Raw genomic sequence first — 225,782 nt, 5'->3', positions numbered from 1 at the left:
CGGCCGCTTCACGAGGTGGCGCTCGGAGAACACGTCCTCGGCGAGCCGGCCGCGGTCCGCGGCGCCCCCGGCCTCGGCGAGGCGGATCGCCATCATCTGCCCGGCGTAGTTCCACTCGTAGACCGCGCTGGCGACGTCGAGCCCCTCGTAGCACTGGAGGCGGATCAGCTTCCGGCCCAGCGCCGCGGCCAGCACCTTGGCGATCTCCGTCTTGCCGACGCCGGCCTCGCCCTCCAGCAGCAGCGGCCGGCCCATGCGCAGGGACAGGAACAGCACGGTGGCGAGCGGCCGGTCGCCGACGTAATGCGCGGAGGCCAGCAGCGACAGCGTGTCGTCGATGGAGGCGGGCGCGGAGCGCGGTGCCGCCGGCTCGGATCCGAGCACGCTCAGGCGAGGGCCGCCTTGACGGCCCGGCGCGCCATCACGCCGATGAGGTGCGCGCGGTATTCCGCGTCGGCGTGGATGTCGGAGTTGAGGCCGTCCGCGGAGGCTCGGAGCCCCGCGATGGCGCTTTCGGAGAAGTCCGCCTTCAGCGCCGCCTCGAAGGCGGGGGCCCGGAACACGCCGGAGGCGCCGGCCCCCGTCACCGTCACGCGCACCTCGCCGTCGGCCCGCTCGGCCACGCAGACGCCCACCATGGCGTAGCGCGAGGCCGGGTTGCGGAACTTGGCGTAGCCGGCCCGCCTCGGGACCGGCCAGGAGATGGCGGTGATCACCTCGCCCTCCTCCAGCGCCGTCTCGAACAGCCCGAGGAAGTAGTCGTCGGCGCCGATCTCGCGCCGGTCCGTGACGATCGTGGCGCCGAGCGCCAGGGCCGCCGCAGGATAGTCGGCGGCGGGATCGTTGTTGGCGAGCGAGCCGCCCATGGTGCCGCGGGCCCGCACGGCCGGGTCGCCGACGATCGAGGCCATCTCGGCCAGGGCCGGGATCGCTTCCCGCAACGCGTCCGAGGTCGCGACCTCGCCGTGGCGCGCCATGGCGCCGATCACCACGCGATCGCCCTCGCGGCGGATGCCGGACAGCGCGCCGCGCAGCGTCCCGAGGTCGACGAGGTCGGACGGGTTCGCGAGCCTGAGCTTCATGGCGGGCAGCAGCGTCTGGCCGCCGGCGAGGAACTTGCCGTCCGGCTTGCCGGCGAGCAGGGCCGCGGCGTCCGCCACGGTCGCGGGGCGGTGGTAGTCGAAGGCGTACATGGGGCTGACCTTCCGGGACGGGATCGAAGGGCCCCCGGCCCTTCGCGGGGCCCGGGGCGGCGCCCCGGACGCGATGGGAGGACGGCGTCTACTCCGCCGCCATCTTGGCCGGCGCGCGCCGGATGGCGCGCCACACCTTGAGCGGCGTCGCCGGCATGGTGATGTCCTCGTGGCCGAGCGCGTCCGTGATGGCGTTGATGACGGCCGGCGGCGCCGCGATGGCGCCCGCCTCGCCGCAGCCCTTGATGCCCAGCGGGTTCGACGGGCAGCGCGTCTCCGTCGTCTCGACCGAGAAGGCCGGGAAGTCGTAGGCGCGCGGCATCTGGTAGTCCTGGTAGCTCGCGGTGATGAGCTGGCCGGACGCGTCGTAGACCGTGCCCTCGAACAGGGCCTGGCCGACGCCCTGGGCGATGCCGCCGTGCACCTGCCCCTCGACGATCATCGGGTTGATGAGCACGCCGAAGTCGTCCACCGCCACCCAGTTGGCGATGCGGGTCACGCCCGTGTCGGGGTCGATCTCGACCTCGCAGACGTGGACGCCCGACGGGAAGGTGAAGTTGGTCGGGTCGTAGAAGGCACCCTCCTTCAGCCCCGGCTCCAGTTCCTGCCCGTTGAACTTGTGGGCCACGTAGGCCTGCAGCGCCACGGAGGCGAAGTCGATCGACTTGTCGGTGCCCTTGACGGTGAACTTGCCGTCCTTGAACTCGATGTCGCCCTCGGCAGCCTCGAGCACGTGGCCGGCGACCTTGCGGGCCTTGCTCTCGATCTTGTCGAGCGCCTTGACGATGGCCGACATGCCGACCGCGCCCGAGCGCGACCCGTAGGTGCCCATACCCATCTGCACCTTGTCGGTGTCGCCGTGGACGATCGACACGTTGTCGATGGGGATGCCGAGGCGGTCGGACACGAGCTGGGCGAAGGTGGTCTCGTGGCCCTGGCCGTGGGAATGCGAGCCCGTCAGCACCTCGACGGTGCCGACCGGGTTGACCCGCACCTCGGCGGATTCCCACAGGCCCACGCCGGCCCCGAGCGAGCCGACAGCCGCCGATGGCGCGATGCCGCAGGCCTCGATGTAGGCCGACAGGCCGATGCCGCGCAGCATGCCGCGCCGCTCGCTCTCGGCGCGGCGCGCCGGGAAGCCCGCCCAGTCGACGATCTCGAGCGCCTTGTCGAGCGAGGCCGCGTAGTCGCCGACGTCGTAGCACATGATGACGGGCGTCTGGTGCGGGAACGACGTGATGAAGTTCGCCCGCCGGAACTCGGCCGGGTCGCGCCCGAGCTCGCGCGCCGCGGCCGTCATCAGCCGCTCGATCACGTAGGTGGCCTCGGGCCGCCCGGCCCCCCGGTAGGCGTCGACCGGCGCGGTGTTGGAGTAGACGGCATCGACCTCGCAGGAGATGGCCGGGATGTCGTACTGGCCCGACAGCAGCGGCGCGTAGAGGTAGGTCGGGACCGAGGACGAGAAGGTCGACAGGTAGGCGCCCATGTTGGCGATCGTCTTGACCCGGAGCCCGATCGCCTTGCCGCTCGCGTCGAGCGCGAGCTCGGCGTGGGTGACGTGGTCGCGGCCGTGGGCGTCGCACAGGAACGCTTCCGAGCGCTCGGCCGTCCACTTCACCGGCCGGCCGACCTTCTTGGCGGCCCAGACGCAGACCGTCTCCTCGGCGTAGATGAAGATCTTGGAGCCGAAGCCGCCGCCGACGTCCGGCGCGATGACGCGCAGCTTGTGCTCGGGCGCGATGCCGATGAAGGCGGAGAGCACGAGGCGCGCGACGTGGGGGTTCTGGCTCGTCGTGTAGAGCGTGAAGGCTTCCGTGCCCTCGTCGTAGTCGCCGACCGCCGCGCGCGGCTCCATGGCGTTGGGGATCAGGCGGTTGTTGACCAGGTCGAGCGTCGTTACGTGCGCGGCGCGCTCGAAGGCGTCCTCGGTCGCCTCGCGGTTGCCGAGGTGCCAGCGGAACACGGTGTTGTCGGGCGCGACCTCGTGCACGGGCTCGCCGCCGACGGATCCGGCCGTGGCGGTGTCCACCACGGCGTCGAGCACGTCATAGTCGACGGCGATCTTCTCGGCGGCGTCCTTGGCCTGCGAATAGGTGTCGGCGATCACCACGGCGACGTAATCGCCGACGTAGCGCACCTTGCCCTGGGCCAGCGCCGGGTGCGGACCCGCCTTCATGGGCGAGCCGTCCATCGAGTGGATCATCCAGCCGCAGATGAGGCCGCCCACATGATCGGCCGCGAGGTCCTCGCCGGTGTAGACCGCGACGACGCCGGGCTCCCCCTCGGCCTCGGCCGCGTCGATCGAGACGATGCGGGCGTGGGCGTGCGGCGAGCGCAGGAAGTAGGCGTAGGCCTGGCCGGGGCGGTTCACGTCGTCGACGTACTGGCCCTTGCCGGTGATGTAGCGCTTGTCCTCGCGGCGGAGCACGGGGGCGCCGATGCCGGTTGCACTCATGGTTTCCTCCGAAACGGATGCGGGGCCCGGCGGTCTTCGAGGGAGCTCGGCCCATACGGCCTCGGCTCCGCCGCTCCGGCCCTCGTTGGGCGCTACTCGGCCGCGATGGCCGGGATCTCGGCCGGCGCCGCCATGGCTTCGGCGCCGGCCGCCACCGCCTTGACGATGTTGTGGTAGCCGGTGCAGCGGCAGATGTTGCCTTCCAGCTCCTCGCGGATCGTGCCCTCGTCGAGGTGGTGGCCCTTGCGGGCCACGAGGTCGACCGCGGTCATGATCATGCCGGGCGTGCAATAGCCGCACTGGAGGCCGTGGTGCTGGCGGAAGGCCTCCTGCATCGGGTGCAGCTCGCCGCCCCGCGACAGGCCCTCGATGGTGGTGACCTGCGCGCCGTCGCAGGACAACGCGAGGGACGTGCAGGACTTGATGGCGCGGCCGTCGACGTGGACCACGCAGGCCCCGCACTGGCTGGTGTCGCAGCCGACATGGGTGCCGGTGAGGCGGAGGTCCTGGCGGAGGAAGTTGACCAGCAGGGTGCGGGGATCGACGTCCCGCCGCACGGCCTTGCCGTTGACCGTCATGGTGACCGTGGGCATGCTCCCTCCGACCGTTCGTCGCCCCGCGGGCGTCATGCACGCCGCGGCGGGGCTCTTGTTGCCGGTCAGTCTGGAACGGTCCCAAACGATGGTCAAGCGGCCTCTACGGCCGCGTGCAGAAGCGCCCGGTCAGGCCGGCGCCGCCACGGTGTCGCCGACCTCGGCCGCGGCGGCGTCGCCGGCGGCGCATTCGGAGGCGAATTTGGCGAAGAACCCGTCCGCCGTCTTCTTGGCCACGCCGTCGATGAGGCGCGCCCCCATCTGCGCGATCTTGCCGCCGACCGTGGCCTGCACGTCGTAGCGGAGCAGGGTTCCATCATCAGTCTCGGTCAAGGTCACGTCGGCTCCGCCCTTGGCGAAACCTGCGACGCCGCCCTCGCCCGCACCCGATATGCGGTAACTGTTGGGAGCGTCGATGTTGGACAGCTCGACGTTGCCTTTGAACGTGGCGCTGACCGGGCCGATCTTCATCTTGATCGAAGCCGCGAAGGTGTTGTCGCTGGTCTGTTCCATCGCCTGCACGCCGGCGATGCAGCGCTTCAGCACCTCGGGATCGTTGAGCTTGGCCCAAACGGTCATGCGGTCCGCGGGCAGCGTGATCTCGCCCGTCATCGTAAACGCCATGGCGTCCTCCCGGTGCGCTCTGTCGTCGCGGGCCTGAGGTTAAGGATCGACGGGCCGCAGGCAAGCGAGAATGTCGCCGCGCCCGGCGTCCCGGCGCGTCCGGGCGACCCCCATCCGGCCCGGGCCCGCAGGGATGGCCTCGTCACCGGGCGGGCCGGCTCAGCCCTCCCCAGCCGGCGAGGAAGGTGGGCAGGTCGGCGGCGGCCATCGGCTTGGCGACGAGGTAGCCCTGGGCGAGATCGCAGCCGATGCCGGCCAGGAACTCCCACTGGGACGGCGTCTCGACGCCTTCCGCCACCGCCTTCAATCCCAGGCTGTGGGCGAGGCCGATCACGGCCCGGACGATGGCCTTCGCATCGTCGTCCGCCTCCATGGTGGAGACGAACGAGCGGTCGATCTTCAGCCACGACACGGGGAAGCGCCTCAGGTGGGACAGCGACGCGTAGCCGGTCCCGAAGTCGTCGAGCGCGATAGCCACCCCGGCCTCGTCGAGCTGCTTCAGCGCCTTGGTGACCGCCGTCGTCGCGTCGTCCAGGAGGACGCCCTCCGTCACCTCGATCTCGAGGCTCGCCGTGTCGAGCGCGGCGCCCGCCAAGGCCTGCAGCACACCTTCCGCGAAGCCGGGGCGATGGAGTTCGGGCGCCCCCGCGTTCAGCGCGACGTGGCCGAAGGGCACGCCCCGTTCCGTCCAGCCGCGCATGTCCTCGGCGACGCGGCGCAGCATGCGCGAGCCGAGATGGCAGGCGAGATCGGGATCCGCGAACGCTTCCCGCAGATCCGCCGGGGCGCGCAGGCCCGACGCGTCCCGCCACCGCAGGAGGGCCTCGAAGCCGACCACCCGGCCCGTCCGCAGCGACACCTTGGGCTGGTAGAAGGGCAGCACCGCGTCCCTCGCCAGGGCCTCCTTGGCGGAGCGGAGGACGGTGACGCGGCGCTCGAAGTCCTCACGCATGCCGGCGTCGAACGACGCCACGCGGTTCCGGCCCGCCTTCTTGGCCGCGTAGAGCGCCACATCCGCGTTCTTGAGCAGCGCCTTGGCGTCGCCGTCGTGGTGCGGGTAGGCGGACCAACCGACGCTGCCTGAGCACTCGATCTCCCGGCCCTCGTGCATCACCGGCCGGCGCAGGACCGACAGGATGGCCTCGCCGACGGCGGCGGGCGCGGCGAGGTCGCTTTCGCCCAACATGACCACGCCGAACTCGTCGCCGCCGAGGCGCGCCACGGTGGCGCCCGCGGGGCAGCAGTCCCTGAGCCTCTCCGCCATGGCCGTCAGCACGGCATCGCCCGCGTCGTGCCCCATCGTGTCGTTGATCTCCTTGAACCGGTCGACGTCGATGAGCAGGACGCAGGCCTCGGTCCGCCGCCGGTCGGCTCCCTTCACGGCCTCGTCGAGGCGCGCCTGGAACAGCGTGCGGTTCGCCAGCCCCGTCAGCGCGTCGGCGTGGGCCGCCAGCCACAGCTCGTGCTCGACGCGCTTGCGGTCCGTGATGTCCTGCATCGTGCCGATGCGCCGGGCCGGCCGGCCCTCCGCGTCGAGGACGACGCGTTCGCGCTCCTCCATCCAGCGCACCTCGCCGGTCCCGAACCGGAGGCGGAAGACGGTCACCCGCAGTCCGTCGTGGACCTCCTCCAGCATCTTCCGGTCGTCGAGCAGCTCGCCGCGGTCGTCGACGTGCACCGCGTCGGTGAAGAGGCGCCGCTCGGGCCGGACGGTCCGGGGGACGCGGATCAGGTCGTGGAACTCCGGCGACCATTCGCGATGTCCGGTCGCCAAGTCGACGTCGTAGGTGCCGAGCCCGGCCACCTCGCTCGCCAGCCTCAGCCGCGCCTCGCTGGCCTGGAGCGCTTGGTCGGCGGTCCGGCGCTCGTGGATGTCGGAGATGATGCCGACCCAGCCGTCGACGGAACCGTCGTCCGACCGGAGCGGGACGACGTCGTCCCTCACCCAGCGGTGACCGCCGTCGACGTGGCTCAGGCGGTACTCGTTCAGGTAGGCCCGCCCGGCCGCGCAGCCTCCATCGCGCCCCGCCTTCACGCGCGCGCGGTCGTCGGGGTGGATCGCGTCCAGCCAGGCGTCGCCGGCGTCCCGGGCGGAGCGGCCCGTGAACTCCGCCCAGCCCTGGCGCTCGCAGTTGCCCTGGAGCGCGTCGGAATGCCAGACGATGACCGAGGTGGCGTCGAGGAGCGCCTGATACCGGCGCAGCGTCGAGCGGAGCGCGTCCCTCGTCCGCTCGCGGTCCGTGAAATCCTCGAACGTGCCCACCCGCCGGACGAGCCGCCCGTCGTGGTCGAGCACGGACCGGCCCCGCGACGCGATCCAGCGGGTTTCCCCGGTGTCCGGCCGGACGATCCGGAAGGTCGTCAGGGTCATCCCCGCGTCCGTGGCGACGTTGGCGCGGTAGCGTTCGACGACCGCGTCCCGATCCCCGGGGTGGAGGACGTCGACGATGCTGCACCCGTCCCCCGCGCCCGTGAGCCCGAGCATGCCCCGGGCCTCGGCCGACATCCGGCACTCCCCCGTCAGCAGGTCGACGTCCCAGGTGCCGAGCGATGCCGACTCCAGCGCGAGCCGCAGCTTCGCGTCCTCGTCCCGCAGCCGCTGCGCCGCCATCCTGCGGTCGTGGACGTCGGTGACGACCCCGACCCAGGCGATCGTCGCGCCATCGTCGTCCGTCACGGGCGCGGCGCGGTCCTCGACCCATCGCCAACCGCCCGCCTTGGACCGCAGGCGGTACTCGACCGCGTGCTCACCGCCGTCCCGCGGGGCGCCGTGCGGATCCCGCCGCGCCCGTTCCCGATCCTCGGGGTGCACCGCCCCCCACCAGTCCTCGACGCTGGCGGGATCGTGCCCGCAGCCCGTGAACGCGGTCCAGCCGCGGGTGTCACGGCGCCCGGTCTCGAGGTCGAGGCTCCATACGATGTCGGACGTCGCCTCGACCAGCGTCCTGTACAGGGTCTCGGACCGCCGCCTGGCGCGTTCCGCTTCCCGCCGCCCGGTCACGTCGCGGGAGATGACGAGGACGCGCGGCGGCTCGCCCGCGACGGACGGCAGCGGCACGAGGCTGCTTTCCCACCACCGCGGCAGGCCCGTGGCGGTCGGGAGATAGCCGCGCAGCGTGCTGCGGCGCCCGTTCACGGCTTGCGCGAGCGCGTCGCGGGCCGCCTCGCGCTCGTCCCCCTGCCAGAACTCGACCCAGTTCCGCCCCACGGGGGCGGCCGGCCCATCGAACCCCATGGCGGCGGCACCGCCCGCGTTCAACAGCAGCAGGGTGCCGTCGGCCGCGAGCATCTTGATGCAGTCATCGCTCGCCTCGAACGCCAAGGCGACGAGGTCGTGGTTCAGCATCTCGGAAGGTCGGACCGAAAAGCCCATCGTGGTTCAGTCCGGCGCTCTGCATGTCAGGGACAAAGGGGTGACGCCGTCGATGGTAGGACAGGCCCGTTAACAATTGAGGGTGCTATCCAGGGTGCCTCCAGGGCGGCGCTTCAGGAGGCGGCGTCCACGGAGACGGTGGGATTTCAGGGGTATGGGGCGGCGGGCGGAGCGCCGCACATGGCGGAGCCCGCCGCCCCCTGGATGGCCACCGTGCCTCTGGCCAGGATCGGGTTCCGACGCTCGACACCGCCCGGAGAACACGAAGTGCGGTTCGGCAAGCCGCACATCCATCCTCGACCGTTTCTCACCGGTGTGGATCGCAAGCCCGCGATGGCCGTCGATCCACGTCCAGGAGCGGCCTCGTATACCCAAGAGATCGCCCTTAGGCCGTTTGGCCGAGAGAGAAAAAAGGCTCCAGAACGGTCTCTCGAGACAACAAACGCACAGATCTCCCGCGTACCCACGATGGCGATCTCGACAGCCCCGGGGTGGAAGTCCCGGCATGTCACGCGCCTGTCGTGGATCGTGGCTTATCTGCGGCTCACCCTCGCCGGCCGCCCGTCCCATCGCGGCCCTTCCGTGACCGGAGCCCCGATGACGCTCGCGAAACGCCTCCGCGCCTCGACCGCCCTGCTGGCGGCCGCCGGCCTGCTCCACGCCCCCGTCGCCTTCGCGCAATCCGCGCCGCGGCCGGCGCCCGCCGAGGCCGCCATGACGGTGATGCCGGAGTCGAGCAGCTTCGTGAAGCAATACGCTTCCGTGCCCTCGCTCGCGCCGAAGCTGACCTATGCCCAGAAGCAGGCCCTGTTGAAGCAGCACATCAAATACGTCTTCGTGCTGTTCCAGGAGAACCGCAGCTTCGACCATTACTTCGGCACCTTCCCCGGCGCCCGCGGCCTGTTCTCGGGCGGCAAGCTGAACACGGGCCTGCCCGGCGCCGTGCAGCCCATCGTCAACACGGACGGCAGCGTCGGCACGATCTCGCCCTTCCTGATCCCGCAGACCGTGACGGCGGCGAACGGCAAGGCCGTGCCGCTCTACCCCGCCGACCTCGGCGACGTGGACCACGGCCACACCGGCATCGCGGTCGGCATCGACGTCGACCCGGCCACCAACAGGAGCCGCAACGACCGCTTCGCCATCGACAACGAGGGCCTGACCACCGACGCGTCCGGCGCCCTCGTGTCGAAGGCGACCAACATGGCCGCGACCACCAAGCCCACGCTGGCCCAGAAGCAGACGGCCGAGCTGGTGATGGCCCACGTCGACTGCGACACGGTGCCGTTCCTGTGGCAGTACGCCGACCGCTTCGCGCTGTTCGACAACTTCCACATGACCGTGGACGGCCCCTCGACGCCCAACGCCATCGCGATGATCGCCGGCCAGGGCGGCGAAACGCAGTACGTCAAGCACCCCGACCAGGTCGCCTACGAGCCCGTGCTCGGCGACCCCGGCCCCTTCCCGGGCTCGAACCTCGACAAGTCCGCCGTCAAGCCGCCCTTCAACCCGGCCGACGAGAACCCCAACAAGCCCACCCTGCCGCAGACCTACGCGTCGCTGCCCCTGTCCTTCATGGGCCCGCAGATCCAGCAGATCATCAAGTCGGACGAGAACCCGGCGATGGACCTGCTCGACGTGCAGAACGACATCCTCCAGATCGCCAAGCACAACAAGACCAACGTGCCGTGGGGCTGGTACCAGGAGGGCTACGACCACGAGCCCTTCGACACGGGCGCCAACAACGCGGCCTCGACGGCGAGCTACATCGTCCACCACAACGGCCCGCAATATTTCGGCTACGTGGGCGACAACCCGCAGGAGCTGCTCCACCTGCACGGGCTCGGCGACTTCTACACCGACATCGCCAACAGGGCCCTGCCGGCAGGGGGCGGCGTGTTCTACGTGCGCGGCGGCTACAACAACCTCGACGGCCTCGTGCCGCAGGACCCGAACCCGACCGTGCAGGCGGCCTTCAAGGGCAACAACGACCACCCGGCCTATTCGGACTCGCAGATCTCCGAGGCCGCGCTCGCCGACGCCGTCAACGCCATCGCGATGAGCCCCTATTGGAAGGACAGCGCGATCATCATCACCTACGACGAGTCGGACGGCTACTACGACCACGCGTCCTTCGAGATCCGCTCCTACAGCCCGGACGGGCTGCCCTACGCGGCCGGCTCGCGCATCCCCGCCATCGTGATCTCGCCCTACGGCCTCGCCCACGTGGCCGAGCATTCCTATGCCGAGCATTCCAGCATCATCAGGTTCATCAACAACCTGTTCGGCCTGACGCCCCTGGCCGAGCTGCCCGACGAGGCTTCGGCCCGCGCCGCCGGCCTCGCGGCCTATGGCCAGCCGCGGCTCGGGCCGGCCGACAGCGACCAGGTGTGGCAGATGAGCGACATGTCGAACGCCTTCGACAACGCCCGCCTCACCGGCGCGCAGCCGCCCCTGCCGCCCGCCTACGCGATGATCCCGCCCGCGCAGGTGCATTCGCTCCCGCATTACGGTGGCCAGGGCTGCCGCACGCTGCACATCACGCCGACCGACTACCGGAACGGCACGCCGGTCGACCCCGCCCCGGCCGACTTCAACCCGCGCCCGACCCAGACCCCCGGCACCCCCACCTCGGGCACCTGGACGCCCTGATCGGGACGCGCCGCGCGCGGGAGGGGGCCGGGCCATGCCCGGCCCCCTCGCTCGTTTCAGCAAGGGACCTCCGATGAAGACCACGCTCGCCCTCTGCGCCTCGGCGGTCGCGCTGGCCGCGTCGCTCCATGCCGCCCCGGCCCGCGCCGGCGCGGTGCTCGACCGCGTGAAGGCAGCGGGCGTGCTCCGGTGCGGCGTGCTGACCGAGCCCGACGACTGGGGCAAGGACGACGTCCACGCCCCCCTGCCCGAGCTCGGGGAGGACTACTGCCGCGCCGCCGCGGCCGCCGTGCTGGGCTCGCCCGACAGGGTGAAGATCGTCGACGCGCCCTCCGAGCAGGTCGGCTTCCGGGACCTCGCCGCGGGCAAGGTCGACCTGCTGATGGGCGCCTCGCCCTCGGCCGCCTCGAGCGTGGCCTACGGCGTGAGCTTCGTGCGCCCGGTGTTCCTCGACGGCGACGCCCTGATGGTGCACCGCGAGTCGGGCATCCATTCCTTCGCGGACCTCAAGGGCCGCACCGTCTGCTACATCATGGACACGGAGGCCGCCGCGGCGCTGAACGGCGAGGCCGCCCGGCGCGGCGTCGCCTTCAAGCCCTGGAACTTCGAGGAGAACGGCGAGCTGCTCGCCGCCGTGGTGGGCCGCAGCTGCGACGCCTACTTCAACAGCGCCACCCGCCTCGCCGAGGCCCGCACCAACTTCCACGCCCGCACGAAGGACTTCGACATCCTGCCCGAGCGCTATTCCGTGCTGCCCCTCGCGCCCGCCGTGGCGAGCGGCGACGCCCTCTGGGCCGAGGTGGTGGACGCCGTGGCGGCCGCGCCCGTGCGGGCCGAGGCCGGCGGCGTCGACAAGGCCCACGCCGACCTCCTGCGCACGACCGAGGACCCGCTGCTGCGCCCGCTCGGCGGCACGCTGACCGGCATCGACCCCGAGGTGGTCGACGACGGCTGGGCCGCGCGGGCGGTCGGCGCCGTCGGCAACGCCGCCGAGATCTTCACGCGGGATCTCGGCGAGGGGTCGGACCTCAAGCTGCCGCGCGGCGCCAACGCGCTGTGGACGCAGGGCGGTCTGATGGTTCCGGAAGCGCCGCACTGAGGGAGGGTGCGGCGGGGCCCGTCGGCTCCTCTCCGCCGTCATCGCGAGCGCAGCGACGCGATCCAGCCGACGCGCGCAGGACGTGTCGCCCCAGGGGGGCCCTCACGCCGCCCCGCGGCTCCCATCGGTCCTGGATCGCGTCTCTGCGCTCGCGATGACGGCGCTCACGTCTGCCCCGGCCGCAGCGTGTAGAACACGTGGTGCCCGATCGCCTCCGTGCGCTTCAGCGCCCGCGCCCAGCCCGGCCGCACGTAGGTGGCGTGGTAGTGCGTGGCGGAGCCCACGTCGGACACGTAGGTGCTGCCCTCCGTCACCTCGCGGGCGATCCGCACCGCGCGGTCCCAGGCGTCGCCCTCGCTGACGCGCAGGCCGTGGCCCTCGCAGGTGAAGGAGAACTGGCAGGCGTTGCGGCGCTGCTGGTTCTGGAACACCACGCCGCAGACCGAGCCGGGGTAGAGCCCGCTCATCGCCCGGTTCAGCACCACCTGCGCCACCGCGGCCTGGCCCTCCTCGGGCTCGGAGCGCGCCTCGAAATACACCGCCTGCGCGAGGCAGCGCTGCTCGGGGGCGGATTTCGCGGTCTCGATCGTCGCCGCGTAGTCGGGGTGGGCCTGCGCCACGCCCACCACGGTGCGGTCGTCGGTGATGAGCCCGTGCGGGCCGCGCGAGAACTTCGGCAGGGCCGCGACCGCGATCGGGGCCGCGTCGGCGGGCTCCGGCGTGGTCGAGGCCAGCGACACGGCGCGCGCCACCGCCGGGGTGGCGCCGTCCTCGGCCTCCGGCGTGGTCGAGCCGGCCTCGGCCTGCGGCGAGGAGGCCGAGCGCGCGCGCTTGGTCGTGACCACGAGGTCGGGCGGCAGCGGCTGCAGCCGGCTCGGGTCGGCCCAGGGCGCGTCGACCGGCACGGGAGCGAAGCCGTCGCCCGGATCCTCCGCCTCGCCGAACGTCACGGCGGCGGCCCTGAGGTGCTCCAGCGCGCCCGGCGTCCCGAGCCGCGCCGCGAAGGTCGGCCGCACCGGGACGGCGGGGTCGCCCCGGCGGCCGCGGTCCGCCGGGACGGCGCGGCCCTCCCCCTTCATGACGATGCGGGGCTCCGCCTCGTCGGCGGCGAGCAGGCCCGAGGGCGGCAGGGCGAAGCCCCGGCCCTCGGCCGCGTCGGCCAGCGGCACGAGGTCGCCCGGCATGGCGGCGGCGGTGTCGGTGAGGCCGAGGCGCGAGCTCGCGGGCGCGGGCTCCTGGCCGGCCTCGGCCGCCATCGACACCAGCATCCCGCCCGCCAGCGCCCAGGGCACCACCGTCAGCCCCGCCCAGGCGAGGCGCGAGCGCCCGCGCGCGACGCCCCGCCGGGTCTTGCGGCGCACCGCCATGCGGTTCCGATGCATCCTCCGCGATCCCCGCCCATGGTTAACGAAACGCTCCCACCCTTATCGCGCCGGCCCTTGCCGGGGCGTTAACGGGCGAGCCGGCGCGGCGCCGCTCGCGCGGCGGTGGCGGCGCGACAGCGGCGCGAATCTGCGGCAGAAAGGCCGCCGACGCCCCTGCCCCGGAGGACCCCGATGACCGACGACGCCCCTGCCTACGAGACGATCCTGGTCGAGCGCCGCGGCCGCGTCGGCCTCGTCACCCTCAACCGGCCGAAGGCGCTGAACGCGCTGAACCGCCGCGTGATGGCCGAGGTGACGGCGGCGGCGGCGGCCTTCGACGCCGACCCGGAGGTCGGCTGCCTCGTCGTCACGGGCTCGGAGCGCGCCTTCGCGGCCGGCGCCGACATCAAGGAGATGGCCGAGGCCGACGCCATCTCGATGTTCGTGGACGACGCCTTCGGGGGCTGGATGGCGCTGACGCGGGTGCGGAAGCCGATCATCGCCGCCGTGGGGGGCTTCGCGCTCGGCGGCGGCTGCGAGCTCGCCATGATGTGCGACATGATCATCGCGGCCGACACGGCGAAGTTCGGCCAGCCCGAGATCAAGCTCGGCATCATCCCCGGCATCGGCGGCTCGCAGCGGCTGATCCGCGCCGTGGGCAAGGCCAAGGCCACCGACCTGTGCCTCACGGGGCGCATGATGGACGCCGCCGAAGCCGAGCGCTCCGGCCTCGTCGCCCGCGTGGTGCCGGCCGCCGACCTCATGGCGGAGGCGATGAAGACCGCCGACACGGTCGCGGCCATGTCGCTGCCCGCCCTGATGGCGCTGAAGGAATGCCTCGGCCGCGCCGACGAGGCGGGCCTCGCCGAGGGGCTGCTGTTCGAGCGCCGCGCCATCCAGGCGCTGTTCGCCACCGCGGACCGCCGCGAGGGCATGGCGGCCTTCGTGGAGAAGCGCGCGCCGAACTTCACGCACCGCTAAGCAGGATTCCGCTGACTGTCACACGGATGGTATGTCGAGCGCTCAAGTGCTCGGGTGAGTATCATGGCTGGTCGGTCCCGTTTGGCAGCGACGCCGGCGCAGCGCGCCGACCTCGAGACGTTGGCGCGATCTGACGTTCGGGGCGAGGCCGATCGTGCGCGGGCGATGCTGCTCACCTTGTCGGGTTGGACGAGCGTCGAGGTGGCAGAAGCGTTCGGGGTGACGGCCGATGCGGTCCGCCACTGGCGGCAGTGGTTTTGCGAAGGCGGGGTCGAGGCCCTGCGCTCGACGCTGGCCTCGGGTCGCCCGGCGGCCAAGGGCGAACAGGCGCTCGCGGTGGCGGCGGCCCTTTTGCGCGAGCCCGTGGAGAACCGGCCCAATTGGACGCTGCCGCGCCTGCAGGCCGAGATCGAGCGGCGGACGGGCCTGAGTATTTCCAAGTCTCGGCTGAGCATCCTGCTCCGGGAAAAGGGGGGTTCTGCTGGCGCCGCCCCCGGCACACGCTGAAGGGTCGGCAGGATGCACAGGAGGTGGAGCGCGTGGGCCTGCGCCTCAGGATCCGCCGGGCGCAGGCCGAGGCGGGCGACGTGGTGCTGTTGTACGGCGACGAGAGCGAAGCCCTGACCCATCCCTATCTGGCCCATGCCTGGGCGCCACGGGGCGCGGACCTGCGCGTCGCCGCCCCAGGCCAGGCCCGCAAGGTCGCCATCATGGGCGTGCTCGACGCCGCAACCCGCGACCTCATCGTCCACACGTCGACAACAAAGCGCAGCACCGACTTCATCGCCCTGCTGACCGTGTTGGACGGCCGCGACGGCCCGCAACCGGGACGCCCCGCCAAGCCCGTCGTGCTGGTGCTCGACAACGGCCCCATCCACACCAGCAAGGCCACCACCGCCGCCATCGCGGCGCGGCCCTGGCTCACCGTGGAGTGGCTGCCGCGCTACGCGCCCGAGTTGAACGACATCGAGTTGAAATGGCGTGATCTCAAGCGCCATCACCTCGCTCATCGCACCTTCGCGGATGCCGCTCACCTCGATGCCGCCATCCACCAAGCCGTAAACAGCCTCAATGCCGAGCGACGGATCAGTCATCCGTGTGACAAATTACGAATCGCTGCTTAGGGCGTGTCATGCTGTCGCTGACGCGCGCCACTGCCAACCGTCTTTGAGGAACCGGCCATGACCATCGCACTGGCGATCCACGGCGGCTGCGGGGTGATGAGCCCCGCCGGCCAGCCCGAGGCCGAGTGGGCCGGGGCCCGCGCGGCCCTGGCGGAGGCGCTGCGCGCCGGCTGGCGCGTGCTGTCGGACGGCGGCCGCGCGCTCGACGCGGTCGAGGCCGCCGTCGTGGTGCTGGAGGACAGCCCGCATTTCAACGCCGGCCACGGCGCGGCGCTCAACGCGGAGGGCGAGCACGAGCTCGACAGCTCGATCATGGACGGCGACGGGCGCCGCGCCGGCGCGGTGATCGGCGTGCGCCGCGTGCGCAACCCGGTGCGGGCCGCCCGCGCGGTGCTCGAGGGTGGCAAGGCGGTGATCCTCGCCGGCCCGGCCGCCGACGCCTTCGCGGGCTCGGGCGGGCTTGAGCTCGTCGACCCGTCCTTCTTCACGATCGAGCGCCAGCGCGGCAACCTCGCGGCCATGAAGGCGCGCGGGCGGGACGGCACGGTGGGGGCCGCCACCGAGGCCGAGAAGCACGGCACGGTGGGGGCGGTGGCGCTGGACGGGCGAGGCCACCTCGCCGCCGCGACCTCGACGGGCGGCTACACCAACAAGCCGGCCGGCCGCGTCGGCGACAGCCCCATCCCCGGCGCCGGCACCTACGCCGAGGACGGCGTCTGCGCGGTGTCGGGCACGGGCCAGGGCGAGGCCTTCATCCGCCACGCGCTGGCCCACGACGTGGGGGCGCGCATCCGCTACCGCGGCGACGCGCTCGACGCCGCGGCGGCCGGCGTGATCGCCGACCTGACGCCGCGCGGCACCGGCGCCGGCCTCATCGCGCTCGACGCCGCGGGCCGCGTCGCCCTGCCCTTCAACACCGGCGGCATGTACCGCGGCTGGGTGACGCCGCAGGGCGAGGGCTTCGTCGCGACCCACGGCGAGGTGTTCGCGCTCGGGCGGCTCGGCGCGTGAGCGAGGGGGCGCCCCTCGCGGTCTACGTCGACGCGGACGCCTGCCCGGTGAAGGCGGAGGTCACCCAGCTTGAAATCACCGGAATTTTCAGCTTTGACAATGCTTTAACGTGTCGGAGCTGAAAGCTTGTTGATCATAGGCTACCACGGGGCTACCGACGATATGAGCGACGATTACGACCCGCACGAGGGTCGGGCCGTGATGGCCGAAGGTTCGTTCGGCGAGTCGGTGGTGTTTGTCAATCGGCGTTGAAATTTGACCCCCTATCGGCGTCCAATGTTGACCCCCTTGCTGCAATCTGAGGCGGTAGCGGCCGCCCGGCGAAGCGGGTCAGGGTTGCGCAGCCGGGCGGCTGCGGTGGCGTGATGCTCAGGCCGAGGCGCGGTTTTTGAAGCGCCAACTCTCGTTGCCGGTCTCGACGATCTCGCAATGGTGGGTGAGCCGGTCCAGCAGTGCGGTCGTCATCTTGGCATCGCCGAACACGTTCGGCCATTCACCGAAGGCCAGGTTGGTCGTCACGATGACGGAGGTCTGCTCGTAGAGGCGGCTGATGAGATGGAAGAGGAGTTGCCCGCCAGACTGGGCAAAGGGCAGATAGCCGAGTTCGTCGAGCACGATGAAGTCCATGCGCGACAGGTAGTCGGCCATGCGGCCGTGGCGGCCGGCGCGGCCTTCGGCTTCGAGCCGGTTCACGAGGTCGACGACGTTGAAATAGCGGCCACGGGCGCCGTTGCGGATGCAGGCTCGGGCGATCCCGATGGCGAGGTGAGTCTTGCCGGTCCCGGTGCCGCCCACCAGGACAGCGTTGCGCTGGTGAGCAAGGAACTCGCCGCCGGCGAGATCGCGCACCAGCATCTCGTTGATGAGCGTGCCTTCGAACCGGAAATCCTCGATGTCCTTGGCTAAAGGCAGCTTGGAGATGGTGATCTGATACTTGATCGAGCGCGCCTGTTTCTCGGCGATCTCGGCCTGCAGCAGATCACCGACGATGCGTTGCGGCTCGTGCTGGCGCTTCAACGCCGTGGTGATGATCTCGTCGTAGCCGGCCTTCATGCCGTAAAGCTTCAGGTCCACCATCGTGGCCAGGATTTCGGAACGTTCCATCACATGATGCTCCTCAGAGTGTCATAGCGCGCGCAGTCGGCGACGGGCTCGTGCTGCAGGCGCAGCGCGTCAGGGGTATCGATGGTGATGACGCGCGCGGGTTCGCGGCGTCGGGCCAGGATGTTGAGGATGATGTCGGCCGAGTGGACGCCGGCTTCGAGCGCCTCCAGGCAGGCAGCCTCGACGGCCTCCAGCCCGTCGTCCATGGCGGCCGTCAGCAGGCCCACCATCTGGCGATCGCCATCGTCGGCGCCGGCGAGCTTGCGCCGGACGCGCTCGAAGGCGGGCGGCAGCACCCAATCCTTGAACGGCGCCCCGTTACGCAGGGCGCCGGGCTTGCGGGCCAGCACCGGCACATAATGCCAGGGCTCGAATACGGTCTCGTTGCGGCCGAACCTGCGAACATGCTCGCCCACGACATGGCCGCCCTGGCGCAACTCGATCCGCTCCGCATAGGCCCGCACTTCGACGGGGCGGCCGACGGCGCTCGCCATCACCGAGTAACGGTTGTTGTCGAAGCGGATCAGGCACGTCTTGGACACCGAGACCGGCACGGCGTGGAAACCGTCGAAGGCGCCGACATAGGGCACGAGGCTCGGCCGCTCCGCCTCGAACGCCTGCCAGACCGTGATCTCCTTGTTCTCGGGATGGGGATGGCCCTTGGCGTAAGCGACGCACTGATCGAGGAGCCACCTGTTCAGCTCCTCGATGCTCTTCACGCGCAGGCGGGGCGTGAAGAAGCGCTCGCGCACCAGGCCGACCTGGTTCTCGACTTGGCCCTTCTCCCATCCCGACGCCGGCGTGCAGGCGACGGGATCGACGAGATAGTGAGCGCACATCTGCTGAAAACGGCGGTTATATTGTCGTTCCTTGCCGACGAGGATCGTTTCGACTGCCGTCTTCATGTTGTCGTAGATGCCGCGGCGGCAGGCGCCCTCGAAGAAGGCGAAGGCCTTGTCGTGGGCGTCGAACACCATCTCCTGGCTTTCGCGCGGATAGGCCCGCGCAAACAGCATGCGGCTGTGGCAGAGCCGGACGTGGGCCACCTTGATGGTGACGGTGGTGCCGTTGATCAGCACGATCTCGTGGCTCCAGTCGAACTGGTAGGCCTCGCCCGGATCAAAGCTCAGCGGCACGTGGGCGGCGGCCGTCACCGCGACCCGCTCGCGCCGCCAGCCCCGGGCGTAGCGCCGGACAGCGTCGTAGCCGCCCGCATAGCCGCGGCCGCGCAGATCCTCGAACACGCGGATCATGGTGAGCCGCTCGCGGGCCGCCTTGCTGTCGTTGGCGGCCAGCATCTCGTCCAGATCAGCCCGCCACTGCCCGAGCTTGGGCATCGGCTGGACCTCACGCTCGTACTCGAACGCGGTGCGGCCGGTGCGCACCACCTTGCGCACGGTGTTCCGGGACACGTGCAGATCCCGGACGATCTCCTTGATGGACCGGCCTCGAATGAAGAACTCGCGCCTGATGCGCGCAATCGTGTCCACGCCTTTCATCCCCCCCACCGCCCGTCCCGCAACAAGGACGTGCAGCTTGCTCGAATTGCACTCGAGGGGGTCAAAGTTGGACGCCGATCCCCCTCACATGGGGGTCAAAATTCCACGCCTAATCACAGTCCATCAATGCAGCCAGCTTCGGTAGTCTCGCCCGCAGTTGATCGGCGACTTGCCTCCAAACGGTGGAGGCCGTGCCATGGTCGGCCTGCATGAACACTGTCCGGATCGCCGCCGCCACCATCTGGTGCTGTGCCTTCGGTACATAAGCCAAGGCGTTCCTCATGAAGTGCACGCGGCACCTCTGCCACGTCGCCTTGAACACCTGGGCGATGGCCGCCTTCAGCCCCTCGTGCGCGTCCGAGATCACCAGCTTGACGCCCTTGAGGCCGCGCCGCTCCAGGCTCCTGAGTGTCCGTCCGATAAGGGCACGTGGGGTTGAGTGGCCGGGGCTGAGATGATTCCAGGAGGGTGCTGAAACCTGATCTGGAACCGCCATGTGGACCCCGGCCACCCGCGAGCAGCATAGCCGCTCCGAACTCCGCTACTCAACCGATCTGACCGACGCCGAATGGGCCGTCATCGAACCGCTGTTGCCGCCCGGCAACCCGCTCGGACGGCCCCGGCTGTGGTCGTTGCGGGAGATTGTGAACGGCATTTTCTATGTGCTGCGGGGCGGCGTTCCCTGGCGCCTGTTGCCGAAGGACCTGCCCCCGAAGAGCACGGTGTACGGCTACTTCAGCGCGTGGCGCGATGAGGGCCTGTTCGCCGGCATCAACCACCATCTCGTCATGCTGGATCGCGAGCGGGCCGGGCGAGAGGCTTCGCCCACCGCGGCCGTGCTCGACAGCCAGAGCGTGAAGACCACGGAGAGCGGCGGTCCGCGGGGCTACGACGCGGGCAAGAAGGTGAAGGGTCGCAAGCGCCGGCCCTGGTCGACACGGACGGCCGCGCCCTGGTGCTCGACCCGCAGCCGGCCGACGTGCAGGACCGCGACGGGGCCGTGCCGGTGCTCAAGCAGTCACGCCGTTCATATCCTTTCATCGCCAAGGCCTTCGCCGACGCGGGCTACGCCGGCGACAAGCCGGACAGCGCCACGCTCATCGCCGTCGAGATCGTCCGCAAACCACCCGGGCAGGTCGGCTTCGTGGTTCACCCCCGGCGATGGGTGGTTGAGCGCTTCTTCGCCTGGATCAGCCGCAATCGACGCCTCTGGAAGGATCCGGAGGCCACAATCGCATCCGCAAAGGCCTTCCTCTACGCTGCGTCCGTCATGATGCTGCTACGTCGCATAGGTTGCGCAGCCTGACTTCCCGGACGGACTCTGAGAAAGTCGAGCCAGAACACCGCGGCCTCGGACGGACCCAGGCCGAGGCCCAAAATCTCGCGCCGGCCGTCGGTGTTCACCGCCGTGGCGATTATGGCCGCGATCGACACCACGCGCCCGTCCTCGCGCACCTTCAGGTAGGTCGCGTCGAGCCAGAGATACGTCCATTCGCCCTCGATCGGCCGCTCCAGGAAGGAGTTCACCCGCCCGTCGATGCCGGCGCACAGCTCCGACACTTGGCTCTTCGAGATGCCCTCGATGCCCATCGCCTGCACGAGATCGTCCACCTTGCGGGTCGACACGCCCTTGATCCACGCCTCCTGGATCACGGCCACAAGCGCCTGCTCGGTCGTGCGGCGCGGCTCAAGGAATGCTGGGAAGTACGACCCCTTGCGCAGCTTCGGGATCTTCAGCTCCAGCGTGCCCAGACGCGTGTCGAAGGCGCGCGGCCGGTAGCCGTTGCGCTGCGTGGTGCGCGCCTCGCTGCGCTCGAAGCGCGCCGCCCCGATCTGACCCTCCACATCGAAGGCCATCAGCCGTGCCAGCACCTCCTCGGCCAGGCTCTTCATGAAGTCGCCCCCGCCGCGCTTCAGCAGCGCGTCCAACAGTGGCATGGTGTCGTCGGTCATCGTGTTCTCCGGTCGGTTTCGAGCGTCGCAACCCGATCCTAGCCAGAGGCACGGTGGCCACCCAGGGGGCGGCGGGCTCCGCTATGTGCGGAGCTCCGCCCGCCGCCCCAACTCCACAATCCCCACCACTTCCGTGGACGCTACCCCTGCCTGCGTACGGGCCGGGCGTTGCGCGTGCCGCGGGCGCGCAGCCGTGATCGGGGCAAGTCCTTTGTTACTCCGGATCTCCTGATCAGCCAGCGTCCAGCCGAGACCGCCGATCGGGCGGTGCCGGGCCACTGGGAAGGCGATCTCATCCTCGGCCTGGGAAGTTCGGCGATCGGCACGTTGGTGGAGCGCACGACGCGGTTCACGATCCTGCTGCATCTGCCGCGGATGGCCGACCATGGCCTTGGTCCGCGCGTCAAGAACGGACCCGCCCTCGCTGGCCATGGTGCCCAAGCAGTCCGCGACGCGATCACGCGGACGATGACCGCTTTGCCCGAGCTTCTCCGGCAGTCGCTGACCTGGGATCAGGGAGCGGAAATGGCTGAGCACGCTCGCTTGCGAGTCGATGCGGGTTTGCGTGTCTATTTCTGCGACCCGCACAGCCCTTGGCAGCGTGGCACGAATGAGAACACGAATGGCATACTACGGCAGTACTTCCCGAAAGGCACCGATCTGAGTCTGCACAATGCAGACACTCTGTTGGCAGTGGCGAGCACACTCAACGCGCGTCCCCGCAAGACTCTCGGCTGGAGAACGCCTGCTGAGACTCTCGACAAACTGTTGCAAGCAGCACAAGATGGAGCTGTTGCGACGACCGCTTGAACTCGCCCAATATACATCGCTGGCTTTCGGCAGTCGATGCAAGGAAGCCGGTGTTTGCTCCTCCATAGGCTCCGTCGGAGACGCCTACGACAACGCCATGGCTGAAAGTTTCTTCTCGACACTGGAATGCGAACTGCTGAGCCGGCGTTCCTTTTCCTCGCAGGCCGAGGCTCGTATGGCCTGCTTCACTTACATCGAAGGCTTCTACAATCCGCTGCGCCTGCACTCGGGCCTCGGCTATCGATCTCCCATCGACTACGAAAGAAGCTTCCATCACGCGCAACTCAGCCCTATGACCAGCCTACCCGAACAAGTCCACTGACCGTCCACGAAATCGATACTGCTGGCGAATGCGCTGGCTCAAGCGGGTGCTGCCATGAGGCGGACGAAGGCGGATTTCCGCGTCTGTGCGGGTTTCTGGTCCGCGATCCAGTCTGCGATGCGGTGAAGGTTGATGGCCGCCGCCGTGAGAACCTGCTGGAGGTGGGTCTTGGCCGCGCCGATATAGCGGCTGCGACGCAGGCCGTTGGCGCGCACCGCCTTCGACAGCGTGCCCTCGATGCCGGCGCGGCGTTTTCGTTCCGCAATGAAGGCCGGGTCCTTTGCGGCGGTCCGGGCCGCCACCAGAGCCTCGTGCTCCTGCCGGCGGCGCGGGGCGAGGATGCGTCGGTTCGAGCGCGTGCACCTAGCCTTGAGCGGACAGGCCTTGCAGTGGGTCAGCGAGAACCGGATGCGGACGTTGTCGTGGCCGCCGTTGGTGTCCGGGATCCAGCTCTCGCTCGTCTGGCCCGCCGGACAGGTGGCGATCTTACGATCCCAATCGAGATCGAACTGCTCGATGGCGAAGGCGCCCTCGGTGCGGGCCTGCCACTGATTGTCGCCCGGGGGCGGGCCGACGAGCGTGACGCCATGATCGCGATGACTGGCCACGAGCCCGTCGGCGTCGATGTATCCGGCATCCACGAGATGGCGCTCCGGCCGGAGGTCCTTGTCCCTGAGCGCTGCGTGCACGTCGGCCAGCACGTCCCTGTCCACCACAGGTGCTGCCGTGGTCTCGACGTGGGTGATCAGGTTGGGTTGTCCACTCTCGCAAGTCTCCGTGAGGTGGACCTTGAAGCCGATCCACGTCGTCTGGCGTTTCTTGGCATAGTGGACGTCGGGATCATGGGGCGATGCCACCATCAAGGCTGAGGGTGGAAAGCCTTCCACTTCGGTTCGCCAACGCAGGATTTGAGGCTTGTGGGGCTCCGATGGGCCGGCATCGTCGTCCCTCCGGCAGAAGTTCTGCACCCAGACGCGGCGCAGGATCTCGACGGCCGGCACCTCGCGCAGCCACGCCGGCGCACCCAGGCCGGTCACGGCGCCCAGCAGCGCCTCGCCGTCCCGCCCGACGGTTTCGGCGAAGGCGCGCCGGGCGGCTTCGCCTTTCGGGATGTGGACGTCGCCGCCACGCCGCTCGTAGCGCTCGGCACAGGCCTTGTCGGCATGGGCCCGCAGCCAGTCGCGGGCCGCGACCGCCAAGGCGTCGAGCGCGGTTCGCAGCGTCTCGATCGCGCAGGCGAGGCGGGTCAGGGTCCGCACGGCGCCGAGGACATGGGTCGAGTCGGTCCGTTGCCGTCCGTGCTGGGCCAGGAAGCCCTGCTCGCGACACAGAACGAGCAGCCGGTCGAAGAGCAGGCTCTCGGCGCCTCCCTTCACGAGGCGACTGCGAAACTCGCTCAGCACGGAAGCGTCGAAACCAGGATCATTCAAGGACAGGCCGAGCAGATACTTCCAGTCGATGCGGCTGCGGACCGCATCCGCGGCGCGTCGATCGGACAGGTTCTCGCCGAACTGCAGCAACGTCACCAATGCCAAGCGCCAGGGACACTCTGCAGGCTGGCCGCTCTTCGGGAACAGGCTGACGAACTGCTCATCGGCGAAGATGGGGCCGAGCCGGTCACGGAGCCGGAGGCACGCGGTCCCTTGCGGGAAGACGGCGCGCGCCACCGCGGCCGTGTCGTCCGGCACGGAGAAGTCCGAGGCTGGATGCAGCGACATGGAAGGCCCCCGATCGGCAGCGCACACGCCGCCTCATCGGGAATCCGCATCCCGCCCCTTCGGACTCACCCATTCGCCAGCAGTATCCAAACCGGGGCAACCCCAATCCCACTCAGCATGCCGGTCCTGGCGCCCATCGCGCAGATCAGCGGCGTCACGGGCCAGACGACCGTGCTGGCCTTCCTGCTCGGCAACGGTCTGATGAACATGCTCTCGCCCACCTCGGGGATGTTCCTCGCCCATCTGGCGACGGGCCGCGTCTCGTACGGGGCGTGGATCCGCTTCGTCTGGCCGCTCTGGCTGGTGCTGGCCGGCCTGTGCTTCCTGGTGATCGCCCTCGCCGCAGTGATGGGATACGCATGACGCCTCCGGCCTTCGACCTCGTCCGGCCCGATCCGCGGCTCGCCGTGCCGCTGCTGTACGACAGCCCGCACAGCGGCCGCTTCCATCCCGCCGACTGGGACAGCCCGCAGCCGCGCCTCGCGCTGCGGCGGGGGGAGGACGCCTATGTCGACGAACTGGTGGCCCCGGCCGTCGACGTCGGCGCCACCGTCCTCACGGCCCTGTATCCGCGCAGCTACATCGACGCCAACCGCGCCGCCGACGACATCGACCCCGACCTGATCGAGGGGCCGCCCTGGCCGGGCGCGCGCCCGTCGGAGAAGAGCAGGCTCGGGCTCGGGCTGATCCGGCGGCTGATCGTGCCCGGCGTGCCCGTCTACAGCCGCAGGCTGCGGCACGAGGAGGTGCGGGCGAGGCTGGACGGGGTCTACGTGCCCTATCACGCCGCGTTGAAGGGCGAGATCGCGCGGCTCGTGGAGCGCTTCGGGCGCGTCTGGCACGTCGACTGGCACTCGATGAAGTCGAAGGGCAACGCCATGACGCCGGACGGCGAGGGTGCAGCCCGGCCCGACTTCGCCGTGGGCGACCTCGACGGCGCGAGCGCCGACCCGGCCTTCTCGGGCTTCGTTGTCCGGACGCTGCGGGACCTCGGATATTCGGTCGGCCACAACGTGCCCTACAAGGGGGCCGAGATCGTGCGACGCTACGGCCGCCCGGCGGACGGCGTCCACACCCTGCAGATCGAGGTGAACCGGGCGCTCTACCTCGACGAGGGCGCCGTCGCCCGCACCGGAGGCTTCGAGCCGCTCCGCGACAAGCTGGCCGAGTCTCGCGGCGCCTCGCCGGGGCCGCAGGTGATCCGCGATCTGGCTGAACAGGCCGGGTCGCGCATCACCAGCCCGCGCGGCGCAGGGGCGAAGCCCGTTTCCGCATCGCGACGCGATCGAACCCCGACTGTATTGGGGCGGTCAAGCCTGAACTGTCGGTTTGGCGTGCGGAACGTGCGGTGGCGGTCGCGCCCGGCTCGGACTCGACGCGACCTGCGGACCACCCGTCCTGCGGTCACGAGCGGCATGGCGGATCGGGTCTCGCCCGGAGACGGTCCCGATCACGCCGCCCGCACGCTCCTCTGGTGTTCGAGCAGCGCTGCCGCGTTGCGCCCCGGCATCGGGCGGCCGAACAGGTAGCCCTGACCTTCGCTGCAGCCCTCCTGGCGGACCGTCCTGAGCTGGTCGGGCGTTTCGATCCCCTCGGCCGTGGTCACCATGCACAGGTCGGTGGCGAGGCGGGACACGGCACGGACGATCGCGAGGCAGCCGGCATCCTCCCCCAGGCCGGCGACGAACGAGCGATCGACCTTGATCTTGCTGAACGGGAAGCAGCGGACATAGCTGAGCGACGAATATCCCGTCCCGAAGTCGTCCAGCGACACGAGCACGCCCATGGCGCGGATCTGGTGCAGTAGGCCCAGGTTGGCGTCGTTGTTGTGCAGCAGAACGGACTCGGTGATCTCCAGCTCGAGCCGGCCCGGGTCCAGTCCCGAGCCGGCCAGGGCGTTGATGATTACGGCGAGGAGCCCCTGCTGCCGGAACTGCGCCGGCGACAGGTTGACGGCGACCTTGATCTCCGCCGGCCAGGTCGCCGCCTCCCGGCAGGCCGTGTGCAGGACCCAGGCGCCCACGGCGGCGATCGCGCCGCTGTCCTCCAGCAGCGGGATGAAATCCGAAGGCGGGATCGTGCCCAGCTCCGGATGATGCCAGCGCAGCAAGGCCTCGAACCCGCAGATGCGGTCCCGTGTGAGGTCGACCATCGGCTGGTAATAGAGCTCGAACTGATGCAACTCGAGTGCGCCGGCGAGATCGCGTTCGAGGAGCAGGCAGGACTGGCACCGTTCGTCCATGCCCGGCCGGTAGTGCTGGACCGTGCCCTTGTCCGTCCCCTTGCCGTGGTAGAGTGCCAGGTCGGCTTGGCGCAGCAGCTGCTCGGGATCCGTGTCGGAGCCGGACGCCTTCGCGATCCCGACGGTCGCACCGATCGAGATGCTCCTCCCGTCAATCTCATAGGGCTGCACCAGCGCGGCGATGATGCGTGTCGCGAGGCGCTCCACGCTGTCAGGATCGAGGCCCGCCGGCCCGGGGCGATGGATCACGGCGAATTCGTCGCCGCCGAGCCTCGCTCCCGTGTCGCCTTCGGACAGGACGGCGCGAAGCCGCCCGCCGATCGCGGCGAGCAGCGCATCCCCCGTGGGATGGCCGAAGGCGTCGTTGACGTTCTTGAACCCATCGAGATCGATCGACAGGAGCGCCACGCCTCCCTCCGCCGACGCTCTCAGGGCGGCGTCCAAATGGTGTTGGAACAGCACGCGGTTGGGCAGGCCCGTGAGCACGTCGTGGTGCGCGAGATAGGTGAGGCGTTCCTCCATCCGCCGTTGCTCGGTGATGTCGCGCCCGATGCTGAGGAGGAAGCGCGGCGGCGCTTCCGTTTCGGAGGGGATCGGGAGCTTGCTCACCGCGAGCACGAGATCGTCCTCGCGATGCGGAGACCGCACGTCCATCACGGCCTCGTAGAGCCCGCTCTCGATGGCCTGCGCGTCGGAGGCGGCGAGGTCCGCCGAAACGCCAGCCGAGAACAGGTCGGCGTCGTTTTTGCCGATGACGTCGCCGCGGTCGAGGTTCAGCAGCGCTCCACCCGACCTGTTCATCAGGACGTAGCGGCCTTCGTCCTCGAGGTCCTTCACGAAGACGGCCGCCGGGAAGGCCTCGACCACGCTGTGGAGGAAGGCCCGCGTCTGGCGCAGCTCGTCCGCGATGGCGTTGCGCGCGGTGACGTCAACGACGCAGCACATCGCGGCCGGATGACCCAGAAAGGTCAGGCGCTTGATGTAGGGCAGGGTCACGATGGTGCTGCCGTCGAGCCGGCGCTGCGACCAGAGCGTCTCGCTCGGCCGGGCGAGCAGGTCTTCCAGCCCGGTGGCCGGGCCGCTCGCGGCTTGGAGATCGCCCACCGACAGGGCGAGAAAGGCAGCACGGTCGTAGCCATACAGGTCCAGGGCGGCGTCGTTCACCGCGAGGATGCCGAGCCCGTCGCGGGCGAAGATGCACATCGGCAACGGATTGGCGTCGAACAGCAGCATGAAGGACGCGGCCTGCTCGCGGATGGCGGTGATCTCGGTCCGGATGCCGACGCTGCCGCCGCTGGGCGTGCGCCGCTCCTGGATCCGCATCCAGCGGCCGTCCGCCGTCTCGTGCTCGTGCAGCGAGGACGGCGCACGATGCCGGGCCATGCGGGCCGTGATCCAGGCCTCCTCATCGACGAGTCCCGAGGGCGTGTCACCGGCGCGCAACGAGCCGCGCAGGAAGTCGATGAAGGGCAGGCCAACACGGAGGATCTTCGATCCGCCCGGGTAAAAGTCCGCGTAACGCGCATTCCAATAGATGTAGCGGTCCTGATCATCGAAGACGGCCACGCCGTCGGGCAACGCCTCCAAGGCCTCACAGAGTGCGGCAGCTAGGCCGACTGGGTCGGCCAAACATTTCAACTTTGACCTTGCCATCTTTGACCCAGGCGCGATGCACAGTTAACCTACCCACAAGCTGTTTAAAAACCGTAGTCATCGCTGGTGCCGCGATTCGTTGGATTTCCGGCAGGAGACGACGACGAACCCCCGACCGCCCACGACACCAGATCCATGACATGCTGACCGCACGCCCGTGACGGCTCACGCGCCCGCGCCGAACGCAGGGCCGGGGGAATCGGGACCCGCGGCGGCATTCCGGCTCGACGGCCAGGTCCGTGTCCGGCTCATAGACGGGATGAAGAAGGCGCCCGCCGACGCCGTCGGCCGGGGCGCTCCGATCACCGTCCTCATCGGGCCGATCGAGGCGCCGCTGGCTCTTCGCCCCAGCGATGACGTCCTCTCGTCGCCCGCGAGTGACGGCTCGGAAGCATCCCCGCGCGGGTCCTTCCGGACCTCGCTCAGGCCCGACGCCGGCCCCTGACCTGGCCCAGGACGAGAAGACCCCGAATCACAACCACAACGTGAGCGACGACAAGGTCGAGGCGATGCAGGATCGTGCGCAGCCGCGGGTCGCTTTCCCAGGAGGGGCCGAGCAGGTCGCCGGCAGAGCCGGACGCCGAGATCGCGCCCATCGTCCCGGCGGCGACATGCGCGACGAGGTCGTTCAGCATGGTGCGTTCCCGGGCGGTGCGAAGGTGCCGGCTCGGGCCGGCCTCACGACGCGGTGTTTCGGTCGGGGTGGACGAGCGCGCGCAGCGGGCCCGACAGCGCCACGCGCAGGCCGGGCCCCGCGTCCGAGAGGGACACCGCGAGGCCGTGGAGGTCCGCCACGGCCTTCACCATGGCGAGGCCGAGCCCGTGGCCCTCGCCGGGGCGGGACGCGTCCAGGCGGACGAAGCGGCCGAAGACGCGGGCGCGCTCCGCCACCGGGATGCCCGGACCCGTGTCGGCCACCACGGTCTCGAACCAGGCTCCGTCGCGGCGCAGGGAAAGCGCCACGCGGGCGCCCGCGCCGGCGTGGCGGATGGCGTTCTCGACGAGGTTCGCCAGCATTTGGGTGAGCAGGTCGCGGTCGCCGTGGAAGCGCAGCCCGGGGGCCACGGCGGCGGCGCCGCTCGCGGCGGCCACGGCCATCGCCGTCCCGATCGACCGCTTCGGCCGCGAAAGGTCGCACAGACCGTGACCGGCGACAGCCGCTTCGCACGACAATCGAGGGAGGATCACATGAAACATACATCCGGGATGGGTCTCGCGCTCATGGCCACGGCGGCCGGACCCGTGACGGGGTCGGCGGCGGAGCTGAAGCAGGTCGGCACCATCGGCGTGCCGGGCGCGAAGCTCGCCAATTTCGACATCAGCTACATCGACCCCGCGACCGGCCACTATTATCTGGCGGACCGCAGCAACAAGGCCGTCGACGTCTTCGACACGGCCAAGGACGCCTACGTGGGCCGCATCGGCTCCTTCGCGGGGGCTGTGGTGAAGGACGGCAAGGTCGACAACGACGTGTCCGGGCCGGACGGCGTGCTGGCCTTCGGCGGCGAGGTTTGGGCGGGCGACAGGGACGGCACCCTCAAGGTGATCGACCTCGCCTCCGGCAAGACAACGGCCACGATCCCGTCCGGCGGGAAGACCCGCGTCGACGAGATGGCCTACGATCCCAAGGACCAGGCCGTCATCGCGGTCAACAACGCCGAGGAGCCGCCCTTCGCGACCGTGACCTCGACCAAGCCCGGCCATGCCGCGATCGGCAAGGTCACCTTCGCCGACGCGGGCGACGGGGCCGAGCAGCCCGGCTACAATCCGGACGACGGGATGTTCTACATGTCGATCCCCCAGGTGGGGAAGGACCCGAAGAAGGGTGCCGTCGCCGTGATCGATCCGAAGACCGGCACGGTCGTCAAGGCGCTGCCGGTCGACGGATGCCATCCCGCGGGCCTCGCCTTCGGGCCGAACGGCAATTTCGTGCTCGGCTGCACCGCCGACGGCAAGGAGATGCCGGCCCAGACCGTGGTCATGAACGCCGCGACCGGGGTGGTCGTCGCGACGGTGCCGGGCATAGGCGGTTCCGACATGGTCAACTACAATGCCCACAACGGCCAGTATTACACTGCGTCGCGCGACAACCCCGGGGGGCCGGCGCTCGGCGTGATCGACGCCAAGACCAACAAGCTCGTCCAGACCATCAGGTTCAAGAGCGGCACCCCGCATTCGGTGGCGTCGAGCGAGAGCAACGGCCACGTCTACGTGCCCGTCGGCGCGGTCGCGGGCGGGGACGGCACGATCCACGTCTTCGCACCGGCGCCGTGAGCCGAGGGGGCGACGCCATGCGGGCCATCGCGCTCACCGCGCCGCTGTTTGCTCTGGGCCTGGGCGGGGCGCGGGCCGGCGACGTCCCGGTCGCGTCGGCCGCCGCGGTCCGACGCCGCTGGAGGCTGCGGCGACCCTGTCCGAGGCGGCCGTCGGCGAGCGCCTGGTGATGAGCTTCGGCACGGCCGGCGGCGTGAAGGACCGCGTCGCCGGCGGCAGGCCCGTCGACCTCGTCGTGCTCCCGCCGGCGCGGCTCGACGAACTCGTCGGGCTTTCGCTCGTCTCGCCCGAGGGGCGCGTGCCGCTCGGCACCGTCAGGCTCGGCGCGGCGGTGCGGGCCGGCGCGCCGCGGCCCGCCATCGCGACCGAAGCCGACGTCAGGGCCGCCCTGCTGGCCGCGCCCTCGATCGGCCTCGCCGACCCCGCTTCGGGGGCGACGACGGGGATCTACTTCGCCAAGCTCATCGGCGACCTCGGCCTCGCCGAGACGCTGAAGCCGCGCATCCGCCTCTACACCGACGGCACCGCCGCCGTGGAAGCCCTGGCGCGCGGCGAGGTCGCCCTGGCGGCCGGGCAGATCAGCGAGATCCGGCCCGTCGTCGGCGCCGACCTCGTCGGGCCGCTCCCCGAAGCCATGCAACTGCGCACCGTCTACGCCGCCGGGGTCTCGACCCATGCCGCGCGACCGGAGGCGGCGCGCGCCGTCATCGCCTTTCTGCGCTCCATCCGGATGGCGCCGGCCTTCTCGGCCGCGGGCTTCGACCCGCCGCCGGACGGGTCGCCCCCGCCCTGACGCGACGGGTGTGCGTGGAGGGCCGGGCGGGGGCGATGGTGCGCGATCGGGACCCTGCCGGGTCTCGCGACGGGATGGCGACGATTCGACGTGAGGGAGGACACGCATGAACATGAAGAGAGTCGGGGGTTGCACCGCTGGAGCCCTGGGACTGCTGCTGGCGCTAGCGGCCGGTGCCCGGGCCGCCGACGCCCCGGTGGCGACGGAGGGCGACGTCGTCGTCCGCGACTTCCGCTTCGCGGACGGCGGCTCGCTGCCCGAACTGCGGCTGCACTACGAGGCGCTGGGCACGCCGAAGCGCGACGCTTCCGGGGCCGTGACGAACGCCGTGCTCCTGCTGCACGGCACGACCGGGACGGGACGGCAGTTCCTCGCGCCGGCCGACATGCGCGACATGTTCGGCCCCGGCAAGCCGATCGACGCGTCGCGCTTCTACGTCATCCTGCCGGACGGGATCGGGGCGGGCGGCTCGTCTAAGCCGAGCGACGGCCTGAAGGCGCGGTTCCCGCATTACGGCTACGGCGACCAGGTCGAAGCGCAGCGCCGCCTGGTCGAGGAGGGGCTCGGGGTGCACCACCTCGCCCTCGTGCTCGGCACGTCGATGGGCGGCATGCAGGCCTGGCTCTGGGCCGAGCGCCATCCCGACATGATGGACGGCACCGTGACAGTCGCGGCGACGCCGGCGCCGGTGGCCGGGCGCAACATGATGTGGCGCGACATGGTGATCGACGCCATCCGGAGCGACCCGGACTTCCGGGGCGGCGACTACCTGGCCGAGCCGCAGCGCTGGCGCGCGGTGCTGCCGCTGTTCACCATCATGACGGGCGACGCCCGCCATCTCCAGGCGGAGGCGCCGACGCGCGAGGCCGCGACGGCGCTCGACGCCAGATTGGTGCAGGGGGGCACCGCGATCGACGCCGACGACTACCTGTATTCCTACGACAGCTCGCGCGACTACGACCCTTCGGGTCAGATCGACCGGATCGAGCGGCCGCTGCTCGCCATCAATTTCGCCGACGACCTCCTCAACCCGGCCGAACTCGGCCTGACGGAGGCCGCGACCGCGCGGGTGAAGGGCGGGAGCGCCGTGCTGTTCCCCGCGGGGCCGGGCACTTACGGGCATCAGACCCTGGGCCACCCCGAGGTATGGGGGCAGGTCTTGGCGGCTTTCATGGCGAGACTGCCCCAGCATTGACGCGTCCCGCGGCCCGGCCTCTCATCGGGCCGGGCGGCGCGATCAGATCGCCGGCTCTCCCACCGGGGGCCCGAATCCCGTCTCGAGGAAGTCGAAGTCGCAGCCCGCATCGGCCTGGTTGATGTGCCTGGCGAACATCCAGCCGTAGCCGCGCCCGTAGCGGGGCGGCGGCGGGGTCCAGGCTGCCCGCCGGCGGTCGAGCTCCGCTTCGGGAACGTCGAGCGTGATCGTCCGCGCCGGCACGTCGATGGCGATAGGGTCGCCCGTCCGGACCAGGGCCAACGGGCCGCCGACGAAGGATTCCGGGCTGACATGCAGCACGCAGGCGCCGTAGCTCGTCCCCGACATGCGCGCGTCCGAGATGCGCACCATGTCGCGCACGCCCCGGCGCAGCAGCTTCGTCGGGATGGGCACCATGCCCCATTCCGGCATGCCGGGGCCGCCCTGCGGGCCGGCGTTGCGCAGCACCAACACGTGGTCCCCCGTCACGTCGAGGTCCGGGTCGTCCAGCGCCGCCTTCAGGGTCGCGTAATCGTCGAAGACCAGCGCCGGCCCCGTGTGGCGCAGGAAGCGCGGATCCATGGCGGAAGGCTTGATGACGCAGCCGTCCGGCGCGAGGTTGCCCTTGAGGACGGCGAGCGCGCCTTCGGCGTAGATCGGGTCCTCTACCGTCCGGATCACGTCGCCGTCGAAGACCTCGGCGCCCGCGATGTTGTTGCCCAAGCTCCGGCCCGTGACGGTGAGGGCGTCGAGGTGGAGATGGGGGCGGATGCGGGTCATCAGCGCCGGCAGGCCGCCGGCGTGGTGGAAGTCCTCCATCAGGTACCTGTCGCCGCTCGGGCGCACGTTGGCGATGACCGGGACGGTGCGGCTCGCCGCCTCGAAATCGTCGAGGCCGATGTCGCAGCCGGCGCGACGGGCCATGGCGATGACGTGGATGACGGCGTTGGTCGAGCAGCCCATCGCCATGGCGACCGCGATCGCGTTGAGAAAGGAGGCACGGCCGAGCAGGTCGGCGGGCTTCAGGTCCTCCCACACCATCTCGACGACCCGGCGTCCGGCGCGGGCGCACATGCGCATGTGGCCGGCGTCCACCGCCGGGATCGACGAGGCGCCGGGCAGCGTCATGCCGATCGCTTCCGCGATGGCCATCATGGTGGACGCCGTCCCCATGGTCATGCAGGTGCCATAGGACCGCGCGATGCCGCCCGCGACGTCGGTGAGCTGCTCGCCCGTGAGGGATCCGGCCCGGTACTCGTCCCAGTACCGGAAGGCGTCGGAGCCCGAGCCCAGCGTGCGGCCCTTGGCGTTGCCGCGCAGCATGGGGCCGGCCGGCACGAAGACGGCCGGCAGGCCGGCGCTGATGGCGCCGAGCAGCAGGCCGGGGGTGGACTTGTCGCACCCGCCCATCAGCACGGCGCCGTCGACCGGATAGGCGCGGAGGTGCTCCTCGACCTCCATGGCGAGGAGGTTGCGGTACAGCAGCGCCGAGGGCTTCAGCAGGTTCTCGAACAGGGAGATGGCCGGCATCTCCAGCGGCAGCCCGCCGGCCTGGAGCACGCCGCGCTTGACGTCCGCGACACGCTCCCTGAAGTGGCCATGGCAGGGGTTGATGTCCGACCAGGTGTTCAGGACCGCGATGATCGGCTTGCCGGCCCAGTCTTCCGGCTCCAGGCCGAGCTGCATCGCGCGCGACCGATGGTTGAAGGAGCGGAAGTCGTCGCCGGCGAGCCAGCGGGCGCTGCGCAGCGTTTCAGGCGTCCTGCTCATCGCGAAGGGGTCCCGGGTTCAACCGATGCCAGGGCCCGCGTCCCGCCCGGGACGGCCGGGGCGGAGCCGCGTTCAGACCCGGCCCGGAAGGCGGCCACGCAGATCCCGGCGAGGACGCTGCCGACGCCGAGCACGATGAAGGGCACGGTGAACCCGCTCGTCACCTGGCTCAGGTAGCCGATCAGCACCGGCCCGACGAAGCCGCCGAAGAGGTTGCCCAGCGCGCTGACGAGCGCGACAGCCGGCACGGCCTTCTCCTTGGGGAAGATCTCGACCAGGCGCGCGAAGACGAGCGGCAGGTGCATCTTCATCGGAAAGCCGAGCGCGACGAAGAGCGCGACCTGCAGCCACCACAGGCTCGGCGGGATCAGCGCCGCGACGATCAGCAAGGCGCCGGTGGCGGCCATCGGAATGGCGGCGTGGAGGCGCCGTTCCTGCCCGTGCCGGTCCGAATGCCAGCTCACCCAGTACAGGCCCGGGATGCCGACTAGGAAGGGCAGGCCCGCGATCAGCCCGATGGCGAAGGGCGACAGCTCGGGGAAGGTCTTCAGGTGCGACGGCAGCCAGACCTGGAAGCCGTTGATGAGGAGGTTGTGCAGCGCGAAGCCGGCGAAGGACGACAGCACGATGGGGTCGACCAGCACGGCCCACCAGCGCGGCGCCTTCGCGGGGACGAAGCGCGCCTGTTCCTCGGCATTGGCCCGCTCGACCAGGTCGCGCTCCGCGGGCGCCAGCCACCGCGCCGCGGCGGGGCTCTTCGGGATGCGCCACCACCAGAGCGCGGCCCAGATCCAGGCCGGCAGGCCTTCGACGACCATCATCAGCCGCCAATCGTAGTGGGCCAGGACGAAGCCGGAGATCGGGCCGGCCAGGAACGCACCCACGGGCGAGCTGAGGTTCCAGATCCCGAAGGCGCGGCCCCGCTCCTGCTTCATGAACCACTGGCTGAGCAGGATGGCGGCGGCGGCGAAGACGGGCCCCTCGAACAGGCCGAGGATGACCCGCATCGCGGCGAGCTCCCACAGGTTGGTGGCGAGGCCCGTGCCCATGGCGCCGAAGCCCCACAGGAGGAGCGCCACGCCGATGACGTTGCGCGATCCCATCTTCAGCGCCAGCCAGCCGGCGATCAGCTGCGTCGCCGAATAGCCCCAGGCGAACACGCCGGCGGTCAGCCCCGCCTGCGTGGCCGTCAGGTGCAGGTCCCTGGTAATGTAGGGAAGCGCGATGCCGAAGTTCGAACGGTCGAAATAGGCGATCGTGTACATCACGAAGACGACGGGGAGGATGTTGTTCCACCGGGCCCGGCCGACCATGCCTAGGTCGAGACCTGTCGTTCGCGCTGCCGTGTCCATGTTTTCCACCCCGTCGCTCGTCGTCTGCCCTCGTTGGAGCCGGATGCGGGGCCTCGGGCCCTCGCCGATGTGCGTCCCGTCAGCCCGAGGCGGCGGGGAAGGCCTGGAGCAGCCCCTTGGTGTAGCCGAGCGCGAAGGCGAAGAAGCGTTCGCGGGCGGGGTCGAGGTCGGACACGGGCACGTGGTCGGGGCACAGGATGCCGTCGTAGCCCACCTCGCGGTAGGTGCGGATCGCTTCCGCCATGTCGACCGCACCCTCGTCGGGGAAGCACTCGTGGAAGTCGAGGTACCCGCCCTTGATGTTGCGGAAGTGGACCATGAAGATCCGCTTGCGGCCGCCGAACTCGCGGATGGCCTCCTGCACGATCCTGTTCGGGTCGGTCGACATCTCGGCGACCGTGCCCTGGCAGAAGTTCAGCCCGTGCGACGCGCTTTCCGGCGCGATGTCGAGGAAGCGCTTCATGCCCTCCAGCGAGCCCACGACGTGGTTGACGCCGTTGAGGCCGCCCGGCGGGTAGGCCGGGTCGTGCGGGTGGCCGGCGAGCCGCACGCCCGCCGCCTCGGCCGTGGGGATGAGCTGATCGACCAGGAATTCGAGGGCCCGCCAGCCCTGCTCCTCGGTAACGCCGCCCGACGCGGTGCCGAGGACTTGGCCCACGGCTTCCTTCGTGCCCGTGGCGTTGGTGGCGATGTCGGCGCCGTGGGCGCCGCCTCCGGGATGTCCCACGCCCCAATAGGAGAAGTCGGCGTCTGCGGCGGGCGAATAGTCCCGCGCCCGGAAGGCGCTGCACCGCACGCCGCCGCGCCCTTCCGCGAAGCCGGTGCGGGTGATGCCGACCATCTGGACGTTGTACTTCAGGGTCGTCACGCCCCCGTCGGCCGCCGCGCGGATGTCGGCCCTCGCCTTCTCGGCCGTGCGCCGCGCCCGATCAGGGTTGTGGATGCTGTCGAGCAGCATGGAGCCGATGTCGAGCGCCAGCACCTCCAGCTTCAGGCCCAGGCTTTCCACCCAGCGTCGCTGATCCGCGACCTTGGCGGCATCCCACGCGCCGTCCGCCCCGAGCAGCTGTTCGTTGGGCCGGGTGTCGATGACGACGTCCGTGACGCCGAGTTGCCGCGACAGCTTCAGCCGCGCCTCGGTCGGGTTGATGATCTGCTCGCCAATGTACATGGTGGCGTTCCCCTCGGGTCTGTCGGGCGCGTGCCGCCGCGGCCGCCAGCCCAGCCCCGGCCGGCGGTCCCCGTCGCGCGCCTCTCGTGCCTGTTCAGATGGATGTCAGGTGATAGCCGCGGCCCGCGTAGTCGAACTGCGGCCATTCCGAGATCGCGAGCGCCGGATCCGCCGCGGACGCGTAATAGGCCCGGATCTCCCTGATCCTGCCGGTCGCGTCGTCGAACACGTACCACTCGTCGCCCCGCAGGGCCGTGCCGGACCTGGTCTTCCAGTGCGTCCACTCGATCACGGCTTCGGGCGCGGTCGACGAGCACAGGACCTTCTCGATGGTCCACCGCGAGCCGAGGTTCTCGACGCACCAGATCCATTTGCGGGCGATCGTGTCGCTGCCGCGCCACGGGATCGCGGGCAGGCCGGGCGGGAAGTAGTGCACCGCGTCGGGCGTGAAGCACGCCACCAACGCATCGTAGTCGGCCGCGTTGCAGGCGTCGAAGTAGCGCCGGATGGCGGCTTCCATGCGGGCGGGGGACAGGTCAGCCATGGACCGTCTCCGCCCGGATGCGGGGCGCGTCCTCGGGCCTCGCGCCCGCCGCTTTCCAGGCCGCGAAGTCGGCGCGCACCTGCGGGGTGGGCGGATACACCCCGTAAAGGCCCTCGCCCGCCGCGATGCGGTGGTGGAGGTACTTCTCCAACTCGTCGCGCGCCTCGCACAGGTCGGCCATCTCGGCCGCGAGGTGGCGCGGGATCACAGTGACGCCGTCGCCGTCGCCCACCAGGATGTCGCCGGGGTAGACCGCGACGTCCGCGCAGGCGATCGGCACGTTCAGGTCCGCCACGCGGTGGTAGGATAGCCGCGTGGAGGCGGTGATCGCCCTCGCATAGGCGGGGAAGTCGAGCTCGGCGAGCTCCTGCCCGTCGCGGAACGAGCCGTCGGTCACGATGGCGGCGGCCCCGCGCACCTTGAGGCGCGTCGGCAGCATGGCGCCCGCCGAGGCGGCGCGCGGGTCGTTGCGGCTGTCGATCACCAGCACGTGGCCAGGCGGGATGTTCTCCACCGCCTCCCACTGCAGATTGTCGGGGTTGGGGTGCGGCTTCAGCGTGTCGATGGTGTCGAGGTCCTCGCGCGCCGGGATCATGCGCAGCGTGTATGCCTCGCCGGCGAACCTGGTGGCCGACGGGTTGATCGGCTTCAGCCCGACCAGGAAGCACTGGCGCAGGCCCTTTTTGAACAGCTCGGTCGTCAATGACCCGCTCGTCACGGTCCTGAGCCGTTCGATGACCTCGCGGGGCACGGCGACGTCGTGTTTCGGGCTGGCATTCATGCGTTTCTCCCGGCGCGCGGCGGCGCTGCTCCCTCTTGTCACGATCCATCATAGTCACGGGGCGGCGGCGGGAAAGCGAGCTAACCGGCCGTGAGGCCCGCACGTCCCACCATGTGAGACGTGTAGTGTGACGACGGCGCCGACGGCAGAGCCAAGCCGATTGCCGCCTTCCGCCCCGGGCGCGACAGCACTATCAGCGGTCCACGCCGTCGGCGGGTCGGCCGACGCCCCGCCCGGGCGGGGACGTGACAGGGAGGGCAACATGGAACTGCTGGGGCAGTCGCTGATCGGCGCGAGCGCCGTTTCGGGGCCGGAGGACGACATCGCCGCCATCGACATGGCCACGGGGCAGCCGCTGGCGCCGCGCTTCTCCACCAGCTCGGAGCGCGACCTCGACCGCGCCTGCGCGCTCGCCGAGGCCGCCTTCGACTCCTACCGCGACCTGCCCCACGAGCGGCGCGCCGCCTTCCTGGAGGCGATCGCGCAGGCCATCCTCGACATCGGCGACGACCTCGTCGTGCGCTGCATGGCGGAAAGCGGCCTGCCCCGCGCGCGGCTCGAAGGCGAGCGCGGCCGCACGGTGGGCCAGCTGCGCCTGTTCGCCGGCGTGGTGCGCGACGGGGGCTTCCTCGACGTGCGGATCGACCCGGCGCTGCCGGACCGCAAGCCGCTGCCGCGCCCTGACCTGCGGCTGCGCAACGTGCCGGTCGGCCCGGTGGCGGTGTTCGGCGCGAGCAACTTCCCGCTGGCCTTCTCGGTGGCGGGCGGCGACACGGCCTCGGCGCTGGCCGCCGGCTGCCCGGTGGTGGCCAAGGCGCATTCCGCCCATCCCGGGACCTCCGAACTCGTGGGCCGCGCCGTGCAGAAGGCCGTCGCGGCCTGCGGCCTGCCCGAAGGCGTGTTCTCGCTGCTGTTCGACGGCGGGACCGCCATCGGCGGCGCCCTGGTGGCCGCCCCCCGCATCGCGGCCGTGGGCTTCACCGGCTCGCGCCGCGGCGGCCTCGCCCTGATGCAGGTCGCGGCCGCCCGGCCGGAGCCGATCCCGGTCTATGCCGAGATGAGCAGCATCAACCCCGTGATCCTGCTGCCCGGCGCGCTGGCGGCGCGCGGGGCCGAGATCGCGCGCGGCTTCGTGGGCGCGCTGACGCTCGGGGCCGGCCAGTTCTGCACCAACCCCGGGCTGATCCTGGCCGTCGAGGGCGAGGGGCTGCAGGCCTTTCTCGACGCCGCGGCGGCGGCCGTCGCCGAGGCGCCCGCCGCGACCATGCTGACACCCGCCATCGCGGCGGCCTACCGCGACGGCGTCGCGGCCCTGTCCGGCCGCGCGGGCGTGGCCACGCTGGCGCGCGGGCGCGAGGGCGGTCCCTTCCAGGGCCGCGCCGCCTTGTTCGCCACCGCGGCCGACGCGTTCCTGGCCGACCGCGCGCTCCAGGACGAGATTTTCGGGGCCTCCTCGCTCGTGGTGCGCTGCCGCGACGCGGCGCAGCTCGAAGCCGTGGTGGCGGCGCTCGAAGGCCAGCTGACGGCGGCCCTGCACCTGGCGGAGGCGGACCATCCCCTGGCCCGCCGGCTCCTGCCGCGGCTCGAGCGCAAGGTCGGCCGCATCCTGGTCGGCGGCTTCGGCACGGGCGTCGAGGTCTCCCACGCCATGGTCCACGGCGGCCCCTTCCCGGCCACCTCGGACGGGCGCACCACCTCGGTCGGCAGCCTCGCGGTCGCGCGCTTCCTCCGCCCGGTCTGCTACCAGGACCTGCCGGACGCCCTCCTGCCGGCGTCGCTGCGCGACGGCAACCCGCTCGGGCTGTCGCGGCGCCTCGACGGGCGGATCGCGCCGGCGGGCGCCTGATCCGGCACCGGCGGACCGGGAACGGTCCCGTGGCGCAGGACATCCCCGACGGCGGGGCGGAGCGACAGGACGGCGCGGCCCTCCTCGCCAAGGCCTGCGACGTGCTCGACGCGGTGGGGGCGGAGCCGGGCGGGTTGACGCGGGCCGAGCTGGCGGCGCGGCTCGGCCTGTCGCGCAGCACGCTTTATCGCATCCTCGGCAAGCTCACGGAACGCGGCCTGCTGCGCCAGGACCTCGCGCGGCGCGCCTATGTGCCGGGCTTCCGCCTGCTGGAGATCGCACAATCGGCCTGGTCCGCTCCCGACCTGCCGGGCGCGGCGGCGCCGGAGCTGCGGCACCTGCGCGACGTGACCGGCGAGACCGCCTATATCGCCGTGCTGGAAGGGCGCGAGGTGGTAGGGCTCGGCCGCTTCGAGGGTGCCCACACGGTGCGGTCGGCCGCCCAGCTGGGCCAGCGCAAGCCCCTCCACTGCACGAGTCAGGGCAAGGCGATCCTGGCGTTCCTCCCGGACGCGGAGCGCGACGCCCTGGTGAAGCGCATCGTGCTCAAGCCGCTCACGGCCCGCACCATCACCGACCGCGGGCGCCTGCTGGCCGAGTTGCGGATCGTGCGGTCGCGGGGCTTCTCGACCGACGACGAGGAGATCGTGGAGGGAATACGCTGCGTCGGGGCCCCGGTGCTGACGGCCGACGGCCGCGTGCTCGGCGCCATCAGCGTGGCGGGGCCCGCCTGGCGGATGACGACGCGGCGCCTCGACCTGCTCGGCCCCGAGATGATGGCGGCGGGCCGGCGCATCGGGGCGCAGTTCCGCGGCCCCGCCGGGCCGTCCGCCCCGCTCGGCCCGGCGCGCGTGGTCGCCCATGGGCCGCCGGCCTTCCTGGGCTCCGCGCCCCGCTGGTGCGGGGCCGCGGGCGCGCTCTGGTGGGCCGACGCGCTGGCGCCCGCGGTCCGTCGCCTCGCCGGGGACCGCGACGCGACGCTGCTCCGCTGCGACGCGCCGCTCTGCGCCCTGGCGCCGGGGACCGGCGGCGCCGCGATCGTGGTCGACGCCGAGGGCGTCGCGCTCCGCCTGTCGCCCGAGGGCGAGGTCCTGGCGCGGCGCCGGGAGGACGGGCTCGCGCGCCTGCTGGCGCTGAGGGCGCATCCCGGCGGGGAACTCTGGGGCAGCGCCCTGGAGCCGGACGGGGGCGGCTCTGCCATCGGGCCGCTCGCGCGGGACGGCACCGTGGCGGCGGCGTGGCGGCTCCCGGGCCCGGCATCGGCCCTGGCCTGGGCACCGGACGGCAGCGCGGTCTTCGCGGCCGTCCCCGACACCGGCACCGTGTACCGGCTCGAGCCGCGCCGGCCGGTTCCGCTGGCCCTGGCGCGCCTGCCGGCGGGCGGCGGGCGGCCGTCCGGCCTGGCGGTCGACCGCGACGGCGGCGTGTGGACGGCGCTGCGCGACGGCTGGGGCGTCGCCCGCCTGGGCCCGGACGGCGAGATCGACCGCCTGCTGCCGCTGCCCGTGCCGCAGCCGACTGACCTCGGTTTCGGCGGCGCCGACCTCGAAACGCTCTACGTGACATCGGCCCGCGACGGCGTGCCGCTGGACGTGCTGAACACGGCCCCCCTGTCCGGCCACCTGCTCGCGCTGTCGCCCGTCACCTGCGGCGCGGAAGAAAGCCCCTCCGACTGGCTTTGAAGCGCCGTCTCATATCGTGGGACGCCGGCGGGGGCGTGCCGCGCGCCGGCGTTGCGCGTCGCCCGGTCCCGGACGCAAATTCGGCTCATCGGCGCGCGGCCGGCTGGACGAGCCGGCGCCCCGGACGCGTCCCCGCCGCCGGGGCCGCGGGGACGCGCACCCGCGACGAGGACGACCATGCCGCAATATCTCGTCACCGCCTACGACGGGACGGACGCCGAGGCTCCGGCGCGACGCCAGGCCGTGCGCGACGCCCACATCGCCGGCGTGACCGCCATGGCGGCGAAGGGCGAGATCATCGTCGGGGGAGCCCTCGGCGACGAGGCCGGCGCGATGATCGGTTCGGTCGCCGTCGTCGAGTTCGCGAGCCGGGCCGACCTCGACGCCTGGCTGGCGCGGGAACCCTACGTGACCGGCGGCGTCTGGCAGACCGTCGCGGTCACCCCCATGCGGGTGGCGGTGCGCGCACCCTGACCGCGTAAACCCCGGGCAAAGAACGGCCATCGCAACGAGCCGGTCGCCCCCATCACAATGGAGGACGTCACATGAAGGTGCGCTATCGCTGGGTGATCCTGGCGTTCTTGTTCAGCGCCATGCTGATCAACTACATGGATCGGGCGGCGTTGTCGGTCGCCATGCCGTTCATGACCAAGGACTTCGCCCTGTCGCCGACGGAAAAGGGCCTGATCTTCTCCAGCTTCTTCATCGGCTACGCGCTGTTCAACGTCGTGGGCGGCGTCCTTTCCGATCGGATCGGCCCCAAGCGGGTCTTCTCCTGGTCGATGGCGCTGTGGTCGGTCTTCTGCGGCGCAACGGCGGGCGTGTTCGGCGTCGGCTCGCTCTTCGCCGTGCGCGTCCTGTTCGGCATGGGCGAGGGGCCGATCTCGGCGACCGCCAACAAGGCCGTCCATTCCTGGTTCCCGCTCGGCGAACGGGCGCGCGCCATCGGCATCAACCAAGCGGGCGGCCCGCTCGGCGGTGCGCTGGCCGGCCCCGTCGTGGGCTTCCTGGCGCTGACCACGGGCTGGAGGACGGCTTTCGTCGTCGTCGCCGTGCTGGGGCTCGCCTGGACGCTGGCCTGGCACTTCGTGGCGGCGGACGACCCGCGGACCAGCCCGCACGTGTCGGCCGCCGAGCGGGCCGAGATCCTGGACGGCGCGGCTCCCCCATCGCCGTCGGCCCGCCCCGTGCCGCTCTCGGCCCTGCTGCGCCGGCCGGTGATCTTCGTCATGGCCTTCTCGCTGTTCTGCTGCAGCTACAACCAGTTCTTCTTCCTCACGTGGTTCCCCACCTTCCTGGTGGATGCCAAGAAGCTGTCCCTGTCGCAGATGAGCGTGGTGGCCTCGGTGCCGTGGTTGCTCGGAGCCCTGGGCTACATCATGGGCGGCGTGCTGATCGACGCCGTGTTTCGCGCCACCGGCCGCCGCCTCTTCTCCCGCAAGGCGGTTCTGGTCCTGTTCCTCGCGCTCGGCGGGGCCTGCGTGGCAGGGGCCGGTTCGGTCGAAACCGCCACGCAATCCGTGACGCTGATGTCGGTGGCGGTCTGCTTCATCATGCTGACCTCGACGGCCTATTGGGCGCTGATCCAACTCGTCGTGCCCGGTGAGGCCGTCGGCGGCGCGAGCGGGCTGATGCACGGGCTCGGCAACGTGTCGGGGATCGTGGGACCCGCGCTCACCGGCTGGATCGTCCAGGATCTCGGCGGCTATGCCGCCGCCTTCCACGTGGCGGGCGGGCTCGCGGTCGCAGGCGCCCTGTCGGTCGCCTTCCTGGTGCGCGATGCCGCGGCGGAGCGGGCGGGACACCTCACGGCGGCCCTGCCGCGCCCCTGAACCGGACTCGGCGGCCCATCCGGAGACCACGGACGTGAAGACCAGCATAGCGTCGGTCGAGGTGATCGAACTCACCATCCCCTTCTCGGACGGGGGGCGCGGCGTCGGTCTGACGCCCCAGATATGGGACCGGTTCGAGACCGTGCTTCTGCGCGTGACGACGGAGGACGGCCTCGTCGGTTGGGGCGAGGCCTTCTCCTACGCCTGCCGAAGTGCCGTCTCGGCCGCCCTGCGCGACATGGTGGTCCCCCTCCTCGTCGGGGCCGACGCGGCCGACCCGGACGCGCTGTCCCGATCGCTTCAGCGCCGGCTCCACCTGTTCGGCCGCTACGGCATCACCCTGTTCGCCCTGTCGGCGGTCGACATCGCCGTCTGGGACCTCCGCGCCAAACGCGAGGGCGTGCCGCTGGCAGCGCTCTTCGGCCCGCGGCGGCGGACCGTCGTGCCGGCCTATGCGAGCCTGGTCCGCTACGGCGACCCCGGCCTGGTCGAGCGCTTCGCCGCCAAGGCCGTGGCGGAGGGGTTCCGCTCGGTCAAGCTGCACGAGACCGATCTCGACGCGATCCGGGCCGGCCGCCGCGGTGCGGGCGCGGGCACCCATCTCACGGTCGACGTGAACTGCGCCTGGACGGTCGACGAGGCGCACGCGATCCTGCCCGCCCTCGCCGCCCTCGACGTCGCCTGGCTGGAGGAGCCCGTGTTCCCGCCGGAAGACGCCGGGGCCCTGGCCGCGCTCGAAAGCGACGGGTCGGTGCCGATCGCGGCGGGCGAGAACGCCTGCACGCGTCACGAGTTCCGACGTCTCATCCGCTCCGGCGCCCTGCGCTTTCCCCAGCCTTCGGTGACGAAGGTGGGCGGCGTGGGGGAGTTCGCCGCGGTCCTGGCGGAGGCCGAAGCGGCGGGGCTCACCTGCATGCCGCACTCGCCCTACTTCGGCCCGGGCTATTTCGCGACCCTGCAGATGCTGGCGGTCGCTTCCGGCGACCCTATGCTGGAAGTTCTCTACGTCGAGCCCGACGCCTGTCCGGGCCTGAACACTCCACTGCTGCGCGGCGGCGCCGTGACGATACCCGACGAGCCCGGGCTCGGCTTCGCGCCGGACCCCGCCGTGCTGTCTCGCTACGCCGAAAGCCGTTGAGATGGGATTTTCGCCTCCGGCGCCGCGTCGATCTGCGGCCTCGCCCTCGCCGCCGCGTCCTCCACGCGACAAAAGAAGCGTCCGATCTCCCAGCTCAGCCTCCGGTTCAACAAGCGAGGTCCGCGTCCACCGACCCGCAGGCCGGGCTGGCCCATAGGACGACCCGCTCGCCCGCTTCAGCTCCTTTGCGACCGGACCCTGAGGCCTATCGGCGTCGAGCAGGTCCGACGCACCGAGCTTTTCAACCTCGCTTGCTCCTCGTCCCTGACCGCCGCGGCGAAGCTGACGAACCGGAGGGCATCCCGTGCAAGCTCAGCATGGCTCGGGTGAGCGCCATCGCTCGTTCGGCCCAGGTTTCCAGGTCGTCGGGTTTCCCGCTCCGATCGCACCAGCGCGGCAGGACCTTCATGGAGCCTGGGCCCGGCCGGCATCTCGAACGTCTTTTCCGGCTCGCACCGGCTCGGACAGTCCATCAGCATCGCTGTCGATGCCGCAGATCGACGACAAGCGGAGACGAGCGTCCATCCTCAGAACTTATCGCGGCGTCCTTCTGTTTCCGCTACGGGGATCAACGATCGCTCACGTCGATCAACTCCGAAAGGGAGTGGACGATGCGGTCGGGCACGACGCGGGTGCCGTCGGCTAATCCCACGGCGTGGATATCGTACCAGATGCCCCGCATGCCGTTTCGCTGTGGGCCCAGGACGTCCCATTCGAGGTGATCGCCGATCATCCATGTCTCGTGAGGTTCGACGCCCAGCGCATCCAGGGCTCGCCGGTATGCACGATCGTCCGGTTTGCCGAAGCCGTGTTCCCCCTCGATCTGGACGAGGTCGAACCGATGAGCGAGGTCGAAGCGGTCGATCTTGGCGCGCTGCTCCGGACCCGGGCCGTTCGTGAGGAGGCCGAGGCGCATGCCCATCCCCCTGAGACGGTCGAGGACGGCGTGGGTTTCCGGGAAGAGGCGCATGCGGTCGTGCCGGATCCGCGAGAAATGTCCTGCGAGCTCGACCTGCACCTGCATGTCCGGCGCGGGATGCCCATGCCGCGACAGCTCGCCGAAGGTGAGCGAGACGACCCGGATCCGCGCTTCCTCGACGCGAAAGCGCCAGTGTCGATGGTCGACGGGGTCGCTCCAGAACCTCTTGGAGACGGCCGACAGTGCGGCCGCCACGTCGACGGCGCGGAAAGGCCCGAGCCGCCCGGCTATGTGCCCGGTCGCTTCCAGCCATGCGGCGTCCGGATCGGCATGGGCCGCGATCAGGGTGTCGTCGAGGTCGAACAGGATCGCCTTCGGCCGCGCGGACCCGGCCTGAACCGGGTTCGCGTCGTCGAACCACCGTCCCGTTCTCACCGGAGAAGGCGACCCTCTATTGGGGCTGTCGGAAGCTCTTTCAGCCATCGTGAACCATCAGGCCGCTGTCGGCCGACGCGAGCGAGGGGATCAGGGCCTCCATCTGCGGCATCGCACGGTCGCGCATGAGGGCCCGCAACTGTTCGGCCATCCTCATGCCGATGCTCGTCAACTCGCCGCGCCGCGTCGCCAGGATGAGGTCGCGCGTGATGCGCGGGCCCGGCAGCGGCATGATCTCGACGCCGGAGATGTGCGAGACTCCCTGCATCACGCAGAGCGGGGTGGTGATCGCGACCCCGATCCCGGTCGACACCATCGCCAGCAGCGTGTCGGAGGTATCGAACTCAAGGACGGCCGGCGGCTCCAACTGCAGCCGCGCCAGATGTGTCTCGATCTGCTGCCCCATGTGGGAGCGGGCGCTGTGGCGCACCAAGATCTGCCGCGCCAGCACGTCCCGCAGGTCCCGGCCGCGCAACGACGGCGCGAGACTCCGCGGTACGACGAGCACGAAGGGCTCACGGAACAGAGGATAACGCGTGACCGCCATGAGGCCCTCCATGGGATCGCTGGTGATGGTGGCGTCTATCGCGTGTCTGACGAGCGCCTCCGTGTGCGAGAACGCCAGCCCGGACCAGGCCGTCAGGCGCAGCGTCATGCTCCCCTGCATCAGCTCCTTGACGAAGAGCGCGCCGATCGTGCCGGCGAACGAGTCGACGAAGCCGAACCGCACCTCCAGCCTTTCCGGCAGCACGGCGGCGGCGCGCGTGGTGGCGATCACGCGTTCGACCTCCGACCGAAGGTCGCGCATCTGGGCCACGAGCGCCCGCCCGGCAGTGGTCGCCACCATGGGGCGACGATCCCTCACCAGGAGAGGGGCCCCGATCGTCGCCTCGACGCGCTTCACCGCTTGGGAGACCGCCGGCTGCGTCAGGCCGAAGCGCACGCCCGCTTCGCTCATGCTGCCACATTCGGCGACAGCGGCAGCGATCTCCAAGGTACGAATGTCGACGGACATCAGTGACGCGCTTCATCATCAGTATAAGTGTCAATTATAGACGGTGCTCGGCCCTTGCTCTGCGATAGATCCCCTGTCAACCTTCTATCAGTTGTTCGATTGATGTGCAAGTGATTGGGTCTTGTGCAATGGATGCTGAAGTTGTCGTCATCGGCCTGGGGGCGGTGGGAAGCGCCGTGCTGTATCAACTCGCCGCCCGCGGGCTGAATGTCGTCGGCGTGGACCGCTATGCCCCGCCGCACGAGTTGGGATCCAGCCACGGCGAGACGAGGATTACCCGGCAGGCGGTGGGGGAGGGCGCGGCCTATGTGCCCTTCGTGACCGCCTCGCACCGTATCTGGCAGGAGCTCGAAGCCGCGACGGGCGAAACCCTCTTCGTGCGGTGCGGCGCCCTCGTCATGGCGCCCGGCGGGGCGCCCACGTCCCACCACGGCAAGCCGGACTTCGTCGGGCGCTCGCTCGCCACCGCCCGCGCGTTCGACATCCCGCATGAACTCCTCGACGCCTCCGAGATCAGGTCCAGGTTTCCCCATCTGCGCGTCACCGACGATGTCAAGGCCTATTACGAACCCGGCGGAGGTTACGTGCTCCCGGAGCGCTGCATCGCGGCGCAGTTGCGGATGGCGGCGCGTCACGGGGCGGCGATCCGCACGGGCGATGACGTCACGGCGGTCACCCAAGTCGGAGAGGCGGTCGAAGTCCGGCTGTCGTCCGGCGCCGTGCTCCGCGCCGGACGCGCCGTGGTCGCCGCGGGCGCCTGGGCCGGCGACCTGCTGGGAACTCCGTTCGACCGCCTGCTCACCGTGAACCGCCAGGTCCTGCACTGGTTCGAGGCCGAGCCCGATGCCGACTTCGGTGCGAGGCCCCCGGTGTTCATCTGGATGCACGGCCCGACCGACGTCGACTACCTCTACGGCTTCCCTCCCCTGGCAGGCGACAGCCGCGTCAAGGTCGCCACCGAGCAATATGCCTTCACGACGACGGCGGACGGCGTCGAACGCCGCGTCGCCCCCAGCGAGTCGGCCGACATGTTTGCGACCCACGTCCACGGCAGGGTCGCGGGCATCACGTCGAAGGCGGTAAAAGCGGCGGCCTGTCTCTACACCGTGACGCCCGACCTCGGGTTCATCATCGATCAGGCTCCTGGGCAGGACCGGCTGACGGTGGTCTCGGCCTGTTCCGGCCATGGTTTCAAGCACTCGGCCGGGATCGGCTCGGTCGTCGCCGAACAGATCGCCACGGGCAGCAGCCCTGTCGACCTCACGCCCTTCCGCTTGGCGCGGTTCGCTTCTCGATGAAATTCCGCGCACACCGGCCCAACTGACCCACCCAGCATCGACCCGAAGGAGGTCCTCCATGAAGAGACACGTTCATCCGACCCTGCTCGCCACCCTGCTCGTCTGCGGCGCGGCCGCGTCCGCGAAGGCGGACCAGGCTTCCTGCATGAACGACACGCTGTGCAGGATCATGACGACGAAGGTCCTGAAGGTCGGGACGAAGGATGATTACAAGCCGTGGTCCTACCGCGATGCGAGCGGGAAGTTCGCCGGCATCGAGGTCGACCTGGCGGAGGATCTCGCCGCGAAGCTCGGCGCCAAGGCCGAGTTCGTGAAGGTGAATTCGGCCAATCGCTTCGAATTTCTGGCGCAGGGCCAGATCGACGTGATGATCGCCTCGGCCTCCGAGACGGCCGAGCGTCGCAAGATCGTCGGCTTCGTGCATCCCAACTACTATTCGTCGGGCTACAACGTCCTCCTGCCGAAGGCCGCCACGGTCAAGGACTGGGGCCAACTGAGCGGTCAGACGATCTGCGCCCTGCAGGGGGCGTGGTACAACAAGCCGGCCTCGGAGAAGTTCGGCATCAAGCCGCTCGCCTTTTCGGGCGAAGCGGAGGTCGAGAGCGCCTTGAAGCAGGGGCGCTGCATCGGCATCCTCGAGGACGACAACCTCATCAATCTCCAACTCGCCGACACGCAGCGCTGGGCCGGCTATGCCATGCCGCTGCCGAGCCAGGAGGACACGCCCTGGGGCATGGCGGTGCGGCTCGACGACCTGCACAAGCCGCTCGGGATCTTCATCGGAGGGGCGATCTACGACTGGCACCGCTCGGGGAAGCTCCTCGACATCGAGAAGGCCAACGGGGTGGCGCCTTCGGCCTACCTGGTCAAGGCGCATGACGGAGCGAAGGACACCCTCCCGACGCCCAACTGAACACCTCCCCGCCTTCGAGGATCGCTGCATCATGGGCGAAGCCGTACGGACCTTCTTTCTCGAGCTGAAGCTGAAGTTCGGGATCAATCTCACGATCTTCTACGACGGCTTCGACTCCGAGAGGTTCGTCACCGGCATCGTCACGACGGTCGAGCTCGTCGCCTTGTGCGTCTTCTTCAGCGTGATCGTGGGCGGGATCGGTGCCGTGATCCTGAGACTGTCCCGCGGCCCGTTGGCCGCGGCAGTGCAGGGCTACGTCGCCCTCGTGCGCAACACCCCCTTGCTGATCCAGATGTACTTCTTCTATTTCGGCGTGAGCCCGGTCCTGCCGGCCGGGCATTCGGCCATCGGCCTGCCGGTGCCGCTCGTGGGCAACTTCGCATGGGCCGTCGTGTCGCTGTCGCTATACGCCGGAGCCTTCAACATCGAGAGCTTCCGGGCCGGCCTCGGCGCGGTCAATCGATCCTATGAAGAGGCGGCGCTGGCCCTGGGCTACACGCGCATCCAGGCCCTCCGCTACGTCCTTGCGCCGCTGGGCCTGCGCTTCTCCTTCGCCTCGCTCGCCAACAACCTGGTCGACCTGACCAAGTCGACCACAGTGGCCTACGCCATCGGCGTTAGCGAGCTGCTCTACGTGTCCAACCAGATCTGGTCCGACAGCCTCAACACGTTCGAGATGATGAACGTCATCCTGATCGTCTACCTGATCCTCACGGGACTCGTCGTGTGGGCTATCTCGGCCCTGCAGAGGGCGCTCCACGTACCCGGCTTCGGCGCCAACTGACGGGAGGGCGACGCCATGTCGACATCATCGATCGTCGCGACGGTCCTGAAATGGACGCCGTTCATCCTGCAGGGATTTCTGCTGAACGTCGTCATCAGCGTCATCGCCATCTCGGTCGGGACCCTGCTGGGCACCTTCCTGGGATTCGGCCAAGTCGCCCACGGGAGCGTCTCGCGCCTGAGCGCCCGCGCCGTCACGCAGGTGTTCCGCAACGCACCGTGGCTCGTGCTGCTCTTCTACTGCATCTTCCTGATCCCCTACTCGATCAGGGTGCTCGGAACGACGATCATCCTGCCGAGCTGGCTGCGAGCCACGGTCGGCTTCACGATCCCGGTCGCCGCCAACTTTTCCGAGATCGTCCGCGGCGCCATCGGATCCGTCCCGTCCGGGCAGTGGGAAGCCGCCGAGGCCCTGGGCTACGCCCGTGGCGCCACCCTGTTCCGCATCATCCTGCCACAGTGCTACTCTCGCATGCTGCCGCCTTGGATGAACCTCTACGCGCTGCTGATCACGGCGACGCCACTGGCCTCGATCGTCGGGGTGGAGGAGGTCCTGAGCAGGACCCAGGCCGCGCTGCAATCCGAGACGCAGCCGGACCTGCTGATGCCGATGTACGGCGCCCTGCTGCTCCTCTTCTTCCTCTACGCCTACCCGATCTCCCGGGTGAGCAAAATCTTCGAGCGCCGCTTCAACCGAGCTTAGGGTCACAACATGCAAGCCCAGGAAAAGTCGGCTCCGCTCGTCGTGCTGAAGGACGTCAGGAAGACGTTTGGGAAATTCGAGGTGCTGCGAGGGATCGACATGTCGATCAACCGCGGTGAGGTGGTGGCGATCATCGGCCCGTCCGGATCCGGCAAGTCTACTGCGTTGCGCACCATCAACGGCCTCACCCCCGTGACCAGCGGCACGGTGCACGTCGGCGGCGTCGAGGTCACCTCGCCCACGGTGAACAAGGTGGCGCTGCGCCACCACGTCGGGATGGTCTTCCAGCAGTATAACCTGTTCCCCCACAAGACCGTGCTGGAGAACGTCGCTATGGCTCCCATCCAGGTCCTGCGCCAGCCCAGGCGCGACGTTGAGGAGCGGGCGCGACGGCTGCTCGCCGAGATGCGGCTGCCCGATAAGTCCGCCAACTACCCCGGCGAGCTGTCGGGCGGGCAGCAGCAGCGGGTCGCCATCGCGCGCGCTCTCTGCATGGAGCCGGAGGTCATCCTCTTCGACGAGGTGACCGCAGCGCTCGACCCCGAGATGGTGAACGAGGTTCTGGCAGCCGTGCGCAAGGTGGCGGAGAGCGGCGTCACCTGCGTCCTGGTCACCCACGAGATGGGCTTCGCGCGCGAGGCTGCCGACCGCGTCTACTTCACGGACAAGGGCGTCATCGTGGAGCATGGCTCGCCTGCCGAGGTGCTCGGGAACCCGCAAGCCCCCCGCACCCGAGAGTTCTTGAGGAAGGTTCTGTGAACGATGAGCGAGCACGGCGAGAGGGTCACGATGTGGCTCGCGGCGCCGTGAGTGCCTCTGCGATTCAGACTCGCTCCTTTGATTCGACAGGTCCCGGTCCGCACCGCGACGGCTCGCGTGCCCGGCGCGGATATTTCGCCAACGGCCTACCCGACAGTGAGGCCGAGCACCGCGCAGATGCCTGATGTCGGAAGCGAGGCTTGCAGAGTGTCCTTCACAGAACGGAGACCCTATCGTCTGACGATAGTGGCTGATGTCTGCTGTCATGCCGGCCCCGCTTGGAAGCGGCCGTTCTGCTCTCCACCCACTTCTGCTGCACAGCTGAAGTCGACATCTAGGACGGTGGAGGCCAGTCAAGGCCAACTCCGAACCAGACATTCGCCGTTCAACCACGCGAGCTGTGATACGTCGATGGAGTGAGCTTCTGCCTTGGCTCGCTCATCCCATGTGCTCTGCACGAGGTCGACGGCGGTGCTGGAGCCCATCGTCGCGGACCTCGATTCCCTGCACCGTGTTCAAGCTCAACATGGCGTCGTTCGGTGCGAGCCGGTTGGGTACAAGAGACCTGTGAACTCGAGGTCGAGTCCAGCATCGTTCCGTCAGGTCCCGAACAATTCGCTGAAGAACGCCTGCATGCTGGCCCAGGAGCGCGCGTCCGCGCCCGCATCGTAGCGCACCATCTCGGGGCGATTCATGCGTCCGGCCGCTTTGTTGGTGAAACTGTGCACGACGCCACCGTAGACGTGAAGCTGCCAGTCCACCTTGCCGGCCCGCATCTCGTCTTCGAACGCCCGGCGTTCGTCGAAGGGGACGGAAGGGTCGTCGGCGCCGATGCAGGCCAGCACCTTGCCCTTGATGGCCACGGCGTCCTGAGGCCGCGCCGTGAGCAGGCCGGAATGGAACCCGACCACGCCCGCCACGTCGGCGCCGCTACGCGCGAGTTCGAGAGCCATGGTGCCGCCGAAGCAGAAGCCGATGGCGCCGATCCGGGCTGCATCCACTCTGGGCTGCTTGAGCAGGACATCGAGGCCGCCGTGGGCGCGGGCGCGGGTGCCCGTCGGGTCGGCGCGCATCGGTCCGATCAGGCCCATGACGGTCCCGAGATCCTCGATGACTTCACCCCGGCCGTGCAGGTCGCAGGCCAGCGCGACATAGCCGAGCCCCGCCAAGCGCTCCGCCCGCGACTTCGCATGCTCGCCGAGCCCGAAAGCTTCCGGAAACACGAGGACGCCCGGACGCGGTGCCGTCGAGCTGTCGTCGTGATAGAGCTGGCCCACCATCGACAGGCCATCGGCTACGTATTCGACTGTTTCGTTTCTGATCACTTTGGGCTCCTGCGTTGGATCGTCGGCAACGGCCCAAAGGGGGCGGGTCGCTTCGCGAGTTTCGCCAGCGTCGCCACTTCCATGACCCGTGACCGCTCTGGCGAGCGTTTCAGGATGCGGGCTCGGCGAGCGCCCGGTCGAGGGCGGCCAGGAGGCGCGGGTCGTCGGCGGCGATGTCGGGCGAAAACCGGCCCATCACCCGCCCGTCCCGGGCGACAAGGAACTTCTCGAAGTTCCACAGCACTTCCGCGCCGTCGCGGCCCGCCAGGCCATGGCTCGCCAGTCGCTCGCGCAGCGCCTCGGCACCCACCGCCTGCGGCACCGCCTCCGTGAGGGCGCGATAGAGGGGATGGATCGCGTCGCCCTTGACGCTGATCTTTCCGAAGAGGGGGAAGGTGACGTCATAGGTCAGCGAGCAGAAGGCCGCGATCTCCTCGTCTGATCCTGGTTCCTGCCCGCGGAAGTCATTGGCGGGAAAGCCGAGAACCTCCAGGCCCGCCATCCTTCTGTCTCGATACAGCGCTTCGAGCCCCGCATATTGCACCGTCAGCCCGCAGCGGGATGCGACGTTGACGATCAGCAGAACGTGGCCCCTGTGGCGCGCGAGGCTGTCCTGCAACCCGTCCATGCGGATCAAAGGGATATCGCCGATCGCGGTCGGCCGGTCGGTCGCAGCCCCGCTCACACGAGGGACCCGCCGCCGTCGACGACGATCACCTGGCCGGTGCCGTAGCTCTGCCGCATGAGGTAGAGGTAGCTTTCGGCGACCTCAGCGGCTTCGCCGGTGTGGCCCACCGGCAGGTGGGCGGCGGCACCGGCATAGAGGCCCTCGCGGTCGGCCTCTGCCATCCCGGCCCAGAGCGGCGTCTTGACGAGGCCCGGCGCGACCGCGTTGACCCGGAGCGGCGCGAGCTCGATCGCCAGGGCGCGGGTGAGGCCCTCGACGGCCGAGCAGACGCTGGCGCCGAGCGACCAGCCGGAACGCGGCCGCCGCCCCGCCGTGCCGGTCGTGAAGGTGATGGAGCCGCCAGGACGGAGGTGCGGGCTGCCGAACTTGGCGGCCGTGAAGGCGCCCCAGTAGCGCAGCGCGAAGAAGCGCTGCGCGGCGGCGATGTCCGTGTCGGCGAGGCTGCCGAGCATCAGCGTCTCGCCGGCCGTGAAGACGAGGTGGTCGAAGGCGCCGATGCTGGCGAACAGCGCTTCCACGGCCGCGGCGTCCGTGAGGTCGAGCGCGTGGCCCTCGGCGTTCGCCGGCAGCATCGCCAGCGCCTCGTCGACCCGCGCCCGGCGGCTCGACGCGATCACGACCGTGGTCCCCTCGCGCGCCGCCGCCTGAGCGGTCGCCAAGCCGATGCCGGAGCTGCCGCCCAGCACCACGATCCTCTTTCCATCCAGGCTCATGTCGATCTCCCCGTCGGTGTCAGAACCGAATCACGACCTTGCCGAAATGCGTGGCGCCTTCGAGGTGGCGCCACGCGTCGCGCGCCCGCTCGAACGGGAACGTGCTGTCGATGACGGGGCGCATCCCGTGCAGCGCGATGGCGCGGTTCATCGCCTCGAACATCTCGCGCGAGCCGACATAGACGCCCCGCAGCCCGACGCGGCGGAACAGGATCGCCGTGGGGTCGACCTCGCTCCTGCCGGTCAGCACGCCGATTATGCCGATGCTGCCGCCGACGCGCGCCGCCCGGATCGAGCGCGCCAGCGTGCCGGCGCCGCCCACCTCCACCACGTGGTCGACGCCGAGCCCGCCCGTGAGGCGGAGCACCTCGTCCTGCCACTCGGGCATGGTGCGGTAGTTGATCGCCGCGTCGAGGCCCAGGCCCCGCGCGCGCTCCAGCTTCTCGTCCGACGAGGAGGTGCCGATCACCCGCGCGCCCATCATGGCGGCGAACTGCAGCGCGAAGATCGACACGCCGCCGGTGCCCTGCACCAGCACCGTGTCGCCCGCCGTCACGTCGCCGACGTGGCGCAGCGAATGCCACGCCGTCACGGCCGCGCAGGGCAGCGTCGCCGCCTCCTCGAAGGACAGGTGCTCGGGGATCGAGACGAGGCCCGTCTCGTGCAGCACCACGGAGTCGGACAGCACGCCGTCGAGCGTGCCGCCCAGCGCCCCCGCGGTGTTGGCCTCGGTGAGGCCGCCGCCGAGCCAGCTCTGGCAGAAGATCGGGCAGACCCGGTCGCCCGCCTTGAACAGCGTCGTGCCGGGGCCGACCGCCTCCACCTCGCCGGCGCCGTCCGACAGCGGCACGAGGCCGCGGCGCGGCGGGCCGCCGTAGGTGCCCTTCACAGTCATCAGGTCGCGGTAGTTCAGCGAGGCCGCCCGCATGCGGACCAGCACCTGGCCGGGGCCGGGCACGGGCTTCTCGACCTCGACCACGTCGAGGCCGTCGATGACGGCATCGGGCCGGGCGATCCGGATCTGTCTCATCGTCTGGCTCTCCATAGAGGTCGGTGTCGCGGCGTCAGCGGTGGACGGCCTGCATCTGAGCCGCAGGATAGCGGGTGCCGGCCGCGGCGCCGGGCGGCAGGGCGCGGTCGAGCCGGGCGAGGTCGTCTGGCGTGAGGGCCACGTCGAGCGCCCCGAGGTTCTCCTCGAGGTAGGTCCGCCGCTTGGTGCCGGGGATCGGCACGATGTCGTCGCCCTGGGCCAGCACCCAGGCCAGCGCCACCTGCGAGGTGGCGCTGGCCTTGTCGCGCGCCACCTCGGCGATGGCGTCGACGAGCGCGAGGTTGCGGTCGAAGTTCTCGCCCTGGAAGCGCGGCGCGGTGCGGCGGTAGTCGCCCTCCGCCACGTCCTCCGGCTTGCGGAACTGCCCGGTGAGGAAACCGCGGCCGAGCGGGCTGTAGGGCACGAAGCCGATGCCGAGCTCGCGCAGCACGGCCAGGATCCCGTCCTCGGGGTCGCGGGTCCAGAGCGAATATTCGGTCTGCAGCGCCGTGATGGGGTGCACCGCATGGGCGCGCCGGATCGTGTCGGGCGCGGCCTCGGACAGGCCGAGATACTTGACCTTGCCGGCCTTCACGAGGTCCGCCATGGCGCCGACCGTGTCCTCGATCGGCACCGTGGGGTCGACGCGGTGCTGGTAGTAGAGGTCGATGACGTCGAGGCCCGAGCGCTTCAGGCTTGCGTCGCAGGCCTGGCGCACGTAGTCGGGCCGGCCGTCGACGCCCTTGAAGCTGCCGTCCGGGTTGCGGACGTTGCCGAACTTGGTGGCCACCACCACCCATTCGGAGCGCTCGCGCACGGCGCGGCCGACCAGCTCCTCGTTGCGCCCGATGCCGTAAGCGTCGGCGGTGTCGAGGAAATTCACCCCGAGGTCGAGGGCGCGGTGGATCGTGGCGAGCGATTCCGCGTCGTCCCGCCCGGCATAGAAATCCGACATGCCCATGCAGCCGAGGCCGAGGGCGGAAACTTCGAGCCCCTGGGTTCCGAGCTTGCGCGTCTTCATGGCCGTCTCCGTTCTGTGGGGGGCGCCGATGCGGTCGGCGCCCCCGGGTGAACCTTCACCTGGATCGGGGCCGCGGGAGGGCGGCCTCCGTCACGCCGCGGCGGCGGCGCCCTTCAGCGACGCCATGTCGATGACGAAGCGGTATTTCACGTCGCCCTTGGCGAGACGCGCATAGGCGCCCTCGATCTCGCCCATGGGGATCGTTTCGCAATCGGCCAGCACGCCCCGCGCGGCGCAGAAGTCGAGCAGCTCCTGGGTTTCGGGGAGGCCGCCGATGATCGAGCCCGCCAGCGTCTTGCGGCGATACGCCAGCGCGCTGCCGGGGAAGGGCTTCAGGGGATCGAGAGCGCCCACCAGCACCTGCGCGCCGTCGAGCTTCACCAACGCCATGTAGGGCGCGACGTCGTGGCTGACCGGGATGGTGTTCAGCACGAAGTCGAAATATTCGGCGCGTTTCGCCATGGCGTCGGCGTCGGTGGACAGCAGGAACTTGTGGGCGCCCAGCGCCGCGGCGTCCCGCTCCTTCTCGGACGACGTGGTGATCATCGTCACCTCGGCGCCCATCGCAGCGGCGAGCTTCACGCCCATGTGGCCGAGGCCGCCGAGTCCCACGATGCCGACCTTCCGGCCGGGGCCGACCTTCCAGTGGCGCAGCGGCGAATAGGTGGTGATGCCGGCGCAGAGCAGCGGGGCGACGCGGGCCAGGTCGAGCCCCTCGGGCACCCGCAGCACGAAGTCCTCGGTGACGACGATCCGGTCCGAATAGCCGCCGAGCGTGGGCTCGCCGGTCTCCCTGTCCTTGCCGTTGTAGGTCGTCACCATGCGGGCATTGCAATATTGCTCCAGTCCGGCCCGGCAGGACGAGCAGTCGCGGCAGCTGTCGACGAGGCAGCCCACGGCGGCGAGGTCGCCGGCCTTGAAGCGCGACACCTCGGCCCCGACGGCGCTCACCCGGCCGACGATCTCGTGGCCCGGCACGCAGGGGTAGACGGTGCGGCCCCAGTCGTTGCGGACGTAATGCAGGTCGGAGTGGCACACGCCGCAGAAGGCGATGTCGATGGCGACGTCGCGCGGGCGCAGGTCGCGGCGCGTGAAGGAGAAGGGCGCCATGGGCGTGGCGGCGTCCGCGGCGGCGAAGCCGATGCATTGGAACATGGAAGAGCTTCCCGGTGGGGGTTTCGCCGCCAGGGTGGCATCCCCTTCGACATCGCACTAGAGGGGGCAATGGCGATGGGTCATGAAGGGGAGCTTCACGATGCAGATCGGGCGCAGCGAACTCGGCGAACTCAGCTTCTTCGCCGTCGTGGCGCGGCATCGCAGCTTCAAGGCGGCCGGGCGCGAGCTCGGCGTCTCGGCCTCGGCACTCAGCCAAACGCTGCGGTCGCTCGAGGAGCGCTTCGGCATTCGCCTCCTCAACCGCACCACGCGGGCCGTGGTGCCGACGGAGGCCGGGCAGGGACTGTTGGAGAAGCTGGAGCCGGCGCTGCGGGGCATCGCCGAAGCCGTGGCGGCGGTGCGCGACCGCGGCGGCGAAGCGAGCGGGACGTTGCGCCTCAACGTCACCGGCACGGCGGCGCGCCTCGTCTGCGCGCCCCTGGTGGGCGCCTTCCTGGCGCGCCACCCCCGCGTGCGCCTGGAGATCGTCACGGAGGACCGCATGGTCGACATCGTGGCGGGCGGCTTCGACGCCGGCATCCGCTTCGGCGACACGGTCCCGCGCGACATGGCGGCGCTGCGCATCGGCTTCGCGCACCGCTTCGCGGTGGTGGGCTCGCCGGCCTATTTCGCCGCGACGCCCCGGCCCGCCACACCGGCCGACCTCGCCCGGCACCGCTGCATCCGCTGGGCCTTCACGGATGGCGGCTACATGCGGTGGCGCTTCGAGAAGGGCGACGAGGCGGTCGAGATCGACGTCGACGGCCCGCTGGCGGCGAACGAGACGGAGGTCATTCGGCAGGCGGCGCTCGACGGCGTCGGCCTCGCCTACCAGCTCGAACAGCACCTCGCGGCGCCGATCCTCGATGGACGGCTCGTCCGCGTGCTGGAGGATTGGTGCCCGCCGCGCCCCGGCTTCTCGCTCTACTATCCGCGGCAGCGCCAGGTGCCGGCGGCGCTGCGGGCCTTCATCGACGTCGCGCGCGACGCCGGATGACACGCGACGCGAGCGGGGTCAGACGCGGGGCAGCCCGTCCTCGGTGATGGCCTCGACGATCACCTGCGCGGTTCCGGCCGGGACCGTGCCGGTCAGGCGCATCGTCGTCCAGTCGCCGCGCAGGTACAAGCCGACCGCCGCCAGCGCCGTGAGGACGTTGGTGACGGGGAAGGACCACCACAGCCCCGCGGTGCCGAGCACCTGCGGGCGCGACAGCACGTAGGCCAGCGGGAACTGCAGGACCCACTGAGACACGAGCGCCAGCACCATCGCGGCCACCATGGTGCCGGCCGCCCGGAACGTCGACACGATGGTGAGCTGGAGGGCGATGAAGCCCCAGGCGGGCGCCATGATGCGGATGAAGCGCCCGCCCTCGGCCACGACGGCGGGATCGCCCGACACGAAGAAGCCCACGATGGCGGGAGCGGCGGCCGCCGCCGCGATTCCCACCAGGGTCAGGACCATGAAGCCCAGCGCGCCGGCGAGCCGGGTGGTCCGCGCCGCGCGCTCGACCTGGCCCGCCCCGATGCTCTGCCCGACGAGCGCCGCCGCCGCGGTCGACAGGCCGAGCGCCGGGATGGTGACGACCTGGAGCACGTTCGCGCCGATGCCGTAGGCGGCGAGCGTGACGGTGCCGAAGCTCGTCACAAGGAACGACAGGACGATGAGGCCGACCGCCCGCGCCGACAGCTCGATCGAGGCCGGGAAGCCGAGCCGGAACGCGCGCCGGATATAGGCGAGGTCGGGCTTCAGCCCCGCCGGCGTGACGCGGATGCCGTAGGTGCCCCGCCACAGCAGCACGATGGCCGCCAGCGTGGCCAGGCCCTGCGTCCCGAGCGTTGCCAGCGCGGCCCCCATGACGCCGAAGGCCGGCACGGGGCTCCAGCCGAAGATGAGCAGCGGGTCGAGCGCGAAGTTCAGCACCACCGTACCGGCCACGATGGCGAGCGGCGCCACGGCCCGCCCGACGCCGCGCATCAGCGCCTGGGACATGGCGAAGGCGAAGACGAAGATCAGCCCGACGAAGGACACCCGCAGGAAGCCCAGGGCTTCGGCGTAGACCTCGGGCGCGACGCCGATGGCCTTGAGGATCAGCGGCGCCAGGGCGACGCCGACCGACCCCAGCACCATGGAGGTGCCGACCACCATGATCATGGTCTGGGCCGCCACATGGTCGACCATGGCCTGGTCGCGGGCACCGGCGTATTGCGCCGTCAGGGTGGCGCCCGCGACCGCGAGGCCGCCGCCGAGCGCGATCATCAGGAAGGTCACGGGGAAGCTCACCGATACGGCCGCGACCGCCGCGGCGCCGAGGCGCCCGACCCAGAAGGCGTCGGTGATCTGGTAGCCGGTCTGCAGCAGGTTTGCGAGGACGATGGGGACCGCCAGCCTGAGCAAGGGGCGAAGGACGGAGGGCTCGGAAGGTTCAAGGGCCAAGGTCATGCAGGGCGACGGTTTCCGGACTGAAGGGATGATGCAGCGCGATCTCCGGTGCGGTCGCCGTGCTCCCGCCCCCGACACGACGGTTCCAGGCCGGATCGTCGCCGGCGTCGCTGTCTTGCGGGGACGCGAGCGGCCTCGGTCGGGCGACCGTCGAAATCCCGAACCGCTTCGGCGACATCGAGAGTGCGATGGGCTCGCGCACCGGCCGGAACGGGCCGTGTCTGCGGGGCGGAGGCCCGGGGCGCGAGCGCCCGCCGTCGGCCTGGGACCGGCATCTAGCTCCGCACGCGATCGGAGGTCGTGGAGGACGCCGACGGCGTTTCCCGCCGGCCCCGGCACAACCCCGATATGCCGTTGAGGAAGAGCGAGACCGCCGCCTCGACACGCCGCTCGATCTCCTCCGCGTCGGTCTCGATCCCCAGCATGGCGAGGCGGCTGAGGCGTCCCAGCACCAGGGCGAGAAACAGGTCGGCCGCCAAGTTGCTGTCGTCGACCGTGATCTGCCCATCGATCACGAATCGGTCGATCACGGCCGCCACGGCTGCGCTCGAACGTTGCCAGCCTTCGCGTTGGACCATGCGGGCCAGATCCGGGAACCGCAGCGCCTGTGCGGTGACGATCCGATTGATCGCGATGGCTTCGGGGGCAAGGGCAGCGTCCACCATGCGGCGCCCCATCGCGACCAGCACGTCTTCGACGCGAGCCCCCGACGGCAGCGAGTCCGGCGCGCTGACCGCCAGCCACCGGTCGATTTGACGCTGGAACACCGCGGCGAAGAGCGCGGCTTTGTCGCGGTAGCGCGCGTAGAGCGTCGCCTTGCCGACGCTGGCCGCTTCCGCCACGGCGTCGATGGTCGTGGCGTCGAAGCCGCGCTCCATGAACATGGCGGCCGCGATCTCCACCAGCCGCGCGTCGCGCCGCACCGCTTCCTCCTGCGACGGGCGGCCGCCCGAGCCGCGTCGGGCCTTCTTCGGGTTGAGGGTGGCCACGGCGGACTGCGGTTCTTCGAGGTCGAGCGTCATGCCGCGATGATATCCCTTGCGTTAACCAGTCGGTGCCATCATAACAGAACGATACTGTTTTGTTCAATTGGACTTTCGACAGATGGACGGTATCTCCTCGGATCGCCAGAGCTTCGATCGGGCGGATCGCGATGCTCCGGACGAGGGTGAGACGGCGGATCGGCGGGACGATGAGGCTTTGGCGCGCAGCGCCTCGCCCGACCCCGTGCCGGCACCGCTCGACAAGCTGCCTGAAACCCCGACCTCGCCCCAGCGGGCAGCCGCACCTCAGCCTGGCTTACCCGCGGCACCCCTGCCTGCGCCGGTCGCGCTGACGACTCAGCCGCCGCGCAAGGGCGGCACCAAGAAGCTGGTGCTCGCCGCCGTGCTGCTCGCCGGCATCGGCTACGGCGGCCACACCGGCTGGCACTGGTGGACGGTCGGACGCTTCCAGGAGACGACCGACAACGCCTTCTTGCAGGCCGACAAGGTGACGGTGTCGCCCCGCATCGCGGGCTTCGTCACCGCGGTGGCGGTCGGCGACAACCAGCCGGTCCGCGCCGGCGACGTGATCGCGACGATCGACGACCGCGACGCCCGCATCCAGGTCGAGGGTGCCCGAGCGGAACTGGAGAAGGCGCGCGCGCAGGTCGAAGGCTATCACGCCGCGGTGGTGCAGCAGGCCGCCACCGTGGCCTCCGCCCAGGCCGACATCGTCAACGCCGAAGCCGGCCTCGCCTTCTCGACCCAGGAAGCCAAGCGCTACGCCGACCTCCTCACCGCGGGTGCCGGCACGTCGCAACGTGCCCAGCAGACGGATGCCGACCTGCGCCAGCACCGGGCGACGCTCGACAAGGACAGGGCGGCGCTCGACGCCGCGCAGAAGCAGGTCCACACCTACGAGGCGCTGGCCGCCAGTGCGGTCGCGGGCGTCGCGTCGGCGCAGGCCAAGCTCGATGGCGCGGAACTCAACCTCGGCTACACGACGATCCGCGCCCCGGTCGACGGCGTGGTGGGCGACCGCTCGGTGCGGGTCGGCCAGATGGTGGGGGCGGGCACGGGGCTGCTGACCGTCGTGCCGATGGGCCGCGACATCTACCTCGTCGCCAACTTCAAGGAGACGCAGCTCGGCGACATGAAGGTCGGTCAATCGGTGGAGTTCATCGTGGACGCCTTCGGCGACCACGCGTTCCGCGGCACGGTGGACAGCTTCTCGCCCGGCACGGGCGCGCAGTTCGCCCTGCTGCCGCCCGAGAACGCCACCGGCAACTTCACCAAGGTGGTGCAGCGCGTGCCGGTGAAGATCCGCCTCGCCACGGACGACCCGATGCTCGACCGCCTGCGGCCGGGCCTGTCGGTCGAGGCCACGGTGGAGACGCGCGGCGACGCGCGGCCGAGCCACAGCCTCGTCGGCTTGGCCGCGACACGCTGAGCGGGGCGCCTCACCATGCATCCAGACACCGAGAAGGCCTCGCTGCGCCAATGGCTCGCCGTCGCGGCGGCGATCCTCGGCGCCTTCACGGCCATCCTGGACATCCAGATCACCAATTCGTCGCTCAGCGACATCGAGGGCGCGCTCGGCGCTTCCTCGGACGAGGGCAGCTGGATCTCCACCGCCTACTTGATGGCGGAAATCATCGTGATCCCGCTGACGGGCTGGCTCGGCTCGGTCTTCGGCCTGCGGCGCTACCTCGCGGTCAACACGGGCCTGTTCATTGGCTTCTCGGTCGCCTGCGCGCTGTCGACGAGCCTGCCGGAGATGATCCTGTTCCGCGCCGGCCAGGGCTTCACCGGCGGCGTGCTCATCCCCACCGCCATCACCATCGTGCGGACGCGCCTGCCGAAGTCCCAGCAGGCGGTCGGCATCGCCTTCTTCGGCCTCACCGCCACCTTCGCGCCCGCCATCGGCCCGACGGTCGGCGGCTGGCTGACCGACAACCTGTCCTGGCACTACATCTTCTACCTGAACCTCGTACCCGGCCCCCTCGCCCTGGCGCTGCAGCTCTACGCGCTCGATCCCGCGCCGTTGAAGCTCGGCGAGCTGGCGAAGGGCGACTGGCTCGGCATCAGCCTGATGGCGACGGGCCTGCCGGCGCTGACCTTCGTGCTGGAGGAAGGGCAGCGCAAGGACTGGTTCGGCTCGCCGATCATCGTCGAGGGCGCCGCGCTGGCCGTGCTCGGCATCGGCGGCTTCATCCTGCGCGAGCTGATGGCGGAGCGGCCATTCATCAACCTGCGCGTCCTCAAGAACCGCTCGGTCGGCGGCGGCTGCCTGCTGATGACGGTGCTGGGTGCCGTGTCGTTCGGCTCGATCTACGTCATCCCGGTCTATTGCGCGCAGATCCAGGGCTACAATGCCGAGCAGATCGGCTACGTGGTGATGTGGAGCGGCCTGCCGCAGCTCGTGCTGTTTCCCGCCATGCCGCTGCTGATGAAGCGCTTCGATCCGCGGCTCCTGGTGGTGGCCGGCACGCTTCTCTTCGCGCTGAGCTGCTTCATCAACGTCGGCCTCACCCACGACGTCGGCATGGACCAGCTGATCCTGCCGCAGCTGCTGCGCGCCGCCGGCCAGCCGCTGTTCACCGTTCCACTGTCGCAGATGTCGACGGCGGGCCTCGCGCCGCGCGACACCGCCGACGCCTCCGCCTTATCCAACATGATGCGCAATCTCGGCGGCTCGATCGGCATCGCCATGCTGTCGACGATGATCGATCGGCGCGAGCACATGCATTTCTCGGTGCTGGCCGAGGCCATAACGCGCAACGCCGTGCTCACTCAGTCTCGCCTCGCCGTCATGACACATGCGATGCAGGCCCACGTGGTCGACCCCATCGCAGCACAGGCTCAAGCGCTCGGGTTGATCGCGTCCCAGGCGCGGCGCGAGGCTTACGTCATGGCCTACAGCGACGCCTTCTGGATCATCGCAGTCGGGCTCATCGTCAGCCTCGCCGCCATCCCGCTCCTGAAGAAGCCGCAAAGAGCGACCGGACCGATCGAAGCTCACTGATATGGCTCCGACCTGAACGTCCGCTCTCGCCTGGACCTTTATCGAAACCGGTCGGACCGCAATCCACCCACTTTCGCTGTAGGGCCGCTGACGACCCACGGACGAACCCGCTCTCGCGGGAGGGCTTTCTGAGAGGTAGGGCACAACTGGAGATCAGAGCGAGCGCTTGAGCGGGTTGCGTCAGCCTCCGAGCATGAGGGCCCACCCCTCATCTCGCGAGGATCACGCGATGTCCCAGCAACAAACCTCCGCTTCCGTCAGCCCGCTCCGTCGCCGCATGCTCGATGACATGGCCATGCGCGGTCTGCACGAGGATACCCAGCGCAACTACATCATGTCGGTGCGGAACTTCGCGGCCTTTCTGGGCCGCTCGCCCGAGACCGCCACGGCCGAAGACGTCCGCCGCTTCCAGATCCATCAGGCCGACACCGGGGTGCAGGCGCCCACCATCAATAACGCGGTGTCGGGTCTGCGCTTCCTGTTCAACGTCACGCTGGACCGGCCGGACCTGTCGCGCCGCCTCGTCCTGGTGCGCTACGCCCAGAAGCTGCCGACCGTGCTGAACGTCGAGGAGGTCGGACGGCTGCTCGAAGCGGCGCGCGGCCCGAAGTACAGGGCCGCGCTCGGGGTGGCCTACGGGGCCGGCCTGCGCGTGTCCGAGGTGGTGGGGCTCAGGGCCGGCGACATCGACAGCACCCGCATGCTGATCCGCGTCGAACAGGGCAAGGGGCGCAAGGACCGCAACGCGATGCTGTCGCCGCAGCTGCTGGAGCTGCTTCGGCAGTGGTGGCGCGAGGGCCGGCGCCGCGGCGTCATGCTGCCCGAGGGTTGGCTGTTCCCCGGCAAGAACAGCCTGGAGCCGCTTTCGACGCGCCAGCTCTGCCGCGCCGTCCACGAGGCCGCCGAGACGGCAGGGATCAGGAAGCGCGTCTCGCCCCACACGCTGCGCCACAGCTTCGCCACCCACCTGCTCGAGCAGGACGTCGACATTCGCGTGATCCAGGTCCTGCTCGGCCATTCCAAGCTCAACACGACCGCGCTCTACGCCCGCGTGGCGACCCGCACCATCCGGGCCGTCACCAGCCCGCTCGAGCGCCTCAAGCTGCTGATGGAGGGCGCCGACACCGGGGCCTGATCCGGTGTCGCGCCCCGCGCTGGAGATCGCCGACATCTTCCGCCGGCACGGTGCGGCCTGGCGCGCCGCCCATGCCGGCCACGTCAGCCTCGACCAGCTCAAGGTGATGTCGGCCATCGAGACCTGCCGCACCGCGGCGCTCGGCGGCCACGTCGAGGCTTGCGAGGGCTGTCGCCACACCCGCGTCGCCTACAACTCCTGCCGCAACCGGCACTGCCCCAAGTGCCAGGGCGCGGCCGCGCGCGAGTGGCTGGCGGCGCGCGAGGCCGATCTGCTGCCCTTCGGCTACTTCCACGTGGTGTTCACGGTGCCGGCCGCAGTGGCCGACATCGCCTTCACCAACAAGGCCGCGGCCTACGACCTGCTGTTCCGGGCGGCATCCGAGACCATGCTGACGATCGCCGCCGACCCGCGCCACCTCGGCGCCCGCATCGGCATTACGGCCGTGCTCCACACCTGGGGCTCGGCGCTGACCCACCATCCGCACGTCCACATGATCGTGCCGGGCGGCGGCATCTCGCTCGATGGCACGCGCTGGGTGCCGTCGCGGCCGGCCTTCCTGCTGCCCGTCCATGTGCTCGGCAAGCTGTTCCGTCGCTTGTTCCTCACCGGCCTGAGCGCACTCCACGCCACGGGCCAGCTCCGCTTCCATGGCGACAGGGCCGGGCTGAGCGACCCGCAGGCCTTCGAGCGTCACCTCGCGCCCGTCAGGGCGGCGAAGTGGGTCGTCTACAGCAAGCCACCCTTCGGCGGCCCCGAGGCCGTGCTGGCCTACCTGTCGCGCTACACGCACCGCGTCGCCATCGGCAACCGGCGCCTGATCGGGATGGACGAGGACGGCGTCACCTTCCGCTACAAAGACTATCGCCGCGACGGCGACGCCCGCCACCGCACCATGACGCTGTCGGCCGACGAATTCATCCGCCGCTTCCTGGTGCACGTCCTGCCCAAGGGCTTTCACCGCATCCGCCACTACGGCCTGCTCGCCACGGGCCGATGCAAGGCCAACATAGCCCGCGCCCGCGAGCTGCTCCCCGCCCCCGCACCGCCCGAGGTGCCCAAGCCGGCGTCGTCGGCCGAGCGGCGCATCCCGTGCCCCTGCTGCGGCGGGCGCATGCTGGTGATCGAAAGCGTCGAGGGCACGGTCCGCGCCAGGGCGCCACCCCAGCACCGATGGAGAGCCGGATGAGGATGCCGTGATCCGGCACGGCATGTCACCGCACAGGGCCGAAGCGCCAGCGCCTCGGCCGTCGGACAAGCTCGCCCCCACGGAGACCGGCATCGTCCGCGGCGAGTTCGGTACAGCAGCATCGGCCAGCCAACATCGACGGCGAACCTCGATGACGGCGCTTGCGGGCCGCCTCGCCGGCTCACCCGACCATGGTTCGGCCAGCCTGGAGTGTCCGCGGCGCCTCCGCGCGCTCGCCCGTCCCGCCAAATTCCCATAGCGCGAGGCGACCCCCGCGCGTTCGTCCTTGGGCGGCTTACGGACGCCGGCCCTCAGCCCCGACGCTCGACCTGTGTCGGCCGCCGTCCGTAACCCTTCACCAAGCCAGACGCTAGATCAGGCTTCACCTTTTTCCCAAACCGGACAATCGCTGCTCAGGTTCGGAGCGGTGCCAAGCAGTCGACAGCCCTGAGTGCCTCCATGTCCGGCAGGTCCCTCCGTCTCGGTCGCCGCCTCCTACGTCACGGAACCCGTCCGGAAGCGCGAACCGCCACTCAGTCGGTGTCTGGACCGGACAGAACGCGATCAGCCGCCGCGGCGAGTCGCGCCCCGACCTCGCGGCGCTCGGCTAGCGACGAGCCGACGCTCGGCCAACCGAACAGACTGACCGTGGGAATGAACGCGACGGTCCCATCTGCGCAGCCCTCCATGGCCACAGGCGAGGCCGTCGCCGGCGGCCGATAGCTCACGAGGGTGCCGGCGTCGGAAGCCGACCCGAGCACCCGCACGGTGCCCCCCGCCGCCATCGAGCAGGCGTCCCCGGGTTCACGCCACGAGCCGGCGCTGGCGTGGGCCACCGTCGCCCCGAAGGCCGACGCCGGCACCTCGCGCATCGCCCCTTTCGGCGGTGGGAGGGCCTCGGAGGTCCAGGGGGCTGGCGTCGTCGATAGCCCCGCCTTGGCCGCCTCGTCCGCGGCGAGCTTGTCGTGGATCGCATCGAAGCTACGCGTGAAGCGGAGCCGATCCAGGGCGGCCTGCCCCGCGTCATCTGCCGCGGGCGCGGTGGTCGCCATCGCGCACAGGGCGCCGGCGATCAGGATCAGACGGGTGATCGGGTGCCGAGGCCCGGTCGCACAGGAATGGCGAACTTGCATGGGGTGACTCCATCGAACGGCCGTCGTGGTCGAGAGCGACGCCGGACATCGAAGGGGCGTCAACATGCCGGATGCGGTCCACCCCCACCGCATGTGTCGGGGCGGCTCGACGGCACCTGCCACGGACGTCGGCGCTGCTTCAGCCATGTGCTTGAATAACCCGCTTCCACGGTCACTGACCCTTTCGACGAACTTACTTATCGGTAAGCTCGGACCCACTCCGCTGATCTTGCAGCCTTCGAGAGTTGCCCGGAGACCGGGCTTGCCGGATGGTAAGTCGGCGCGAGCCACGAGCTGGGTTAGAAGGATACCCACACCCATGAGGGCGGGCCCGCCCGGGGTCGGAGTCCGCCTTGCCCGATCCATCCCCTCTGCTCCGGTGGCTCCCCCGCTCGGGTCGCGCGCTCGCCGCCGGCTTCATCGCGCTGGGCCTGTTCCTCCTCGCCTCCGTGCTGTTCTCGTTTCAGCAGCAGGGTGACGACGCGCTGCTGCGCCACGCGCTGGAGGTCGAGGTCGACCTCGGCGACCTCCGCTCGGCCCTGCTCGGCGCCGAAGTGGGACAGCGCTCCTATCTCCTGACCGGCAAGTCGGAGTTCCTTGCCCCCTACCGCGACGCCTCGGCCCAGCTCGACCGGCTGCTCGACAGGCTCGCGCGCGCGGTCCACGGCGACGCCGGCCAGGACGCACTCTTCACGGAACTGCAGGACGCCGTGGCGCGCCGGCGCTCGGAGCTGGCCGCCACTCTGGCGCTCCAGGACGGGGGCGACCAGGCCGGCGCGCTGCGCGCCGTCGGGAGCCAAGCCGGCCTCGAGCTGATGAACGACATCCACGCGTTCGTACTCCGCATGGACGACGCGCAGGACCGCCTCGTCATCGCGCGGCAGGACGCCATGCGCGGGATCAAGCTCGCAACCTCGGTCACCACCGCGGTCTCGCTCGTACTGATGGGCCTCGTCGCCCTCGCGGCCCTGGCTGAGGTGCGCAAGCGGGCCCGCCTCGCCCGCTTCTTGCCCGCCGAGGTCGCGACCCGCCTGGCGGACGGCGAGAGCGGCTTGCTCCAAGGGCGCAGCGGGCCCGCCACAGTCGCCTTCGTCGACGTGCGCGGCTTCACCGCGCTCGCGGAGCGACTGACGCCCGAGGCGCTGTCGACATCGCTGGCCGCCTTTCGCGGCACCGTGTCGGATGCGGCGCGGAGCTGCGGCGGCATGGTCGACAAGTTCATCGGCGACGGCGCGCTCGTGGTCTTCGGCGCTCTCGACGGCGACCAGGCCTCGGCGGGCAACGCCCTGCGCTTCGCCGAGGCGCTGCGGGCGGCCCTGCCGCCCCTGCTCGGAGGTGCGGCCTTCCGCGTCGGCGTCGGCATCCACCACGGCGAGGTGTTCTGCGGCATCGTCGGCGGCGCCGAACGGCAGGAGTTCACCGTGCTGGGCGACATGGTGAACGTCGCCTCACGCATCGAGGAGGCTACCAAGGCCTTCGGAGCCGACCTGCTCGTGTCCGAGGCCGTGCTGCGCGCGGCCGGCGCCGACCGCGGCGCGTGGCGGGACGTGAGCCGCGCGCCGCTGCGGGGCCGGAGCGAGAGCATCGCGCTATATGCGCCGCAGTTGTCCCGCGAGGTGGCGGCAGTCGGCGGCGTCACCACGCCGTCATGCGCGCCGGCTAGCCCAGGCCTCGAACAGCTACGGAGGTGACGTGACTAGAGCTATTTCCGATCAGGTTGGGTCGTAGGCATCGTAGCCAGCCGCGGCGAGGTAGTTACGGCACTCGTCAGGAGTGAAGCGGGTAAAGGCTTCCCGGATGGCGACGCGCAGATCCGTGACGGTGCGGGCCGCCGCTGTGCGAAGCAAGGCCTTCAGCTTGGCGAAGGCGTTCTCGATAGGATTGAAGTCAGGGCTGTATGCCGGAAGGTAGAGCAAGCGAGCCCCCGCTGTTTCGATAGTCTCCCGCACGCCTTTCACCTTGTGAGCGCTCAGGTTGTCCATCACGACCGTGTCGCCGGGCTTGAGGGCCGGGATGAGGACGTCGGTGACGTAGGCCAGAAACCGCGCCCCGTTTGTGGCGCCGTCCATCAGTTCGATCGCAAAGGGACCGCTTCCCCGCAGGGCCGCCGTGACCGTGGTGGTCTTGTAGTGCCCGTGCGGCACCGCGATGCGGCAGCGCTCGCCACGCCTCGCCCGGCCATGGCGGCGGGTCATGTTGGTGGCCGCCGCTGTCTCATCGAGAAAGACGACCCGCTCGGGGTCCACGTCGAGTTGACCCTCGAACCAGTCCTCGCGCGCCTTCATCACGTCGGAACGGCTTTGCTCGGCGGCGTGCAGATCCCTTTACGGCTGATCTTGTGGCGCACGAAGAAGCGGTGCAGCCCGCTCGTGCTCGTGCTGACACCCTTCTCGCGCAAGCTTTCACGCAGCTCGCGCAGGTACGCCTGCGGCTCCGCCTCGCACGCCTGCAGGATCATCTCCGCGTGGGCCTCGATGTTGCGGGAGCGCTGGTCTCCGCCCATCGGCTTGGCCGCGACCACGCCCTCGGCCCGGAAGCGGGCTTGCCAGCGGATCGCCGTCGCGATCCCGACACCGAAACGCTCGGCCGCCTGGCGGCAGGAGGAGCCCGCCTCGACAGCGGCCAGAACACGCTCGCGTAGGTCCACAGACAGGGCTCTTGGCATCAGGGGCATCCCGCAAAGGTTGCCCTCACCGAATCACAACCCGGCCGAACCCGCTACACCGTCCCGACTCAAACCGGACGGAAACAGCTCTAAGAGAGATGCGGGCCGCACGGCCGCATATGCCCTGGCGGGGGCGCTCCTGTCCTCGGCGGCCGCGATGGCGGCGCCCTACGAGCACGTGTTGCTGGTCTCGGTCGACGGGCTGCACGCTCTCGACCTCGCGAACCGCGCGGCCACCCACCCGGAGGGCACGCTGGCCCGCCTCGCGAAGGCCGGGGTCACCTACCGGCAGGCGATGGCGCCGCTGATCTCCGACTCCTTTCCGGGCTTCGCCGCCCAGGTGACCGGCGGCGGCCCCGGCACCACGGGCGTCTACTACGACGACAGCTACGACCGCGCATTGTTCCCGCCCGGCTCCGATTGCAATGGCGAGGCCGGCACCGAGGTGCCCTTCGCGTCCGAGATCGACGTCGAGCCTAGCCAAGCCGACGCCGGCGGCACGATCGGGCAGCCCATGACGCAAATCGAACCGAAGAAGCTTCCGCTGCGCAAGACGGCGGATGGCTGCGTGCCCGTCTACCCGCACGACTACCTGCGCACCAACACCGCCTTCGAGGTGGTGCACGCGCACGGCGGCCGCACCGCCTGGTCGGACAAGCACCCAGCCTACGAGTGGCTCGCCGGCCCGTCCGGCCAAGGCCTCGATGAGCTCTACGCGGTCGAGCAGGACGCCCTCATCCCCGGAACCAAGGTGAGGACCACGGGCTCCTTCGCGGCGGAGCGCGACTTCGATCAGCGGCGCGTGGCCGCGCTCCTCAACATGATGCGCGGCATGGACGGCGCGGGCACAGCCAAGGTCAGCGTGCCGGCGCTGTTCGGCATGAACTCCCAGGCCGTGAGCGTCGGCCAGAAGCTGCCCAAGGCGGGCCCGGGCGACGCGCCGGGGCTGAAGGGCGGCTACGCCGACGCCGCGGGCCAGCCGAACGATGGCCTGGCGGAGCAGCTCGACTACGTCGATGGGGCGCTCGGCCAGCTCTTGTCGGGGCTGAAGGACAACGGGCTCGACGGCTCCACGCTGGTGATCGTGTCGGCCAAGCATGGCCAGTCGCCGATCGACCCCCAGGCGTACCGGCCGACCGACGACAAGCCGCTCGACGCCGTGCTGGGCCACGCCTTCCACGTGGCCGACGACGGCGTGCTGCTGTGGCTGAAGCCGTCCGAGCGCACGGCGCGGCTGCCCGACGCGCTGGCGGCGCTTGAGCGGGATCGCAAGGCGCTCGGGATCGGCGCCATCCTGCCGCCAGCCGCGGTGGCGTCGCTGTTCGCAGACCCGGCGACGGACAGCCGGGCGCCGGACATCATGGTGGGCACCGACCCGGGCGTCGTGTTCACGTCGGGCAAGAAGGCGGCCGAGCACGGCGGCATGGGTTTCGACGACCGCAACGTCGCCCTCGTCGTGGCTGGACCTGGGGTGAAGCCGGCCGCGGTCGCGGGCCCGGTCGGCACGGCGCAGATCGCGCCGACAATTCTCAAGGCGCTCGGGTATGCTCCGGAGGAACTCCGGGCCGTGAAGGCCGAAGGCACGCCCGCGCTGCCCGGCCTGCCGTTCTGAGAGAGCCGGCCCGGGCGCGTCAGCTCCAGGGCACGGCGATGACCGCAGGGTCGCCGCCGTCGGCCTCGATCACCGTCGCGTCGTCGGCAATCTCAGTGTCGACCCACTCGTAGCCGAGCGGGGCCGAGTTGTGCGGCGCGGCGGCCTCGGGCGCGTGGCCCCGCCCGGCCTTGTCGGCATTGTCGTTCGCCGGCGGGCGTGGGCGTCGCGGTACCATTTCGCGCATGGGACGTCCTCCGTGGCGGCCGGCTACGGCCGACGCCGCGCGGGCCGGTGCTCGGGCGCGATAACGGCGCGGCAGGCCGGGCTGAGGTTTTCGGCCTCGCGCTCGAGGCAGCGCACGATCGCGGCCTCATCCCGGATGGCGGATACGCAGAGGCGGAACACGTCGGGGCGGCAGGCGTCCTCGTCGGCTTGGCGCGAGGCCCCCTGCGCCGCGAGGGGCGCGGTCCCGCACAGGAGCAGAACCGAACCGAGCGCGATGCCGGGCGCGGTCATCGTGGGTCGAGCGCGATGAGCTTCACGGTGCCGGGCTTGAAGTCGAAGCTCGGCGCCGCGCCCGGCTTGGCTGGGGCCTCGTCCGCGACCGTGTCGGCCATGACCAGGAACACGCGGCCCGTCGCGGGGTCCACCGCCATAGTGCGGGCGCCCGGCAACGTGCGGACCTCGCCGAGCGAGGTCGGCTTGGCGGGGTCGGCGGCGTCGACCACCGACAGCATGCCCTCGCTGTTGGACGAGAAGGCCCGCTTGTGGACGGGATCGAAGCCGCCGCCGTCCGACACGCGGCCGATCGGCAGGTCGCCCACCACGCGGCCGTCGTTCGCGTCGACGACGACCATGCGCCCGTCCGTGCAACTCGCGTACAGCCGCGCCCCTGCGGCGTCGTAGCCGAGGCCGCGCGGGCTCGGGCAGTTCGGCAGCGGCCAGCGGGCGTCGATGGCGCGCTTGGCGGTGTCGAGGCGCACGATCTCCCCCTTGCCGCCGACGTTGATGAAGAGCTTGCCGCGGCCGTCGAAGGCGCCGCCCTGCGTGCCGCCACCGGTCTCGACCGTACCCAGGACCTTGTCGGTCGCGGGGTCGATCACCGTGACCGACTTGCTGTGCCCGTTGACGACGAACAGGTTCCGCGTCGCGGGATCCAGCATGACGAGGTCGGCGTCGTCGGCCGCGAACACCTTGCCGAGCGGCTTCAGGGTCTTGAGGTCGAAGGCTGTCACCTCGCCGGTATTGCCGCTCGCGACGTAGCCGCGGCTCAGAGCCGGCGCGGCGGCGACGCCCTGGGCCGCGGCGAGGCCAAGGCCTGAGATCGTGCCCACCATGGCGCCGGTGCGGCCGTCCACCACCGACACCTCCGTGCCGTGGCTGACGTAGACGCGCCCGCTCGGAGGGTCGAAGGTGACGTAGTCCCGATTGTCGGGCGCCCCGAGCGGGACCGTGAGGGCGATCGCGTAGGCCGGCGGTGCGGCGGCGCGGGCGGCCGTACCGATCCCGATGAGCACCAGGGTGGCCGCCGCGAGGCGGAGGACGCGGGCGTTGGTCATGCATTCATCCTCGTGGATGCTGGCGACGCCCGGCGGCGCGGAGCTCAGGCCCGGCCGGCGGTGTCGAACTGCGCCAGAAGCGCCCCGAGGCTCGCCTCGCAGGCAGACGGCTTGGGGTTGGGCACGCGGACGTCCGTCAGGGCGTCGTCGATCTTGCCGTCGATCGCCGTCCAGGCCGCCTTGTCCTTCGGCTTCAGGCTCGCCTCCGCCTTGTCCCAGGCGGTCTCGAGGTCCTTGGCGCGGGCGCGGGCGGCGGGGATGTCGCCCTTCTTCACGAGGGCCAGCGTGTCGGCCGCGATGGTGCGGAACAGCGACAGGTCGCCGAGCGCCGAAGCCGCGAGCCGGAGCTCCGCCGGCCGGGGCGGGGCGGCGGGGGCGGCCAGCGACGAGCCGGCGACGAGCACCGCGCCGACCGCCGAGGCGGCCGCGCGCGCGGGGGTGTTCCGGATCAGGCGCATGGCGGCGCTCACCTCAGGGTCTTGCCGGCCTTGGCGAGGGCGTCGCCGATGACCTTGTGGCACGTGTCGTCGTCGTCCTTGCGCATCGCCGAGGCGGACTTCTTGGCGGCGTCGTCGTAGGCGGCCTTCACGGCCGGGGTCTGGTCCGGCGTCTTCATGGCGTCCTCGAGCTGGAGCATGTCGCTTTCGCAATCGGCCCGGGCCGCGCTCGCGGCGCAGAGCAGGGCCGCTGCGGCCAGCGCCGCTGCGGAAAGGGTTTTCATCGGGTCTCTCCTCGATTGGGTAAGCTGGCGCGGCCGCGCGGGACGCGCCGGGGCGGGGTCAGCGGGCGGCGTCGAGCCGGTCCACGCGGCTGACCGTCAGGAAGACGACCAGGGCCAGGATGACGGCGAGGAAGATCAGGCTCGTGTTGACGGTGCCGAGACCGAAGCCGCCCGCGATGGCGGGCTTGGCCATCAGGTCGCCGACCGAGGCGCCGAGCGGCCGGGTGAGGACGTAGGCGGTCCAGAAGGCCAGGATGGCGTTCAGCCCTCCCAGGTAGTGGGCGGCCGCCACGGCGGCGATCATGCCCGCGAACACGACGGCGGCGGTGGCGTAGCCGAGGTCCAGCTGCTCGGCGAGCAGGTCGCCGACCGAGGTGCCGAGCGCGAAGGTGAACAGGATCGCGGCCCAGTAGTAGAGCTCGCGCCGCCGCGTCACGATCGAGTGGATCGAGAGCGTGCGCTCGCTGCGGTACCAGAGCGCGAAGACCACCGTCAGGATGACGGCGAAGGCCACGGAGGTGGTGACGAGGCTCACGCCGTAGCCGTCGACGAGGTTGTCGGATACCAGCGTGCCGACGATGCTGATCGCCACGACGGTGAACCAGTACAGGGACGGGACGTACCAGGCGCTGCGCACCTGGAAGGCCAGGCCGACGACGAACACGGCGGCCATCACGGCCGAGGTGACGCCGAGCCCGAGTCCGAGGCGCATGGACAGGAGGTCCGCGGCCGTCTCGCCCACCGTGGTGGCCAGGATCTTGATGATCCAGAAGTAGGCCGTCACCTCGGGGACCTTGTCGAGCAGGACCTCGTCCAGCGCCCCCCGCGCGGGCGCCGCGGCACTCGCATTCGTCATCGGCCCTCTCCCGTTGGGAGCGTCCGGCGGCCGCGACATCGGCCGTCCCGCTCGCGGCCGGTGTCGCATCCCGCGGATTGGGCCAGCTTGTCCGCCCCTTTACTTTTCCGTAAGCCGAGGCCGCGGCGAGGGCCGGCGGGCAACTGTCCCGCGCGGCGCCCCGTGCCTTACGAAACTGTATGGCGGCGCTTCAGGTCTCGGAAACACCGCTGGAACGATCGATGGGGCTTCGGCACTCGGAGCGAAGCCAGACGATGATCCCGATCAGTTCCACGACCAGCGCGCAGCAGGCCGCCGCGCAGCAGCGGTCCGCCACGGCCCGCGCGGCCGACGGCGACTTCTTGACCAAGAGGGCGGGCCACACGATGAAGGGCGCCGACGGCGACTATAAGCCGAGCGCCGTCGGCGTCTCGGCGGCCGCTCCCGCCGCGAAGGTGTCGGCCTCCGTGCAGGCCGCCCTCGCGTCGCTCACGAAGGGCGGCGGAGCCGCGCGCGCGCCGCCGCCGCGCCGCTCGCGGCGAGGACGGTTCAGCGCCGCGCGCGCCGTAGCGCGCTCGCGACGAGCACGGACGCGAGGCCGGCGAACAGCACCGCGCCGGCGTAGGGTCCGAACGCGGGCAGGCGCGGCAGCGCGAGCCAGGCGAGGGCGAGGCAGATCAGGATGGCGAGGGCATAAGGACCGTCGTCGACGAACAGCCCGAACACCTCGCGCGCGGCGGTGCGGATGAAGGACATGGCGGCTCTCCTCCGTTGTGGGCTTCAGGCGGCCCGCGCCGCGCGGGGGCGGCACAGGGGCACGGCGGCGAGCGCGACCGCGAGGAATCCGAGGCACAGTCCCACGATCGACAGGTCGGCCCCCGGCCAGTCGAGGCCGATGCCTTCCCCGACCCAGAACGTGCCGAAGCCCGACAGCAGCACGCCCACCCCGAACTTGAGCGCGTTCTCCGGCACGGACGACAGCGGGCCGTGCACGGCGATGCCGACCGCGACCACCACCACCAGGGCCGCCATCGCCCCGGCGGCAGCCGGCAGCAGCAGGCCGGCGCCACCGGCCCCCATCGCCACCACGATGAACACGACCTCGAGCCCCTCCAGCATGGTGATCTCGAAGGCCGTCCCGACCGCCACCGCGTCCCAGGTCGACCGGCTCGGCGGCGCGCCCCGCAGCGCCGCGCTCTCCTTCGCGAAGGCGGCCGCCTCGTCGTGCAGCGGGATCACGCCGGCCGCGCGCAGGATCGCTTTGCGCAGCCAGCGCATCCCGAACAGAACCAGCAGCCCCCCGACGGCGAGTTGCAGCGGCCCGAGCGGCAGGCGGGTCAGCACCGGCCCGAGCACCAGGACGATCGCGGCGAGGCAGGCCAAGGCTCCCACGGTGCCGACGATGGCGCCGCGCCAGCCTCGGACGATGCCGACGGCGAGCACGACGGTCAGGGCCTCGACGAACTCGACCGCCGAGGCGAGGAAGGCCGCGAGCGTGGTGGGCCAGGCGTGGATCAGTGCGAACATGGTCGCCTCGCGAGGGTACGTCGATGTAGTGTTGACGACTTTACGTTCGGAATATGTAGTGCCCACGACATCGTCAAGCTGGTGGACCGGCGGCGCGGGCGCGTGGCACGACGTCGGCGCCCGGCTCGGGGCGGAGAGGGACGCGATGGGCGAGGCGGGACCGACGTTCGACGACATCATCGCCGACCGCCTGCCCGCTCTGTCCGTCGCGGAGGCGCGGGTGGCGAGGCTGTTCCGCGACCATCGCGAGGAGGTCCTGCTGTCCTCCGCGGCGGCCCTCGCGACGAAGGCGGGGACCAGCGACGCCACGGTGATCCGCACCGCACGGACGCTCGGCTTCGGCGGCATGGGCGCGCTCCGGCGCCTCATCGCGGCGGAGGCGCGACGGCCCAGCCCGGCGGACCGGTTGGCCGCCACCCTGGACGAGGTCGGGGACGACCCCGGCCGTGCCCTCGACGCGGTGCTGGACGTGCAGGCCGAGGCGATCGCGGCGCTCCGCCGGGACGTCACGCGAGCCGACTTCAAGCGCGCGGTGGCGCTCCTCGCCGGGGCGCCGCGCGTCGTCGCCTTCGGCCTCGGCCCGACAGGCTGCATCGCCGACTACGCGACGATCCAGCTCGGCCGGTTCGGCGTCGCCGCGAGCGCCATGACCCGGACTGGCCTGCTCGCCGCCGACGACCTCGCCGGGCTGCGGGCGGGCGACGCGTTGCTGGTCATGGCCTACGGCCACCTCTACGCCGAGCTGGGGGCGCTGCTGGACGAGGCGGGGCGGCTCGGGCTGCGGGGGGTGCTCGTCACAGACGCGCTCGGCCCCGCGCTCGGTCGCCGGTTCGAGGTCGTCCTCACGGCGCCGCGCGGGCAGGCCGACAGGCTGAGCCTGCACGCGGGCACACTGGCCCTCGTCGAGGCGCTGCTGGTCGGCGTCGCCGCGGCGCGCCCGGACGAAACCCTGCGCGGCCTCGACCGCCTCGACGGCCTGCGGGCGAGGCTCGCCGGCACGCCCATGGACCTCGCGGCCGGCGGGAGCGTCTGCTGGCGGCGGTGAACCCATCTCGGGGAGCGCCGCGGTCGCAGTTTACTTTTGCGTAAGGCGCCCATCCCGGCCTTGGCCCGGCCGGCCGCGGGTCGGTACACGGCCTCCGGTCGACTCAGCCCGAAGTTCGGGCCGCCCCTCGTCAACGAAGGCGCCGATGCGAAACTCACACAGGTCTTCCGTGGGACGGCCGTCGCTCGGCCGTCCCACCCCGCCGCACGGAGGACGGCATGCCCTTTGACGTCGTCGCTCAGGTCGGCGGCTGGATCATCGGCGCCATATCGGCGACGGGATACCTCGGCGTCGCCGGGCTGATGGCGCTGGAATCGGCCTGCCTGCCGCTGCCGTCGGAGGTCATCATGCCCTTCGCCGGCTACCTCGCCGCGACGGGCCGCCTCGACCTCGCGCTGGCCGCGACCGCGGGCGCTCTGGGCTGCAACGTCGGCTCGACGGTGGCCTACGGGGTCGGGGCGACGGGCGGCCGCCGCTTCGTCGAGCGCTGGGGCCGCTACGCCCTGCTCGACCCCGGCGACCTCGACTTGGCGGACCGCTTCTTCGCGCGGTTCGGCGCCGCGGCGGTGCTGGTCGGGCGCCTCCTGCCCGTGGTGCGCACCTTCATCGCGCTGCCGGCCGGCATCGCCCGCATGCCCCAGCCGTCCTTCCAGCTCTTCACCTTCCTCGGCTCGTGGCCCTGGTGCTTCGGGCTGGCCTACCTGGGGTACGCGCTGGGCGCGCGCTGGGACAGCGACCCCGCCCTCAAGACGGCGCTGCACCGGGCGGACCTGTTCATCGTCGCCCTGGTCGTCGCCGGCATCGCCTGGCTGGCCTGGCGGCGGTTCGGCCGGCGTCGCGGCTGAACGGGCACCTGCGCCGTCCCGCGGCGCCGCGTCCCGATCAGCCCGCGCGGTGGCGCGGGCCGCTGAGGCGCGCGAGCGCGCCGGACCTGACCGACTCGCCGAGGCCGTCGAGCCTCGCGGCGAGCGCGCGCACGGGGGGTGCCGCGGTGACCCGCACCGCGGCGAAGCCGACGGCCGCGCCGCCGAGGATGTCGAGGGCGTGATGCGCCCCGAGATACACCCGCGCCCAGCCGACCGCGGCCGCGACGACGACCAGCGGCAGCCAAGCCCTCGGCAGGCTCGGCGGCGGCCGCAGCAGCAGGCCGAAGGCCAGCGCGAAGGCGAGGGTGGCGTGGTCGCTCGGAAAGCCGCCGTCCGCCGCGTGGTGGAGGTAGTTGAAGGCGCCGTCGACGACGAAGGGCCGCGGGGCGGAGATGACCGGCGACAGGGCGGCGGCGAACAGGAGTCCCACCGTTGCCGCGGCCCCGGCCGCTACGGCGGCGGTGCGGTCCTCGCGGGTGCCGCCCACCCAAAGACAGATGAGCAGGGTCGGGCCGATCCAGACGGCCCATTCCGCCAAGATCACAGCGAGGGTCAGGGCGACGCCGCGGAGGTCGGGCGGAGCATGGAGGAGCGCGTCGGTGGTGCCGTGCAAAGGTAAGGCCTCTGGTGGAGCGGCGCCGGCGGCGCCCGCCGTCGACGAGTGACCGCTCCCGTGTTCGTCCCGGCTTTCCGCGACCTTACTTTTCCGTAAGCGGGATCCGGCGTGCTGACAGTCCCGCCGATGGCCGCTAGACCCGACGCGCACGCTGGGCGGAGAAGCCGGGATGAAGATCCTCCTCGTGGAGGACGACGCCAGGATGGCCGACTACACGGCCGACGGACTGTCGCGTCAAGGCCATGTGGTGGACGTCGCCCGCAACGGCCGCGACGGGCTGTTCATGGCGGCCTCGGGCGGGCACGACCTCGTCATCGTCGACCGCATGCTGCCCGAGATGGACGGCCTCGCGCTGGTCAAGGTGGCCCGGGGCGCCGGCCTCGCGGCCCCGATCCTGTTTCTGACCACGATGGGCGGCATCGACGACCGCGTGGAGGGCCTGGAGGCGGGCGGGGACGACTACCTTGTCAAGCCCTTCGCCTTCGCCGAGCTCGCGGCGCGCGTCGCCGCCCTGGCGCGTCGCCCGCCGCTCAACGCGCAGTCCTCGGTCTTGCGCATCGCCGACCTGGAGATGGACTGCGCCAAGCGCACCGTGATGCGCCGAGGCGTGTCGATCCCGCTCCAGCCGCGCGAGTTTCGTCTGCTGGAATACCTCGCCCGGCGCGAAGGTCAGGTCGTCACCAAGACCATGCTGCTGGAGCAGGTGTGGGACTTCCACTTCGACCCGCAGACCAGCGTAGTCGAGACCCACATGAGCCGCCTGCGCGCCAAGGTGGACCGCGACTTCCCCCCTGAGCTGATCCACACCATCCGCGGCGCCGGCTACGTTCTCCGTGCCCCGGCCTGAGGCGGCTGGAAGGCGTCGCCTCGGCCTGCCGCCCTTCCCGCGCCTCGCCCGCACCGTCACATTCAAGCTCGCGCTGCTGCAGGCCGGGCTGTTCGCGGTGACGGCGGCCGTGCTGTTCGCGACCGTCTACGCGAGCTTCGTCGGCTACGCGCGCGACCAGCTGAGAGGCGCGATCGCGGCCGAATACGACGCGCTGGCTGAAGACCGCTCCGGCGAGGGGCTGGGCGACCTCGTCGCCCTCGTGGCGACGCGCACGCGGGGCGCCGGCGCCGAGGGCTTCCGCTACCTCGTCCGCGCCGCGGATGGCGCGCGCCTCGCCGGCGACCTGCCCGACGAGGGCCTCGCCGCCGGCTGGCAGGACGTCCGCGTCGTCCGCGCCGGGACGGATGCGCGCGCAGGAAAGCAGAAGCTGGAGGTCCACGCCGGGACCCTCCCGACGGGAGAGTTCGTGGCGGTCGGGCGCGACGTCGGCGAGCTGTCCCACATCAAGGAGGTGGTGGCGCGCAGCTTCGGCGGCGCCGCCGCTCTCACGCTCGCGCTCGCGCTCCTCAGCGGCGCCGTCACCAGCCTCGGGGCGCTCCGGCGCGTCGAGGCCGTCAACGGCATCACGCGCGGCATCATGGAGGGCGACCTCGGACGCCGCGTGCCCGAGCGGGGCACGGGCGACGAGTTCGACCGGCTGGCCCGCAACACCAACGCCATGCTGGACCGCATCCAGCTCCTGATGGAGGGCATGCGCCAGGTGTCGAGCGACATCGCCCACGACCTGCGCACGCCGCTCACCCACCTGCGCCAGCGCCTGGAGGCGGCCCGCGGGGGGCCACGCACCGTGGAGGCCTACGAGGCCGCCATCGACGCGGCGAGCGGGGACGTCGACACCATCCTGCGCGTCTTCGCCTCGCTGCTGCGCATCGCGCAGGTCGAGGCCGGGGCGCGCCGCGGCGGCTTCGCCGAGGTCGACCTGTCGGAAGTCTTCGCTGCCATCGTCGAGGCCTACGGCCCGGTGGCCGAGGACGCGGGGCAGGACCTCGACGCCGACGTGGAGCCTGGCCTTCGGGTGCATGGCGACCGGGACCTGCTGACCCAGATGCTGGCGAACCTCGTCGAGAACGCCATCCGCTACGCCGGGCCCGGCGCCCGGATCAGGGTGTCGCTCGACCGCGACGGGCCGCACTTCGTCGGCGCCGTGGAGGATAGCGGCGCGGGCATTCCGGAGCACGAGCGCGCGCGGGTGTTCGGTCGCTTCGTGCGCCTCGACGCGTCCCGCCCAGGCGAGGGCCACGGGCTCGGCCTCGCCCTGGTCAAGGCCGTGGCGGACCTCCACGGGATCGCCCTCGCCCTGTCGGACGCGGGTCCGGGGTTGCGGGTGACGATGCGGGGGACGGCCGTTCGCCGCTGACGGGCCGCTCCCCCCGGGCGGTCAGGCCCGGTCCGGCACGGCCGCCCGGGCGCGGTCGAGCCTGTCGGACGCGAACACGACCGCGACCAGCACCGCCAGGGCGACGAGCGAGGTGGCCAGCGTGCCGAGCTGGAGGCCGCCGGTGTCGCGCGACTTGGTGAGGAAGTCGCCGAAGGTCGCGCCGAACGGGCGCGTGAAGATGAACGCGGCCCAGAACAGCAGCGCGGCGTTGATCTGCGTCAGGTAGTGCAGCAGCAGCAGGATGACGATGACGCCCGAGCAGACGAGGGCGCCCTGCACGTAGGACAGGCCGACCGCGTCGACGAGCGCGTCGCCGAAGGCCGTGCCGAGGCTGTTCGAAAACACCACCGCGATCCAGAACAAGATCTCGGTGTCGCGCTCGACGATCGGCTCGACGCTGAGGGACCGCTTGCGCGCGTACCAGGCGAGCAGCGTGATCACCAGCCCGGCGAACAGGATGAGCGAGCCGGCCACGTAGCCGAGGCCGAGGGTGCGGTCCATCATGTCCGACACCTCCGTCCCGGCCGTCGTGGTGGCCACGATGGCGGCCCAGAACAGGGGCGAGCGGTAGACGGGGCTCGCGACCTGCGCGACCAGGAAGGCGAGCAGGAGCGCGGCCGTGACGGCGAGGCCGGCGACGTAGCCGAAGCCGAGCGTCTGCGCGAAGAAGTCGCCGAGCGTCTCGCCGAGCGTCGTGGCGACGACCTTGGCGACCCAGAAGGCCAAGGTGACCTCCGCTATCTTGTTGGCGGCGTTCGTAGGTCTCATGCGCTCGTCCTCCGGCGGCGGGCAGCCGGTCTGCGCCGCCCGCCCCCGTCTGGACCGGCGCAGCTTCGGCTGCCCTGACGCCGAGCTTACTTTTTCGTAAGGGCGCCAGCCCTCGGAGGGCCCGCGCCGTGCGGACACATGCCGCCGCGACCTCGGCGGCGCTGCCCGCGCCATGGACAGGACGCGCGAGAAGCGAGTCCTCAGAGCGGGTCGCTCCGGCTGGGGGAGCTGACCGCCCGTGGCTCGAGAGACCTCGGGCCTTACCGATCCGTAAGCTGCACGACAGCGTCCCCGAACCTGCGTCCCGCTAACGACCAGCCCGGGGATGGGGCGCCGTGCCCCACCCCGGCGCGCGGAGGCACGATGACGGACGGAACGGGCACGGTCCGGGATGCGGGGGATGTCGACAGGCGTCGGGGCCGAACGCCGCGAAGTCTTCTCGGGGTGAACCGGATTAGCGTGATCGCCGCAGCGGTCCTGTTCCCGCTGGCGCTCTCTGCTGCCGGCCTCGTCGACGCCGCGGTCGCGACCGACGCCGCGCGGGCCCCGCGCGCCGTGGTCGAGGTCGGCCGCTTCGTGACGGAGTTCGGGACCTCGGGATACATGTTCACCACGTCCGCCCTGCTCGCGGCCGTCGCCCTCGTGGCCCTGGGGCGGGACCGCCACTTCTGGAACGGGGCGCGGCCCCGCCTCGTCGTGGAGCGGTGCGCCTTCTTCTTCGCGACCATCGCGGCCTCGGGCATCGCCGCGCAGGCGGTGAAGCACCTGCTGGGCCGCGCGCGCCCCGTGCTGTCGTCGGGCGCCGACCCGTTCACCTTCCACCCGCTGTCACTCGGGAACAGCATCGCGAGCTTCCCATCGGGCCACACCACCTCGGCCTTCGCCGCGGCGGTCGCGCTCGGCCTCGTGTCGCCCCGCCTGCGCCCGTGGCTGCTCGGCGGCGCCGCGCTGGTCGGCATCTCGCGCGTCGTCGTCGGCGCCCATTACCCCAGCGACGTCGTCGGCGGCGCGGCCCTCGGCAGCCTCGCCGCGGTCGCGGTCACCCGGATCTGCGCCCGCCGCGGCCTGGCCTTCACGCTGGACGCGGGACGCGCCGTGCCCAAGCGGTCGGACTGCGCGGCGCCGGTCAGCCCGATCGGTCGCGATCGCAACATTGAAAGCTGAATGAAAGCTGACCCGATCTAAGGTTTCCGGACGGCACCGATCCGCGGATCACAGCGGGGGCCGTCGTTGAGGGAGGGACACATGAAGTCGTGCGCAATCGCCACCGCCATCGCGGGCCTGGGCCTAGCGGGTCCCGCCGCCGCCTACGACGGCTGGCACCTCGAGAAGGCGACGGTCGTGCCCGGCCCCGGCTCCGCCTGGGACTACCTGGCGATGGACGACGCCAACGACCACCTGATGATCGGCCACCGCAAGCAGGGCCTCCAGGTCTTCGACCCCAAGACCGGCAAGGTCGTGAAGACGATCGCGGGCACGGCCGAGGCCAGCTCCAACGGTGCGGCCGTGATCCCAGAGTTCGACCTCGGCGTGTCGAACGATGAGAACGGGAGCGTGATCCCGTTCAAGCTGTCCACGCTGGAGGCCATGGCGCCGATCAAGCTCGGCGAGGAGCTCGACACCAGCCACTACGACAGGGGCAGCCACAGGCTGGTCGTGAACATGGGGGCCGGGAAGGACGGGACCGACCTCGTCCTGCTCGACGTCCCGTCCATGAAGCCGGCCGGGCACGTCAAGGTCGACAGCCAGAAGGTCGAGGGGGCCGATGGCGACGGCAAGGCGGGCTTCTTCCTGGCAGCCCGCGACCTCGACAAGGTGTACAAGATCGACGTCGGCGCCGAGAAGGTCACCGCGACCTACGACGTGGCGGCGAGCTGCGGCCAGCCCACCGCGGTGGCGGTGGACGTGGCGGACGACAGGGTGATGGTCGGCTGCCGCGGCCACGGCGCCGTGAAGCCGTCGCTGACCGTGCTCGATGGCGCGACCGGCAAGGTCGTCTACACCGCCGAGATCGGCGGCGGCGTCGACAGCGTCGTCTACGACGCGGACGGGCACCGCATCTTCACGGCCAACGGCATCTCGGCCAACATCAACGTCTTCGAGCAGGACGGTCCGGACAGCTATAAGCCGGTCGAGACGCTCGGCACCCGCGCCGGCCTGCGCACCCTGGCCATGGATCGCAAGACCAAGCTCCTCTACGGCGTCGCGGCGGAGGGCACCGCCGATGCGTCGAAGAAGATCCTGACATCGGTCTCGCCCTTCTATGCCAACACCTTCTTCCCCGACACCTTCACGGTGCTGACCTACGGCAAGTGAACTCGACCGGATCGCGCGATGACAGGATTAGACGAGGGAGGAACGGATGAAGCGTAGGACCATGACGGCGCTGCTCGGCGCGGCGGCGCTCGGGGTGCTGGCGCTGGCGCCGGCCGCCCGTGCGGCGGACAAGATCAGCATCATCGTCGGCGGCATGGAGAAACAGATCTACCTGCCGCCGGTGCTGTGCGAGCGCCTCGGCTACTTCAAGGAGCAGGGCCTCGACGTCGAGCTGATCAACAGCCGCGCCGGCGTCGAGGCCGAGAACGAGCTCCTAGCCGGCGCCGTGCAGGGCGTGGTGGGCTTCTACGACCACACGGTCGACCTCCAGGCCAAGGGCAAGAGCATCACGACGATCGTGCAGCTCTCCCAGGCGCCCGGCGAGGTGGAGATGCTGTCCGCCAAGGCCGACGGCGTGAAGACCCCGGCCGACTTCAAGGGCAAGACGCTGGGCGTCACCGGCCTCGGCTCCTCGACCGACTTCCTGACCCAGTACATCGCGACCCGCGCCGGCCTGAAGCCGGGCGAATTCACCCTGCTGCCGGTAGGAGCCGGCAACACCTTCATCGCCGCCATGAAGCAGGACCAGATCCAGGCCGGCATGACGACCGAGCCGACCGTCGGCCAATTGCTCAAGACCGGCGCCGCCAGCATCTTCGTCGACCTGCGCACCCCCGAGTCGACCAAGGCGGCCCTCGGTGGCGACTACCCCGCGGCATCCTTCTACGTCCAATCCGCCTGGCTCGACGGCCATAAGGAGGAGGCGCAGAAGCTCGCCAACGCGCTCGTGAAGACCCTGCACTGGATCCACGACCATTCGGCCGACGAGATCGCCGACCAGATGCCGAAGGACTATTACGTTGGCGACAAGGCGCTCTACGTGAAAGGCCTCGCCGACGGCAAGGCGATGTTCACGGCGGACGGCAAGATGCCGGCCGATGGCCCCGCGACGGTGCTGAAAGTCCTGTCGTCCTTCAGCCGCAACGTCCAGGGCAAGAAGATCGACCTGTCGAAGACCTACACCGACAGCTTCGTGGACGCGGCCAAGTGAGCGCGGCATCCGCCGCCGGCCCTGCCATCGAGCTGCGCGACGTCACCCGGCGCTTCGTCACGCCCGACGCCAAGGTGATGACGGCGCTGCGCGACTTCACCATGACGGTGGAGCGCGGCGAATTCGTCTGCGTGGTCGGCCCGACCGGCTGCGGCAAGTCAACGACGCTGAACCTCGTCACCGGCCTCGCCCGGCCGGACCGCGGCGAGGTGCGCGTCTTCGGGGAACCGGTGTCGGGCATCAGTCGCGACATCGGCTTCGTGTTCCAGGCCGACGCGCTGTTCCCGTGGAAGAGCGTGCTCGACAACGTCGCGGCCGGCCCGCTCTTCCGCGGCCTCGGCCGCGCCGAGGCGCTGAGCCGCGCGCGTGACTGGATCGACCGCGTGGGGCTCAAACGCTTCGAGAAGCACTACCCGCACCAGCTGTCGGGCGGCATGCGGAAGCGCGTCGCCCTGGCTCAGACCTTCATCAACGGCCCGAAGATCCTGCTGCTCGACGAGCCTTTCAGCGCGCTCGACATCCAGACCCGCACGCTGATGCAGGACGAACTGCTTGGCCTATGGTCGGACGCGAAGGCCTCCGTGGTCTTCGTCACGCACGACCTCGAGGAGGCGATCGCCATGGCGGACAAAGTCTACGTGCTCACCGCTGGTCCCGCCACGGTGAAGTCCGTCTACACGATCGACCTGCCGCGCCCCCGCGTCACGGCCGAGATCCGCTACGAGCCCGCCTTCGTGGAATATGCGCGGCTGATCTGGAACGACCTGCGCGAGGAGGTCCAGAAGAGCCACAACCAGGCCTCTGCGGCCGCGGCCGCCTGAGGGGAGGACAGTTTCATGTCATCCGTCATCGCCCAGACCCTCGATCCGCCCGCGACGCTGACGAGCCCGTTCGAGATTGAGATCGCGGCCCGTTCCGCGTCGCGCCGCCGCCGGCAGGTGGTGGTCGCGGCCAGGATCGCCATACTGGTCGTCGCCCTCGGCGGCTGGGAGCTCGGTGCCCGCACGGGCTTCATCGATCCGTTCTTCTTCGCGAGCCCGTCCGGCATCGCGGCCCAGGTGTGGACCTGGGCCACCGAGGGCACCAGCCAGGGGCCGCTGTGGGAGCAGATCCTCGTCACCATGGAGGAGACGGCGCTCGGCTTCCTCATCGGCGCCGTCGGCGGCATCGTGTGCGGCATCGTGCTCGGCCGCAACCGCATGCTGGCCGACATCTTCGCCACCTACATCAAAGTGGCGAACTCGATCCCGCGCGTGGTGCTCGGCTCGATCTTCATCATCGCGCTCGGCCTCGGCATGGCGTCCAAGGTGGCATTGGCGGTGGTGATGGTGTTCTTCGTGGTCTTCGCCAACGCGTTCCAGGGCGTGCGCGAGGCGGACCGCGCCATGATCGCCAACGCGCAGATCCTGGGAGCCTCGCCGTTCCAGATCACCCGCGCGGTGATCATCCCCTCCGCGATGACGTGGATCCTGGCGAGCCTGCACGTGAGCTTCGGCTTCGCGCTGGTGGGAGCCGTGGTGGGCGAGTTCCTCGGCGCCAAGAAGGGCGTGGGCCTGCTCATCTCGACCGCGCAGGGCTCGTTCAACGCCGACGGCGTGTTCGCCGCCATGGTGATCCTGGCTGTGCTGGCGCTGGTGGTCGAGGCGATCATCACCCTGGTCGAGAACCGCCTCGTCAAGTGGCGTCCCGTGCCGTTCGACGGTCACTGAGCCTCGCCGGCCGCCGGGAAGCGCGCCTCGACGATGAGCCCGCCGCCCGGCGGCCTCCGCGCCGAGACGGTTCCGCCCGCCGCCTCGGCCACCTCCTTGACGATCGCGAGCCCGAGGCCACTGCCGCTCGCCTCGGTGCCGGGCACGCGGTAGAAGCGCTCAAAGACCCTATTCTCCTCGCCCGCGGGCAGCCCCGGCCCGTCATCGCCGACGGCGAGCAACGCCTCGCCATCGCGCATGTAGACCCCCACGGTGACGGTGCTGCCCGTGGGGCAGTAGCGCAGGGCGTTGTCGACGAGGTTGCCGAGCATCTCGCCCAGCATGGTCCCGTCGCCGACGACCTCGACCCGCCCCTCGCGCTCGTCGAGGCCGAGGTCGATGCCCCGCTCCAGGGCGAGAAGCGCGAAGCCGTCGAGCACGCGGCGGGCCAGCGCCCCGAGCCCCACGCGGTCGCTGCGCTCCAGTCGCGCGCCCGGCTCGGCGCGCGAAAGCAGGAGCAGCTGCTCGGCCAGGCGCGACATCTCCCCGACGCTGACCTGCACGGCTTTGAGCGCCTCGCCCTGATCGGCGCGGCCGGCGCGACGCGCCGCGGCCGTGGCCTGCAGCCCGAGGATGGCGAGCGGCGTGCGGAGCTGGTGGGCCGCGTTGGCCACAAAGCGATGCTGGGCCGCCAATTGCGCCCGGACGCGCTCGATGCGGATGTTGATGGCCTCGACCAGCGGCCTGATTTCGGACTGCACCGCCTCGGGGGAGAAGAGTTCGAGGCTTCCCGCCGGACGCGCCCTCACCTCGTCGCGCAGGCGGATCAGGGGCGCAAGGCCGCGCTTCAAGCCGAACACCATGAACAGGCCGGCGGCGGCGATCAGGGCGAGGCCCTGCCCAAAGCCCGCGAGCCACAAGCGCCGCACGAGCACGTCCCGCCCGGCGAGCGACGACCCGACGACGACTGTGAGGGGCGCTGGCGGGCCAGACCCTGCGAGGATGTGGTCGAGCGCGTAGAAGCGCATGGTCCGGTCCCGGTAGCGCGCCTCGTAGGAGTCGATGTCCTCGGGTCCGTCGGGCGGCAGGGGCAGGTCGGCGGCTCCAGCGATGAGCCGCCCCGCCGCGTCGATCACGCGGTAGTAGACGAAGTCGCCCTCGCCCGTGTCGAACATCTCCAGCGCCGCGGGCGGCACGGTCACCTGCAGCGTCCCGTCCTCGTCCCGCGCCGCCTCGGCGATGACGCGGGCCGAGGCGAGCAGGGTGTGGTCCGCGACGAGGTTGGCGGTCTCGCGGGCCGACCGATAGCCCACCAGGGCGTTGACGGCCGCGAGCAGACACAGCGGCACCAGCACCCAGGCGAGCAGGTACGTGCGGAGGTCGAGCCTCACATCAAGCCTCGTCGGAGCGCAGCAGGTAGCCGAGGCCGCGCAGCGTCGCCACGGAAACGGAGCTGCCCTCCAGCTTCTTGCGCAGGCGGTGGACGTAGACCTCGACGGCGCTGGGGTCTGTCTCCTCGAAGCCGAACAGCGCTTCGGCCAAGGCCGCCTTGCCGACGGGGCGCCCAGCCCGGCGCAGCAGCTGTTCCAGCACCCCGGCCTCGCGCGGTGTCAGGGCCAGCCCGGTGTTCTTCAGCGCGAAGGAGCGCCCGACGGTGTCGAAGGCGAGGTCGCCGCAGCGGATGACGGTGTCGGCCTGCCCGGCTGATCGGCGTAGCTGGACGCGGACCCGCGCCTCGAGTTCGGACACCTCGAAAGGCTTGGTCAGGTAGTCGTCCGCGCCGCTATCGAGACCGGAGATGCGGGCGTTGAGGCTGCCGTCCGCCGTGAGCACGATCACCGGCATCATGTTCCGTCGTGCCCGCAATCGTCGCAGCACCTCGCCGCCGCCCATCCCGGGCAGGCCGAGGTCGAGGATCATGAGCCCGTAGGTTGTTACCCTGAGACAATCTTCGGCTTCCTCGCCGTCGTGAGCGATGTCGACGTCGTAGCGCCCGGCGCGGAGGATTTCGGCGAGCCACCGGGCGAGGTCGCGATTGTCCTCGACCAGCAACAAGCGCACCGCGATCTCCACCTTGACGACGCCGCAAGAGTGTCGGCCGCGACCCCGTCCTCATCAAGCGTTTCCAGAACCGTCCATGGCGGGAGAACGCACGGGCAGGTCAAGCCCCAATAATTCGGAAGCACTCACCCCCGGCGCCGACCAAAGTGGCTTCGCTCGCCGTCCGCGGGCCAGCGACACGCCCCGATCCGAGGTCTCGCCGCACAAGCCATCGCCATCGGTGAACCACACTCTCGGTTGAACTGATTGTCGAGATCTCGCTTGCGGGTCTGCAGACTCGAAGATAGGCGAACGCTCGAACGTCGATGCCGAATTTGCGCGCCCTCCATGCTACGCCATCCGCAGCCAGCAGGCTGAGATGCCAGCGTCCGCTATGGCATCGCTACCTTCGAAAGCGGCCGGACCGCAGTCCACCCGAGCTCGCCGTTCAACATCGTGGATGCTTGGCCCTGAAGTTCGTCGACCCGTCCGGAAGCTGACCCCGGCGGCGCCATACCGGGCGCCGCGGGAGATCGATCTCATGGCCCATCTCGTCTCACCCGCGGCAGCACGACGCCGCTCTCGGTCCGACGGCCCTCATGAACTCGACCAGCGCGGCTTCCACCTTCGGATCCCGCGCATGAGCAGATCCCGCGCAGACCTTCACCAGACCGTCACCGACCGCATCGTCGCCGCGATCGACGCCAACCCGGGCTCGTGGCACCGGCCCTGGCAAGGCGCCGCCGCGACCGGCCGCCCCTGCAACATCGCCTCAGGGAAGCCCTACAACGGCATCAACGTCCTCGCGCTCTGGGCCGAGGCGCAGCTCGGGCAGTACCCGCGGGCCGTGTGGGGCACCTATCGGCAGTGGGCCGCCGCGGGCTGTCAGGTGCGGAAGGGAGCCAAGGCCGCCCTCGTCGCCTTCTATCGCCAGATCGCGGTGGAGGGGGACGCCGACGACGCGCCCGACGGGGACGACAGCCCACGGGCCGTTTTCGTCGCCCGCGCCACGCCCGTGTTCAACGCCGCCCAGGTCGACGGCTTCGACGCCGCCCCTTCGCTCCTCAGCCGCGACCCCGCCGCCCCGCGGCCGGATCTCGACGCGCTCGTCGCGCGGACGGGTGCCTCTATCGAACACGGCGGCGCGAGCGCCTTCTATTCCGTGCCGCGCGACGCGATCCGACTCCCCCCGCGGGACGCCTTCGTCGGCTCGCCGACCTCGACGGCGACGGAAAGCTACTACGGCACGCTGTTCCACGAGCTGACACACTGGACCGCCCCGGCGCACCGCTGCGCCCGCAACCTCGGCAGTCGCTTCGGATCCGACGCCTACGCCGTGGAAGAGCTCGTCGCGGAGCTCGGGGCGGCGTTCCTTTGCGCCGACCTCGCCGTCAGCGCCGAGCCGCGCCCGGACCACGCCCGGTATGTCGCGGGCTGGCTCGCCGTGCTGCGGCGCGACAAGAGCGCCATCTTCGCCGCCGCGAGCCAAGCTTCCAGGGCCGTCGCGTTCATCCAGGCCGCGGGTGCTCCGACCGAGAGCACCGCCGACCCTCTGCCGGCGCTGGACAGTCCGCCGGCGTCGTGATGCCTCGAATGCCTGCTGATCGTCACACGGTGCTGGCCAAAACCTGTTCGGCCCCGCTCCCGCCGCCTCGGCACCTTTATCTCCGGGCGACCCTGAAGACGTCGCCTTCGCCGTGAAGTGGTCCCGTCCACGCGCGTCGGAGGCGATCGGCTTGAACGGAGTCATCGGCGGCCCGCTCCCGTCGCGCCGCGTCCTCGACGAACTCTGTCCCTCGTGGCCCGGTCGCGCGGCATCGGCCGCCGCCGCGTCCTCGGTCGACCTCGACGTGGCGCTCGCGGCCCACGCGCTCGCGATCCTCGCCGTGGACCGGGCGGAGGCGGCGCTCATCGCTGCTCGGGCGTCTGCGGATGCCACCGATCCAGGCCGGGCCCGCGGGCACAGTGTGGGCTCGAAGCGTCGCGCCTTCATGGTCCGACATGCGCGGCAGCTCCGCCTCGACCGGCGGACGCGCGACCTCGCCGTCCGCCTCTTATCGACGCCCGCCGCCGGCTTGGACGACATCGCGCTGAAGCTGGCCGTCGTCATCGCCGCGGGCGAGGCCGGCTCGCCCGACGCCGCCGCATTCCCGTGGGCTCACCTCCGTCGGATCCTCGCCGAACTGCTCGCCATCGGGACCGCCGGGGCGTGATGCCGCGCTCAGGTCTTGCGCCGACCGCCGCGGAGTGGCGCCGGCGGGGGCTCGTCCGCCCCTGGCTCGCGGAGAAGCTCGGCCACGGGCACGGACAAGGCCGTGGCGATGCGATCGAGAACGTCGAGCGTGGGATTTTCGGTCTGCTGTTCGAGCCCGCCGAGATACCCCCGGTTCACGGCGGCATCGACGGCGAGCCTCTCTTGAGAGAGGCCCTGGGCCACCCGAACGCGCCGCATGTTCCAGGCCAGGAGTTCTCGTCCCTTCATGACGCATGGGGGGAACAGCCCGGGCACTTTCTAACCACCCGCTATAGCAGTACGTTTGAGCGAGCCTCACGACGGCGATGGGGCGAATCAGGGCGGGAGCGGCGATGTCCCAGAACGAGTCCCACACCCGTCCAGAGAGTGGAGGGACGGGCGCGACCTCCGATCCGTCAGGCACCACACCCGGCCGATCCAGGGAGGGGTACAGGCTCGCTATGTCGTCTTTCCTCGACCGCTACACTTTCATCCGCCGCCGCAAGTGGTTCATCGCTTGGTCTCTCGCACCGCTTCTCGCGGCGGGAGTGTTCGTCGCCACGCACCGTGTTGAGGCTTCGGGGGACACGGACGTGAGTTGCTCGTCGTACACCGCGGCTCAACTCGTGGGCGACATCATCAAGGAGCGCGTCTTCGCCAGCGGGGCCAAGGTGATGCTCGACCCCGACCGGTTCGGCGGCAAGCTCGTCGACATCGCCGTGGTCTCGGACAAGCCGTTGACGTGCTCGGCCTTCTTCGTCCCGACCCTCGCCTTCAGCAAGGCTGTCCTGGACGACGCCGCCAAGTCCGGAACTTCCAACGCGGCGCTCGACGAGATCCACAGCAACGCCGTCGACAAGTACAGCGCCATGTTGAAGTACAAGGTCCGCGACAACGGCTCCGGCAAGGTCTACGTCACGATCGTAGAGAGCCTGGACGCCTTCGACGACTGACCCTGCAAAACTGTCCTTTCTCCCCAGAACTCATCCAGATCAGCCACAGAAGACCTCCCGATCGGCTCGGGATGGTTGGAGGAACCATGAACCTATCAAACCTGTGGCGTTTCGGGGCTCTCGTCTTCCTACTCACGTCGGTGTCGAGCGCGAAGGCAGACAGCGAAGCCCTCTCCGCCATCGCGAGCCTCCCGTGTGATGAGCTCGGGTACACCAACCTGAGCCGCAACTCTCAGGGCGATGCGCCGTTCGGCATCCCGCTCCGGCATTGGGACCAGGGAGCGGTTTCATCGATCTACGACCGCATACGCGCCTGTTCGGGGGAGATCGACCCGGTCCAGGCTCGCCTTGCTCTACAACAAGGCTCGGATTTCCTCGACGGGATCGTGCGGCGTGCGGCCAGCGCCCGCGCAGGCGCCCAGCGGAATGTCGCCTTGATGGAGACGATCCAGAAGAACTTGGCGGATATCGAAAGTTCGACGCTTCCGCCGGCTCAAGTTCTGTTCAAGCTCGACGGGGTGCAGGCCGGAGTCCAGGCGGTGTCCCGAGCGTTGCCGCCGGACATCCGTGACGCCTTTCAGAGGCGGATCGACACGAAGAGGGCCGCACTCACGACCGTCTTGCAGGCAAAGGCCGAGAGAGAGCAGAAGGCCGCCGAAGACCGCTTGGCGAGGCTGAGGGCGGCCGCCAACACGCCGGCCACACCTCCACCCCCGTCGCCTCTGACGTCCTCTCCGAGCGGTGACGCGTTGAGTCCGACGAGGTCGTCGCCCCCAACGACAGATCCAAGCAAGGATCCGAGGATTGTCGAAGCCCGCAAGAGGACACAGTTAGCCCAAGCGGAGACGGCTCGGCTCGAATTCGATCTCAGACGCAAGCAGATCGAAGCGGACGTCACGAAGCTGGATCGCGAGGAACTCGATCTCTACAACAAGACCCCGGACATGAAGGACCCTGATTACATCAAGAAGGACAACCCAGAAGCCTATCTTTCAATCCTGTATGCGACAGAGGTGATGTTCAGGGTCTGCAAGGAGCGGACAGCGGAGTTCGACGACGACATTCCCCGGGTCCAGCACGAGGCGCACGTGCTTGAGGGTACCCTGACCAAATTAGAGTTCATGTCAGCTCAGAAGATCGCTGAAGCCAGAACGAACGTCGGCTTGAACGGGGGCTCAAACGAGGTGGTCGATCGAGCGCGTGCGACGCCCGATATTGTGAGGCAGTGTCGCGAGATGGCGTCGACCCTAGGCATGAGCAAGCCGCTCGCACCGTGACAGAGCGAGCGTTCGGCGTTGGGGCGCAGGTCCGACATGCGACGCCGCCGACCGCGCTTATCGAGCCACGGACGCCCCCTCGTCTGCTTACCTCAGAGCCTCGACGAGCACGGGTTACACGCCTGCGGCACGGAGAGCATTGAGGTCATGTTCAAGCAGATCGGCATGAGGTTGAGCGTCGAGTCCTTCGCCTTCATGGTGGCGTACCTCGTCGGCGCCCTCGGCGGGTGAGTCTACGTCCTCATGGGCCCGCAGTCGGACGAGCCGGTCGAGGTCCGCACGGCCGACTGAAGTTCCGGCCCTGCCGCGGAAGCTCTCCCACGGGCCGCTTCGGGTCCAGGCCCGGCGCTCGACGCCGGGCTCACCGGCCGGTCATGAGGAGGGAGAGCGCATGAGCGACACAGACCCCGACAAGCCCGCTCTCCTCGACCGCGCCCGCGGCGCCCTCCTCGGCCTTGCCGTCGGCGACGCGCTCGGGGCTACCTTGGAGTTCGGCCCCCGCATCGCGTCCGTGAAGGACTACCACCGCGAGATGATCGGCGGCGGGCCGTTCGGCCTTCAGCCGGGAGAATGGACCGACGACACCGCCATGATGCTCGCCCTGTCGAAAAGCCTCACCCTGCGGAAAGGCTTCGACCCGGTCGACGTCATGGAGCGGTGGGTGTCGTGGTACAGAACCGGCGAGTATTCGTGCACCGGGACCTGCTTCGACATCGGGGGCACGACCCGCGCCGCCCTTGAGCGCTTCGAGCGGACCGGCGATCCCTTCGCGGGCTCGGCGGACGAGCACACGGCCGCGAACGGTTCCCTCATGCGCGTGGCGCCCGTCGCATTGTTCGGGCTCGACGACGAAGCGGAGGCAGTCCGGATCGCCCGGGAACAGAGCCGGCTCACCCATGCCCATCCGGCGTGCGTCTCGACCTGCGACTACTTCGTGCGCCTCCTCCGGCTGTTCATCCTCGGCGAGGAGGACCCGATCAAACTCGCCCTCGTGAAGTGGTCCGGCCACCCGGAGGTCCAGCGGGCCAAGGCGGCTCTGTGGGGCGGCCTCAAGCGCAAGGACGCTCGCTCCACCGGCTATGTGATCGACACCCTCGAGTCCGCCTTTTGGGCCGTCTCGGCCTCGGGGAGCTTCGAGCAGGCCGTCGTGCTCGCCGTCTCACTTGGAGGAGACAGCGATACCGTGGGAGCCGTGACGGGAGCGCTCGCAGGGGCGAAGTGGGGCGAGCGTTCGATCCCGGAACGGTGGCTGAAGCCTCTCGCGTGGCGTTCGAAGATCGGCGCCACCGCCCTCAGCCTCGTCCGTGTGTCTTCCGAGGTGCACCTTCACGGGTTGTGAGCCGTCGAAGTCTCGCGCATCATCGACGACAACCATAGAACGTGTTCGTACAGGTCCCAGACGGGACCAAGGCAGATTCGAAGAAGGCTGGAGGACCTACATGACGTTCCGCTTCGCCGCCGCACTGTCCGTCGCGCTCGCGACGAACGCGGCATGGGCTGCTCCGGCGCCGAACTGGAGCATCGCGACGGGCGTGGTGAAGGTCGGCACCTTGGATGCCGGGATAGGAGAATACACCTTCATGACTCGATCGCCCGTCGGGTCCAAGATCTTCGCCGTTTGCAAGATGGACGACTTGTGCGAGGCCCAGGTCAGGACCAACGCGAAAGGCGTCGTGGTGGGGGTAGGCCGCGTCCGGAAGGTCGAGCCGTTCACGACGCCAAAGTCGCTCCTCGACTTCATCTACGCTCATTACACCGAAATCTCCTTGCCCGGGTTCAACCCCGACGAGGACACCGCATCCAGGATCTACGCTCCCGCCCTCGCGAATCTGGTCGAGTCGGCGAACATCAAGGCGGGACAGGAGCAGGAGGAAAGCCCCGCGGTCAGCCCATGGTTGAACGCTCAGGAGTGGAAGGTCGAGAACCTCAAGTATGATGTGGTGGATCTCGGACCCGGCAAGGCCCGCGTCGGGGTCAGCTTGACGAACGAGGGGATCGCCGACGCCTACTCCTTCGTGATGGTCAGGGGCGACGCGGGGTGGCTCATCGCCGACGTCACGTCCAAGAGCCCGACGCTTCCCGGCGCTCCCCCGCTCACCTCCTCGCTCAAGGACTACCTCAAGCCCGCCAAGGCACCAGTCGGAGCGCCCTCCAAGATGACCGAGCCGAGTGTCGTCGCGAACGCGGCGGCCGGCACCGTGCCCCGCCTGAGCAAGGGAACTCACTATTCCCAGGCCCGGGAACAGCTCATGGCGCTCGGGTACAAGGGCGTGAAGACCCCCGGGGCGGACACCTGTGACGCGTCGAGCGACACGACATGCTTCCCCGAGATGGAGTCGTGTGCCGGGACGGGAGAAGGCAATTGCCTATACTCGTGGGAGAAGGACGGCACCTTCGTCGAGGTCAGCACGGTCGGCGACCCGCCCGAGGTCGTTTCCGTGTCGCGCGGACACAAGCCGGCCCCTTGAGACGCGGTCCGGGGGTCGGACACTCGGACGATGCCTATTCCACGTCGTAGATCATCACGGACGTGGCCGCGATCATCGAACCCCGGACGATCCCTCGTGTGCCTTCGTCAGGGCCTCGATGAGGATCGGTTGCGCGCCGACAGCGCGGAGGGCTGCGATGGGGATGGTGACCGAGTCCGCGCAGGCTTGAACCACGTGCGGGAGGTCGAACTGGACCACGAGGCCATCTTTCTTCGCGTCGATCCAAGCCATCATGCCCGGGGCGCTCCCACCATCGCCGGCATCCGCCACCGCACCACGGCACTCGTCGTCGTCTCCATCATTTTTGACGTCGCCGGATCGCGGGCGGTAGCCGGTGAGATATAGGGCGTACAGCGTCTGCCCCGACAGCGTGACCATCTTCGTCCCGTCCGCCCCGGACGCGAGCGCCGGCTTACCCGTCAGTGCGGTGGGTAGGAGAGACATCCAGTCCACCGGCGCGCCGTTGGTGAGGTCGTACACGATCGACATGGTCGAGACGTCCGGGTGGGCACCGCCGCAGGAAATGTTGTCGGTGATCTCGTAGCTCAGGAAGCGCGGACCCGACATGGGCACTTGGATGTTGCGTTCCCACCAACTGTCTTTCCCGCCGGCAGTCCTACATTGTACGGCCGCCCTGCGCGCGCTCGTGTCGAGGCGGAGAAGTGCGGCGTTAATCCTCCGCTCGGCTTCGTCTTCGGGCCCGGCGATGAACGGCATCGCCGCGACCCCCTTCATGACCTCGGGTGGGGTCTGAAGGCGCACTATCCGGTCCGCCGCCTGGACATCGGACACGGCACCCAGGAGAACGGCGACGGCGAGCCCCAAGCTTAGGATGTGCTTCATTGTCGCGTGCCCTCCGGGGTTGACCATCGAAGGGATAGTACGGCCTCATCGTCGCGCCCGTGAAGGGACTGTCGCGGCCTGCCCCCCCTTCGGATGACAGGATCGTCGCCAAGGTTCAGCCCGAGGTTCGCTCGATCACAGTCACCTCGGGCTGCACCCTGGATCGCTTAGACCACTGTTTTCATTCACAATTTTTACCCCGATGCTGCGGATGAAAATCGCTGAGGAGAAGGATCATTCATCGGAAGACAGGCAGATCCGTAACTGCGCGACGGCGGTCGACGTGCCCAGAGCCTGACGCGTCGCCGGGCAAGAACTTCGGCTAGCCTCTGCAGGGTCGCCACCCTAGATTTAAGCTATACATCTACGACGCGACGACCCGAGAATCCTTTGGGTCTCGGATGCGGAAGTTATCGGTGATTCGGGATGAGAAGCGACTGAAGTGCTTCGGGACCGTTTCCTTGAGGAATGTCAGGATCGCCTCCGCGAAGTCCTTGAATGTGGCATAGTACCGGTTGTGGGTGACGTTCTGGTGCATCACGCCCCAGAGCCGCTCGATCGGGTTGAGGTGAGGGCAGTAACTCGGGATGAAGTGAAGCACGATGCGCCGTCCCGGTTGCCTCATCCAATCCTGAACAGCACGGGCATGATGATAGCGGGCGTTGTCCAGATAGACATGGATCCGACGCATCGTCGTGTAGGCGTTCTCGATGGAGGTCAGAAGCTCGATCGTGCTTTGCGCATCGACCGAAAGCACTTCCTTCATCCGCGTCGCGCCGGTCTCCAGGTCGATCACACCATGGATGTTCATGCGATCACGGCCCGACGCCGCAGGAACCGCGACGTCGGCGCCACGCGGCATCCACACGCCCGCCGGTCGCGTCTGATGGGTCGGGTGAACGGCATCGCCGTAGACGATCGCTTCGTCGGCCCCAAGGCCGTTGCGGAGCCGCTCATGCTGCTCGATGAACGCTTCCTGCGCCGCAAGGTCGAGATGCGAGGGCACAAGGTCAGGCTTGCGCCAGACAAAATCCAGCGCCGCCATCAGCTTGATCAAACCGGATCGCGTGTACGACATGCCATACGTCGTCCGGATGTGATGACCGATCGCGCGTGTCGACGCCGGAAGCGCCTCCGTGGCCCAGGCTTTCAGGGCCGTGAGCTGCTCCACCGTCAAGGCGCGGTGCCCGCCCGCCAAGTCGAAGCGCGCCAGAGCCGGTACGCCGCCCTCGCGATAAACCTTGAACCAGCTCCGGATCGTGTCGTCGTCCAGGAGGAGAGCCTCCGAAACCTGCTCGCAACTCCAGCCCTTGTCCAACAAAAGGATCGCGTTGGCGCGCCGGGCGACCCGATGCTCCTCAAGCCCATCCCGCGCGATGCCCGTCAGCCGCGCACGATCGTCCTTGCTCAGGAAATGGCGCTTGATCATCGACACAAAACCGAATCGAAAGCGACCCCGCCGTCAACCCCGCATCCTCACGGAATCGGGCTATATGCGGAACCTGCTCGCCTCTCTGGTCATCTTGACGGTTCCGGCCCACGCGGCCGAGACCGTCCCCGTGCGGACAGGCTCCGCCGCATTCGGAGATTGGCGCACCGACGCGCCGGGCGTCGTGCGGCTCATCCGGCCAGGCGACTTGCCCGCGCCCTTCGCGACACCTTCGGCCAGCAACGGCCCACAGGACGCGGCGCTGCCGAGGAACCCCGAGGTGCACGTGCCCGACGGTCTGACGGCGTCGCTCTGGGCTGAGGGATTCACTGGCCCGCGGACGATCCGAGTGGCGCCGAACGGCGACGTTTTCGTGGCGGAGACGGACGAGGGCGACATAAAGGTGGTCCGGCCCACCGCCGGAACGGAGGCCGCGGCTCCGGCCAGGGTCTATGCCAAGGGCCTCGACGGCCCGTTCGGGATGGCCTTCTACCCGCCCGGCGACGACCCGCGCTGGCTCTACGTCGCGACGACCGACGCCGTGTTCCGCTACCCGTACCGCTCCGGCGATCTCGCCGAAGCGAAGCCCGAGCGTGTCCTCGACCTCGACATCAGCGACGGCGGCCACTCGACCCGCGACATCGCCTTCAGCCCCGACGGCCGTCGCATGTTCGTGTCGATCGGCTCGCAGAGCAACGACGCCGAGGACCTCACCGCCGCGCCGAAGGCCGAGGTCGCCCAGCTTCCGCTCGGCGCCGCGTGGGGCGACGAGACGCGTCGGGCCGACGTCCTCTCATTCGATCCCGAGGGGCACGACCGCCGGATCTTCGCCACGGGCATCCGCAACTGCGTCGGCCTTGCGGTCCAGCCGCGCGATGGCGGGCTGTTCTGTGCCACCAACGAGCGGGATGGGCTCGGCGACAATCTCCCGTCGGATTACGTCACCCGCGTTCGGGAGGGCGGCTTCTATGGCTGGCCGTGGTTCTTCATCGGATCGCACGAGGACCCGCGTCACCGGGGCGAGCGGCCCGACCTCGCCGGGAAGGTCACCGTGCCGGACGTCCTGTTCCAGGCCCACTCGGCCCCGCTCACGATGAGCTTCTACGACCCGCCCGCCGGTGCTCCCGCCGCCCTCGGCTCGGCCTACGCGGGTCAGGCCTTCGTGGCGATGCACGGGTCGTGGAACCGCGCCAAACGCACGGGCTACAAGGTGGTCCGCGCCGTCATGGCGGACGGCGTGCCAACGGGTGCGTACGAGGACTTCGCCACGGGCTTCGTCGGAGCGGACGGGCGGGTGTGGGGCCGCCCGGTCGGCGTCGCCGCCATGCGGGACAGCAGTCTCCTCATCGGTGAGGACGAGAATGGGACGATTTGGCGCGTGACGCCGAAGACGGGCACGCGGTGATGGCCTACCCTATCCCGATGCCTTTCCGCAGTCGGCGTTGGAGTTGCGACCCGACGAGATCGCGCAGACGGCGGACGGTCGAGCTCTCGGCGTCTCCGCCGCGATCGACGACTCCATGATGCCGTGGATGCCGTGGATGTCGTGGATCGGCTACACTTCCCGCGACGGACCCCGGACGCGACGAGCCGGGGCCGTGAGGGAGGGGACGATGAGCTTTCCTTTCGGGGGATGCCTGTGCTGCGGCGGCACGCCGAGCGGGATGGGGCATCGGCGGCACTTCCTCAAGGCGGCCGGCGTCGCCATGGCCGGCGTCGCCCTCAGGCCGAGATCCGCCTTCGCCGACGCGGTGCCGGCCATCGCCTACGAGTCCGTCCCTGATCTCGTCCAGAAGCCGCCCGACACGTTCCTCGGCGAGTGCTCCGGCGTCGCCGTGAACTCGAAGGAGCACCTCTTCATCTTCTCACGCGGCAAGCCGTCCCAGAGCTCGACAGGGATCAGCGGATCGCGCGTGCCGCGGCGCCCTGGAACAGCGCCAGCGCCGCCCGCGGCACAACGAGCCGGTGACAACGCTGCTATCAGCGCCCTGTCGGGCCTCGTGGAAGACATAACGGCTTCGGCTCGTGCCGCGCTCGGCCTGTCCATCTACCCGGTCGGGATGGCTTGACGGGCCGGAGCAGATCAACGCTTCCAGCCTTAAGGAGGATCTGAGCGGGATCGTTCTCGATGAACACCGCCATGCGGCGCGTCCAATGACACCGTTGACCGTAGCCCGTCGTTCTTCGTACAGTATGTGATTGTTGTGCGGCTTCGCCTTTTGATGGTGCGGCTCCACGGAGGACATTGGACGTGCCGGAATTCCTCTACCGATTCAGATCTGCAGACGCTTTGATTCACAAATTCAGAGAGCTGGAAAATGGAGAGATCTTTTTCTCATCCACCTCTGAATTGAACGATCCCATGGAAGGTTTCACCGACGTCTTCTGGAAGGGCAACGAGACGCTATGGTCTAATCTTTTGCGACATTATGTTTTTTGTTTGACACAGACATTCTACTTTGGAATGATTCTGGGAGATCAGTTCACGATCGATCTGATCGACAGCAGCGTGAGGGACACGCCGCTTTCATTGAAGGGTTTGCCTGCTGAGAAGGTATACAATAAAGTTTGCGAGACTTTTCTGGGACGTCAGGGCGTTCGACGCATCATCGGACAGTTGGCGAACCGCGATGGTTCCGTGCGGCGGAACGAGCTCTCGACCTACCTCCGGCTGCTTCATCCGATCGCGATATACTACACTATGAAAGAAGCTGGAGATCTTCGGGCAGAGCATTCACACAACAAGACGGCAATCGACCTCACCGCATTCAAAGAAGCTGCCGATGCAGCCGACGGCCTTATGGCGAAGCTACCCGATAGAGCTGATCATACTTTGGAGCAGGGCGAGATATTTTTTACCTATACGGAGATCGCCGCGCAACAGATGCGTGTCATTACCCACAGTCAGCGGAGACAAGACGTGCCGTCTCCGATGTGGGGGCAGTTCATCGACACTTTCCCGGGCGACTATATCTCTGCTGTGGAGAGGATGGTATATCCGAACTGGCACATAGCGAGTTTCACGAGCAACCCCGACAATGCTTCGATGTGGGGCGTCTACGGTGATGCACATCGAGGGTTCTGCCTCAAATTCCGCACGCAGAAGTTGCCAGACGGCAGGGAAGGCCTGCCACTTCGAGGAGTGGTGGGAAGCAGCTTCGGCCCGGAGGGGCATCGCGTGCTGCGCAATCTCCGCAGTCTCGCGTTCAGCTCGGTAGACTATGAGACGGCTCATCCCGAGATCGACTTTTTCCGCACGTTCGGCCGCTTCACAGTCAAAGCCATGCAGGACTTTTGGTTCAGCCGCGCCGATGGTTCGTTGGATCCCATCTATAATGACGTGTTCGGCAACGAGGACGCTTGGCGTAACCGCTATTGGGCGCTGTTCGAGGGCCTCGTTTCCATCAAGCTTCCCGAATGGGCCCACGAACAGGAATATAGGCTCGTCCACGCCTCTCAGCTAAGTATCTACCCACGGGGTGGTGTGAGGCGACCGGTGCCGGGTGGGGCGGGTCGAAGTGCAACGAGGGCTTGCGCGGCGTGATGAAGGCTGATTCCCTGATGGCATGAGCCGCGGTGATCTCGAGCGCCTGAGCAAGGAGGAACTGATCGAACTGGTGCTGAAGCTGCAGCGCCCGGCCAAGACGTCGCGCACCTCGTCCAAGCCGCCCTCCACCGACCGCAAGGAGCGGCGCGAACAGTCCCGCCCCGGTGGTGCGAAGCCCGGCCACGAGGGCCATAACCGCCTCGTCGCCGAAGATCCCGACACGGTCGTCGATCACCGTCCGACCGAGTGCCCCGACTGCGGGCTGGCGCTGTCGGCCGAGCTGCCGGTCGAGACGGTCAGCGTGCACGAGCACATCGAACTGCCGGAGGTGAAGCCCGTCGTCGAGCAGCACCGGCGGCTCGCCGTGGTGTGCCCGGGATGCCGGGCCCGCGTGGCGGCGCCGAGACCGGCGGAGGCTGCGGCTTCGCCGTTCGGGCTGCGCCTGCACGCCACGGCCGTGTACCTGAAGACCTTCCAGGCCCTGTCCTACGAGCGGCTGCAAAAGGCCCTGTTCGACCTGTTCGGCCTGCGCATCAGCCAGGGCGGGCTCACCAACATGCTGCGCCGGGCCGAGACGCGCTTCGCGGCCGGGCGCGACGCGGCCCTGTCGGTGTTGCGACGCGCCACCGTTGTGGCGTCCGACGAGACGGGCGTGCGCATCGAGGGCACGAACTCGTACCATTGGGTCTTCCGCTGCGAGGAAGCGGTGGTGCACCACGCCGCCCCGACGCGGGGCGCCTGCGTGGTGCACGAGATCATGGACGGGCACCGGCCCGCCGTGTGGCTGTCGGATCGCTACTCCGCCCAACAGGGCCATGCCGACCGGCAACAGACCTGCCTGGCCCACCTCGCCCGCGACGTCGCCTATGCGCTCGAAGCCGGGAACGACATCCTCGCCCTGCGGCTCAAGCTGTGGCTCGACAAAGCCTTCGCGCTGGCGCGCACCGTCACCACAGCGGCGCCCTCGACGGTGGCCACCAAGCGCCGCAAGTTGGAGCGCTCCCTCGACGACATCCTCGCCGCCCCGGCCACCTGCGACCTGGCGCGCGACATCCAGAACCGCATGCGTCGCGCCCGCGACCAGCTCCTGACCTTCGCGGCCTTCCCCGGACGGGTCGAGGCCACGAACAACGCCTGCGAGCGCGACCTGCAGATTCCGACGAAGCCGGCCGGGTATTCCGATTTCAAGCCGGCCAGCATTCCAACATGAAGCCGGCCACCGTTCCGATCTGAAGCCGGCCACGGCGATGGCGCCCCGCTGGTCGGGTTCGTAGATCGGTCGAGGAGTGTTTCGGGTCAAGCCAGCTGGTCGGCAGGGCGGTGCTTGCGCAGGCTGTCGCCGGACAACGCGATCCGGTAGGCGTTGTGGATCAGGCGGTCCAGCACGGCATCGGCCAGGGTCGGGATGGCGATCATCTCGTACCAGCGGTCGACCGGCACCTGGCTGGTGATCAGCACCGAGCCGGCGTCGTAGCGGTCCTCCACGATCTCCAGAAGGTCGCGCGCCTGCTCGGCGCTGAGGGGCTCAGGGCCCCAATCGTCGAGGATCAGCAGCCTGGCGCGGGCGAGCTGCTTGAGCAGTTTGGCATAGCGGCCGTCGCCGCGCGCCAGACCGAGCGCCGCGAACAGGCGCGGCACACGGTAGTACAGGACCGACAGGTCCTCCCGGCAGGCCTTCTGGCCGAGCGCGCAGGCGAGCCAGCTTTGCCGACACCGCACGGCCCGGTGATCACCGGTTGCGCCGGCTTCGGATCCAGTCGCAGCCGGACAGCTTGAGGAACAGGGCACGGTCGAGGCCGCGATGGGCGCGGTAGTCGACATCCTCGACGCTGGCCGGATGGCGCAGGTGGGCGGCGCGGGCGCGGGTTTCGAAGCGCTTCTGCTCGCGCAGGGTCTTCTCGTGCTCCAGGATGATGCCGAGCCACTCGGCGTGCGTCAGCGCCTGCGCTTCCGGGTTCCCGTCCAGGGTCTTGTAGCCCTGCGCCATGCCGTGCAGGCCGAGGCCGTGCAGAAGTTCGAGTGTGGGATGAGCAAGCATCGTCAAGTCTCCTATCAGTGGAAGTAGCCTGCGCCGCGCAGGTTCGGATGATCGATGATCTTCGTCGTTTCTGTTATTCGAGACTTTCGGTCGAGGTTGTTGGCAATGATGGAGGCGATGCTCTTGTAGGTGAGCGCACCGATGGCCGTGGCCCGGGCGGAGATGGCCTCGGCCCGAGCTGGGGCGAGGCCGCGAAACAGGCGCAGCACGCCCAGGCAGGTGCGGAAGCCCTGCTCGGGATGGGGACGCCCGCGCAGGATGGCGATGACGAGGCCCTCGGTTTCGGGGCCGATCTCCCGGCCCCAGCGCTCGAAGCGGGCCGGCGTCCATTCCGCGTAGCGCCGGTGAGCGCTCGGCATGTGCTCGACGTCGGTGCCGTGCCGGGCGCCGCCATAACGCCGGTCGTGGGCGGCGACGCGCTGGCCGCGGTGGAACACCTCCACGGTGCGCTCCGTCAGGCGCACGTCCACCTGCTCGCGGATCAGCGCATGGGGCACCGAGTACAGGAAGCCGGCAGCCTCGACGTGGTAGTCGAGGTTGACCCGTGCCAGCCGCCACTCGGCAAAGACGTAGGGTGCCGACGGCAGGGGCAGCAGGGCGGCCCGCTCCACGGCCTCGAACAGCGCCCGGCGCGTGGTGCCGAGGCGGCGCATGGGGTGGGCGTTGATGCGCTCCACCATGGCCGCGATGGCGGCGTTGCACTCGGCCAGCGAGAAGAACGTCTGGGCCCGCAGGCGTCCCAGGATGTAGCTCTGGGCGAAGCGGACGCCGTTCTCCACCTTGGCCTTGTCGCGCGGCTTCCTCGGCCGGGCCGGCAGCACGCCGATGCCGTAGTGCTCGGCCATGGTGCCGTAGGAGCGATTGATCTCCGGATCGTAGAAGGACGCCTTGTTGATCCCGCTCTTGAGGTTGTCGGGCACCACCGGCGCGGCACGCCGCCCAGAAAGTCGAACAGGCGCACGTGGGCGCCGATCCAGTCCGGCAGCGCCTGGGTCCACGTCGCCTCGGCGTAGGTGAGGCTGGAGGCGCCCAGCACCGCCACGAAGATCTCGGCCTGTCTCACCACGCCGGTGGCGGGATCGACGATGGGCACGCGCTTGCCGGAATAGTCGACGAACACCTTGTCGCCGGCGGCATGGTGTTGGCGCATCACCGGCGTGACACGGCGTTCGAACTCCCTGTAAAGATCACAGAAGCGCGAGTAACCGTAGCCGCCGGGCTCAGATACACGATACTCTTCCCAGAGAACCATCAGGTTGACGCCGGGCCTGCGCATCTCGCGCACCATCGACGGCCAGTCTGGCTCGACGCGTCGTCTGACGCCTTGCTTCACGCCGACGCGGTCGAACAGCCGCTGTTCGAGGACGGCGTCGGTGATCTCTTCATCGATCGGCCAAGCCAAGCCCGCCGCTGACGCACGGGCGAGGTTGTCCTGGACGGTGGACCGCGCGATGCCGAGCGTTCGGCCGATCTCGCGGGCGCTCACCCCGTCGCGGGCGAGCCGGAGCATGTGTCGGATCTGTCGCATCGTCAGCTCTCTCCTGGCCGGCATCCCGATCTCCTCGCGTGGGGGGGCGAGGCAGGGTGCCGCGGTTGCTGACCTGCGGGGACGCTATTGCCGGATCAGGGTGGCCGGCTTCATCTCGGAACGGTGGCCGGCATCAAATCGGAATGGCGGCCGGCTTCATCTCGGAATCAGTGGCCGGCTTCGATCGGAATCCGCACGCGACCTCCGCCCAGCGGTGATCCAGCGCAAGAACACCAACGGCTACCGCGCCATGTGGTCCGCCAAGGGCGAGGCCGCCGTGCGAACCGTGGTGGCCACCGCGCGCCTGACCTCCGGCGCCGGCACGTTCAGCACCGTGCTGGGCACCATCGGCGCCTGACGGCGCTCAGCCAAGCTGCGCACCCCGTGGGTAGTTACGTCAGACTGACATTGTTCCCACCACTGTCGCAGGAGCTCAGTGTAGCGCGATTATCACTTTGTTTCGGCGCAAGATCGAGGACAGCTCTTCGACCCTTTATGTTGAGACTGGCTTCGAAGAGGCAAAGTTCATCTACACCTCGGGTGATAAGTTCTATTTCCTTCTCTCGTGCACGGCCAAGATGGCAGCATTCATTCACGCGCGGAAGATCTCCACGTTATTCAATGAGTCTACCGGTCATTATGCCATCAAGGCCCTCGATTTCCCCATCATTCTGAATGCATTTATCGCTCACCCTGAGCGCAAGGTCGTCTACGAGTCTGTAGCCATGAAGAATGTTGGAGAGCTTCCTCCCACTGTCAGGCTTCATTAAAACCACCTCGTGAAATCCGCTTCGCCGCGTGTTAGGGCTTCACGGTCGCGGCGGAGTTCATCGAGGTCGCGACGGGCAAAGGCTCCGACGCGCTCTAGCGTTGCCCCAAGCTCGCCGCTGCCCTCGCCGCGGCGAAGACGCGCAAGTGCCCCGTCGCGGTCGCCAAGCTCGATCGGCTGTCCTGCGGCGTGGCCTCCATTCGGTGCTGGCTCGACGATGGGGCAGGCTGGCGCCCGTAAAACCAATCGGTGGGCATCACGGCTTCGACCGCTCCAGGTAGGTCTCGACCAGGAAAGTCGCGACCGCGCCGGCCGTGTTGACGGCGAGCTTCGCGTGCCTCTCGGACGGCCGGACCGGCATCTTCGCGCCTGGGGCGTGCGCGTCTGAGAATCGGTTCCGGAGCGTCCCGATCCCGTTCACGAGGTTCATGGCGCCGCCGAGGATGGTCTTGATCGGCTCCTCCACATGCTGGTCGGGCGCGAGGCGGAGAGCCTTGGCCGTCGAGCCGTAGATCTTGGGCAGGTCGTCCTTGTCGCCGGCGGGGGTGCCGAGTTCGTTGAGGATGCGCTTGCACACGGTTTCGAGCAGCGTCCGCGCCACGGTGATCGCGCCTTCGGGATCGGTCGTCCGGCGCGCTAGGGCCTTGGCCCACACCGCTTGGACGCCTTCCGCGTCGAAGACCACCAAGGCATCCGACGTCAGCTCGTCGCTCGGGGCACGGCCTCGACCTTCGAGGAAGTCCACCACCGGCGTGAACGCCTCGGAGATGATTTGTCGGCGCTCGGCGTACGTCCCTGCCCGGCCCTTGATGAATGGCCAGAACGCGCCGAGACTTCTATATGTCCGGACGAAGGAGGGCAGGAGCGGCTTCAAACGGTCATCGGCTAGGAGCTCACGCCGCAGGGCTTCGTACATCGGCCCCTCATCGGATCCGCCGGTCGCAGCGGCCGTGAGGATGCCCTCCATCATCGTGACCTGATCAATGCGGCTGTCCGGGATGTCTTCCATGTCCACGCCCGTCGGCTTTTTCATCCGGCGGTAGCCGGTCAATATGAGCTATAGCCCGATTCCGTGAGGATGCGGGGTTGACGACGGGGTCGCTTTCGATTCGGTTTTGTGTCGATGATCAAGCGCCATTTCCTGAGCAAGGACGATCGTGCGCGGCTGACGGGCATCGCGCGGGATGGGCTTGAGGAGCATCGGGTCGCCCGGCGCGCCAACGCGATCCTTTTGTTGGACAAGGGCTGGAGTTGCGAGCAGGTTTCGGAGGCTCTCCTCCTGGACGACGACACGATCCGGAGCTGGTTCAAGGTTTATCGCGAGGGCGGCGTACCGGCTCTGGCGCGCTTCGACTTGGCGGGCGGGCACCGCGCCTTGACGGTGGAGCAGCTCACGGCCCTGAAAGCCTGGGCCACGGAGGCGCTTCCGGCGTCGACACGCGCGATCGGTCATCACATCCGGACGACGTATGGCATGTCGTACACGCGATCCGGTTTGATCAAGCTGATGGCGGCGCTGGATTTTGTCTGGCGCAAGCCTGACCTTGTGCCCTCGCATCTCGACCTTGCGGCGCAGGAAGCGTTCATCGAGCAGCATGAGCGGCTCCGCAACGGCCTTGGGGCCGACGAAGCGATCGTCTACGGCGATGCCGTTCACCCGACCCATCAGACGCGACCGGCGGGCGTGTGGATGCCGCGTGGCGCCGACGTCGCGGTTCCTGCGGCGTCGGGCCGTGATCGCATGAACATCCATGGTGTGATCGACCTGGAGACCGGCGCGACGCGGATGAAGGAAGTGCTTTCGGTCGATGCGCAAAGCACGATCGAGCTTCTGACCTCCATCGAGAACGCCTACACGACGATGCGTCGGATCCATGTCTATCTGGACAACGCCCGCTATCATCATGCCCGTGCTGTTCAGGATTGGATGAGGCAACCGGGACGGCGCATCGTGCTTCACTTCATCCCGAGTTACTGCCCTCACCTCAACCCGATCGAGCGGCTCTGGGGCGTGATGCACCAGAACGTCACCCACAACCGGTACTATGCCACATTCAAGGACTTCGCGGAGGCGATCCTGACATTCCTCAAGGAAACGGTCCCGAAGCACTTCAGTCGCTTCTCATCCCGAATCACCGATAACTTCCGCATCCGAGACCCAAAGGATTCTCGGGTCGTCGCGTCGTAGATGTATACAACGCATCTCGCGTTGGGTCGAGCTTGAGGTCGCCTCAACCGCTTGCCATGCCCCGGCGATCTAGCCTCGTCAATGTCTCCGCTTCGTCGGAGTGCTGTCGCGGGTTGCCCCTTCTGGTGAACAGCTTGGATCTCCCGGTCGGCATCATCAACGGCGCCGATGGTCAGGAACGGTCCGTGCCCGGGTAGGCGACCGCGATGCCGTTGCAGATCGCCCCGGGCACCACGCCGGAGCCGTTCGCCCCTCTCGACCATCTCGTCGCCCTCGTGATAGGCGGCGCCCCACACATCCCGGGCGGCGTCGCGCACTCGACGGAGAGCCTGGCCGCGGCGCACCGCCGGCAAGGCGAGTTGACGTCCGAGCTCACGGACAAGCTGCGGGCGATGAACTAAGAGCGGCGCCGGCAGGAGTAGTTCGACCACGACCAAGCGCTGTACGGCAAGAAGGACGTTCCCGCGTCGCACGGCACCGGGGCGGCGCTCCAGGCCGCGGCGGCCCACGCCAAGGGTGGCGGAGGGCACAGTGGGGGTGGGTGGCTGACGGACCTCGTCCATGCTGTGACCGAGAGCGGCTTCGGGGCGGAAGCCGGGGCGGCTAGCCTCGGCGGCCTTCTGCTCGGCGGGAGAAAGATCCTCGGCCGCGGCACGGCGGCGGTGAAGGGCGCCGCGAAGGGTCTCGGCGGGCTCACCCGCTTCGTTAAGGGCCTGCACGGGAGGTGGGGCCTCATGGCCGGCCTTCTCGCCGAGACCGCGTACGGAGCCTACAGCCTGTTTGGTTCGCACGCCGCGGACGCGGCCGAAACGCCCCAGGGCGCGCCGCTGCCCGGTGAGGAGGCCATCGAGCGCCGTGCCCGCAGGGAGGACGATGCACCGGAGGACGACCGGCTTAAGGAGCCCGAGCTGGGCTTCGACGCGACGGAGACTGCCCGCGGAGCCGCCTTCCACGGTGTCGAGAAGACGGTCGATGCCGTCGGGGAACACTTCCAGGCCCGGCGCGATGCGGCCGAGCACGCCCGTCAGCGCGTGGCTTTGGAGCGTGCCGAGCACGCCCCGGGCAGGGAGGCGGCGGACTTCGCCGCCAAGGAGCGCACCCTCATGGGCGAGTCCCCGGCCACGCACGCCGCGAAGGCTGTACCTGCCTCTCCGGCCCGCTCGGCGGCCCAGGCGGTTCAACTCGGGGCTGAAGGCGCCGAGGTCGAGGCGCCGATCGCCGGGGCGGTGCACGTCAATCCCGAAGCTTCGTTCGACAACCCTGAACGTAGCCGTCCCGACCTCGTACGGACGTTTTCAGATCGATGGGGGGTAAGGGGGGCGCGCGAAGCGCTGTGACCGCCCCCGCCGCCCCCGCCGCCGCCGAGCCATAGGCGCGGGGACCGCCGCCCCGCCCGCCCCCGCCGCCGCCCCGCCGGCCGGGCCCGCCCTGCCGGCCCTCCCCCACCAGACCCCGAGAGACCTACCTGTCACCCCCGGCCGATGAGCCGGCCGCGCCGCCGGTGCCGGATGAGGCTCGGGCTTCGTCAGCGGCGGGATCCAGCTACAGCCGGCCGAGGTCGACCTGTCTGACCACGGCACGATCGGATCCGCGCCCGGCCCCGGCGGCTTCATCGAGGACGTGCCCAGGGGACCGAGGGCGGCGGCGGGCGCTCTTCAGTGGTTTTCCGTTTCGAGAATCTACATGTCTTTTTAGAGCTTAGACGACGCGCTCCTCCGGATCTGCACGTCTTTTCCTCCGACTCTGGCGTCCGGGCATCTACCTTCCGGCTTCGTCGTCGGCCCGCGCCGACCGAGAGCTCATCCCTCATGTGGCGGGCGTGGACCGGGCATTGGCCGCCATCATCTGTCTGTCCGTCGAGGGCGCCCGGCCTGTCGGCCGCGGCGAGTCAGGGACCGGCCGCCGCCGGGATATTCATCCCCGGCGCATGGTCGACCATGCGCCATCCGATCTCGCTGACCACGGCGAGCGACTCAGGCCCGCCGCTCTTTCTACATCGACGGCCGGCGGCTCGTCGGCCGCCCCGGACCACGGCCGTGCTCTTTATAGAGGCGGGGTGTCACGGACGTCGGCTGGGCCGGAAGGGAGAGCGGCATCGACCTTGGGGGCCACAGGCCGGTGAGGGGCTTCGTGAGCGGTCATCCCCGTCCACATGGGCATCGCTCACCCTCACGATCGGAAGCCGTCTCCCTCTGCCTGTGATCGGTACGGACATCGTCAGAGACGCCGTCAGACAGCCTTCCAGCGTCGATACGCTGGGACGTCACACTCCCCCTCATCTACGGGGTCGTGCCCCTCCATCGCCTTCGCCCAAATTGTGACGGAGCACCATCTCAGCCTTGGACCGGACAGCATCGGAGCCGGGGACGGTGACGTCACCACTCCCTTCGTAGAGGCCGGTTTCTTGGCTGTTCGAGGGCGGGAGTCGATCCGGCGCCGGTCCAGAAAATATGGAAGCCGCGGCCCAGTATTTTCCGCCCGGGACGTCACCGGCTCCGACCGTTCGAAAGCGGCTATGTCGGACCGACGAGCTCCGCCCTCAATTACGGCATCGCTTGCCACAATCCCCCGAGGTCAGGAGCTGGATCACTTGTCGGGAGAGCGGCTCTTCCGGCGATAGCACGCCTCGCGCGAAGCCCCTCCAGGTGTTCGTGCGTGAGGTGCCGAGCGGAATCGGTCCTCCCCGATCCCCGAGCCGCCACGTCCATCCCAACGAGGACGTGGCGAAGGCCGGAAGAGCGCCCCCCCGGGTGCGCGGTCTTGAACTCCCCCCGGGCCTGACTATCGTATGACGGTGTCGGCCCGTTTGGCAACAACGAAGAGCTATCTCGATTGTCTCAGCATAGTTAGCGGATCCGGATCCGGACCTATCTAATCGAAATCAGCGACTATCTGTCTGTAGGTTAACTGGAGCGTTTCATTCTATTAACTATCGACTGCGCCACTTTTTCAGCTGCCTCTTTAGCCGGATCATGAGCGACGTGAGCGTACTGTTGGGTTGTCTTTGGGTCCTTGTGGCCTAAAATGGCGCCAAGGATGGGCAGACTGTTGCCGGTCGAAGCGCCCACGCTCGCGAACGAGTGCCGGAGGTCATGTGGTCGTGTCTTGGACAAGCCAGCCCGCGCGCAGAACCGCGCCCAAGCTTTCGGTAGTCCGACGTAGGATCCATCGCCACGTGTGGCCGGGAAGACGTACGGCGACCCGCTCAACTTCGGTATCGCGCGGAGGACGTCGACCGCAGGCCCTCCAAGCGGGATGATCTTCACGATAGGGCCAGCGAGGGTTTGTACCTTCGCATTGGTCAAGCGCAGGTAGCCGTGTTCGAGGTCGACGTGGCTCCACTCCAGCTTGAGAATCTCTGACCTACGGGCACCGGTGAGAAGGAGGAGCTTGATCGCCGCAAGCATCATCGGGCTTGCCGCACCCGGCAATCGCGGAGACGGTCCTTCGTGTCCGGACGCGATCCACTCCTTGTGCGCCACGGCAAAATCGTCCCAGGCTTTCTCGTCGGCATCGAGAGAACCACCGAGCTGCTCCAGCTCCGGCCCGGACAGGAAGCGGAGATTTTTGTTGTCTTTGAAGCGTTGGACGCCCTTCACCGGATTGTCCGGGCGCAACCCCTTCTTGACCGCGAAGGTGAAGATGCCGCCGAGTAGCCCGACCGTCCGCGTCGCCGCACCCTTGCCGCCCTTGACGATCGCGCGGCCATGCTTGCCCGTTTTCTCGTCGATCGCGGTTTTCCCCGCCGCCACCGCGTGGAGGAACTCTTCGATGTCCTTGGCTTGAATATCCCGCACGCGCCTCTTCCCGAGAAGCGGCTTGATGTGGCGCCGGATGCGGCCTTCGTCGGTGTCGAGCGTGCTGTCCTTCTTCGGTGTGTCGAACTTGGTCAGGATCTGACCGGAGCGCGCCGCGGCGACGTAGAGGTCGCAGAGTTCGGCCACGGTCACCCCCGCCGCCCTCCGCTCGCGTGCGGCCTCCGCTGGGTCGATCCCGCTCCGAACGAGGCCGAGAACGTCCAGGGCTTCCTTGCGTGCCGTCTCAGGGGTCCAAGGGGAGCCGTGTTTGCCGATCGTGTGCCACATCTGGCGCCCATCGAAGGCGTACTTGAGGATGTATGTCTTGGAGCCGTCCACGTTCACCCGCAGGCCGAAGCCCTTCGGGGCGGCGTCCCAGACGATGTACCGCTTCTCTCGCGGTCCGGCATTCTTGACCGTTTGCAGGGTCAGCTTCGAGGCCATACCTACGTCTCCGGGCTACCACGGGGCTACCGTCTGGACAGGTAGGTATGTCGGTTCGGGGCGGGAAGTGGCGGTTCAAGCTGTTGTTTTTACGTGGTGGAGGCGGCTCATGGCGGTGTATGTCGACGCGGACGCCTGCCCGGTGAAGGCCGAGGTGTATCGGGTGGCCGAGCGCCACGGCGCACGCGTCTTCGTCGTATCGAACAGCCCGATGATGGTGCCGCGCGACGGCTTCATCGAGCGCGTGGTGGTGCCGGCCGGCCCCGACGTCGCCGACGACTGGATCGCCGAGCGCTGCACGGCGCGCGACGTGGTGGTGACGGCCGACGTGCCGCTGGCCGACCGCTGCGTGAAGCGCGGCGCCGCCGTGCTGGCGCCGAACGGCAAGGCTTTCACCGCGGCCACCATCGGCCTCGCGCTCGCGACGCGCGACCTGATGGACCAGCTCCGCGGCTCCGGCGAGGTGACGGGCGGCCCGCGCCCCTTCGGCCCGCGGGACCGCTCGGAGTTCCTGCAGGCGCTCCACCGCGCCCTCGACCGGATCAAGCGCGGGCTGCCGCCGGGGCGGTGACGCCTTGTCGGGCATTTCCCGCAGGCCTACGCTTCGACCATGGCAGACGTCGCTCCAGCTCCCACGACGGTCGATGCGTTCCTGGCCTGGGCCGCGGACCAGCCGGGCCGCTACGAGCTCGAGGACGGGCGCGCCGTCGCCGTGGCGCCCGAGCGGCTCGGGCATGTTCTCGCGAAAACGGGATCGTTCGACGCTCTCGCCGCAGCGGTCGCCGCGGCGGGGCTTCCCTGCCGAGCATTGCCGGACGGCGCGGCCGTGCGGATCGACGCGAGGACGCTCTACGAGCCCGACGCGCTGGTGTTCTGCGGAGATTCACCCGCGCGCGATGCCCGCGCCATCGTCGCGCCGGTGATCGTGGTCGAGGTCGTGTCGCCCGGCACGGGGCGCCGCGACCACCACGAGAAGCTCATCGGCTACTCCTCGGTGCCGGGCATCGAGCACTATCTCATCGTGTACGCCGAGACGCGCGTCCTCGTCCACCACGCCCGCCGCGGCGGCGAGATCGCGACGCACATCCTCCACGGCGGCCTCCTGCGCCTCGACCCGCCGGGGCTGGATCTCGCGGTCGAGGACCTGTTCGGCGGCCCGGCCTGAAGGGAGTGGTCGACGAGGCGGGGCGGCGACATGCCGGGTTCGGCCGAGGCGCCCCGCGCCACCGCGTGCTCCGCGGGCCGATGCGGGCTTGCTGTGGTCATCGCCACCGCTTCGGCGCCGTGAGCCTCGCAGATTTCCACCGCCTGGGATGTCCCGACGCCGTGGGCGTGCAGGACCAGCACGGTCTCGCGGACGGCTTTGCGCTCGGCCCACCCCGCGGCGATGCGCCGGGCGCCACCGGGCCGGTGCCCTCGACCTCGCGCAGGCGGAACGGTTCGGCCTCGATGACGTCGAGGATGGTCTCGCCGAACGCCTGGTTCGCGCAGTGAAGGATATCATTTGTTTGACACACAGACAGTTGAATCAACACTGAATGTTCGATCATCCAGTGGAATTCATCATATGACATCATATCTTTTGATAGTATCCATGTGATGCTAATGTCACAACGCCTTGAGGACATCCATCTTGACCCGTTATCCCGGCGATCTATGCTTTTAACCTATCCCTCGTTTGGGTAGCTTCTACCCGAGAGTTCCGATGGCTCAACTGGTGAGACGCGATGGTCATCCCATCATCGGCGATCTGCGCACCGTCAGTGATCAATGGGCTTGGAATTTCCGCTGGGAGCCGCCCCCGATGGCAGCCCAGACACAAACCTCGTCAGGCCATTGGAAGGAAAGAAGCGATGATTCTGGGTAGGACCGTACTTCTAGGCCGTGTGGACGAATTTAGAGCAGCAACGCTTTTGGGGATTCCCTTGCTGGCTCAGGTCTGATTCTCATGCCCCGAGGCATTCGGGGGGTGAGATCGATGTCGACGCGAATGACGGAGCAAGACTGGACGCATACACTCGCGGTGTTCCGCGCCTGCCTTCCCCGGCGGGGACGGAAGGCAACAGATGATCGGCTTTTTCTTGAAGCGCTTCATTTTTTCAGCGTCGAAAATGTTCGCTGGCGCGCTTTGCCCGAGCGCTTCGGTTTGTGGAACAGCGTGTGGAAGCGGTTTGATCGGTTAAGCCAGGCCGGCGTGTTCGAAGCCTTCTTCGACACGCTCGCGTCGATGAGCGACACCGCTCATCTCGTTCAGATGTTCGACTCGACTATCGTGCGCGCCCATGTGTCGGCAGCCGGCGCAAAAGGGGGCAGCACGGACAAGCCCTCGGTCGCTCTCGCGGCGGCTTCACCACGAAGATCCATGCCAAGTCCGACGCTTCCGGCGACATCATCGCCTTTGATCTGACCGGCGGTGAAGCTTCCGACGGGCGACACTTCGAAACCCTGCTCGACATCGGCCCCGATCTTCAGCCCCGTGCCGTGATCTGCGACAAGGGCTATGCCAGCAAAGCCAACCGAGACGCCGCGAGGACGCGCGGTATCGCCCCTGTGATCCCCCACAAAGCGAACGAGAAGAACAAGCCGGCCTTCTTCGCTCGCACCCTTTACAAGGCCCGGGCCCGCATCGAGCAGGGCATCGGTCGGCTGAAGCGCTTCAAGCGCGTCGCCCTCCGATGCGAGAAGACCGCAAGAAACTTACGATCCATCGTCGCTTTCGCCGCAGGACTGTGCTTGGTCAAATTCGTCCACACCGCCTAGGTACCGCGGCTATGCTCGCGGCGAGCGCTGGCGCTCAGGCGGCCGATCTTCCCGTCCGAAAGGCAGCCCCCGTCGACTATGTCCGCGTCTGCGACTGGACCGGTATCGGCTTCTTCTACATCCCCGGCACCGACACCTGCATCCAGGTCGGCGGTCTGGTCCGCGTCGAGGCGGCATTCATCAATCAGTCGCGGCAGTTCTTCCCCTCGGCCGCCCCGCTCCAGGCGACCGGTGCCGCCGTCAACGTCGGCAACCGCGCTGCCGTGGGTCCCGGCACGATCATCGCGGGCCGCAACGAGGATGAGTCGGGCTTCTTCGTCCGCGGCCGCATCGCTGTCGACACCCGCACGCAGACCGCCTACGGCACGCTCCGCGCCTACGTCCGTTATCAGATCGACCGTCTGCAGGGCCTCTTCTCGGGCGGTGGCGCGGCCGGCGGCGCCAACACTTTCGCCAACCAGGGCAACAACAACGCTTATCTCGACAAGGGCTTCATCACCTTCGCCGGCATCACGGCCGGCCGCGTCCAATCGTTCTTCGACTTCTATGCCGACAATTACAACTACGAAGGCATCGCCAACTCCGACCAGTCGAACAACGTCCTCGCTTATACATATAGTGCCGGCGGCGGCCTCTCGGCGACCTTCTCGCTCGAGGATCACAACGCCCGCAACCTGAACTCGCTCGGTGGTGTGGGCATCGGCAACGCCGACAACTCGGCCGTGAACCCGACGGTGTTCGCCGGCGCGACCTACGGCGGCGAGACGATCCCGGACCTCGTCGGCCAGTTGCGCGTCGATCAAGCCTGGGGCGCCGCTCAACTGTCGGCCGCATATCATCAGGTCAACACCGTTTCGGGTCCGTTCGGCACGAACGGCGGCGTCACTCACAAGGACGCTGACGGCTTCGCGGTCCAGGGCGGCGTTCAGCTGAAGCTGCCGATGCTCGCCGCCGGGGACGACCTCTGGATCGAGGGTGCCTACGAGCAGGGCGCCTATTCCTACATCGACTCTGTGAGCTACGCGAACGCGGGCTTCGCGTCACGCAACCTCGGCGGCTTCCAGCACATCGACCACGACGCGATCGCGATCGCCATCCCCGGCAACACGATCGGAAACTACGGTCTTCAGCTCGGCGAAGGCTTCTCGGTGATGGCCGCCATCAACCACTACTTCACGGCGACCTTCCACGACGTGCTGTTCGGGTCCTACATCCAGACGAACTACGGCCGCGCCCGCAACATCGACTGGACGCAGGGCGGCCTCGGCAACTCGAGCGTCTACCGCGTCGGCAACCAGTTCCTGTACGATCCCGTGAAGAACCTCGAGATCGGCCTGGAATTCGACTACGCCCACCTCGACCAGACGCTGGCCCACAACCCCGGCATGGCTGCGTCGGCCCTGCCGATCGGCATCACCAAGGACCCCGACATGTTCGAAGCCCACCTCCGCATCGAACGGGACTTCTGACAAGCAGATCCACTTGGCATGACGAGGGCTCGACGAGAGATCGTCGGGCTCTTCCGCTTTTGGAACCGTCGAAGCCAGCCATGAGTGGAGTCGACCGATGAGTTGGGTGATCTTCGTCGAGGAACCCGGGGTCCACCAAGTCTCACTTCCCTACAACGTCCTGGCGGCCATCGCCGTCGAGGAACACCTCGTGTGGCAGCTGTCCAAGAAGCTGCGCGAGGCGGAGGTGTCCTTTTTCAGAGCACAACTGGAGCAACAATCCCCCGCCTTCACCGTCGAAGACATGCTCAACGAGAGACAGATTCAGATCGCAGGGTCCCATCCCCTTCTCGAATCGTCATTGCGCATCAGGCTCACGAGGGAATGCCTCGTATCGCAGGCGGGCGCGAACAGCGCGATGCATGGTGTCGCGCTCGCGCAGACACAGATCGCCTATTGCCGCTTCGTTTTGGAGCTGTTGCGGGACTTCCAGTCGAAGGCGCTCGCCGTCTTCACACCGTCCGAGTTCTCGACCTTCACCTATCGCGACCACCTCAGAAAGGACTACTCGTTCATGCTCGAACGTGCGTTCTATCTCCTGAGAGACCAACCCTTCATCTCGACCGGCATTCTCGTCTTCGACCCGAAGAGACACTCCGATGATCTCGTGCCGATCTCGGCGATCAGCGATTATTTCGACAAGACGACCAAAGGGCGATTGCGGTCGCGCCTGATCGTCCCCGAGCCGATGATGGCGAACTCGCGCCTGACATCGATCAACCAGGGAGCCGTCCTCCTCTCTCGCATCCTGAGCTGGAGCTTTCGACTCCCCAATATGAAGCTTCCCCGGCGACGGGACCTGGACGGCTTCGTCAAACAGTGCAACCGCCTGAGGTTTTCCTTCATGTCGGACTCGGGACATAAGGAGTGGAGCTTCAAATTCATCGAGACGGTCAGGGCCCAGCATGAAGCCTCGTCGCCGACGATGTGAGCGCGCCGAGCGAGATCCTCCCGCAGGCCGAGCGTCACGATGGCCCTGACCGGCGCGCCTTCCACCACGGCACCTCAGGCCTGAGCTTCGCCCGTCCGCTCGGGACCTGACTGCTCCGTGCCCGGCCGCGTCCGATCCCTCGCGGAGCGACGCCGCCCATCGCGCGCCCCGCGATGGCGTCACGCCCTTTCGCCCTTCCACCCCCGCGCCGCATAGTCGAGCGCGTAGCGGTCCGGCTCGGTCGCCAGCGCCGCCATGCCGCCGAGCACGGAATCCGCCTGCACGATGAGCCGCGTCGGGATGCGGCGGGCCAGATCCGCCACCGGCGCCTTGCGCTCGAAGGCGGCCCGGAAGGCGTCCTCGTCGAGCAGGTCGACGATGCGGGGCAGGATGCCGCCCGCCAGCGTGACGCCGCCCGTCGCCTTGAGGGTGATCGCGACGTCGCCGGCGAAGCGGGCCACGAGGCGCCAATAGTGCCGCACCGTGTCGGCCTCGGGGCCGTCGGGCGCTTCAAGCGCCGTGCCGGTGATCTCGGCCGCGGTGACGCCGGGCGCCGAGGGGGCACCGGCGGCGGCGAGCCGCGCCCGGTGGAGCCGCACCAGCCCGGCGCCGGCCAGCACGGATTCGCCGGTGACGCGCCCCCCCACCTTCTCGAGGAGCGGCCAGACCGGATAGTCCTCCTCCGCCTCGGGACCGAAGCCCATGTGCCCGCCCTCGCTCGACAGCGGCACGAAGCGCCCCCCGGCTTCGATCAGCGCCGCCACGCCGAGGCCCGTGCCGGGACCGAGGATCACCCGCGTGTCGCCGTCGGACGGGATGTCCGGCCCGATGCTGCGGAGCCATCCGGGCTTGAGCGCCGGCAGCGACAGGGCCTGCGCCTCGAAGTCGTTGAGCAGCAGCCCGTTGCCGAGGCCGAGCCGATGCGCGATCTCGGCACCGTCGAGCACCCAGGGCGCGTTGGTGAGCTTCAGCCGGCGCCCCTCCACGGGGCCGGCCCCGCAGGCGATCACCGAGCCGAGCCGGATGCCGCGGCGCTCCGTCGAGGCCGCGATGGCCTCGCCCAGGCCCGGATAGTCGCCCACGAGCAGGTGGGTCAGCGGCCGCAGCGGCTCGGCCGGCCCGTCCTGCACCGAGATGCGGCAGTTCGTGCCGCCGACGTCGCAGACCGCGACCGGGAAGGGGAACAGCAAGGGGCACCTCGGGGCTGAGCGACGTCCTGCAGCTTGTCACACGCGAGCGGCGGGGCAAACGTCGCGATCATGCGGGAACCGGGCGGGCCTGCGCGGCATGAGCCCTGCAATCCCGCCCGGAGCGATCGGGATGGCAAACCGCGTCGGGGCCGCCGGGTTGCATCGGGGCCGGCCCGCGCGGGGAGCCGCCGCGGCGCCTCCCGTGCGGTGCAACATCGACCACCATTGAGGCACGTCCGACGGCGTTGCACGCTTGCAACGCCGGGCGATTCGGAGGAAACACACGCCCGACCCTGAGTTCACCTCTCATCCGGACGGCGCGGGACCGGGTTGCCAGCGCCCGACAGGAACGCTTCGCATGGCACGCAAGAAGATCGCATTGGTCGGGGCCGGACAGATCGGCGGCACTCTGGCGCTGCTGGCCGGCCTGAAGGAGCTCGGCGACATCGTGCTCTTCGACATCGTCGACGGCGTGCCCCAGGGCAAGGCGCTCGACATCGCCGAAGCGTCCCCGGTCGAAGGCTTCGACGCCCGCATGTCCGGCGCCAGCGACTTCTCGGGCATCGCCGGAGCCGACGTGGTCATCGTCACGGCGGGCGTGCCGCGCAAGCCCGGCATGAGCCGCGACGACCTCATCGGCATCAACCTCAAGGTCATGGAGACGGTGGGCGCCGGCATCCGCGACAACTGCCCCGACGCCTTCGTGATCTGCATCACTAACCCGCTCGACGCCATGGTGTGGGCGCTGCAGAAGGCGTCCGGCCTGCCCCACAACAAGGTGGTCGGCATGGCCGGCGTGCTCGACTCGGCCCGCTTCCGCCACTTCCTCGCGGCGGAGTTCGACGTGTCGGTCGAGGACGTCACGGCCTTCGTGCTGGGCGGCCACGGCGACGACATGGTGCCGCTGGTGCGCTATTCCACCGTGGCCGGCATCCCGCTGCCCGACCTCATCAAGATGGGCTGGACCACCCACGAGAAGCTCGACGCCATCGTGGAGCGCACCCGCAAGGGCGGCGGCGAGATCGTCAACCTGCTCAAGACCGGCTCGGCCTTCTACGCCCCGGCCTCCTCGGCCATCGCCATGGCGGAGTCCTACCTGCGCGACAAGAAGCGCGTGCTGCCCTGCGCCGCCTACCTCGACGGCGAATATGACGTGAAGGGCATGTATGTCGGCGTGCCGGTGGTGATCGGCGAGAAGGGTGTCGAGCGCGTCCTCGAGATCGAGATGAGCAAGGACGAGCGCGACATGTTCGCGAAATCCGTCGCCTCGGTGAAGACCCTCGTCGAGGCCTGCAAGACGGTGAACCCCGCCTTCGCGAACTGACATCCCCCGCCCCCGCCGGGCGAGGCCCGGCGGGGGCGGGGCCAGAACCGAACGACCCTGCCAGGACATCCCCCCATGAACGTGCATGAATACCAGGCCAAGGCGATCCTGAAGGAGTTCGGGGTGCCGGTGTCGCGCGGCGTGCCGATCATGGCGGCCTCCGAGGCCCGCAAGGCCGCGGAGGAGCTCGGCGGCCCCGTCTGGGTCGTGAAGAGCCAGATCCACGCCGGCGGCCGCGGCAAGGGCAAGTTCAAGGAGGCCGCGGCCGGCGACAAGGGCGGCGTGCGGCTCGCCAAATCGATCGACGAGGTCGAGCAGTTCGCGGCCGAGATGCTCGGCAACACGCTGGTGACGCTGCAGACCGGCGCGGCCGGGCGCACGGTCGGCCGACTCTACATCGAGGACGGCGCCGCCATCGAGCGCGAGCTGTACCTGTCGGCCCTCGTGGACCGCGCCACCTCGCGCGTGTCCTTCGTGGTGTCCACCGAGGGCGGCATGGACATCGAGACGGTGGCGCACGACACCCCCGAGCGCATCCACACGATCTCGGTCGACCCCGCCACCGGCGTCATGCCCCACCACGGCCGCGCCGCCGCGGAAGCGCTGAACCTCAAGGGCGACCTCGCCAAGGGCGTCGCCAAGCTCCTGTCCCAGCTCTACGCCGCCTTCGTGGCGAAGGACATGGACCTCCTGGAGATCAACCCGCTCATCGTCACGAAGGACGGGCAGCTCAAGGCGCTCGACGCCAAGATGAGCTTCGACGGCAACGCGATCTACCGCCACCCGGACGTCGCCGCGCTGCGCGACGAGGCCGAGGAGGACGCGAAGGAGATCGAGGCCTCGAAGTACGACCTCAACTACATCACGCTCGACGGCACGATCGGCTGCATGGTGAACGGCGCCGGCCTCGCCATGGCGACGATGGACATCATCAAGCTCTACGGCGAGGCGCCCGCGAACTTCCTCGACGTCGGCGGCGGCGCCACGAAGGAGAAGGTGACGGCCGCCTTCAAGATCATCACCGCCGACCCGAACGTGAAGGGCATCCTGGTCAACATCTTCGGCGGCATCATGCGCTGCGACGTCATCGCGGAGGGCGTGATCGCGGCCGTGAAGGACGTCGGCCTGCAGGTGCCGCTGGTGGTGCGCCTGGAGGGCACCAACGTGCAGCTCGGCAAGGACATCATCTCGAAGTCGGGCCTCAACGTCATCCCGGCCGACGACCTCGACGACGCCGCCCAGAAGATCGTCACCGCGGTGCGCAGCGCCGCCGGCAAGGCCTGAATCACCGCCTTCGAAGGTCCACGGAGATGAACGAGACGCTCAAGGCCGTCATCATCGAAGTGAGTGGGGGCAATGTGCGCAACCACCACATCAATCTCCGAGGGGCCCTCGGCCTCTTCCCGGACGACTGCTTGGGCGGACCGAACGTGTCCCTCGCCGGTCGTCCGATCCGCGTCAGCATGGGACTGGAGGCCGTGGACACGGACATCGACGAGGGCAAAGCCATATTCCGCGAACGCGGAGCCATCCGACGTTTCTTCGAAGAGGAGCAGATGTCGGAAGGCGATCTTGTATTGATCGAACGTGTGGGCGACCGCTCCTACCACGTGCGAAAAGCGTCGAAGCGCGGCTTCCAAACTTATTTATAGAAGGCCCAGATGTCCGTCCTGATCGACAAGAACACCAAGGTCCTCTGCCAGGGCTTCACCGGCAAGAACGGCACCTTCCATTCCGAGCAGGCGCTGGCCTATCACGGCACGCAGGTGGTCGGCGGCACCTCGCCCGGCAAGGGCGGCCAGACCCACCTCGGCCTGCCGGTCTTCGACACGGTCGCCGAGGCCAAGGCCGCCACGGGCGCCGAAGCCTCCGTGATCTACGTGCCGCCGCCGGGCGCCGCCGACGCGATCCTGGAGGCCGTCGCGGCCGAGATCCCGCTCATCGTCTGCATCACCGAGGGCATCCCGGTGGCCGACATGATCAAGGTCAAGCGCGGCCTGTCGGGCTCGAAGTCCCGCCTCGTCGGGCCGAACTGCCCCGGCGTGATGACGGCCGGCGAGTGCAAGATCGGCATCATGCCGGGCTCCATCTTCAAGCCGGGCTCGGTCGGCGTCGTGTCGCGCTCGGGCACGCTCACCTACGAGGCCGTCTACCAGACCACCGTCGAGGGCCTCGGCCAGACCACCGCGGTCGGCATCGGCGGCGACCCCGTCAAGGGCACGGAGTTCATCGACGTGCTGGAGCTGTTCCTGGCCGACCCCAAGACCGAGTCGATCATCATGATCGGCGAGATCGGCGGCTCGGCCGAGGAGGAAGCGGCGCAGTTCCTCGCCGACGAGGCCAAGCGCGGCCGCAAGAAGCCGATGGTGGGCTTCATCGCGGGCCGCACCGCGCCCCCCGGCCGCCGCATGGGCCACGCCGGCGCCATCATCTCGGGCGGCAAGGGCGACGCCGAGAGCAAGATCGCCGCCATGGAGGCCGCGGGCATCCGCGTGTCGCCCTCGCCGGCCCGCCTCGGAAAAACCCTCGTGGACGTTTTGAAGGGCTGATCGCGCCCGGCCGGGCTGAAAGCTTATAAAAGCGTCAGCCCGCGCCTATCTCCGATGCAAACACACCACCGCTGACGCGACCACCTTCGGCCGCCGCCGGCCGGCATCTGAAGGATCCCCATCCCATGTCACAGCGGGACGACGACGCCCTCCTCGGCTCCAGCTTCCTGTCCGGCGTCAACGCCAGCTACCTCGAACAGCTCCAGGCCCGCTACGAGACCGACCCCGGCAGCGTCGACCCCGAGTGGCGCCGCTTCTTCGACGACCTCGACGACGACGGCGCGGTGAAGAGCGCCGAGGGCGCCTCGTGGAAGCGGCCGAACTGGCCCCCGCTGGCCAACGGCGAGATGACGGCCGTGCTGGACGGCAACTGGGGCGCCGCCGAGGGCGTCCTCGCCACCAAGATCAAGGCCCGCGCCGAGGCCAAGGCGCCCGCGGCCCCGAAGGCCGAGCCCGCCGCCCCCGCCCCGCAGGCCGCCGTCATCTCGGACGAGGACCTGCGCCGCGCGACCCGCGACAGCCTGCGCGCGCTGATGATGATCCGCGCCTTCCGCATGCGCGGCCACCTCCACGCCAACCTCGATCCCCTCGGCCTCGAGCCCGAGCGCGAGAAGGAGGAGATCACCCCCGAGGCCTACGGCTTCACCGCGGCCGACTACGACCGGCCGATCTTCATCGACAACGTGCTGGGGCTGGAGACGGCGACGGTGCGCGAGATGCTGGACATCCTGCGCCGCACCTACTGCTCGACCATCGGCTTCGAGTTCATGCACATGTCGGACCCCGACGAGAAGGCGTGGATGCAGCTGCGCATCGAGGGGCCGGACAAGTCCATCTCCTTCACCCGCGAGGGCAAGCGCGCCATCCTGCAGAAGCTCGTCGAGGCCGAGGGCTTCGAGAAGTTCCTGGACGTGCGCTACACCGGCACTAAGCGCTTCGGCCTCGACGGCGGCGAGGCCATGATCCCGGCGCTGGAGCAGATCATCAAGCGCGGCGGCGCGCTCGGCGTGCAGGAGATCGTGCTCGGCATGGCGCACCGCGGGCGCCTCAACGTGCTCAGCCAGGTGATGGGCAAGCCGCACCGCGCCATCTTCAACGAGTTCAAGGGCGGCTCGGCCTCGCCGGCCGAGGTCGAGGGCTCGGGCGACGTCAAGTACCACCTCGGCGCCTCGTCGGACCGGGAGTTCGACGGCAACCAGGTCCACCTGTCGCTGACCGCGAACCCGTCGCACCTCGAGATCGTCGACCCCGTGGTGCTCGGCAAGGTGCGGGCCAAGCAGGACCAGCTCGACGATCAGGTCGAGCGCGAGAAGGTCATGCCGCTGCTGCTGCACGGCGACGCCGCCTTCGCGGGCCAGGGCGTGATCGCCGAGTGTTTCGGCCTGTCGGGCCTCAAGGGCCACAAGACCGGCGGCTCGATCCACTTCATCATCAACAACCAGATCGGCTTCACCACCTACCCGCGCTTCTCGCGCTCCTCGCCCTACCCGTCCGACGTGGCGAAGATGATCGAGGCGCCGATCTTCCACGTGAACGGCGACGACCCCGAGGCCGTGACCTTCGCGGCCAAGGTGGCGGTGGAGTTCCGGCAGCGGTTCCACAAGCCCGTCGTGATCGACATGTTCTGCTACCGCCGCTTCGGCCACAACGAGGGCGACGAGCCGGGCTTCACCCAGCCGCTGATGTACAAGACCATCCGCGCGCACCGCTCGACGCTGGAGCTCTACGCCGAGAAGCTCGTCGCCGAGGGCGCCGTGACGGCCGAGGAGGTCGAGGCGCAGAAGGCCGAGTTCAGGAAGAAGCTCGACGCCGAGTTCGAGGCCGGCACCTCCTACAAGCCCAACAAGGCCGACTGGCTCGACGGCCGCTGGGCGCACCTGAAATCCGCCGGCACGCAGGAGGACGAGCTCCGCGGCCGCACCGGCGTCGACCTCGCCAAGCTGAAGGAGATCGGCGAGCGGCTGACCGCCGTGCCCGAGCGCTTCCAGCCGCACAAGACCATCGCGCGCTTCATGGAGAACCGCCGCAAGGCCATCGAGAGCGGCGAGGGGCTCGACTGGGCGACCGCCGAGGCGCTGGCCTTCGGCACGCTGCTCGACGAGGGCCGGCGCGTGCGCCTGTCCGGCCAGGACTGCGAGCGCGGCACCTTCTCGCAGCGCCATTCGGTGATCATCGACCAGGAGACCGAGGCCCGCTACATCCCGCTGAACAACATCCGCGACGGCCAGGCCAACTACGAGGTCATCAACTCGATGCTCTCGGAGGAGGCGGTGCTGGGCTTCGAATACGGCTACTCGCTCGCCGAGCCCAACGCGCTGACGCTGTGGGAAGCGCAGTTCGGCGACTTCGCCAACGGCGCCCAGGTGGTGTTCGACCAGTTCATCTCGGCGGGCGAGCGCAAGTGGCTGCGCCTGTCCGGCCTCGTCTGCCTCTTGCCGCACGGCTACGAGGGCCAGGGGCCGGAGCATTCCTCCGCGCGCTTGGAGCGCTTCCTGCAGATGTGCGCCGAGGACAACATGCAGGTGGCCAACGTCACCACGCCCGCCAACTACTTCCACATCCTGCGCCGGCAGCTGAAGCGCGACATCCGGAAGCCGCTGATCCTGATGACGCCGAAGTCGCTACTGCGCCACAAGCGCGCGACCTCGACGCTGGACGAGATGGCGGCGGGCTCGACCTTCCACCGCGTGCTGCGCGACGACGCCGAGCGGCTGAGCGGCGGCCCGAAGCTCGCCCCGGACGCCAAGATCCGCCGCGTCGTGCTGTGCACCGGCAAGGTCTACTACGACCTCTTCGAGGAGCGCGAGAAGCGCGGCATCGACGACGTGTATCTGCTGCGCGTCGAGCAGCTCTACCCGTTCCCGCTGAAGACGCTGGTGGGCGAGCTGTCGCGCTTCCGCGACGCCGAGGTCGTGTGGTGCCAGGAGGAGCCCAAGAACATGGGGTCCTGGAACTTCGTCGACCCCTACATCGAGTGGGTCATGGATCAGGCCAAGATGGAGCGCCGCCGCCCGCGCTACGCCGGCCGCCCGGCCGCGGCCGCGACCGCGACGGGCCTGATGTCCAAGCATCTCAGCCAGCTCAAGGCCTTCATGGACGACGCCTTCGCGGGGTGATAGGCCCCGCGCAGACCCATATGCAGCCCCGCGCCCCGAAAGGGGCGCGGCCGTATCTGAATGACGGGCGCGCAGGACCCTTTCCGGGACCTCCGGCGCCGAACGATCGGGACGAATCCCCCCATGGCGACTGAGATCCGCGTTCCCACCCTCGGCGAATCCGTGAGCGAGGCCACGATCGGCCGCTGGTTCAAGAAGGCGGGCGACACCGTCAAGGCCGACGAGCCGGTGTGCGAGCTGGAGACCGACAAGGTCACCCTGGAGGTCAACGCCCCCGCGGCCGGCGTGCTGAGCGAGATCGTCGCGAAGGACGGCGAGACCGTCACCCCCGGCGCCATCCTGGGCCAGATCTCCGCCGGCGCCGCCGGCGCCGCCGGCGCGGCTCCCGCGGCCAAGCCGGCCGCGAAGGCGGAGCCCGCCAAGCCCGCGCCCGCCAAGGCGCCCTCCGCCGTGCAGGGCATCGAGACCGGCGCCGGCTACGGCAACCATTCCGAACCCGCCCCGGCCGCCGCGGCTCCGGCCGGGGCCGGCGGAGGCGGGACGGACATCAAGGTGCCGACGCTGGGCGAGTCGGTCAGCGAGGCCACGGTCGCCAAGTGGTTCAAGAAGCCCGGCGACGCCGTGAAGGCCGACGAGCCGCTGTGCGAGCTCGAGACCGACAAGGTGACGCTGGAGGTCAACGCGCCCACGGCCGGCGTGCTCGCCGTCATCGGGGTCGAGGCCGGCGCCACCGTCACGCCCGGCGCGGTGCTGGGCCAGATCGCCGGGAGCGGCGGCAGCCCTGCTGCCGCCCCCGCCCCTTCGGCCAACGGCGCCGCGGCCCCCGCGCCGAAGTCGCCGACCGCCATGCCGCCGGCCCCCTCCGCGGCCAAGATGGCGGCCGAGCGCGGCATCGACCTCGGCGGCGTCGAGGGCTCGGGCAAGCGCGGCCAGGTGCTCAAGGGCGACGTCATCGCGGCCGCCTCGGCTCGACCGGCCCCCGCGGCGGCGCGCCCGGCCCCTGCGCCCGCCCCTGCCCCGCGCGCGCCCTCGCCGGCCGACGACGCGGCGCGCGAGGAGCGCGTGCGGATGACCAAGCTGCGCCAGACCATCGCGCAGCGCCTCAAGGACGCGCAGAACACCGCCGCCATGCTGACCACCTTCAACGAGGTGGACATGAGCGGCGTCATGGCGCTGCGGGCCAAGTACAAGGACGTGTTCGAGAAGAAGCACGGCACGAAGCTCGGCTTCATGGGCCTGTTCGTGAAGGCCACCGTGGCGGCCCTCAAGGAGTTGCCCGCCGTCAACGCCGAGATCGACGGCACCGACATCGTCTACAAGAACTTCTACCACATCGGCATCGCGGTCGGCACCGACAAGGGCCTCGTCGTGCCGGTGGTGCGGGACGCCGACGCGCTCGGCCTCGCCGACATCGAGAAGACCATCGCGGGCTACGGCAAGAAGGCGCGCGACGGCCAGCTCTCGATCGCCGAGATGCGCGGCGGCACCTTCACGATCACCAACGGCGGCATCTACGGCTCGCTGATGTCGACGCCGATCCTCAACGCCCCGCAGTCCGGCATCCTCGGCATGCACAAGATCCAGGACCGCCCGGTCGTGGTGGGCGGCAAGGTCGAGGTGCGGCCGATGATGTACCTCGCCCTGTCCTACGACCACCGCATCGTCGACGGCCGCGAGGCCGTGACCTTCCTGGTCCGCGTCAAGGACGCCCTGGAAGACCCGAGCCGGCTGATGCTGGACGTGTGACCGCGGGCCGGCTCGACCCGGTCCGCCCGCCCGAAATCCCGAAAGGGCGCCCCGCCGCGCAGGCGCCGGCGCCCTTTTCCGTTTCCGGACCGGCCGGTCCCGGGGCAAGATCGGCGACGGTTCGATCTTTCAGGGGATGACACCTCATGGACGGCGGCGATCCCGGCGCTCTCCGGCCCTCAACGGGCCGCCCGTCGCGGCGCGAGGTCCTGGCGGGCGCCCTCGCGCTCGGCGCCGCGGGATCGGCGCTGCCGGCCTTCGCGGCCGACGCCGGGCCGACGAGCGGCGGCACGCTGCGACTCGGCCTCGCGGGCGGCTCCACCACCGACACCCTCGATCCCCGCACCTGGGACGACTCGGTGATGATCGCGGTCGGCTTCGCGCTCTACAACAACCTCGTCGAGATCGGCGCCGACAACCGCGCCGAGCCGGCCCTCGCGACCGGCTGGGAGCCGAGCGACGGCGCGCGGGTCTGGACGCTGGCGCTGCGCCGGGGCGTGCACTTCCGCTCCGGCCGGGAGTTCACGGCCGACGACGCGGTCTATTCGCTGAACCTCCACCGCGGCGACGCCACGTCCGGCGCGGCCGGCGTGATGAAGCCCGTCACCGACATCCGCAGGGTCGACGCCTCCACGCTCCGGGTCACGCTGGCCTCGGGCAACGCCGACTTCCCGCTCGTCCTCACCGACTACCACCTCAAGATGGTGCCGGACGGCTTCGCCGACTGGCCCCGGCCGGACGGCACCGGCGCCTTCGCGCTCGACGCCTTCGAGCCCGGCGTCCGCGTGGCGCTGAGGAAGGCCGGCCCCTACTGGAAGCCCGACCGCGGCCACCTCGACGCCGTCGAGATCACGGTGATCGACGACGTCGGCGCCCGCATGGCCGCGCTGATCTCGGGCGAGGTCGACGCCATCAACCGGGCCGACACCAGGACCGTGTCGCGCATCGACAAGAGCCCGACGCTGGAGATCGTCCGGTCGGCGGGCGGCTGGTACCCCGTCATGGCCATGATGGTGGACCGGGCGCCCTACGACAGCCCGGACCTCCGCCGGGCCCTGAAATGCGCCGTCGACCGCGAGCAGATGATCAAGGTGCTGTTCTCCGGCTACGGCACGCTCGGCAACGACAACCCGATCCCGCGCAGCGACCCCGCCTTCAACACCGACCTCGAACAGCTGAAGTACGACCCCGACAAGGCGCGCTTCCACTTCAGGCGGGCCGGCGTCGCCAACCCCAACATCGTCCTGCGGACCTCGGCCGGCGTGTTCGGCGGGTCGGCCGACATGGCGACGCTGCTGCAGGCGACGGCGTCGCGCTGCGACATCCCCGTCGCGGTGCGGACGGAGCCGTCGGACGGCTACTTCACCAAGGTGTGGCTGAAGGAGCCCTTCACGGTCAGCTACTGGGCGGGCCGGCCCTCCGCCACCCAGATGCTGGAGGTCGCCTACGGCAGAGCCTCGCCGTGGAACGAGTCCCACTGGACCGATCCCCGCTTCGACCAGCTCCTCACCCTGGCCCAGGCCGAGACCGACGAGACCAGGCGCCGCGGCTACGTGTGGGACATGCAGGCCCTGCTGACCGGGGAGGGCGGCACGCTGATCCCCTGCTTCCGCGACTGGCTCGACGCCCACAACCGCAGGGTCGGCGGGCACACGCCCCATTCGGGCTTCGACATGGACAACGGCCGCATCTGCGAGATGGCCTGGATCAAGGCCGAGCGCTGACGGGGGTGCCCGACCGGGGGAGGCCGGGCCCGCGAAATTTTGTCCGACGAAGCCACTGGCGCTCGCGGAAACCCGTGCTAGTCTGCTCACGCCGATCAAAGAATCGGAACAGATGTCGGGAGGATACTATGCGAGGCGTCGTCATCGCGAGTGCTGCGGCAGCGTTGCTGTGCAGTCAGGCCCAGGCGGCCGACCCCAAGCCGCTGTACTTCGTGGTCAACGGCGCGTCGGACTTCTGGAAGGCGGCGGAGGCCGGCCTGAAGAAGGCGCAGACTGAACTGCCGAACTACAAGCTGCAGATCAAGTACCCCGAGCAGTCGTCGGCCGCGATCCAGAACCGGCTGATGGACGACCTGGTGGCCTCGGGCGCGGCCGGCATCATGGTCAGCGCCGTCGACCCCAAGACGCAGACGGAGGAGCTCGACAAGATCGGCGGCCAGGTGACGCTGTTCACCACGGACAGCGACGCGCCCAAGACCAAGCGCGTCGCCTACGTGGGCTCCAGCAACATCGACGCCGGCAAGCAGGCGGGCTCGCTGATGACCAAGGCCATGCCGAACGGCGGCAAGTGCATGGGCTTCGTCGGCCTGCCGGGGGCCGACAACGCGCGCGAGCGCATCGACGGCATCAAGGACGCCATCAAGGGCTCGAAGGTCGACCTCGTCGACGTGCGGGCCGACGACATCGACCAGGCGCGCGCCAAGCGCAACGTCGAGGACGCGCTGACGGCGCGGCCCGACATCACCTGCATGGTGGGGATCTATTCCTACAACACGCCGCAGATCTACCAGGCCGTGAAGGAGGCCGGGAAGCTCGGGCAGATCACCATCGTCGGCTTCGACGAGGATCCGGTGACGCTGGGCGGCGTGAAGGAGGGCACGATCGTCGGCACCGTGGTGCAGCAGCCCTACGAGTGGGCCTACCGCGGCATGAAGCTGATGGCCAAGTACATCGAGGGCGACAAGTCCGACCTGCCGAAGGACGGGCTGGTGATCGTCCCGACCAAGATCATCGACAAGGCCAACGTCGACGCCTTCGCGGCCGAGCTGAAGCAGCGCCAGGGCAAGTGATGCGGCATCCGGCCGAACAGGCCGGGGTGCCGTATCACCAGCCGCACGTCGGCTGTTGCCGACCTGCGGCGCTCGATGGGGGCGAGCCTGCGAGCAGGCTCGCTGTTCCTTCGATTCCATGTCGAAAGGCGCTCATGTCCGAACCATTGCTCGAACTCCGCGCCATCGAGAAGACCTACCCCGGCGTCCGCGCCCTGAAGGGCGTCAGCCTCGCGGTGCATCCCGGCGAGGTGGTGGGGCTGATCGGCGAGAACGGCGCGGGCAAGTCCACGCTGATGAAGGTGCTCGGCGGCGTCGTGGCGCCCTCCGCGGGCTCCATCGCGATCCGCGGCGTCGAGCATCCGGCGCTCACGGTGGGCCAGTCGCTCGGCGCCGGCATCGCCTTCGTGCACCAGGAGCTCAACCTCTTCGACAACCTCGACGCCGCCGCCAACGTGTTCATCGGCCGCGAGCCGACCCGGGCGGGCCCGCTGCGCCTGATCGACCGCGCGGCCCTGCGCCGGAAGGTGACGCCGCTGCTGGAGCGCCTCGGCTGCGATTTTTCGGCCGACGCGCCCGTCTCGGCCCTGTCGATCGCCCAGTGCCAGATGCTGGAGATCGTCAAGGCCCTGTCGCTCGACGCCAAACTCATCATCATGGACGAGCCGACGTCGAGCCTCACCCTCACCGAGACCAAGCGCCTGCTCGCCGTGGTGGCGGACCTGAAGCGCGACGGCGTGGCCGTGGTCTTCGTGTCGCACCGCCTGAGCGAGGTCGAGGCCTGCGCCGACCGCGTCGTGGTGCTGCGCGACGGCGCCATGGTGGGCACGCTGGCGCGCGGCGAGATCCGCCACGAGGCGATGATCCGGCTGATGATCGGCCGCGACCTCCAGTCCCTCTACACGCCGCCGGCGCGGCCCCCCGGCGCGCCCGCGCTCGACCTCGTCGGGGTCGCGACCGCGGCCTATCCGCACCGCCCCGTGACGCTGCCGCTGCGCTCCGGCGAGATCCTCGGCCTCGGCGGCCTCATCGGCGCCGGCCGCACGGAGCTGGCCCGCGTGATCTTCGGCATCGACCCGCCGGCGGCCGGCACGCTCAGAATGAGCGGCGAGGACCTCCGCCTCGCCTCGCCCAAGGACGCCATCGCGCGCGGCATCTACCTCGCCCCCGAGGACCGCAAGGCGTCCGGCGTGATCCTCGACGACCCGATCGTCCAGAACGTGTCGCTGGCGAGCCTCGGGCGCTTCGCGCGCCTCGGCCTCGTCGGCGGGGCGGCCGAGCGCGCCAACGCGGAGGAGCAGCGCCGCTCGCTGCGCATCAAGGCGCCCAGCGTCGCCACCCGCACGGGCTCGCTGTCGGGCGGCAACCAGCAGAAGGTCGTGCTCGGCAAGTGGCTCTGCATGGCCCCCAAGGTGATGATCTTCGACGAGCCGACGCGGGGCATCGACGTGGGCTCGAAGGCCGAGATCTACGCGCTGATGCGGGCGCTGGCCGACCGCGGCGTCGCCATCCTGATGATCTCCAGCGACATGGAGGAGGTGATCGGCGTCTCCGACCGCGTCGCGGTGATGCACGAGGGCGCCATCACGGGCGTGCTCGGGCGGGACGAGCTCAGCGAGGCGGCCGTGATGCGGCTCGCCGTCGGCGCGGTGCAGTAGGAGTTCTGGGATGCTGAAGAAGGACCTCGGGCTCTTCCTGCTCATCGTGGTGGTGGGGGCCGTGGTGGCGGTGCTGAACCCCCGGTTCATCTCTCCCGTCAACATCTCCAACACCGCCAACCTGATCGGCCTCTACGGGCTGTTCTCGATCGGCGAGGGCTTCGTCATCATCACGGGCGGCATCGACCTGTCGATCGGCTCGGTCTTCGCGCTGCTCGGCGTGGTCTTCATCTCGCTCGTGACGACCTACGGGCTGAGCTGGATCGCGGCCGTGCTGATCGTGGTCGCGGCGGGCATCGGCATCGGTATGCTGCACGGCCTGCTCATCACCCGGCTGAAGCTCCAGCCCTTCGTGGTGACGCTCTGCGGGCTGCTGATCTACCGCGGCATCGCGCGCTACTACACGGACGACGGCACCGCCGGCTTCGACTTCGGTCAGAGCTTCCCGACGCTCGACTTCATGACGACGGGCCGGGTCGGCGGCGTGCCGATGAGCTTCGTGATCTTCGTGATCGCGGCCTTGATCATGGGCGTGCTGCTGCACCGCTCGGTGTTCGGCCGCTACCTGTTCGCGGTGGGCAAGAACGAGGAAGCGGCGCGCTATTCCGGCATCGGCACCAAGGCCGTGATCGCCTCGGCCTACGTGATCTGCTCGGGGATCGCGGGCGTGTCGTCGATCTACTTCGCCATGTACACGCGCTCGATCTCGCCCGCCTCGCACGGCACCTTCTACGAGCTCTACGGCATCGCCGCGGCGGTGCTGGGCGGCTGCTCGCTGCGCGGCGGCGAGGGCTCGGTGCTCGGCATCGCGCTCGGCGCCGTGCTGCTGCAGGTGCTGCAGAACCTCGTCAACCTGCTCGGCATCCCGTCGTCGCTGAACTTCGCGGTGATGGGCGGCGTGATCCTGGCCGGCGTGGTGATGGACGGCCAGCTCCAGCGCTTCCGCACCCGCCGCGTCGGCCGCGGCGGCGGCCCGGCGCCGGCCGTGACGCCGAAGGTGCAGCTCGGCCACGAGGGCTGAGGGCTCACGGCGGCAGGGGCCGCAGCGCGCAGGAGCGCCCGACCGGCAGCTCGAACAGGAAGGGCGCCGGCGAGGAGCCGAGCACCAGCTCGACCTCGGGCCAGCGCTCGACGAGCAGCGCCGCCTGCCGCCCGACCGGCAGCGCCCCGAAGCCGGAGCCGAGCGCCAGGGCGCGCAGCCCGGCCTGCCGGTATGCGAGGCGCAGCGCCGGGACGCCGTGGAGCCGGACGTCGCCCGTGACGACGAGCCCGCCGCCCGCGCGGGCCACCCGGGCGAGGTCCGGCGCGTGCGGCCCGCCCGGCAGGTCGCCGACGTGCACCGCCCCGCCGCCCGACGCCGCCAGGTGCCGGTCGAGCGCCGCGGCCAGGCGCGGCGGCGTCCAAAGATCGAACAGGACCTTGTCGAACAGCACCCTCACCCGGCCGTCCTCCGCCCCTCGATGACGTCGTGGAAGAACAGCGCCCGGCGCACGGCGCGGGCCGGCACGCCCCAGGCCTCGGCGGCGGCCTCCGCGGAGCCCTCGCCCCGCACCGCCCCGACCAGCGCCGCGACGGGCACGGAGGTTTCCGCCTCGATCGGCTGGCCGAAGCTGCGCGCGGGGTCCAGCAGCACGGAGCGCGACGGTCCGAGCGGCCACCACGCGGAAGGGCGGCCCGCGTCGTCGTAGTCGACGTGCTTCAGGCTGCGCTCGACGACGTCCCGGAACGTGTACTGCTGGCGAAACAGGTCGATCAGCGCCGGCTCGCCATCCTCCTCGACCACCTCGACGAAGAGCGAGTGCCCATCCGTGCGGAAGGCGTGGGTCGACAGGGGGCGATCCTCGCCGGCGGCGTCGCGGGCCAGGCGGATCGCCTGCCGCACCCGGTGCGGAGGGAGGCCCTCGGCGATGAAGGAGGCGGCGACGCGCACCTCCATCAGGTCGCCGAAGCCCAGCGTGGCGCCCTCGCCGTCCTGCGGGACCTGCGGGTGCCACAGCGGCTCGTAGTGGCGCCTGTGCGCCTCGTAGCCGCGCAGCCAGCGGATGATCTTGGCGGGCGGCACCTGGACCAGGAGCCCGGCCTCGGCGGCGGTGTAGAGCCCGATGCCGATCAGATCCCCCGCCATGCCGAACGCCGCTCCCCGCCGCGCCGCCGGATATGTCGACGGGGTGAGGCGAGTTCAAGCGGCGGGCGGGCGGGCGCGGCAGCGCCGGGCGGGCGCGCCGCCGTCACGCCACCCGGCGCAGCTTCGGCTCGCCCTGCAGCGCGCGGCGGGTCGCGCCGAGGTACCAGTCCACGAACTGCATCACGCCCGACTCGTGCTCGATCGAGTAGGGCCCCGGCTCGTAGGCGGGCGACAGGATCCCGCGCTGGTTCTCCTCGATGACGCGCCGGTCCTGGTCGTTGGTGGCGATCCACACCTCCGTGAGCGTCCGGAGGTCGTAGTCGACGCCCTCCACCGCGTCCCTGTGGACCAGCCACTTGGTCGTCACCTCCGTATGGGTGGCGTCGATCGGCAGCACGCGGAAGGTCGAGGCGTGGTCGCCCAGCACGTGGTTCCAGGTCGAGGGATAGTGGAACAGCATCAGCGTGCCGATCAGCGGCGCCGTCACCCCCGAGGCGAGCTGGCGCTTGACCGCCTTGGCGCCCGTCATCGTGTAGCTCTCGATGCCCTCGATCAGCGGCCCGCGCGTGATGCGGTGCTGCCCGTCCGCCGCGATCTGGAAGCGCGACGGCAGGCCGGCGCCCTCGCAATGCGCCCAGTGGGCCAGCATGGCGGGGTCGCTGAACACGGCGTCGATGCCGGTCACGGTCGGCGCCTCGGGGAAGGAGCGGATGAGCTCGGGGTGGTTGGCCGCGCAGTGGTAGCACTCGCGGTTGTTCTCCCAGGTGAGCTTCCAGTTGCCGTTCTCCACGATGGTGGAGGTGAAGGCCACCTTGGTGTCGGCGAGGTCGTGCGGCGCGAGATAGGGGGCGACGGTCGCGCTGAACGCGTCCCAGTCCGGCGCGTCGCGGCCGACGCAGACGAAGATGTAGCCCCCGACGCTGCGGCAATGGACCGGCTTCAGGCCGAACTGCGACTTGTCGATCTCGCCGTCCATGTGGCGGGCGCGCAGCAGCGTGCCGTCGAAGTCGTAGGTCCACTGGTGGTAGGGGCACACGAGCCGCTTCGACCTGCCCCGCTCCGTCGTGCAGACGCGCGAGCCGCGGTGGCGGCAGGAGTTGTGGTGCGCGCGGATCTCGCCGTCGTTGCCCCGCACCACCACGACCGGATAGTCGCCGACCTGCATCGTGAACCATTCGCCGGGCTGCTTGATCTCGCAGTCGTGGCCGGCGAACAGCCAGTCCCGGTAGTGGATGTTCTCGAGGTCGAGCCGGAAGAACTCGGGGTCGCAGTAGAAGTCGCGCGCGAGCGAGAAGCCGGGCCGGTGCGCCTCGACGGCGGCCAGCATGGTCTGGTGGGGGGTCATGGCGGTGTCCCCTGCAGGGCCCGCGGCGGCGCGGGCGGGATGGAACGGTGACTATCGGCCGACATATGGGTGCGCGGCAAGGGCCGCTCCAGCGGCGCCGTCCCGGCCCGCGCGCGGCGCGCGGTCGGCCCTTGCGGTCCCGCCTCGCCCCGCACCAGGATCGGGGAGGCTCGCAGGGAGGATGCCGGCATGAGGACGATCGAGGCGGGTGCGTCGGCGCTGCTGATGGTGGACCTGCAGGCGCGGCTGATGCCCGCCATCGCGGACCACGAGGCCGTGCTGCGCGAAGCGAAGCGCCTGCGCGACGCGGCCGCGCTGTGCGGCGTGCCGGTGCTGTTCACCGAGCAGAACCCGGGCCGGCTCGGCGCCACGGTGCCGGCGCTCGCCCCCGCGGAGCCGCGCCTGCCCAAGATGGGCTTCGACGCCGGGCGCGACCCCGCCTTCGACGCGGCGCTGCCGGACCGCGCCACCGTGCTGCTCTGCGGCGTCGAGGCCCACGTCTGCGTGCTGCAGACCGCGCTGGGCCTGCTCGACCGCGGCCGGCGCGTGGCCGTGGTCGAGGACGCGGTGGGCTCGCGCGCCCCGGCCAGCAAGGCGGCGGCGCTGCGGCGCCTGGAGCGGCACGGCGTCGAGATCGTGACAGTCGAGATGACGGTGTTCGAGTGGCTCGGCAGCGCCGAGCACCCGCGCTTCCGGGACGCGATGGCGCTGGTGAAGTGACGCCGGGCCCGGCCGGGCGGGCTCCGCCGGCGGCGGAACAGGGAAGGACCGCGGGTGCCATGTTCCCGCGATCGTCGGCATAGGCCCCCTGCCCGCCCGCTCCGATCCCGCTTCGCCACGGCCCGGCGTCCGCCGTGCCGCAGGCCGCCCGTTGGGCGCCGACCGGCGCCACCGCGATCGCCCGCGAAGGGATGGTCGACGTCCTCCGGCAGACCGGCGGCGCGGTCGGCAGCGTCATGAGCGCGGGCGCGCCTTCGCGGACGCGTCCGGCATCCCGCGCCCGACCACGGACCCCGCCGAGGTGATCCGCCTCTCCGACCGCATCCTGGTCATGGCCGAGAAGCGGATCGTGCACGGGGCACCGGACCGCGGCGACTATGGGACGCTGAGCGAGGAGATCCCGCACGCCATCGCGTGACGCGGGATCCCCTCCCCCGCTCCGCCCGCCCTAAAGCTCCAGCCCCTCTCCCCTGCCCCGCTCGGGCAGCCTGCCGCCGCCCTGCGCGAAGATCTCGGTCACGTCCATCGACAGCTTGCGCTGCCAGTTCGGCCGCTCGACGCTGGTGCCGGGCAGGTTCACCGCCACCGTCTCGCCGACGAGGTCCTCGGCCTGCGCCACGGCCAGGATGCAGGGCGTCTCGGCCACGAAGCGGTTGGCGGCGTCGAGCACGCCGCGCGGCACGCCGGGCGCGTCCTCCAGGCTCTCGACCCCCACCGCCTCGGCGAAGCGGTGCTTCTCCTGCGCGCGGTCCCCTTCCGCCTTGGCGACGTCCTCCGGCGTCATGTGGCCGATGGAGCCACGCTCGGCGTAGTCGGCGCCGTCCCACCAGCCCGCCAGCGTGGGCAGGTCGTGGGTCGCCACGCAGGCCACCGCCTTGGCCGGATATTCGTGCCGCGGGATGAAGTTCAGCCCGTCGCGCTCGAAGAACATCACCCGGTAGGACAGGATGTCGGCCGCGTCGAGCCGGTCGCGGAAGCCCTCCGGCACCGTGCCGAGGTCCTCGCCGATGACGAGGCAGCGGGCGCGGTGGGACTCCAGCGCCACGTCGGCGAGGTTGCGCTCGAGGTCGTAGCCCACGTAGGCGCCGTCGGCCCCGCTGGCCCCGTCCGGCACCCAGAACAGGCGCTGCAGCCCCATGGCGTGGTCGATGCGCAGCGCGCCGGCGTGGCGCATGTTGGCCCTGAGCAGGGTCGCGAACATGGTCGAGGCTTCGGCGACCGGGTTCGGCGGCGGCAGGCTCCACACCTGGCCGGTGGCCGAGAAGGGGTCGGGCGGCGCCCCCACCGACACGCCGCGGGCGAAGTTGCCGGCCTCCGCCCAGGATTCCGCGCCGTCCGGCGCCGTGCCGACCGCGATGTCGCGGTAGAAGCCGAGGCCGAGCCCCGCCGCGGCCGCGCGCGCCGCGGCGGCTTCGAATTGGGAGGACGCCACCCACTGGAGCCACAGGTGGTAGCGCACGCGGCCCGCGTGGGCCTCCGCGAAGGGCGCGATGCCGGCGCCGGTCGGCTCGCGCAAGGACGCGTCCCACAGCTGCCAGGGCAGGCGCGGCACGGTCTCGGCGATGCTCTCGAAGATGGCGAAGCGCCGCAGCGCTTCCCCGCCCGCCGCCACGAAGGCGTCGAAGGCCGGGTCGCGGCCGCGCGCCGCGAAGCTCGCGAAGGCGGCCTCCAGCACGGCCGACTTGGCGGCCCAGACCCCGACGTAGTCGACCGCCGTCGCGGCCCTCAGCCCGTCGAGCGCGCCGGCCTGCGATTGCAGAACGGCCGCGGCCTCGGGCGAGGCGCCGACGATGCCGGGCGCCGCGACGTCGATGTAGGCGGGGTCGAGGAAGCGGCGGTCGGACGGGTTGTAGGGGCTGGCGCGCCCGCGGTCGGCCGCGAACTGCGCGTGCATCGGGTTCAGCCCGACGAAGTCGCCGCCGTGGCGCGCGACTTCTTCCGCGAAGGTGCCGAGCGTCGTGAAGTCGCCGATGCCGCCGTCGCCCTGCCGCCGCAGCGTGTAGAGGTGCGCCGCGACGCCGAAGCCGCGGCGCCCCTCCCTGTACTCGGACGGGATGAAGCAGCGGCGCGGCGCCACCGTCAGCAGGCTCGCCCCCGCCTCGTCGCCGTCGAGCACGATCCGGTGGCGGCCGGTCGGCTGCGGCGGCAGGGCGAGGCGGGTGCGCAGGCCGCGGCGGCCATCCGGCGCGTCGAAGGCGCCGCGCTCGCCGCCGTCGACGTCGAGGTTGTGGCGGTCCACCGTGCCGTCCTCGCGCAGCACGGCCACGTCGTGCCGCCCGGTGAGCGGCTCGGCCCCGCCGTCGACCACGAGCTCCAGCGCGACCGTGGCGCCGGCATGGCCCACGGTGGAGGACGCCAGCGGGCGCAGGCGCCGGTCGGACAGGCGGGCGAGGCTGTCGCGCGCCTCGCCCTCGGTGCCGGCTTCGAGCCCCATGGTGCGCAGGATGGCCCGCTTGGCGTCCGGCGACACGCGATTGCGCTGGCCCGTCGCCGAGAACCACTCGGGCGCGATGCCGGCGGCCTCGGCCAGCACCGTCACGACCTCGTCGGGCGAGCGGCGCCGGCGGGGCCGCGCCGCCGCGCCCTCGCGCTCGGCGAACAGCACCACGGAGCGCGGCTCCACCGCGGCCTCGCCGTGCTCGTCGGGGTGCGGGGGCTCGCCCTCGGACGCGGTGTCGAACGCGCGGCTCCAGCGCCAGCCGGGGCGCGGCTCCGGCAGGGCGACGGCCAGCGCCTCCTCGGCGGCGTGGAACACGATCATCACGCGGTCCGTCGCGCCGCCCGGCAGCGCGCTCGGGGCCGCCAGCACGCCGACCAGCGTCGCGCTCGGCGGGTTCTCCCAATCGTGGGCCTCGGGGCTGCGGCCGTCCGGCAGGCGCCAGGCCACGTCGGGCAGGTCGACGCCCGGCAGCGGGGCGCCGGAGGGGAAACGGTCGCGCGTCAGCGCCGGATGGGCGGCGCGCAGGTCGAGCAGACGACGCACGAAGCCGAGCATGGGGTGGTCGGGCTTCGACCAGTCGAGCCAGGAGACGGCGTTGTCCTGGGAATACGGGTTGTTGTTGCCGCCCTGCGTCTGGTCGAGCTCGGTGCCGGGCCCGAGCATCGGGGTGCCGCGCGACAGGAGCAGCGTGGCCAGGATGTTGCGGGCGTCCCGCGCGCGGGACGCGAGCACGGCGCGGTCCTCCGTCGGGCCTTCCACGCCGTGGTTCCAGGAGCTGTTGTCGTCGCGGCCGTCGCGGTTGTCCTCGCCGTTGGCCTCGTTGTGCTTGGCGTCGTAGCTGACGAGGTCGCGCAGCGTGAAGCCGTCGTGCGCCGTGACGAAGTTCACCGAGCGCGACGGGTGGCGCTTGGCGGCGAAGAGGTCGGCCGAGCCGGTGACGCGCTTCGCCAGCTCCGCCGGCCCGGCCCGCCCGGTCCAGAAGCCGCGCACGCCGTCGCGGAACCGGTCGTTCCACTCGCCCCACAGCCCGTCGAACTGACCCACCTGGTAGCCGCCGGGGCCGATGTCCCAGGCTTCCGCGACGAGCTTGAGCCCGCGCAGCACCGGGTCCTGCGCGATGGCGGCGATGATCGGCGCGTGGGGGTCGAAGCCCATGCGGCGGCGGCCGAGCACGGGCGCGAGGTCGAACCGGAAGCCGTCGATGCCGCCGTGGACCGCCCAGGCGCGCAGCGAGTCGAGCACCAGCCGCACCACGGCCGGGTGCTCGGCGTCGAAGACGTTGCCGCAACCGGCGTCGTTGACGTAGCGGGACGGGTCGGCGGCGTCGAGCCGGTAGTAGGACGCGTTGTCGAGGCCGCGGAAGCTCAGCGTCGGGCCGTGCTCGTCGCCCTCGCCCGAATGGTTGTAGACGACGTCGAGCAGCACCTCGATGCCGACCTCGTGCAGGGCCGCGGTGGCGGCGCGCACCTCCGCCCAGCCGCCGGGGGCGAGGCGCGGGTCCGGCGCCAGCAGGGCGACGGGGTTGTAGCCCCAGTAGTTGGAAAGGCCGAGCCCCTTGAGGTGCCGCTCGTCCGCCCAGGCCATGGCGGGCATCAGCTCGAGCGTGGTGATGCCGAGCGCCTTGAAATGGTCGACCGCGGCCGGCGAGGCGAGCCCCGCGAAGGTGCCGCGGATCTCCTCCGGCACCCCGGGGTGGAGCTTGGAGAAGCCGCGGACGTGCACCTCCGTGATGCTGGTCCGCGCCCAGGCGGGCGCGCCGCCCCAGGCGAACGCGGTCTCCGGCGCGCCCACGATCGCCTTCGGCATGGCGGGGCCGCTGTCGCGCCGGTCGGGCTCCTGCGCGCCGGGGGCCGCGTCGAACATGCTGTCGTCGAGCGCGAAGGGGCGGTCGACCGCGACGGCGTAGGGGTCGAGCAGCAGCTTGGCGTCGTTGAAGCGGTGCCCGTTCCACGGCTCCCAGGGGCCGCGCGCGCGCAGCCCGTAGCGGGCGCCGGGCTGCACGCCGGGGATGAAGCCGTGGTGCACGTCGCCGGTGCGCTCGGGCAGCGTGAAGCGCGACTGCTCGACCTCGCCCGCCGCGTCGTAGAAGCAGACCACGATCTCTGTCGCGTGGGCCGAGAAGACCGCGACGTTGACGCCGCCGTCCGTCGGCGTGACGCCGAGCGGCTCGGGCCGGCCGGGGCCGGGCCGGATCGCGGCGGGCGCGGAGGTGTCGGCCGTCGAGTCGTTGAGCATCGCCCTGCCTGGGTGGACCCTGAGGAGGCCCGTCCCTTAGCATCGCCGCGGTGCGGGCCGGAAGGTGTGCGCTGCCGCGAAAGAACGACCTGCGCCCCCGGAGCGGCCCGATGGCGCGCCGATGAAACCGGCGGTAGGATGAGCTCCATGAGCACCGAGCCCGAGAACCTCGTCCTCCAGCTTCTCCGCGACATGCGGGCCGACATGGCCGGCATGCGGGCCGAGATGGCGACCAAGGCCGACCTCGCCGACCTCCGATCCGAGATCGGGTCGCTGCGCGCCGACATGGCGTCGGACTTCATCGACGTGCGCCGGGAGATCGCCGGAGTCCGCAAAGACCTCGGCGAGCAGATCGTCGGGCTGCGCCGGGCCGTGATCGAGTATCACACCTCCGTGGTGGGCCACGGCGTCCTCATCAGCGAGCTGGAGGCGCGCCTCCGCCGCGTCGAGCAGCACCTCGACCTGCCGCCGCTCGAGGCGCATTGAGGGCCTGCCGCCGGGTGTCGACGCTGCGGACGCCCCGGCGTTCGCTGGCCCCGGGCTTCCTGAGACGTGGCGCGGAAGACCGGCATGCCCCAGGGCGTCCCGAGCCGATCTCCACCGGCGCGATCCCCGCGCGGGATTAGCAACGTTCGATCCGCATGCTAACATCGCCCGCATGAGGGCGACGGCGTATCACGCGGACAGCGGGACGGATCACGGCAGGGGCGGACATCGCGCCGAGGCCGGGGCGGCCCGCGCTTCCGCCATCCTGCGCCACCTCGGCCCCCGCCCCATCGTGCTCACCGGCATGATGGGGGCCGGCAAGACCGTGATGGGCCGACGCCTCGCCGCCCACCTCGGCCTCGACTTCGTCGACAGCGACATCGAGATCGAGACCGCCGCCGGTATGACCATCCCCGACATCTTCGCCCGCCACGGCGAGCCCTTCTTCCGCGACCGCGAGAACCGCGTGGTGGACCGCCTCATCCACGGCGGCCCGCGCATCGTCGCGACCGGCGGGGGCGCCTTCATCCACCCCGCCACCCGCGCCGCCATCAAGTCGGGCAGCCTGTCGGTTTGGATCAGGGCCGACTTCGACGTATTGATGCGCCGCGTGCGCAAGCGGTCGAACCGGCCGCTGCTGCGCACGCCCGACCCCGAAGGGACCCTGAAGCGCCTCATGGCCGAACGCTACCCCGTCTACGCCGAGGCCGACGTCACGGTGGACTCGCGCGACTGCTCGCACGAGGTCATGGTGGACGCGATGGCGGCCGCCATCGCGGGGCGGCTCCTCCCGTGACCCCGTCCCCGGAACCCACCTCCATCCCCGTCGGGCTCGGGGACCGCTCCTACGACATCCTGATCGGCCCCGGCCTCGTCGCCGGCGCCGGCGCGCGCGTCGCCGCGCTCGCCCCCGGCGCCGCCTGCGCGGTCGTCACGGACCGCAACGTCGCGCGCCACCACCTGCCCGCGCTCCTCGCCTCGCTCGACGCCGCCGGGGTGCGCCACGCCGAGGTGGTGGTCGCGCCCGGCGAGGGCTCGAAGAGCTTCGCCGCCTACGCGGAGGTCTGCGGCGCCGTGCTCGACGCGCGGGCGGAGCGCGGCGACCTCGTCGTGGCGCTCGGCGGCGGCGTGGTGGGCGACCTCGCCGGCTTCGTGGCGGCGACGCTCAAGCGCGGCATGCGCTTCGTGCAGATCCCGACCAGCCTCCTCGCCCAGGTGGATTCGTCGGTCGGCGGCAAGACCGGCATCAACGCCCCCCAGGGCAAGAACCTCGTGGGCGCCTTCCACCAGCCGTCCCTCGTGCTGATCGACACCGACTGCCTCGACACGCTGCCCGAGCGCGAATTCCGCGCCGGCTACGCCGAGGTGGTGAAATACGGCCTCATCGACGACGCGCCCTTCTTCGACTGGCTCGACGAGAACCGCGGGGCCGTGTTCGCCGGGGGCGCGAACGGCGCGGAGGCGCGCCGCCACGCGGTCGCGCAGTCCTGCCGCTCCAAGGCCGCCGTGGTGGGGCGCGACGAGCACGAGCGGGGCGACCGCGCGCTCCTGAACCTCGGCCACACCTTCGGCCACGCGCTGGAGCGGTTGACGGCCTACGACGGGGCGCGCCTGGTCCACGGCGAGGCGGTGGCGGTCGGCATCGCGCTGGCGTTCCGCTTCTCGGCCGCGCGAGGGCTCTGCCCCGAGGGGGACGCGGCGCGCGTCGAGCGCCACTTCCGCGCGGCCGGCCTGCCGACCCGCATCCGCGACGTGCCGGGCTGGAGCGACGGTCCCGACGCGATGCTCGACGCCATGATGCAGGATAAGAAGGTGACGCGCGGGCGCCTCAACCTGATCCTCGCCCGCGGCATCGGCCGGAGCTTCGTGGCACCGGACGTGCAGACGGCGGCGGTGCGGGACTTCCTCGACGGCGAGATGGCGAAGGGCTGAACCGATGCATGGCGCTCCGGCCGAGGTGGCCGCCCAGGGGGCGGACCTTTGGCTCGACATGGCGATCGTGGTGCTCTGCATCACGCTGTCGGCCTTCTTCGCCGCGGCCGAGACGGCGCTGACGGCGGCCTCCCGCGCCCGCATGCACGCCATCGAGAAGGGCGGCGACAAGCGCGCCGGCATCGTGACGCGCCTGCTCGAGGACCGCGAGCGCTTCATCGGCGCCATGCTGCTCGGCAACAACGTCGCCAACATCACGGCCTCCGCCCTCATCACCAGCGTGCTCCTCGCCCTGGTGGGCGAGCGCGGCGTGATCTACGCCACGATGCTGATGACGGTGGTGATCCTGGTCTTCGCCGAGGTGCTGCCGAAGACGGTGGCGATCAACTTCCCCGACCGGTCCTCGCTGTTCCTGGCCCGCATGGTGGCCACCATGGTGGCCGTGTTCGGCCCCGTGCTCAGCGCAGTCGAGATCTTCGTGCGCGGCATCCTGCGCGTCTGCGGCGTGAACCTCGACGAGAACCGCTCCATGCTGAGCGGCGTCGAGGAGCTGAAGAGCGCCGTGGACCTCCTCCATCAGGAGGGCAACGTCGAGCGCTCCGACCGCGACATGGTGGGCGGCCTGCTCGACCTGCACGAGCTGGAGGTGCAGGACGTGATGGTCCACCGCACCAAGATGCAGAGCATCAACGCCGCGCTGCCCCCGGCGGAGGTCCTGCGCGAGGTGCTGGCCTCGCCCCACACCCGCCTGCCGCTGTGGCGCGGCGAGCCCGACGAGATCGTGGGCGTGCTGCACGCCAAGGAGGTGCTGCGCGCGCTCTCCGAGCACGGCGGCGACGGCTCCGGCCTCGACATCGCGGCCATCGCCTTCGAGCCCTGGTTCGTGCCGGCCACCACCAGCCTGCAGGACCAGCTCCAGGAGTTCCTGCGCCGCAAGCAGCACTTCGCGCTGGTGGTCGACGAATACGGCGAGGTCGAGGGCCTCGTCACGCTGGAGGACATCCTCGAGGAGATCGTCGGCGACATCCGCGACGAGCACGACCTCGCCGTCCAGGGCCTGCGCGTCAACGCGGACGGCAGCGTCACGGTGGACGGCTCCGTGCCGATCCGCGACCTCAACCGCGTGATGGGCTGGGAGCTGCCCGACGAGGAGGCCAACACGATCGCGGGCCTCGTCATCCACGAGGCGCAGACCATCCCGGACGTCGGCCAGGTGTTCACCTTCCACGGCTTCCGCTTCGAGGTGCTGCGCAAGGCGCGCAACCTGCTCACGCTGATGCGCGTGGCGCCGGACGGCAGCGAGGCGCTCGCCCGCCCCGCCCCGTCCCCGCGGCGGAGCCGGTCCGCCGCCGAGCGGCCGCGCCCGGAGCCGCCGCACCCCTGACCGGGGTGCGTTCGGATCTGAGACTTTTTCGCGTCGGACCGGGGGCATCCGATGCTAGGTTAGTGCCGCCCCCTGCACCGCGATCCAGTCTCGCCCCGTTCGAACGGGCGGGGCCGCGATGGACGCCGATTTCCGGACCTGGAACGTCTTTCGCCGGCGCAGCGACGGCGGACTGTGCTGCGCCGTGCCGGCCGAGGCGCCGGTGCCGCGCTTCCTCCTCTGCGGCGAGTGGGACTTCGGCTTCGCCATCACGGACGGCGGCCGGCCGGTGCGGGGCTTCTGCCCGTTCGAGGCCGAGGCGGCGGCCGGCTCCGGCGGCTTCCACCTGTTCCTCGCCTTCGTGCCGCCGCTCGGGACGGCGCCGGGCGGAACTGAAGCGCGCGGGGGCGGGAGCCGAACGGCGGGTTCGCGCATTCCGTCCTGACCGGGCGCCGGGCCGGCGCCGCTGACCATGGGAAGACAGATGTCCGAACACACCTACCGGCTGATCGAGGTCGTGGGCTCCTCGCCGACCGGGATCGACGACGCCATCAAGGAGGCCATCGCCGACGCGTCCAAGACCATCCGCAACATCCGCTGGTTCCAGGTCGTCGAGACGCGCGGCCACGTCGAGGACGGCAAGGTGGCCCATTTCCAGGTCACGCTGAAGATCGGCTTCACGCTCGACGACCGCTGAGCGGCACGGCGGGCGGGGGTCTCCCCCTCGCCCCCGCGGGGCGGGTCATCAGTGGGGTGGAAGGGGAGCGGGACATGGCGGACAGGGCTTCGGCTGCAGGCAACCAGCGGCGCATCGCCGTGATCCCCGGCGACGGCATCGGCAAGGAGACCGTGCCGGAGGGCCTGAAGGTGCTCGAAGCCGTCGCCAAGCGGCACAAGCTCGGCCTGTCCTTCGACCAGTTCGACTTCTCGTCCTTCGACTATTACGAGAAGCACGGCCGCATGCTGCCCGAAGACTGGCAGACGCAGATCGGCGGCCACGACGCGATCTTCTTCGGCGCGGTCGGCCTGCCCGACAAGATCCCCGACCACGTGTCGCTGTGGGGCTCGCTGCTGCAGTTCCGGCGCGTGTTCGACCAGTACGTCAACCTGCGCCCCGCGCGGCTGATGCCGGGCGTCAAGGCGCCGCTCGCCGGACGCGAGCCCGGCGACATCGACTTCTGGGTCGTGCGCGAGAACACCGAGGGCGAATATTCCGCGATCGGCGGCCGCATCTTCGAGGGCACGGACCGCGAGGTCGTGATGCAGGAGACGGTGATGACCCGCCACGGCGTCGACCGCGTGCTGCGCTACGCCTTCGACCTCGCGCGGAGGCGGCCGAAGCGCCACCTCACCTCGGCCACGAAATCCAACGGCATCGCCATCACCATGCCCTACTGGGACGAGCGGGTGGAGGCGATGGCGGCCTCCTACCCCGAGGTGCGGTGGGACAAGTACCACATCGACATCCTCACCGCCCATTTCGTGCTGAACCCGGACCGGTTCGACGTGGTGGTGGCGTCGAACCTCTTCGGCGACATCCTGTCCGACCTCGGCCCCGCCTGCACGGGCACGATCGGCATCGCGCCGTCGGGCAACATCAACCCCGAGGGCACCTTCCCGTCGCTGTTCGAGCCCGTGCACGGCTCGGCGCCCGACATCGCCGGCCAGGGCATCGCCAACCCGGTCGGCCAGATCTGGTCGGCCGCCATGATGCTCGACCACCTCGGCGAGGCGGAGGCCGCCGCCGACATCGTGCGCGCCATCGAGCGCAGCCTGTCCGACCCCCGCACCCGCACCCGCGACCTCGGCGGCTCCGCCGACACGCGCGCCTGCGGCGACGCGGTGGCGGCGGCGCTGGGCTGACACTCGAAACCGAGAAGGAATCGCTTCCAGAAACGCCAGCGTCCATGTTTTGTTATGAACATCCAGTCACACTCGACCCCGAGGTGACTGATGGGACGGTGGCGTCTGCTCCTGGCGTTGTGCGTTTCCTTCGTCGGCGTGTGCCGCTCGGAGGCGACCTCGGGCGACCGGATCGACGAGGTCGAGGCCGCGCAGCTCGCCCTCTACGCGCCGCCGGCCGCCATCCCCTATCCCGAGGCCGACCCCTTCTCGGCCGCCAAGGCGCGCCTCGGCCGTGACCTGTTCTTCGACCCCATCCTGTCGGGCGCCGGGAACCTGTCCTGCTCGACCTGCCACGACCCGGCCCGCTCGTGGAGCGACGGGCTGGGCCGCTCGGTCGGGACCTCCGGCTCGCCCATGGCCCTGCGCTCGCCGAGCCTGATCGACGTGGCCTGGATGGGCCGCCTCGGCTGGGACGGCAAGTTCCGCGACATCGAGGCCGTGACCTTCTCGCCCATCACGGCGCACGACAACATGGATCTGCCCGAGGCCGAGGCGATCGCCCGGCTGAAGGCCAAGCCGGCCTACGTCCAGGAATACCTCGACGCCTTCGGCACGGCCGACATCCAACGGCGCGGCATCGAGCAGGCGGTCGCGACCTACGAGCGCTCCATCTTGTCGGGCGAGGCGCCGTTCGACCGCTGGGCGGCGGGCGACGGCGCGGCGGTGACGCCGGCGGCGAAGCGCGGCTTCGCCCTGTTCAACGGCCGGGCCGGCTGCGCGTCCTGCCATTCCGGCTGGGCGTTCAGCGACGGCTCGTTCCACGACATCGGAACGGCGGCCGGCGGCGACGTGGGCCGGGGGCGGCTGTTCCCGACCTCGGTGAAGCTCCGCTACGCCTTCAAGACGCCGACGCTGCGCGACGTCGCGCGCCGTGGCCCCTTCATGCACGACGGCTCGCTGCCGACCCTGCGCGCCGTGATCGATCTCTACGACCGGGGCGGCGTCCCGCGCCCGAGCCGCGCCGACGAGATCCACCCGCTCGCGCTGTCGGAGGGCGACAAGGACGACCTGCTGGCCTTCCTCGGCACGCTCACGGCGGGATCCCCGCCCTCGAACTGAGCGGGGACGCGCCCGCGAAGGGACGGCTCAGGATCCGAACACCGGCACGGCAAGTTCCGAACCGGCCGGGGCACGCCCCCCGACCCTCTGGAGCCGCCCGCATGATCCGCAACCAGTTCCTCCGGACCCTGACCCGCATCAGCATGGTCTGCCTGTTCCCGCCGAGCGCGGCGGACAAGATCTACAACCGCAAGCAGGCCCTGCAGCAGGCCGAGTCCGGCCCCCTGCCCGACCCGAACCTGCTGCTCGACCTCGGCATCGCGGTGGAAACCATCGCCCCGGTCATGATCGTGGCCGAGAAGGGCGACCGCGAGGCCGCCTTCGTCCTGGCGGGCTTCTGCGCCGTCACGGCGGCCATGTACCACCAGTTCTGGAAGTACGACGACCTGCTGGCCCAGAACGTGAAGAGCGAGGGCCGCGAGCACCTCTGGGAGTTCCTCAAGAACTTCGCGCTGGCCGGCGGCCTGATGACCATCACGCTGGAGCAGCGCCATCCCGCGCCCAAGCCCGTCCCGCCCGTGGTGCGCCGCCCCGCCCGCAACCCGGCCCGCGCCGCCCAGGTGCCGCCGAGGACGCGCTACACCGCCTTCCGCTGAGCCCCGTCGCGGGGGGCCGCACGCGCCTTCGGTGGCGGATGCGCCGCTCCGACCCTATAAGCGGGCCGGGGCCGTCCCCACATCACCCGTCTGAGGCCGGCTTTGAACCGGCCGGAGGATCATCCATGTTCATCGAGACCGAGCAGACCCCGAACCCCGCCACCCTGAAGTTCCTCCCCGGCCGCCCGGTGATGACGGAAGGCACGCTGGACATCCGCGACGCGGCCGGCGCCGAGCGCTCGCCGCTGGCCCGGGCGCTGTTCTCCATCGAGGGCGTGTCGGGCGTGTTCTTCGGCGCGGACTTCGTGTCCGTCACCAAGGACGGCAGCGACTGGGCCTGGCTGAAGCCCGCCATCCTCGGCGCCATCATGGAACACTTCACCTCGGGGGCGCCGCTGCTCGAGGCCGGCCACGCCGCGCCCGCCGCCTACGGCGCCGAAGGGGACGAGTTCTTCGACGACGCCGACGTCGACACGGTCGACACCATCAAGGACCTGATCGAGACGCGCGTGCGCCCGGCCGTGGCCGGCGACGGCGGCGACATCACCTTCAAGGGTTTTCGGGACGGCATCGTCTACCTGAAGATGAAGGGCGCCTGCGCGGGCTGCCCGTCCTCGACCGCGACGCTGAAGAGCGGCATCCAGAATCTTCTGAAGCATTTCGTGCCGGAAGTTCACGCCGTCGAGCAGATCTGATAGGGCGGGAGGACGGCGCGGCCTTGCCGCCGCCGCGACTCGGCCGCATCGCCGTCACATCCCGTGACCGCCCGCGCGCCCGGCGGGGGATGATGCGGCGGTGATCCTGGCGATCGACACGGCACTGGCGGCGACCTCGGCCTGCCTGCTCGCCCCGGGCGACACCAAGCCGCTGGCCACCGAGACGCTGTTCATGGAGGCCGGCCACGCCGAAGCCCTGCTGCCGCTCGTCGACCGCGTGGTGGCGCGGCTGCCGGGCGGGTTCGGCGCCCTCACGCGCGTGGCCGTGACGATCGGGCCGGGTTCCTTCACGGGCATCCGCATCGGCGTCGCCGCGGCCCGCGCCTTCGGGCTCGCCTGCGGGGTGCCGGTGGTCGGCGTGTCCACGCTGGCCGCCCTCGCGGCGCCCGCCATCGCGGTCGGGGCCCGCCCGCCCATCGTGGCCGCGATCGACGCTCGCCACGGCAACGTCTTCGTGCAGAGCTTCGGCGCGCGGGGCGAGACCCTGCTGCCGCCCGCGCTGATGTCGGCCGGCGAGGCCGCGCGGGCGCTGGGCCAGGGGCCGCTGCGGCTCATCGGCTCGGGCGGGCCGGCGGTGGCCCGCGCCGCCTTCGCGCTCGGGGTGACGGCCGACACGGAAGGCTTCCACGCCCTGCCCGACATCGACTTCGTGGCGCGGCTCGGCCTCCTGGCCGACCCCGACACGGCCCTCGCCCGTCCGCTCTACCTCAAGGCGCCGGACGCCACGCCGCCGCGCCCGAGCGGGCTCGTGGCCCCCGCTTCCGCGAGTTGAGGAGCGCCATGTTCGGATGGACCCGGCCCGGCCACGTCGTCACGCTCGACGGCGACCGCGCGGACGACTGCGCCCGCCTCCACGCGACCGGCTTCCCCCATCCCTGGGACGCGCTCGACTTCGAGCGCCTGATCGGCGCCGAAAGCTCCTTCGGCCACGCCGTGGTCGAGACCCGCGACCCGCGCCGGATGCAGGGCTTCGTGCTGTCGCGCCGCGCCGCGGACGAGGCCGAGGTGCTCACGATCGTGGTCGACCCGTCGAACCGCCGCCAGGGCGTCGCCGGCCGGCTGATGCGCGCCAACATGGAGCTGCTGGTGCGCCACGGCGTGAAGTCCTGGTTCCTGGAGGTGGGCGAGACCAACGCGCCGGCCCGGAAGCTCTACGCCAACCTCGGCTTCGCCGAGGTCGGCCGGCGCCAGGGCTACTACCGGGTCGAGGGCGCGCCGCCCGCGACCGCGCTGATCCTGCGGCGGACGATCGGCTGACGACGCTCGACGACATCGCCGGATCATCCGCTGCGGACGTCGTGACCGTTGCAGCAAAGATTGAGACCGGCGACGATGGCGCATGAAGCTGATCTTCTCGCCGGCTGCGAGCAAGGCGCTCCTCAGAGCGCCGGCCGAGGTCTCGCGTGATCTGATCGCCAAGTTGCGCATGGTGGCCGATGACCCGCGGGGGACCTATCCGTGGGCCAGGCGATTGACCGACCAGCCCGGCTTCAGGGTGAGGCAGGGGGACTGGCGCGCCATCTACAGGCTGGACCACGCCGCGTCAGAGATGATCGTCGACCGCATCGCGAAGCGAGATCAGGTGTATCGATGAACGCAATCCGCCCCATCGCCCGGACCGAGGATACCGTCACTCTCCGGGCATCGGACTATGACGCGCTGATCGCTGCCCTGGAGGATGCCGAGGACACCGCGGCACTGTTCGCCGCCGACGCTCGCGAAGAGGCGCTCGGACGGGTCGAGGCCCGCGCTGACCACCTCCCCGTCGAACTCCTGATGCGCCTGCTCGACGGCGAGCCGCCGGTGCGGATCTGGCGCGAGCACAGGGACTTGTCCCCCGAGGCCCTCGCCGTGGCCGCTGGTGTTTCCCCGGCCGATCTCGCCGAGATCGAGGCCGGCCGGGCGACGGGCAGCGTGGCCACCTGCCGGTCCCTGGCGGGCGCGCTCGGCATCGCGATCGACGATGTGGTGGGGCCGGCGAACGGCTGACGCCGCGGGCGCCTCCTCCCCCCCTTCCGAAGCCCCGTCCGCATGCACATCTCAAGGGCGCGGCGCCGCGCGCGGCGGTTTTCCGGCCTCCCGGCCGGGATTTCGGTCGTATCGGCGCCGGAAATCCCTAAGATGCCGGGCGGCATGCCCGCCCCGGCGCAATCCGCGAGACCATGACGGACCCGACCCTTCAGCAGCCCCGCCTCCCCGTCGACGCCCCTGCCGCAGAGGGCGAGACCCGGCCGCTGAAGCTCTTCATCCGGTCCTTCGGCTGCCAGATGAACGCCTACGACGCGACGCGCATGGCCGACGCGCTCGCCCCCGAAGGCTATGCCGAGACCGGCACCCTCGAGGAGGCCGACCTCGTGGTGCTCAACACCTGCCACATCCGCGAGCGCGCCGCCGAGAAGATCTATTCCGAGCTCGGCAAGATCCGCGAGATGAAGGAAGCGTCGGCGCGCCCGGTCACGCTCGCGGTCGCGGGCTGCGTGGCCCAGGCCGAGGGCGCCGAGATCATCCGCCGCCAGCGCGCCGTCGACCTCGTGGTCGGCCCGCAGAGCTACCACCGCCTGCCCGACCTCGTGCGCCGTGCGCGTGCCGGCGCGAGCGTGGTCGACACCGACTTCCCCGTCGAGAGCAAGTTCGACCACCTCGCCGCGCCCTCGGCCGCGAAGACGCGCGCGCGCGGCGTGTCCGCCTTCGTCACCGTGCAGGAGGGCTGCGACAAGTTCTGCTCCTTCTGCGTGGTGCCCTACACGCGGGGCGCCGAGAGCTCCCGCCCGCCCGAGGCGATCGTGGCCGAGGTGCGGGCGCTGCTCGACGCCGGCGTGCGCGAAGTCACGCTGCTCGGCCAGAACGTCAACGCCTATCACGGGATCGACGCCGCCGGCCGCGCCTGGACGCTCGCCGGCCTCGCCCGCACCCTGGCCGACCTGCCGGGCCTCGCCCGCATCCGCTACACGACGAGCCACCCGCGCGACATGGACGCGGAGCTGATCGCCGCCCACCGCGATCTGCCGGCGCTGATGCCGTTCCTGCACCTGCCGGTGCAGTCGGGCTCGGACCGCATCCTCCACGCCATGAACCGCAAGCACGACGCCGCCTCCTACCTGGCGCTGATCGGGGAGATCCGCGCGGCCCGGCCCGACATCGCCCTGTCGTCGGACTTCATCGTCGGATTCCCGGGCGAGACCGAAGCCGACTTCGCCGACACGCTGGCCCTGGTGGAGCGCGTCGGCTTCGCCTCGGCCTTCTCGTTCAAATATTCGCCGCGGCCCGGCACGCCCGGCGCCGACCTGCCGGACCACGTCCCCGCCGCCGTCATGGACGAGCGCCTGCACCGCCTGCAGGCCCTGCTGGAGGAGCAGCGGCAGCGGTTCAACCGTTCGGCCGTGGGCCGCCGGCTCGACGTGCTGATCGAGAAGCCGGGACGCCACCCCGGCCAGCTCGGCGGTCGCTCGCCCTACCTCCAGGCCGTCCACCTCGAAGGGCCGGCCTCGCTCATCGGCACCGTGCAGCCGGTCGACATCCTGTCGGTCGGCCCCAACTCGCTCGCCGGCCGCCTGCCCGACCTCGGTCGGCCGGCCGCCGAGGACCCCACCCCCGCCCTGGAGCGGCTGGCATCATGAAGTCGCCCGATCGCACACCCGTCCGCCGCTCCGTCCGCGACGGCGGCGTGCCGCCCCTCGACGGGCAGGCCCGCTATCCCGCCCCCTCGCTCGGCCCCGACGGGCTGCCGGCCGACGGGCTCGGCGGCGCCACCGAGCGCGCCGAGGTCACGCTGACCTTCGGCGACAACCGCCTCATCGCCCTCGTGCTCGGCCAGTACGACCAGAACGTCGCCAAGCTCGAGCGGCGGCTCAACGTGGTGGCCAACCCCAACGGCAACCACATCGTGGTCCGGGGCGCGCCGGAGGCCTGCGAGCACGCCCGCCGCGTGCTCGAAGCCCTCTACGCGCGCGTCCAGCGCGGGGAGTCGATCGCGCCCGGCGACGTCGACGGCGCCATCGAGGAGGGGGCCACGCAGGCCTCGCTGTTCCCCAAGGAGGCCTCGGAGGCCGTCAACGAGCGCCTCGTCTTCGACGAGATCCGCACCCGCAAGCGCGGCGGCGTCAAGGCCCGCACCGTGGCGCAGGACCTGTACCTGCGCGCCCTGAAGAAATACGAGCTCGTCTTCGCCGAAGGGCCGGCCGGCACCGGCAAGACCTGGCTCGCGGTCGGCCACGCCGTGTCGCTGCTGGAGCGCGGCGTGGTCGAGCGGCTGATCCTGTCGCGCCCCGCCGTCGAGGCGGGCGAGCGGCTGGGCTTCCTGCCCGGCGACATGCGCGAGAAGATCGACCCCTACCTGCGCCCCATCTACGACGCGCTGAACGAGTTCATGGACGCCCGCACGGTCGAGCGCGGCATGCAGACGGGCATAATCGAGGTGGCGCCGCTCGCCTTCATGCGCGGCCGCACCCTCAGCAACGCCGTGATCCTGCTCGACGAGGCGCAGAACACCACTTCCATGCAGATGAAGATGATGCTGACGCGCCTCGGCGAGGGCTCGCGCATGATCATCAACGGCGACCCGTCCCAGACCGACCTGCCGGCCGGGCAGAAGTCCGGCCTCACCGAGGCGGTAAACCTGCTGGCCGGCGTCGAGGGCATCGGCCACGTGAAGTTCCGCGAGGGCGACGTGGTGCGCCACGACCTCGTGCGCCGCATCGTGCAGGCCTACGACAGGGCGGCGCAGGACGCCCGCGGAGAGGCGCGGGCCCCGAGCCGATGAGCCTCACGGTCGACCTCGCGGTCGAGGACCCGTCCTGGGCGGCGATCCCCGACCTGCAAGCCCTCGTGGAGCGCGCCGCCGCGGCGGCGCTCGCCGAAGCCGGCGTGGAGCCGGACGAGGGCGTCGAGCTGTCCTGCCTGTTCTGCGACGACGACGCGATCCGCGCCCTGAACGCGCAGTGGCGCGGCAAGGACAAGCCCACCAACGTCCTGTCCTTCCCGACCGAGGGGCCCGGCGCCGAGGCGATGCTGGGCGACATCGCCCTCGCCTGGGGCACGGTGAAGCGCGAGGCCGAGGCCGAGGGCCGGCCCGTGGAGCACCACGTCGCCCACCTCGTCGTGCACGGCACGCTGCACCTCCTCGGCGAGGACCACGAGGACGAGGCCGAGGCGGACACCATGGAGGCGATGGAGACGCGCGCCATGGCGCGGCTCGGCCTGCCCGACCCCTATGCCGGCTCCGTGCCGGAGCGGGACTCCGACCCCGTGAGGCCGGCGCCGTGAACGACCGCGCCCGCGAGGCCGCCGCGAAGCGCGCCAAGGCCTCCCCTCCCCCCGGCGCGAGCCTGTTCGACCGGGTGCGGTCCGTGTTCGGGCTCGGCGCGGCGTCGATCCGCGACGACATCGAGGACGCTCTGGAGGACACGGGGGCGGACGCCGCCTTCTCGGTCCAGGAGCGCGCCATGATGCGCAACGTGCTCGGCCTGCACGAGCTGCGCGTCGAGGACATCATGGTGCCGCGCGCCGACGTCATCGCCGTGGGCCAGCACATGACGCTGGGCGAGGTGCTCAACGTATTCCGCGAAGCGGGGCATTCGCGCCTGCCGGCCCACGGCGACACGCTCGACGACCCGCGCGGCATGGTCCACATCCGCGACTTCGTGGAGATCCTCGTCGGCGGCCACCCGAAGGGCGGCGACCGCCCGGGCGGGGCCGTGACGCTGGCGACGCCGCTCGACCTGTCCGACGTGATCCGCCCCGTGCTCTTCGTGCCGCCCTCGATGCAGGCGCTGGACCTGCTCCGGAAGATGCAGGCGTCGCGCACCCACATGGCGCTGGTGATCGACGAATACGGCGGCACCGACGGGCTCGTGACCATCGAGGACATCGTCGAGATGATCGTCGGCGACATCGAGGACGAGCACGACGAGGACGAAGCGCCGCTGATCGAGGCCGAGCCGGGCGGGACCTTCCTGGCCGACGGGCGGGCCGCCCTCGACGACGTGTCGGCTGCGGTCGGGGTCGACCTCACGGTCGGCGACGACGCCGAGGAGATCGACACGGTCGGCGGCCTCGTCACCGCGCTGTGCGGGCACCTGCCGCTCCGCGGCGAGGTCGTGACGGGCCATCCGGACTTCGATTTCGAGGTGCTGGACGCCGACCCGCGCCGCGTCAAGCGCCTGCGCATCCGCCCGCGCGACGACGCGGAGCGGACGGGCGGGCCGGCGGCGGCGCAGCCCGTCGAGGACGTCGAAGCGTTCCAGGCGCCCCATCGGGCGACGTGACGGCCCGGCGCGGGCGGGCATCGGTTCCGGACGGCGGGCGGGCCGGAGGCGGTGCGCGCGGTGTCCGCGGCATCGGCTCGGTCGCGCCCGGCCCCTCTTCCGTCGCGCGGAGGATCGCGGCGCCGGTGTCGGGCGCCGATCCCCCTCTCCGTAGGCCGGGTGCGGCCGGGCGGGTCAGGCCGCCTTGGTGGCGCGCTTGCGGGGCTTCTTGACGGCGTCGTTGGCGGCCGGCGGCGCGGCCTCCTCGACGGCCGGAGCCTCTGGCTCAGGGGCCGGCTCGGCGGTGTCGGCGGCCTTGCGCCCGAGGCCGATCGTCTTGGCCAGGGCGGAGCGCTTCGCCGCATAGGCGGGGGCCACCATCGGATAGTCGGGCGGCAGGCCCCACTTGGCGCGGTATTCGGCGGGCGTCATGCCATGCGAGGTCGCGAGGTAGCGCTTCAGCGACTTGAACTTGCGGCCGTCCTCGAGGCTGACGATGTATTCGTCGGTGACGGACTTCTTGATCGGCACGGCGGGCACGAGCGGGGCGGCCGGCGCCTCGACGACCGGGGGAGCGCCGAGCGCCGACAGCGAGGAGTGGATGCTGCGGATCAGGTTCGGCAGCTCCGCCATCGGGACGGAGTTGCGGGAAACATAAGCCGCCACGATCTCGGCCGTGGTCTCGATATGCGGGTGCAACGTTTCGGCGCTGTCGTTCATCTTCTCGCTCGCGGGCTACAGAAACGGCCACGCTTTGCGACGGGCCTGAGCAAGCTATGGGGCTGTACTCACCGTCATGCAACGGCCACAGCGCGCGTCTTCCTCATATTTCGAGGCTGTTCGCGCTTTTAGCATTGATTTTTCCTGTCGCGGCTTAGGCGGGACGGCCGATCACGGGAAGACTGCAACGTTTGCGGCCCGATCCTGCTCCGGATCCTCGGGCTCACCGCCCGGCGATCGCCGTCCGGAGGTCGGCCGGGCTGGACGCCAGGAGGTCGGCGCCCGCGGCTTCGAGCTCCGCCCGCCCGCCGTAGCCCCACAGGGCCCCGATCCCGCGGATGCCGTTCGCGTGGGCGCCCGCGATGTCGTAGCGGCGGTCGCCCACCATGACGGCCGTGCCGGGCGCGATGGCGTGGCGCCGCATGATGTCGGCGATGAGCTCCGGCTTGTGGTCGCGGAAGCCGTCGGGCTCGGAGCCGTAGATGCCGGCGAAGTGGCGCGCGAGGTCGAGGTGGTCGAGGATGCGCGCCGCGAAGGCGGTGCGCTTCGACGTGGCCAGATACAGGCGGAGGCCGGCCCCGGTCAGGGCGGGCAGGAGCTCGGCCACGCCCTCGTAGGGCGCGACGTCGAAGATCCCGGTCTCGGCGTAGTGGCGCCGGTAGGCCGCGACGGCCTCGGCGGCGCGCGTTTCCCCGTAGGGAGCCAGCACCTGCCCGATGACGTCCCCGAGCACGGGGCCGATCACGAAGGTGAGGTCGATGCCGGGGTCCGGCACGTGGCCCAGCTCGCGCAGGGCGGCGTGGTGGCTCGCCACGATGCCGGGCTTCGAGTCGACCAGCGTGCCGTCGAGGTCGAGCAGCACGGACGTCAGAGCGTTCAAGGGCGTGGTCCCCTCTTCATCGGCCCGGGGCGGGCCGGACCGAGCAGGCGCGGCCTGCGGCGGCGCCGGCCCCGGCCGGGGCCGGCGCGATCTGATTACTTGCCCATGCCGGCGTCGAAGTCCTTGGCGCATTTCGGGCTGAGCTGGGCGTGGTGGGCCTTCATGCAGGACTTCACCTTGTCCTCGTCGGAGGTGACGTCCGAGCAGAGCTTCTGCACGTCGTCGTAACAGTCGTGCTCGGCTTGGGCGCGCATCTTCTCCTTGTCGCTCATGGGTCCGGCGGCGAAGGCCGGCACGGCGGCCAGCATCAGGGCGGCGCAGAGGGCGGCTCGGGTCAGCTTCATGGATGTGTTCTTCTCGGATCTTCGGCGTCGGGCCTCGGGGCCCGCGACGCGTCCTCGCACGGATCGCGTGAGAGAGCCATGAACGGCTCCGCGCCCGTCCCCCGACCGGCGCTTCGGTGCGGCATCGCGGCACCCGGGAGTGCCGGCGGAAGGTCCTGGCCAAGGGAGGGATTCCGTGAGCTTGTGCGCGGGGTGGCCGGGCGCGGCGCGGCGGCCACACGCGACCTCTCCGCACCGCCGCGGTGCGCCCACGGGAACCCGAGACCATGAGCCTGGGCAGCGGACCGATGTCGCCGAAGCGGTGGCGGCCGTGGGAGCAGATCGGCTGGGGCCTCGGCGTCGCGGCCGGCGCCGTCGCGCCCCTCTGCCTGTGGTCGTTCACGATCACGTGGCGGATCGCCAACGCCCTGAGGCCGGCCAGGTCCAAGCGGCATCCCTGACGCGCCGGCCGGCTGACCGGCCCGGCCGCGAAGGCCGGTCCGAAGTCCTCGCCGCCGTCGAGCCGCGGCCCGAGCCGGTCGACGGGGGCCCGTCACAGGCATCGCCTCGATATGCTACTCCCCGTGCGAACTATAACCCATGTGATGGACACCGCGGCGAGGGTGGGCAAGCTGACGGGAGGAGAAGCGATATCCCATGTCGAACCCGTTCGTGCGCAAGATGGAAAGCTTCGTCCGCCTCTCGCCCGACGACCGGCGAATGCTGGAAAGTGCAGTCGAGAGGACTCACCGGCTCGGCCCGCGGGAGAACATCATCCACGAGGGCGTCGAGCCCAACGTGGTCAACGTCGTGTTGGACGGTTGGGCCTGCCGCTACAAGGTGCTGCTCGACGGGCGGCGCCAGATCGTGTCCCTGCTGCTTCCGGGGGACATGTGCGACCCCCACGTCTTCCTCCTGCCGACGATGGACCAGTCGCTCGGGACCATCACCTCGGTCACCCTGGCGAAGGTGCCGGGGCCGACCATCCGCGCCATGGCGGCCCGGAGCTTCGCGCTCGCCGAGGCCATGAACTGGGAGATGCTGGTCAGCGCCGAGATCCAGCGCGAATGGACCGTCAGCCTCGGCCGGCGCACGGCCGCGGAGCGGTTGGCCCACCTGTTCTGCGAGGTCGCCACCCGCCTTCAGGTGATCGGGCGGCAGAACGGGCCCGATTGCGAGCTCCCGCTCACGCAGTCCGACCTCGCCGACGCCATGGGCCTGTCCACCGTGCACGTGAACCGGACCCTGCAGGAGCTGAAGGCCCGGGGGATGGTCGAGCTGCGGAGCAAGCGGCTCGTCATCCACGACCGGGAAGGCCTGGAAGGGCTCGCCCTGTTCGATCCCGGCTACCTCCACCGGCGGTCGGACCACGACCTCGCGCACCTTTCCGCCTAGGGGCCGTCATGGACCACGGATGGCGGCTCCCCCGCGACGCGACCGCGGACGGACCATTCGATCGCGCGAAGGCTGCATCCGGCGCCGGCTCCGACGGCCGGCGAGAGCATCGGAACATCGCATCACAGATGGCCGCGACACGGGATGGGGCAGCGCATGTCTGACGACGGTTCGAGGGCGCGGATCAGGGAGCTGGAGGCCGACAACGCGCGCCTGCGCCGCCTCCTGGAGCGGCAGGGATCGCCGGGCGGGCTGCGGCACCAGGTGCGCAACACGCTGTCGACCGTGCGCGAGTTCGTGCGCCGGTCCGCCGACACCGGTCACAGCGTCGAGGACTATGCCGCGCATCTCGACGGGCGGCTCGACGCCGTGCTCCGGGTGCAGAACGCCATCGCCAACGGGCCGGGCGAGGGCGAGGTGAGCCTCCACGCGCTCGTCGCCGATGAATTCCTGGCGCAGGCGATCGGCGAGGGCCAGCGCGCCTCGATCGCCGGGCCCGAGATCACCTTCAAGCCCATCGCGGCCGGCGCCTTCGCCCTGGTCCTGCACGAGCTCGCCGTCAACGCCGTGAAGTTCGGCGCCATGACGGTGCCGGACGGCATGATCGAGGTGAGCTGGGGCGTCGCGGCCGGCGAGGACGCGCCGCTCCTCACCTGGGCCTGGACCGAGAGCGGCCTGTCGGGGCTGCCGGAGGAGCCGCCGCGGCGCGGCTTCGGGACCGAGATCATCGAGCGCTCGCTGAGCTACCAGATCAATGCCGCCCCGGAGGTGCGCCTCACGCCGGGCGGCCTCCATTGCACGATCACGCTGCCGCTGCTGCCCTGGGTCGGAGCCGTGACCGGCGGATCGCGCGGGGCGGCCTGATCCGCGGCCGGGCGCCCGCCTCCCGCGGGACCGCCGCTCACGCGGGCAGCAGGTCCACCAGCAGCCGGGCGAGTTCGCGCATGTCGATCGGCTTCTCGCAGGCCGGCACGCCCCGGTAGGGCTCGTCGATCACGGCGTTCGAGTAGCCCGTCGCGAACAGGAAGGGGATGCCGCGGGCCGACAACATGTCGGCGACGGGGTAGATCGTCTCGCCCCTGAGGTTGATGTCGAGCACCGCGGCGTCGATCCTGGGCGCCCCCGCGATCAGCGCCAGCGCGCCGGCCACGGAGGGCGCGGGCCCGACCACGGTGGCGCCCAGCGCTTGCAGGCCGGACCGCAGGTCCTGCATGATGAAATACTCGTCCTCGGCGAGCAGGATCTGGCGTTGGGCGAGGGATGCCTTCGGCGGGTGCGTCATCCGACAGGGTCGTCCGAATGGGAGAGCGGCCCATGGTGCAGCGAACGCCGCCGAACGCTATCACAAAGGATGTTTTCGCCCTCATTTTCGGGGCCCCGCCGCTCGTCCGCCGGGCCGTCGCCCCGGATGCCGCCGGACCGGCCGGTTGAACCGGGCCGCTCCCGCCCCCACCCTCGCCCATCGGCCGCCGGTGCGGCCGCCCCGGAGTTGACGCCCTTGACCGACCCCATCGCCGAGCCGCTGATCGCGCGCTTCTTCCGCTACGTCGCAGTGACGAGCCAGAGCGACGCCGACGCCACCGCGCTGCCGAGCACGCCCGGCCAGCTCCGCCTCGCCGAGATGCTGCGGGACGAGCTCGACGCGGCGGGCGCCGCGGATGTCCACCTCGACGGGAACGGCATCCTCACGGCGCGCCTGCCCGGCACGGTGCCGGGCGCCCCCGCGATCGGCTTCGTGGCGCATCTCGACACGGTGGACGTGGGCCTGTCGCCCGACGTGCGCCCGCAGCGCCTGCGCTTCGAGGGCGAGGACCTGCTGCTCAACGCGGAACGGGACGTCTGGCTGCGCGCGGCCGAGCATCCCGAGCTCCTGCCCTACCGCGGCGAGGAGATCGTGTTCGGCGACGGCACGAGCGTGCTCGGCGCCGACAACAAATCGGCGGTGGCGATCCTGATGACGCTGGCCGACGAGCTTTCGCGCCGCGGGGCGCCGCACGGCGACATCCTGCTGGCCTTCGTGCCCGACGAGGAGATCGGGCTGCGCGGCGCCAAGGCGCTCGACCTCGCCCGCTTCCCCGCGGCCTTCGCCTACACGATCGACGGCGGCGAGCGCGGCGAGGTGGTCCACGAGACCTTCAACGCCGCCTCGGCCCAGATCACGATCGACGGCGTGACGGCGCACCCCGTCTCGGCCAAGGGCGTGCTGGTCAACCCGATCCTGCTCGCCACCGAGCTGATCGGGGCGTTCGATGCCCTGCAGACTCCCGAGCACACGGCGGGGCGCGAGGGCTACTGGTGGTTCAACCGGATCGGCGGCGACCAGGCGCGGGCGACGCTCGACATGTCGATCCGCGACCACGACGCCGGACGCTTCGCCGGGCGCAAGCGCGCCGTGGAGGAGGCCGTGGAGGCGATGCGGGCGCGCCATCCGCGCGCGCGGTTCGACCTCGCCGTCACCGACGTCTACGCCAACATCGACGACGCCCTCGGCGGGGACCGCACGGCCGTGGAGCTGATCTTCCGCGCGCTCGCGGAGCGCGGGATCGCGCCGCGCGTCGTGCCGATGCGCGGCGGCACGGACGGCTCGGCGCTGTCGGCGCGGGGCCTTCCGACGCCGAACTACTTCACCGGGGGCCTCAACTTCCATTCCCGCTTCGAGTGCCTGCCGGTCGCCGCCTTCGCCGACGCCTACCGGGTCACGGAAGCGCTGTGCCGGCTCGCCGCGGAGCCGTCCGGGGCCTGAGCCGAGGCGGCCGTCGCTCCCGCCCCGGCGGGACGCGACAGCCCTCGCCCCGTCCAGCGCCCGTCGGACGCCCTCACCTCGCGCCGCAGGGCCTTTCAGCCGGCGGCGCGGGGATGGTCAGGCCTGCTCCGGCTTGGTCGCCACCGCGAAGATGCGCGGCGGCATCATCATCACCCGCACCTCGCGCACCGCGAAGCCGTCGAGCACGGCGTCGCGCAGCCCCTGCGGGCTCAGGCGCCAATAGTCCGGCGCGTCGTGGACCCGGTAGGTGATGGTGGCGTCCGCGATGGCATTGCCCTTCTGGCCGGTGATGTTGATGCCGGTCTGCCCGGCGCTCTTCGAGAAGCCGGGCGTCACCACGATCAGCGTGCCGCCGGGCTTCAGCACGCGGCCGATCTCGTCGAGCGTGCGCCAGAACTTCTTGTCGTGGGCGAGGCCGTTGATCCACAGCACGGTGCCGACGCTCGCGTCGGCGAAGAGCGCGCGCAGGTCGTTGGGGTCGGCGACGTGGGCCGCGACGCCGTCCTGCGGCCGGCCCGCCCGCCCGCTCACGAAGGCGCGCTCGCTGCCCTCGAAGTCCGGGTGGTTCAGCACGGCATGCTGCGGGCCCTCGCGGCCGATCTCGAGGTAGGGCCCGACGGCCGCGTAGGTCTGCGCGAAGACCGCGCATTCGCGCGCGATGCGGTCGCGCGGGCCGGCCGGCAGCACGTCGCGCCCCGGCAGCTCGACGCCCTCCGCCAGCGGGCTCTGCGAGATGTCGCAGCCGGCGGACTGCAGCCCTTCCAGCACGTCGCCGAGGTTGGGCAGCAGGCTCGCCACCGAGCGGGTGTTCTGGCCGCTCTGGAAGATCTTCTCGTCGATCAGGGCGCGGTGCTCGGCCACGTCGGCCGGGGTGAAGCCGAGGAAGTCGAACAGCCCGTGGAGGTGCTTGAGCCGCGCCTCGCGGGTGCCGGTGTAGAGGTCCTCGTACCAAATCTCCAGCCGCGGCACGTCGAGCGAGGCGAGGGTGTCGTTGATGAACTTGGTCGCGTCCTCGCTGTGGCGGTAGTGGCCCACCACGCGGTCGACCGGCAGGGGGGCCAGCTTGCGGTCGCCCTCCGCCACCTGGGTGAACACCTTGCGGGCGTAGTCCTTGAACCAGGTGCCCTGCGATTCCGCGATGAACTTGGACACGAGGCGCGAGGGCTCGTCCCGGCGCCGGAGCACCACGTGCCGGTAGGGGGTGGCGGCCGCGGCCTGCATCAGGTGCATGTTGAACGACATGCTGAGCAGCTCGTAGCAGTGCTTGATGAGGTAGCGCTGCGCGAACAGGCCGTCGAGCGAGGCGCGCAGCACGTCGGCGTTGTGGGTGGTGTTCCAGGCGTCCGTGACGGGCCAGAACTGGCGCGGCTGCTTCTTGGCCCAGTTGAAGGGCTCGTGCTCGGCCGAGCGGTGCTCCGACATGCTCATCAGGAGCTCGGTCAGCGACGTGCCCCCCGTGCGCTGCATGGTCCAGATCAGGAACGGGGACGACATGGCGCGGCGGCCTTTCTCGGACGGCTTGCAATGGCCTCAGCTTCTATGGGAGGCCCCGCCCCCGCGCAACGCGCCGCCCCGGCGACGGGGAGGCGTCGGACGCGCGGGGGCGACGACGGCCCCGTCACGCCGGCCGGCGCGCCTCCTCCTCGCCGGCGGGCGCGAAGAACACCTCGACCAGGGTCCCCTCGCGCGGCCGGCTGCGGATCGTCATGCTGGCCCCGTTGGCGCCGACCAGCGCCCGCGTGAGCGGCAGGCCGAGGCCGTTGCCCTGCGCCGGGGCGCGCTCCGAGAAGCCGCCGAAGGGCTCCAGGGCCGCCGCGATCGCCTCGTCGCTCATGCCGACGCCCGTGTCGCGCACGCGCAGCAGCACGCCCTCGCCGTCGGCCGGCGCGGTCGACACGATCACCTGCCCGCCGGGCTCGTTGAACTTCACCGCGTTGGACAGGAGGTTCTTGACGATCTGCCGCGCCGAGCGCTCGTCGGCCAGCACGGACGGGATGCGGCCGGCGAGCGAGGTCCGCATGATGACGCGCTCGCGATGCGCTTCGGGCTGCATCTGCGCCACGGCCTCGGTCACGACGCGGTTGATGTCCACGGCCGCCACCTCGAGGTCGAGCTGGCCCGCCTCGATGCGGGACAGGTCGAGCAGGTCGTCGACCAGCGCCACCACCTGCGCCCCGGAGGTGTGGATGTCCTTGAGGTAGTCCTTGTAGCGCGGGTTGCCGAGCGGCCCGAAGCGCTCGTCCATCATCACCTCGGCGAAGCCCAGGATGGCGCCGAGCGGCGTGCGGATCTCGTGGCTGACCTTGGCGAGCAGGTCCGGCAGGCGGCCGGCGGAGCGCGCGCGGTCCCGCTCGGAGCGGGCCCGGTCGGCCTCGGCGCCCTGCAGGGCCGACACGTCGCGGAGCGTCGCGTAGAAGCCGGACGCGCCGAGGCGGCCGACCGTCAGCAGCATCGGCACGGGCGCGCCCTCGCCCGTGCGGGCCACGACGTCGCGCCGGAGCGGGGGCGCCCCGAGCCCGTCGCGCTGGTCGCGCACCTCGCCGAGCAGCGCCGTCGCGGCGAGGCGGCTTTCCGGGGCGAGCAGGTCCGCGAGGCTCCGGGCCGGCGCCTCGGGGTCGCGCCGGCCGAACCAGCCCTCGCCCCGCCGGTTGAGCCGGCGCAGGCGGCCGGCGGCGTCGAGCAGCGCCACGGCGTCGTCGACCCGGTCGAGCAGCTCGACCGAGCGGTCCTCCTTCGCGTCGGAGGCGACGGGTCCGGCGTAGGCTTCTTCCCCGCCGGCCTCCGGGGGCTCCGGCTCGGCGAGGAGCCACAGCGAGGCGGTTCCGTTCCCCCACGGGACTTCGGCGCGCCGGGCCGCGCAGAGCACGGTCTCGCCCTTCGCGTCCCTGAGCGCGATCCGGTCGGCCTCCGCGGACGGCACCGCGACCGGCCCGGCGGCGGCGAGCAGGTCCCGCGCGTCGCCGTAGCCCAGCCGGGCCGAGGCCGCCGGGTTGGCGAAGACCGGCCGCTCGCCGACGGTCGCCAGCACGCCGGCCGGGAGGAGGTCGAGCAGCGCGGAGGCGCGCTCGTCCACCCCGGTCACGCGTTGCTGGTCAGCAGGGGATTCGACGGCGGCTCCGGCGGTCTCGACCGGCTCGGCCGCGGGCGGCGCGCCGATGCGGGCGCGGAGCGCCTCGCCCAGCGCCAGGAAGGCCATCTGGTCGCTGAGCGGCCCGTCCTCCGCCGGCCCGGCCTCCTCCCCGGCGGCGGGGGGCCCGGCCGACCCTTCGGCTTCGGCGTGCCCGTCGGGGTGGATGTCGTCCGTCCTGGCCGGGGTCGGAACCTGGACGGCGCCGAACCGGCCGGAGGCCGCCGCCTGGAAGGCGCGGAGGTGGACCACGTTGGCGGGCGGCGCCGGCCGCGGCGCCTCCTCGGCGGCGGCGGGCTCGGCGGGGGCGGGCTCAGGAGGTGGCGGAGCGACCTCGGGAGGCGTCGCCGCGGGCTCACGGGTCGGCGGCGCCTCGGCCTCCACCGCGGGCGTGCGGCGGGGCGCCAGCGTCAGGCGGCCGAGGTCGATCGTGCCGAAGCCCCGGAAGCCCGCGAAGGCCCGGTCGGCCCCGAACACCGGCGAGCCGCTGAGCGCCAGCGGCACGGCGGCGGCCCCGTCGGCGACGGGCAGCTCGACCGGCAGGCCGGCCCAGGTCGCGCGTCCCTCCAAGGCCGCGCGCAGCCGTTCGGAGCCCGCCGGATCGAAGGGCGCGACGGCGTCGGGCAACGCGCGGCCGTCGAGGCGGAGCGGCGAGCCCAGGCGCGCGAAGGTGTTCTCGTCGATGGCCGTGAGCACGCCGCCTGCGTCCGTGCGCCACAGAGTCCTCAGGGTCGTCGCGCCGTCGAGGGTGCGGCTCAGCCGATCCCGCAGCACGGCGAGCTGGCCGCGCCGGGCCAGGGTCGGGCCGTCGCCCTCGGGGGCGTCCTCCTCGGAGATCTCGCCCTCGCCCGCCCCGTGATCCGCGGCTCCGCGAGGCTCGTCGGACGCTGGCTCCTCGGCTACCGGCTCGTCCCGCGCCCAGGCGGGGCGGTCCCACGCCCCGCCGCCCGGCGCCGCGTCGGGCACGCCGAAGCCGACCAGCGTGGCGCCGCCGCGGTCCGTCCAGGCGCGGATCAGCGCCGTGTGGGCGCGCATACGGAAGCCGCGCGCCAGGCCGGCGCGCGCCAGCCGCGGCGCCCGGCCGGGCACGAGCCCGCGCAGGAGCCCGTCGAGCCAGCCGTCGTCGCCCTCCGCCCCGAGCAGCGCCCGCGCCAGCTCCGCCGCCGTGCCGGCATCCCAGAACGCCGCCGCGGCGGCGTTGGCCCACACCACCTCGCCCGCGGCCGGGCGGAGGATCGCGAAGGGCGCACCCCGCGCCTTGAGGCCCGCGAAGGCCGGGTCGGCGAAGGCCGCGCCGACGTCCTCGGCCTCATCGTCTCGATCCCGGCTCTCTTGCATCACCACCGTCCGCGCGTCGGTCGGCCCCCCGCGCGACGTCCGCGCGGACCGATGACGAATTCAACATCCCGCCTGCGGCACCTTCGCCAGGGGTTTCACGTTTTAACATGAACTTAACGATCAGGGCGACCGCCGGGCCCTTTCGGGCCTGCCCGAAGGATCGGCAGCGCAGCGCAAAAAGTGTCATGTTGCAATGCACAACGATGTTGCAATGCAACACACCTTGAAGTAGGAGTCGCGCGCGGTCGACGAACGGACCTCAGGTCTGTTCCGCGACGGCGTCCCGCCGTGAAGGTCACCGCCCCCATCCCGTCCAGGAGACACACGATGCCCACGCCGTCCTACGAGATCCCCTCCGACATGCGCGACATGGCCGAGAAGAGCGTCGACCAGGCCAGCCGCGCCTTCGACGGCTTCATGACCGCCGCCCAGAAGGCCGCCGGCCAGGCGGACACCACCGCCGCGACGGTGCAGTCCAACGCCAAGACCATGGGCACCAAGGCCATGGGCTTCGCCGAGACCAACGTGCGCAGCGCCTTCGACCTCGCCCGCAAGCTGGTCCGCGCCAAGGACCTGCAGGAGGTGCTCGCCCTCCAGTCGGACTACGCCAAGTCTCAGATGACCACCATCCAGGAGCAGGCCAAGGAGCTCGGCTCGATCATGCAGTCCACCGCCCAGGGCGTGGCGCAGTCGGCCAGCCAGTCCGTGAAGACGGCCGCCGACGAGGTCCTGAACAAGACCCAGGGCTGATCCGCCGGCGCGCCGGGGGCGGGACGGCGTCCCGTCCCCGGCGCGGGCCGCGCACGCCCGTCCCGTTCCCACGCCGAGGCGGGCCGCATGTCCAAGAAGTCGCACAAGAAGCCGAAGAAGACCGGCAGGACGCCGGACGAGCGCCCTGAGCCTTCGAACGATGGGAGTTCCTCCATGCAGGCCGACACGGACCACCCCCACGAGCCCGCGGACCTGCGGGACGAAGTCGCCGTCATCGCCCCCGTCACCGACGCCATGATGGACCACGCCGCCCACGAGGCCGCCACGCTGGCCGACGGCGTCGCGCGGGGCACCGTCGTCCTGGAGAAGGCCGCCGTCGAGACCCAAGTCGCCACGGAACGCGTCGCCGAGCAGGCCTCCGACCTGTCGGACCGGGCCATCGCGGCCGCGGGCGAGGCGGCGCGGCCGGTGGTCGAGGCCGCCGACGCGGCGTCCCGGAGCGCCGCGGACGCCGCCGGAGCGGCCGCGCAGGGCGCGGGCGAGACCGCGGACCGAGGGACGCGGGCCGCACGCGAGGCCCTGTCCGCCTCGGCCGACGCGCTGACGCAGTACAACGCCAAAGTCATGGAAATCATGCAATCCAACCTGGCGTCCACCACGGCGCTGTTCGCCGCCCTGATCAAGGCCAAGTCGGTGCCCGAAGCCCTGTCGCTCAACGCCGACCACCTCCGCCGCCAGATGGAAGCCCTGACGAGCCAGGGCCGCGAGCTCGCGACCTTGGCCCAGCGCGTCGCCTTCGACGCCCTGCATCCCTTCAAGGGCGCGGCCGACCGCTGACCCTGCCCGCTTCCGGTCCGTCCACGGCGGATCGGGCGCTTGATCTTTCCGACGTCTGCTTCTATAGCTCCTTCCGTCGTTAGACGCGTGCCGCCATAGCTCAGCTGGTTAGAGCGCTAGATTGTGGATCTAGAGGTCCCCCGTTCGATCCGGGGTGGTGGTACCATCGACGCCCCGCCCGTTTGAGGGCTCTCCTTCCAAATGTCAGACTGTCGCGCATCTAGGATGCGATCGTCGTTCCGATCCGCTAAGGGATGACACCCGGAACCGCGCCGTCGGGCGCCGGTTCGATGCGGACCCGTTGAAGGACGACTTGGCGCGATGAGCCGTTCACAGCCCCGACCGGGGCGCGTGCCCGAATCCTCCTCAGACATGACGGCCGCGGTGCGCGACTTCCCCTGGGGCGACACGCCCCTCGGCGACCGGCTCCGATGGCCCGCGCACCGGCGCGGCTTCGTCGACGCGCTGTTGCTGTCGCCGGCCCCCATGGCGGCCTTCTGGGGCGCCGACGCGGTCGCCGTGTTCAACGACGCCTTCGCGGCCCTGCGCCCCGGTTCTCCGGCCGAGCGCCTCGGCCGCCCCGCGCGCGACGGCTGGCCCGAACTCGCCGTCCTCGTGGCCGCCGCGCGCGCCGGTGAAGCGCCGGCGGGCCGCGCCGACGACTTCCGCGCCGCCGCCATCCGGGGCCCGGACGGAAGCCTCGACGGCGTCCTGGTCACGGCCGCGGCGGCCGGCGACGCCCGGCGCGATGCGGGCGCCGAGGCGTCGCTCGCCGCCGCGAGCTGGTCGGCGACGCTCGACGGCGGCGTCGAGAGCCTCGGCCCGCGCTGGTTCGGCCTGACGGGCCTGCCCGAGGCGGAAAGCTTCGGCGACGGCTGGTGCCGGGTGGTCCACCCCGAAGACCTCGAACGCACGGTCGCCACCTGGGCCGGTGCCGTGGCGTCCGGCCGGCCCTACGACATCGAGCATCGCCTCCGCACCGGCGACGGCACCTATCGCTGGATGCGCACGCGCGCCGAGCGCGCCTGCGAGCGCGACGGCACGCCCATCCGCTGGCAGGGCCGCACCGAGTTGCTCGACTGGCGCCGCGCCGTGGAGAACCGTCAGGCCCTGCTGCTCAGAATCGCCGACACGTTCCGCTCGGCCGTCGACCGGCACGCCGTGGTGTCGGGCGCGGTGTCGGCGCTCGGGCGCGAGACCGGCGCGGCCCGCGCGCTCTACGCCGAGGTCGACCCCGCCCACCACGACGCCACCGTGGAGGCCGAGTGGTCGCGCGCGGGCGGCCCGAGCGCCGCCGGGCCGCGGCGCGGCGCCGACCTCGACGCGCTGGCGCTGGGCCGCCGCGCCGACGTGGAGGCGGGCCTCACCGTGATCGCGTCGGACGCGGCGGGGGGCGCCGGCCTCGCGGTGCCGCTGGTGCGCGACGGCCGCCTGCGCGCCCTGTTCCACCTCGCCGCCGAAGCGCCGCGCCGCTGGCTGCCCGAGGAGGTGGCCCTCGTCGAGGACGTGGCGGCGCGGAGCTGGGACGCGCTGGAGCGCATCGCCGCCTCGACGCTCCTGCGCCGCAACCAGGCGCGGCAGAGCTTCCTCCTGGTCCTCGGCGACCGCCTGCGCGACGCCGTCGACGGCGCCGAGATCGCCGAGATCACGGCCGAGGCGCTGGGGCGGCAGCTCCACGTCGCGCGCGCCGGCTACGGCGAGGTCGCGGGGAGCGGCGACGCGCTCGCCTTCGGGACGGGTTGGGCCGCCGACGGGATCCCGTCCCTCGCCGGCGTGCTGCCCTTCGGCGCGCTCGGGCCGGGCGTGGCGCAGGACCTCGGGCGCGGGCTGACCGCCGTGATCGAGGACGGCGCGCCCGCGCTGACGCTGGGCCTCGCGACCGTGGTGGCGGTGCCGCTGATCCGCGACGGGCGGCTGCGCGGGGTGCTGACGGCGGGCCGCACCGAGGCGCACCGCTGGAGCGCCGAGGAGATCGCGCTGGTGGGCGAGGTGGCGTCCCGCATGTGGGAGGCCCTGGAGCGCACCCGCGCCGAGGCGGCCCTGATCGACCTCAACGCCACGCTGGAAACGCGGGTGGTGCAGCGCACCGCCGAGCTCGCGTCGAGCGAGGCGCGCTTCCGCATCCTGTTCGAGAACGCGCCGGTCTCCATCGTGCTGATCCGCGTCGGCGGGGACGGGCGCGCGGTGTTCGAAGCCGCCAACGCCGCGGCGGAAAGCTTCCTGGGCCGCGACCTCGTCGGCCGCGACGTGGCGGCCGTGACGGGGCCGGACGACCCGCTGCACGAGCGCGCCCTCGCCTGCGCGGCCTCGGGCGACCCCGTGCAATACGAGATGACCACCACCGTCGGGGGCGAGAGCCGCACCGCCGAGGGCGTGCTGGCGCCGCTCGCGATCGGCGACGGCGAGGGCCGCATGCTGATCGGCATCTCGCGCGACATCACGGCCCAGCGCAGCGTGGAGGAGCAGCTCCGCCAGGCGCAGAAGATGGAGGCCATCGGCCAGCTCACCGGCGGCATCGCGCACGACTTCAACAACCTGCTCACCGGCATCATCGGCTCGCTGGCGCTGATGCAGAAGCGGCTCGGCCAGGGCCGCACCGAATCGCTGGAGCGTTACGCCGGGCTGGCGCTCGCCTCGGCCAACCGCGCCGCGGCCCTCACCCACCGCCTGCTCGCCTTCTCGCGCCGGCAGCCGCTCGAAGCCAAGGCGGTGGACGCCAACGCGCTGGTCCACGCCATGGGCGAGCTGCTGCGCCGCACGCTCGGCGAGAGCGTGGTGCTGCGGAGCGTCGAGACGCCGGGTCTGTGGGCCACGCTGTGCGACCCGCACCAGCTCGAGAACGCCCTGCTCAACCTCGCCATCAACGCCCGCGACGCCATGCCGGACGGCGGGCGGCTGACGATCGAGACCGCCAACGCCGTGCTCGACGAGAGCTACGTGGCGCGCGAGCCCGGCGTCCTGCCCGGCGCCTACGTGATGGTGTCGGTGAGCGACACCGGCACCGGCATGCCGCCCGAGGTGGTGGCGCGCGCCTTCGACCCGTTCTTCACGACCAAGCCCATCGGCCAGGGCACGGGGCTCGGCCTGTCCATGATCTACGGCTTCGTCAAGCAGTCGGACGGGCACATCAAGATCTATTCCGAGCCGGGCCAGGGCACGAGCATCAAGCTGTTCCTGCCGCGCTTCCGCGGCGCGGGCGAGCCGGCTCAGGCCGGGCCGACGGAGGGCGCGCCGCGGGCCGAGGCGGGGGAAACGGTGCTGCTCGTCGAGGACGACCCGACCGTGCGCGACCTCGTGCTCGACCTCCTGGGCGAGCTCGGCTACGCGGTCCACCAGGCGCCGGACGGGCCCTCCGGCCTGCGCGTGGTGGGCGGGCCGGGGCGCATCGACCTCCTCATCACCGACGTGGGGCTGCCCGGCATGAACGGCCGCCAGTTCGCCGCCGAGGCGCGGGCGCTGCGGCCCGACCTCAAGGTGCTGTTCATCACCGGCTACGCCGAGAACGCCGCCTTCGGCAACGGGCACCTCGACCCGGACATGCAGATGATGACCAAGCCCTTCGCCGTGGACGCGCTGGCCCAGCGCATCCGCGCCATGATGGGCTAGGCGGAGGCGCATCCCGGCGCGGCAAGCCCCCGCGCCCCGCATGCTGAAGGCATCCTTAAGGCTTTCCGGACACATTCGCCGGCGTAACGGCCCCTCGACGAGGTCCGCCATGCGCAGCACGGGTGACGACGGCATGTTGGCGCGGGAATTCCACAACATCCGGTTCCTGATCGAGCAGCAGCTCCAGATCATCGACGACCTCGACCGCCGCGGCCTCGACGGGCGCTCCGCGCAGGAGCTGCTGCGCCGCCTCATGCGGGAGGACGAGGCCCTGCGCCGGCGGACGACCGTGCCGGACGCCCTCCGCGTCGCGTGACGCGGCGGCGGTCCGGCCCCCCGTGCCCGGGATCGCCTCGGGTGCGATATCGAGGGTCGGACCTCCTGACCCTCGGCCAGCGCGAAGGCGCGTCCCCGCCCGTGCGGCGTGATCCGTCAGATATGCGTCTGCATGTCTGACGGCTGGTATGAAAGGCGCCCCGGCCCGCCTATATGAGCGCCCGTCGCCCTCCCGCCGGGACCGCTCCATGACCAAACCGCTCGTCGTCTCCATCCCGCACCAGCTCGGCGCCGCGGAGGCCCAGCGCCGGCTCCGCACCGGGATCGACCAGCTGAAGGAGCAGTACGCCGGCAAGTTCGCCGTGCTGGACAGCCAGTGGATCGGGCAGCACCTCGACTTCCGCGTCAGCGCGGTCGGCCAGACCGTGACGGGCAAGATCGACGTCGCCGAGGATCACGTGAGGCTGGCCGTGGAGCTGCCCTGGATGTTGGCCATGCTGGCCCGCAAGGCGCAGGGCCTGATCGAGAACAAGGGCCAGCTCCTCCTCGAGAAGAAATAGCGGCCCCCCGGGTCCACCCTTCAAAGAGTCTTGGCCCCCGCTCATGAGCGGGCGGCGCCAGCGCGTGGCGCTCACGTCGCCCCCGGGCCGCCGCGTCCTGCCGCGGTGCCCGCAGCCGACCGGCTCGCGCATGTGGGCGTCGCCGTCGGAGGCTCGGGCGACGGCGCCGCGGTCTTCGAGGTCCCTGGCTCGCCCTCCTCGACGGAGCGTGCCGCATCCGGGTTCCCAGATCTGTCGAACGCCGCCCGTCCGATGGAGGTGCCCCGCTCCGGCACGGCGCTCCCTGGCACCGCCTTTGCGGCCCTGGCCTCAAAGACCCCGAGCCAGGAGCCGGATCCGATGGATTGGCAGACCGAATGGACCAAAACGCAACAGGAGCTTTCCGCCGCGTCCCGCAATGAACACTGGTGGAAGAGCCTGCCCGAGGAGCGCCGCTCCATCCTGGGCCGCACCGAATACCGCAAGCAGTGCCGTCTGGCCCGCCAGCGCCTGAAACAGGCCGACGAGCGCTGCCGGATGCTCATCCGCACCAAGCGCGAGACCGCCGGCGCGAGCCACTGATCCGACTGTGGGTCAGGGCAGCATGCGCTGGAGTTCGGGCTCGCCGTCCCAGAACTGGTGCTTCAGCGCGCCGACGATGTGCAGCGCCAGCAGCGCGTAGAGCGCGTAGCCGCACCAGACGTGGAAGTCGAAGAACACCGAGTGGATCCGCTCCTTGGTGGCGGGGTCGAGCGTCTCGATGGGGCCGATCCGCACGTGGGGGATCACGCCCCACAGCAGGAACGGGTGGGTGGCCGCGCCCTTCCAGGCGGAGTCGTGGATCCAGCCCGTGATCGGCAGGGCGAAGATCAGGGCGTAGAGGGCGAGGTGCGCCGCGTGGGCGCCGACCCGCTCCAGCGGCGAGTAGCTGTCCGGCAGGGGCGGCGGCGGGTTGGCGAAGCGCCACAGGAGGCGCAGCACCGCCAGGCCCAGCACGGTGAGGCCGACCGACTTGTGGGTGTCGACGGCCGAGCGGATCCAGTCGCCCGGCAGGTCGTCGGCCACGAGGCCCAGGACGACGTTGCCGACGATCAGCACCGCCACGATCCAGTGCAGCGCCATGGCGGTGCGGGTGTAGCGGGCATAGTCCTGGTGCTGGCGCACGGCGATCGACACGGCGTCCCCTTGAATCGGTCACGTCGGCGGGACAATACCGCGATCCCGCCTCTTTGGGAGAGCTAAGGCTGCTGCGGCGCCCGCTGTGGCGTTTCGCGCCTGTCGGCTGACGCCCAACCCGGTCCAGATCCGCCCATGTCCATCGCCCTCGCGCCGCGCCCCCCGGCGCCTCCCGTCCCCGCGGAGACCTTCGAGGCGACGCGGCGGCGCATCTCGCCCCGCTACGCCCCGCCGCCCGGCGTCGCCTGGCCGGCGGCGCTCATCCACGGCGGCCTGACGCTGCTGTGGGTCGCGCTGCTCGTGCGGGCCTTCCTGCCGGACGGGCTTTGGTCCTGGGCGGCGGGGCTGCTCTACATCGCCTACGACACGGCGCTGCTGCTGTTCGTGTTCTGGAAGACCCTGCCGCTCGCCAGGGGCGGCGGCGCAGGCGGGGCGGATCCTGCGGCGGCGTCCCGCCCGTCCCTCGCCGTCGTGGTGGCGGCGCACGACGAGGACGCGGTGCTGGCGGCGACGCTCGACGCGCTGCTGGCCCAGTCCGACCCGCCCGACCGCGTGCTGGTGGCCGACGACGGCTCGGGGGAGCGCACCGTGCGGCTCCTCGCCGGGCGCTACGGGCTGCCGGTGCCGGAGGTGGGGCTGCTCGGCGGCCCGGGCCGCGTCGACCCGCGCCTGAGCTGGCTGCGCCTGCCGCACGGCGGCAAGTCGGCGGCGCTGAACCGCGCCATGGAGCTGCTCGACGAGGAGGTCGTGCTGACGGTGGACGCCGACACGCTGCTCGACCAGGGCGCCATCGGGGCCATGCGCGGCGCCTTCGCGGCCGACCCGCGCCTCGTGGCCGCGACGGGCGTGCTGCTGCCCGTCTGCGCCGCCACCGTGTCCGGCCGCTTGTTCGAATGGTTCCAGACCTACGAGTACCTGCGCAACTTCCTGTCGCGCTTCGCCTGGTCGCGCATGGACAGCCTGCTGCTGATCTCGGGCGCCTTCGCGGGCTTCCGCCGCGCGGCGCTGGTGGAGGTGGGCGGCTTCGACGCCGACTGCCTCGTCGAGGACTACGAGCTGATCCACCGCCTGAAGCGCCACGGCACGCTCACGGGCCGCGGCTGGACCACGGCGGTGCTGGGCGCGGCCCGCGCCCGCACGGAGGCGCCGGCGACGCTCGGCGCCTTCCTGCGCCAGCGGCGGCGCTGGTTCGGCGGCTTCCTGCAGACGCAGACCTGGTACCGCGACATGATCGGCAACCCGCGCTACGGCCGGCTCGGCCTCGCCATGCTGCCCGTCAAGGCGGCCGACACGCTGCAGCCGATCTACGGGCTGACCGCGGCGGCGATCCTGATCGACTACATCGTGACGGGGCGTGTCGGCGTGGCCTTCTCGGTGTCGGCGGTGATCGGCGCCAAGATCGCGCTCGACCTCGGCTTCCACGTCTGGTCGGTGTGGCTGTTCCGCCGCTGGCTCGGGGTGCGCGCCCGCACGAGCCTGCCCGCCGCGGTGCTGGCGAGCCTCGTCGAGCCCTTCTGCTTCCAGATCCTGCGCCATCTCGGCGCCGCGGCGGGCTGGGTCGTCTATCTCACCGGCAGCACGAGCTGGGGGGCGCAGAGCCGCGGCGGGCTGGCGGCGTCGGAGGCCGAATAGGGGCGGCGGCCGGGCGGCGGAGCCGGGCCTGCGGCGATACGGAGCAGCGGATGGCCGAGCTTCCGCGCTCCCCGGGCGCCGGCCGTGTCATAGGTTGTGGACGCGCGCCCTGGCCGCGTCCTGAGTGTGCGCGTCGATGCCGTCGCCGGAGGTCGCCTCATGGTCCCTCGCAGCCTGATCGGTCTGTCCGCCGCCGTCCTCGCCTGGGCGCCGCCCGCCCGCGCCCACGACGTCCTGGCCGACGGCTCGCCGGTGCCGGCCTGGGTCAAGGTGCAGTGCTGCGGGGTCGCGGACGTCCACCACCTGAGCCCCGATCAGGTCCACCGCGTCGACGGCGGCTATCGCGTGGACGGATACCCGCGCGTGATCGCCGACGACCGCCTGCTGCCGTCCCAGGACGGCGACTGGTGGGTCTTCTACCGGGATCTCGGGAAGGGCTCCTTCTCGGACGTGTACTGCTTCTTCGGGCCGCTCGGTTCCTGACGGGCGACACCGAGGACGTCGAGTTCCACTGTCTTTCCGATCGCGTCTCCTCGCATCGAGCGACGAACACGGCGACGGAGACACGGGGCTCTGCTGGCTCGGAGCCGCCGCTGTGCGGACGGGGATCAGCCCAGGGCGATGCGGGCCAGGTGCTCGATCGACACCCGGGGGGAGGCGGGCAGCGCGGACCCGTCGGAGCCGAGCGCGCGCCGCGCCCCGTCCTCGTCGCCGATCCGCAGCCGGTCCTTCGGCCTGGCCGTCTTGCGGCCGAAGAAGAACGGGGCGCCGCGGGGGTCGGCGGGATGGGCGGGAGCGATGAACGTCAAGGCGGGCGGCTCCGGGGCGTTTACCTTTTGTCAATGCCCGGAGAGCGGTTCCGGTTCGCGGCCCACGGCGGAATCACGCGGCGGTCCAGCCGCCGTCCATCGACAGGTTGGCGCCGGTGATCTGCGAGGCCGCGTCCGAGGCGAGGTAGACCGCCAGCGAGGCCACCTGCTCCACCGTGACGAACTGCTTGGTGGGCTGCGCCGCCAGCACCACGTCCCGGATGACCTGCTCCTCGGTCATGCCCCGCGCCTTCATGGTGTCGGGGATCTGCCGCTCGACGAGCGGCGTCCACACGTAGCCGGGCGAGATGCAGTTGGCCGTGACGCCGTGCGTGGCGAGCTCCAGCGCGGCCGTCTTGGTCAGCCCCGCGACGCCGTGCTTGGCCGCCACGTAGGCCGCCTTGAAGGGCGAGGCCACGAGCGAGTGCGCCGAGGCCGTGTTGATGATGCGGCCCCAGCGGCGCGCCTTCATGCCGGGGATGGCGGCCCGCATCGTGTGGAAGGCGGAGCTGAGGTTGATCGCGATGATGGCGTCCCAGGACTCCGGCGGGAAGTCCTCGATGGGCGACACGCGCTGGATGCCGGCGTTGTTGACCAGCACGTCGACCGAGCCGAGCTTCTCCTCGGCCTCGCGCACCATGGCGGCGATCTCGGCGGGCCTCGACATGTCGGCGGGCGAATACAGCACCGTGGTGCCGAACTCGGCGGCAAGGCCGGCGCGGGTCGCCTCGATGGCCTCGGGGTCGCCGAAGCCGTTGAGCATCACGCCCGCGCCCTCCCTGGCCAGGGCGCGCGCGACCGCGAGGCCGATGCCGCTGGTCGAGCCGGTGACGAGGGCGTTGCGGGACGTGAGGGACATGAGCGGGCTCCGGCGGGTCGTTCGGTGCCGCCTGTCCTACACGGGATCGACCCCGGCTGCGACCTCAGGTCGGCCCCGAGGACGCGACCTCGTGGAGCGTGAGGTCGCGGCCGTGGATGCCGAGCCGGGCCCAGGCGGCGCGCCATTCCGCGATGTGCGGGCTCGCGAAATGGGCGTCCAGCGACGCCCGGTCGTCCCACACCTCCGTCACGCGGATCAGGCCGGGGTCGAGCAGGTCCTCGGCGTAGGAATAGGCGCGGCAGCCCGGCTCGGCGCGGCTCGCTTCGACCATCCGCGCCATGGCGGGCCGGGCCGCCTCGAGGCCGCCCGGGGGCAGCCGCACCGTCCCGACGATCAGCAGCATGTCGTCCTCCCCCACGGCCTTGCGCCGTGCTACCCAGCGGCACCACCAGCATCGCGAGGGTCGCCACCATGCCGTTGAAGCCGACGCGGCTCCCCGCCGAGGAGGAGCGCTTCGAGGTCCGCTTCACCATGCGGGAGGGCGAGGCGGAGGTCGACTGCTACGTCGACGAGGCCGCCATCGAGGACCTCGACGACGGCGAGGACGATCCGCTGGTCGACCGCTTCCAGCGCCACCGGGCGCTGTTCGAGGCCATCGCGAGCTGGCTCCACGACGAGGGGGAGATCCCCCGCGTCGAGCTGCACCACGTGGCGCAGTTCCGGGAGCGGTGAGGCCGCGCGCAAACGACAGGGCTACGGACTCTCCGCCGTCATCGCGAGCGCAGCGAAGCGATCCAGCCTGCCCGGTCAGGCCGACGCGGGCCCGCGACGACCGCGGTCCCGCGGTGGCGCCCCGCGGCCTCGATCGCGCTTCGCTGCGCTCGCGACGACGGTGGATGGGCCGGCGCCGGGACCCTTCCGGCGCCGAAGATCGGAACCCGCCCTCACACCGGGGACGGGTTGCGCTCGGCGAAGCCCGCCTGGTGCCAATAGGGATAGGCGGCCGGCCTGGCGGAGGCCTCGTCGAGGCGCTTGACCTGCTCGGGCGTCAGCGTCCAGCCCACCGCGCCGAGGTTCTGGCGGAGCTGCTCCTCGTTGCGGGCGCCGACGATCACCGTGGACACGGTGGGCCGGCCCAGCACCCAGTTCAGCGCCACCTGCGGCACGCTCTTGCCCGTCTCGGCCGCGACGGCATCGAGCGCGTCCACGACCTTGTACACGTAGTCGTCGTCGAGCGGCGGGCCGGCGTCGGCGGTCTTGTGCAGGCGGCTGCGCTCAGGCAGCGGCGCCCCGCGGCGGATCTTGCCGGTGAGCCGGCCCCAGCCGAGCGGGCTCCACACCACGGCGCCGAGCCCCTGGTCGAGCCCGAGCGGCATCAGCTCCCACTCATAGTCGCGGCCCACCAGCGAGTAGTAGGTCTGGTTGGCGACGTAGCGCGGGAAGCCGTGCCGGTCCGCCGCCGCGAGCGACTTCATCACGTGCCAGCCGGAGAAGTTCGATACGCCGGTGTAGCGGATCTTGCCCTGCCGCACGAGCAGGTCCAGCGTCGACAGCACCTCCTCGACGGGCGTCAGCGCGTCGAAGCCGTGCAGCTGGAACAGGTCGATATAGTCGGTGCCGAGGCGCTTCAGCTGCTTCTCGACCGTGGACACGAGGTGGTAGCGCGACGAGCCGACCTGGTTCGGCGCCTCGCCCGAGCGGAAGGTCGCCTTGGTGGAGACGATCAGCGCGTCGCGCGGGCGGCCCTTGATGGCCTCGCCCAGCACCTCCTCGGCGCCGCCGGCCGAGTAGATGTCGGCGGTGTCGAACATGTTGAGGCCCGCGTCGAGGCAGATGTCGATCAGGCGGCGGGCCTCGGCGACGTCGGTCGAGCCCCAGGCCTGGAAGAACTCCCCCCGGCCCGCGAAGGTCCCGGTCCCGAAGCTCAAGGCCGGCACGGTGAAGCCCGAAGCTCCCAGGCGGCGGTATTCCATGGCGTTGTCCTCGCATCCTATTCGTCGGACAACGCCGTCCGTCGCCGGCGGGGTCCCGACGATGCGTCGGCCGTGATCGCCGCCCATCGCCGGATCGGATCGATCGGGCCGTCGCGGCGCGGGGCTTCGGCGGCCCCTCCGATCGCGCCGCATGGTCCGGCCCATCACGCCTCTTCGTTGGATTCGGGCGGAGATCGAGGTCACCTTTCGCGTCCCCGGTGCGACGGCGCGAGAGGACGGCCCCCCATGGAACAGGCACGGCATTCGACCGGCGTCGCGCCGCGCCGCGCCGAAGCGGGCCGGATGGCCCTCGCCGCCGCCCGCTTCGCCCTGCGCGCGGCTTTTGTCGTGCTGCCGCTGGTGGCGCTGCGCGCGCTCCTGCGGCCGCGCGAGGCGCGGGCGTCGAGCCTCAGCGACCGCCAGCTCGCCGACATCGGGCTCACGCGCTCCGACGTGGCGCCGCACGAGCGGCCGGGCCGGGCCGAGCTCGACGTCCGGTGGCGGCAGCGGGGGTGGGAGCGGCTGTGACGGGATGGCGCGATCTGTCCGTCGCGCGTCCCGTCTGCGCCTTTCGCGCCGGGCCGGCTCCGCTAGTCTCGGCCCGTCAACCGGAGCGAGGCCTGCCATGTCGCCGTCCACCACCGCCCTCCTCGTCATCGACGCCCAGGAGTCCTTCCGGCACCGCCCCTACTGGGACGAGGCCGACCTGCCCGCCTACCTCGAGCGCCAGCAGGCGCTGATCGACGGCGCCGCCGCCCGCGGCCTGCCGGTCGTGCAGGTGTTCCACCAGGAGGAGGCCGGCCCCTTCGCGCCCGCTTCGGGCCACGTCCGCACCCTGGAGCCGCTGCGGATCGCGCCCGTCGCCGTGTTCCACAAGCGGCGGCACAGCGCGCTGGTCGGCAGCGGCCTCGACGTGTGGCTGGTGGCCAACGGCGTCTCGCGGCTCATCGTGTCCGGCATCCGCTCCGAGCAATGCTGCGAGACGACGACCCGCCACGCGTCCGACCTCGGCTACGCGGTCGACTACGTCGCGGAAGCCACGCTGACCTTCGCGATGACCGACGCCGCGGGCCGGACCTGGAGCGCGGGCGAGATCAAGGCGCGCTCCGAACTGGTGCTGGCCGGCCGCTTCGCCCGCATCGCCACGGTCGAGGAGGCGCTCGCGGCGGCCCCTGCCCCCGCGCTGCGCGCCGCGTGAGCCCCGACGGGCCCGCGACCGTGCCCGTCGTCGTGGTGGTGCCGCCCCGCGCGCTGCTGCTCGACGTGGCGGGGCCGATCGAGGTGCTGCGCGTGGCGAACCGCTGCCAGGACCGGCTGCGCTTCGCCGTCACCTACGTCGGGCCGGTGCCCGCCGTGCGGAGCTCGGTCGGGCTGGACCTGGCGAACATCGCCCCGCTGCCGGCCGTTCTGCCGCCCGGCGCGCTGGTCGTGGTGGCGGGGTCCACCGACCGCGTCCTGGCATCGGAGGCGCCGTTCGAGCCGCGAAACCCGGCCGCCGAGGCCGCGATCGTGGACTGGCTGGCCGCGGCGGTGGGGCCCGGACACACGCTCGCGTCGATCTGCTCGGGCGCCCTGCTGGCGGGGCGGGCGGGGCTGCTCGACGGCCGCGCCTGCACGACCCACCACGCCGACTGCGCGGAACTCGCCCGCATCGCGCCCCGCGCGCGGGTGCTGGAGAACCGGCTCTACGTCGAGGACGGGCCGCGGTTCACCAGCGCCGGCATCACGGCCGGCATCGACCTGATGCTGCACATCGTGGCCCGCCGCGCCGGCCCCGCCTGCGCCACCGCCGCCGCGCGCCACCTCGTCGTCTACATGCGCCGCGCGGGCTCTGACCCGCAGCTGTCGCCCTGGCTCGACGGCCGCAACCACCTCCATCCGGCGATCCACCGGGTGCAGGACGCCATCGCGGCCGACCCCGCGCGGCCGTGGTCGCTGCGCAGCCTCGCGGCCCTCACGCCCGCGAGCCCCCGGCACCTGTCGCGCCTGTTCAACGATAGCGCGGGGATGAGCGTGACCGACTACGTCAACCGGCTCCGCGTCGCCCTGGCGCGGGATCTCCTGGAGCACACGCGGCTCGACATGGAGGCCGTGGCGGAGCGCTGCGGCTACGGCTCGGCCCGCCAGTTCCGCCGCGCCTGGGCGCGCGTCCACGCCCTGCCGCCGCGCGACGTGCGGGCCGCGGCGGTCGGCGTGCCCGTCACTTCCCCGGCGTCTGCGGCGGCAGGGGGGCGCCGCTCCGCATGAGCCAGAGCAGGGCGAGCAGCACGACGAGCGTCACGCAGAGCGCCACGATGGCGCGCGAGCTGAGCTGGAAATTCGACCGCCCCCGCGCGATCCCGATCCGCGGCGGCGGGTCCTGCGGCGCCCGCGCGGGCTCGGCGCGGCGCGCGGGCACCGCAGGCAGGGCCCCGGCGGGGGCGCCCGGCACGTCGGGGCCGCGGCCGTCGAGCACCGCCTGGGCGAGGTGGCGGTAGGTGGCGAGGCGGCGCGCCGTGCTCTCGCCGAGCAGGTAGGAATGGACCTCGGCGGGCTCGGGCATGCGGCCTTCGAGTCGGCTGTAGGCATCGAGCCAGTCGTATTTGTTCTGCTTGTAGATGGAATAGGCCACCAGCCCGACGATGTCGCCGTCGCCGGTGACGAGGCTGGTGAAGACTACGTTGTGCTCGGCCGGGTCGACGATGGCCGGGTCCGGCCCGACCGGGGGGCCGATCCGCACCGTCGCCGGCGGCTGCCGCTCCGTCTCGATCCGCGCTGCTGCCTGGTCCATCGCCCCCACCCCTCCGTCCGTGGTAGCTCAACGATCCGACGGGCCGGCCGGGTCCGCGGCCGAGACGAAGGTGCCACACTGCCGCCACACGACGAATGGGAGCGCGCGCTGCGCGCCGCGGGCTTCCCCCGCGTGGCGGGGGTCGACGAGGCCGGGCGCGGGCCGCTGGCCGGGCCGGTGTCGGCCGCCGCCGTGATCCTCGATCCCGCGGCCCTGCCGCCCGGCATCGACGATTCCAAGGCGCTGACGGCGGAGAAGCGCGAGGCGCTGTTCGACGCCATCCTGGGCAGCGCGCTGGCGGTGGGCGTCGGCCTCGCGCCCGCGGCCGAGATCGACGCCGTCAACATCCGGCAGGCGACCTTCGCGGCCATGCGCCGGGCCGTGCGGGCCCTGGCGGTCGCGCCCGACCACCTGCTGATCGACGGCCGCGACGTGCCGCCCGGCCTCCCCTGCCCGGCCCGCGCGCTGGTGAAGGGCGACGCCCTGTCCCTGTCGATCGCCGCGGCCTCGATCGTCGCCAAGGTGACGCGCGACCGGCTGATGGTGCGGCTCGACGCCCTCCACCCCGGCTATGGTTTCCGGATCCACAAGGGCTACCCGACGGCAGCCCATCGTGCGGCGATAATGCGGCACGGGCCGACGCCTTTCCACAGGCTGAGCTTCGGCACGGTGGCGCGCTCGGCCGTGCCGGGACCGCGAGGCGCCTGACCGCCCCGGCCGGCACGTCCCTGTTCCGCCTCGCCTTTCGCCCGCGCCACGAAGCGCCGGACCTGCGCGCGTCGCGAAAGGGGACGCACCTTTCAGCGTCTTGGAAACCAGCCCTTAAGCTTAACGACGATATGGTCTTTGTCGTGAGTAGCGTTTTCCGGTGTGTGTCATATGTCTCAAGCACAGGCCGGTACGGCCGCTTCGAAGCTCCAGTCTAAGGTATCGCGTGCTGGAGCTTCGACGGCTCGTCTCAGGGCCGTTCCACCCGTCCTCGTGGACAGGATCATCCTGTCGGACTGCCTCGATGCTTTGGCGTCGCTGCCGGCCGAGAGCGTCGACCTGGTCTTCGCCGATCCGCCCTACAACCTCCAGCTCTCGAACCCGCTGACGCGGCCCGACCAGAGCGCGGTCGACGCCGTGGACGACGACTGGGACAAGTTCGCGTCCTTCGCCGACTACGACCGCTTCACGCGGGCCTGGCTCAAGGGCGTGCGCCGCGTGATGAAGCCCAACGCGACGCTGTTCGTGATCGGCTCCTACCACAACATCTTCCGCGTCGGCTCGGCGTTGCAGGACCTCGGCTTCTGGATCCTCAACGACGTCGTGTGGCTCAAGGCCAACCCGATGCCGAACTTCCGCGGCCGCCGCTTCACCAACGCTCACGAGACCCTGATCTGGGCCTCGCGCGACCCCGACGCCAAGGGCTACACCTTCAACTACGAGGCCATGAAGGGCGCCAACGACGACACGCAGATGCGGTCGGACTGGTTCATGCCCATCTGCTCGGGCTCCGAGCGCCTGAAGGACGCGGACGGCGACAAGCTGCACCCGACGCAGAAGCCCGAGGCGCTGCTGACGCGCGTGATCCTCAGCGCGTCCAAGCCCGGCGACGTGGTGCTCGACCCCTTCTTCGGCACGGGCACGACGGGCGCGGTGGCGCGCCGCTACGGCCGCACCTGCGTGGGCATCGAGCGCGACCCCGCCTATGCCAAGGCGGCGGCGGCCCGCATCGCCGCGGTGGTGCCCGCCGATTCCGACACGCTCGACGTGCTCGCCACCAGGCGCTCCGAGCCGCGCCTCGCCTTCGCGACGCTGCTCGAATCCGGCGCCGTGAAGCCCGGCCAGCCGCTCTTCGACGGCCGCCGCCGCGTGACCGCCAGCGTGCGCGCCGACGGGCTGATCCAGGTCTCGAACATCGCGGGCTCGATCCACAAGGTCGGCGCGCTGGTCCAGGGCCTGCCCTCCTGCAACGGCTGGACCTACTGGCACTACGAGGAGGCGGGCGAGCTGAAGCCCATCGACGTGCTGCGCGAGCGGGCGCGCGCGGGGATGCGCGACGGGGGCTGACGCAGCCCCCTCGACCGTGCTCCGCCGGTGTCTCGCCTGCGGTGACCCGCCGCGCACTGTCGTCCCGGGTCAGGCCCGGGACGACACGGTCGGGACAGGGCGGCACCACGCCCCCTCATCCGACCCGACTTCGTCGGGCCACCTTCTCCCGCGAGGGGAGAAGGGACCTGCGCTTCACCCCGCGAGGCTCCGCGCGTAGCCGGCGATGCGGCGGCAGCCCTCCGCCAGCCGGTCCGCCGGCGCCGCCATGGCGAGCCGCACGAAGCCGCTCGTCGCGGGGCCGAAGGCCGCGGCGTCGACCAGCGACACGCCGGTCGCCCGGAACAGCCCCCAGGCGAAGTCCGTCGAGCCCAGGCCGGTGCCGCGCACGTCGATCAGCGCGAACATGCCCGAGGCCGGCCGCAACAGGACGAGCCCCGGCACGCCGGCGAGCCCTTCCGCCACGGCGTCGACGCGCGCCCGGTAGGCCTCGCGCATCACCGCCGTCGTGGCGTCGTAATCGCCGAGCGCCACGATCGCGGCCTCCTGGATGAAGCCGGGCTGGCCGTAGAGCATGTTGAGCCCGAGCCGGTCGAGGTGGCGGATCAGGTCCTCGGGCCCCACCACCCAGCCGGTGCGCCAGCCCGTCATGGCGTGGGACTTCGACAGGCTGCCGATGGTCGCGGTGCGCTCCGCCATGCCGGGCAGCGCGCGGATCGAGCGGTGCTCGCCCTCGAACACCAGGCTCTCGTAGACCTCATCGGCCACGACCCACAGGTCGTGCCGGCGCGCGACGGCGGCCACGGCCTCGAGCTCGTCCCCGGTCATCACCACGCCGGACGGGTTGTTGGGGTTGGCCATCAGGATCGCGCGCGTGCGCGGCGTCACAAGGCCGGCGAGCGCGCCGACCGCCGGGCGGAAGCCGTCGTCCGGCGAGGCGGAGACGCGCACCACGGACGCGCCCGCCGCCGCCACCGTGGCCTCGTAGGTGGCGTAGATCGGCTCCATCACCAGCACCTCGTCGCCGGGGTCGAGCAGCGACAGCATCACGGCGAAGAGCCCGTTCTGCGCGCCCGCCACGGTCATGACGTTGGCGGGCCCGGTCGGTGCGCCGGTGCGCCTCCGCTGCACGCCGGCGACGGCTTCCCGCAGCGCCGGGCGGCCGGGGATGTAGGTGTAGTGGGTGTCGCCGGCCCGGAGCGCCTCCACGGCCCGCTCGACGACCGGCGCCGGCGTGTCGAAGTCGGGGTCGCCGACCGAGAGCAGGATCACGTCCTCGCCCCGCGCCTGCGCGAGCCGGGCCTCGTGGTGGATGTGCCAGGCGGCGCCGCCGGGCGCGTCGAGCCGGTCCACGAGCGAGGAGAAGCGCATGGGGCGGAAACCTTTCGGGCGGACACGGGAGGCGGTCTCCTACCGCCCCGCGCCGCCCGGCGCCACCCCGCCGAGGTCACGCGGGGGCGCGGCCGCGGGGAAGCTCCGCGCGCGCCTCAGTGCGGGCAGCTCTTGTCGAGCTCGGCGGCGAGGTCGAAGCCGGCAAACAGCGTGCCGGGCTTGAACTTGAAGCTCGGCTTCAGCGCGATCGGCCCGGCGGCGGGCTGCAGCGTCATCGGCACGGCCGCGTTCCAGGAGCCGTCGGCGTTGTGGTGAAAGCTCTTGCAGGGCATGTCGTAGACGTCCTTCGTGCCGGGCGCGGCCGGGGGGGCGGCCTGGGCCAAGGCCAGGGACGGCAGGGCGAGCAGGGCGGCGGCGAGGGTCAGGGTCTTCACGGTTCGGTCCAGATCGGGTTTCGCTGGCCCGCCTTATGGCGCAACTCGCGCCCGTCCTCCAGGCATGCGTGCAGGGGCCGGGCTGCGGCTAGAGGCTGTTATGAACCATGGAGGGCGGCTCCATTGCGGCGCGGCGAGCCGAATGGCAGGAGAAGCTTGCAGCCGGTACGTCCGTACCGGCAAGAGCTTCGACGCACCAGGCGGCCGCTGCGCCGCAACCCCGGAGGGGCCGGGCCCTTTTCGGCGCTCGGTTCGTCGACTTGCTCGACCGTGGCTCAGCCACGCTCATCGCAAGTCTCCTGCCGATCATCCGAAGATGGCTCCGGTCGAGCCACCCTCCATGGTTCATGACAGCCTCTAGGCCGTGCTCCCGTAGATCCGCATCACGATCGCGTCGATAGCGGCGGTGTCGTCGCCCGCCATGCCGTCCATGGCGGCCATGCGGCCCACGACGGTCGAGGCGATGCGCTCCTCGACGGTCTCCTCGGCGTAGAGGTAGTGGATCACCGCCTTCTCGCCGTCGCGGTGGCAGCGCCCCTCGATCTGCCCGAGCTGGATGGCGCTGTGGCGCATGTCGTGGACCAGCAGCGCGCGCACCCGCTCGCCGCCCGGCATCTCGCCCGCGTGGAGCGAGATGGATTCCGTCACGGTGAACACGACCGCGTCGAGCGCGCCGGTCTGGAAGGCGACGCGCGCCGCCTCGTTCGCCTCCGCGCCCTGCCGCCCGTCGATCGCGCCGATGCGCCAGCCGCGCCCTCGCAGCGCGTCCGCCAGCATGGTCGCCGTCTCGAGGTAGGCGACCGAGACCGCCACCGCCTGGCCCTCGTCGAGCAGCTCCTCCGCGGCGTCGACTGTCCCGGGGACGCGGAGCAGGCTGGCCTTCTGGCGGAAGCGGAGGTCGGCGGCCCAGCCGACGGGGCGGCGCGTCGAGCCGCCGAGCAGGCCGAGCTCGCGCCGGAAGTCGCGCCAGGTGGCGTCGTAGAGGCGCCGCTCGGCCGGGGTCAGGGCCGTGGGGGACAGCACGCGCTGCACCTCCGGCCAGCCCGCCACCTCCTCGGGGCGGCGGCGCAGCCCCACGGCGTCCGGCCCGCGGTAGAGCAGCGCCGCCATGGAGGCGCGGTCACGGTCGTTTGGCGCCCAGCGCCAGTTGGTCCAGCGACCCTTGGCGCCGCCGATGCCCAAGCGGCGCATCAGCTCGCGGTAGCCGGCGAGCGTCGGGGGCGGCGCGTCGGGGCCGTGGGCGAGGAGGCGCCCGAGGTAGCTGAGCTCGTGCGGCGATTGCCCGGCGGTGGCGCTGAGGTATACCGTGAAGTCCGCGGCGTCCGCGACCGCCCGGCAGGCCATGCTCTGCTGGCTGTAGGGGTTGCGCAGGCGATGGCTCTCGTCGAACACGACGATCGGCCAGGCGCGCTTCGGCCGGCCCTCGCGGGCGAGCTCGTTGTTCTTGGCGCGCGCTGACTTGCGCGTCGTCTTCTCGGGCAGGGCCAACAGCGATTTGGAGCGCTCGTAGTTGGTAAGCGTGACCGATTTTTCGGGCAGGCCCGCGCGCGCGATGGTGCGCCGCCACTGCGGCAGCGCGCCCTTCGGCGCCACGATCAGCACCTCCGCCTCCGGCATGGCCGCCACGGCGGACCAGACCGACAGCGTCTTGCCGAGGCCGGTGAGGTCGCCGAGCAGGAAGCCGGGCTTACCCGCCGCGCGCGCGGCCAGGATGGCGTCGCGCGCCGCGCGCTGGTGGGGCCGCGGGACGAGGATGTCGGGGGCGTCGGGGGTCAAATTGTCAGGTCGCGATCCAGCGGGACGCAAGACCCTTCTCCCGTGAAACGGGAGAAGGTGTCATCGCGAAGCGATGACGGATGAGGGGACTTCGAGAGGCGCCGGGATCCCCTCATCCGCCTCGGCTCTGCCGAGGCACCTTCTCCCATTCCATGGGAGAAGGAGATCACGCCGGTATCGGCTTCACCGGCCCGGACCCCACGTAGCGCCGCACCATCTCGGCGCAGAACTCCGCGAAGCGGGCCGGGTCCTTCGGGGCCGAGGTGTGGTGGGGCGCGATGCCCTCCTCCTCGGGCGTGAAGCAGAACGTCACGGTGGTGTCGAAGGGCTCCAGCGCGCGCACCAGCCGGTCGAACCAGCGCTCGGCGTCGGGGCGCAGCCAGTCGGCCCAGGACAGGCCCGTGCGCAGGTAGGTGACGCCGAGGCGCTTCATCCACTCCACCGCGTCGTCGAGCCGATGGTCCTCGTAGTGGAACCACTGGCACAGGCCGACGTCGGGGGTGACAGTCCGAAAATGCTCGGCCGCGATCTTGGGCGTGCCGTCCTGGCGCAGGATGCCCATGGCGAAGTGCCGGTAGTAGGAGGAGCCCTCCGCCTCCTTGTGGCGCGTCGTCGCCTCCCACTCCTTCGGCAGGTCGTAGAGCGAGTACCAGTGGATGCGCGGCGCGCGGCCGCGGAGCAGCTCGGCCGTGCGCTTCAGCCCCCAGTCCTGCACCTCCTCGGCGCCGAAGGTCGAGACGCCGACCTCGGACACCCAGATGGGCTTGTCCGTGACGGCGCGGATCTCGTCGATCTTCTGCGGCCAGTCGTGCAGCGACCACAGGTTCCAGTCGAGCGGGAAGCCGTGCACCGCGACCGCGTCGACGTGCTCCATCACGCCGCGCGAGGCGAGGAGCTGCACCCAGGTGGGATCGATCGGCGACATGCCGCCGAGCACGCGCGGCAGGCTGGCGTTCTCGGCCCGGATGGCCTTCGCGGCCAGGACCACCATCTCGCAGAACTTCACCCAGCCCGGATCGACCTCGGGGTCCCAGTGGGACTTGTTGTTGGGCTCGTTCCAGATCATCGCGGCTTCGATCATCGGGCGACACTCTTCGAAGGGTAGGCCGCCTCGACGAAGGGTCCCCGCTCGCCGCGGCGGCACAGGAACACCTCGGGGTCGGGGTTGGCCAGGATGGAGAATCCGGCGGAGCGCAGCATCGCGGCCGAGCAGGCGCGGTTGGGCGCCCACCAGTTGGTCGGGTCCTGCGAATAGTCGCGCTCGATGAAGTGCATCTTCGGGTAGCCGGGCGCGTCGAAGTGGCCCTGCTCGCTGAAGGGGTAGTCGGGGGCGACCTCGGCGACCTCGTCCGAGCCGCGCTGCATCGACTGGAACAGGAGGAGGTCGTCCGCGACGTTCTCCCAGATGAGGTCGAGCGCCAGCAGCGGGTGGCGCAGGTGATAGAGCACCCCCATGAAGACCACGAGGTCGAAGCGCTCCCCGAGCGACCCGACGTCGTAGACCGACATCCGCCGGAACTCGATGCCGTCGACGCCGAGCGCCTCGCAGGCGAAGCGCGCCTGGGCGAGGTAGTCCTCGTCGAAGTCGATGCCGAGCACGCGGGAAGCGCCGCGGCGGCGCATCTCGATCGCGTAGAAGCCGCCGTTGCAGCCGATGTCGAGCACGCTCTTGCCCGTCAGGTCCTCGGGCAGCACGTGCGCGAAGCCGCGGAACTTCACGCCCGGATAGTCGCCGAGGAAGTGGCCGGGCGCGGTCCACACGCCGCCCCCGAGGTCCATGTTGTGGAACCAGGGGCCGAGCGCGTCGGCGCGGGCGCGCAGGGCGCCGGGGTCGAGTGTCATGGGGTGGTCTCGTGTTCCGTGGCCTGCTCGAGCAGGCCCATGGCGGCGCGGTAGCCGTTGAAGGTGCCGGTGTCGACGTAGGCCTCGCCGGCCCTGACCCCCACCGCGCGGCCGCCGCCGGCGATGTAGGCGTTGACCAGCGTGCCGAAGTACTCGTCCTGCCGCTCGCGCGCGATCCACAGCGCGTGGAGCGCGTGGAACACCGCGCCCGGCATCTTGAAGGCGCCCCAGATCCAGCGCGACGCGGCGCCCTCCCGCTTCACCTGGATCTCGACGACGGAGCCCCCCTCGTCGAGCACCACGGCGTCGAACAGCTCGGGCCGCTCGACGGGGAACAGCAGGAACGACAGGGCGTCGTCCGGCAGCGCCGAGAAGCCGCTCTCCGGGAACCACACCGTGTCGGGCAGGCCGACCATCACGGGCTCGCCCGGCGGGATCAGCGGCGCCGCGCGGAACACGGCGTCGCACAGGCCCGAGGGCTGCGGCTGCACCACATAGGCGACGTCGGCCCCGGCATAACCCGCGCCGTAATAGGCCAGGATGTCGTGCTTGCCGGGCGAGATCACCATGCAGATCTTGCGGGCGCCGCCCAGCACCATGCGGTCGAGCAGGTATTCGCTGACCGCGCAGGGCCGCTCGACGCCACCGTCGAAACGGCTGCCGACGGGCAGCAGCTCCTTCGAGAAGGCCAGCGGCTGGATGCGGCTCCCCCGGCCCGCGGCCGGCACGATGCCCCACATGGTCAGATCTCCGCCCGACGTGTGCACCCTTCTCCCCTCGCGGGAGAAGGTGCCCATGCGAAGCATGGGCGGATGAGGGGGCCTGCCGCACGCGTCGGGGTTGCCCCCTCATCCCCCTGCCGGGACCTTCTCCCCAGGGGGGAGAAGGGCGAAACCTCCCGGCGTCGCGTCATCGGACCGGTCCCCACGCCGCCGCGACCGCGGCTTCGAAGTCCGCGGCGCGGTGGTCGGAGGTGTGCTCGGCCAGCACCCGCGCGCGGCCGGCCTCGGCGATCCGCCGCAGCTCCGCGTCGGACAGGTCCACGGCCGCCAGCGCGTCCGCGGTGGTGCGGGCGACGATCAGCTCGGAGCCGCATGCGAAGAAGCTGTCGAGCCCGTCCCAGTCGTCCGTCAGGATGGTGGCGCCGCAGGCCGCGGCCTCGAACAGCCGGCCGGACGGGCACCAGCCCATCGCCGCCATGGCGCGCCGCGTGACGTTGAGGGTCAGCCGCCCGGAGGAGAAGAAGGCCGGGTGCTCGGGCGGCGGCAGGTGCTGCACGAAGAAGATGTTCTCCGCCCAGGGGAAGTCGGCCGGGTATTGCGCCCCGCCGATCAGGAAACGCGAGGCGGGCCGCGCCAGCGCGGGCTGGATGAACAGGGCTTCGAGCGCCGCCTGCCGGTCCGCCGCGTAGGTGCCGAGGTAGCTGAGGTCCGCGGCGAAGCGGTCCGCGCGCGCCACGGGGCGGTGCACCGCGGGGTCGACGTGGCCGTAGAGCGGCGCCACGCGGCGCGCGCCGAGGCGCGTCCGCAGCGCGTCGAGCGCCGGGCCGCCTGTGTAGCTCAGCACGAGATCGTAGCCCGAGAACCCGTCCGGCCCCACGTAGGCCGGGGGGGCGCCCCCGTCGAGCGCCGCCAGCGTCACCGGCGTGTCGAGGTCGTAGAAGAGGCGCAGCGCGCGCGGCGCGTCGAGCACGGCGCGCTCGGCCACCGCGGCGTCCGGGCAGTAGCTCGTCACCAGCGCGACGTCGGCCTCGGCCACCGCCCGGCGGGCCCGCGCCGCGACCGCGTCCCAGTCCGGGTAGAGCACGAGCTCGCCGCCGGGGAGCGCGTGGAGGTCGCGGTTGTGGCGGTAGTAGTCCGTGTCGCGCTCGAAGAACGTCACGGCGTGGCCGCGCCGGTGTAGCGCCTCGATCAGGCCCCGCCACAGCGTCGCGTGGCCGTTGCCCCAGGACGACGACACCGTGAGGCCGAAAACGACGACCTTCACGGGCCCGCGGCCTCGGCCGCCGGGGCCTCGTTGAGCCGCACCACCCGCATGTAGTCGCCGTAGACGTGCAGCGTCGTCACCGAGGCCGGGTCGACCGTGAGGTGGTCGTGGCGGTCGAGCGACAGGCCCATCGCCGCCATGGCGACCGCCTTGACGACGTCGGAATGGGTGACGAGCGCGATCGTGCTGTCCCCGGGCTCGGCGGCGAGCCGCGCGATCAGCGCGAGCGCGCGGGCCTGGACGTCGGCCATGCCCTCGCCGCCCGGCATCGTGCAGGTCGCGCGCTCGCTGTTCCAGCGGTGCCAGTGCGGGTCGTCGGGCAGCTTGGTGAAGTCCGCGCCGGTCCAGGTGCCGCAGTCGATCTCGACGATCTCCTCGGCGGTCTCGACCTCGCAGCCGACCCGCGCCGCGATGGCGTCGGCGGTCTCGCGGGTGCGCTCCAGCGGCGACGAGATCACGCGGGCGATGCCGCGCCCCGCCAGCATCGCGGCCGCGCGCTCGGCTTCGCCGCGCCCCGCCGCGCTGAGGCTCACGCCCGGCATGCGGCCGACGAGCGTGCGGCCGAGCAGCCCGTGGCTGCCGTGGCGGACGAGGAGCAGCGTCAGCATGGGCTCGTGGTCCCCATGGAGGCCCTACTCGGCCCCGGCCATGAAGCGCACCGCGCGCTCGCGCGCCTCCTCGTCGGTGAACTGGCGCGGGGGCGACTTCATGAAGTAGCTCGACGGCCCGATCAGCGCGCCGCCGATGCCGCGGTCGAGCGCGATCTTGGCGCAGCGCACCGCGTCGATGACGACGCCCGCGGAGTTGGGCGAGTCCCACACTTCGAGCTTGAGCTCGATGCTCATCGGCGTGTCGCCGAAGCCCGTCCCCTCGAGGCGGATGTGGGCCCACTTGCGGTCGGTGAGCCAGGGCACGTGGTCGCTCGGGCCGACGTGGATGTCGGCGGCGTCGAGCGGCACGTCGAACTGGCTCGACACCGCCTGGGTCTTGGAGATCTTCTTGGATTCGAGGCGGTCGCGCTCCAGCATGTTCTGGAAGTCGGAGTTGCCGCCGAAGTTGAGCTGGTAGGTGCGGTCGAGCCGCACGCCGCGGTCGCGCAGGAGGTTCACCAGCGTGCGGTGCACGATGGTGGCGCCGACCTGGCTCTTGATGTCGTCGCCGACGATCGGCAGCCCGGCCGCGGCGAAGCGGCGCTCCCACGCCGGGTTCGAGGCGATGAAGACCGGCATGCAGTTGACGAAGCCGCAGCCGGCTTCGAGCGCGCGCTCGGCGTAATATTCGGCGGCCTGCTGCGAGCCGACCGGCAGGTAGCAGACCAGCACGTCGACGCGCTTCTCCTTCAGCACCGCCGCCACGTCGGCCGGCGCCTCCCCGGACTCCGTCACGACGTCGCGCAGGTAGCGGCCGAGGCCGTCGAGCGTCGGCCCGCGCTCGACGCGCACGCCGGTCGGCGGCACGGCGGCGAAGCGTTGCGTGTTGTTGGGCGCGGCCCGCAGCGCGTCGGCGAGGTCGAGGCCCACCTTGGCGTCCGACACGTCGAAGGCCGCCACCGGCACGACGTCGCCGACGTGGTAGCCCCCCACCTCGACGTTCATCAGCCCCGGCACCGGCGCGTTGGACGAGGCGTCCTTGTAGAATTCGAGGCCCTGGACCAGGGACGAGGCGCAGTTGCCGACCCCGACGATGCCGATGCGTAGCTGCTTCTGTCCCAATGCCCGATCCCTTGATGCTTCGGCTGCTTAGGACGGAACGGCCTCCATTGCAAAGCCGTCCAGGCGTCGCGGGGGATGGACAGGGTGAACGGGTTGCAGGAGCGATTCTCCGGTCTTCAACCATTCCAAGCATCGGGCGTGGAGAAGGGGGCGACGCACGGGGCCGGCCCGAATGGTTCAGCGCTTCTTAAACCCCGCGGTGGCATCTGATCTCGTCCGACGTGTCTCGGTCGGGGGTGGGGCGTGCTGATGGTGTCGAGTCGAGCCTTGTCGGCCGTGGTCTGCGTGGTCATCGGCCTCGGCTGCATCGGCAGCGTGGTGCGGGGACATCCGGCGAGCGCGGGTCCGACGGTCGCGGTGGCGGTCGCCGCGAAGGCTCCCCCGCCCGAATCATCGCCTTCCCCGGCTCGCCCGGCCGCGCCGCCGGTCCAGGTCGCGTCCGCCGCCGCGGCCGAGGTCGACACGGAGCTGCCGACGGGCTCGATCGCGCCCGGCTCGGCCGTGCACGTGCCGAACCCGGCCGCCTACAAGGGCGCCCCGAAGATGGGCGACCCCGTCACCGTGACCGGGGCGGAGGCCATCAACTATCTCGCGGGCAACACGCTGCGCCGCGAAGGCCCCGGCGAGCCGCTGCACTTCACCTATTTCGCGTCGCGCGGCCTCACGGGCGAGGGCGACGAGCGCGGCTTCACGGCGCGGCGCTGGGACCGCGAGCGGCCGGAACTGTGCGAGGCCGGCCCCGGCGGCGCGACCCTGTGCCGGAGCGTGTCGATCCTGCTCGACGGCATCTACGAGTTCCCCGGCGCGCGGCTCGGCACCGTCACGCTCGGCGCCGCGGCCGGCGTCCCCGCCGCCACGGCCGTGCTGGTGAAGGGCAACGCCATGCACTTCCCCGAGCACATCCCCTTCCTCGACAGCGCCGTGGACGTCGCCGCGGTGGCGGACGGGGCCGCGCCGCGCGACCCCCTGGAGGCGCTCGCCGGCCACTCCGTGTCGGCCGCGGTCGCCGGCGCGCGCGGGCGGCAGGTTAGCTACTACGCGAAGGACAACCGCCGGTTCGAGCTGCAGCAGGTGCAGGCCGGCGACGGCAAGGCCGTGCAGGTGACGGTGGGCCACTGGCACGCCGCCAAGGGCGGCCTGTGCCAGGCGCGCACGGCGGGCGGGCCGCAGACCTGCTTCAAGGTGGAGGCCGCGGCGGGCGGCCTGCGCCTCGTGCCGACCGGCAAGACCGGCGACGCCCAGACCCTGACGCTGCTGCCCGAGACCGGCGCCCGCGAGGTCGCGCAGGATTGAGGCTGGAGGGCCTCGGCCCCGTCCTGAGCGGGGCGCGGAGCATCGGGGTTGGCGCCCTTCTCCCGCGAGGGGAGAAGGTGGCGCGCCCCTTGCTCCATATCAGGCTCAGGGAAGGTGGGCGATCTTCTACCCCGCCAGCCGCCCCAGCATGGCCGCGGCGCGCATGTCGGCCCAGCGGCGCTCGCGGCGCTCCAGCGCCTCGGCGTCGGCGCCCCACTGCGATTCCTGGAACAGCTCGTCGACGTGGGCGGCCGCCCAGGCGTCCTCGGGCGTGAGCCGCGCCTGCATCACCGCCAGCGCCAGCAGCGCCGAGCCGGTCAGCGTGGTCATCACGTCGAGGGCCGCCAGGCGGAAGGGCGCGCCGGCGCCCGACCCCACCACGCCGTCGACCGCGGAGCCCATGGCGGCGAGGGTCGCGGGCGGCTGCGCCACGAAGGTGATCCCCTCGGCCAGCACGAAGCGCGCGCCATGGGCCTCGCGCGCCCAGTCGAGCACGGGGTCCCAGGCGCGCGCCTGCGCGAGGACGAGCGGCGCCGGGTCGGCGGCCCGGTAGGCGAGCAGGTCGGAGGTGAGGTAGGTCCGCACCTCGTCGGCCACGGCCGCCATCTGCTCGGCCACGCCGTCGATGGCGGTGTTGCACAGCCGCGTCAGCGGCATGCGGGCGGGGTCGATCACCTCCACCTGGGCGTTCCATTCGGCCGCCACGGCCTCGGCGGCGGCGCGGGACGGCAGCGCCAGCGGCCGCTTGGCGGGCGTCTTCGCGGCGCGGCCGTCGAGCACGAGCGCGAAGGCGCCGTCGCGCTCCTCGGCCGCGGCCTCGGCGTAGAAGCGCTTCGGCTTCGGCGGCGGGGCCTGCCGCCCCGGGATCATCGGGCCCGGCTCGTGCACCATGGGTCAGTCCTCGGGGGCGTTCTCGATCGGGTCGAACTGCTTCGCGTCGAAGGCGAACAGGTCCCAGCTCTTCTGCATATGGGGCGGCAGCGGCGCCGTCACGTCCAGCGTGCCGCCGCGCGGGTGCGGCAACACGAGACGGCGCGCCAGCAGGTGCAGCTTGTTCTCCACCTCGGACGGCACGGCGCGGGCCGGGTCGAGCTGCTTGGCGCCGCCGGGCGGGGCGACGCGGTACTTCGGGTCCCCGACGATCGGGTGGCCGATCGCCTCGGCGTGGGCGCGGAGCTGGTGGGTGCGGCCCGTGATCGGCTTCATCGACAGCCAGGCGAGGCGCGGCAGCACGCGGTCCACGGTCGCGAACAGCGTGACGGAGTGCTGCGCGTCCGGGTCGCCGTGCTTGGCGACGCGCATGCGCTCCATCGCGGCCCGGTCGCCGCCCTTCGGCCGCTCGGAGCGGTCGTTGCCCATGCCCTCGCCCTTGGCGAGGAACAGCGAGATGCGCCCCTGCGCGGGCTTCGGCACGCCCTGCACCAGCGCCCAATAGTGCTTGCGCGCCTGCCGCGAGCGGAACACCTCGCCGAGGTCGGCCGCCATCTTGCGCGTCTTGGCGACCAGCAGCACGCCCGACGTGTCGCGGTCGAGCCGGTGCACCAGCAGCGGCCGGTCGCCGCGCTCGTCGGCGAGGCTCGCCAGCATGCCGTCGATGTGGTGGTGGGTGCCGGAGCCGCCCTGGACGGCGAGGCCGTAGGGCTTGTTCAGCACCATCAGGTCGCGGTCCTCGAACAGCACCATCTCGCGCACCGCGCGCAGGTCCTCCTCGGAGGCCGCGGCGCGGCGGACGGCGGGGCCCGGGAACTCGCTCGCCTTCAGGGGCGGCACGCGCACGGTCTGGCCCGGCGCGACCCGCGTCGAGGTCTTCACGCGGGCGCCGTCGACGCGGACCTGGCCGGTGCGGACGATCTTGTTGAGGTGGCCGAGCGTGAGGTCGGGATGGCGCCGCTTGAACCAGCGGTCGAGGCGCATGCCGTCCTCGTCCTCGGTGACGGTCAGGGTCTCGACGCTCATCATCCATCCTCGTCGGGGGCAGGAGGCCCGAGGGGGATCGCACCGCGCCAGAGCCGAAAGCGGCGCGCCCGCGAGGGCGCTCCGCCGTGAGCGGCTGAGATGGCCCGGCCGGGCCGCGGATGCAAGCGCAATCGCGCGGCGCGGTCCGCGCAGGATCGGGTGCGGCCCCGCGCGCGGACCTTCCCCGCCCCGCGCCTTTCGCCTACCGTCGCGCGCATGACGACGCTCCGCTCCCTGCTCCTCGCCTCCGCCCTGCTGCTCCCCGCGGGGGCCCGCGCGGCCGACGACATCCGCATCGCGGTGGCGGTGCCGCGCACCGGCACGGTGGCGACGGCGGGCGACCAAGTGGTGGTCGGCGCCCAGGAGGCCGCGAAGGCCATCAACGCGCGCGGCGGCGTCGACGGGCGGCGCATCGTGCTCGACATCGAGGACGACGCCTGCGACCCGCGCCAGGCCATCTCGGTGGCGAACCGGGTGGTCGGCGAGGGCATCACGCTGATCGACGGCCACACCTGCTCGGCCGCCTCGATCGCCGCCATGCCGATCTACGCCGAGGCCGGCGCCGTGATGATGACGCCCGCCTCCGTCTCGGCCAAGCTGACCGACACGGCGGCGGCCAAGGGCTGGGCGGACATCTTCCGCGTCTACACGCGCGACGACGCGCAGGGGCTCCTGATGGGCGCCTGGATGGCGGAGCGCTTCAAGGACCGGCCCGTCGCCTTCGTCCACGACAAGGGCACGTACGGCAAAGGGTTAGCAGATGCGGTGCGGGCCGCCTTCGAGGCGCACGGGGGCAAGGTGGCCTTCGCCGAGGGCATCAACCCCGGCGAGAAGGACTATTCGGCCGTGGTGGGCAAGCTGCGCGGCGCGGGCGTGGGCGCCGTCTATTACGGCGGCTACCCGCCCGAGGGCGGGCTGATCCTGCGCCAGGCGGCCGACCAGGGCTACCACCCCGCCTTCATCACCACCTCGGGATTCTCCGCGCCGGAGTTCGCCTCCATCGCGGGCGCCGCCGCCGACGGCACGATCTTCCCCTTCCCGCCCGACTTCTCCAAGCGCCCGAGCGCCGCGGGCGCGCTCGACGCCTTCAAGGCCGACGGCGTCCCGGCGGACGGCTTCACGCTCTTCTCCTACGCGACGATCCAGGCCCTGGCCGAGGGCGTGCGCCGCGCGGGCTCGACCGACGGCGCCAAGATGGCGGCCGCGCTGCGCCAGGGACCGCCGATCGACACGGTGATCGGGCCGCTGCGCTTCGACAGGAAGGGGGACGCGGAGGGGATCACCTATCAGATCGACGTGTGGAAGGGCGGGAAGTACGCGCCGTTGGAGTGAGGGGTCAGGCGGCGCGCGCCGCCAGGGCGGCGGCGACGGCCTCCGGACAGGAGGCGATCACCACGAGATAGGCCCGAGCGGCGCCGTCCGGCGCCTTGCGGCCCTGCTCCCAGTCGCGCAGCGTGCCGAGGGGGATCTGGAAGCGCTGCGCGAAGGCCTCCTGAGACAGGCCGAGCGCGCGGCGGATCACCCGCGCCTGCGGCGTGCGCGGGAGGGTGGCCATGTCGTCGTCGGACAGGGCGCGCGCGTCCGCGTCGGCCAGCGCGGCGGCGTGGCGCTCCTCGTCCGTCATGGCGTCGAAGCGGCTCCAGTCGAGCGGCGCCTCACCCTCGGTTCGCGTGGTATCTGCGTCGCTCATGCGGTTCCGCTCCGCGGGCCGAGATGATCCGGGTGGCCCCGCCCCTCTCCGTGTAGACGACGCACAGGATCCGCTTGTCGACCGAAGCGAGCGTGATGAAACGCTCTTCCCCGTAGTCCGCGCGATCGTCGCGCCAGTCCAGGGCGAACGGGTCCTGGAACGCGAGGCGGGCCGCCTCGAAACTGACCCCGTGGAGGGCGAGATTGCGAGCCGCCTTGGCGTCGTTCCATTGAAACGACCCGTCGTCCATCACTACGGCTTATCCGTAGTCGATGGAGTCAGCAACGCGTTTCGGGCCACGGCGTCGACGCTGCGAATGCCATCCGCGTTGCATCGTCGGGCCGTGGCTACGCCACGATCCGCAGCGCCGGCCGCTCCCCCGCGGCCCGCGCCGCCTCCACGCCCTGCGCCCCGGAGTCCACCGAGATCCGGTCCCGCCCCGCCTGCTTCGCGGCGTAGAGCGCGCGGTCGGCGCGCTGGAGGTCGGCGTGCACCGTCGAGCGCAGCGCGCCCACCGCCGCTATGCCCAGGCTCGCCGTCACGGGATGGGGGATCGGCAGGGCGCGCGCGACCTCGGCCGTGAAGGCGGACAGCATCGCGTTGGCGTGGAACACCGCCGCGTCGACGTCGGCGCCGGGCAGGAACACCACGAACTCCTCGCCGCCGAACCGCGCCGCGAAGGCGCCCTCGGGCAGCGACGCGCGGACGGCCCCCGCGAGCGCGACGAGCACGCCGTCGCCGACCGCATGGCCGAAGCCGTCGTTGACGGCTTTGAAGTGGTCGATGTCGCAGGCGAGGGCGAAGCCGCGCTGCGGCTGCCCGGGCCTCGCGCAGGCGCGCTCGAAGCCGCGCCGGTTGAGCAGGCCCGTCAGGAGGTCGATCTCCGACGCGTCGCGGTGGTCCGCGATCGCCCGCAGCGCCACCGCCGTGAGCTGTACCAGGGGCACGAGGACGTTGAGGAAGGTCGACACGGTGTAGGACCACGCGACGTAGCCCGAGCTCATGTAGGTGTCGAAGCTCGCGTCGGCGGCGCCGAACAGCGCGAACATCGACGAGATGACGGTGCAGTTCAGCACCGTCAGCACGCTCGCCGCCACCATGGCCCGGTCGACCGGCGTGGCCGGGGCGGCCCGGAGATTCGCCAGGAACGGGACGAGGGCCAGCAGGGCCAGCCCCCAGTCCACCGTGAGGATCTCGCCCTTCAGGCTGTCGACGGCGAAGATCTGCCAGGCGTCGAGGGCGCAGATCGCGGCGGCGAGGCCGAGGTTGAGCCAAGGGCGGCGCGGCCAGCGGAAGAACAGCGCGGTCGCCTGCCCGAAGCCGACGAAGCCGAGCACGAAGACCGCGTCCACGAGCATGGTGTCGATGGTGCGGTGGAAGACGGTGGGGACGATCTCGCCGAGGTAGGCGGCGCATTGCGCCGCATAGGCGATCATCCACCAGAGGGCCGGCTTCGAGCCGTATCGCCACACGATGGCGAAGGCCAGGCTGAACGTCGCGAGCGTCGTGGGGAGCAGGAAGGCGTTGAGTTCCACCGGATGGCCTCGTCGGTCCTCGCGCGCGGCGAGCGAGCCCATCAAACGACACCGACTCGAAAGAAACCATGACGGGTGTTCAAGCCCGGGCTGCATGTCCCGCGCGACATCCGGCGATGGGGCCCCGCGCGGGGCCGCCGTCACCGCCGGTCGGGCTGCGGCGGGCGCTCCAGGATCTTGCGGGCGATCGCCTCCTCCTCTTCGGGCGCGATCTCGACCTGACGGCTCGAATCGTCGGGCTCGCCTCGCCCGCTCTGGCCGATGGTCTCGTCGCGCGGGCGGGCGTTGGGGCCGTCCGAGATCGAGGGCCCGTCGGCGGGGTCGGGCGTCGTGTCGGTCGCCATGGCGGTGCTCCAGATCCCACCAACGCCCGGCGCCGGACCGGCGATCCGGCCTCGCAACGCCCGCGCGCGCGTTTCCGCCCGGGGTCGAAGGCGGCGAGGTCCCTTGAGCGGCACGCCGAACTCGCGCAAGGTCGCGGCCGCGCAGCCGGGTGCCCCCGATCGTCGCGCGGATTCACGATGGCGGTCGAGAAATCCTGGTCTCCGCGGCTCCGCTCCGTTTCGGTGCCGTTCGTGACGACGCTGGCCGTGGCCCTGGCCCCGATCGCGCTGCTCGCCCCCCGGCCCGCCGCCGCGCAGGCGGTGGCGACCTGGGAATCCGGCATCGCCAACATCCCGGCGCCGATGGCGTCGGGCCGCACGGTGCGCCAGTTCGCCCGCATCGCCGTGGGCGGGACCGCGATCCGGCTGCGCTTCTCCAACGAGACCGGCACACGGCCACTCGCGCTCGGCGACGTGCATGTGGCGCTGCCGGGCCCGGCCCCGGGCTCGGTCGACCCGTCCACCGACCACCTCGCGCTCTTCGGCGGCGGCCGCACGACCGTGGTGGCGCCGGGCGGGGCCGTCGTCTCCGACGAGGTGCCGATGCCCGTACAGCCGCTGACGCGCCTCGCCGTGTCGGCCTTCTTCAGCTCGGCCTCACCCGTCCAGGTCGGACACCTCATCGCGTCGGAAACCAACTATCTCGCGCCCGGCCCGCAGGCCGATCAGGCCGTCATGCCGGAGGCCGTGCCGACGAGCTCTGGCTTCTACCTGTCCGGCATCTCGGCCGAGGTGGACAACCTCCCCGGCGGGGCCGTGGCCTGCCTGGGCGACTCGCTCACCGACGGGCTGGATTCGTCGCAGAACGCCGAGCGCCGCTGGCCGGACCGGCTGAGCGAGCGCCTGCTCGCCGCCACGCGCGGCCGCGTCGGGGCCATCGACGCCGGCATCAGCGGCAACGGGATGCTGCAGATCGCGCCGCTGGGCACCGGCGGCCCGAACGCCCCCGCGCGCCTGCCGCGCGACGTGCTGGGCCGGCCGGGCGTGCATTGGCTGATCGTCTACGAGGGCATCAACGACATCATCTACCCGCCCGACGCGGGCGACACCGCGGCGGAGCTGATCGCCGCCTACGGGCAGGTGATCGCCCGGGCGCACGAGGCCGGCGTGCGGGTGTTCGGCGCCACGCTGACGCCCTTCGCGGGCGCGGGGCCGGATTTCTATTCCCCTGCCAGGGAGGCGCTCCGCCAGCGCGTCAACGCCTGGATCCGGACGTCGGGCGCCTTCGACGCCGTGGTGCGGACGCCGACCGCGGTCCCACAGGTCCGCGCGGCCTACGACGGGAGCGACCACATCCACCTCAACGACGCCGGCTACGCGGCCCTCGCCGACTCCATCCCGCTCGGGGCGTTCCTGAGCGGACACTGAGCCGGCCCGTCGCCTGCCCGCTCACGGCGCCTCGCGGGCCACGACCCGGACCGCCGTCCGGTCCTCGTGGCCGGAGGCGTCGACCACCGACACGGTGAAGAAGCCGACGCCCTGCGGCGTCCAGGCCGCGTCGCGGGCGAAGGGGCGGCTGTCGATGGGCCGGCCGTCCACGAGCCAGCGGTAGGGGCGCAGGCCGCCGCTCGCGGCGAGCTTCACCTCGCGCCCCTCGCCGGCGTCGACCAGCAGGCGCGAGCCCGGGATTGGGAAGTCGATGTGGGGCCGGTCGGCCTCGGCGGCCGGCGCGCCGGCGGGGCCGAGCCGGACCAGGGCCGCGGGCGGCGGCCCGGCGAAACCCGCGGACAGCGGGCGGGGCGGGAGCGGGGCGGGCGGGAGGAGGTCGAACAGGCGGAACAGCACCGCCGCCGCTGAGGCGCCCGCGCAGGCGCAGGAGCCGCCGTCGGCGCGGCCCATCCACACGCCCGCCGCGCGCGCCCCGTCGAAGCCGACCGCCCAGCCGTCGCGGAAGCGGAACGACGTGCCGGTCTTGAAGGCGATGCGCCCCGGCTGCGCCCCGCTGCCCTGCGGCGGCACCACGCCGAGCAGGATGTCCGTCACGGCGTCGGCGGCGTCGCGGCCGAACAGCGGCGCGGCCGCGACGGCGCCGGGCCGCCCGGCCGGGTCGGGCCGCTCGCGCAGCGGCACCGCGGCGCCCCCGTCCGCCAGCCCCATGTAGGCTTCCACCAGCGTGTCGAGCGTCGTGCCGACGCCGCCGAGCGCGATCGGCAGCGCCGGGGCGGCGTCGCCGGTGCCGAGGTCGAGCCGGAGCCCGGCCCCGCGGAAGCGCTCGGTGAAGGCGACCGGGCCGAGCCGGTCCAGCACCGTGACGGCCGGGAGGTTGAGCGAGCGCTGCAGCGCTTCGCGCGCCGTCACGTCCCCGCTCACCGTGCCGTCGAAGTTGTGGGGCGCGTAGTCGTCGAAGCGCGCCGCGGCGTCGCGCAGCAGGCTGCCCGGGTGGGCCTCCAGCCCGTCGAAGGCCATGCCGTAGATGAAGGGCTTCAGCGCCGAGCCGGGCGAGCGCAGCGCGCGCGTCATGTCGACCGCGCCGAGGCGGCGCGCGTCGAAATAGTCGGCCGAGCCGGCGCGGGCCAGCACGGCCCCGCTCCGCCAGTCGGCCACGATGGCGGCCAGCGTCACCGGCCGCGGCAGGTCGGCGAGGGCCGCGGCGAGCTGCAGCTCGACGCCGCGCTGCAGCGCCGCGTCCAGCGTCGTCGCGACGCGCCCGTCGGCCGGGGCACCGCGCGCGAGCCGCTCGGCGAGGTGGGGGGCGAGGGCCGGCAGGGGCAGGCGCGCGGCCGGCACCGCGGCCGCGAGCGCGCTCGGCAGCGCCGCCGGCTCGATCGCCCCCTGCCCGAGGGCCAGGCGCAGCACGCGGGCGCGGGCCGCCGCGGCGCGGGCCGGGAAGCGGTCCGGCCGCAGCCGCGTCGGATCGCGCGGCAGCGCGACCAGCAGCGCCGCCTCGGCGTCCGACAGGTGCTCCGGCCCCTTGCCGAACCAGGCGAGGCTGCCGGCCGCGATGCCCTCGACGTTGCGGCCCATGGGGGCGAGCCGGAGGTAGGCGTCCAGGATCTCGCGCTTCGACCAGTGCGCCTCGATCTGCAGCGCCCGCAGCGCCTCGATCAGCTTCGAGCGCAGCGTGCGGGGCCGCGGCTCCAGGAGGCGCGCGACCTGCATGGTCAGGGTCGAGGCGCCCGACACGGCGCGGCCGCGGTGCACCCGCTGGGCGAGGGCCCGCGCGAGCGCCAGCGGGTCGACGCCGGGGTGGGACCAGAACCGCCGGTCCTCCACGGCGACCAGCATCGTCAGGTAGTTGGGCGAGACGGCGTCCGGCGTCGAGGCGAGCCGCCAGCGGCCGGACCGCGTGAGGAACATGCGGAGCGGCGCGCCGTCGCGGTCGGACACGACGGTCGACACCTCGCGCAGCCGCGCGTCGGGTATGGGGAACAGGCGGTCGAGCGCGATCCCCGCCGCGGCGGCGGAGAGCAGCAACGCACAGACAGGCAGCCCGACGCGCCGCGCCGCGCCCGTCACGGCTTGCGCGCCGGCTTCACCTCCAGCGTGCCCGCCGCGCCGCGGGCGTGGAAGGCGGGGGCATACATGTCCTCCACCTGCGGGCCGGGCAGCGCGTAGGTGCCGGGCGTGACGGCCCGCACCGCGTAGGCGAGCTTGAAGCCTCGCCGGTCGCCGCCGGGGTCGAAGCCCGCGACGTAGCGGTCGTCGCGCACGGCCTTGAAGGTCGGCTCCGTCAGGTCCTTCAGCCAGCCGAAGCTCGACGTGTCCTCCGAGCCCTCGAGGCCCACGGTGCCGGGCTCGAGCCCGGCCGGCAGCATGTCGACCAGCAGCGCCTTGCGCTGCACCGCCCCGTCGGACGTGCCCTCGACCACCACGACGAACTCGTCGTTCTGGTGCACGTCGGCGAGGTCGACCGCGGAGCCGTCGAAGCGGAGGTAGCTGCGCGACACGGTGAAGCCGTTCGCCTCAGCGGGCTGCGGGCCGGAGGGCACCCCAGTGGTGGCCAGCGACACGAAGGCCGGCGCCGTGCCGCGGTTCTCGATCCGGACGGCGCGCCCCTGCCCAAGCGGCAGAGCGGCATCGACCCGCGGCCTGCCGGCCGAGGGGCGCCCGTCCACCGCGAGGTCGAGCGGCCCCTTGCTGCCCAGCGCCAGGGCGGCCCGCAGCACCCACACCTCCTCCTGCGTGCTGAGATAGCGCGCGCCCGCGGCGGCGTGCGACAGATCCGCGGCGGCCTGGACCAGCTGCGCCTCGGGCAGCAGCTTCTCTTCCGCGGCCAGCGCCAGCGCCATGGCGCGGTCGCGCAGGGGCGAGCCGTAGTCGTCGAGGTAGACGCCCGGGTCGCGCCGCGCGGGCGGCCCGCGCAGCACCGCCGCGGCCTCGCCGCGCTCGCCGGCCCGGGTGAGGGCGGCGGCGAGTTGCAGCCGCGCGATCTCGCTCGGCATCCCCCGCCCGTCGCGGGTCGACACGTAGCGGAGCTGGGACAGGTCGAGCCGGTTCGCGCGGGCCAGCACCACCGCGGCGTAGGCATCCCCCGCCACCTCGGCCGGGGCCGGACCCGCCGCGGCGAAGCGGCCGGCCAGCCACGCCAGCGCGCGCTTCTCCATGGCTTCGGGCACGGAGGCGCCGGCCTTCCCGGCGCGCTGCAGGAAGTCGACCACGTAGGCGGTGAGCCAGATGTTGTCGCCGTCGAAGGCGCTCCAGTAGCCGAAGGAGCCGTCCGCCATCTGCAGCGAATAGAGCCGCGCCACCGCGCCCTGCACCGTGGGGTTGGCACCGACCGAGGCCGCCGCCTTCTCGCCGAGCGCCGCGGCGTAGAGTTCGGGGAAGGCGCGGCTCACCGTCTGCTCGGCGCAGCCGTAGGGGTAGCGGCGCAGTTCGGCGAGGATCCCCGGCAGGTCGAAGGCCGGGTTCGCGGCCACCGACACGTCGAGTACCGCTGTGCCGGGCAGCATGTCGGCGCCGAGCGCGTCCCCGGCCGTCAGGCTCGCGCCGGGGTCGAGGCTGCGGACCTCGCGGCTCGTGACGTAGGGGTTGGGCGAGCGCACGCCGATGTCGAAGTCGCGCTCGGCCCGCGTGCCGTCGTCGCCGACGGCCACGAGGTGGACGTGGCCCGCGCCGAGCGCGCCCGTCGCCGTCAGGGTGCGGTCGACGAAGCGGCGCTTGTCGCGCTTCACGTCCTCGAAGTCGATGTCGGCCTTGTCGAGCGCGACCGGGCCGGCCGTGGTCACGGTCACGCGGTAGCGCCCTTCCGGCGCTTCGAGGTCGGTCAGCATCACCCGCACGCGGGCCTTGTCCCCCGGCGCGAGGAAGCGCGGCAGGGTCAGCTCGGCGAGGAGCGGCGGCCGCACCGTGACGGGGGCGTCGGCGTGGCCGAAGCGGTCCGCCGTCCAGGCCACAGCCATGAGGCGCAGGCGGCCGGAGAAGTCCGGCACGTCGAAGCCGACCCTGGCGTGGCCGTCGGGGCCGACCGCGACGGGCCCCGAGAACAGCGCCACGGTCCTGAAGGTCTTCACGTCGAGGCCGCCCATCTGCTTGGCCGCGCGGGCGTCGCCGCCCTCGACGAGGCGGCCGGGCTGGCCCTCGGGGTCGAGCAGGCTGCCGTAGACGTCGCGCCACTCGATGCCGGGCTCGCGCCGGCCGAGGAAGTGGTCGGCCGGGTCGGGCGACGCGAAGCCCGTCATGCGCAGCACCGCCTCGTCGACCGCCGCGACCGTCACGAAGGCGGATTCGCCGGGCGCGGCGCCCGCCACCGCCACGTCGGCGTCCAGCCTGCGCTTCGGCTCGACCCTGTCGGGCGCCGTGAGCCTGACGTCGAGGCGGTGGGCCGCGGCGGCGCCCGGCACCCAAGCGGCGCCGACGGCGCGCACGGGCAGGCGCGGGATCACAGCGCCCGACGGCGACACCGCCACGGCCAGCACGTAGGCGCCCGCCGGCGGCACGTCGCCGGCCTTGAAGCTGATCGTGGCGCCGCCCTTCGGCACCTCGACCTCCTGCACCTGGTGGAGGCCGCCCCCGTCCAGCATGGCGAGCACGCGGCCCGCGAAGGCGGGCTCGACCCGCGCCTCGACGGCGCCGTCGGGGCCGACGCTGGCCGAGACGGGGAGGACGTCGGGCTTGCGGTCGTCGGCCCCGGCCTGCGCCCACCAGCCCGAGCCGAAGCGCAGGCTGGTCGCGGTGCGGCCGTCCGGCGCGAAGACTTCCAGACGGTAGCGGCCGAGGCCGACGCGGGCCGCGACCCGGCCGCGCCCGTCGGCCCCGAAGGCGAGGTCGCCCCCGTCGACGCGCGTGTCCGTCACCTTGCTTTCGAACTGCCAGCGGCCGTCGCGGAAGAAGGCGTTGTAGGTATAGGTTTCGAGCACCAGCTCCCACCGGACGCCGGGCATCGGGGCCGGGTGCCCGTCGGGGTCGAGCGCCACGGCGTCGAAGGCGACGTCGCTGTTCTCCGCGGCCGCGCCGCCGAAGGCCGCGCGCAGGCCGAGGACGCCCGCCGCGCCGCGCAGGGGCCGCACCGCTTCCGCCTCGGCCGGGCGGCCGTCCACGTCGTTCACCGTGGCCTTGAGCCGGACCTCCAGCGGCACGGTGGTGTCGGGAGCCGCCCCGGCCGGGAAGGCGACGGTGGCCCGCCCGCCGTCGTCGGTCGAGAAGCTCCGGGGGTCGAGCGCCTTCGGCAGGAACGGCTCCTGGGCGAGGCCGAAGCTGTAGTCCTCGTAGCCCGCGAAGGGATGGGCGGCGGGCGCCAGGGTGGCGTCGAGCTGGCCCGTCAGGCCGGCGCCGGGGCTGCCGTAGAAGTAGTCGGCCTCCACGGAGGTCGTGATCGGCGCCGCGGCGTCGAGCGCGCCGGACGGCACGTCGAGCTTGGCTTCGAGCCGCGGCGGCATGAAGTCCTGGACCGACACGGTGGCGGAGCCCAGCCGCTCCGTGCCGGACGACCCGGCCCAGAGGGTCCATTCGCCGGAGTAAGCGTTGTCGGGGATGTGCAGGTCGAGCGTCCCGCCGCCCGCGCGGGCGAGGTCGAGCGGCATCCGGTCGACCTCGATGCCGTCCGGCCGCACGAGGTGGAGCGTGAGGGGCGCCCGGGCCGAGCCGGCGTCGCGGTCGCGCAGCAGCGCGCCGAGGTGCAGAACCTCCCCTGGCCGGTAGATGCCGCGGTCGGTCCAGAGGTAGGCGTCGAGCGGGCCGGGCGGCGCGCGGCCCTTGAGGTCGAGCGCCGACAGGTCGAGCGCCGGCGCGTCGAGGTCGACCGGCGTGAAGCTGCCGTCGGGGCCCGAGGCGGTCAGCAGGCGCGGCGCGTCGCCGCCCTCGCCGCGCAGCAGCCCGGCCGGCACGGTGACGAGGCCGTCCGCGCCGGTGCGCCACGTGGCCAGCACCTCGTCGGACTTCGCCACGAGCGCGACCGCCACGTCGGCCAGGGGCAGCGCGGTCCGGAGCGAGCGGGCGCTGACCAGCATTCCGCCGTCCGTCTTCACGGTGACGAGGCCGACGTCCGACACGCTGAACCACTGCGTCGCGCGAGTGTCGGACTCGTCCGGCTGGCGGTCGGCCGGCCAGGCCGCGGCCACGTAGACGCCGGGCTTGAGCCCCTTCAGCAGCGCGTCCACCGGCAGCGCGGTCGCGACCTCGCGGTTGGGCTTGGAGGCGATGTCGACGGTGCCGTCGAACACCTTGGCGCCCTTGTCGGCGATCCCGCTCAGGCCGTAGCCGTCGAGGTCCTGGCCCATCTGGTCGGTGGCGCCGCCGCCCACGAGCGCGCGCTCGCCGATCCGGTAGACGGCCACGCGCGCCTTCGCGACGTTGACGCTCTTCAGCGGCAGGCCGACGCCGGGCGCGTAGGGCAGCACGGTCTTCCGGCCGTCGAAGGTGACGCGGGCCTCGCGGTCCGGCACCGCCACCTCGACGGACACGTCCTTCGGCAGCGCCGTGCCGTCCGCGGCCGGCAGCCCCGCCTTGAGCCGCACGGTGTAGCGGCCGCCGTGCGTCAGCCCCGCGAGGCACAGGTCCCGGCCGCGCGGCTCCAGCGCGTGGTCGCCCGCGGGCGACACCTCGACGAAGGGCGCGAAGCCGCCGGGCGTTTCGCGCGGCAGCGGCGCCGAGAAGGAGAAGCAGGCGGCCGGCACGGCGCGGTCGGGCTCGACCGCCACGTCGAGGTAGTCGACCGCCCCCGCCTCGGCCGGCGCGAGGAGGGCCGCCGCGATCAGGACGCGGCGCAACGTCGAGACGAGAGATCCGCGCGACATGGACGGCACTTCCCCGCGATCATCGGTCGAAGTGCGACTCTATGGGCTCGCGGCCCGCGCGGCAAACGACGCGGGTCGGCCGCCGTTCACGGCATCCGGCCCCGGCCGATGACCCACAGGGCCAGCGTGGCCACGATGGCGGCCAGGAGCGCCACGCCGACGGCGTCGGACATCGAGGCCGCCCGCGGCGTCAGCCGTCCTCGTTCTGGCCGCTGTCCGGCTTGTCCTTGGTCTTGTCCTGCCGCTTCGCATCCTCGGCGGCCGGCGTGTCCGCCGGGGAGGTGCCGCCCGGCCCGCCCGCCTCCGGCTTCTCGGCCGGCTCGCCCCCGTCCCGATCCTTCGCGTCCGCCATCGCGCACCTCCCGCTCGCCGCCCGGCCCGATGGGCCGGCGCAGACCACAACGCCGGGGGAGCGACAGAGATGCGCCGCCGGGGGCCGACGGATCGACGGCGGCGGCGCGGGGCGGGGGCATCCGCCTCGGCGAGGCAACCGGAGCCTCCCGGCGGGTGTTGCCCTCGGGCCGAAGGCCAGGACAACAGGGGATGCGACGACGATGGTGACGGAAGACGCGGTGCTGAAGGCGCTCGACAAGCCGCGCAAGGTTTACTCGATCCTGCAGGTCACGGACCCCGGCGGCTCGACCGACGCCCTGCAGGCCCTGCTCATGAAGATGCGGGACGAGGGCAAGGTGAAGTTCGACATCAACAAGGGGAACTGGCGCAAGGCGTGAGGCAGGTGGCCCGCCCGCTCCCCCTCAGCGCCGGGCGGCGGCCCGCCGGACCCGGGCGACGGCGTCCTCCGTGACGGCCGGGCCGTGGCCGAAGGCGACGGCCCCGAAATCGAGGTCGGCGAGCCTGCGCTGGCTCCGCCGCCCCTCGGCCTCGTCCTCGAAGCCGATCGGGTCGCCGAGGCCCATCATGTTCATGAACACGTCGCCCCCGGCGAGCAGCCGCCCGCCGCGCCACACCAGGGCGACCTGCCCGGCGCAATGGCCGGGCAGGTGGACCGCGCGCAGCCCGCCCACGATCGGCAGCGTCTCGCCGTCCGCGATGGTCTGGTCGATCTCGAAGGGGGGCATCGACTCCCGCGGGCGCCAGAACAGGCGATAGGCGATCCCCTTCACCACGCCGGGCGCCGGCGACATCGGGCGGAACGGCCCGCCGGTCTCGGCCAGGGCGACGTCGGCGGCGTGCATGTAGGTGCGCGCGCCCGTCGCGCGCACGATCGCGGCCGCGCTGCCGATGTGGTCGGGATGCCCGTGCGTGAAGACGAGGTGGCGGAGGTCGGACGGGCGCAGGCCGAGTTCCGCGATCGCGTCGAGCACGACCTTCTCATGGCCGGGAAAGCCGGCGTCGATGAGCGCGAGGTCCCGCCCCTGCCGCAGCAGCACCGCGTTGGCGTTGCCGAGCGCCAGCAGCCACGCGTCCTCGACGATCGCCCTCATGCCCATGTCGACCCTCCCCGTCGCCGCCCGGCCCCGCGGCGGACGCGCCACAGTCCTACGGCGGCGTCACAGCGACAAGGGGCCGAGGTCGCCGATGCCGGCGCGGCCCGGCGCGAGCCCGCGGCGCTCGGCCGTGACGGCGTAGCCCCCGCCGGCGCGCTCGGCGAAGCGGTACAGGTGGTAGGCGGCGAGGTGGCCGTGGGTGCCGGGCACCGCCGAGCAGGACGGCACGCCCACCACCGGCACGGGCCCGCGCGGGCCGGGCAGCGGCGCCACCGAGGTGCGGTGGTTGTGGCCGTGGATCACCAGCTCCGCCCCGTGCCGGGCGATCACGGCCTCGAAGGCGGCGGCGTCGCGCAGGCCCCGCCCGCGCTTGGCCCCCCGGACGTGGGGCGGATGGTGGATCATCACCACGCGGGCGAGCCCTCGCGCGCCCGCCTCGTCGAGCAGGCGCGCCAGCCCGTCGCGCTGCGCCCGCCCCAGCGCGCCCGAGGCGAGCAGCGGCGCAGTGGGGATGGCTGAGGACAGGCCGATCAGCGCCAGCGGCCCGCGGCGGCGCAGGTAGGGGAAGGCGAAGGGCATGCCGTCGGCGGTGCCGGCCTCCGCCACCCCGTCCTGCACGACCCAGGGCGCGAAGGTCGCGGCGAGGTGGGGCAGCGACGAGCGCACGTAGGCGTCGTGGTTGCCGGGCACGAAGGACACGTGGTCCGGGGTGCCCAGCGAGCCCAGCCAGGCGCGGGCGAAGGGAAACTCGTCGGGCAGGCCGAGGTTGAGGATGTCGCCCGTCATGGCGATGTGGTCGGGCGACTGCGCCTGCAGGTCGGCGACGAGGTCGGCCAGCACGCGCATGTCGTGGAGCCGGCCCCGCCGACGCCAGTTCACGAAGCCGGTGATGCGCTTGCCCATGAGGTCGCGCGGGCGCGGGCGCGGCAGCGGCCCGATGTGGGCGTCGGACAGGTGGGCGAGGAGGTAGCTCATGCCGTTTCCGTTGGATCGCCTCGCGATGCAGAAACGGTCTCCGCTCGGACGCCGCGCGGGCCGCCGCCCCCTGTCGCCCGCGCCCCCACCCCGCGTCAAGGCGCGGCGCGTGCTACACGGATGGCCGGCGAAGCGGGAGATCGGGCATGGGGTGGAGCGTTCGGCTGCCGGGCGGCGTGCAGCGCCTCGTGCCCCGGCTGATCCACGGCAGCGCGCGCTTCGTGCGCCCCCTCACCATGGGGGTGCGGGCCGTGGTGGAGCGCGACGGCGCCGACGGGCCGGAGGTGTTCCTGGTGCGCCACTCCTACGTGCCGGGCTGGCACCTGCCGGGCGGCGCCGTGGAGGTGGGCGAGACCGCGGCCGACGCGGTGGCGCGCGAGGTGCGCGAGGAATGCGCGGTGGAGGTCGAGGGCGTGCCGGAGCTGTTCGGCCTCTACTTCAACCGCGGCGCGTCGCGGCGCGACCACGTCGCGGTGTATCGCGTGCGGGCCTTCCGCGTGCTGTCGCGCCGCGAAGCGGACTGGGAGATCCTGGAAGCGGGCTTCTTCCCGCGCGCCCGCCTGCCCGACGGCACCACCGCGGCCACGCGCGCGCGCCTGGCCGAGATGTTCGAGGCGCGGGAGCCCACGGCGGACTGGTGATCCTCGACGGGTCGGCACCGCGCTGTATGATCGCGCGATGAACGCTCCAGCCCACGCTCCCCCGAACGCCGCGATGACCGAATCCTCCCTGAGCCTGTCCGTCGTCGTGATGCCCGAAGCCGCGGCCGACGCCGCCGCGGTGGAGCGCCTGGCCGAGCGCGCCTTCGGGCCGGGGCGCTTCGCCCGCACGGCCTATCGCCTGCGCGAGGTCGCCGAGCCGGATTGGGACCTGTGCTTCGTGGCCCGCGTTTCGACGCTGCTGGTCGGCGCCAACCGGATGACGCCGATCCGCATCGGGGAAGCGCCCGCCCTGATGCTGGGGCCGCTGACCGTGGATCCCGCGTTCCGCGGCCGCGGCATCGCGGCGGGGCTGGTGGTGCGCTCGCTGGCGGCGGCGCGGGCCGCCGGCCACGGCCTCGTCATGCTGGTGGGCGACGAGCCCTACTACCGCCGCTTCGGCTTCACCCGCGCCCCCGCGGGCCGGCTCCTGATGCCGGGGCCGGTCGACGCCGCGCGGGTGCTGTGGTGCGAGCTCGCGCCCGGCGCCTCGGAGGCCGCCTCGGGGGCGGTGGGCGCGCGCCGCCCCTGAGCGGGCGGGGCTGAACAATCCGCTGGGCACGCCGTTGGAGCCTCACCCGCAACGGCGGGAGGCGGCGCGGGGGCCCTCGGGGTTTCGGCGCAAGGCCCGACGCCCCATCGAGAAAGTTTGGCCCTGATGGCGACGCTCAAGGTTCACTATGGCGCCTGGGTTCTGGTCGGCGACGGCAAGAAGGCCCTGTTCCTCCACAACGACGGCGACCACGAGATCCTCAACCTCCGCCGCCTCGACGTCGAGCAGCAGACCAACCCCGCCACCCGCGACCAGGGCTCGGACGCGCCGGGCCGGGGCCACTCCCACGCCGGGCCGCGCGGCACCGCCATGGGCGGCACCGACTTCCACCAGGTGGAGGAGGACCGCTTCGCCGCCCATGTGGCGAAGCGCATCAACGCTTCCGCCCACGAGAACGGCTTCAAGGAGATCGTGATCGTGGCGCCGCCGAAGTGCCTGGCCGAGATCCGCAAGGACCTCAGCGCGGAAGCGCAGAAGCGCGTCGTGTGCGAGATCCCCAAGGACTACACCCACCACCCGATCCCGGAGATCGAGAAGCTGCTCGCCGCCCACGCGGTGTGAGGCGAGTCGACCCGGTCGCGACCGCCCCGCCCCGCTCCGCCCACCGAATTTACACGTCTCGGAGCATTGACGTCAGCGCCCTTCTCCCCGTCGGGGAGAAGGTGCCCGGCAGGGCGGATGAGGGGCTCGGGGGCGGCCCGCAACCCCTCATCCGGCGCTGCGCGCCACCTTCTCCCCGGAGGGGAGAAGGGCAGGACCTCCCGGTCGCCGAGACATGTGAATACGGCAACCCGCTTCGCGGAGGAGGACGGGCGCCGCCCCTCACGCGCCCTTCGGCCCGATGGTGCCCGCCTCCCGGAACCATCGCACCGCGTCGGCCAGCGCTTCGGCGCAGGGCCGCGCGGAATAGCCCAGTTCGGCCTCCGCCTTGGCGGAGGAGAAGAACATGCGGTACTTCGCCATGCGCAGCGCGTCGACGGTGGCGAAGGGCTCGCGCCCCGTGAAGCGGGCCACGACCTCGGCCGCGTAGGCCAGCGGGAAGATGGGCCCGCGCGGCAGCTCCACGGTGGGCGGCTTCCGCCCGACGAGGCCCGCGATGGTGCGCAGCATCTCGCCGAGGGTCACGTCCTGCCCGCCGAGGATGTAGCGCTCGCCGATCCGCCCCTTCTTCCAGGCCAGCAGGTGTCCCCGCGCCACGTCGTCGACGTGGACGAGGTTGAGCCCCGTGTCGATGTAGGCCGGCATCTTGCCGTTGGCGGCCTCGACCACGATGCGCCCCGTCGGCGTCGGCTTGACGTCGCGCGGCCCGATCGGCGTCGACGGCAGCACCATCACGGCCGGCAGCCCCTCCGCCACCATGGACTCCACCAGCCGCTCGGCCAGGACCTTGGACTTCTTGTAGGCCCCGATGGTGGTCTCGGGGTCGTTGGGGGCCGTCTCGTCGACCGGCACGCCGTCGAGCCGGAGCTTCAGCGTCGCGACCGAGGAGGTGTAGACGACGCGCTCCAGCTTCGCGTCGCGCGCGGCCTCCATCACGGCGCGGGTGCCGTCGAGGTTGGCGCGGACGATGTCCTCCGGGTCCGGCGCCCAGAGCCGGTAGTCGGCGGCGACATGGAACAGGTGGCGGCAGCCTTGGAGCGCGCGCGCCACGGAGGCGCGGTCGCGGATATCGCCTTCCGCGATCTCGACGTCGAGGCCGGCGACGTTGGTGCGGGGGCTCGTCGGGCGCAGGAGCACGCGCACGCGCTCCCCTTCCGCCAGCAGAGCGCGCGCCACCGCCGAGCCGACGAAGCCCGACGCGCCGGTGACCAGGATGGGATCGCTCATGGGGCCTCGCGCGAGGAGCGGGATCGAAGGGTGCCGGCCCTTCGCGGAGATCACGTGCGTCGGCTGTCGCCGACTCACGCCGGTTCGGAATCGGAAGCCTGCGGGCAGGGTTTCCGGGGCGGAGCCCCGCCCTTCCTACAGCAAACGACGGTGGAGTCTCAGGGCACCATGCGGGCTTCGATCGACCGCACGACGCCGCACGAGCTTGTGAAGTCTCGCCGTCGTAACCACCCTCCGTAGCCACATTTCCGGGCTAGCCCGATGCTCTGAGTCTGGTCGGTCGCGAAGGACCGCGCGAACAGGCGCGCTCATGGGCTGTCCTTCGAGACGGCCCGTCTCGTCTTCGCCGACCCGCTCGCGGCGAGCCGCCCGGATCCCCATCCCGACGGCGATCGCTGGCAGACCATCGGAGCCATCGGTCCCGCGACGCTCTTCGTCGTCCACACCGAGCCGAGGCTCGATCGTTCGACGGGGGACGAGACGGGCCACATCATCAGCGCCCGAAAGGCGACGTCACATGAAAGGAGAGCCTCTGAGGAGGGACGGTTCTGAGCACCTCACCCCGGAACAGGCCGGGGAGTTGGAAAGGCTGGCAAGCCTTCCGGAGGAGGAGATCGACACGCGCGACATCCCGGAGCAGCGGGACTGGAGCGGCGCTAGGCGCGGCCTGTTCTTCCGCCCCGTCAAGCAGCAGCTGACGCTGCGCCTCGACGCCGACCTCGTCGCCTGGTTCAAGGCCCGCGCGCCCGAGGGCAAGGGCTACCAGACCGGCGTCAACAGCGCCCTGCGGGCCTACGTGGAGCAGCACGGCAGTGACTGACGTCGCCCGGAGCCGGCGGTCTCACCCTCCCAGCGTGCCCTTGGTGGAGGGGATGCGGTCGCGGGTGCGCTCGTCGATCGACACGGCCTGGCGCATCGCCCGCGCCACACCCTTGAAGCAGCTTTCCACCATGTGGTGGTCGTTGAGCCCGTAGAGCGTCTCGACGTGCAGCGTGAGGTCCGCGTGCATCGCCAGCGCCTGGAAGAACTCGCGCACGAGCTGGGTGTCGAAGGTGCCGATCTTGCCGGTGTGGAATTCCGTCCGGAACACCAGGAAGGGCCGGCCCGAGAAGTCCAGCGCCACGCGGGTCAGGCACTCGTCCATGGCGAGGTGGCAGTCGGCGTAGCGGACGATGCCGCGCTTGTCGCCGAGGGCCTGCCGGATCGCCTGGCCGAGCGCGATGCCGGTGTCCTCCACCGTGTGGTGGTCGTCGATGTGGAGGTCGCCCTGCGCCTCGACCTCGAGGTCGAACAGCGCGTGGCGGGCGATCTGGTCGAGCATGTGGTCGAAGAAGCCGACGCCGGTGCGGATCTTCGCGGCGCCTGTGCCGTCGAGGTCCACCGCGACGCGGATCGCCGTCTCGTTGGTCTTGCGCTCCACCGTGGCCCGCCGCATCGCCCGTTCTCCCGCCTCGTCGCCCGCATGAGCGACGGGCGCGGCCAAAACGCAAGGGCGGAGCGGCGCGATCAGGCAGGGTCGTTGCGGCGCCAGATCTCCTCGGCCAGCAGGGTCGCGAAGCTTACCCAGGCCACCAGCGGCACGCCGAGGGCCGCGGCCGCGTCGTCCTCGCGGGCCGCCGCCGCGACGTATCCGGCCGCCGTGCCGATCATCGCGCCCGCCGCGAGCGTGCCGGCGCCGGGCGCGCGGTGCCCGAAGAACACCTCGCTCCAGCCCGCGATGGCGGCCTGGTTGACGCCCCACAGCGACAGGGCGATCGTCCGCTGGCGGGACGGGGCGCGGCGCAGGAGCCGGTAGCCGCCGACGGCGAGGCCCGCCTGGATGGCCGTCCAGGCCACGCCGTAGACCGCCGCCGGCGGGGTGAAGCCGGGCTTCTCGAGGTCCTTGTACCAGCGCCGGGTGCGCGGGTGGTCCGGCGTCGGGCTCGACCGGCCGCCGACCAGCGACGCGCCCACCACCGTGCCGAGCGCGACCGCGCCCGCCGCCGCGGGCCCGAGCCCGCCGTCCTTCTGCCCCATCGCCCGTCCTCCCGTCCGCGATGCCCTGCCAACCCCTTCGCCGAACGGAAGGTCCGCGCGGCCCGTGAGGCGATCCGCGCGGGAACGCCGCCGGCCCGCCGCCGTTGCCGCCCGACGGAGGCGCGGATGGCGACGGACACGGGCGAGATCTTCAAGGCGGCGCTCGGGGGCTTCGCCCCCGGCAAGCCCGTGGCGGTGCTGTGCCACAACGACGCCGATGGCCTGTCGGCCGGCGCCCTGTTCAGCCACGCGCTGGCCCGCGCGGGGCGCGACAGCACGGTGCGCGTGATCGGCCGCGGCGAGAGCGCGTGGTCGGACGAGGTGCGGGCCGAGTTCGCGGGCCGCGACGTCGCGGGATTCGTGGTGGGCGACCTCGGCACGCGGGCCGAGGCCGTGCTGCCCGGCGTGCCCACGGTCGTGGTCGACCACCACGTGCCGCGCGGGGCCGCCGAGAGCGCCGGCGCCGTCACGGTGCTGTCCGGCTACCGCGAGGACCCCGTGCCGACGACCAGCCTCATGGCCTACCGCTGCGCCGCGGCGCTCGGCCCGGCCGAGGATCTCCTGTGGCTCTGCGCCGTGGGCCTCGTCGGCGACCTCGGCGACAAGGCGCCCTTCCCCGAGCTCGCCGCGGCCAAGAAGCTCTACACCGCCACGGCCATCCGGGACGCGGTGTCGCTGATCAACGCGCCCCGCCGCACCGCCACCGGCGACTACGGGCCGGCGCTCGACCTGCTGCTCGCGGCGGACAGCCCGAAGGACATGCTGAGCGGCCGCCACCCCGGCCTCGACGCGCTCCGGGCCGCGCGCGAGGAGGTGAAGGCCGCCACCGACGCGGCCAAGAAGATCGCGCCCAGGATCACCGGCGACTTCGCCCTGATCGAGATGGACTCGGGCTGCCAGATCCACCCGCTCATCGCGCAGCAGTGGCGCATGCGGCTCAAGGACAAGGTGGTGCTGGCGGCCAACCACGGCTACCGGCCCGGCTGGGTGCATTTCGCGGCCCGCACCGCCCTGCCCCGCAACCTCATCGCGCTCCTGCGCGAGGTGGCGCCCCCCGGCGCCGACGAGAACTACGGCGGCGGCCACGAGCAGGCGAGCGGCGGCGCGCTGAGGTGCGACGACTGGCCGGTGTTCCTCCGCAACATCGGCATCGCCCAGCCCCGTTGAACCGGGGACGGCCGCGCGCGTTCATGTTGCGACGCAACATAGACCCGAGATCGCCGTGGACCAGTTTCCCGCCCCCGACGCCCACAACATCGCGACGGCCGTGCCCTCGACCGGCTCCCTCGCGTCGGGCCGGCCGGGGCTGTTCGGGCCGCGGGCCGAGAAGGGCGTGTCGCTGGCGCTGCAGGGCGGCGGCTCGCACGGCGCCTTCACCTGGGGCGTGCTCGACGCGCTGATCGAGGACGGGCGGCTCGGCTTCGAGGCCGTGACGGGGGCCAGCGCCGGCGCGATGAACGGCGTGGTGCTGGTCGACGGCTGGCTCGCGGGCGGGCCCGACGGCGCCCGCGCGGCGCTGGAGCGCTTCTGGCGACGCGCCAGCCTCGACGGCGAGATGCGCCCCGCCCAGCGCGGCTTCGTCGACGGCTGGATCGGGCTCCTGGCCGCCAATCCCTTTCTCGACTTCTGGGCCAAGGCGCTGTCGCCCTCGCCCTACGCGATGCCGGTGGAGGTGAACCCGCTGCGCGCGGCGCTGGCCGAGTCGGTCGACTTCGACCGGCTGCGGGCCGCCGACACGGCCGCGCTCTTCGTGTCGGCCACCAACGTGTGGACCGGCAAGCTCGCGGTCTTCGAGCGGGCGGACCTCACGATCGACCACGTGATGGCCTCGGCCTGCCTGCCGACCGTGTTCAAGGCCGTGGAGATCGACGGCGTGCCGCACTGGGACGGCGGCTACCTCGGCAACCCGGCGCTCTACCCGCTGCACCGCGGCGCCCGCACGCGCGACATCCTGCTCGTGCAGATCAACCCGGTCGAGCGGCGCGAAACGCCGCGCACGAGCGAGGCGATCCAGGACCGGCTCAGCGAGATCAGCTTCAACGCCAACCTGATGCGCGAGCTGCGCGCCATCGACTTCGTTGACGGCCTGATCGCGGAAGGCCAGCTCGACCGGGCGACGTTCGAGCCCGTGCTGGTGCACCGCATCGACGGCACGGGCGAGCTCGACGACCACGCGGCCTCGACCCGGCTCGACGCCCGCTGGCGCAAGATCGTCGAGCTGCGCGACCACGGCCGCAGCGCCGCAACGGACTGGCTCGCGCAGAACTACGAGGGCGTGGGGCGGCGGGGCACGCTGGACCTCAAGGCGGCGTATCAATGAGGCGGGTCGGCTCGCCTCACGTGTCCGCGAGCCCGCCCATGTCGCCCGACGGCTTTCCGTGGCCGTGCGGCAGCGCCAGATACTGCTCCGAGCGCATCTCGACGAGGCGCGACACGGTGCGGCGGAACTCGAACACCTCGCGCCCGTCCGGCGCGTCGTAGAGGGCGTCCGGCTCGGCCTCGGCCGAGGCGACGAGCTTGACCTGCTCGTCGTAGAGCGTGTCGACGAGGTTGATGAAGCGCTTGACCACGTTGCGCTCGGCCGGGCGCATCACGCGGATGCCGTCGACCATCACGGTGCCGTAGCGGCGCGCCAGCGCCAGGAAGTCGACGGAGCCGAGCGGCGCCTCGACCAGAGCCGCGAAGGGGAAGCGCGCGACGTCGCCCACCGCCTCCGGCACGGCGATCTCGCGCCCGAGCAGCGGCACCCGCTCGGGGGCGCCGCGCGCCTGCCCCGTGAGGCTCAGGAAGGCGCGGTCGAGCGCCGCCCGCGCTTCCGCGTCGGCGGGCACGAACCAGGTCGCGGCCTCGGTCAGCTTGGCGTAGCGGAAGTCCCGCGCCGCATCGAGGCGCATCGTGTCCATCTTCTGCTGGAGCTGCGCGATGAAGGGCAGGAACAGCGTTCGGTTCAGCCCGTCGCGGTACAGGTCCTCGGGCTCGACGTTGGAGGTCGCCACCACGACGACGCGGTCGGCGAAGAGCGCGGTGAACAGCCGGCCGAGGATCATGGCGTCGGCGATGTCGGTGACGGCGAACTCGTCGAAGCACAGGAGCCGCGCTTCCGCCGCGATGGCCGCGGCGACGGGCGGGATCGGGTCGTCGCCGCGGGCCTCGCCCCGCTTCCTCGCCTGCCGCCAGGCGTGGATGCGGGCGTGGACGTCGGCCATGAAGGCGTGGAAGTGCACGCGCTGCTTGGGCTCCACCGCGGCCGCGTCGTGGAACAGGTCCATCAGCATGGTCTTGCCGCGCCCGACGTCGCCCACGACGTAGAGGCCGCGCGGCGCTTCTTCGGGCTTCGCGCCGAACAGGCGGCCGAGCAGCGAGGGTCTTCCGGCGCCGCCCGCCGCGAGGTCCGCCACGAGGGCGTCGAGCCGGGCCGCCACGGCCTCCTGGGCGGCGTCGGGCTGTAGCTCGCCCCGCGCCACGCGGGCGCGGTAGCGTTCGAGAACACCGGTCAATGCGTCACTCCCGACTGGCGCGCCGGAGGCGCTCCCGGCGTGCCTGGCGCCGGAAGCGCGCCGCCGTCAAGGGCGCCCCACCCTCACCCCACCCGCCGCGGCTCGGCCTTGAGCAGCGCCGGGACCTCGCCGGCCGGCATCGGGCGGCCGAACAGGTAGCCCTGCCCTTCCGCGCAGCCGAGCCCCCGGAGCTGGAGGAACTGCAGCGGCGTCTCGATCCCTTCCGCGATCGTGTCCATGCCGAGGTCGCGGGCGAGGCGCGTCGTGGCCCGCAGGATGGCGAGGCAACCCTCGTCGCGGCCGATGCCGGCCACGAAGGAGCGGTCGACCTTGATCTTGCTGAACGGGAAAGCGCGCAGGTAGCTCAGCGAGGCGAAGCCGGTGCCGAAGTCGTCGAGCGCGACCTGGATGCCGGCGTCGCGGAAGGCATGCAGCACGGCGAGGTTGGTGTCGTTGTCGATCAGCCGCACCGATTCGGTGATCTCCAGCTCCAGCCGCGCGGCCGGCAGGCCAGAGGCCGCGAGCGCCGTCGCCACCGCCTCGGGCAGGCCGGGCGTGATGAACTGCACGGGCGACAGGTTGACCGCCACCCGGACCGGCACGGGCCACGAGGCCGCCTCCGCGCAGGCGCTCGCCAGCACCCATGCGCCGAGCGGCACGATCAGGCCCGTCTCCTCCGCGACGGCGATGAAGGCGCCCGGGTCGACGAGGCCGCGGACGGGGTGGCGCCACCGCACCAGCGCTTCGAAGCCCGACACGGCCTCGGTGGCGAGGTCGACCTGCGGCTGGTAGTGGAGCTCGAACTCGCCGCGCTCCAGCGCGCCGCGCAGGTCCTGCTCCAGGGCGCGGCGCCGGCGCGCCTCCTCGTCCATCTGCGGCTCGAAGGCGTGGAACGTGCCGCGGCTCACGGCTTTGGCGCGCTGCAGCGCCAGCTCGGCGTGGCGCAGCAGCAGGTCGGCCCCGCCCTCGGCCGCGGCCTCGGACGGCGCCAGGGCGATGCCGATCGTGGCGCCCACCATCAGCTCCTGCCCGCCGACCGGGAAGGGCCGCCTGAAGCTGTCGAGCAGCCGCGCGGCCAGGCTTTCCGCGTCGGCCGGGCCGCCCACGGCGGACTGCACCACGACGAACTCGTCGGCGCCGAGCCGCGCCACCCCGTCCGCGCCGCGCATCTCCGCCGCCAGCCGCTCGCCGACCGCCTTGAGCAGGGCGTCGCCGACCGCGTGGCCGAGCGCGTCGTTGAAGACGCGGAAATCGTCGAGGTCGATGAGCAGCAGCGCCAAGCCCTGCGGCGCCGCGCGCCGCGCCGCCAGGGCCTGGCCGAGGATCCCCGCGAAGGACGAGCGGTTGGGCAGGCCGGTCAGGTCGTCGAAGCGGGCCGCGCGGTCGAGCCGGCGCTCCATCTCCCGGCGCTCGGTGACGTCCTCGGCGACGCCGAGCACGTAGCGCGACGGCTCCCCGGGACGCCCGGCGATCGGCACCTTGCGGGTTTGGATCGTGCGTCGCGAGCCGTTCCGCCCCGGCGTGGTGAACTCGTATTCGCAGCTCGCACCGGAGCGCATCACCTCGGCGTCGCGGGCCGCCAGGAGCGCGGCGACGTCGGGCGGGAAGATGTCGGCGTCGGTCCGGCCGACCATCCGGCCGAATTCGCCGGCCGCCTGCAGCTCCCCGGCGCGGTTGAACAGGACGTAGCGGCCGCCGTCCTGCATGTCCTTGGCGAAGACGATCGACGGGATGGTGTCGATGACGCTGTCCAGGAAGGCGCGCGTGCGGTCGAGGTCGTCGCGCCCGCGCTGCAGTTCGGTCATGTCGACCAGCGCGGTGATCACGGCCGGGCGTCCCGCGTGGACGAAGTCGGACGAGCAGGGCAGCAGGTCGACGAAGCTGCCGTCGGCCCGCAGGCTGCGCCAGGGCGCTCCGTCGGGCATGGGCATCGAGCGCCCGGCCGCGCAAAGGTCGGCCACCTCCATGCGGAGGAGGGCCGCGCGCCCGTAGCCGAACAGCTTCAGCGCGGCGTCGTTGGCGGCGAGGAAGCGGAAGCTGTCGCGGTCCCGCACCAGGATCGGCACGGGGTTGCTGTCGAACAGGAGGCGGAACGAGGCTTCGCGCCGCTTGAGGTCGGTGATGTCGACGCGGATGCCGACGGTGAGCCCGTTGCGGGTGCGCTTCTCCTCGACGCGGATCCAGCGGCCGTCGTCGAGCCGGTGCTCGAACACGCTGTCGGGCATGCCCTGGTGGCGCACACGCTCGGCGACCCACTCGTCCTCGCGCCCGACAGCGTCCGGCACCCGGCCGCTCGCGGCGACGCGGCGGACCACGGCGTCGAACGCCATCCCGACCCGCAGGAAGCCGGGCGGATGAGCGTAGATCTCGACGTAGCGGCTGTTCCAGAACAGGAGGCGGCCCGCGGCATCGAAGACCGCGATGCCTTCCGGCAGCGCGTCGAGCGCGTCGAGCAGGGCGCCGTTCTCCGGCGTCGCCGTCATGTCGCCCGCGCGTCGATCAGTCTGCGACATCGTCCTGGCCCGCTCCGGATCCGCCTCGCTGGTCCGCTCGGCCCGAAGGTAAACACCGCGAGGCTTGCAGAAAGCTTGATCCTTTTCAGCTCAAGTCGGCCGGATCTGTCCCGTGAGTTTCCCGTGGCGCAAGCAGCGTCGTGTCGAGGAACGGTTGAAACGAGCAGAAGAGGGGGAGCGGCTTGCGCCCGAACTCGAGACGTCCAAAGATGCTGGAAGCATCTGCAACTTCATGGAAAGTTGCAGCGGGGCAAATCTTCGATCAGCGTGAATTTTCCGTCACCGGGCCGGCGCCGGGGCGCCGGCCCGGCCTCGTCAGCGCAGGATGCCCCGCACCGGGTGGAGCGGCGGCGGGACCTCCGCGTCGCGCACCGCCTGGCGCAGGTCGATCTCGATCGTGCGGGTGATGGCGCTCATGGGCACGTCGTAGACGGAGCGCTTGAACGGGTCCTCGAGGTGGCGGCCCGATTCGTCGAGCGCCAGGAACACGAAGCCGATCACCGCCGAGCCGAGCGGCGTCAGGATGTTGAGGTCGGGCACGATGCCGAAGGGCAGCATCAGGCAGTAGGCGGTGACGAAGACGCGCGAGAAGGCCGCGTATTGCTGCGGCATCGGCGTGTTGCGGATGCGCTCCAGCCCGCCCTGGCTGTCGGTCAGGGCCGTCAGCGTGGTGTTGACCGCGGCGGCCTCGATGCCGTCGAGCCAGCCGTCGTGCCGGGCCCGGGTGAGGAGCTCCGCCATCTCGCGCTGGATAGCGAAGGGCGGGTTGGCGGCCTTGGTGACCCGCGCCAGCGTTTCGGGCGGCAGGAAGGACGCGATGTCGTGCGCGGGATCCTCGCGGCGCATGAAGCAGCGCAGCGCGTGGGCCCAGGCGATCTGATGGTGCACCAGGGCGTGGCGCAGCGGCGCCGCCTCGGCGGGCGCCAGGAGCAGCGTCAGCGTGCGGGCATAGGAGCGGGAGTTGTTGAGCACCGCGCCCCACAGGGTGCGCGCTTCCCACCAGCGCGCGTAGGCGGTGTTGTTGCGCACGCCGAGGAACACGGCGAGGCCCGTGCCGAGCAGCGGCAGCGGCAGTCCGGCCGGGACGATCCAGGTCCAGCCGAGGACCACGTAGGCGAAGGTCACCAGCGTGTCGAGCAGGAACAACGCCACGAGAGGGCGCCACACCTCGCGCAGCGTGTCGGTGATGCGGAAGCGATCGACGACGACCATCAGGCGGACGCCTTCCGCTTCAGGCCCTGGTTCTCCTCGAAGGGCACCATGCGCCCCTGCGCCGCGTCGTGGACCGCGATGCCGCCGGACTCGATGTCGTAGACCCAGCCGTGCAGTTGGACCTTGCCGCTGGCCATGCCGGCCGCGACGGTGGGATGGGTCGACAGGTGCTGGAGCTGGGTGACGACGTTCTGCTCCACCAGCGCCTGGATCTTCGCGTCGCCGTCGAGCTCGGGGTGGAGCACCTCCACGACCGAGCGCGCCGCGTGGGCGTTGCGCAGCCAGGAGCGCACGGTCGGCATCTTCTCCAGGGCGGCGTCGCCGCGGATCAGCCCCGCCATGGCGCCGCAGTTGGAATGGCCGCAGACCACGATGTCGGACACGCCGAGCGCCGCGACCGCATATTCCACGACGGCGGAGACGCCGCCCATCATCTCGCCGTAGGCCGGCACGATGTTGCCGATGTTGCGGCACACGAAGAGCTCGCCGGGCTCGGTCTGGGTGATCATCTCGGGCACCACGCGGCTGTCCGCGCAGGTGATGAACAGGATGCGCGGGTTCTGGCCCTTCGCCAGCTCCTCGAAACGCTCGCGCCGCTCCGGATACACGTGGTCGCGAAACTCGCGCACGCCGTCGAACAGCCGCTCGACGGGGTCCTCCTCCAGCGTGGAGGTCGGGGCGGCACGGGGGTCGGACATCGGGGGGCTCCGGGGAGGCGGGAGGGTTCGGGGGTGGCGCGAGGATCCGCGCTGCACTGCGGCATGGCAATGCGGAAAGCGGCGGCCTGGTTCTCGCCGGACGGGGCGCCAAGTCCCGCCCCGGCCTGGTCCGACGAAACTAGAACCCTGTTATCGCGGGGCGATCCGCGCCGCGGGCCGGCCGGATGAAGTTTCGTCCACACCGGTCCGGCCGGCGCGTCATGCCGCATGGGAAGCCCGTCACGCTCCGGGCGCAAACTCACCATTTGATGGCCCAGCGCCGGCGAAGGCTCGCCGCGCCCGATCCGAAAGACAGCCCGTTTGACCCGTCCCCTGAACCTGCTGATCGTGGAAAGCGAGCCCGAGGAGGCCCGCGACGCCCGGCGCGGCGCGACCGGCCGCTCCAGCGGGGAAACCTACGTCGAGACCCTGAAGGGGCTGGCGCCCGGCGCGCGCTTCGCCATCCACCGCCCGCAGGAAGCGGGGCGGCCGCCGGAAGCGCTCGACGCCTACGACGGCGTGTTCCTGACCGGCTCGCCGCTGCACGTCTACCACGACAACCACGCGGTGCGGGCCAACGTGGACTTCATGCGCGCCGTCTTCGACGCAGGGCTACCGAGCTTCGGATCCTGCGCGGGGCTGCACATCGCGGTGGCGGCGGCGGGCGGCACGGTGCGCCGCAACCCGGACGGCCACGAGGTCGGCCTCGCCCGCCGCATCGTGCCGACGCGCGAGGGCACGCGCCATCCGATGCTCGACGGCCGCCCCGCGGCCTACGACGCCCCCGCGGTGCACGGCGACGAGGTCGAAATGCTGCCCGAGAACGCGACGCTGCTCGCCGGCAACGCCGCCTCGCCCGTGCAGGCGGCCGAGATCCGTTGCGGGGCCGGCACGTTCTGGGGCGTGCAGTACCACCCGGAGCTGCCGCTCGATCAGCTCGCCCAGGCGATCCGCCGCCAGGCGGACGGGCTCGTCGAGCGCGGCCTCGCGCGCGACGAGGCCGACGTCGAGGCACAGGCGGCGCTGTTCGAGGCGCTGGGCCGCGAGCCGGACCGGCTCGACGTGGCGTGGCGCCTCGGCGTCGACCGCGAGGTGGCGGAGGAGGGCCGCCGCACGGCCGAGCTCGGCAACGCGCTGCGCCACCTGATCGCGCCGGAGCGGGCCCGCCGCGGCCGGGGCTGACCCCGGCTCGCCCCGTTCAGAGCCGCAGCCCTTCCGCGGCCAGCGCGTCGGGGCAGCGCTGCCGGAACGGGAAGAATCCCTTGGTGGCGAGCGGCCACAGGGCCTCGTCCCATGGGCGTCGCACCCGGACGAGCGGCAGGCCGCCCTCGCGCAGCGGCCCGGCCAGCGCCGCCAGCGCGTCCGCCACCGGGCCGACCGGCGCGTAGGGCGCCACGACGCTGCGGGCGCCCGCAGCGTGCGCCGCCGCCAGCACGGCCTCGGGCCCCATGCCGTCGAGCACGGCTGCCTCGCAGCCGAAGCGCGACCGCGCCCGCGCGGCGGCGTCCCCCGCCGCGGCCTCGACGAAGCGGCGCGCCGCCGCGCCGAAGGGCCAGTCCGCCGAGCCGCCCGTCGCCGCGAGCGCGCCGACGACGCGCGCCCCGCCCGGCACGAGGCTTTCCGGCCCGAAGTCCTCCGGGTGCATCAGCAGCAGCGCCGGCCCCTCCGGCGCTGGGTCGGGTTCGGGCAGCGCGCGGGCGGGGCCCAGCGGCTCCTCGACGAGCGTCGGGGCCTCCTCGGCCAGCCCATGCGGGCTGAAGCGGCCGAAGGTGTGGCGCGCGATGTTGTCCGCCGTGGCGCGGTAGGTCTTGCCGGGCGTCTGCAGCCCCGCGACCCAGCGCCACGACAGCGTGTTCGAGGCCGGGTCGGCGTCGACGAGGTGGCGCAGGAAGAAGTCCGCGCCGAGCGCCCAGGGCAGCCGCAGCGTGAAGATCCAGATCGAGGCGAACCACATGCGCGCGTGGTTGTGCAGGTAGCCGTGCTCCACGAGCTCGCGCGCCCAGTCGTCGAAGCCGTCGATCCCGGTGCGGCCCTCCTCGGCGGCCGCGACCGCGCGGGCGAGCCCGCCCGAGCGCGCCATCGCGTCCCGCCCCGCGTCGCGCTCGGCGAGGAAGCGCGTCCAGGCCGCGGGCCTGAGCTCCAGCCAGCCCTTGAAGTAGGTGCGCCACAGCACCTCGGTGACGAACTTGTCGGCGCCCTGCGCGCCGTGGCGGTCGAGCGCCGCGGCGATCACCTCGCGCTCGGTGAGGAGCCGGTAGCGCAGGTAGGGCGACAGGGCGGAAACGCTGCGCTCGGCGCCCGGCCCGGCGTCGCCGTTGCGGTTCTCCGCGTAGGCGCGGCCGGCGCGAGGCAGGAAGGCCGCGAGCCGGTCGAGCGCCGCGGCGCGGGTGGCCACGAAGGCGGGTGTGGCCCCGTCCACCTCGACCGGCGTCCCGGCCGGCATCGCGGCGGCGCTCACGCGGCCGCCCCGCGTTCGAGCCGCACGGCCAGGCGCTGCAGCCGCGGCCGGACGCGCAGGAAGGCGAGGTAGAGCCGCTCCAGCCCGGCGAGCACCAGGGGGTGGCGGGCCGCGAGGCCGAGCGGGCGCAGGCGCGGGATGGCGCGCCACATCGCCGCGAAGGCGGCGGCGCCCGACACCATGCGCCCGTCCTCCAGCGCGTGGAAGCGGGCGAGCAGGTCGGCGCGGTCGACCGGGCAGGCGCCGCCGCCCTCATCGTCGGCGTCCACGAAGCGGATCGCGCCCGGCGGGGCGAGCCGCCGCATCAGGGCGATCTCGCGGCGGCACAGCGGGCAGCCGCCGTCGAACCAGACTGTGAGTGTCGTCATGGCCGGGAGATGGGGCGGCACGTCCCCGGGTCGAGGAGCGCGGCGCCCTGCCGCGCTCGGAGCGACGATCAGTGGTGCACGACCGCGTTCGGGTATTTGCGCTTCTCCATGCGCCGCACGTTGACGCCGTTGTCGTAGAGCGGGCTGCAGGGGTTCGTGTTGGCGCGGCTCGGCTGGGCGGCGTTGATGCCGCTCGACGCCCTGTCGGAGCCGAGGCCGTTGCCCATGTGGCACTTCGATTGGGCCGACGCGCCCGTGGCGGCCGCGGCCGAGAGCACGAGGACCGCGGTCGCGAGTGGTGTTTTGAGCCGCATGGGATGCACCTGTCGGTTGGGGGTCCGGCCTAACGCCGATGGTGCGACGAAGTTTGCGTCCCGCCGCGGCCCCGCGGCGTTTGAGCTCGGCCGTCGGGCCGCAGGAGGGTGGAGCATGAGGATCGCGATCGTCGGGGCGGGGCTCGCGGGCCTGAGCTGCGGGGCGCGCCTCGCCGGCGCCGGCCACGCCGTGTCGCTGTTCGACAAGGGGCGCGGCCCCGGCGGGCGCCTGTCCCACCGCCGCGCCGAAACGCCGCTCGGCGAAGCGCGCTTCGACCACGGCGCCCAATATTTCACCGCGCGCGACCCCGGCTTCCGCCGGCAGGTCGACGCCTGGGTGCGCGACGGGCTCGCGGCGCCCTGGCCGGCGGCGGGCGACGACGCCCTCGTCGGCGTGCCCGGCATGAACGCCCCCGCGAAGGCGCTGGCGGCGGGGCTCGACGTGCGGTGTTCGGCGCGGGTCGAGCGTCTGACGCGCGAGGGCGGGGCCTGGCGCCTCGCGGGCGAGGGTGTGGACGCCGGCCCCTTCGACGCCGCCGTGGTCGCGGTGCCGGCCGAGCAGGCGGGCGCGCTGGTGCGCGACCACGCCCCGGACTTCGCCGACGCCGCGGACGCGACCCCGGCCGCGCCGTGCTGGACCGTCATGGCGGCCTTCCCGGAGCGGCTGGCGACCCTCGACGACGTGGTGAAGCGCCGCGGGCCCGTCGGCTGGGCGGCGCGCGACTCCGCCAAGCCCGGCC

General features: G+C 71.3%; 210 protein-coding genes, 1 tRNA gene and 9 pseudogenes (2 of these 220 running past the window's edge). 122 read left to right on the top strand and 98 right to left on the bottom strand.

Features of this window, described 5'->3' with window-relative positions:
• The 6 genes from L7N97_RS15345 to L7N97_RS15320 form a co-directional block, all read right to left on the bottom strand.
• On the bottom strand, window positions 1-384 hold the 5' end (the start) of the coding sequence (locus L7N97_RS15345; protein WP_237479194.1) for an AAA family ATPase. The gene continues 552 nt to the left of window position 1, outside the view; the window shows 384 of its 936 coding nt (coding positions 1-384); its start codon is at window positions 382-384; its stop codon lies off the left edge, out of view.
• Window positions 385-386: 2 nt separating this feature from the next.
• A complete protein-coding gene (locus tag L7N97_RS15340) occupies window positions 387-1,193 on the bottom strand; it encodes an FAD binding domain-containing protein (protein WP_237479193.1) in 807 nt (268 codons plus the stop codon).
• A gap of 88 nt (window positions 1,194-1,281) precedes the next feature.
• Window positions 1,282-3,648, bottom strand: coding sequence for a xanthine dehydrogenase family protein molybdopterin-binding subunit (locus tag L7N97_RS15335; RefSeq protein WP_237479192.1), 2,367 nt, complete (start codon window positions 3,646-3,648; stop codon window positions 1,282-1,284).
• A gap of 92 nt (window positions 3,649-3,740) precedes the next feature.
• Window positions 3,741-4,241 (bottom strand): (2Fe-2S)-binding protein, encoded by a 501-nt coding sequence (locus tag L7N97_RS15330; protein ID WP_237479191.1) that lies wholly within the window; start codon window positions 4,239-4,241, stop codon window positions 3,741-3,743.
• 129 nt (window positions 4,242-4,370) lie between these two features.
• Window positions 4,371-4,865, bottom strand: coding sequence for an SRPBCC family protein (locus tag L7N97_RS15325; protein ID WP_237479190.1), 495 nt, complete (start codon window positions 4,863-4,865; stop codon window positions 4,371-4,373).
• 142 nt (window positions 4,866-5,007) lie between these two features.
• Complete coding sequence (locus L7N97_RS15320; protein ID WP_237479189.1) at window positions 5,008-8,211, bottom strand: EAL domain-containing protein; 3,204 nt, start codon at window positions 8,209-8,211, stop codon at window positions 5,008-5,010.
• 624 nt (window positions 8,212-8,835) lie between these two features.
• Here L7N97_RS15320 and L7N97_RS15315 point away from each other — a divergent pair.
• Both L7N97_RS15315 and L7N97_RS15310 read left to right on the top strand, forming a co-directional pair.
• Window positions 8,836-10,890 (top strand): phospholipase C, encoded by a 2,055-nt coding sequence (locus tag L7N97_RS15315; RefSeq protein ID WP_237479188.1) that lies wholly within the window; start codon window positions 8,836-8,838, stop codon window positions 10,888-10,890.
• Between the two features lie 73 nt (window positions 10,891-10,963).
• The gene (locus L7N97_RS15310; protein WP_237479187.1) at window positions 10,964-11,989 is read left to right on the top strand and encodes a type 2 periplasmic-binding domain-containing protein; all 1,026 of its coding nucleotides are present in this window, start codon (window positions 10,964-10,966) and stop codon (window positions 11,987-11,989) included.
• A 164-nt stretch (window positions 11,990-12,153) separates the two neighbouring features.
• Here the strand turns inward: L7N97_RS15310 and L7N97_RS15305 are convergent, their stop codons facing one another.
• Window positions 12,154-13,371: a cell wall hydrolase gene (locus L7N97_RS15305; protein WP_237479186.1), complete on the bottom strand. Its 1,218-nt coding sequence runs from the start codon at window positions 13,369-13,371 to the stop codon at window positions 12,154-12,156.
• Window positions 13,372-13,545: 174 nt separating this feature from the next.
• Here L7N97_RS15305 and L7N97_RS15300 point away from each other — a divergent pair, with 174 nt between their 5' ends.
• From L7N97_RS15300 to L7N97_RS15285, 4 genes are all read left to right on the top strand, one after another.
• Window positions 13,546-14,334 (top strand): enoyl-CoA hydratase, encoded by a 789-nt coding sequence (locus L7N97_RS15300; protein WP_237479185.1) that lies wholly within the window; start codon window positions 13,546-13,548, stop codon window positions 14,332-14,334.
• A 63-nt stretch (window positions 14,335-14,397) separates the two neighbouring features.
• A complete protein-coding gene (locus L7N97_RS15295) occupies window positions 14,398-14,841 on the top strand; it encodes a helix-turn-helix domain-containing protein (protein WP_255721583.1) in 444 nt (147 codons plus the stop codon).
• A 23-nt stretch (window positions 14,842-14,864) separates the two neighbouring features.
• A complete protein-coding gene (locus L7N97_RS15290; RefSeq protein ID WP_237476361.1) occupies window positions 14,865-15,458 on the top strand; it encodes an IS630 family transposase in 594 nt (197 codons plus the stop codon).
• A gap of 57 nt (window positions 15,459-15,515) precedes the next feature.
• A complete protein-coding gene (locus L7N97_RS15285) occupies window positions 15,516-16,469 on the top strand; it encodes an isoaspartyl peptidase/L-asparaginase family protein (protein WP_237479184.1) in 954 nt (317 codons plus the stop codon).
• Between the two features lie 369 nt (window positions 16,470-16,838).
• Here L7N97_RS15285 and istB (L7N97_RS15280) read toward each other — a convergent pair whose 3' ends face one another.
• The 3 genes and pseudogenes from istB (L7N97_RS15280) to L7N97_RS15270 form a co-directional block, all read right to left on the bottom strand.
• Window positions 16,839-17,573 carry an IS21-like element helper ATPase IstB gene (istB, locus tag L7N97_RS15280; RefSeq protein ID WP_237478175.1) on the bottom strand — a complete coding sequence of 245 codons (735 nt, stop codon included), beginning with the start codon at window positions 17,571-17,573 and terminating at the stop codon, window positions 16,839-16,841.
• Entirely contained in the window at window positions 17,573-19,072 is a 1,500-nt protein-coding gene (gene istA / locus L7N97_RS15275) for an IS21 family transposase (protein WP_237478174.1), read from the bottom strand. Before istA (L7N97_RS15275) ends, istB (L7N97_RS15280) begins: the two co-directional genes overlap by 1 nt.
• A gap of 118 nt (window positions 19,073-19,190) precedes the next feature.
• A pseudogene (locus L7N97_RS15270) lies at window positions 19,191-19,481 on the bottom strand (transposase); the annotation flags it as partial.
• Between the two features lie 85 nt (window positions 19,482-19,566).
• On the opposite strand from L7N97_RS15270, the gene L7N97_RS15265 reads away from it, so the two are divergent.
• A protein-coding gene (locus L7N97_RS15265; RefSeq protein ID WP_428980972.1) for an IS5 family transposase occupies window positions 19,567-20,378 on the top strand; the annotation gives its coding sequence in 2 pieces (ribosomal slippage) (window positions 19,567-19,999 and window positions 19,999-20,378; 813 coding nt in all).
• A gap of 14 nt (window positions 20,379-20,392) precedes the next feature.
• On the opposite strand, the pseudogene L7N97_RS15260 reads toward L7N97_RS15265, so the two are convergent.
• A pseudogene (locus tag L7N97_RS15260) lies at window positions 20,393-21,025 on the bottom strand (IS256 family transposase); the annotation flags it as partial.
• Between the two features lie 147 nt (window positions 21,026-21,172).
• Here L7N97_RS15260 and L7N97_RS15255 point away from each other — a divergent pair.
• Window positions 21,173-21,835 (top strand): annotated as a pseudogene (locus L7N97_RS15255) (IS30 family transposase); the annotation flags it as partial.
• A gap of 4 nt (window positions 21,836-21,839) precedes the next feature.
• Window positions 21,840-22,157 (top strand): annotated as a pseudogene (locus L7N97_RS15250) (transposase); the annotation flags it as partial.
• 38 nt (window positions 22,158-22,195) lie between these two features.
• Here the strand turns inward: L7N97_RS15250 and L7N97_RS15245 are convergent.
• On the bottom strand, window positions 22,196-23,875 hold the full coding sequence (locus tag L7N97_RS15245) for an IS1182 family transposase (protein WP_237479183.1): 1,680 nt from the start codon (window positions 23,873-23,875) through the stop codon (window positions 22,196-22,198).
• On the opposite strand from L7N97_RS15245, the gene L7N97_RS15240 reads away from it, so the two are divergent.
• Both L7N97_RS15240 and L7N97_RS15235 read left to right on the top strand, forming a co-directional pair.
• Window positions 23,864-24,238: a hypothetical protein gene (locus tag L7N97_RS15240; RefSeq protein WP_255721675.1), complete on the top strand. Its 375-nt coding sequence runs from the start codon at window positions 23,864-23,866 to the stop codon at window positions 24,236-24,238. The two genes, L7N97_RS15245 and L7N97_RS15240, sit on opposite strands and share 12 nt — an antisense overlap.
• Entirely contained in the window at window positions 24,235-25,404 is a 1,170-nt protein-coding gene (locus tag L7N97_RS15235; protein ID WP_237479181.1) for an N-formylglutamate amidohydrolase, read from the top strand. Before L7N97_RS15240 ends, L7N97_RS15235 begins: the two co-directional genes overlap by 4 nt.
• On the opposite strand, the gene L7N97_RS15230 is transcribed toward L7N97_RS15235, so the two are convergent.
• The 3 genes from L7N97_RS15230 to L7N97_RS15215 form a co-directional block, all read right to left on the bottom strand.
• Window positions 25,326-27,770, bottom strand: a complete 2,445-nt coding sequence (locus tag L7N97_RS15230) for an EAL domain-containing protein (RefSeq protein WP_428980995.1) — start codon at window positions 27,768-27,770, stop codon at window positions 25,326-25,328. The genes L7N97_RS15235 and L7N97_RS15230 overlap by 79 nt on opposite strands.
• Before the next feature lie 422 nt (window positions 27,771-28,192).
• A complete protein-coding gene (locus L7N97_RS15220; RefSeq protein WP_237479180.1) occupies window positions 28,193-28,405 on the bottom strand; it encodes a hypothetical protein in 213 nt (70 codons plus the stop codon).
• A 43-nt stretch (window positions 28,406-28,448) separates the two neighbouring features.
• Complete coding sequence (locus L7N97_RS15215) at window positions 28,449-28,868, bottom strand: sensor histidine kinase (protein WP_237479179.1); 420 nt, start codon at window positions 28,866-28,868, stop codon at window positions 28,449-28,451.
• 90 nt (window positions 28,869-28,958) lie between these two features.
• Here L7N97_RS15215 and L7N97_RS15210 point away from each other — a divergent pair, with 90 nt between their 5' ends.
• The 3 genes from L7N97_RS15210 (at window position 28,959) to L7N97_RS15200 (ending at window position 32,032) form a co-directional block, all read left to right on the top strand.
• Entirely contained in the window at window positions 28,959-30,044 is a 1,086-nt protein-coding gene (locus L7N97_RS15210; RefSeq protein WP_237479178.1) for a YncE family protein, read from the top strand.
• Window positions 29,944-30,837, top strand: coding sequence for a substrate-binding domain-containing protein (locus L7N97_RS15205; RefSeq protein ID WP_309242866.1), 894 nt, complete (start codon window positions 29,944-29,946; stop codon window positions 30,835-30,837). Before L7N97_RS15210 ends, L7N97_RS15205 begins: the two co-directional genes overlap by 101 nt.
• Window positions 30,838-30,943: 106 nt before the next feature.
• Window positions 30,944-32,032, top strand: coding sequence for an alpha/beta fold hydrolase (locus L7N97_RS15200; RefSeq protein ID WP_237479176.1), 1,089 nt, complete (start codon window positions 30,944-30,946; stop codon window positions 32,030-32,032).
• 42 nt (window positions 32,033-32,074) lie between these two features.
• Here the strand turns inward: L7N97_RS15200 and araD are convergent, their stop codons facing one another.
• The 5 genes from araD to L7N97_RS15175 form a co-directional block, all read right to left on the bottom strand.
• Window positions 32,075-33,802, bottom strand: coding sequence for an L-arabinonate dehydratase (gene araD, locus L7N97_RS15195; RefSeq protein WP_237479175.1), 1,728 nt, complete (start codon window positions 33,800-33,802; stop codon window positions 32,075-32,077).
• Entirely contained in the window at window positions 33,799-35,115 is a 1,317-nt protein-coding gene (locus L7N97_RS15190; protein WP_237479174.1) for an MFS transporter, read from the bottom strand. Before L7N97_RS15190 ends, araD begins: the two co-directional genes overlap by 4 nt.
• A gap of 118 nt (window positions 35,116-35,233) precedes the next feature.
• Complete coding sequence (locus L7N97_RS15185; protein ID WP_237479173.1) at window positions 35,234-36,325, bottom strand: mannonate dehydratase; 1,092 nt, start codon at window positions 36,323-36,325, stop codon at window positions 35,234-35,236.
• Window positions 36,326-36,419: 94 nt separating this feature from the next.
• Window positions 36,420-36,869 (bottom strand): nuclear transport factor 2 family protein, encoded by a 450-nt coding sequence (locus L7N97_RS15180; protein WP_237479172.1) that lies wholly within the window; start codon window positions 36,867-36,869, stop codon window positions 36,420-36,422.
• The gene (locus L7N97_RS15175) at window positions 36,862-37,650 is read right to left on the bottom strand and encodes a ribonuclease activity regulator RraA (RefSeq protein ID WP_237479171.1); all 789 of its coding nucleotides are present in this window, start codon (window positions 37,648-37,650) and stop codon (window positions 36,862-36,864) included. Before L7N97_RS15175 ends, L7N97_RS15180 begins: the two co-directional genes overlap by 8 nt.
• A 262-nt stretch (window positions 37,651-37,912) precedes the next feature.
• Between L7N97_RS15175 and L7N97_RS15170 the strand changes: the two genes are divergently transcribed.
• From L7N97_RS15170 to L7N97_RS15150, 5 genes are all read left to right on the top strand, one after another.
• Window positions 37,913-39,496: an aldehyde dehydrogenase (NADP(+)) gene (locus L7N97_RS15170; protein WP_237479170.1), complete on the top strand. Its 1,584-nt coding sequence runs from the start codon at window positions 37,913-37,915 to the stop codon at window positions 39,494-39,496.
• Between the two features lie 29 nt (window positions 39,497-39,525).
• Window positions 39,526-41,178, top strand: a complete 1,653-nt coding sequence (locus L7N97_RS15165; protein WP_237479169.1) for an IclR family transcriptional regulator domain-containing protein — start codon at window positions 39,526-39,528, stop codon at window positions 41,176-41,178.
• A gap of 177 nt (window positions 41,179-41,355) precedes the next feature.
• Window positions 41,356-41,652, top strand: a complete 297-nt coding sequence (locus L7N97_RS15160; RefSeq protein ID WP_237479168.1) for a YciI family protein — start codon at window positions 41,356-41,358, stop codon at window positions 41,650-41,652.
• A 71-nt stretch (window positions 41,653-41,723) separates the two neighbouring features.
• Window positions 41,724-43,010, top strand: coding sequence for an MFS transporter (locus L7N97_RS15155; protein ID WP_237479167.1), 1,287 nt, complete (start codon window positions 41,724-41,726; stop codon window positions 43,008-43,010).
• Between the two features lie 34 nt (window positions 43,011-43,044).
• Window positions 43,045-44,148 carry a mandelate racemase/muconate lactonizing enzyme family protein gene (locus tag L7N97_RS15150; RefSeq protein WP_237479166.1) on the top strand — a complete coding sequence of 368 codons (1,104 nt, stop codon included), beginning with the start codon at window positions 43,045-43,047 and terminating at the stop codon, window positions 44,146-44,148.
• Window positions 44,149-44,716: 568 nt separating this feature from the next.
• On the opposite strand, the gene L7N97_RS15145 is transcribed toward L7N97_RS15150, so the two are convergent.
• A complete protein-coding gene (locus tag L7N97_RS15145; RefSeq protein ID WP_237479165.1) occupies window positions 44,717-45,550 on the bottom strand; it encodes an HAD family hydrolase in 834 nt (277 codons plus the stop codon).
• On the bottom strand, window positions 45,543-46,517 hold the full coding sequence (locus L7N97_RS15140) for a LysR family transcriptional regulator (protein WP_237479164.1): 975 nt from the start codon (window positions 46,515-46,517) through the stop codon (window positions 45,543-45,545). The genes L7N97_RS15145 and L7N97_RS15140 overlap by 8 nt, the downstream gene beginning before the upstream one ends.
• A gap of 128 nt (window positions 46,518-46,645) precedes the next feature.
• Between L7N97_RS15140 and solA the strand changes: the two genes are divergently transcribed.
• The 5 genes from solA to L7N97_RS15115 are packed head-to-tail and all read left to right on the top strand — an operon-like array spanning window position 46,646 to window position 50,973.
• Complete coding sequence (gene solA / locus L7N97_RS15135) at window positions 46,646-47,815, top strand: N-methyl-L-tryptophan oxidase (protein ID WP_237482254.1); 1,170 nt, start codon at window positions 46,646-46,648, stop codon at window positions 47,813-47,815.
• Window positions 47,816-47,873: 58 nt separating this feature from the next.
• Window positions 47,874-48,728 (top strand): transporter substrate-binding domain-containing protein, encoded by an 855-nt coding sequence (locus tag L7N97_RS15130; protein WP_237479163.1) that lies wholly within the window; start codon window positions 47,874-47,876, stop codon window positions 48,726-48,728.
• Window positions 48,729-48,759: 31 nt separating this feature from the next.
• A complete protein-coding gene (locus L7N97_RS15125) occupies window positions 48,760-49,512 on the top strand; it encodes an amino acid ABC transporter permease (protein WP_237479162.1) in 753 nt (250 codons plus the stop codon).
• A gap of 15 nt (window positions 49,513-49,527) precedes the next feature.
• Complete coding sequence (locus L7N97_RS15120; RefSeq protein ID WP_237479161.1) at window positions 49,528-50,214, top strand: amino acid ABC transporter permease; 687 nt, start codon at window positions 49,528-49,530, stop codon at window positions 50,212-50,214.
• 9 nt (window positions 50,215-50,223) lie between these two features.
• Window positions 50,224-50,973 (top strand): amino acid ABC transporter ATP-binding protein, encoded by a 750-nt coding sequence (locus L7N97_RS15115; RefSeq protein ID WP_237479160.1) that lies wholly within the window; start codon window positions 50,224-50,226, stop codon window positions 50,971-50,973.
• Between the two features lie 599 nt (window positions 50,974-51,572).
• On the opposite strand, the gene L7N97_RS15110 is transcribed toward L7N97_RS15115, so the two are convergent.
• From L7N97_RS15110 to L7N97_RS15085, 6 genes are all read right to left on the bottom strand, one after another.
• Entirely contained in the window at window positions 51,573-52,298 is a 726-nt protein-coding gene (locus L7N97_RS15110; RefSeq protein WP_237479159.1) for a dienelactone hydrolase family protein, read from the bottom strand.
• 109 nt (window positions 52,299-52,407) lie between these two features.
• Window positions 52,408-52,926, bottom strand: a complete 519-nt coding sequence (locus L7N97_RS15105) for a glutathione peroxidase (protein ID WP_129229876.1) — start codon at window positions 52,924-52,926, stop codon at window positions 52,408-52,410.
• Between the two features lie 53 nt (window positions 52,927-52,979).
• Complete coding sequence (locus L7N97_RS15100; protein WP_129229875.1) at window positions 52,980-53,699, bottom strand: SDR family oxidoreductase; 720 nt, start codon at window positions 53,697-53,699, stop codon at window positions 52,980-52,982.
• 19 nt (window positions 53,700-53,718) lie between these two features.
• Complete coding sequence (locus tag L7N97_RS15095; RefSeq protein ID WP_237479158.1) at window positions 53,719-54,729, bottom strand: zinc-dependent alcohol dehydrogenase family protein; 1,011 nt, start codon at window positions 54,727-54,729, stop codon at window positions 53,719-53,721.
• A 34-nt stretch (window positions 54,730-54,763) separates the two neighbouring features.
• Entirely contained in the window at window positions 54,764-55,750 is a 987-nt protein-coding gene (locus tag L7N97_RS15090; protein WP_237479157.1) for an aldo/keto reductase, read from the bottom strand.
• Between the two features lie 90 nt (window positions 55,751-55,840).
• Entirely contained in the window at window positions 55,841-56,905 is a 1,065-nt protein-coding gene (locus tag L7N97_RS15085; RefSeq protein ID WP_237479156.1) for an NAD(P)-dependent alcohol dehydrogenase, read from the bottom strand.
• Between the two features lie 82 nt (window positions 56,906-56,987).
• On the opposite strand from L7N97_RS15085, the gene L7N97_RS15080 reads away from it, so the two are divergent.
• Window positions 56,988-57,902 carry a LysR family transcriptional regulator gene (locus L7N97_RS15080; protein WP_255721673.1) on the top strand — a complete coding sequence of 305 codons (915 nt, stop codon included), beginning with the start codon at window positions 56,988-56,990 and terminating at the stop codon, window positions 57,900-57,902.
• Between the two features lie 18 nt (window positions 57,903-57,920).
• On the opposite strand, the gene L7N97_RS15075 is transcribed toward L7N97_RS15080, so the two are convergent.
• Together L7N97_RS15075 and L7N97_RS15070 are read right to left on the bottom strand one after the other, a co-directional pair.
• On the bottom strand, window positions 57,921-59,345 hold the full coding sequence (locus L7N97_RS15075) for an MATE family efflux transporter (protein WP_237479155.1): 1,425 nt from the start codon (window positions 59,343-59,345) through the stop codon (window positions 57,921-57,923).
• A gap of 275 nt (window positions 59,346-59,620) precedes the next feature.
• On the bottom strand, window positions 59,621-60,247 hold the full coding sequence (locus L7N97_RS15070; RefSeq protein ID WP_237479154.1) for a TetR/AcrR family transcriptional regulator: 627 nt from the start codon (window positions 60,245-60,247) through the stop codon (window positions 59,621-59,623).
• A gap of 298 nt (window positions 60,248-60,545) precedes the next feature.
• Between L7N97_RS15070 and L7N97_RS15065 the strand changes: the two genes are divergently transcribed.
• The 4 genes from L7N97_RS15065 to L7N97_RS15050 all read left to right on the top strand — a co-directional run bounded on the left by L7N97_RS15065 (window position 60,546) and on the right by L7N97_RS15050 (window position 65,677).
• Window positions 60,546-61,778 (top strand): HlyD family secretion protein, encoded by a 1,233-nt coding sequence (locus tag L7N97_RS15065; RefSeq protein ID WP_237479153.1) that lies wholly within the window; start codon window positions 60,546-60,548, stop codon window positions 61,776-61,778.
• Between the two features lie 15 nt (window positions 61,779-61,793).
• Entirely contained in the window at window positions 61,794-63,353 is a 1,560-nt protein-coding gene (locus L7N97_RS15060; protein WP_237479152.1) for an MDR family MFS transporter, read from the top strand.
• 229 nt (window positions 63,354-63,582) lie between these two features.
• Window positions 63,583-64,488, top strand: a complete 906-nt coding sequence (locus tag L7N97_RS15055; RefSeq protein ID WP_237479151.1) for a tyrosine-type recombinase/integrase — start codon at window positions 63,583-63,585, stop codon at window positions 64,486-64,488.
• Between the two features lie 4 nt (window positions 64,489-64,492).
• Window positions 64,493-65,677, top strand: coding sequence for an IS91 family transposase (locus L7N97_RS15050; RefSeq protein WP_237479150.1), 1,185 nt, complete (start codon window positions 64,493-64,495; stop codon window positions 65,675-65,677).
• A gap of 533 nt (window positions 65,678-66,210) precedes the next feature.
• On the opposite strand, the gene L7N97_RS15045 is transcribed toward L7N97_RS15050, so the two are convergent.
• Entirely contained in the window at window positions 66,211-66,810 is a 600-nt protein-coding gene (locus tag L7N97_RS15045; protein ID WP_237479149.1) for a hypothetical protein, read from the bottom strand.
• A 353-nt stretch (window positions 66,811-67,163) separates the two neighbouring features.
• Here L7N97_RS15045 and L7N97_RS15040 point away from each other — a divergent pair, with 353 nt between their 5' ends.
• The gene (locus L7N97_RS15040) at window positions 67,164-68,501 is read left to right on the top strand and encodes an adenylate/guanylate cyclase domain-containing protein (protein ID WP_237479148.1); all 1,338 of its coding nucleotides are present in this window, start codon (window positions 67,164-67,166) and stop codon (window positions 68,499-68,501) included.
• 21 nt (window positions 68,502-68,522) lie between these two features.
• Here L7N97_RS15040 and L7N97_RS15035 read toward each other — a convergent pair.
• A protein-coding gene (locus L7N97_RS15035) for an IS630 family transposase (RefSeq protein WP_255721671.1) occupies window positions 68,523-69,475 on the bottom strand; the annotation gives its coding sequence in 2 pieces (ribosomal slippage) (window positions 68,523-69,133 and window positions 69,133-69,475; 954 coding nt in all).
• Window positions 69,476-69,632: 157 nt separating this feature from the next.
• Between L7N97_RS15035 and L7N97_RS15030 the strand changes: the two genes are divergently transcribed.
• A complete protein-coding gene (locus L7N97_RS15030; RefSeq protein WP_237479147.1) occupies window positions 69,633-71,087 on the top strand; it encodes an alkaline phosphatase family protein in 1,455 nt (484 codons plus the stop codon).
• Between the two features lie 19 nt (window positions 71,088-71,106).
• Here the strand turns inward: L7N97_RS15030 and L7N97_RS15025 are convergent, their stop codons facing one another.
• From L7N97_RS15025 to L7N97_RS14990, 8 genes are all read right to left on the bottom strand, one after another.
• The gene (locus L7N97_RS15025) at window positions 71,107-71,313 is read right to left on the bottom strand and encodes a hypothetical protein (protein ID WP_237479146.1); all 207 of its coding nucleotides are present in this window, start codon (window positions 71,311-71,313) and stop codon (window positions 71,107-71,109) included.
• A gap of 23 nt (window positions 71,314-71,336) precedes the next feature.
• Window positions 71,337-71,585, bottom strand: coding sequence for a hypothetical protein (locus L7N97_RS15020; protein ID WP_237479145.1), 249 nt, complete (start codon window positions 71,583-71,585; stop codon window positions 71,337-71,339).
• A complete protein-coding gene (locus tag L7N97_RS15015) occupies window positions 71,582-72,628 on the bottom strand; it encodes a YncE family protein (RefSeq protein WP_237479144.1) in 1,047 nt (348 codons plus the stop codon). The genes L7N97_RS15020 and L7N97_RS15015 overlap by 4 nt, the downstream gene beginning before the upstream one ends.
• Before the next feature lie 44 nt (window positions 72,629-72,672).
• A complete protein-coding gene (locus tag L7N97_RS15010) occupies window positions 72,673-73,086 on the bottom strand; it encodes a histidine kinase (RefSeq protein WP_237479143.1) in 414 nt (137 codons plus the stop codon).
• 8 nt (window positions 73,087-73,094) lie between these two features.
• On the bottom strand, window positions 73,095-73,349 hold the full coding sequence (locus tag L7N97_RS15005) for a hypothetical protein (protein WP_237479142.1): 255 nt from the start codon (window positions 73,347-73,349) through the stop codon (window positions 73,095-73,097).
• 58 nt (window positions 73,350-73,407) lie between these two features.
• A complete protein-coding gene (locus L7N97_RS15000) occupies window positions 73,408-74,205 on the bottom strand; it encodes a COG4705 family protein (protein WP_237479141.1) in 798 nt (265 codons plus the stop codon).
• Between the two features lie 528 nt (window positions 74,206-74,733).
• On the bottom strand, window positions 74,734-74,940 hold the full coding sequence (locus L7N97_RS14995; RefSeq protein ID WP_237479140.1) for a hypothetical protein: 207 nt from the start codon (window positions 74,938-74,940) through the stop codon (window positions 74,734-74,736).
• 24 nt (window positions 74,941-74,964) lie between these two features.
• A complete protein-coding gene (locus tag L7N97_RS14990; RefSeq protein ID WP_237479139.1) occupies window positions 74,965-75,711 on the bottom strand; it encodes a COG4280 domain-containing protein in 747 nt (248 codons plus the stop codon).
• 58 nt (window positions 75,712-75,769) lie between these two features.
• Here L7N97_RS14990 and L7N97_RS14985 point away from each other — a divergent pair, with 58 nt between their 5' ends.
• Window positions 75,770-76,756, top strand: a complete 987-nt coding sequence (locus tag L7N97_RS14985; protein ID WP_237479138.1) for a MurR/RpiR family transcriptional regulator — start codon at window positions 75,770-75,772, stop codon at window positions 76,754-76,756.
• Window positions 76,757-76,974: 218 nt separating this feature from the next.
• Window positions 76,975-77,601, top strand: a complete 627-nt coding sequence (locus L7N97_RS14980) for a DedA family protein (RefSeq protein WP_237479137.1) — start codon at window positions 76,975-76,977, stop codon at window positions 77,599-77,601.
• Between the two features lie 37 nt (window positions 77,602-77,638).
• On the opposite strand, the gene L7N97_RS14975 is transcribed toward L7N97_RS14980, so the two are convergent.
• Window positions 77,639-78,235 (bottom strand): phosphatase PAP2 family protein, encoded by a 597-nt coding sequence (locus tag L7N97_RS14975; RefSeq protein WP_237479136.1) that lies wholly within the window; start codon window positions 78,233-78,235, stop codon window positions 77,639-77,641.
• Window positions 78,236-78,407: 172 nt separating this feature from the next.
• Between L7N97_RS14975 and L7N97_RS14970 the strand changes: the two genes are divergently transcribed.
• Window positions 78,408-79,085 (top strand): winged helix-turn-helix domain-containing protein, encoded by a 678-nt coding sequence (locus L7N97_RS14970; RefSeq protein WP_237479135.1) that lies wholly within the window; start codon window positions 78,408-78,410, stop codon window positions 79,083-79,085.
• Window positions 79,072-80,484 (top strand): sensor histidine kinase, encoded by a 1,413-nt coding sequence (locus L7N97_RS30290; RefSeq protein WP_237479134.1) that lies wholly within the window; start codon window positions 79,072-79,074, stop codon window positions 80,482-80,484. The genes L7N97_RS14970 and L7N97_RS30290 overlap by 14 nt, the downstream gene beginning before the upstream one ends.
• A gap of 21 nt (window positions 80,485-80,505) precedes the next feature.
• Here the strand turns inward: L7N97_RS30290 and L7N97_RS14960 are convergent, their stop codons facing one another.
• Window positions 80,506-81,273 (bottom strand): COG4705 family protein, encoded by a 768-nt coding sequence (locus tag L7N97_RS14960; RefSeq protein WP_237479133.1) that lies wholly within the window; start codon window positions 81,271-81,273, stop codon window positions 80,506-80,508.
• 459 nt (window positions 81,274-81,732) lie between these two features.
• Here L7N97_RS14960 and L7N97_RS14955 point away from each other — a divergent pair, with 459 nt between their 5' ends.
• The 5 genes from L7N97_RS14955 to L7N97_RS14935 all read left to right on the top strand — a co-directional run bounded on the left by L7N97_RS14955 (window position 81,733) and on the right by L7N97_RS14935 (window position 86,349).
• Complete coding sequence (locus L7N97_RS14955; RefSeq protein ID WP_237479132.1) at window positions 81,733-82,437, top strand: phosphatase PAP2 family protein; 705 nt, start codon at window positions 81,733-81,735, stop codon at window positions 82,435-82,437.
• An 81-nt stretch (window positions 82,438-82,518) separates the two neighbouring features.
• Entirely contained in the window at window positions 82,519-83,589 is a 1,071-nt protein-coding gene (locus L7N97_RS14950; protein WP_237479131.1) for a YncE family protein, read from the top strand.
• A gap of 61 nt (window positions 83,590-83,650) precedes the next feature.
• Window positions 83,651-84,640, top strand: a complete 990-nt coding sequence (locus L7N97_RS14945) for an ABC transporter substrate-binding protein (RefSeq protein ID WP_237482250.1) — start codon at window positions 83,651-83,653, stop codon at window positions 84,638-84,640.
• A complete protein-coding gene (locus L7N97_RS14940) occupies window positions 84,637-85,461 on the top strand; it encodes an ABC transporter ATP-binding protein (protein ID WP_237479130.1) in 825 nt (274 codons plus the stop codon). Before L7N97_RS14945 ends, L7N97_RS14940 begins: the two co-directional genes overlap by 4 nt.
• A gap of 15 nt (window positions 85,462-85,476) precedes the next feature.
• Window positions 85,477-86,349, top strand: coding sequence for an ABC transporter permease (locus L7N97_RS14935; RefSeq protein WP_237479129.1), 873 nt, complete (start codon window positions 85,477-85,479; stop codon window positions 86,347-86,349).
• Here L7N97_RS14935 and L7N97_RS14930 read toward each other — a convergent pair.
• Together L7N97_RS14930 and L7N97_RS14925 are read right to left on the bottom strand one after the other, a co-directional pair.
• Window positions 86,343-87,719 (bottom strand): sensor histidine kinase, encoded by a 1,377-nt coding sequence (locus L7N97_RS14930; protein WP_237479128.1) that lies wholly within the window; start codon window positions 87,717-87,719, stop codon window positions 86,343-86,345. The genes L7N97_RS14935 and L7N97_RS14930 overlap by 7 nt on opposite strands.
• 1 nt (window position 87,720) lies before the next feature.
• On the bottom strand, window positions 87,721-88,389 hold the full coding sequence (locus L7N97_RS14925; RefSeq protein WP_237479127.1) for a response regulator: 669 nt from the start codon (window positions 88,387-88,389) through the stop codon (window positions 87,721-87,723).
• A gap of 619 nt (window positions 88,390-89,008) precedes the next feature.
• Here L7N97_RS14925 and L7N97_RS14920 point away from each other — a divergent pair.
• The gene (locus tag L7N97_RS14920) at window positions 89,009-89,953 is read left to right on the top strand and encodes an ArdC family protein (protein ID WP_237479126.1); all 945 of its coding nucleotides are present in this window, start codon (window positions 89,009-89,011) and stop codon (window positions 89,951-89,953) included.
• A 151-nt stretch (window positions 89,954-90,104) separates the two neighbouring features.
• Window positions 90,105-90,581 (top strand): hypothetical protein, encoded by a 477-nt coding sequence (locus L7N97_RS14915; RefSeq protein ID WP_237479125.1) that lies wholly within the window; start codon window positions 90,105-90,107, stop codon window positions 90,579-90,581.
• Window positions 90,582-90,589: 8 nt separating this feature from the next.
• On the opposite strand, the gene L7N97_RS14910 is transcribed toward L7N97_RS14915, so the two are convergent.
• Window positions 90,590-90,820 carry a helix-turn-helix domain-containing protein gene (locus L7N97_RS14910; protein WP_309242865.1) on the bottom strand — a complete coding sequence of 77 codons (231 nt, stop codon included), beginning with the start codon at window positions 90,818-90,820 and terminating at the stop codon, window positions 90,590-90,592.
• A 134-nt stretch (window positions 90,821-90,954) separates the two neighbouring features.
• Here L7N97_RS14910 and L7N97_RS14905 point away from each other — a divergent pair, with 134 nt between their 5' ends.
• From L7N97_RS14905 to L7N97_RS14885, 5 genes are all read left to right on the top strand, one after another.
• Complete coding sequence (locus L7N97_RS14905) at window positions 90,955-91,554, top strand: hypothetical protein (protein ID WP_237479124.1); 600 nt, start codon at window positions 90,955-90,957, stop codon at window positions 91,552-91,554.
• 86 nt (window positions 91,555-91,640) lie between these two features.
• Window positions 91,641-92,831 carry a hypothetical protein gene (locus tag L7N97_RS14900; RefSeq protein WP_237479123.1) on the top strand — a complete coding sequence of 397 codons (1,191 nt, stop codon included), beginning with the start codon at window positions 91,641-91,643 and terminating at the stop codon, window positions 92,829-92,831.
• A 36-nt stretch (window positions 92,832-92,867) separates the two neighbouring features.
• Entirely contained in the window at window positions 92,868-93,062 is a 195-nt protein-coding gene (locus L7N97_RS14895; RefSeq protein WP_237479122.1) for a hypothetical protein, read from the top strand.
• Between the two features lie 160 nt (window positions 93,063-93,222).
• Window positions 93,223-94,170 carry an ADP-ribosylglycohydrolase family protein gene (locus tag L7N97_RS14890; protein WP_237479121.1) on the top strand — a complete coding sequence of 316 codons (948 nt, stop codon included), beginning with the start codon at window positions 93,223-93,225 and terminating at the stop codon, window positions 94,168-94,170.
• Window positions 94,171-94,270: 100 nt separating this feature from the next.
• Window positions 94,271-95,299, top strand: coding sequence for a hypothetical protein (locus L7N97_RS14885; RefSeq protein WP_237479120.1), 1,029 nt, complete (start codon window positions 94,271-94,273; stop codon window positions 95,297-95,299).
• Between the two features lie 72 nt (window positions 95,300-95,371).
• Here the strand turns inward: L7N97_RS14885 and L7N97_RS14880 are convergent, their stop codons facing one another.
• A complete protein-coding gene (locus tag L7N97_RS14880; RefSeq protein WP_237479119.1) occupies window positions 95,372-96,163 on the bottom strand; it encodes a hypothetical protein in 792 nt (263 codons plus the stop codon).
• A 364-nt stretch (window positions 96,164-96,527) separates the two neighbouring features.
• The gene (locus L7N97_RS14875) at window positions 96,528-97,592 is read right to left on the bottom strand and encodes an IS630 family transposase (protein ID WP_237482112.1); all 1,065 of its coding nucleotides are present in this window, start codon (window positions 97,590-97,592) and stop codon (window positions 96,528-96,530) included.
• Window positions 97,593-97,656: 64 nt separating this feature from the next.
• On the opposite strand from L7N97_RS14875, the gene L7N97_RS14870 reads away from it, so the two are divergent.
• The 4 genes and pseudogenes from L7N97_RS14870 to tnpC form a co-directional block, all read left to right on the top strand.
• Entirely contained in the window at window positions 97,657-98,997 is a 1,341-nt protein-coding gene (locus L7N97_RS14870; protein WP_237479118.1) for a PQQ-dependent sugar dehydrogenase, read from the top strand.
• Window positions 98,998-99,205: 208 nt separating this feature from the next.
• On the top strand, window positions 99,206-99,661 hold the full coding sequence (locus L7N97_RS14865; protein ID WP_237479117.1) for a hypothetical protein: 456 nt from the start codon (window positions 99,206-99,208) through the stop codon (window positions 99,659-99,661).
• Window positions 99,662-99,843: 182 nt separating this feature from the next.
• Complete coding sequence (locus L7N97_RS30285; protein ID WP_237479116.1) at window positions 99,844-101,136, top strand: DUF2971 domain-containing protein; 1,293 nt, start codon at window positions 99,844-99,846, stop codon at window positions 101,134-101,136.
• A gap of 22 nt (window positions 101,137-101,158) precedes the next feature.
• Window positions 101,159-102,292 (top strand): annotated as a pseudogene (gene tnpC / locus L7N97_RS14855) (IS66 family transposase); the annotation flags it as partial.
• Between the two features lie 143 nt (window positions 102,293-102,435).
• On the opposite strand, the pseudogene istB (L7N97_RS14850) reads toward tnpC, so the two are convergent.
• A pseudogene (istB, locus tag L7N97_RS14850) lies at window positions 102,436-103,177 on the bottom strand (IS21-like element helper ATPase IstB).
• A 14-nt stretch (window positions 103,178-103,191) separates the two neighbouring features.
• Window positions 103,192-104,705, bottom strand: a pseudogene (gene istA / locus L7N97_RS14845) (IS21 family transposase).
• A gap of 196 nt (window positions 104,706-104,901) precedes the next feature.
• On the opposite strand from istA (L7N97_RS14845), the pseudogene L7N97_RS14840 reads away from it, so the two are divergent.
• Window positions 104,902-105,063, top strand: a pseudogene (locus tag L7N97_RS14840) (IS66 family transposase); the annotation flags it as partial.
• Window positions 105,064-105,730: 667 nt separating this feature from the next.
• On the opposite strand, the gene L7N97_RS14830 reads toward L7N97_RS14840, so the two are convergent.
• The gene (locus L7N97_RS14830) at window positions 105,731-106,525 is read right to left on the bottom strand and encodes an abortive infection family protein (protein ID WP_237479115.1); all 795 of its coding nucleotides are present in this window, start codon (window positions 106,523-106,525) and stop codon (window positions 105,731-105,733) included.
• A 72-nt stretch (window positions 106,526-106,597) separates the two neighbouring features.
• Between L7N97_RS14830 and L7N97_RS14825 the strand changes: the two genes are divergently transcribed.
• The 3 genes from L7N97_RS14825 to L7N97_RS14815 all read left to right on the top strand — a co-directional run bounded on the left by L7N97_RS14825 (window position 106,598) and on the right by L7N97_RS14815 (window position 108,999).
• The gene (locus L7N97_RS14825; RefSeq protein ID WP_237482112.1) at window positions 106,598-107,662 is read left to right on the top strand and encodes an IS630 family transposase; all 1,065 of its coding nucleotides are present in this window, start codon (window positions 106,598-106,600) and stop codon (window positions 107,660-107,662) included.
• A 206-nt stretch (window positions 107,663-107,868) separates the two neighbouring features.
• Window positions 107,869-108,063: a hypothetical protein gene (locus L7N97_RS14820; RefSeq protein ID WP_237479114.1), complete on the top strand. Its 195-nt coding sequence runs from the start codon at window positions 107,869-107,871 to the stop codon at window positions 108,061-108,063.
• A 165-nt stretch (window positions 108,064-108,228) separates the two neighbouring features.
• Entirely contained in the window at window positions 108,229-108,999 is a 771-nt protein-coding gene (locus tag L7N97_RS14815) for a hypothetical protein (RefSeq protein ID WP_237479113.1), read from the top strand.
• A 1,566-nt stretch (window positions 109,000-110,565) separates the two neighbouring features.
• Here the strand turns inward: L7N97_RS14815 and L7N97_RS14810 are convergent.
• A complete protein-coding gene (locus tag L7N97_RS14810) occupies window positions 110,566-111,903 on the bottom strand; it encodes a site-specific integrase (RefSeq protein ID WP_237479112.1) in 1,338 nt (445 codons plus the stop codon).
• A gap of 109 nt (window positions 111,904-112,012) precedes the next feature.
• On the opposite strand from L7N97_RS14810, the gene L7N97_RS14805 reads away from it, so the two are divergent.
• The 6 genes and pseudogenes from L7N97_RS14805 (at window position 112,013) to L7N97_RS14780 (ending at window position 117,102) form a co-directional block, all read left to right on the top strand.
• A complete protein-coding gene (locus L7N97_RS14805) occupies window positions 112,013-112,474 on the top strand; it encodes a YaiI/YqxD family protein (RefSeq protein WP_237479111.1) in 462 nt (153 codons plus the stop codon).
• 39 nt (window positions 112,475-112,513) lie between these two features.
• Window positions 112,514-113,068 carry a Uma2 family endonuclease gene (locus L7N97_RS14800; protein WP_237479110.1) on the top strand — a complete coding sequence of 185 codons (555 nt, stop codon included), beginning with the start codon at window positions 112,514-112,516 and terminating at the stop codon, window positions 113,066-113,068.
• A 783-nt stretch (window positions 113,069-113,851) separates the two neighbouring features.
• A complete protein-coding gene (locus tag L7N97_RS14795; protein WP_309242804.1) occupies window positions 113,852-114,310 on the top strand; it encodes a transposase in 459 nt (152 codons plus the stop codon).
• Window positions 114,226-114,663 (top strand): annotated as a pseudogene (locus tag L7N97_RS14790) (IS5 family transposase); the annotation flags it as partial. The gene L7N97_RS14795 and the pseudogene L7N97_RS14790, both read left to right, overlap by 85 nt.
• 11 nt (window positions 114,664-114,674) lie before the next feature.
• The gene (locus L7N97_RS14785; protein ID WP_237479108.1) at window positions 114,675-116,132 is read left to right on the top strand and encodes a porin; all 1,458 of its coding nucleotides are present in this window, start codon (window positions 114,675-114,677) and stop codon (window positions 116,130-116,132) included.
• Between the two features lie 97 nt (window positions 116,133-116,229).
• Window positions 116,230-117,102 (top strand): hypothetical protein, encoded by an 873-nt coding sequence (locus L7N97_RS14780; protein ID WP_237479107.1) that lies wholly within the window; start codon window positions 116,230-116,232, stop codon window positions 117,100-117,102.
• A 179-nt stretch (window positions 117,103-117,281) separates the two neighbouring features.
• Here the strand turns inward: L7N97_RS14780 and L7N97_RS14775 are convergent, their stop codons facing one another.
• Entirely contained in the window at window positions 117,282-118,292 is a 1,011-nt protein-coding gene (locus L7N97_RS14775; protein WP_237479106.1) for a glucokinase, read from the bottom strand.
• A gap of 358 nt (window positions 118,293-118,650) precedes the next feature.
• Here L7N97_RS14775 and mdh point away from each other — a divergent pair, with 358 nt between their 5' ends.
• From mdh to L7N97_RS14725, 10 genes are all read left to right on the top strand, one after another.
• Complete coding sequence (mdh, locus tag L7N97_RS14770) at window positions 118,651-119,616, top strand: malate dehydrogenase (protein ID WP_237479105.1); 966 nt, start codon at window positions 118,651-118,653, stop codon at window positions 119,614-119,616.
• Window positions 119,617-119,691: 75 nt separating this feature from the next.
• Window positions 119,692-120,900, top strand: a complete 1,209-nt coding sequence (gene sucC / locus L7N97_RS14765; protein WP_237479104.1) for an ADP-forming succinate--CoA ligase subunit beta — start codon at window positions 119,692-119,694, stop codon at window positions 120,898-120,900.
• Window positions 120,901-120,926: 26 nt separating this feature from the next.
• Window positions 120,927-121,268, top strand: coding sequence for a hypothetical protein (locus L7N97_RS14760; protein WP_237479103.1), 342 nt, complete (start codon window positions 120,927-120,929; stop codon window positions 121,266-121,268).
• 9 nt (window positions 121,269-121,277) lie between these two features.
• On the top strand, window positions 121,278-122,165 hold the full coding sequence (gene sucD, locus L7N97_RS14755; RefSeq protein WP_237479102.1) for a succinate--CoA ligase subunit alpha: 888 nt from the start codon (window positions 121,278-121,280) through the stop codon (window positions 122,163-122,165).
• 125 nt (window positions 122,166-122,290) lie between these two features.
• Complete coding sequence (locus L7N97_RS14750; protein ID WP_237479101.1) at window positions 122,291-125,281, top strand: 2-oxoglutarate dehydrogenase E1 component; 2,991 nt, start codon at window positions 122,291-122,293, stop codon at window positions 125,279-125,281.
• Window positions 125,282-125,404: 123 nt separating this feature from the next.
• Window positions 125,405-127,027 (top strand): 2-oxoglutarate dehydrogenase complex dihydrolipoyllysine-residue succinyltransferase, encoded by a 1,623-nt coding sequence (odhB, locus tag L7N97_RS14745; RefSeq protein ID WP_237479100.1) that lies wholly within the window; start codon window positions 125,405-125,407, stop codon window positions 127,025-127,027.
• Between the two features lie 146 nt (window positions 127,028-127,173).
• Window positions 127,174-128,751: an ABC transporter substrate-binding protein gene (locus L7N97_RS14740; RefSeq protein WP_237479099.1), complete on the top strand. Its 1,578-nt coding sequence runs from the start codon at window positions 127,174-127,176 to the stop codon at window positions 128,749-128,751.
• Between the two features lie 128 nt (window positions 128,752-128,879).
• On the top strand, window positions 128,880-129,821 hold the full coding sequence (locus L7N97_RS14735; protein ID WP_237479098.1) for a sugar-binding protein: 942 nt from the start codon (window positions 128,880-128,882) through the stop codon (window positions 129,819-129,821).
• 134 nt (window positions 129,822-129,955) lie between these two features.
• Window positions 129,956-131,458 carry a sugar ABC transporter ATP-binding protein gene (locus L7N97_RS14730; RefSeq protein WP_237479097.1) on the top strand — a complete coding sequence of 501 codons (1,503 nt, stop codon included), beginning with the start codon at window positions 129,956-129,958 and terminating at the stop codon, window positions 131,456-131,458.
• Between the two features lie 10 nt (window positions 131,459-131,468).
• Complete coding sequence (locus tag L7N97_RS14725) at window positions 131,469-132,479, top strand: ABC transporter permease (protein ID WP_237479096.1); 1,011 nt, start codon at window positions 131,469-131,471, stop codon at window positions 132,477-132,479.
• A 4-nt stretch (window positions 132,480-132,483) separates the two neighbouring features.
• Here L7N97_RS14725 and L7N97_RS14720 read toward each other — a convergent pair whose 3' ends face one another.
• From L7N97_RS14720 to L7N97_RS14710, 3 genes are all read right to left on the bottom strand, one after another.
• Window positions 132,484-132,897, bottom strand: a complete 414-nt coding sequence (locus L7N97_RS14720; RefSeq protein ID WP_237479095.1) for a PIN-like domain-containing protein — start codon at window positions 132,895-132,897, stop codon at window positions 132,484-132,486.
• Complete coding sequence (locus L7N97_RS14715; RefSeq protein ID WP_237479094.1) at window positions 132,894-133,583, bottom strand: hypothetical protein; 690 nt, start codon at window positions 133,581-133,583, stop codon at window positions 132,894-132,896. Before L7N97_RS14715 ends, L7N97_RS14720 begins: the two co-directional genes overlap by 4 nt.
• Window positions 133,584-133,686: 103 nt before the next feature.
• Window positions 133,687-134,928 carry an aromatic ring-hydroxylating oxygenase subunit alpha gene (locus L7N97_RS14710; protein ID WP_237479093.1) on the bottom strand — a complete coding sequence of 414 codons (1,242 nt, stop codon included), beginning with the start codon at window positions 134,926-134,928 and terminating at the stop codon, window positions 133,687-133,689.
• Window positions 134,929-135,117: 189 nt separating this feature from the next.
• On the opposite strand from L7N97_RS14710, the gene L7N97_RS14705 reads away from it, so the two are divergent.
• Window positions 135,118-135,648: an isochorismatase family protein gene (locus L7N97_RS14705; RefSeq protein WP_237479092.1), complete on the top strand. Its 531-nt coding sequence runs from the start codon at window positions 135,118-135,120 to the stop codon at window positions 135,646-135,648.
• A gap of 448 nt (window positions 135,649-136,096) precedes the next feature.
• Here L7N97_RS14705 and glgX read toward each other — a convergent pair whose 3' ends face one another.
• Window positions 136,097-140,323 carry a glycogen debranching protein GlgX gene (gene glgX, locus L7N97_RS14700; protein WP_237479091.1) on the bottom strand — a complete coding sequence of 1,409 codons (4,227 nt, stop codon included), beginning with the start codon at window positions 140,321-140,323 and terminating at the stop codon, window positions 136,097-136,099.
• A gap of 147 nt (window positions 140,324-140,470) precedes the next feature.
• On the opposite strand from glgX, the gene L7N97_RS14695 reads away from it, so the two are divergent.
• The 18 genes from L7N97_RS14695 (at window position 140,471) to L7N97_RS14610 (ending at window position 154,643) form a co-directional block, all read left to right on the top strand.
• Window positions 140,471-140,809 (top strand): hypothetical protein, encoded by a 339-nt coding sequence (locus tag L7N97_RS14695; protein ID WP_237479090.1) that lies wholly within the window; start codon window positions 140,471-140,473, stop codon window positions 140,807-140,809.
• 172 nt (window positions 140,810-140,981) lie between these two features.
• On the top strand, window positions 140,982-141,605 hold the full coding sequence (locus tag L7N97_RS14690) for a shikimate kinase (protein ID WP_237479089.1): 624 nt from the start codon (window positions 140,982-140,984) through the stop codon (window positions 141,603-141,605).
• The gene (aroB, locus tag L7N97_RS14685) at window positions 141,602-142,741 is read left to right on the top strand and encodes a 3-dehydroquinate synthase (protein ID WP_237479088.1); all 1,140 of its coding nucleotides are present in this window, start codon (window positions 141,602-141,604) and stop codon (window positions 142,739-142,741) included. Before L7N97_RS14690 ends, aroB begins: the two co-directional genes overlap by 4 nt.
• Window positions 142,742-142,745: 4 nt before the next feature.
• Window positions 142,746-144,125 carry an HlyC/CorC family transporter gene (locus L7N97_RS14680; protein ID WP_237479087.1) on the top strand — a complete coding sequence of 460 codons (1,380 nt, stop codon included), beginning with the start codon at window positions 142,746-142,748 and terminating at the stop codon, window positions 144,123-144,125.
• 118 nt (window positions 144,126-144,243) lie between these two features.
• On the top strand, window positions 144,244-144,549 hold the full coding sequence (locus L7N97_RS14675; protein ID WP_237479086.1) for a hypothetical protein: 306 nt from the start codon (window positions 144,244-144,246) through the stop codon (window positions 144,547-144,549).
• Between the two features lie 39 nt (window positions 144,550-144,588).
• Window positions 144,589-144,801 (top strand): dodecin, encoded by a 213-nt coding sequence (locus L7N97_RS14670; protein WP_129228370.1) that lies wholly within the window; start codon window positions 144,589-144,591, stop codon window positions 144,799-144,801.
• A gap of 74 nt (window positions 144,802-144,875) precedes the next feature.
• Window positions 144,876-145,967 carry a tartrate dehydrogenase gene (locus L7N97_RS14665; protein ID WP_237479085.1) on the top strand — a complete coding sequence of 364 codons (1,092 nt, stop codon included), beginning with the start codon at window positions 144,876-144,878 and terminating at the stop codon, window positions 145,965-145,967.
• Window positions 145,968-146,057: 90 nt separating this feature from the next.
• Window positions 146,058-147,068: a cytochrome-c peroxidase gene (locus tag L7N97_RS14660; protein ID WP_237479084.1), complete on the top strand. Its 1,011-nt coding sequence runs from the start codon at window positions 146,058-146,060 to the stop codon at window positions 147,066-147,068.
• Window positions 147,069-147,169: 101 nt separating this feature from the next.
• A complete protein-coding gene (locus tag L7N97_RS14655; RefSeq protein WP_237479083.1) occupies window positions 147,170-147,664 on the top strand; it encodes a DoxX family membrane protein in 495 nt (164 codons plus the stop codon).
• 125 nt (window positions 147,665-147,789) lie between these two features.
• Window positions 147,790-148,359, top strand: a complete 570-nt coding sequence (locus tag L7N97_RS14650) for a NifU family protein (protein ID WP_237479082.1) — start codon at window positions 147,790-147,792, stop codon at window positions 148,357-148,359.
• A 100-nt stretch (window positions 148,360-148,459) separates the two neighbouring features.
• Window positions 148,460-149,152 (top strand): tRNA (adenosine(37)-N6)-threonylcarbamoyltransferase complex dimerization subunit type 1 TsaB, encoded by a 693-nt coding sequence (gene tsaB / locus L7N97_RS14645; RefSeq protein WP_237479081.1) that lies wholly within the window; start codon window positions 148,460-148,462, stop codon window positions 149,150-149,152.
• Window positions 149,153-149,160: 8 nt separating this feature from the next.
• Window positions 149,161-149,637 (top strand): GNAT family N-acetyltransferase, encoded by a 477-nt coding sequence (locus L7N97_RS14640; protein ID WP_237479080.1) that lies wholly within the window; start codon window positions 149,161-149,163, stop codon window positions 149,635-149,637.
• Window positions 149,638-149,719: 82 nt separating this feature from the next.
• Entirely contained in the window at window positions 149,720-149,974 is a 255-nt protein-coding gene (locus tag L7N97_RS14635; protein WP_237479079.1) for a type II toxin-antitoxin system RelE family toxin, read from the top strand.
• Complete coding sequence (locus L7N97_RS14630; RefSeq protein WP_237479078.1) at window positions 149,971-150,369, top strand: helix-turn-helix transcriptional regulator; 399 nt, start codon at window positions 149,971-149,973, stop codon at window positions 150,367-150,369. Before L7N97_RS14635 ends, L7N97_RS14630 begins: the two co-directional genes overlap by 4 nt.
• A gap of 173 nt (window positions 150,370-150,542) precedes the next feature.
• A complete protein-coding gene (gene miaB / locus L7N97_RS14625) occupies window positions 150,543-151,997 on the top strand; it encodes a tRNA (N6-isopentenyl adenosine(37)-C2)-methylthiotransferase MiaB (protein ID WP_255721667.1) in 1,455 nt (484 codons plus the stop codon).
• Window positions 151,994-153,139 (top strand): PhoH family protein, encoded by a 1,146-nt coding sequence (locus L7N97_RS14620; RefSeq protein ID WP_237479077.1) that lies wholly within the window; start codon window positions 151,994-151,996, stop codon window positions 153,137-153,139. Before miaB ends, L7N97_RS14620 begins: the two co-directional genes overlap by 4 nt.
• Window positions 153,136-153,642, top strand: a complete 507-nt coding sequence (gene ybeY / locus L7N97_RS14615) for an rRNA maturation RNase YbeY (protein WP_237479076.1) — start codon at window positions 153,136-153,138, stop codon at window positions 153,640-153,642. Before L7N97_RS14620 ends, ybeY begins: the two co-directional genes overlap by 4 nt.
• A complete protein-coding gene (locus tag L7N97_RS14610) occupies window positions 153,639-154,643 on the top strand; it encodes a hemolysin family protein (protein ID WP_237479075.1) in 1,005 nt (334 codons plus the stop codon). The genes ybeY and L7N97_RS14610 overlap by 4 nt, the downstream gene beginning before the upstream one ends.
• Before the next feature lie 174 nt (window positions 154,644-154,817).
• Here the strand turns inward: L7N97_RS14610 and L7N97_RS14605 are convergent, their stop codons facing one another.
• From L7N97_RS14605 to L7N97_RS14595, 3 genes are all read right to left on the bottom strand, one after another.
• Window positions 154,818-155,342: a Ros/MucR family transcriptional regulator gene (locus tag L7N97_RS14605; RefSeq protein ID WP_237479074.1), complete on the bottom strand. Its 525-nt coding sequence runs from the start codon at window positions 155,340-155,342 to the stop codon at window positions 154,818-154,820.
• 223 nt (window positions 155,343-155,565) lie between these two features.
• The gene (locus L7N97_RS14600; protein ID WP_237479073.1) at window positions 155,566-156,222 is read right to left on the bottom strand and encodes an HAD hydrolase-like protein; all 657 of its coding nucleotides are present in this window, start codon (window positions 156,220-156,222) and stop codon (window positions 155,566-155,568) included.
• 95 nt (window positions 156,223-156,317) lie between these two features.
• Window positions 156,318-156,566, bottom strand: coding sequence for a hypothetical protein (locus tag L7N97_RS14595; RefSeq protein ID WP_237479072.1), 249 nt, complete (start codon window positions 156,564-156,566; stop codon window positions 156,318-156,320).
• Between the two features lie 266 nt (window positions 156,567-156,832).
• Between L7N97_RS14595 and L7N97_RS14590 the strand changes: the two genes are divergently transcribed.
• The 3 genes from L7N97_RS14590 to L7N97_RS14580 all read left to right on the top strand — a co-directional run bounded on the left by L7N97_RS14590 (window position 156,833) and on the right by L7N97_RS14580 (window position 158,804).
• A complete protein-coding gene (locus L7N97_RS14590; protein ID WP_237479071.1) occupies window positions 156,833-157,006 on the top strand; it encodes a hypothetical protein in 174 nt (57 codons plus the stop codon).
• A gap of 196 nt (window positions 157,007-157,202) precedes the next feature.
• On the top strand, window positions 157,203-157,940 hold the full coding sequence (locus L7N97_RS14585) for a Crp/Fnr family transcriptional regulator (RefSeq protein WP_237479070.1): 738 nt from the start codon (window positions 157,203-157,205) through the stop codon (window positions 157,938-157,940).
• Between the two features lie 156 nt (window positions 157,941-158,096).
• A complete protein-coding gene (locus L7N97_RS14580; RefSeq protein WP_237479069.1) occupies window positions 158,097-158,804 on the top strand; it encodes an HWE histidine kinase domain-containing protein in 708 nt (235 codons plus the stop codon).
• 37 nt (window positions 158,805-158,841) lie between these two features.
• On the opposite strand, the gene L7N97_RS14575 is transcribed toward L7N97_RS14580, so the two are convergent.
• Window positions 158,842-159,222, bottom strand: a complete 381-nt coding sequence (locus tag L7N97_RS14575) for a response regulator (RefSeq protein ID WP_237479068.1) — start codon at window positions 159,220-159,222, stop codon at window positions 158,842-158,844.
• Window positions 159,223-159,438: 216 nt separating this feature from the next.
• Between L7N97_RS14575 and pepT the strand changes: the two genes are divergently transcribed.
• A complete protein-coding gene (pepT, locus tag L7N97_RS14570) occupies window positions 159,439-160,683 on the top strand; it encodes a peptidase T (RefSeq protein ID WP_237479067.1) in 1,245 nt (414 codons plus the stop codon).
• A 117-nt stretch (window positions 160,684-160,800) separates the two neighbouring features.
• Here pepT and L7N97_RS14565 read toward each other — a convergent pair whose 3' ends face one another.
• Together L7N97_RS14565 and L7N97_RS14560 are read right to left on the bottom strand one after the other, a co-directional pair.
• Window positions 160,801-162,198, bottom strand: coding sequence for a class I SAM-dependent methyltransferase (locus tag L7N97_RS14565; RefSeq protein ID WP_237479066.1), 1,398 nt, complete (start codon window positions 162,196-162,198; stop codon window positions 160,801-160,803).
• 124 nt (window positions 162,199-162,322) lie between these two features.
• Complete coding sequence (locus L7N97_RS14560) at window positions 162,323-165,169, bottom strand: sensor histidine kinase (protein ID WP_237479065.1); 2,847 nt, start codon at window positions 165,167-165,169, stop codon at window positions 162,323-162,325.
• Between the two features lie 327 nt (window positions 165,170-165,496).
• Here L7N97_RS14560 and L7N97_RS14555 point away from each other — a divergent pair, with 327 nt between their 5' ends.
• The 7 genes from L7N97_RS14555 (at window position 165,497) to L7N97_RS14525 (ending at window position 171,720) form a co-directional block, all read left to right on the top strand.
• Entirely contained in the window at window positions 165,497-165,919 is a 423-nt protein-coding gene (locus L7N97_RS14555) for a phasin (RefSeq protein WP_237479064.1), read from the top strand.
• 87 nt (window positions 165,920-166,006) lie between these two features.
• On the top strand, window positions 166,007-166,717 hold the full coding sequence (locus L7N97_RS14550; RefSeq protein WP_237479063.1) for a phasin family protein: 711 nt from the start codon (window positions 166,007-166,009) through the stop codon (window positions 166,715-166,717).
• A gap of 89 nt (window positions 166,718-166,806) precedes the next feature.
• A tRNA-His gene (locus L7N97_RS14545) sits at window positions 166,807-166,883 on the top strand.
• Between the two features lie 185 nt (window positions 166,884-167,068).
• Window positions 167,069-170,323, top strand: coding sequence for an ATP-binding protein (locus tag L7N97_RS14540; protein ID WP_237479062.1), 3,255 nt, complete (start codon window positions 167,069-167,071; stop codon window positions 170,321-170,323).
• A 109-nt stretch (window positions 170,324-170,432) separates the two neighbouring features.
• Window positions 170,433-170,639, top strand: a complete 207-nt coding sequence (locus L7N97_RS14535; RefSeq protein ID WP_237479061.1) for a hypothetical protein — start codon at window positions 170,433-170,435, stop codon at window positions 170,637-170,639.
• Between the two features lie 208 nt (window positions 170,640-170,847).
• The gene (locus L7N97_RS14530; RefSeq protein ID WP_237479060.1) at window positions 170,848-171,159 is read left to right on the top strand and encodes a polyhydroxyalkanoic acid system family protein; all 312 of its coding nucleotides are present in this window, start codon (window positions 170,848-170,850) and stop codon (window positions 171,157-171,159) included.
• Between the two features lie 339 nt (window positions 171,160-171,498).
• Entirely contained in the window at window positions 171,499-171,720 is a 222-nt protein-coding gene (locus tag L7N97_RS14525; RefSeq protein WP_237479059.1) for a hypothetical protein, read from the top strand.
• Between the two features lie 12 nt (window positions 171,721-171,732).
• On the opposite strand, the gene L7N97_RS14520 is transcribed toward L7N97_RS14525, so the two are convergent.
• On the bottom strand, window positions 171,733-172,314 hold the full coding sequence (locus L7N97_RS14520; protein WP_237479058.1) for a cytochrome b: 582 nt from the start codon (window positions 172,312-172,314) through the stop codon (window positions 171,733-171,735).
• Between the two features lie 135 nt (window positions 172,315-172,449).
• Here L7N97_RS14520 and L7N97_RS14515 point away from each other — a divergent pair, with 135 nt between their 5' ends.
• Together L7N97_RS14515 and L7N97_RS14510 are read left to right on the top strand one after the other, a co-directional pair.
• Window positions 172,450-173,946 carry a glycosyltransferase family 2 protein gene (locus tag L7N97_RS14515; RefSeq protein ID WP_237479057.1) on the top strand — a complete coding sequence of 499 codons (1,497 nt, stop codon included), beginning with the start codon at window positions 172,450-172,452 and terminating at the stop codon, window positions 173,944-173,946.
• A 159-nt stretch (window positions 173,947-174,105) separates the two neighbouring features.
• Window positions 174,106-174,429: a hypothetical protein gene (locus L7N97_RS14510; protein ID WP_237479056.1), complete on the top strand. Its 324-nt coding sequence runs from the start codon at window positions 174,106-174,108 to the stop codon at window positions 174,427-174,429.
• Between the two features lie 125 nt (window positions 174,430-174,554).
• Here L7N97_RS14510 and L7N97_RS14505 read toward each other — a convergent pair whose 3' ends face one another.
• The 3 genes from L7N97_RS14505 to L7N97_RS14495 form a co-directional block, all read right to left on the bottom strand.
• Complete coding sequence (locus L7N97_RS14505; RefSeq protein WP_237479055.1) at window positions 174,555-174,755, bottom strand: hypothetical protein; 201 nt, start codon at window positions 174,753-174,755, stop codon at window positions 174,555-174,557.
• Window positions 174,756-174,828: 73 nt separating this feature from the next.
• Window positions 174,829-175,614: a 3-hydroxybutyrate dehydrogenase gene (locus L7N97_RS14500; protein ID WP_237479054.1), complete on the bottom strand. Its 786-nt coding sequence runs from the start codon at window positions 175,612-175,614 to the stop codon at window positions 174,829-174,831.
• Between the two features lie 64 nt (window positions 175,615-175,678).
• On the bottom strand, window positions 175,679-175,978 hold the full coding sequence (locus L7N97_RS14495; RefSeq protein ID WP_237479053.1) for a putative quinol monooxygenase: 300 nt from the start codon (window positions 175,976-175,978) through the stop codon (window positions 175,679-175,681).
• A gap of 68 nt (window positions 175,979-176,046) precedes the next feature.
• On the opposite strand from L7N97_RS14495, the gene L7N97_RS14490 reads away from it, so the two are divergent.
• Window positions 176,047-176,307 (top strand): DUF1488 family protein, encoded by a 261-nt coding sequence (locus L7N97_RS14490; protein ID WP_237479052.1) that lies wholly within the window; start codon window positions 176,047-176,049, stop codon window positions 176,305-176,307.
• 212 nt (window positions 176,308-176,519) lie between these two features.
• On the opposite strand, the gene L7N97_RS14485 is transcribed toward L7N97_RS14490, so the two are convergent.
• Window positions 176,520-177,548 (bottom strand): aldo/keto reductase, encoded by a 1,029-nt coding sequence (locus L7N97_RS14485; RefSeq protein ID WP_237479051.1) that lies wholly within the window; start codon window positions 177,546-177,548, stop codon window positions 176,520-176,522.
• A 246-nt stretch (window positions 177,549-177,794) separates the two neighbouring features.
• Here L7N97_RS14485 and L7N97_RS14480 point away from each other — a divergent pair, with 246 nt between their 5' ends.
• The 3 genes from L7N97_RS14480 to L7N97_RS14470 all read left to right on the top strand — a co-directional run bounded on the left by L7N97_RS14480 (window position 177,795) and on the right by L7N97_RS14470 (window position 179,795).
• The gene (locus L7N97_RS14480; RefSeq protein WP_237479050.1) at window positions 177,795-178,076 is read left to right on the top strand and encodes a YjiS-like domain-containing protein; all 282 of its coding nucleotides are present in this window, start codon (window positions 177,795-177,797) and stop codon (window positions 178,074-178,076) included.
• Window positions 178,077-178,173: 97 nt separating this feature from the next.
• On the top strand, window positions 178,174-178,746 hold the full coding sequence (locus L7N97_RS14475; protein WP_237479049.1) for an isochorismatase family protein: 573 nt from the start codon (window positions 178,174-178,176) through the stop codon (window positions 178,744-178,746).
• On the top strand, window positions 178,743-179,795 hold the full coding sequence (locus tag L7N97_RS14470; protein ID WP_237479048.1) for a GlxA family transcriptional regulator: 1,053 nt from the start codon (window positions 178,743-178,745) through the stop codon (window positions 179,793-179,795). The genes L7N97_RS14475 and L7N97_RS14470 overlap by 4 nt, the downstream gene beginning before the upstream one ends.
• Here L7N97_RS14470 and L7N97_RS14465 read toward each other — a convergent pair.
• The gene (locus tag L7N97_RS14465) at window positions 179,749-180,318 is read right to left on the bottom strand and encodes a hypothetical protein (RefSeq protein WP_237482466.1); all 570 of its coding nucleotides are present in this window, start codon (window positions 180,316-180,318) and stop codon (window positions 179,749-179,751) included. The genes L7N97_RS14470 and L7N97_RS14465 overlap by 47 nt on opposite strands.
• Window positions 180,319-180,351: 33 nt before the next feature.
• Between L7N97_RS14465 and rnhB the strand changes: the two genes are divergently transcribed.
• The gene (gene rnhB / locus L7N97_RS14460) at window positions 180,352-181,026 is read left to right on the top strand and encodes a ribonuclease HII (protein ID WP_428981058.1); all 675 of its coding nucleotides are present in this window, start codon (window positions 180,352-180,354) and stop codon (window positions 181,024-181,026) included.
• 171 nt (window positions 181,027-181,197) lie between these two features.
• Complete coding sequence (locus L7N97_RS14455; RefSeq protein ID WP_237479047.1) at window positions 181,198-182,373, top strand: site-specific DNA-methyltransferase; 1,176 nt, start codon at window positions 181,198-181,200, stop codon at window positions 182,371-182,373.
• A gap of 174 nt (window positions 182,374-182,547) precedes the next feature.
• Here the strand turns inward: L7N97_RS14455 and L7N97_RS14450 are convergent, their stop codons facing one another.
• From L7N97_RS14450 to L7N97_RS14410, 9 genes are all read right to left on the bottom strand, one after another.
• Window positions 182,548-183,723, bottom strand: coding sequence for a pyridoxal phosphate-dependent aminotransferase (locus L7N97_RS14450; protein WP_237479046.1), 1,176 nt, complete (start codon window positions 183,721-183,723; stop codon window positions 182,548-182,550).
• Between the two features lie 116 nt (window positions 183,724-183,839).
• Entirely contained in the window at window positions 183,840-184,118 is a 279-nt protein-coding gene (locus tag L7N97_RS14445) for a hypothetical protein (RefSeq protein WP_237479045.1), read from the bottom strand.
• A 357-nt stretch (window positions 184,119-184,475) separates the two neighbouring features.
• The gene (locus L7N97_RS14440) at window positions 184,476-185,894 is read right to left on the bottom strand and encodes a DEAD/DEAH box helicase family protein (RefSeq protein WP_237479044.1); all 1,419 of its coding nucleotides are present in this window, start codon (window positions 185,892-185,894) and stop codon (window positions 184,476-184,478) included.
• A gap of 166 nt (window positions 185,895-186,060) precedes the next feature.
• Window positions 186,061-186,975 carry a beta-xylosidase gene (locus tag L7N97_RS14435; protein WP_237479043.1) on the bottom strand — a complete coding sequence of 305 codons (915 nt, stop codon included), beginning with the start codon at window positions 186,973-186,975 and terminating at the stop codon, window positions 186,061-186,063.
• Entirely contained in the window at window positions 186,972-187,736 is a 765-nt protein-coding gene (locus L7N97_RS14430) for a TIGR04290 family methyltransferase (protein WP_237479042.1), read from the bottom strand. The genes L7N97_RS14435 and L7N97_RS14430 overlap by 4 nt, the downstream gene beginning before the upstream one ends.
• Window positions 187,733-188,476 carry a sugar phosphate nucleotidyltransferase gene (locus L7N97_RS14425; protein ID WP_237479041.1) on the bottom strand — a complete coding sequence of 248 codons (744 nt, stop codon included), beginning with the start codon at window positions 188,474-188,476 and terminating at the stop codon, window positions 187,733-187,735. The genes L7N97_RS14430 and L7N97_RS14425 overlap by 4 nt, the downstream gene beginning before the upstream one ends.
• A gap of 169 nt (window positions 188,477-188,645) precedes the next feature.
• Complete coding sequence (locus L7N97_RS14420; protein ID WP_237479040.1) at window positions 188,646-189,722, bottom strand: CgeB family protein; 1,077 nt, start codon at window positions 189,720-189,722, stop codon at window positions 188,646-188,648.
• Window positions 189,719-190,330 (bottom strand): histidine phosphatase family protein, encoded by a 612-nt coding sequence (locus L7N97_RS14415; RefSeq protein ID WP_237479039.1) that lies wholly within the window; start codon window positions 190,328-190,330, stop codon window positions 189,719-189,721. Before L7N97_RS14415 ends, L7N97_RS14420 begins: the two co-directional genes overlap by 4 nt.
• A gap of 24 nt (window positions 190,331-190,354) precedes the next feature.
• Window positions 190,355-191,434 carry an inositol-3-phosphate synthase gene (locus L7N97_RS14410; RefSeq protein ID WP_237479038.1) on the bottom strand — a complete coding sequence of 360 codons (1,080 nt, stop codon included), beginning with the start codon at window positions 191,432-191,434 and terminating at the stop codon, window positions 190,355-190,357.
• A 249-nt stretch (window positions 191,435-191,683) separates the two neighbouring features.
• Here L7N97_RS14410 and L7N97_RS14405 point away from each other — a divergent pair, with 249 nt between their 5' ends.
• A complete protein-coding gene (locus L7N97_RS14405) occupies window positions 191,684-192,727 on the top strand; it encodes a hypothetical protein (protein ID WP_237479037.1) in 1,044 nt (347 codons plus the stop codon).
• 126 nt (window positions 192,728-192,853) lie between these two features.
• Here L7N97_RS14405 and L7N97_RS14400 read toward each other — a convergent pair whose 3' ends face one another.
• On the bottom strand, window positions 192,854-193,618 hold the full coding sequence (locus L7N97_RS14400; RefSeq protein WP_237479036.1) for an ATP12 family chaperone protein: 765 nt from the start codon (window positions 193,616-193,618) through the stop codon (window positions 192,854-192,856).
• 3 nt (window positions 193,619-193,621) lie between these two features.
• A complete protein-coding gene (locus tag L7N97_RS14395; RefSeq protein ID WP_237479035.1) occupies window positions 193,622-194,683 on the bottom strand; it encodes an RluA family pseudouridine synthase in 1,062 nt (353 codons plus the stop codon).
• Between the two features lie 216 nt (window positions 194,684-194,899).
• Here L7N97_RS14395 and L7N97_RS14390 point away from each other — a divergent pair, with 216 nt between their 5' ends.
• The gene (locus L7N97_RS14390) at window positions 194,900-196,015 is read left to right on the top strand and encodes an ABC transporter substrate-binding protein (protein WP_237479034.1); all 1,116 of its coding nucleotides are present in this window, start codon (window positions 194,900-194,902) and stop codon (window positions 196,013-196,015) included.
• 4 nt (window positions 196,016-196,019) lie between these two features.
• Here the strand turns inward: L7N97_RS14390 and L7N97_RS14385 are convergent, their stop codons facing one another.
• The 4 genes from L7N97_RS14385 to L7N97_RS14370 form a co-directional block, all read right to left on the bottom strand.
• On the bottom strand, window positions 196,020-196,373 hold the full coding sequence (locus L7N97_RS14385; protein WP_237479033.1) for a helix-turn-helix domain-containing protein: 354 nt from the start codon (window positions 196,371-196,373) through the stop codon (window positions 196,020-196,022).
• Window positions 196,339-196,623, bottom strand: a complete 285-nt coding sequence (locus tag L7N97_RS14380; RefSeq protein WP_237479032.1) for a BrnT family toxin — start codon at window positions 196,621-196,623, stop codon at window positions 196,339-196,341. Before L7N97_RS14380 ends, L7N97_RS14385 begins: the two co-directional genes overlap by 35 nt.
• A gap of 97 nt (window positions 196,624-196,720) precedes the next feature.
• Window positions 196,721-197,908 (bottom strand): GGDEF domain-containing protein, encoded by a 1,188-nt coding sequence (locus L7N97_RS30280; RefSeq protein ID WP_237479031.1) that lies wholly within the window; start codon window positions 197,906-197,908, stop codon window positions 196,721-196,723.
• A 140-nt stretch (window positions 197,909-198,048) separates the two neighbouring features.
• Window positions 198,049-198,252 carry a hypothetical protein gene (locus L7N97_RS14370; protein ID WP_237479030.1) on the bottom strand — a complete coding sequence of 68 codons (204 nt, stop codon included), beginning with the start codon at window positions 198,250-198,252 and terminating at the stop codon, window positions 198,049-198,051.
• Window positions 198,253-198,429: 177 nt separating this feature from the next.
• Here L7N97_RS14370 and L7N97_RS14365 point away from each other — a divergent pair, with 177 nt between their 5' ends.
• Window positions 198,430-199,659 carry an SGNH/GDSL hydrolase family protein gene (locus tag L7N97_RS14365; RefSeq protein ID WP_237479029.1) on the top strand — a complete coding sequence of 410 codons (1,230 nt, stop codon included), beginning with the start codon at window positions 198,430-198,432 and terminating at the stop codon, window positions 199,657-199,659.
• 21 nt (window positions 199,660-199,680) lie between these two features.
• On the opposite strand, the gene pbpC is transcribed toward L7N97_RS14365, so the two are convergent.
• From pbpC to L7N97_RS14350, 3 genes are all read right to left on the bottom strand, one after another.
• Window positions 199,681-201,705: a penicillin-binding protein 1C gene (gene pbpC, locus L7N97_RS14360; RefSeq protein ID WP_237479028.1), complete on the bottom strand. Its 2,025-nt coding sequence runs from the start codon at window positions 201,703-201,705 to the stop codon at window positions 199,681-199,683.
• A 38-nt stretch (window positions 201,706-201,743) separates the two neighbouring features.
• Complete coding sequence (locus L7N97_RS14355; RefSeq protein WP_237479027.1) at window positions 201,744-206,465, bottom strand: alpha-2-macroglobulin family protein; 4,722 nt, start codon at window positions 206,463-206,465, stop codon at window positions 201,744-201,746.
• A gap of 190 nt (window positions 206,466-206,655) precedes the next feature.
• Window positions 206,656-206,817: a hypothetical protein gene (locus tag L7N97_RS14350; RefSeq protein WP_237479026.1), complete on the bottom strand. Its 162-nt coding sequence runs from the start codon at window positions 206,815-206,817 to the stop codon at window positions 206,656-206,658.
• Window positions 206,818-207,019: 202 nt separating this feature from the next.
• On the opposite strand from L7N97_RS14350, the gene L7N97_RS14345 reads away from it, so the two are divergent.
• Entirely contained in the window at window positions 207,020-207,196 is a 177-nt protein-coding gene (locus L7N97_RS14345; protein ID WP_237479025.1) for a hypothetical protein, read from the top strand.
• A 24-nt stretch (window positions 207,197-207,220) separates the two neighbouring features.
• Here the strand turns inward: L7N97_RS14345 and L7N97_RS14340 are convergent, their stop codons facing one another.
• The gene (locus L7N97_RS14340) at window positions 207,221-207,916 is read right to left on the bottom strand and encodes an MBL fold metallo-hydrolase (RefSeq protein ID WP_237479024.1); all 696 of its coding nucleotides are present in this window, start codon (window positions 207,914-207,916) and stop codon (window positions 207,221-207,223) included.
• Between the two features lie 60 nt (window positions 207,917-207,976).
• On the bottom strand, window positions 207,977-208,888 hold the full coding sequence (locus tag L7N97_RS14335; RefSeq protein ID WP_237479023.1) for a metallophosphoesterase family protein: 912 nt from the start codon (window positions 208,886-208,888) through the stop codon (window positions 207,977-207,979).
• 146 nt (window positions 208,889-209,034) lie between these two features.
• On the opposite strand from L7N97_RS14335, the gene L7N97_RS14330 reads away from it, so the two are divergent.
• From L7N97_RS14330 to L7N97_RS14320, 3 genes are all read left to right on the top strand, one after another.
• Window positions 209,035-209,529, top strand: coding sequence for an NUDIX domain-containing protein (locus L7N97_RS14330; protein ID WP_237479022.1), 495 nt, complete (start codon window positions 209,035-209,037; stop codon window positions 209,527-209,529).
• 73 nt (window positions 209,530-209,602) lie between these two features.
• Window positions 209,603-210,118 (top strand): GNAT family N-acetyltransferase, encoded by a 516-nt coding sequence (locus L7N97_RS14325; protein ID WP_237479021.1) that lies wholly within the window; start codon window positions 209,603-209,605, stop codon window positions 210,116-210,118.
• A gap of 126 nt (window positions 210,119-210,244) precedes the next feature.
• A complete protein-coding gene (locus L7N97_RS14320) occupies window positions 210,245-210,700 on the top strand; it encodes a host attachment family protein (RefSeq protein ID WP_237479020.1) in 456 nt (151 codons plus the stop codon).
• Window positions 210,701-210,961: 261 nt separating this feature from the next.
• On the opposite strand, the gene hpnA is transcribed toward L7N97_RS14320, so the two are convergent.
• A complete protein-coding gene (gene hpnA / locus L7N97_RS14315) occupies window positions 210,962-211,966 on the bottom strand; it encodes a hopanoid-associated sugar epimerase (RefSeq protein ID WP_237479019.1) in 1,005 nt (334 codons plus the stop codon).
• 315 nt (window positions 211,967-212,281) lie between these two features.
• On the opposite strand from hpnA, the gene L7N97_RS30555 reads away from it, so the two are divergent.
• The gene (locus tag L7N97_RS30555; RefSeq protein ID WP_428981057.1) at window positions 212,282-212,518 is read left to right on the top strand and encodes a BrnT family toxin; all 237 of its coding nucleotides are present in this window, start codon (window positions 212,282-212,284) and stop codon (window positions 212,516-212,518) included.
• Window positions 212,484-212,786, top strand: coding sequence for a BrnA antitoxin family protein (locus tag L7N97_RS14310; protein ID WP_237479018.1), 303 nt, complete (start codon window positions 212,484-212,486; stop codon window positions 212,784-212,786). Before L7N97_RS30555 ends, L7N97_RS14310 begins: the two co-directional genes overlap by 35 nt.
• Before the next feature lie 21 nt (window positions 212,787-212,807).
• On the opposite strand, the gene hisB is transcribed toward L7N97_RS14310, so the two are convergent.
• Together hisB and L7N97_RS14300 are read right to left on the bottom strand one after the other, a co-directional pair.
• The gene (gene hisB, locus L7N97_RS14305) at window positions 212,808-213,401 is read right to left on the bottom strand and encodes an imidazoleglycerol-phosphate dehydratase HisB (protein WP_237479017.1); all 594 of its coding nucleotides are present in this window, start codon (window positions 213,399-213,401) and stop codon (window positions 212,808-212,810) included.
• A gap of 71 nt (window positions 213,402-213,472) precedes the next feature.
• Window positions 213,473-213,982 (bottom strand): TspO/MBR family protein, encoded by a 510-nt coding sequence (locus L7N97_RS14300; RefSeq protein ID WP_237479016.1) that lies wholly within the window; start codon window positions 213,980-213,982, stop codon window positions 213,473-213,475.
• Between the two features lie 126 nt (window positions 213,983-214,108).
• Here L7N97_RS14300 and L7N97_RS14295 point away from each other — a divergent pair, with 126 nt between their 5' ends.
• Both L7N97_RS14295 and L7N97_RS14290 read left to right on the top strand, forming a co-directional pair.
• On the top strand, window positions 214,109-215,149 hold the full coding sequence (locus L7N97_RS14295) for a DHH family phosphoesterase (protein ID WP_237479015.1): 1,041 nt from the start codon (window positions 214,109-214,111) through the stop codon (window positions 215,147-215,149).
• Window positions 215,150-215,204: 55 nt separating this feature from the next.
• Entirely contained in the window at window positions 215,205-216,302 is a 1,098-nt protein-coding gene (locus L7N97_RS14290; protein WP_428980994.1) for a patatin-like phospholipase family protein, read from the top strand.
• A gap of 16 nt (window positions 216,303-216,318) precedes the next feature.
• Here the strand turns inward: L7N97_RS14290 and zapE are convergent, their stop codons facing one another.
• The 4 genes from zapE to L7N97_RS14270 form a co-directional block, all read right to left on the bottom strand.
• Window positions 216,319-217,479, bottom strand: a complete 1,161-nt coding sequence (gene zapE, locus L7N97_RS14285) for a cell division protein ZapE (protein WP_237479014.1) — start codon at window positions 217,477-217,479, stop codon at window positions 216,319-216,321.
• A gap of 83 nt (window positions 217,480-217,562) precedes the next feature.
• Window positions 217,563-219,992, bottom strand: coding sequence for an EAL domain-containing protein (locus tag L7N97_RS14280; protein WP_237479013.1), 2,430 nt, complete (start codon window positions 219,990-219,992; stop codon window positions 217,563-217,565).
• A 315-nt stretch (window positions 219,993-220,307) separates the two neighbouring features.
• Entirely contained in the window at window positions 220,308-221,204 is an 897-nt protein-coding gene (locus L7N97_RS14275) for a bestrophin family protein (protein ID WP_237479012.1), read from the bottom strand.
• Window positions 221,204-221,902 carry a carbonic anhydrase gene (locus L7N97_RS14270; protein WP_237479011.1) on the bottom strand — a complete coding sequence of 233 codons (699 nt, stop codon included), beginning with the start codon at window positions 221,900-221,902 and terminating at the stop codon, window positions 221,204-221,206. The genes L7N97_RS14275 and L7N97_RS14270 overlap by 1 nt, the downstream gene beginning before the upstream one ends.
• Before the next feature lie 321 nt (window positions 221,903-222,223).
• Between L7N97_RS14270 and L7N97_RS14265 the strand changes: the two genes are divergently transcribed.
• On the top strand, window positions 222,224-223,084 hold the full coding sequence (locus L7N97_RS14265; RefSeq protein WP_237479010.1) for a type 1 glutamine amidotransferase: 861 nt from the start codon (window positions 222,224-222,226) through the stop codon (window positions 223,082-223,084).
• Window positions 223,085-223,100: 16 nt separating this feature from the next.
• Here L7N97_RS14265 and L7N97_RS14260 read toward each other — a convergent pair whose 3' ends face one another.
• The 3 genes from L7N97_RS14260 to L7N97_RS14250 all read right to left on the bottom strand — a co-directional run bounded on the left by L7N97_RS14260 (window position 223,101) and on the right by L7N97_RS14250 (window position 225,042).
• Window positions 223,101-224,360, bottom strand: coding sequence for an FAD-binding domain-containing protein (locus tag L7N97_RS14260; protein ID WP_237479009.1), 1,260 nt, complete (start codon window positions 224,358-224,360; stop codon window positions 223,101-223,103).
• Window positions 224,357-224,728, bottom strand: coding sequence for a thiol-disulfide oxidoreductase DCC family protein (locus L7N97_RS14255; RefSeq protein ID WP_237479008.1), 372 nt, complete (start codon window positions 224,726-224,728; stop codon window positions 224,357-224,359). The genes L7N97_RS14260 and L7N97_RS14255 overlap by 4 nt, the downstream gene beginning before the upstream one ends.
• A 68-nt stretch (window positions 224,729-224,796) precedes the next feature.
• Complete coding sequence (locus L7N97_RS14250; protein WP_237479007.1) at window positions 224,797-225,042, bottom strand: hypothetical protein; 246 nt, start codon at window positions 225,040-225,042, stop codon at window positions 224,797-224,799.
• Window positions 225,043-225,157: 115 nt separating this feature from the next.
• Between L7N97_RS14250 and L7N97_RS14245 the strand changes: the two genes are divergently transcribed.
• A protein-coding gene (locus L7N97_RS14245) for an NAD(P)/FAD-dependent oxidoreductase (protein ID WP_237479006.1) crosses the window boundary here: on the top strand, window positions 225,158-225,782 show its 5' portion. The gene runs 311 nt beyond the window's last position; 625 of the gene's 936 nt are visible here — the first part of the coding sequence; it begins with the start codon at window positions 225,158-225,160; the stop codon falls past the right edge of the window.

Source organism: Lichenibacterium dinghuense, assembly GCF_021730615.1.
GTDB lineage: Bacteria > Pseudomonadota > Alphaproteobacteria > Rhizobiales > Beijerinckiaceae > Lichenihabitans > Lichenihabitans dinghuensis.
Note: the sequence above shows the minus strand (reverse complement) of the source record. Positions and strands in the feature narration are given on the sequence as shown.

Coding starts and splice junctions, on each gene's coding strand:
- L7N97_RS15340 (WP_237479193.1), bottom strand. CDS start 1,193: ATGTACGCCTTCGACTACCACCGCCCCGCGACCGTGGCGGACGCCGCG.
- L7N97_RS15335 (WP_237479192.1), bottom strand. CDS start 3,648: ATGAGTGCAACCGGCATCGGCGCCCCCGTGCTCCGCCGCGAGGACAAG.
- L7N97_RS15330 (WP_237479191.1), bottom strand. CDS start 4,241: ATGCCCACGGTCACCATGACGGTCAACGGCAAGGCCGTGCGGCGGGAC.
- L7N97_RS15325 (WP_237479190.1), bottom strand. CDS start 4,865: ATGGCGTTTACGATGACGGGCGAGATCACGCTGCCCGCGGACCGCATG.
- L7N97_RS15320 (WP_237479189.1), bottom strand. CDS start 8,211: ATGCTGAACCACGACCTCGTCGCCTTGGCGTTCGAGGCGAGCGATGAC.
- L7N97_RS15315 (WP_237479188.1), top strand. CDS start 8,836: ATGACGCTCGCGAAACGCCTCCGCGCCTCGACCGCCCTGCTGGCGGCC.
- L7N97_RS15310 (WP_237479187.1), top strand. CDS start 10,964: ATGAAGACCACGCTCGCCCTCTGCGCCTCGGCGGTCGCGCTGGCCGCG.
- L7N97_RS15305 (WP_237479186.1), bottom strand. CDS start 13,371: ATGCATCGGAACCGCATGGCGGTGCGCCGCAAGACCCGGCGGGGCGTC.
- L7N97_RS15300 (WP_237479185.1), top strand. CDS start 13,546: ATGACCGACGACGCCCCTGCCTACGAGACGATCCTGGTCGAGCGCCGC.
- L7N97_RS15295 (WP_255721583.1), top strand. CDS start 14,398: ATGGCTGGTCGGTCCCGTTTGGCAGCGACGCCGGCGCAGCGCGCCGAC.
- L7N97_RS15285 (WP_237479184.1), top strand. CDS start 15,516: ATGACCATCGCACTGGCGATCCACGGCGGCTGCGGGGTGATGAGCCCC.
- istB (WP_237478175.1), bottom strand. CDS start 17,573: ATGGAACGTTCCGAAATCCTGGCCACGATGGTGGACCTGAAGCTTTAC.
- istA (WP_237478174.1), bottom strand. CDS start 19,072: ATGAAAGGCGTGGACACGATTGCGCGCATCAGGCGCGAGTTCTTCATT.
- L7N97_RS15240 (WP_255721675.1), top strand. CDS start 23,864: ATGCAGCGACATGGAAGGCCCCCGATCGGCAGCGCACACGCCGCCTCA.
- L7N97_RS15245 (WP_237479183.1), bottom strand. CDS start 23,875: ATGTCGCTGCATCCAGCCTCGGACTTCTCCGTGCCGGACGACACGGCC.
- L7N97_RS15235 (WP_237479181.1), top strand. CDS start 24,235: ATGACGCCTCCGGCCTTCGACCTCGTCCGGCCCGATCCGCGGCTCGCC.
- L7N97_RS15230 (WP_428980995.1), bottom strand. CDS start 27,770: ATGGCAAGGTCAAAGTTGAAATGTTTGGCCGACCCAGTCGGCCTAGCT.
- L7N97_RS15220 (WP_237479180.1), bottom strand. CDS start 28,405: ATGCTGAACGACCTCGTCGCGCATGTCGCCGCCGGGACGATGGGCGCG.
- L7N97_RS15215 (WP_237479179.1), bottom strand. CDS start 28,868: ATGGCCGTGGCCGCCGCGAGCGGCGCCGCCGCCGTGGCCCCCGGGCTG.
- L7N97_RS15210 (WP_237479178.1), top strand. CDS start 28,959: ATGAAACATACATCCGGGATGGGTCTCGCGCTCATGGCCACGGCGGCC.
- L7N97_RS15200 (WP_237479176.1), top strand. CDS start 30,944: ATGAACATGAAGAGAGTCGGGGGTTGCACCGCTGGAGCCCTGGGACTG.
- araD (WP_237479175.1), bottom strand. CDS start 33,802: ATGAGCAGGACGCCTGAAACGCTGCGCAGCGCCCGCTGGCTCGCCGGC.
- L7N97_RS15190 (WP_237479174.1), bottom strand. CDS start 35,115: ATGGTCGGCCGGGCCCGGTGGAACAACATCCTCCCCGTCGTCTTCGTG.
- L7N97_RS15185 (WP_237479173.1), bottom strand. CDS start 36,325: ATGTACATTGGCGAGCAGATCATCAACCCGACCGAGGCGCGGCTGAAG.
- L7N97_RS15180 (WP_237479172.1), bottom strand. CDS start 36,869: ATGGCTGACCTGTCCCCCGCCCGCATGGAAGCCGCCATCCGGCGCTAC.
- L7N97_RS15175 (WP_237479171.1), bottom strand. CDS start 37,650: ATGAATGCCAGCCCGAAACACGACGTCGCCGTGCCCCGCGAGGTCATC.
- L7N97_RS15170 (WP_237479170.1), top strand. CDS start 37,913: ATGGAACTGCTGGGGCAGTCGCTGATCGGCGCGAGCGCCGTTTCGGGG.
- L7N97_RS15160 (WP_237479168.1), top strand. CDS start 41,356: ATGCCGCAATATCTCGTCACCGCCTACGACGGGACGGACGCCGAGGCT.
- L7N97_RS15155 (WP_237479167.1), top strand. CDS start 41,724: ATGAAGGTGCGCTATCGCTGGGTGATCCTGGCGTTCTTGTTCAGCGCC.
- L7N97_RS15145 (WP_237479165.1), bottom strand. CDS start 45,550: ATGGCTGAAAGAGCTTCCGACAGCCCCAATAGAGGGTCGCCTTCTCCG.
- L7N97_RS15140 (WP_237479164.1), bottom strand. CDS start 46,517: ATGTCCGTCGACATTCGTACCTTGGAGATCGCTGCCGCTGTCGCCGAA.
- solA (WP_237482254.1), top strand. CDS start 46,646: ATGGATGCTGAAGTTGTCGTCATCGGCCTGGGGGCGGTGGGAAGCGCC.
- L7N97_RS15130 (WP_237479163.1), top strand. CDS start 47,874: ATGAAGAGACACGTTCATCCGACCCTGCTCGCCACCCTGCTCGTCTGC.
- L7N97_RS15125 (WP_237479162.1), top strand. CDS start 48,760: ATGGGCGAAGCCGTACGGACCTTCTTTCTCGAGCTGAAGCTGAAGTTC.
- L7N97_RS15120 (WP_237479161.1), top strand. CDS start 49,528: ATGTCGACATCATCGATCGTCGCGACGGTCCTGAAATGGACGCCGTTC.
- L7N97_RS15115 (WP_237479160.1), top strand. CDS start 50,224: ATGCAAGCCCAGGAAAAGTCGGCTCCGCTCGTCGTGCTGAAGGACGTC.
- L7N97_RS15105 (WP_129229876.1), bottom strand. CDS start 52,926: ATGGACGGGTTGCAGGACAGCCTCGCGCGCCACAGGGGCCACGTTCTG.
- L7N97_RS15100 (WP_129229875.1), bottom strand. CDS start 53,699: ATGAGCCTGGATGGAAAGAGGATCGTGGTGCTGGGCGGCAGCTCCGGC.
- L7N97_RS15095 (WP_237479158.1), bottom strand. CDS start 54,729: ATGAGACAGATCCGGATCGCCCGGCCCGATGCCGTCATCGACGGCCTC.
- L7N97_RS15090 (WP_237479157.1), bottom strand. CDS start 55,750: ATGAAGACGCGCAAGCTCGGAACCCAGGGGCTCGAAGTTTCCGCCCTC.
- L7N97_RS15085 (WP_237479156.1), bottom strand. CDS start 56,905: ATGTTCCAATGCATCGGCTTCGCCGCCGCGGACGCCGCCACGCCCATG.
- L7N97_RS15080 (WP_255721673.1), top strand. CDS start 56,988: ATGAAGGGGAGCTTCACGATGCAGATCGGGCGCAGCGAACTCGGCGAA.
- L7N97_RS15075 (WP_237479155.1), bottom strand. CDS start 59,345: ATGACCTTGGCCCTTGAACCTTCCGAGCCCTCCGTCCTTCGCCCCTTG.
- L7N97_RS15060 (WP_237479152.1), top strand. CDS start 61,794: ATGCATCCAGACACCGAGAAGGCCTCGCTGCGCCAATGGCTCGCCGTC.
- L7N97_RS15055 (WP_237479151.1), top strand. CDS start 63,583: ATGTCCCAGCAACAAACCTCCGCTTCCGTCAGCCCGCTCCGTCGCCGC.
- L7N97_RS15045 (WP_237479149.1), bottom strand. CDS start 66,810: ATGCAAGTTCGCCATTCCTGTGCGACCGGGCCTCGGCACCCGATCACC.
- L7N97_RS15030 (WP_237479147.1), top strand. CDS start 69,633: ATGGCGGCGCCCTACGAGCACGTGTTGCTGGTCTCGGTCGACGGGCTG.
- L7N97_RS15025 (WP_237479146.1), bottom strand. CDS start 71,313: ATGCGCGAAATGGTACCGCGACGCCCACGCCCGCCGGCGAACGACAAT.
- L7N97_RS15020 (WP_237479145.1), bottom strand. CDS start 71,585: ATGACCGCGCCCGGCATCGCGCTCGGTTCGGTTCTGCTCCTGTGCGGG.
- L7N97_RS15015 (WP_237479144.1), bottom strand. CDS start 72,628: ATGACCAACGCCCGCGTCCTCCGCCTCGCGGCGGCCACCCTGGTGCTC.
- L7N97_RS15010 (WP_237479143.1), bottom strand. CDS start 73,086: ATGCGCCTGATCCGGAACACCCCCGCGCGCGCGGCCGCCTCGGCGGTC.
- L7N97_RS15005 (WP_237479142.1), bottom strand. CDS start 73,349: ATGAAAACCCTTTCCGCAGCGGCGCTGGCCGCAGCGGCCCTGCTCTGC.
- L7N97_RS15000 (WP_237479141.1), bottom strand. CDS start 74,205: ATGACGAATGCGAGTGCCGCGGCGCCCGCGCGGGGGGCGCTGGACGAG.
- L7N97_RS14995 (WP_237479140.1), bottom strand. CDS start 74,940: ATGTCCTTCATCCGCACCGCCGCGCGCGAGGTGTTCGGGCTGTTCGTC.
- L7N97_RS14990 (WP_237479139.1), bottom strand. CDS start 75,711: ATGTTCGCACTGATCCACGCCTGGCCCACCACGCTCGCGGCCTTCCTC.
- L7N97_RS14980 (WP_237479137.1), top strand. CDS start 76,975: ATGCCCTTTGACGTCGTCGCTCAGGTCGGCGGCTGGATCATCGGCGCC.
- L7N97_RS14970 (WP_237479135.1), top strand. CDS start 78,408: ATGAAGATCCTCCTCGTGGAGGACGACGCCAGGATGGCCGACTACACG.
- L7N97_RS14960 (WP_237479133.1), bottom strand. CDS start 81,273: ATGAGACCTACGAACGCCGCCAACAAGATAGCGGAGGTCACCTTGGCC.
- L7N97_RS14950 (WP_237479131.1), top strand. CDS start 82,519: ATGAAGTCGTGCGCAATCGCCACCGCCATCGCGGGCCTGGGCCTAGCG.
- L7N97_RS14945 (WP_237482250.1), top strand. CDS start 83,651: ATGACGGCGCTGCTCGGCGCGGCGGCGCTCGGGGTGCTGGCGCTGGCG.
- L7N97_RS14935 (WP_237479129.1), top strand. CDS start 85,477: ATGTCATCCGTCATCGCCCAGACCCTCGATCCGCCCGCGACGCTGACG.
- L7N97_RS14920 (WP_237479126.1), top strand. CDS start 89,009: ATGAGCAGATCCCGCGCAGACCTTCACCAGACCGTCACCGACCGCATC.
- L7N97_RS14910 (WP_309242865.1), bottom strand. CDS start 90,820: ATGCGGCGCGTTCGGGTGGCCCAGGGCCTCTCTCAAGAGAGGCTCGCC.
- L7N97_RS14905 (WP_237479124.1), top strand. CDS start 90,955: ATGTCCCAGAACGAGTCCCACACCCGTCCAGAGAGTGGAGGGACGGGC.
- L7N97_RS14900 (WP_237479123.1), top strand. CDS start 91,641: ATGAACCTATCAAACCTGTGGCGTTTCGGGGCTCTCGTCTTCCTACTC.
- L7N97_RS14895 (WP_237479122.1), top strand. CDS start 92,868: ATGCGACGCCGCCGACCGCGCTTATCGAGCCACGGACGCCCCCTCGTC.
- L7N97_RS14890 (WP_237479121.1), top strand. CDS start 93,223: ATGAGCGACACAGACCCCGACAAGCCCGCTCTCCTCGACCGCGCCCGC.
- L7N97_RS14885 (WP_237479120.1), top strand. CDS start 94,271: ATGACGTTCCGCTTCGCCGCCGCACTGTCCGTCGCGCTCGCGACGAAC.
- L7N97_RS14880 (WP_237479119.1), bottom strand. CDS start 96,163: ATGAAGCACATCCTAAGCTTGGGGCTCGCCGTCGCCGTTCTCCTGGGT.
- L7N97_RS14875 (WP_237482112.1), bottom strand. CDS start 97,592: ATGATCAAGCGCCATTTCCTGAGCAAGGACGATCGTGCGCGGCTGACG.
- L7N97_RS14870 (WP_237479118.1), top strand. CDS start 97,657: ATGCGGAACCTGCTCGCCTCTCTGGTCATCTTGACGGTTCCGGCCCAC.
- L7N97_RS14865 (WP_237479117.1), top strand. CDS start 99,206: ATGAGCTTTCCTTTCGGGGGATGCCTGTGCTGCGGCGGCACGCCGAGC.
- L7N97_RS14825 (WP_237482112.1), top strand. CDS start 106,598: ATGATCAAGCGCCATTTCCTGAGCAAGGACGATCGTGCGCGGCTGACG.
- L7N97_RS14820 (WP_237479114.1), top strand. CDS start 107,869: ATGCCGTTGCAGATCGCCCCGGGCACCACGCCGGAGCCGTTCGCCCCT.
- L7N97_RS14810 (WP_237479112.1), bottom strand. CDS start 111,903: ATGGCCTCGAAGCTGACCCTGCAAACGGTCAAGAATGCCGGACCGCGA.
- L7N97_RS14805 (WP_237479111.1), top strand. CDS start 112,013: ATGGCGGTGTATGTCGACGCGGACGCCTGCCCGGTGAAGGCCGAGGTG.
- L7N97_RS14800 (WP_237479110.1), top strand. CDS start 112,514: ATGGCAGACGTCGCTCCAGCTCCCACGACGGTCGATGCGTTCCTGGCC.
- L7N97_RS14795 (WP_309242804.1), top strand. CDS start 113,852: ATGCCCCGAGGCATTCGGGGGGTGAGATCGATGTCGACGCGAATGACG.
- L7N97_RS14785 (WP_237479108.1), top strand. CDS start 114,675: ATGCTCGCGGCGAGCGCTGGCGCTCAGGCGGCCGATCTTCCCGTCCGA.
- L7N97_RS14780 (WP_237479107.1), top strand. CDS start 116,230: ATGAGTTGGGTGATCTTCGTCGAGGAACCCGGGGTCCACCAAGTCTCA.
- mdh (WP_237479105.1), top strand. CDS start 118,651: ATGGCACGCAAGAAGATCGCATTGGTCGGGGCCGGACAGATCGGCGGC.
- sucC (WP_237479104.1), top strand. CDS start 119,692: ATGAACGTGCATGAATACCAGGCCAAGGCGATCCTGAAGGAGTTCGGG.
- L7N97_RS14760 (WP_237479103.1), top strand. CDS start 120,927: ATGAACGAGACGCTCAAGGCCGTCATCATCGAAGTGAGTGGGGGCAAT.
- sucD (WP_237479102.1), top strand. CDS start 121,278: ATGTCCGTCCTGATCGACAAGAACACCAAGGTCCTCTGCCAGGGCTTC.
- L7N97_RS14750 (WP_237479101.1), top strand. CDS start 122,291: ATGTCACAGCGGGACGACGACGCCCTCCTCGGCTCCAGCTTCCTGTCC.
- odhB (WP_237479100.1), top strand. CDS start 125,405: ATGGCGACTGAGATCCGCGTTCCCACCCTCGGCGAATCCGTGAGCGAG.
- L7N97_RS14740 (WP_237479099.1), top strand. CDS start 127,174: ATGGACGGCGGCGATCCCGGCGCTCTCCGGCCCTCAACGGGCCGCCCG.
- L7N97_RS14735 (WP_237479098.1), top strand. CDS start 128,880: ATGCGAGGCGTCGTCATCGCGAGTGCTGCGGCAGCGTTGCTGTGCAGT.
- L7N97_RS14730 (WP_237479097.1), top strand. CDS start 129,956: ATGTCCGAACCATTGCTCGAACTCCGCGCCATCGAGAAGACCTACCCC.
- L7N97_RS14725 (WP_237479096.1), top strand. CDS start 131,469: ATGCTGAAGAAGGACCTCGGGCTCTTCCTGCTCATCGTGGTGGTGGGG.
- L7N97_RS14715 (WP_237479094.1), bottom strand. CDS start 133,583: ATGGCGGGGGATCTGATCGGCATCGGGCTCTACACCGCCGCCGAGGCC.
- L7N97_RS14710 (WP_237479093.1), bottom strand. CDS start 134,928: ATGACCCCCCACCAGACCATGCTGGCCGCCGTCGAGGCGCACCGGCCC.
- L7N97_RS14705 (WP_237479092.1), top strand. CDS start 135,118: ATGAGGACGATCGAGGCGGGTGCGTCGGCGCTGCTGATGGTGGACCTG.
- glgX (WP_237479091.1), bottom strand. CDS start 140,323: ATGCTCAACGACTCGACGGCCGACACCTCCGCGCCCGCCGCGATCCGG.
- L7N97_RS14695 (WP_237479090.1), top strand. CDS start 140,471: ATGAGCACCGAGCCCGAGAACCTCGTCCTCCAGCTTCTCCGCGACATG.
- L7N97_RS14690 (WP_237479089.1), top strand. CDS start 140,982: ATGAGGGCGACGGCGTATCACGCGGACAGCGGGACGGATCACGGCAGG.
- L7N97_RS14680 (WP_237479087.1), top strand. CDS start 142,746: ATGCATGGCGCTCCGGCCGAGGTGGCCGCCCAGGGGGCGGACCTTTGG.
- L7N97_RS14675 (WP_237479086.1), top strand. CDS start 144,244: ATGGACGCCGATTTCCGGACCTGGAACGTCTTTCGCCGGCGCAGCGAC.
- L7N97_RS14670 (WP_129228370.1), top strand. CDS start 144,589: ATGTCCGAACACACCTACCGGCTGATCGAGGTCGTGGGCTCCTCGCCG.
- L7N97_RS14665 (WP_237479085.1), top strand. CDS start 144,876: ATGGCGGACAGGGCTTCGGCTGCAGGCAACCAGCGGCGCATCGCCGTG.
- L7N97_RS14660 (WP_237479084.1), top strand. CDS start 146,058: ATGGGACGGTGGCGTCTGCTCCTGGCGTTGTGCGTTTCCTTCGTCGGC.
- L7N97_RS14655 (WP_237479083.1), top strand. CDS start 147,170: ATGATCCGCAACCAGTTCCTCCGGACCCTGACCCGCATCAGCATGGTC.
- L7N97_RS14650 (WP_237479082.1), top strand. CDS start 147,790: ATGTTCATCGAGACCGAGCAGACCCCGAACCCCGCCACCCTGAAGTTC.
- L7N97_RS14640 (WP_237479080.1), top strand. CDS start 149,161: ATGTTCGGATGGACCCGGCCCGGCCACGTCGTCACGCTCGACGGCGAC.
- L7N97_RS14635 (WP_237479079.1), top strand. CDS start 149,720: ATGAAGCTGATCTTCTCGCCGGCTGCGAGCAAGGCGCTCCTCAGAGCG.
- L7N97_RS14630 (WP_237479078.1), top strand. CDS start 149,971: ATGAACGCAATCCGCCCCATCGCCCGGACCGAGGATACCGTCACTCTC.
- miaB (WP_255721667.1), top strand. CDS start 150,543: ATGACGGACCCGACCCTTCAGCAGCCCCGCCTCCCCGTCGACGCCCCT.
- L7N97_RS14620 (WP_237479077.1), top strand. CDS start 151,994: ATGAAGTCGCCCGATCGCACACCCGTCCGCCGCTCCGTCCGCGACGGC.
- ybeY (WP_237479076.1), top strand. CDS start 153,136: ATGAGCCTCACGGTCGACCTCGCGGTCGAGGACCCGTCCTGGGCGGCG.
- L7N97_RS14605 (WP_237479074.1), bottom strand. CDS start 155,342: ATGAACGACAGCGCCGAAACGTTGCACCCGCATATCGAGACCACGGCC.
- L7N97_RS14595 (WP_237479072.1), bottom strand. CDS start 156,566: ATGAAGCTGACCCGAGCCGCCCTCTGCGCCGCCCTGATGCTGGCCGCC.
- L7N97_RS14590 (WP_237479071.1), top strand. CDS start 156,833: ATGAGCCTGGGCAGCGGACCGATGTCGCCGAAGCGGTGGCGGCCGTGG.
- L7N97_RS14585 (WP_237479070.1), top strand. CDS start 157,203: ATGTCGAACCCGTTCGTGCGCAAGATGGAAAGCTTCGTCCGCCTCTCG.
- L7N97_RS14580 (WP_237479069.1), top strand. CDS start 158,097: ATGTCTGACGACGGTTCGAGGGCGCGGATCAGGGAGCTGGAGGCCGAC.
- L7N97_RS14575 (WP_237479068.1), bottom strand. CDS start 159,222: ATGACGCACCCGCCGAAGGCATCCCTCGCCCAACGCCAGATCCTGCTC.
- L7N97_RS14565 (WP_237479066.1), bottom strand. CDS start 162,198: ATGTCGTCCCCGTTCCTGATCTGGACCATGCAGCGCACGGGGGGCACG.
- L7N97_RS14560 (WP_237479065.1), bottom strand. CDS start 165,169: ATGCAAGAGAGCCGGGATCGAGACGATGAGGCCGAGGACGTCGGCGCG.
- L7N97_RS14555 (WP_237479064.1), top strand. CDS start 165,497: ATGCCCACGCCGTCCTACGAGATCCCCTCCGACATGCGCGACATGGCC.
- L7N97_RS14550 (WP_237479063.1), top strand. CDS start 166,007: ATGTCCAAGAAGTCGCACAAGAAGCCGAAGAAGACCGGCAGGACGCCG.
- L7N97_RS14535 (WP_237479061.1), top strand. CDS start 170,433: ATGCGCAGCACGGGTGACGACGGCATGTTGGCGCGGGAATTCCACAAC.
- L7N97_RS14530 (WP_237479060.1), top strand. CDS start 170,848: ATGACCAAACCGCTCGTCGTCTCCATCCCGCACCAGCTCGGCGCCGCG.
- L7N97_RS14525 (WP_237479059.1), top strand. CDS start 171,499: ATGGATTGGCAGACCGAATGGACCAAAACGCAACAGGAGCTTTCCGCC.
- L7N97_RS14515 (WP_237479057.1), top strand. CDS start 172,450: ATGTCCATCGCCCTCGCGCCGCGCCCCCCGGCGCCTCCCGTCCCCGCG.
- L7N97_RS14510 (WP_237479056.1), top strand. CDS start 174,106: ATGGTCCCTCGCAGCCTGATCGGTCTGTCCGCCGCCGTCCTCGCCTGG.
- L7N97_RS14500 (WP_237479054.1), bottom strand. CDS start 175,614: ATGTCCCTCACGTCCCGCAACGCCCTCGTCACCGGCTCGACCAGCGGC.
- L7N97_RS14495 (WP_237479053.1), bottom strand. CDS start 175,978: ATGCTGCTGATCGTCGGGACGGTGCGGCTGCCCCCGGGCGGCCTCGAG.
- L7N97_RS14490 (WP_237479052.1), top strand. CDS start 176,047: ATGCCGTTGAAGCCGACGCGGCTCCCCGCCGAGGAGGAGCGCTTCGAG.
- L7N97_RS14485 (WP_237479051.1), bottom strand. CDS start 177,548: ATGGAATACCGCCGCCTGGGAGCTTCGGGCTTCACCGTGCCGGCCTTG.
- L7N97_RS14480 (WP_237479050.1), top strand. CDS start 177,795: ATGGAACAGGCACGGCATTCGACCGGCGTCGCGCCGCGCCGCGCCGAA.
- L7N97_RS14475 (WP_237479049.1), top strand. CDS start 178,174: ATGTCGCCGTCCACCACCGCCCTCCTCGTCATCGACGCCCAGGAGTCC.
- L7N97_RS14465 (WP_237482466.1), bottom strand. CDS start 180,318: ATGGACCAGGCAGCAGCGCGGATCGAGACGGAGCGGCAGCCGCCGGCG.
- L7N97_RS14455 (WP_237479047.1), top strand. CDS start 181,198: ATGTCTCAAGCACAGGCCGGTACGGCCGCTTCGAAGCTCCAGTCTAAG.
- L7N97_RS14450 (WP_237479046.1), bottom strand. CDS start 183,723: ATGCGCTTCTCCTCGCTCGTGGACCGGCTCGACGCGCCCGGCGGCGCC.
- L7N97_RS14435 (WP_237479043.1), bottom strand. CDS start 186,975: ATGATCGAAGCCGCGATGATCTGGAACGAGCCCAACAACAAGTCCCAC.
- L7N97_RS14430 (WP_237479042.1), bottom strand. CDS start 187,736: ATGACACTCGACCCCGGCGCCCTGCGCGCCCGCGCCGACGCGCTCGGC.
- L7N97_RS14425 (WP_237479041.1), bottom strand. CDS start 188,476: ATGTGGGGCATCGTGCCGGCCGCGGGCCGGGGGAGCCGCATCCAGCCG.
- L7N97_RS14415 (WP_237479039.1), bottom strand. CDS start 190,330: ATGCTGACGCTGCTCCTCGTCCGCCACGGCAGCCACGGGCTGCTCGGC.
- L7N97_RS14405 (WP_237479037.1), top strand. CDS start 191,684: ATGGTGTCGAGTCGAGCCTTGTCGGCCGTGGTCTGCGTGGTCATCGGC.
- L7N97_RS14400 (WP_237479036.1), bottom strand. CDS start 193,618: ATGGTGCACGAGCCGGGCCCGATGATCCCGGGGCGGCAGGCCCCGCCG.
- L7N97_RS14395 (WP_237479035.1), bottom strand. CDS start 194,683: ATGAGCGTCGAGACCCTGACCGTCACCGAGGACGAGGACGGCATGCGC.
- L7N97_RS14390 (WP_237479034.1), top strand. CDS start 194,900: ATGACGACGCTCCGCTCCCTGCTCCTCGCCTCCGCCCTGCTGCTCCCC.
- L7N97_RS14385 (WP_237479033.1), bottom strand. CDS start 196,373: ATGAGCGACGCAGATACCACGCGAACCGAGGGTGAGGCGCCGCTCGAC.
- L7N97_RS14380 (WP_237479032.1), bottom strand. CDS start 196,623: ATGGACGACGGGTCGTTTCAATGGAACGACGCCAAGGCGGCTCGCAAT.
- L7N97_RS14370 (WP_237479030.1), bottom strand. CDS start 198,252: ATGGCGACCGACACGACGCCCGACCCCGCCGACGGGCCCTCGATCTCG.
- L7N97_RS14365 (WP_237479029.1), top strand. CDS start 198,430: ATGGCGGTCGAGAAATCCTGGTCTCCGCGGCTCCGCTCCGTTTCGGTG.
- L7N97_RS14355 (WP_237479027.1), bottom strand. CDS start 206,465: ATGTCGCGCGGATCTCTCGTCTCGACGTTGCGCCGCGTCCTGATCGCG.
- L7N97_RS14350 (WP_237479026.1), bottom strand. CDS start 206,817: ATGGCGGACGCGAAGGATCGGGACGGGGGCGAGCCGGCCGAGAAGCCG.
- L7N97_RS14345 (WP_237479025.1), top strand. CDS start 207,020: ATGGTGACGGAAGACGCGGTGCTGAAGGCGCTCGACAAGCCGCGCAAG.
- L7N97_RS14340 (WP_237479024.1), bottom strand. CDS start 207,916: ATGGGCATGAGGGCGATCGTCGAGGACGCGTGGCTGCTGGCGCTCGGC.
- L7N97_RS14335 (WP_237479023.1), bottom strand. CDS start 208,888: ATGAGCTACCTCCTCGCCCACCTGTCCGACGCCCACATCGGGCCGCTG.
- L7N97_RS14330 (WP_237479022.1), top strand. CDS start 209,035: ATGGGGTGGAGCGTTCGGCTGCCGGGCGGCGTGCAGCGCCTCGTGCCC.
- L7N97_RS14325 (WP_237479021.1), top strand. CDS start 209,603: ATGACCGAATCCTCCCTGAGCCTGTCCGTCGTCGTGATGCCCGAAGCC.
- L7N97_RS14320 (WP_237479020.1), top strand. CDS start 210,245: ATGGCGACGCTCAAGGTTCACTATGGCGCCTGGGTTCTGGTCGGCGAC.
- hpnA (WP_237479019.1), bottom strand. CDS start 211,966: ATGAGCGATCCCATCCTGGTCACCGGCGCGTCGGGCTTCGTCGGCTCG.
- L7N97_RS14310 (WP_237479018.1), top strand. CDS start 212,484: ATGAAAGGAGAGCCTCTGAGGAGGGACGGTTCTGAGCACCTCACCCCG.
- hisB (WP_237479017.1), bottom strand. CDS start 213,401: ATGCGGCGGGCCACGGTGGAGCGCAAGACCAACGAGACGGCGATCCGC.
- L7N97_RS14300 (WP_237479016.1), bottom strand. CDS start 213,982: ATGGGGCAGAAGGACGGCGGGCTCGGGCCCGCGGCGGCGGGCGCGGTC.
- L7N97_RS14295 (WP_237479015.1), top strand. CDS start 214,109: ATGGCGACGGACACGGGCGAGATCTTCAAGGCGGCGCTCGGGGGCTTC.
- L7N97_RS14280 (WP_237479013.1), bottom strand. CDS start 219,992: ATGTCGCAGACTGATCGACGCGCGGGCGACATGACGGCGACGCCGGAG.
- L7N97_RS14275 (WP_237479012.1), bottom strand. CDS start 221,204: ATGGTCGTCGTCGATCGCTTCCGCATCACCGACACGCTGCGCGAGGTG.
- L7N97_RS14270 (WP_237479011.1), bottom strand. CDS start 221,902: ATGTCCGACCCCCGTGCCGCCCCGACCTCCACGCTGGAGGAGGACCCC.
- L7N97_RS14255 (WP_237479008.1), bottom strand. CDS start 224,728: ATGACGACACTCACAGTCTGGTTCGACGGCGGCTGCCCGCTGTGCCGC.
- L7N97_RS14250 (WP_237479007.1), bottom strand. CDS start 225,042: ATGCGGCTCAAAACACCACTCGCGACCGCGGTCCTCGTGCTCTCGGCC.